Source organism: Massilia forsythiae (assembly GCF_012849555.1).
Taxonomy (GTDB): Bacteria; Pseudomonadota; Gammaproteobacteria; order Burkholderiales; family Burkholderiaceae_D; genus Telluria; species Telluria forsythiae.
This window is the reverse complement of record NZ_CP051685.1, coordinates 2,699,662-2,930,347: the sequence shown is the minus strand read 5'-3', so window position 1 is coordinate 2,930,347 and position 230,686 is coordinate 2,699,662. Positions and strand designations below refer to the sequence as shown.

The 230,686-nt window shown below is 66.1% G+C and carries 189 protein-coding genes, 4 tRNA genes and 2 pseudogenes (1 of these 195 cut by a window edge); 91 read left to right on the top strand and 104 right to left on the bottom strand.

Going from position 1 to position 230,686, the window contains the following annotated elements:
• Positions 1-22: 22 nt before the first annotated feature.
• The 3 genes from HH212_RS12605 to HH212_RS12595 all read right to left on the bottom strand — a co-directional run bounded on the left by HH212_RS12605 (position 23) and on the right by HH212_RS12595 (position 3,758).
• The gene (locus tag HH212_RS12605; protein WP_229217698.1) at positions 23-1,696 is read right to left on the bottom strand and encodes a hypothetical protein; all 1,674 of its coding nucleotides are present in this window, start codon (positions 1,694-1,696) and stop codon (positions 23-25) included.
• The gene (locus HH212_RS12600) at positions 1,636-3,135 is read right to left on the bottom strand and encodes a hypothetical protein (RefSeq protein WP_170202789.1); all 1,500 of its coding nucleotides are present in this window, start codon (positions 3,133-3,135) and stop codon (positions 1,636-1,638) included. Before HH212_RS12600 ends, HH212_RS12605 begins: the two co-directional genes overlap by 61 nt.
• Before the next feature lie 134 nt (positions 3,136-3,269).
• Positions 3,270-3,758: a DUF3828 domain-containing protein gene (locus HH212_RS12595; RefSeq protein WP_170202788.1), complete on the bottom strand. Its 489-nt coding sequence runs from the start codon at positions 3,756-3,758 to the stop codon at positions 3,270-3,272.
• A gap of 204 nt (positions 3,759-3,962) precedes the next feature.
• Between HH212_RS12595 and HH212_RS12590 the strand changes: the two genes are divergently transcribed.
• The 5 genes from HH212_RS12590 to HH212_RS12570 all read left to right on the top strand — a co-directional run bounded on the left by HH212_RS12590 (position 3,963) and on the right by HH212_RS12570 (position 9,301).
• Complete coding sequence (locus HH212_RS12590; protein ID WP_229217697.1) at positions 3,963-5,084, top strand: M29 family metallopeptidase; 1,122 nt, start codon at positions 3,963-3,965, stop codon at positions 5,082-5,084.
• Positions 5,085-5,111: 27 nt separating this feature from the next.
• Entirely contained in the window at positions 5,112-5,951 is an 840-nt protein-coding gene (locus HH212_RS12585) for a phytanoyl-CoA dioxygenase family protein (RefSeq protein ID WP_170202787.1), read from the top strand.
• A gap of 42 nt (positions 5,952-5,993) precedes the next feature.
• A complete protein-coding gene (locus tag HH212_RS12580) occupies positions 5,994-7,298 on the top strand; it encodes a type II toxin-antitoxin system HipA family toxin (RefSeq protein WP_229217696.1) in 1,305 nt (434 codons plus the stop codon).
• Between the two features lie 17 nt (positions 7,299-7,315).
• On the top strand, positions 7,316-7,804 hold the full coding sequence (locus tag HH212_RS12575) for a helix-turn-helix transcriptional regulator (protein ID WP_170202786.1): 489 nt from the start codon (positions 7,316-7,318) through the stop codon (positions 7,802-7,804).
• A gap of 225 nt (positions 7,805-8,029) precedes the next feature.
• The gene (locus HH212_RS12570) at positions 8,030-9,301 is read left to right on the top strand and encodes a glucan 1,4-alpha-maltotetraohydrolase domain-containing protein (RefSeq protein WP_170202785.1); all 1,272 of its coding nucleotides are present in this window, start codon (positions 8,030-8,032) and stop codon (positions 9,299-9,301) included.
• 4 nt (positions 9,302-9,305) lie between these two features.
• On the opposite strand, the gene HH212_RS12565 is transcribed toward HH212_RS12570, so the two are convergent.
• A complete protein-coding gene (locus HH212_RS12565) occupies positions 9,306-10,490 on the bottom strand; it encodes a GGDEF domain-containing protein (protein WP_170202784.1) in 1,185 nt (394 codons plus the stop codon).
• Between the two features lie 342 nt (positions 10,491-10,832).
• Between HH212_RS12565 and HH212_RS12560 the strand changes: the two genes are divergently transcribed.
• From HH212_RS12560 to HH212_RS12540, 5 genes are all read left to right on the top strand, one after another.
• Entirely contained in the window at positions 10,833-13,172 is a 2,340-nt protein-coding gene (locus tag HH212_RS12560) for a M1 family metallopeptidase (RefSeq protein WP_229217695.1), read from the top strand.
• Between the two features lie 181 nt (positions 13,173-13,353).
• Positions 13,354-15,840, top strand: a complete 2,487-nt coding sequence (locus HH212_RS12555; protein WP_170202782.1) for a M1 family metallopeptidase — start codon at positions 13,354-13,356, stop codon at positions 15,838-15,840.
• Positions 15,837-16,349 (top strand): DUF6702 family protein, encoded by a 513-nt coding sequence (locus tag HH212_RS12550; RefSeq protein WP_170202781.1) that lies wholly within the window; start codon positions 15,837-15,839, stop codon positions 16,347-16,349. Before HH212_RS12555 ends, HH212_RS12550 begins: the two co-directional genes overlap by 4 nt.
• Positions 16,346-18,403 carry a TonB-dependent receptor gene (locus HH212_RS12545; RefSeq protein ID WP_170202780.1) on the top strand — a complete coding sequence of 686 codons (2,058 nt, stop codon included), beginning with the start codon at positions 16,346-16,348 and terminating at the stop codon, positions 18,401-18,403. The genes HH212_RS12550 and HH212_RS12545 overlap by 4 nt, the downstream gene beginning before the upstream one ends.
• Positions 18,404-18,427: 24 nt before the next feature.
• Positions 18,428-19,216, top strand: coding sequence for a 2OG-Fe dioxygenase family protein (locus HH212_RS12540; RefSeq protein ID WP_170202779.1), 789 nt, complete (start codon positions 18,428-18,430; stop codon positions 19,214-19,216).
• Between the two features lie 159 nt (positions 19,217-19,375).
• On the opposite strand, the gene HH212_RS12535 is transcribed toward HH212_RS12540, so the two are convergent.
• Positions 19,376-20,668, bottom strand: coding sequence for a DUF1501 domain-containing protein (locus HH212_RS12535; protein ID WP_170202778.1), 1,293 nt, complete (start codon positions 20,666-20,668; stop codon positions 19,376-19,378).
• A gap of 43 nt (positions 20,669-20,711) precedes the next feature.
• Positions 20,712-22,394, bottom strand: coding sequence for a DUF1800 domain-containing protein (locus tag HH212_RS12530; protein ID WP_170202777.1), 1,683 nt, complete (start codon positions 22,392-22,394; stop codon positions 20,712-20,714).
• Positions 22,395-22,713: 319 nt separating this feature from the next.
• On the opposite strand from HH212_RS12530, the gene HH212_RS12525 reads away from it, so the two are divergent.
• Together HH212_RS12525 and HH212_RS12520 are read left to right on the top strand one after the other, a co-directional pair.
• Positions 22,714-23,859 carry an efflux RND transporter periplasmic adaptor subunit gene (locus HH212_RS12525; protein WP_170202776.1) on the top strand — a complete coding sequence of 382 codons (1,146 nt, stop codon included), beginning with the start codon at positions 22,714-22,716 and terminating at the stop codon, positions 23,857-23,859.
• A 10-nt stretch (positions 23,860-23,869) separates the two neighbouring features.
• A complete protein-coding gene (locus HH212_RS12520; RefSeq protein WP_170202775.1) occupies positions 23,870-26,986 on the top strand; it encodes an efflux RND transporter permease subunit in 3,117 nt (1,038 codons plus the stop codon).
• Between the two features lie 203 nt (positions 26,987-27,189).
• Here the strand turns inward: HH212_RS12520 and HH212_RS12515 are convergent, their stop codons facing one another.
• The 9 genes from HH212_RS12515 to pepN all read right to left on the bottom strand — a co-directional run bounded on the left by HH212_RS12515 (position 27,190) and on the right by pepN (position 39,114).
• Complete coding sequence (locus HH212_RS12515) at positions 27,190-28,812, bottom strand: methyl-accepting chemotaxis protein (protein WP_170202774.1); 1,623 nt, start codon at positions 28,810-28,812, stop codon at positions 27,190-27,192.
• 224 nt (positions 28,813-29,036) lie between these two features.
• Positions 29,037-30,209: a HupE/UreJ family protein gene (locus tag HH212_RS12510; RefSeq protein ID WP_170205413.1), complete on the bottom strand. Its 1,173-nt coding sequence runs from the start codon at positions 30,207-30,209 to the stop codon at positions 29,037-29,039.
• A gap of 88 nt (positions 30,210-30,297) precedes the next feature.
• Entirely contained in the window at positions 30,298-31,467 is a 1,170-nt protein-coding gene (locus tag HH212_RS12505; RefSeq protein WP_170202773.1) for a hypothetical protein, read from the bottom strand.
• A gap of 125 nt (positions 31,468-31,592) precedes the next feature.
• Positions 31,593-31,874: a hypothetical protein gene (locus HH212_RS12500; RefSeq protein ID WP_170202772.1), complete on the bottom strand. Its 282-nt coding sequence runs from the start codon at positions 31,872-31,874 to the stop codon at positions 31,593-31,595.
• 17 nt (positions 31,875-31,891) lie between these two features.
• Positions 31,892-33,388 (bottom strand): DUF4331 domain-containing protein, encoded by a 1,497-nt coding sequence (locus tag HH212_RS12495; protein WP_170202771.1) that lies wholly within the window; start codon positions 33,386-33,388, stop codon positions 31,892-31,894.
• A 320-nt stretch (positions 33,389-33,708) separates the two neighbouring features.
• Positions 33,709-34,641, bottom strand: a complete 933-nt coding sequence (locus HH212_RS12490) for a YtxH domain-containing protein (protein WP_170202770.1) — start codon at positions 34,639-34,641, stop codon at positions 33,709-33,711.
• Positions 34,642-35,084: 443 nt separating this feature from the next.
• Positions 35,085-35,160: transfer RNA gene (locus tag HH212_RS12485), tRNA-Thr, on the bottom strand.
• 224 nt (positions 35,161-35,384) lie between these two features.
• The gene (locus HH212_RS12480) at positions 35,385-36,386 is read right to left on the bottom strand and encodes a class 1 fructose-bisphosphatase (protein ID WP_170202769.1); all 1,002 of its coding nucleotides are present in this window, start codon (positions 36,384-36,386) and stop codon (positions 35,385-35,387) included.
• Between the two features lie 49 nt (positions 36,387-36,435).
• The gene (gene pepN / locus HH212_RS12475; protein WP_170202768.1) at positions 36,436-39,114 is read right to left on the bottom strand and encodes an aminopeptidase N; all 2,679 of its coding nucleotides are present in this window, start codon (positions 39,112-39,114) and stop codon (positions 36,436-36,438) included.
• 250 nt (positions 39,115-39,364) lie between these two features.
• On the opposite strand from pepN, the gene HH212_RS12470 reads away from it, so the two are divergent.
• On the top strand, positions 39,365-40,012 hold the full coding sequence (locus HH212_RS12470) for a DUF4136 domain-containing protein (protein ID WP_170202767.1): 648 nt from the start codon (positions 39,365-39,367) through the stop codon (positions 40,010-40,012).
• 260 nt (positions 40,013-40,272) lie between these two features.
• Here the strand turns inward: HH212_RS12470 and HH212_RS12465 are convergent, their stop codons facing one another.
• Genes HH212_RS12465 through HH212_RS12450 form a run of 4 tightly spaced genes read right to left on the bottom strand, consistent with a single transcriptional unit; the run spans position 40,273 to position 42,815 of the window.
• Entirely contained in the window at positions 40,273-40,416 is a 144-nt protein-coding gene (locus tag HH212_RS12465; RefSeq protein WP_170202766.1) for a hypothetical protein, read from the bottom strand.
• 13 nt (positions 40,417-40,429) lie between these two features.
• On the bottom strand, positions 40,430-41,449 hold the full coding sequence (locus HH212_RS12460; protein WP_170202765.1) for a quinone oxidoreductase family protein: 1,020 nt from the start codon (positions 41,447-41,449) through the stop codon (positions 40,430-40,432).
• A 37-nt stretch (positions 41,450-41,486) separates the two neighbouring features.
• Positions 41,487-41,867, bottom strand: coding sequence for a methylglyoxal synthase (locus tag HH212_RS12455; protein ID WP_170205412.1), 381 nt, complete (start codon positions 41,865-41,867; stop codon positions 41,487-41,489).
• A gap of 27 nt (positions 41,868-41,894) precedes the next feature.
• Complete coding sequence (locus HH212_RS12450; protein ID WP_170202764.1) at positions 41,895-42,815, bottom strand: DMT family transporter; 921 nt, start codon at positions 42,813-42,815, stop codon at positions 41,895-41,897.
• Between the two features lie 108 nt (positions 42,816-42,923).
• Here HH212_RS12450 and HH212_RS12445 point away from each other — a divergent pair, with 108 nt between their 5' ends.
• Both HH212_RS12445 and purD read left to right on the top strand, forming a co-directional pair.
• Positions 42,924-43,652, top strand: a complete 729-nt coding sequence (locus HH212_RS12445; protein ID WP_170202763.1) for a YebC/PmpR family DNA-binding transcriptional regulator — start codon at positions 42,924-42,926, stop codon at positions 43,650-43,652.
• An 85-nt stretch (positions 43,653-43,737) separates the two neighbouring features.
• A complete protein-coding gene (purD, locus tag HH212_RS12440) occupies positions 43,738-45,006 on the top strand; it encodes a phosphoribosylamine--glycine ligase (RefSeq protein WP_170202762.1) in 1,269 nt (422 codons plus the stop codon).
• A gap of 85 nt (positions 45,007-45,091) precedes the next feature.
• Here purD and HH212_RS12435 read toward each other — a convergent pair whose 3' ends face one another.
• Positions 45,092-46,453, bottom strand: coding sequence for a Fic family protein (locus tag HH212_RS12435; RefSeq protein WP_170202761.1), 1,362 nt, complete (start codon positions 46,451-46,453; stop codon positions 45,092-45,094).
• Between the two features lie 230 nt (positions 46,454-46,683).
• On the opposite strand from HH212_RS12435, the gene HH212_RS12430 reads away from it, so the two are divergent.
• From HH212_RS12430 to HH212_RS12390, 9 genes are all read left to right on the top strand, one after another.
• Positions 46,684-48,969, top strand: coding sequence for a TonB-dependent siderophore receptor (locus HH212_RS12430; protein ID WP_170202760.1), 2,286 nt, complete (start codon positions 46,684-46,686; stop codon positions 48,967-48,969).
• Positions 48,970-49,145: 176 nt separating this feature from the next.
• Positions 49,146-50,057 (top strand): oxygen-dependent coproporphyrinogen oxidase, encoded by a 912-nt coding sequence (gene hemF, locus HH212_RS12425; protein WP_170202759.1) that lies wholly within the window; start codon positions 49,146-49,148, stop codon positions 50,055-50,057.
• Positions 50,054-50,770, top strand: coding sequence for a nicotinate-nucleotide adenylyltransferase (locus tag HH212_RS12420; protein ID WP_170202758.1), 717 nt, complete (start codon positions 50,054-50,056; stop codon positions 50,768-50,770). Before hemF ends, HH212_RS12420 begins: the two co-directional genes overlap by 4 nt.
• Positions 50,770-51,462 (top strand): ribosome silencing factor, encoded by a 693-nt coding sequence (rsfS, locus tag HH212_RS12415; RefSeq protein WP_170202757.1) that lies wholly within the window; start codon positions 50,770-50,772, stop codon positions 51,460-51,462. Before HH212_RS12420 ends, rsfS begins: the two co-directional genes overlap by 1 nt.
• 231 nt (positions 51,463-51,693) lie before the next feature.
• Positions 51,694-52,164, top strand: coding sequence for a 23S rRNA (pseudouridine(1915)-N(3))-methyltransferase RlmH (gene rlmH, locus HH212_RS12410; RefSeq protein ID WP_170202756.1), 471 nt, complete (start codon positions 51,694-51,696; stop codon positions 52,162-52,164).
• Positions 52,165-52,174: 10 nt separating this feature from the next.
• Positions 52,175-52,795: a Maf family protein gene (locus HH212_RS12405; protein ID WP_170202755.1), complete on the top strand. Its 621-nt coding sequence runs from the start codon at positions 52,175-52,177 to the stop codon at positions 52,793-52,795.
• Between the two features lie 55 nt (positions 52,796-52,850).
• Positions 52,851-54,323 (top strand): ribonuclease G, encoded by a 1,473-nt coding sequence (rng, locus tag HH212_RS12400; protein ID WP_170202754.1) that lies wholly within the window; start codon positions 52,851-52,853, stop codon positions 54,321-54,323.
• A gap of 306 nt (positions 54,324-54,629) precedes the next feature.
• Positions 54,630-55,733 carry a glycosyltransferase family 9 protein gene (locus HH212_RS12395; RefSeq protein WP_170202753.1) on the top strand — a complete coding sequence of 368 codons (1,104 nt, stop codon included), beginning with the start codon at positions 54,630-54,632 and terminating at the stop codon, positions 55,731-55,733.
• Between the two features lie 216 nt (positions 55,734-55,949).
• Positions 55,950-57,605, top strand: a complete 1,656-nt coding sequence (locus HH212_RS12390; RefSeq protein WP_170202752.1) for a class I adenylate-forming enzyme family protein — start codon at positions 55,950-55,952, stop codon at positions 57,603-57,605.
• Between the two features lie 179 nt (positions 57,606-57,784).
• On the opposite strand, the gene HH212_RS12385 is transcribed toward HH212_RS12390, so the two are convergent.
• The gene (locus HH212_RS12385; RefSeq protein WP_170202751.1) at positions 57,785-58,021 is read right to left on the bottom strand and encodes a hypothetical protein; all 237 of its coding nucleotides are present in this window, start codon (positions 58,019-58,021) and stop codon (positions 57,785-57,787) included.
• 196 nt (positions 58,022-58,217) lie between these two features.
• On the opposite strand from HH212_RS12385, the gene HH212_RS12380 reads away from it, so the two are divergent.
• Positions 58,218-60,473 carry a sugar nucleotide-binding protein gene (locus HH212_RS12380; protein ID WP_229217693.1) on the top strand — a complete coding sequence of 752 codons (2,256 nt, stop codon included), beginning with the start codon at positions 58,218-58,220 and terminating at the stop codon, positions 60,471-60,473.
• 83 nt (positions 60,474-60,556) lie between these two features.
• Here HH212_RS12380 and waaF read toward each other — a convergent pair whose 3' ends face one another.
• From waaF to HH212_RS12365, 3 genes are read right to left on the bottom strand one after another with little or no spacing between them, the layout of a single operon-like run.
• Positions 60,557-61,615: a lipopolysaccharide heptosyltransferase II gene (gene waaF / locus HH212_RS12375; RefSeq protein ID WP_170202750.1), complete on the bottom strand. Its 1,059-nt coding sequence runs from the start codon at positions 61,613-61,615 to the stop codon at positions 60,557-60,559.
• Positions 61,612-63,342, bottom strand: a complete 1,731-nt coding sequence (msbA, locus tag HH212_RS12370) for a lipid A export permease/ATP-binding protein MsbA (RefSeq protein WP_255486996.1) — start codon at positions 63,340-63,342, stop codon at positions 61,612-61,614. The genes waaF and msbA overlap by 4 nt, the downstream gene beginning before the upstream one ends.
• Positions 63,335-64,576, bottom strand: coding sequence for an O-antigen ligase family protein (locus HH212_RS12365; protein ID WP_170202748.1), 1,242 nt, complete (start codon positions 64,574-64,576; stop codon positions 63,335-63,337). Before HH212_RS12365 ends, msbA begins: the two co-directional genes overlap by 8 nt.
• Before the next feature lie 96 nt (positions 64,577-64,672).
• Between HH212_RS12365 and HH212_RS12360 the strand changes: the two genes are divergently transcribed.
• Positions 64,673-65,491, top strand: a complete 819-nt coding sequence (locus HH212_RS12360) for a glycosyltransferase family 2 protein (protein ID WP_229217692.1) — start codon at positions 64,673-64,675, stop codon at positions 65,489-65,491.
• A 112-nt stretch (positions 65,492-65,603) separates the two neighbouring features.
• On the opposite strand, the gene dnaE is transcribed toward HH212_RS12360, so the two are convergent.
• Together dnaE and HH212_RS12350 are read right to left on the bottom strand one after the other, a co-directional pair.
• On the bottom strand, positions 65,604-69,101 hold the full coding sequence (dnaE, locus tag HH212_RS12355; RefSeq protein ID WP_170202746.1) for a DNA polymerase III subunit alpha: 3,498 nt from the start codon (positions 69,099-69,101) through the stop codon (positions 65,604-65,606).
• A gap of 130 nt (positions 69,102-69,231) precedes the next feature.
• Positions 69,232-70,386: an acyltransferase family protein gene (locus tag HH212_RS12350; RefSeq protein ID WP_170202745.1), complete on the bottom strand. Its 1,155-nt coding sequence runs from the start codon at positions 70,384-70,386 to the stop codon at positions 69,232-69,234.
• A gap of 148 nt (positions 70,387-70,534) precedes the next feature.
• Here HH212_RS12350 and HH212_RS12345 point away from each other — a divergent pair, with 148 nt between their 5' ends.
• Positions 70,535-71,401 (top strand): sulfurtransferase, encoded by an 867-nt coding sequence (locus HH212_RS12345; RefSeq protein WP_170202744.1) that lies wholly within the window; start codon positions 70,535-70,537, stop codon positions 71,399-71,401.
• Positions 71,402-71,479: 78 nt separating this feature from the next.
• On the opposite strand, the gene HH212_RS12340 is transcribed toward HH212_RS12345, so the two are convergent.
• From HH212_RS12340 to HH212_RS12320, 5 genes are all read right to left on the bottom strand, one after another.
• Positions 71,480-72,856, bottom strand: coding sequence for a TolC family outer membrane protein (locus tag HH212_RS12340; RefSeq protein ID WP_170202743.1), 1,377 nt, complete (start codon positions 72,854-72,856; stop codon positions 71,480-71,482).
• Positions 72,857-72,882: 26 nt separating this feature from the next.
• Positions 72,883-74,235 carry an HlyD family type I secretion periplasmic adaptor subunit gene (locus HH212_RS12335; RefSeq protein WP_170202742.1) on the bottom strand — a complete coding sequence of 451 codons (1,353 nt, stop codon included), beginning with the start codon at positions 74,233-74,235 and terminating at the stop codon, positions 72,883-72,885.
• Positions 74,235-76,055, bottom strand: a complete 1,821-nt coding sequence (locus HH212_RS12330; RefSeq protein WP_370663924.1) for a type I secretion system permease/ATPase — start codon at positions 76,053-76,055, stop codon at positions 74,235-74,237. Before HH212_RS12330 ends, HH212_RS12335 begins: the two co-directional genes overlap by 1 nt.
• A gap of 252 nt (positions 76,056-76,307) precedes the next feature.
• Complete coding sequence (locus HH212_RS12325) at positions 76,308-78,278, bottom strand: DUF4214 domain-containing protein (protein ID WP_170202741.1); 1,971 nt, start codon at positions 78,276-78,278, stop codon at positions 76,308-76,310.
• 488 nt (positions 78,279-78,766) lie between these two features.
• Entirely contained in the window at positions 78,767-80,161 is a 1,395-nt protein-coding gene (locus tag HH212_RS12320; RefSeq protein WP_170202740.1) for a FecR family protein, read from the bottom strand.
• 230 nt (positions 80,162-80,391) lie between these two features.
• Between HH212_RS12320 and HH212_RS12315 the strand changes: the two genes are divergently transcribed.
• The 8 genes from HH212_RS12315 to HH212_RS12280 all read left to right on the top strand — a co-directional run bounded on the left by HH212_RS12315 (position 80,392) and on the right by HH212_RS12280 (position 93,890).
• Positions 80,392-82,335, top strand: coding sequence for a CHASE2 domain-containing protein (locus tag HH212_RS12315; RefSeq protein WP_229217691.1), 1,944 nt, complete (start codon positions 80,392-80,394; stop codon positions 82,333-82,335).
• Positions 82,332-83,603 (top strand): tetratricopeptide repeat protein, encoded by a 1,272-nt coding sequence (locus HH212_RS12310; RefSeq protein WP_170202739.1) that lies wholly within the window; start codon positions 82,332-82,334, stop codon positions 83,601-83,603. The genes HH212_RS12315 and HH212_RS12310 overlap by 4 nt, the downstream gene beginning before the upstream one ends.
• A 41-nt stretch (positions 83,604-83,644) precedes the next feature.
• The gene (locus tag HH212_RS12305; RefSeq protein ID WP_229217690.1) at positions 83,645-84,400 is read left to right on the top strand and encodes a Crp/Fnr family transcriptional regulator; all 756 of its coding nucleotides are present in this window, start codon (positions 83,645-83,647) and stop codon (positions 84,398-84,400) included.
• A gap of 129 nt (positions 84,401-84,529) precedes the next feature.
• The gene (locus tag HH212_RS12300) at positions 84,530-85,336 is read left to right on the top strand and encodes an ABC transporter permease (RefSeq protein WP_170202738.1); all 807 of its coding nucleotides are present in this window, start codon (positions 84,530-84,532) and stop codon (positions 85,334-85,336) included.
• A complete protein-coding gene (locus tag HH212_RS12295) occupies positions 85,336-86,559 on the top strand; it encodes an ABC transporter ATP-binding protein (RefSeq protein WP_170202737.1) in 1,224 nt (407 codons plus the stop codon). Before HH212_RS12300 ends, HH212_RS12295 begins: the two co-directional genes overlap by 1 nt.
• Positions 86,556-87,866 carry an FkbM family methyltransferase gene (locus HH212_RS12290; protein WP_170202736.1) on the top strand — a complete coding sequence of 437 codons (1,311 nt, stop codon included), beginning with the start codon at positions 86,556-86,558 and terminating at the stop codon, positions 87,864-87,866. The genes HH212_RS12295 and HH212_RS12290 overlap by 4 nt, the downstream gene beginning before the upstream one ends.
• Positions 87,863-92,026 carry a glycosyltransferase gene (locus HH212_RS12285; protein ID WP_170202735.1) on the top strand — a complete coding sequence of 1,388 codons (4,164 nt, stop codon included), beginning with the start codon at positions 87,863-87,865 and terminating at the stop codon, positions 92,024-92,026. The genes HH212_RS12290 and HH212_RS12285 overlap by 4 nt, the downstream gene beginning before the upstream one ends.
• Positions 92,027-92,156: 130 nt before the next feature.
• Positions 92,157-93,890, top strand: coding sequence for a histidine kinase famiy protein (locus HH212_RS12280; protein WP_170202734.1), 1,734 nt, complete (start codon positions 92,157-92,159; stop codon positions 93,888-93,890).
• A gap of 371 nt (positions 93,891-94,261) precedes the next feature.
• On the opposite strand, the gene HH212_RS12275 is transcribed toward HH212_RS12280, so the two are convergent.
• On the bottom strand, positions 94,262-95,770 hold the full coding sequence (locus tag HH212_RS12275) for a DEAD/DEAH box helicase (protein ID WP_170202733.1): 1,509 nt from the start codon (positions 95,768-95,770) through the stop codon (positions 94,262-94,264).
• 383 nt (positions 95,771-96,153) lie between these two features.
• On the opposite strand from HH212_RS12275, the gene HH212_RS12270 reads away from it, so the two are divergent.
• Positions 96,154-97,017, top strand: a complete 864-nt coding sequence (locus tag HH212_RS12270; protein ID WP_170202732.1) for an EF-hand domain-containing protein — start codon at positions 96,154-96,156, stop codon at positions 97,015-97,017.
• 18 nt (positions 97,018-97,035) lie between these two features.
• On the opposite strand, the gene HH212_RS12265 is transcribed toward HH212_RS12270, so the two are convergent.
• Together HH212_RS12265 and HH212_RS12260 are read right to left on the bottom strand one after the other, a co-directional pair.
• Positions 97,036-97,653, bottom strand: coding sequence for an LON peptidase substrate-binding domain-containing protein (locus HH212_RS12265; RefSeq protein ID WP_170202731.1), 618 nt, complete (start codon positions 97,651-97,653; stop codon positions 97,036-97,038).
• A gap of 70 nt (positions 97,654-97,723) precedes the next feature.
• Positions 97,724-98,149: a hypothetical protein gene (locus HH212_RS12260; protein WP_170202730.1), complete on the bottom strand. Its 426-nt coding sequence runs from the start codon at positions 98,147-98,149 to the stop codon at positions 97,724-97,726.
• 211 nt (positions 98,150-98,360) lie between these two features.
• Between HH212_RS12260 and HH212_RS12255 the strand changes: the two genes are divergently transcribed.
• Both HH212_RS12255 and HH212_RS12250 read left to right on the top strand, forming a co-directional pair.
• On the top strand, positions 98,361-100,667 hold the full coding sequence (locus HH212_RS12255; protein WP_229217689.1) for a CHASE domain-containing protein: 2,307 nt from the start codon (positions 98,361-98,363) through the stop codon (positions 100,665-100,667).
• A gap of 93 nt (positions 100,668-100,760) precedes the next feature.
• On the top strand, positions 100,761-102,044 hold the full coding sequence (locus tag HH212_RS12250) for a cytochrome P450 (RefSeq protein ID WP_229217688.1): 1,284 nt from the start codon (positions 100,761-100,763) through the stop codon (positions 102,042-102,044).
• A gap of 15 nt (positions 102,045-102,059) precedes the next feature.
• Here the strand turns inward: HH212_RS12250 and HH212_RS27615 are convergent, their stop codons facing one another.
• Positions 102,060-102,512 (bottom strand): glycine zipper 2TM domain-containing protein, encoded by a 453-nt coding sequence (locus HH212_RS27615; RefSeq protein WP_170202728.1) that lies wholly within the window; start codon positions 102,510-102,512, stop codon positions 102,060-102,062.
• Positions 102,513-102,749: 237 nt separating this feature from the next.
• Here HH212_RS27615 and HH212_RS12240 point away from each other — a divergent pair, with 237 nt between their 5' ends.
• On the top strand, positions 102,750-103,415 hold the full coding sequence (locus HH212_RS12240) for an endonuclease III domain-containing protein (RefSeq protein WP_170202727.1): 666 nt from the start codon (positions 102,750-102,752) through the stop codon (positions 103,413-103,415).
• An 8-nt stretch (positions 103,416-103,423) separates the two neighbouring features.
• On the opposite strand, the gene HH212_RS12235 is transcribed toward HH212_RS12240, so the two are convergent.
• Positions 103,424-103,858, bottom strand: coding sequence for a hypothetical protein (locus tag HH212_RS12235; protein WP_170202726.1), 435 nt, complete (start codon positions 103,856-103,858; stop codon positions 103,424-103,426).
• Positions 103,859-104,123: 265 nt separating this feature from the next.
• Positions 104,124-104,672, bottom strand: coding sequence for a hypothetical protein (locus HH212_RS12230; RefSeq protein WP_170202725.1), 549 nt, complete (start codon positions 104,670-104,672; stop codon positions 104,124-104,126).
• 188 nt (positions 104,673-104,860) lie between these two features.
• Here HH212_RS12230 and HH212_RS12225 point away from each other — a divergent pair, with 188 nt between their 5' ends.
• On the top strand, positions 104,861-105,595 hold the full coding sequence (locus HH212_RS12225; protein ID WP_170202724.1) for a LexA family transcriptional regulator: 735 nt from the start codon (positions 104,861-104,863) through the stop codon (positions 105,593-105,595).
• A gap of 21 nt (positions 105,596-105,616) precedes the next feature.
• Here HH212_RS12225 and tssK read toward each other — a convergent pair whose 3' ends face one another.
• Positions 105,617-106,951 carry a type VI secretion system baseplate subunit TssK gene (gene tssK / locus HH212_RS12220; protein ID WP_170202723.1) on the bottom strand — a complete coding sequence of 445 codons (1,335 nt, stop codon included), beginning with the start codon at positions 106,949-106,951 and terminating at the stop codon, positions 105,617-105,619.
• 199 nt (positions 106,952-107,150) lie between these two features.
• On the opposite strand from tssK, the gene tssE reads away from it, so the two are divergent.
• The 5 genes from tssE (at position 107,151) to HH212_RS12195 (ending at position 115,966) form a co-directional block, all read left to right on the top strand.
• Positions 107,151-107,633, top strand: a complete 483-nt coding sequence (gene tssE, locus HH212_RS12215) for a type VI secretion system baseplate subunit TssE (RefSeq protein WP_170202722.1) — start codon at positions 107,151-107,153, stop codon at positions 107,631-107,633.
• A gap of 11 nt (positions 107,634-107,644) precedes the next feature.
• A complete protein-coding gene (gene tssF / locus HH212_RS12210; protein ID WP_170202721.1) occupies positions 107,645-109,489 on the top strand; it encodes a type VI secretion system baseplate subunit TssF in 1,845 nt (614 codons plus the stop codon).
• Between the two features lie 13 nt (positions 109,490-109,502).
• Entirely contained in the window at positions 109,503-110,531 is a 1,029-nt protein-coding gene (gene tssG, locus HH212_RS12205; protein WP_170202720.1) for a type VI secretion system baseplate subunit TssG, read from the top strand.
• 138 nt (positions 110,532-110,669) lie between these two features.
• Positions 110,670-115,226 (top strand): type VI secretion system tip protein TssI/VgrG, encoded by a 4,557-nt coding sequence (tssI, locus tag HH212_RS12200; protein WP_170202719.1) that lies wholly within the window; start codon positions 110,670-110,672, stop codon positions 115,224-115,226.
• Positions 115,223-115,966 carry a DUF7738 domain-containing protein gene (locus HH212_RS12195; RefSeq protein WP_170202718.1) on the top strand — a complete coding sequence of 248 codons (744 nt, stop codon included), beginning with the start codon at positions 115,223-115,225 and terminating at the stop codon, positions 115,964-115,966. The genes tssI and HH212_RS12195 overlap by 4 nt, the downstream gene beginning before the upstream one ends.
• 28 nt (positions 115,967-115,994) lie before the next feature.
• On the opposite strand, the pseudogene HH212_RS12190 reads toward HH212_RS12195, so the two are convergent.
• A pseudogene (locus tag HH212_RS12190) lies at positions 115,995-116,931 on the bottom strand (IS5 family transposase).
• Positions 116,932-117,176: 245 nt separating this feature from the next.
• Here HH212_RS12190 and HH212_RS12185 point away from each other — a divergent pair.
• Positions 117,177-117,431, top strand: a complete 255-nt coding sequence (locus tag HH212_RS12185; protein ID WP_170202717.1) for a PAAR domain-containing protein — start codon at positions 117,177-117,179, stop codon at positions 117,429-117,431.
• 479 nt (positions 117,432-117,910) lie between these two features.
• Here HH212_RS12185 and HH212_RS12180 read toward each other — a convergent pair.
• The 7 genes from HH212_RS12180 to ybiB form a co-directional block, all read right to left on the bottom strand.
• Positions 117,911-117,989 (bottom strand) — tRNA-Ile (locus HH212_RS12180).
• Between the two features lie 158 nt (positions 117,990-118,147).
• On the bottom strand, positions 118,148-120,373 hold the full coding sequence (rpoD, locus tag HH212_RS12175) for an RNA polymerase sigma factor RpoD (RefSeq protein WP_229217687.1): 2,226 nt from the start codon (positions 120,371-120,373) through the stop codon (positions 118,148-118,150).
• A gap of 215 nt (positions 120,374-120,588) precedes the next feature.
• Positions 120,589-122,391, bottom strand: coding sequence for a DNA primase (dnaG, locus tag HH212_RS12170; protein WP_170202716.1), 1,803 nt, complete (start codon positions 122,389-122,391; stop codon positions 120,589-120,591).
• A gap of 144 nt (positions 122,392-122,535) precedes the next feature.
• Positions 122,536-122,985 carry a GatB/YqeY domain-containing protein gene (locus HH212_RS12165; protein WP_170202715.1) on the bottom strand — a complete coding sequence of 150 codons (450 nt, stop codon included), beginning with the start codon at positions 122,983-122,985 and terminating at the stop codon, positions 122,536-122,538.
• Between the two features lie 131 nt (positions 122,986-123,116).
• Positions 123,117-123,329, bottom strand: coding sequence for a 30S ribosomal protein S21 (gene rpsU, locus HH212_RS12160; protein ID WP_005665410.1), 213 nt, complete (start codon positions 123,327-123,329; stop codon positions 123,117-123,119).
• Positions 123,330-123,467: 138 nt separating this feature from the next.
• Entirely contained in the window at positions 123,468-124,679 is a 1,212-nt protein-coding gene (locus HH212_RS12155) for a BaiN/RdsA family NAD(P)/FAD-dependent oxidoreductase (RefSeq protein ID WP_170202714.1), read from the bottom strand.
• 251 nt (positions 124,680-124,930) lie between these two features.
• Entirely contained in the window at positions 124,931-125,932 is a 1,002-nt protein-coding gene (gene ybiB / locus HH212_RS12150; RefSeq protein ID WP_170202713.1) for a DNA-binding protein YbiB, read from the bottom strand.
• A gap of 167 nt (positions 125,933-126,099) precedes the next feature.
• On the opposite strand from ybiB, the gene HH212_RS12145 reads away from it, so the two are divergent.
• The 3 genes from HH212_RS12145 (at position 126,100) to HH212_RS12135 (ending at position 129,999) form a co-directional block, all read left to right on the top strand.
• Positions 126,100-127,161, top strand: coding sequence for a 3-deoxy-7-phosphoheptulonate synthase (locus tag HH212_RS12145; protein WP_170202712.1), 1,062 nt, complete (start codon positions 126,100-126,102; stop codon positions 127,159-127,161).
• A gap of 166 nt (positions 127,162-127,327) precedes the next feature.
• Positions 127,328-128,365, top strand: coding sequence for a tRNA (adenosine(37)-N6)-threonylcarbamoyltransferase complex transferase subunit TsaD (gene tsaD / locus HH212_RS12140; protein ID WP_170202711.1), 1,038 nt, complete (start codon positions 127,328-127,330; stop codon positions 128,363-128,365).
• Between the two features lie 383 nt (positions 128,366-128,748).
• A complete protein-coding gene (locus tag HH212_RS12135; protein ID WP_170202710.1) occupies positions 128,749-129,999 on the top strand; it encodes a tyrosine-type recombinase/integrase in 1,251 nt (416 codons plus the stop codon).
• Between the two features lie 39 nt (positions 130,000-130,038).
• On the opposite strand, the gene tmk is transcribed toward HH212_RS12135, so the two are convergent.
• A complete protein-coding gene (gene tmk, locus HH212_RS12130) occupies positions 130,039-130,767 on the bottom strand; it encodes a dTMP kinase (protein WP_170202709.1) in 729 nt (242 codons plus the stop codon).
• A gap of 76 nt (positions 130,768-130,843) precedes the next feature.
• Here tmk and HH212_RS12125 point away from each other — a divergent pair, with 76 nt between their 5' ends.
• Positions 130,844-131,065, top strand: coding sequence for a hypothetical protein (locus HH212_RS12125; protein WP_170202708.1), 222 nt, complete (start codon positions 130,844-130,846; stop codon positions 131,063-131,065).
• A 742-nt stretch (positions 131,066-131,807) separates the two neighbouring features.
• Here the strand turns inward: HH212_RS12125 and HH212_RS12120 are convergent.
• From HH212_RS12120 to HH212_RS12070, 11 genes are all read right to left on the bottom strand, one after another.
• Positions 131,808-132,350 (bottom strand): hypothetical protein, encoded by a 543-nt coding sequence (locus HH212_RS12120; RefSeq protein ID WP_170202707.1) that lies wholly within the window; start codon positions 132,348-132,350, stop codon positions 131,808-131,810.
• An 831-nt stretch (positions 132,351-133,181) separates the two neighbouring features.
• The gene (locus tag HH212_RS12115; RefSeq protein WP_170202706.1) at positions 133,182-133,598 is read right to left on the bottom strand and encodes a hypothetical protein; all 417 of its coding nucleotides are present in this window, start codon (positions 133,596-133,598) and stop codon (positions 133,182-133,184) included.
• Positions 133,595-133,909 carry an autorepressor SdpR family transcription factor gene (locus HH212_RS12110; RefSeq protein ID WP_170202705.1) on the bottom strand — a complete coding sequence of 105 codons (315 nt, stop codon included), beginning with the start codon at positions 133,907-133,909 and terminating at the stop codon, positions 133,595-133,597. The genes HH212_RS12115 and HH212_RS12110 overlap by 4 nt, the downstream gene beginning before the upstream one ends.
• Before the next feature lie 446 nt (positions 133,910-134,355).
• Positions 134,356-135,471 (bottom strand): phage major capsid protein, encoded by a 1,116-nt coding sequence (locus HH212_RS12105; RefSeq protein WP_170202704.1) that lies wholly within the window; start codon positions 135,469-135,471, stop codon positions 134,356-134,358.
• Complete coding sequence (locus HH212_RS12100) at positions 135,471-136,010, bottom strand: hypothetical protein (protein ID WP_170202703.1); 540 nt, start codon at positions 136,008-136,010, stop codon at positions 135,471-135,473. Before HH212_RS12100 ends, HH212_RS12105 begins: the two co-directional genes overlap by 1 nt.
• Before the next feature lie 58 nt (positions 136,011-136,068).
• On the bottom strand, positions 136,069-136,587 hold the full coding sequence (locus tag HH212_RS12095) for a hypothetical protein (protein WP_170202702.1): 519 nt from the start codon (positions 136,585-136,587) through the stop codon (positions 136,069-136,071).
• The gene (locus HH212_RS12090) at positions 136,587-136,766 is read right to left on the bottom strand and encodes a hypothetical protein (protein WP_170202701.1); all 180 of its coding nucleotides are present in this window, start codon (positions 136,764-136,766) and stop codon (positions 136,587-136,589) included. The genes HH212_RS12095 and HH212_RS12090 overlap by 1 nt, the downstream gene beginning before the upstream one ends.
• 488 nt (positions 136,767-137,254) lie before the next feature.
• Complete coding sequence (locus HH212_RS12085; RefSeq protein ID WP_170202700.1) at positions 137,255-138,214, bottom strand: toprim domain-containing protein; 960 nt, start codon at positions 138,212-138,214, stop codon at positions 137,255-137,257.
• On the bottom strand, positions 138,211-139,710 hold the full coding sequence (locus HH212_RS12080) for a DEAD/DEAH box helicase family protein (protein ID WP_170202699.1): 1,500 nt from the start codon (positions 139,708-139,710) through the stop codon (positions 138,211-138,213). Before HH212_RS12080 ends, HH212_RS12085 begins: the two co-directional genes overlap by 4 nt.
• Positions 139,707-140,966: a DNA translocase FtsK gene (locus HH212_RS27825; RefSeq protein WP_370663923.1), complete on the bottom strand. Its 1,260-nt coding sequence runs from the start codon at positions 140,964-140,966 to the stop codon at positions 139,707-139,709. Before HH212_RS27825 ends, HH212_RS12080 begins: the two co-directional genes overlap by 4 nt.
• Before the next feature lie 326 nt (positions 140,967-141,292).
• A complete protein-coding gene (locus HH212_RS12070; protein ID WP_170202698.1) occupies positions 141,293-141,787 on the bottom strand; it encodes an Arc family DNA-binding protein in 495 nt (164 codons plus the stop codon).
• 109 nt (positions 141,788-141,896) lie between these two features.
• Between HH212_RS12070 and HH212_RS12065 the strand changes: the two genes are divergently transcribed.
• The 9 genes from HH212_RS12065 to HH212_RS12025 all read left to right on the top strand — a co-directional run bounded on the left by HH212_RS12065 (position 141,897) and on the right by HH212_RS12025 (position 145,617).
• Positions 141,897-142,088: an Arc family DNA-binding protein gene (locus HH212_RS12065; protein WP_170202697.1), complete on the top strand. Its 192-nt coding sequence runs from the start codon at positions 141,897-141,899 to the stop codon at positions 142,086-142,088.
• A 126-nt stretch (positions 142,089-142,214) separates the two neighbouring features.
• Positions 142,215-142,568 (top strand): hypothetical protein, encoded by a 354-nt coding sequence (locus tag HH212_RS12060; RefSeq protein WP_170202696.1) that lies wholly within the window; start codon positions 142,215-142,217, stop codon positions 142,566-142,568.
• Positions 142,565-142,879, top strand: a complete 315-nt coding sequence (locus HH212_RS12055) for a hypothetical protein (RefSeq protein ID WP_170202695.1) — start codon at positions 142,565-142,567, stop codon at positions 142,877-142,879. Before HH212_RS12060 ends, HH212_RS12055 begins: the two co-directional genes overlap by 4 nt.
• Positions 142,876-143,457, top strand: coding sequence for a hypothetical protein (locus HH212_RS12050; RefSeq protein ID WP_170202694.1), 582 nt, complete (start codon positions 142,876-142,878; stop codon positions 143,455-143,457). The genes HH212_RS12055 and HH212_RS12050 overlap by 4 nt, the downstream gene beginning before the upstream one ends.
• Positions 143,450-143,668 carry a hypothetical protein gene (locus HH212_RS12045; RefSeq protein ID WP_170202693.1) on the top strand — a complete coding sequence of 73 codons (219 nt, stop codon included), beginning with the start codon at positions 143,450-143,452 and terminating at the stop codon, positions 143,666-143,668. The genes HH212_RS12050 and HH212_RS12045 overlap by 8 nt, the downstream gene beginning before the upstream one ends.
• Complete coding sequence (locus HH212_RS12040; RefSeq protein ID WP_170202692.1) at positions 143,661-143,924, top strand: hypothetical protein; 264 nt, start codon at positions 143,661-143,663, stop codon at positions 143,922-143,924. The genes HH212_RS12045 and HH212_RS12040 overlap by 8 nt, the downstream gene beginning before the upstream one ends.
• The gene (locus tag HH212_RS12035) at positions 143,903-144,460 is read left to right on the top strand and encodes a hypothetical protein (protein WP_170202691.1); all 558 of its coding nucleotides are present in this window, start codon (positions 143,903-143,905) and stop codon (positions 144,458-144,460) included. Before HH212_RS12040 ends, HH212_RS12035 begins: the two co-directional genes overlap by 22 nt.
• Positions 144,461-144,640, top strand: a complete 180-nt coding sequence (locus tag HH212_RS12030) for a helix-turn-helix transcriptional regulator (RefSeq protein ID WP_170202690.1) — start codon at positions 144,461-144,463, stop codon at positions 144,638-144,640.
• A gap of 131 nt (positions 144,641-144,771) precedes the next feature.
• Positions 144,772-145,617 carry an endonuclease/exonuclease/phosphatase family protein gene (locus HH212_RS12025; protein ID WP_170202689.1) on the top strand — a complete coding sequence of 282 codons (846 nt, stop codon included), beginning with the start codon at positions 144,772-144,774 and terminating at the stop codon, positions 145,615-145,617.
• Positions 145,618-145,713: 96 nt separating this feature from the next.
• On the opposite strand, the gene HH212_RS12020 is transcribed toward HH212_RS12025, so the two are convergent.
• From HH212_RS12020 to HH212_RS12010, 3 genes are all read right to left on the bottom strand, one after another.
• Entirely contained in the window at positions 145,714-146,364 is a 651-nt protein-coding gene (locus HH212_RS12020) for a DsbA family oxidoreductase (RefSeq protein WP_370663922.1), read from the bottom strand.
• 417 nt (positions 146,365-146,781) lie between these two features.
• Entirely contained in the window at positions 146,782-147,411 is a 630-nt protein-coding gene (gene plsY, locus HH212_RS12015) for a glycerol-3-phosphate 1-O-acyltransferase PlsY (RefSeq protein WP_170202687.1), read from the bottom strand.
• A gap of 92 nt (positions 147,412-147,503) precedes the next feature.
• A complete protein-coding gene (locus HH212_RS12010; RefSeq protein WP_170202686.1) occupies positions 147,504-147,995 on the bottom strand; it encodes an aminoacyl-tRNA deacylase in 492 nt (163 codons plus the stop codon).
• A 38-nt stretch (positions 147,996-148,033) separates the two neighbouring features.
• Here HH212_RS12010 and HH212_RS12005 point away from each other — a divergent pair, with 38 nt between their 5' ends.
• Complete coding sequence (locus HH212_RS12005; RefSeq protein WP_170202685.1) at positions 148,034-149,008, top strand: endonuclease/exonuclease/phosphatase family protein; 975 nt, start codon at positions 148,034-148,036, stop codon at positions 149,006-149,008.
• A gap of 28 nt (positions 149,009-149,036) precedes the next feature.
• Here HH212_RS12005 and HH212_RS12000 read toward each other — a convergent pair whose 3' ends face one another.
• The 4 genes from HH212_RS12000 to HH212_RS11985 all read right to left on the bottom strand — a co-directional run bounded on the left by HH212_RS12000 (position 149,037) and on the right by HH212_RS11985 (position 152,170).
• Positions 149,037-149,219, bottom strand: coding sequence for a hypothetical protein (locus tag HH212_RS12000; RefSeq protein WP_170202684.1), 183 nt, complete (start codon positions 149,217-149,219; stop codon positions 149,037-149,039).
• 76 nt (positions 149,220-149,295) lie between these two features.
• Complete coding sequence (xerD, locus tag HH212_RS11995) at positions 149,296-150,201, bottom strand: site-specific tyrosine recombinase XerD (RefSeq protein WP_170202683.1); 906 nt, start codon at positions 150,199-150,201, stop codon at positions 149,296-149,298.
• Positions 150,174-150,710 (bottom strand): methylated-DNA--[protein]-cysteine S-methyltransferase, encoded by a 537-nt coding sequence (locus HH212_RS11990; protein WP_170202682.1) that lies wholly within the window; start codon positions 150,708-150,710, stop codon positions 150,174-150,176. The genes xerD and HH212_RS11990 overlap by 28 nt, the downstream gene beginning before the upstream one ends.
• 446 nt (positions 150,711-151,156) lie before the next feature.
• Positions 151,157-152,170, bottom strand: coding sequence for a TRAP transporter substrate-binding protein (locus HH212_RS11985; protein WP_170202681.1), 1,014 nt, complete (start codon positions 152,168-152,170; stop codon positions 151,157-151,159).
• Between the two features lie 152 nt (positions 152,171-152,322).
• Between HH212_RS11985 and HH212_RS11980 the strand changes: the two genes are divergently transcribed.
• From HH212_RS11980 to HH212_RS11970, 3 genes are all read left to right on the top strand, one after another.
• The gene (locus HH212_RS11980; protein ID WP_370663921.1) at positions 152,323-154,329 is read left to right on the top strand and encodes a sensor histidine kinase; all 2,007 of its coding nucleotides are present in this window, start codon (positions 152,323-152,325) and stop codon (positions 154,327-154,329) included.
• A 91-nt stretch (positions 154,330-154,420) separates the two neighbouring features.
• A complete protein-coding gene (locus HH212_RS11975) occupies positions 154,421-155,026 on the top strand; it encodes a response regulator transcription factor (RefSeq protein WP_170202680.1) in 606 nt (201 codons plus the stop codon).
• 342 nt (positions 155,027-155,368) lie between these two features.
• Positions 155,369-155,722, top strand: coding sequence for a DUF3052 family protein (locus HH212_RS11970; protein WP_229217686.1), 354 nt, complete (start codon positions 155,369-155,371; stop codon positions 155,720-155,722).
• Positions 155,723-155,724: 2 nt separating this feature from the next.
• Here the strand turns inward: HH212_RS11970 and queG are convergent, their stop codons facing one another.
• On the bottom strand, positions 155,725-156,840 hold the full coding sequence (gene queG, locus HH212_RS11965) for a tRNA epoxyqueuosine(34) reductase QueG (protein ID WP_170202678.1): 1,116 nt from the start codon (positions 156,838-156,840) through the stop codon (positions 155,725-155,727).
• A gap of 124 nt (positions 156,841-156,964) precedes the next feature.
• Between queG and tsaE the strand changes: the two genes are divergently transcribed.
• From tsaE to HH212_RS11950, 3 genes are all read left to right on the top strand, one after another.
• Entirely contained in the window at positions 156,965-157,462 is a 498-nt protein-coding gene (gene tsaE, locus HH212_RS11960) for a tRNA (adenosine(37)-N6)-threonylcarbamoyltransferase complex ATPase subunit type 1 TsaE (protein ID WP_170202677.1), read from the top strand.
• Positions 157,426-158,889 carry an N-acetylmuramoyl-L-alanine amidase gene (locus tag HH212_RS11955; protein ID WP_170202676.1) on the top strand — a complete coding sequence of 488 codons (1,464 nt, stop codon included), beginning with the start codon at positions 157,426-157,428 and terminating at the stop codon, positions 158,887-158,889. The genes tsaE and HH212_RS11955 overlap by 37 nt, the downstream gene beginning before the upstream one ends.
• 131 nt (positions 158,890-159,020) lie before the next feature.
• Positions 159,021-160,001 carry an aldose epimerase family protein gene (locus HH212_RS11950; RefSeq protein WP_229217685.1) on the top strand — a complete coding sequence of 327 codons (981 nt, stop codon included), beginning with the start codon at positions 159,021-159,023 and terminating at the stop codon, positions 159,999-160,001.
• 19 nt (positions 160,002-160,020) lie between these two features.
• Here HH212_RS11950 and HH212_RS11945 read toward each other — a convergent pair whose 3' ends face one another.
• Together HH212_RS11945 and HH212_RS11940 are read right to left on the bottom strand one after the other, a co-directional pair.
• On the bottom strand, positions 160,021-161,091 hold the full coding sequence (locus HH212_RS11945; protein ID WP_170202675.1) for a carbonic anhydrase: 1,071 nt from the start codon (positions 161,089-161,091) through the stop codon (positions 160,021-160,023).
• A gap of 164 nt (positions 161,092-161,255) precedes the next feature.
• A complete protein-coding gene (locus tag HH212_RS11940; RefSeq protein ID WP_170202674.1) occupies positions 161,256-161,900 on the bottom strand; it encodes a VTT domain-containing protein in 645 nt (214 codons plus the stop codon).
• A 175-nt stretch (positions 161,901-162,075) separates the two neighbouring features.
• On the opposite strand from HH212_RS11940, the gene HH212_RS11935 reads away from it, so the two are divergent.
• From HH212_RS11935 to HH212_RS11915, 5 genes are all read left to right on the top strand, one after another.
• Entirely contained in the window at positions 162,076-163,005 is a 930-nt protein-coding gene (locus tag HH212_RS11935; RefSeq protein ID WP_170202673.1) for a peptidylprolyl isomerase, read from the top strand.
• A gap of 359 nt (positions 163,006-163,364) precedes the next feature.
• Complete coding sequence (mutL, locus tag HH212_RS11930; RefSeq protein ID WP_170202672.1) at positions 163,365-165,389, top strand: DNA mismatch repair endonuclease MutL; 2,025 nt, start codon at positions 163,365-163,367, stop codon at positions 165,387-165,389.
• Between the two features lie 55 nt (positions 165,390-165,444).
• On the top strand, positions 165,445-166,419 hold the full coding sequence (gene miaA / locus HH212_RS11925) for a tRNA (adenosine(37)-N6)-dimethylallyltransferase MiaA (RefSeq protein WP_170202671.1): 975 nt from the start codon (positions 165,445-165,447) through the stop codon (positions 166,417-166,419).
• Positions 166,420-166,456: 37 nt separating this feature from the next.
• A tRNA-Met gene (locus HH212_RS11920) sits at positions 166,457-166,533 on the top strand.
• Between the two features lie 64 nt (positions 166,534-166,597).
• Positions 166,598-166,674, top strand: a tRNA-Met gene (locus tag HH212_RS11915).
• Between the two features lie 57 nt (positions 166,675-166,731).
• Here the strand turns inward: HH212_RS11915 and HH212_RS27315 are convergent.
• Positions 166,732-167,916: a M42 family metallopeptidase gene (locus tag HH212_RS27315; protein WP_308633264.1), complete on the bottom strand. Its 1,185-nt coding sequence runs from the start codon at positions 167,914-167,916 to the stop codon at positions 166,732-166,734.
• 64 nt (positions 167,917-167,980) lie between these two features.
• On the opposite strand from HH212_RS27315, the gene HH212_RS11905 reads away from it, so the two are divergent.
• Complete coding sequence (locus tag HH212_RS11905) at positions 167,981-168,622, top strand: glutathione S-transferase family protein (protein WP_170202669.1); 642 nt, start codon at positions 167,981-167,983, stop codon at positions 168,620-168,622.
• Positions 168,623-168,635: 13 nt separating this feature from the next.
• Here HH212_RS11905 and HH212_RS11900 read toward each other — a convergent pair whose 3' ends face one another.
• Positions 168,636-169,574, bottom strand: a complete 939-nt coding sequence (locus HH212_RS11900) for a LysR family transcriptional regulator (RefSeq protein WP_170202668.1) — start codon at positions 169,572-169,574, stop codon at positions 168,636-168,638.
• A gap of 114 nt (positions 169,575-169,688) precedes the next feature.
• Here HH212_RS11900 and HH212_RS11895 point away from each other — a divergent pair, with 114 nt between their 5' ends.
• Positions 169,689-170,855: a mandelate racemase/muconate lactonizing enzyme family protein gene (locus tag HH212_RS11895; protein ID WP_170202667.1), complete on the top strand. Its 1,167-nt coding sequence runs from the start codon at positions 169,689-169,691 to the stop codon at positions 170,853-170,855.
• Between the two features lie 22 nt (positions 170,856-170,877).
• Here the strand turns inward: HH212_RS11895 and HH212_RS11890 are convergent, their stop codons facing one another.
• Together HH212_RS11890 and HH212_RS11885 are read right to left on the bottom strand one after the other, a co-directional pair.
• A complete protein-coding gene (locus tag HH212_RS11890) occupies positions 170,878-171,204 on the bottom strand; it encodes a putative signal transducing protein (protein ID WP_170202666.1) in 327 nt (108 codons plus the stop codon).
• Between the two features lie 100 nt (positions 171,205-171,304).
• The gene (locus HH212_RS11885; protein ID WP_229217684.1) at positions 171,305-172,660 is read right to left on the bottom strand and encodes a DUF445 domain-containing protein; all 1,356 of its coding nucleotides are present in this window, start codon (positions 172,658-172,660) and stop codon (positions 171,305-171,307) included.
• A 249-nt stretch (positions 172,661-172,909) separates the two neighbouring features.
• On the opposite strand from HH212_RS11885, the gene HH212_RS11880 reads away from it, so the two are divergent.
• Positions 172,910-174,613, top strand: coding sequence for a cation:proton antiporter domain-containing protein (locus HH212_RS11880; protein WP_170202665.1), 1,704 nt, complete (start codon positions 172,910-172,912; stop codon positions 174,611-174,613).
• A gap of 113 nt (positions 174,614-174,726) precedes the next feature.
• Here HH212_RS11880 and HH212_RS11875 read toward each other — a convergent pair whose 3' ends face one another.
• Complete coding sequence (locus tag HH212_RS11875; protein WP_170202664.1) at positions 174,727-176,688, bottom strand: AAA family ATPase; 1,962 nt, start codon at positions 176,686-176,688, stop codon at positions 174,727-174,729.
• Positions 176,689-177,256: 568 nt separating this feature from the next.
• Here HH212_RS11875 and HH212_RS11870 point away from each other — a divergent pair.
• The gene (locus tag HH212_RS11870) at positions 177,257-177,517 is read left to right on the top strand and encodes a hypothetical protein (protein WP_170202663.1); all 261 of its coding nucleotides are present in this window, start codon (positions 177,257-177,259) and stop codon (positions 177,515-177,517) included.
• A 30-nt stretch (positions 177,518-177,547) separates the two neighbouring features.
• Here HH212_RS11870 and HH212_RS11865 read toward each other — a convergent pair whose 3' ends face one another.
• Positions 177,548-178,114: a DUF1697 domain-containing protein gene (locus tag HH212_RS11865; protein ID WP_170202662.1), complete on the bottom strand. Its 567-nt coding sequence runs from the start codon at positions 178,112-178,114 to the stop codon at positions 177,548-177,550.
• Positions 178,115-178,311: 197 nt separating this feature from the next.
• A complete protein-coding gene (gene gstA / locus HH212_RS11860; RefSeq protein ID WP_170202661.1) occupies positions 178,312-178,920 on the bottom strand; it encodes a glutathione transferase GstA in 609 nt (202 codons plus the stop codon).
• Between the two features lie 203 nt (positions 178,921-179,123).
• Between gstA and HH212_RS11855 the strand changes: the two genes are divergently transcribed.
• Together HH212_RS11855 and HH212_RS11850 are read left to right on the top strand one after the other, a co-directional pair.
• Complete coding sequence (locus HH212_RS11855) at positions 179,124-179,453, top strand: hypothetical protein (protein ID WP_170202660.1); 330 nt, start codon at positions 179,124-179,126, stop codon at positions 179,451-179,453.
• A complete protein-coding gene (locus HH212_RS11850; RefSeq protein ID WP_170202659.1) occupies positions 179,450-180,289 on the top strand; it encodes an HDOD domain-containing protein in 840 nt (279 codons plus the stop codon). Before HH212_RS11855 ends, HH212_RS11850 begins: the two co-directional genes overlap by 4 nt.
• Before the next feature lie 128 nt (positions 180,290-180,417).
• On the opposite strand, the gene HH212_RS11845 is transcribed toward HH212_RS11850, so the two are convergent.
• On the bottom strand, positions 180,418-180,810 hold the full coding sequence (locus HH212_RS11845; protein ID WP_170202658.1) for a hypothetical protein: 393 nt from the start codon (positions 180,808-180,810) through the stop codon (positions 180,418-180,420).
• 662 nt (positions 180,811-181,472) lie between these two features.
• On the opposite strand from HH212_RS11845, the gene miaB reads away from it, so the two are divergent.
• From miaB to HH212_RS11795, 10 genes are all read left to right on the top strand, one after another.
• Positions 181,473-182,849: a tRNA (N6-isopentenyl adenosine(37)-C2)-methylthiotransferase MiaB gene (gene miaB / locus HH212_RS11840; RefSeq protein WP_170202657.1), complete on the top strand. Its 1,377-nt coding sequence runs from the start codon at positions 181,473-181,475 to the stop codon at positions 182,847-182,849.
• Entirely contained in the window at positions 182,846-183,973 is a 1,128-nt protein-coding gene (locus HH212_RS11835) for a PhoH family protein (RefSeq protein ID WP_170202656.1), read from the top strand. The genes miaB and HH212_RS11835 overlap by 4 nt, the downstream gene beginning before the upstream one ends.
• On the top strand, positions 183,954-184,436 hold the full coding sequence (gene ybeY, locus HH212_RS11830) for an rRNA maturation RNase YbeY (RefSeq protein ID WP_170202655.1): 483 nt from the start codon (positions 183,954-183,956) through the stop codon (positions 184,434-184,436). Before HH212_RS11835 ends, ybeY begins: the two co-directional genes overlap by 20 nt.
• 102 nt (positions 184,437-184,538) lie before the next feature.
• A complete protein-coding gene (locus HH212_RS11825; protein WP_170202654.1) occupies positions 184,539-185,417 on the top strand; it encodes a CorC family transporter in 879 nt (292 codons plus the stop codon).
• A 198-nt stretch (positions 185,418-185,615) separates the two neighbouring features.
• Complete coding sequence (gene lnt / locus HH212_RS11820) at positions 185,616-187,196, top strand: apolipoprotein N-acyltransferase (RefSeq protein ID WP_229217683.1); 1,581 nt, start codon at positions 185,616-185,618, stop codon at positions 187,194-187,196.
• A gap of 157 nt (positions 187,197-187,353) precedes the next feature.
• Complete coding sequence (gene glyQ, locus HH212_RS11815; protein ID WP_170202653.1) at positions 187,354-188,286, top strand: glycine--tRNA ligase subunit alpha; 933 nt, start codon at positions 187,354-187,356, stop codon at positions 188,284-188,286.
• A gap of 24 nt (positions 188,287-188,310) precedes the next feature.
• Positions 188,311-190,407 (top strand): glycine--tRNA ligase subunit beta, encoded by a 2,097-nt coding sequence (gene glyS, locus HH212_RS11810; RefSeq protein WP_170202652.1) that lies wholly within the window; start codon positions 188,311-188,313, stop codon positions 190,405-190,407.
• Between the two features lie 9 nt (positions 190,408-190,416).
• Complete coding sequence (gmhB, locus tag HH212_RS11805) at positions 190,417-190,986, top strand: D-glycero-beta-D-manno-heptose 1,7-bisphosphate 7-phosphatase (protein WP_170202651.1); 570 nt, start codon at positions 190,417-190,419, stop codon at positions 190,984-190,986.
• A 42-nt stretch (positions 190,987-191,028) separates the two neighbouring features.
• The gene (locus HH212_RS11800) at positions 191,029-191,769 is read left to right on the top strand and encodes a lysophospholipid acyltransferase family protein (RefSeq protein WP_170202650.1); all 741 of its coding nucleotides are present in this window, start codon (positions 191,029-191,031) and stop codon (positions 191,767-191,769) included.
• A gap of 175 nt (positions 191,770-191,944) precedes the next feature.
• Complete coding sequence (locus tag HH212_RS11795; protein ID WP_308633263.1) at positions 191,945-192,757, top strand: M48 family metallopeptidase; 813 nt, start codon at positions 191,945-191,947, stop codon at positions 192,755-192,757.
• Positions 192,758-192,788: 31 nt separating this feature from the next.
• Here the strand turns inward: HH212_RS11795 and HH212_RS11790 are convergent, their stop codons facing one another.
• From HH212_RS11790 to HH212_RS11765, 6 genes and pseudogenes are all read right to left on the bottom strand, one after another.
• Positions 192,789-193,358: a YcxB family protein gene (locus HH212_RS11790; RefSeq protein ID WP_229217682.1), complete on the bottom strand. Its 570-nt coding sequence runs from the start codon at positions 193,356-193,358 to the stop codon at positions 192,789-192,791.
• Positions 193,359-193,407: 49 nt separating this feature from the next.
• Positions 193,408-194,759: pseudogene (gene waaA / locus HH212_RS11785) on the bottom strand (lipid IV(A) 3-deoxy-D-manno-octulosonic acid transferase).
• Positions 194,756-195,736, bottom strand: a complete 981-nt coding sequence (waaC, locus tag HH212_RS11780; RefSeq protein ID WP_170202648.1) for a lipopolysaccharide heptosyltransferase I — start codon at positions 195,734-195,736, stop codon at positions 194,756-194,758. The pseudogene waaA and the gene waaC overlap by 4 nt, the downstream one beginning before the upstream one ends.
• Positions 195,733-197,157, bottom strand: coding sequence for a phosphomannomutase/phosphoglucomutase (locus HH212_RS11775; protein WP_170202647.1), 1,425 nt, complete (start codon positions 197,155-197,157; stop codon positions 195,733-195,735). Before HH212_RS11775 ends, waaC begins: the two co-directional genes overlap by 4 nt.
• Before the next feature lie 442 nt (positions 197,158-197,599).
• A complete protein-coding gene (locus HH212_RS11770; protein ID WP_170202646.1) occupies positions 197,600-197,923 on the bottom strand; it encodes an H-NS histone family protein in 324 nt (107 codons plus the stop codon).
• 182 nt (positions 197,924-198,105) lie between these two features.
• A complete protein-coding gene (locus tag HH212_RS11765) occupies positions 198,106-199,203 on the bottom strand; it encodes a glycosyltransferase family 4 protein (protein WP_170202645.1) in 1,098 nt (365 codons plus the stop codon).
• 299 nt (positions 199,204-199,502) lie between these two features.
• Here HH212_RS11765 and HH212_RS11760 point away from each other — a divergent pair, with 299 nt between their 5' ends.
• Positions 199,503-200,354 carry a symmetrical bis(5'-nucleosyl)-tetraphosphatase gene (locus HH212_RS11760; protein ID WP_170202644.1) on the top strand — a complete coding sequence of 284 codons (852 nt, stop codon included), beginning with the start codon at positions 199,503-199,505 and terminating at the stop codon, positions 200,352-200,354.
• A gap of 15 nt (positions 200,355-200,369) precedes the next feature.
• On the opposite strand, the gene HH212_RS11755 is transcribed toward HH212_RS11760, so the two are convergent.
• From HH212_RS11755 to HH212_RS11730, 6 genes are read right to left on the bottom strand one after another with little or no spacing between them, the layout of a single operon-like run.
• The gene (locus HH212_RS11755) at positions 200,370-201,161 is read right to left on the bottom strand and encodes a lysophospholipid acyltransferase family protein (protein ID WP_170202643.1); all 792 of its coding nucleotides are present in this window, start codon (positions 201,159-201,161) and stop codon (positions 200,370-200,372) included.
• A gap of 16 nt (positions 201,162-201,177) precedes the next feature.
• Positions 201,178-202,452 (bottom strand): dihydroorotase, encoded by a 1,275-nt coding sequence (locus HH212_RS11750; RefSeq protein WP_170202642.1) that lies wholly within the window; start codon positions 202,450-202,452, stop codon positions 201,178-201,180.
• Positions 202,453-202,478: 26 nt separating this feature from the next.
• Positions 202,479-203,444, bottom strand: coding sequence for an aspartate carbamoyltransferase catalytic subunit (locus HH212_RS11745; protein WP_170202641.1), 966 nt, complete (start codon positions 203,442-203,444; stop codon positions 202,479-202,481).
• Positions 203,437-203,970: a bifunctional pyr operon transcriptional regulator/uracil phosphoribosyltransferase PyrR gene (gene pyrR, locus HH212_RS11740; protein WP_170202640.1), complete on the bottom strand. Its 534-nt coding sequence runs from the start codon at positions 203,968-203,970 to the stop codon at positions 203,437-203,439. The genes HH212_RS11745 and pyrR overlap by 8 nt, the downstream gene beginning before the upstream one ends.
• Positions 203,954-204,349, bottom strand: a complete 396-nt coding sequence (gene ruvX, locus HH212_RS11735) for a Holliday junction resolvase RuvX (RefSeq protein ID WP_170202639.1) — start codon at positions 204,347-204,349, stop codon at positions 203,954-203,956. Before ruvX ends, pyrR begins: the two co-directional genes overlap by 17 nt.
• Positions 204,350-204,367: 18 nt before the next feature.
• Positions 204,368-205,018 (bottom strand): YqgE/AlgH family protein, encoded by a 651-nt coding sequence (locus HH212_RS11730; protein ID WP_170202638.1) that lies wholly within the window; start codon positions 205,016-205,018, stop codon positions 204,368-204,370.
• Between the two features lie 260 nt (positions 205,019-205,278).
• On the opposite strand from HH212_RS11730, the gene HH212_RS11725 reads away from it, so the two are divergent.
• Positions 205,279-206,727, top strand: a complete 1,449-nt coding sequence (locus HH212_RS11725; protein WP_170202637.1) for a cryptochrome/photolyase family protein — start codon at positions 205,279-205,281, stop codon at positions 206,725-206,727.
• 179 nt (positions 206,728-206,906) lie between these two features.
• Here HH212_RS11725 and HH212_RS11720 read toward each other — a convergent pair whose 3' ends face one another.
• From HH212_RS11720 to HH212_RS11695, 6 genes are all read right to left on the bottom strand, one after another.
• On the bottom strand, positions 206,907-212,708 hold the full coding sequence (locus tag HH212_RS11720) for an Hpt domain-containing protein (protein WP_170202636.1): 5,802 nt from the start codon (positions 212,706-212,708) through the stop codon (positions 206,907-206,909).
• 17 nt (positions 212,709-212,725) lie between these two features.
• Positions 212,726-215,113: a methyl-accepting chemotaxis protein gene (locus tag HH212_RS11715; protein ID WP_170202635.1), complete on the bottom strand. Its 2,388-nt coding sequence runs from the start codon at positions 215,111-215,113 to the stop codon at positions 212,726-212,728.
• Positions 215,114-215,200: 87 nt separating this feature from the next.
• On the bottom strand, positions 215,201-215,797 hold the full coding sequence (locus HH212_RS11710; RefSeq protein ID WP_170202634.1) for a chemotaxis protein CheW: 597 nt from the start codon (positions 215,795-215,797) through the stop codon (positions 215,201-215,203).
• A 1-nt stretch (position 215,798) separates the two neighbouring features.
• Positions 215,799-216,167, bottom strand: coding sequence for a response regulator transcription factor (locus HH212_RS11705; RefSeq protein ID WP_170202633.1), 369 nt, complete (start codon positions 216,165-216,167; stop codon positions 215,799-215,801).
• A 39-nt stretch (positions 216,168-216,206) separates the two neighbouring features.
• On the bottom strand, positions 216,207-216,593 hold the full coding sequence (locus HH212_RS11700; RefSeq protein WP_170202632.1) for a response regulator: 387 nt from the start codon (positions 216,591-216,593) through the stop codon (positions 216,207-216,209).
• Between the two features lie 177 nt (positions 216,594-216,770).
• A complete protein-coding gene (locus tag HH212_RS11695; protein ID WP_170205400.1) occupies positions 216,771-216,923 on the bottom strand; it encodes a rubredoxin in 153 nt (50 codons plus the stop codon).
• Positions 216,924-217,105: 182 nt separating this feature from the next.
• Between HH212_RS11695 and thiD the strand changes: the two genes are divergently transcribed.
• Both thiD and hemL read left to right on the top strand, forming a co-directional pair.
• Positions 217,106-217,831 carry a bifunctional hydroxymethylpyrimidine kinase/phosphomethylpyrimidine kinase gene (gene thiD / locus HH212_RS11690; RefSeq protein WP_308633262.1) on the top strand — a complete coding sequence of 242 codons (726 nt, stop codon included), beginning with the start codon at positions 217,106-217,108 and terminating at the stop codon, positions 217,829-217,831.
• 59 nt (positions 217,832-217,890) lie between these two features.
• Entirely contained in the window at positions 217,891-219,186 is a 1,296-nt protein-coding gene (gene hemL / locus HH212_RS11685; RefSeq protein WP_170202630.1) for a glutamate-1-semialdehyde 2,1-aminomutase, read from the top strand.
• A 120-nt stretch (positions 219,187-219,306) separates the two neighbouring features.
• Here the strand turns inward: hemL and HH212_RS11680 are convergent, their stop codons facing one another.
• From HH212_RS11680 to mpl, 10 genes are all read right to left on the bottom strand, one after another.
• Positions 219,307-220,599: a PepSY-associated TM helix domain-containing protein gene (locus HH212_RS11680; protein ID WP_170202629.1), complete on the bottom strand. Its 1,293-nt coding sequence runs from the start codon at positions 220,597-220,599 to the stop codon at positions 219,307-219,309.
• 68 nt (positions 220,600-220,667) lie between these two features.
• On the bottom strand, positions 220,668-222,875 hold the full coding sequence (locus HH212_RS11675) for a TonB-dependent siderophore receptor (RefSeq protein WP_170202628.1): 2,208 nt from the start codon (positions 222,873-222,875) through the stop codon (positions 220,668-220,670).
• 251 nt (positions 222,876-223,126) lie between these two features.
• Positions 223,127-224,092, bottom strand: a complete 966-nt coding sequence (corA, locus tag HH212_RS11670) for a magnesium/cobalt transporter CorA (protein WP_170202627.1) — start codon at positions 224,090-224,092, stop codon at positions 223,127-223,129.
• 304 nt (positions 224,093-224,396) lie between these two features.
• Entirely contained in the window at positions 224,397-225,173 is a 777-nt protein-coding gene (gene mtgA, locus HH212_RS11665) for a monofunctional biosynthetic peptidoglycan transglycosylase (protein ID WP_170205399.1), read from the bottom strand.
• Between the two features lie 16 nt (positions 225,174-225,189).
• Positions 225,190-226,011 (bottom strand): shikimate dehydrogenase, encoded by an 822-nt coding sequence (gene aroE / locus HH212_RS11660; protein ID WP_170202626.1) that lies wholly within the window; start codon positions 226,009-226,011, stop codon positions 225,190-225,192.
• A 110-nt stretch (positions 226,012-226,121) separates the two neighbouring features.
• Positions 226,122-227,006: a TonB family protein gene (locus HH212_RS11655; protein WP_170202625.1), complete on the bottom strand. Its 885-nt coding sequence runs from the start codon at positions 227,004-227,006 to the stop codon at positions 226,122-226,124.
• A 124-nt stretch (positions 227,007-227,130) separates the two neighbouring features.
• Positions 227,131-229,236, bottom strand: coding sequence for an RNB domain-containing ribonuclease (locus HH212_RS11650; protein WP_170202624.1), 2,106 nt, complete (start codon positions 229,234-229,236; stop codon positions 227,131-227,133).
• A gap of 1 nt (position 229,237) precedes the next feature.
• Positions 229,238-229,888, bottom strand: coding sequence for a chorismate--pyruvate lyase family protein (locus HH212_RS11645; protein WP_229217680.1), 651 nt, complete (start codon positions 229,886-229,888; stop codon positions 229,238-229,240).
• A complete protein-coding gene (locus HH212_RS11640; protein ID WP_170202623.1) occupies positions 229,885-230,541 on the bottom strand; it encodes a YqiA/YcfP family alpha/beta fold hydrolase in 657 nt (218 codons plus the stop codon). The genes HH212_RS11645 and HH212_RS11640 overlap by 4 nt, the downstream gene beginning before the upstream one ends.
• A protein-coding gene (gene mpl / locus HH212_RS11635; protein ID WP_170202622.1) for a UDP-N-acetylmuramate:L-alanyl-gamma-D-glutamyl-meso-diaminopimelate ligase crosses the window boundary here: on the bottom strand, positions 230,538-230,686 show its 3' portion. It continues 1,234 nt past the right edge of the window; only the last 149 of its 1,383 coding nucleotides appear in the window; its start codon lies beyond the right edge, outside the window; it ends in the stop codon at positions 230,538-230,540. Before mpl ends, HH212_RS11640 begins: the two co-directional genes overlap by 4 nt.

Sequence of the window (230,686 nt, the reverse complement as noted above, 5' to 3'; positions counted from 1 at the left end):
GTCGGTTCGCGAGGCAACGGAATCACCGTCCCAGGCGCACCTGCGCGCCTTCGCGCAGGTCGAGCAAGCGGTGGCCGAACAGCGTGGTCTTCAGGCGCGCCACCTGCTGGCCGGCGCGGTCGTAGATCGGCTGGACGGCGCCGGCGCGCGTGTGCACGGTGCGCAGTTCGTCTTCCACGGTCAGGGTCACGCGGCGCGGACGGCCATAGGCCCACGCGGCGGCGCCGGCCGCGGCCAGCAGCGCCAGGCCGCCGCCCAGCAGCGCCACCAGCGGCGCCGCGCCGTAGTGCACGCGCACCTCGAGCGGCAGCACTGCGGTCGACGCCCCGATCTCGGCCGGCGGCGTGAAAATCTCGGGCAACGGATCGCCCGGGAACAGCGCCGCCATGCGCGCGACGAAAGCCGGCGACAAGGCCAGGCGCTGGTCGCGCAACTGCACCTCGATGCGGCCCGGCAGCACGTAGGCCGAGCCGGCCGACTGCAGCGCCTCCAGCGACCATTTGCCCGGCAACTGCGCCACCGGCAGCTGCACCGTCGAGGCCAGCGGTTCGGCGCGGCCCGGCGCCAGGTCGCGCACGCGCGCGCTGCCCAGTACGATCGGGCGCGCCTCGCCGGCCAGCGTCGAGCGCGCGGCGATGCCGGCGCTGCCGATGGTGTACGGATAGATCGTGTTCTCGACGTTCCACAGGATGCGCGCTGCCGGGCTGCGCGCGTCGGGCGCGACGTCGGCGCGCAGCAGGCCGCCGGCATCCATCGAGAATTCGACGCCGGGCGCGCCCTCGACCTTGCGCGGCACCAGGCGCACCGTGTCGCGGTCGAGCGGTTTCAGGCGCGCCGGCGGCTCGGTGATCACGCGCGCCACGCGGCCCGACGCCAGCAGGCGATCCAGTTCGCGCGCGCCCTCGCGGCCGGCGGCGAACACGTACACCATCAGGCCGTTGGCGCGGTAGTGTGCGCCGGTCACCGGCATGCGCAGCGGGAAGGCGAGCGCCTTGTCGATCGCCGCGCCATGGTGGATCAGGTTGTAGAACTCGCGGTTGCGCGCGCCGGTCGCCTGGTCGTTGTTCGGGCTGTTGCGGTTGTTCGTCACCACCCATACCAGACCCGGCTTGCCTTGCAGGACCTGCGTCAGCGCCGCGTTCACGGCTTCGCCCAGGTCGGTGTCGGCCAGTGCAGTGGTGCCCGGCGCGGCGCCGCCCGGCTTGCGCGCCACGTCCAGTCCGGCCAGCGCGGCGCGCACGTGCTGCGGCGTGGCGGGGCCGACGCTTTCCGAGAGCAGCGCGCGCGGCGACGGCGCGCCCGGGCGCGACTGGTTGAAGGCGGCCAGCACCAGCGCGTCGCCCGGCTGCGCCACGCTGGCGGCCAGCGCCGCCACCAGTGGCTTGAAGGGCGATTGCGGGTCGGTGTAGAACGGCTCCATCCAGCCCGAATTCTGCACCAGCAGCACCTGCGGGACGGCCGCGGCATCCCGGGCGGCGACCAGGGCCAGCAGGCCCGCCGCACCCAGCGCGGTGCGCAGCAGCGGACGCAGCGCGGCGTGTACGGGCACCGGTGCGGCGCGCGCGCCAGGCCGCGCCATGCGGCCGGCGGACAGGCGCGCCCTCGCCCGCGCCAGCCATGCGGACACGGCGCCCATCACGGCAGCGCGTCCAGGTTCCAGCCGCGCATCCGGTTCCAGTCCGGATGGTGCAGCCACAGGCGGCCGGCGTACACGAGCGGCACGCACTCCTGCGGACGCGCCAGGCGCGCGACCTCGTCCAGGATCACGTTGCGCCGGCCGATCCATTCGACCGTGGTGCGCGGGATGGCGCGGCCGGCCAGCGCGTCCTCGGCGCGGCCGGTGTACTTGTGCAGGCGCAGCACCAGCCCGCTCGGCTGGCTGCGGTTGTTGTTGAAGCCGCGCAGCAGCGGCAGCACCAGCGCATCGTCCTCGTGCTGGTCTTCCACGTGCTCGCCCGACCAGGGTTCGTCGACCACCGCGTGGCCGCGCCGGAACAGCAGGTTGGCGAAACCGAGGCGCGCGCCGTCGATGCGCTCGCGCTGCGGCTTGTCCGCGCCGAGTTCGAGGAAGCAGTAGGACTGGCCGTCGTGGCCGATCAGCCACATGCGGCCGTCGCGGCTCAGGGTCGGACCGCCCAGGTCGAGGCTGGGCAGCCAGGTGTCCGGCCAGGGCAGGAAGCGCGGCGCCTCGCCGGGTCGCCAGTCCAGCTGCCCTTCCGGATGCAGCCACAGCAGGCGGCCATCGTAGCCGACCGGCCGGCTCCAGCCGCCTGGCGGCAGTGCACCGCATTCGTACGACGGCCCCGGCGCCAGTTCGGCGTCCAGCACGTTCAGGCTCAGGCCGCCGGCGCCGCCCCGCGCCAGGCAAGCGGTCTGGCGCCGCATGACGCCGGGCGCGGCCACCAGCGGCGCGGCCAGGACGGTGTCGGTGCGGTAGGTTTCGCCGACCGGATTGATCCACAGGCGGCGCAAGCCATTTACGCTAGGCACCAGCGCCACTTCGCCGCGGCGCGGTTCCGTTACCGGCAGCCAGGCGTAATCGGATGCGGTAAAGCTGAGGTCGGCTGCGCCATCCTCGGCAGACAGGATCTGCCAGGTCTCGCCCAGCGGATCGAAGTATTGCAGCACGCCGCGTGCCGGGGCCAGCGCCAGCAGGCGCTGTTCGGGAAAGCCGTAGCTGCCGGCGGCGAACACGCAATGGGCGTTGGGCGGCGCCGGCAGGGTGGCGTCGGCGCGGCCCGGCGCCGGCGCCGGCGGACGCTCTTCCAGGCTGTCGCCCAGCGCCATCGAGGTCACCGGCAAGCCGTGCGGCACGTGGCGCGGCAGCAGCGCATCGGCATGCGGACCCCACCAGTCGGGCTGGCGCGCGCGGCGGCCGTCGAAGCGCTGCAGCGGACTGCCGCACTCGGGACAAAAGGCAAAGCCTTCGGGATAGACCAGCGCGTGCGCGCAGGCCGTCGGCAGCGAGGCGCCGAGCAGGCGCGCGACGTCGGCTGCGCGCCCGCGCGCCAGCGCCTGCGACTGGACCTGCGGCCAGTCGATCCGTCCCAGTCCCTCGCTGGCGGCCAGTTCGAACTGGCCGCTCCTGTCGTCTTCCAGCCAGACGCTGGCTGGCGTTTCCCATCGGTAGGCCATTCGCTCCGCCGTCAGATCATCGAAAAGTCAGCGGCCCGCTCATCCGTCGGGCCGTTGTGCTTTTGGAATGATAGCGTCACCGTCAAGGGTACGGCGCGCCGTTCACCGGGTAGCGGCTGGATGTACTGCTGGGATCAAATACCGGGCTGTTCGGTTGAACTTTCCTGGCTTTCCGTCGAGCGTGCTTCGGCCAGCGCCACCTGGCGCACCTTCCAGGCGCCGTCTTCCAGCACCATGGCCAGCGCCAGCACGCGCTTGGCGCCGCCATCCTCGCCCAGCGTGACGATGACGTCGGCGGCGCCGGCGCGCCGGCGCACGGTGGTGGCCGCCACGTGGCCGCGCCAGGCGCTGCGGTAGCCGGGCGACTGCAGGAAATAATCGCGTTCCGGCGCGCCGCCACCGTTCAGGCGCGCGACCAGCCGCGCGACCAGCGCCTGCGCTACATAATTGCTGAATACGGCGTGGCGGTCGCTCAGCGGATCCTGGTCGGCGCTCAGGGTGTCCAGGTACCAGCCATAGAACGCGGTGGCCACCGCTTCCGGCGCTGCCGGCCGCGCCGGTGCGGCGTGCAAGGACGACGCGCCCGGCCAGGCCAGCCCCAGGCAGCACAGTGCAACGGACAATATTACGTTTAGAAATTTTTCTTTTAGAATCAACATGATGGCGCTCCTTGCCTTCGACTGTGCGCCGAAGCCGGCCCGCCGGTGGTGAGCCTGCGCAAGCGTGCGCCGCCGTGGCGGCGGCACCGCCCCGGCGCCATCGCCGTGCCGGTTCGACGCTGGGTTTCGCCTATATAATGTCGCGTCGCTTTCCGCTTCCAGCCAGCAATGACCACCGCCCATCCTCCGCTCGACCTGCCGCCCGATTCCCCCGACCTGCCGGCCGCCGCCGTCGACGCCGCCACGGCCCACCTGCGCGACGTGCTGGCCTTCGCCCTCGAACACGGTCCCGCGCAGCGCGCGCTGGTGGTGTACGACACCCGCACCGGCCTGGCGCGCGCGCTGGCCGAGGCCTACCGCCGCAACCTGCCGGACGCCGACTTCGTCGACTTCGACGGCGCGGCCGCGGACGACGTGCTGGCCCGGTTCAAGCAACTGGCGCCGCACGACCTGGTGGTGCTGGTCCAGTCGAGCAACTTCCGCCTGGACGGCTTCCGCCTGCGCGTGGAACTGTTCAAGCTGGGCTTGAAAGTCATCGAGCACGTGCACCTGTCGCGCATGCCGGGCGCGCAGGGCGAGCACTACATCGAATCGCTGGCCTACGATCCGCAGTATTTCCGCGGCACCGGCCACGCGTTGAAGGAGCGCATCGACCGCGCCCGGCGCGCCGAAGTGCACGGCGGCGGCGCGGTGCTGGCGTTCGATTCGCCGTTCGAGCCGGCCAAGCTGAACGTGGGCGACTACCGCGCGATGAACAACGTCGGCGGCCAGTTCCCGATCGGCGAAGTGTTCACCGAGGCGTGCGACCTGGAAGCGGTCAACGGGCGCGCGCGCATCCACGTGTTCGGCGACACCGCGTACCTGGTCAACCGTCCCGACGAGCCGGTCACCGTGGTCATCGAGCGCGGCCGCGTGGTCGAGGCGATCGGCGCCACGCCGGCCTTCCAGCAGGTGCTCGACATCATCCGCCGCGACGAGGGCGAGGTGTGGGTGCGCGAACTGGGCTTCGGCCTGAACCGCGCCTTCACGCGCGAGCGCCGCGTCGACGACATCGGCACCTACGAGCGCATGTGCGGCATCCACCTGTCGCTGGGCGCCAAGCACGGCGTGTACAGCAAGCCGGGCTTCAAGCGCAAGGATGCGCGCTACCACATCGACGTGTTCGTCGAGACCGACGCGGTGTACCTGGACGGCGAACGGGTGTACGCGGACGGCGCCTGGACCGTGCCGGTCAGCGCCGTGCCGGTTGCCGCCGTGCCGGTTACCGTTACTTCGGCGCCAGGCCGCTGATTTTCATTTCACCGATTGGACACCCCCATGCTCACCCAGGAACAACGCGACGCCTACGGGCGCGACGGCTACATCGTCATCCCCGATTTCAAACCGCTGGACGAGATCGCACGTCTGCGCGCCCGTGCCGAAGCGATCGTCGACGCCTTCGACCCGGCCGAATCACGCGCCATCTTCACCACCCGCGACCAGGCGCGCGCCAGCGACGACTGGTTCCTCGGCTCCGACAACACGGTGCGCTGCTTCTTCGAGGAAGAAGCCTTCGGCACCGACGGCCAACTGAAGCAGGCCAAGGCGCTCTCGATCAACAAGATCGGCCACGCGATGCACGACCTGGATCCGGTATTCGCGGCCTTTACGCGCGATGCGAAACTGGCCGCGCTGGCGCGCGACCTCGGCCTGGAGCAGCCGCAGGTCTGGCAATCGATGTACATTTTTAAACAGCCCGGCATCGGCGGCGAAGTGCGCTGGCACCAGGACGCCACCTTCTTCGATTCCACCCCGATCAGCGTCACCACCTTCTGGTTCGCACTGGAAGACGCGACCGTCGACAACGGCTGCCTGTGGGTCGAGCCGGCCGGCCACCGCACGCCGCTGCGCGAACGCTTCCTGCGCGACGGCGATCGCATCGCCATGGAAAAGCTGGACGCCACGCCGTGGCCCGACGACAGCACCGCGATCCCGCTGGAAGCCAAGGCCGGCAGCCTGGTGTGCTTCCACGGCCTGCTGCCGCACTACAGCGCGCCCAACCGCTCGCCCGTGTCGCGCCATGCGTTCACGCTGCACGTGACCGATGGGCGCACCGAATATTCGCCGCGTAACTGGATCCAGCGCGGGGCGGCGTTGCCGGTGCGCGGGTTCGATTAAAAGATACTCGGGAGTGATGTACACTACTCCCGGGATCTTTTAATGCACTTTTCTCCACCGCCACATATGGATTGCCACATCGAGATTTTTCACGAAGGCCAGTGGCTGGAAGCTGCCCAAGTCAGTTTTTCCGATGTGGTCCGTAATGGTTTCCGCGCCGACGATTGCGTGTTCGAATACGATTTGAACTATGCATTCAGTGACGTGCCTCCAGTATCGCTCGCGTTCCCATTGAGCGCCGACCGTCAAGGCATGCAGGCGTGGCCGGCTTTCCTGTACGACCTCGTCCCGCAGGGCAATGGGCGCAGGTTCCTGCTCGGCCGCATGCAACTACCGGATGCGCAGGCTTCCGATCTGCCTTTGTTGTGTGCCGGCGCCTTCAATCCCATCGGACGCCTGCGCATCCGTGAAGCGGTGACGTATTTCGCCGCACACCGGGAGCGCCACGAGCTCGTGAATCGTGGTTTCGATTTCGACGAACTGCTCGCGCGGGCGCCCGAATTTCACGAAACCATGATGGTCCACGGCATGCTGGCTGCGGGCGGCACCGGCGTCCAGGGAGTCGCTCCCAAGTATCTGCTGACCCAGGCGCAAGATGGAAAATGGTTTCCCGATGCCGCCCTGCCCGACGACCGGGCACGGCGGCACTTCATCGTCAAGCGTCCGCGTGGCGCCAGCGAGGCCGACCGTAAAGTACTGCGTAACGAGGAAGGCTACATGCAAGTTGCCCGGCGCATGGGCCTTCGCACCGCCGAGTTGCCTTCGCTGCATGGCGACATGCTGTTCATTCCACGCTTCGACCGGCAAGCACGGGATGGACGCGTCTTGCGCCACCACCAGGAAAGCGCCGCTTCGATCGCAGGCTTGACAGGTTTCGGCGCGCAGGCCGACCAGTTCAAATTGCTCGCTGCAATCCGCGCCGTGGTCGACGATCCCATCGCGGACACCATCGAGTTCATCCAGCGCGATGTCCTCAACCTGGCGATGCGCAATCCCGACAATCACGCGCGCAATACGGCTGTGCAGATATTGGATGGCGCCATCAGCATCACGCCGCTCTTCGATTTTGCGCCGATGTACCTGGACCCCGAGGGCATCACGCGTGCGGCGCGCTGGTATCACAGCGAAAATGGCAAGGAATTGCAGCGCTGGGATGACGTGCTGGCGCACCTGGCCCTGCCCACGCTGCAGCACGAACGGCTGGTCGAGGCACTGTTGGAATTCGGCGCACAACTGGTCGCGCTGCCCGCCACCATGCGCGAAGCCGGCATCGATGAGGACATCGTCGACTTCGTCACGCCCAGCATCGACGCGCAACGTATACAACTCCTTACATTGAGGCCATGATGGGGAAACGAAAACCGATGGACAAGGTGCAGGCCAGGCAGTTGCGCAATCAATTGCTGGCGTCCGCAGCCGCCGCCAGGTTGCCGCTTACCGAAGGCGTGCGCGACATGCGCGCCATCTCCGGCATGACGCAGGAAGACTTCGCGCGCCATCGGGGCGTCAGCGCACGCGTCATCAAGGCGATCGAGCTCGGGCAGGGCAATCCGACCGTTGCGACCTTGAACCGCATCGGCGCGTTTTTCGGGCTGGAGGTGGCATTCGTGCCGGTCAGGCAGATAGGTGCCGATGACACGGCAATGCAAGCGGAAACGATGGCGGGCGAAACTGCGAACGGCACGCTTGGTCCGACACCGTCATCCATTCTCCAAGACATCAAGCGCGTGCAGGACGAGCTCAACACTCGGGCACACGAGATCGGCGTCCAGATGCGTTCCTTCGCCGAGACGGCGAAACTTGTCGAAGAAAGCATCAGGGCGGCGAGGCCACATAAAAGCGAAGAAAAATAATCCGCCTCTCTGCTTGAACTTTGCCTTCCATATTCTTCGTATTAAAACTACATACACGTCTTTGTTTTTATTGACATGTGAATCCGATCCTAACAGAATCGATTCAGGCAATGCAATTGAGACATGGCGCAAAATCACTATGCACGTAGTTTAAATACGTCTCTTGGTCCTGTCCCGGTTGCGGCGCCGCTTCACAACCACAACCCCGACCTATCGGAGGAGACAATGAAGAAAACCGCATCCCTCGCCCTGCTCGCCGCAGGCATCCTGGCGGCATCCGCCAGCGCCCACGCCGCCACCCCGGCAGCCCAGAGCGGCAACAGTTCCGCCGTCCTGCTTCAGGGCTTCCACTGGAATTCCGCCGCCTACGCCGGCCCCGACTGGTACAACACGCTGCAGGGCAAGGTCGGCGACCTGTCCGCGATGGGCTTTACGCACGTGTGGTTCCCGCCGCCTTCGGATTCGGCGGCGCGCGAAGGCTACCTGCCGCGCCAGCTGAACAAGCTCGATTCCAGCTACGGCAGCGCGGCCGAGCTGACCAACGTGGTCAACGCCTTTAAAAACCAGGGCGTGAAATCGATCGTCGACGTGGTGGTCAACCACCGTGTCGGCACCACCGGCTGGTCCGACTTCACCAACCCGAACTGGACCACCTACACCATCGTCAACAACGACGAGTGCAATTGCGGCCTGGGTGCGGGCGATACCGGCGACGGCTTCAGCGGCGGGCGCGACCTGGCGCACACCAATGTCGGCGAAGTCCAGAACGGCATCGTCAACTGGCTCAACTACACGCTCAAGCCGGTCGGCTTCACCGGCCTGCGCTTCGACTACGTGAAGGGCTTCGGCGCCAACTACGTGGGCCAGTACGCCAACGCCTTCCAGGCCGAGTTCTGCGTGGGCGAGCTGTGGCCGGACTTCGACATCAACAACATCGATGCCAACCGCCAGGCGACCATGAACTGGATCAACGCCACCGGCAGCAGCTGCGGCGCCTTCGACTTCGCCACCAAGGGCATCCTCAACGACGCCCTGGCCAACGGCAACTACTGGCGCCTGAAAGCCACCGACGGCAAGCCGCAGGGCGCGATCGGCTGGTGGCCGGCGATGTCGGTGACCTTCGTCGACAACCACGACACCGGCCCGGCCGAGAGCTGCGGCAGCGGCCAGAACCTGTGGCCGGCGCCGTGCGGCAAGGTGATGGAAGGCTATGCCTACATCCTCAGCCACCCGGGCATCCCGACCGTGTTCTACCCGCACATCTACGACTGGAACCTCAAGACGCAGATTGCCGCGCTGATCAAGGCGCGCAAGGCGGCCGGCGTGACCTCCACCTCGGCGGTGTCGATCCAGCAGGCGACCCAGGGCCTGTACGCGGCCATCGTCACCGGCTCGACGCGCCAGCTGGCCATGAAGATCGGTCCGAACAGCTGGAGCCCGGGTGCCGGCTGGACGCTGCAGACCTCGGGCACCAACTACGCGGTGTGGACCAAGTAACAGCCTAGGCGCCGGCGGCGCGCCGGCTGGCCGGCGGCGTTGCCTGCACGTCCACGCCATGCACGCTGACCCGGTTGCGGCCATGCTGCTTGGCGTAATACAGCGCCTCGTCGGCGCGGCGCAGGATGTCTTCCCAGCCGGCGTCGCCGGGAAGCAGCGCGGCCACGCCGACGCTCACCGTCATGCGCACCTCGTGGCGGCCGCCCACGTCCAGCGGCGTGGCCGCCACCAGCGCGCGCAGGCGTTCGGCGACCGCGCCGGCCTGGTGCGCGCGCGCGCCCGCCACCGGCACCGCGAATTCCTCGCCGCCGATGCGGAACAGGGCGCCGCAACCGCGCAGCACCCCGTCCGACAGCGCGGCCACGTGGCGGATGGCGCTGTCGCCGACCGCGTGGCCATGGCGGTCGTTGATCGACTTGAAGTGGTCGATGTCGAAGGTGATGAAGGCGAGCGGCGCGCCGTCGCGGCGGCAGCGCGCGAGGGTGCGCGCGGCGGCTTCGTGCAGCGCGCGCCGGTTCAGGCAGCCGGTCAGCATGTCGGTCAGCGATGCCAGCCGCAGCGCGCGCGCCTGCTGCTGGTGCACGATCATCACGCAGCTGAGCATCGCCACCGACAGGAACACCAGCACCGCCAGCGATCCCGAAATCTGCAGGAAGCGGCTGACCGCCGGCGTCATGCTGCCGCCTTCGCCGGCCAGCAGGTAGCCCGCGCGCACGGTCTGCTGGACCAGGAAGCACGTCTCCAGCAGGATCATCGGCATGCCGGCGCGGCGTGCTTCGCGGTCGGGCTGGCGCCACAGCAGCCGGGCGGCGCTGAAATTGATGCCGGCGATAATCGGCGTGAACAGCAGCACCCGGTGCGCCAGCGACGACTGCACCGGCGCCAGCACGTGGGCGCCGAGGATCGCCAGCGCCAGCACGCCCATCGCCTCCCAGCGCGGAGGCAGGCCGAGATGGCGGCGCAGGCCCGCCAGGATGCCGAAGTGGCCGGCGACGTAGAACACGTTGCCGGCGCCGGGCACCAGGAACTGCTCGGTCGGAAACGCGATCATGAGCGCCGACAGCACGTTGTTCGCCGCAAAGAACAGGCCGGCCAGCGCCCAGTCGAACAGGCAGCGCTGGCGCGCGCCGGCGTGGTACAGCAAGCCCATGCCGAGCGCCATGCTGGCGCCCACCAGGGCAGTGGCCACGACCAATGTAAAGGGATCCATCGTCCGGTTTCGCAGAAAACTGATCTGCAAGTTAATTGCAAGTTCAATAGTATAAATTTATTGCTATAACGTAAAGCTCACACATTGTTTCAGTTTAGTAAATACAGAGTGATTTGCACACCGCTGCCCTGCTTCGTATGGCAATCCATGAGTACCTGAAATGCAACATTTAACCCAATCCAGGTATTTGTAACAGTCTTGTTACAAATCAAAAAAGGAAAGATACAGGAGGTACGACTAGAATATTTTCTTTATTTCAACCAAGAACGCAGGGAAAACATGATACGTTTGCCGATCGGCCTGGCGGCGCTATGCCTCACCATGTCAGCAATTGCAGCGGAACCTTTCGACGACAAGTTCCGCCAGCTCGACGAATTGCTGCCGACCCCGACCACGATCCGCACCGCCTCCGGCGCACCGGGCCACGCCTACTGGCAGCAGCGCGCCGACTACCAGATCCGCGCCTCGCTGGACGAAGCCAACCGCGCGATCACCGGTGCCGAGACGATCACGTATCACAACAATTCCCCGGACACCCTATCCTACCTGTGGGTACAGCTCGACCAGAACATCTACAAACCGAACTCGGACGCCCGCACCACCGCCACCGTGCCGTCGCGCGACGGCTGGGCCAAGGCGCGCGGTCCGGAAGACGGCGTCAAGTTCGACGCCGTGCGCACGTTGCTGGAAGCACGCACCTTCCCGGGCGGCTTCAACATCAAGAGCGTCAAGGACGCCAACGGCCGTCCGCTGAACTTCGTGATCAACCGTACCATGATGCGCATCGACCTGCCGCAGCCGCTCAAGGCCGGCGCGCGCGTGGCGTTCTCGATCGAGTGGAACTACAACATCACCGAATCGAAGGTGCTGGGCGGGCGCTCGGGCTACGAGAAGTTCGACGACAAGAACGACCTGTTCGAGATCGCCCAGTGGTTCCCGCGCATGGCCGCCTACTACGATGTCTACGGCTGGCAGCACAAGCAGTTCCTGGGCGCCGGCGAGTTCACGCTGGAGTTCGGCGACTACGACATCCAGCTGACCGTGCCGGCCGACCACGTGGTGGCCTCCACCGGCGAACTGCAGAACCCGGACGCGGTCCTGAGCGCGGCCCAGCGCGAGCGCCTGCGCCAGGCGCGCAGCGCGACCAAGCCGGTGGTGATCGTCACCCAGGCCGAGGCGGAAGCCAAGGAAAAGACGCGCGCCGCCGGTACCCGCACCTGGCACTTCAAGGCGAAGAACGTGCGCGACTTCGCGTTCGCCTCCAGCCGCAAGTTCATCTGGGACGCGCAGGGCTACAAGAAGGGCAATACCGACGTGCTGGCCATGTCGTACTACCCGAAGGAAGGCAACCCGCTGTGGGAAAAGTACTCGACCCAGTCGATCATCCACACCATCGACCAGTACAACAAGTACTCGTTCGACTACCCGTACCCGGTGGCGATCTCGGTGAACGGCCCGGTGGGCGGCATGGAATACCCGATGATCTCGTTTAACGGCCCACGTCCCACCAAGGACAAGAAGACCGGCGAACTGACCTATTCCAAGCGCACCAAGTACGGCCTGATCAGCGTGATCATCCACGAGGTCGGCCACAACTACTTCCCGATGGTGGTCAATTCGGACGAGCGCCAGTGGACCTGGATGGACGAGGGCCTGAACAGCTTCGTGCAGTACCTGGCCGAGCAGGCCTGGGAAGAGCACTATCCGCAGTCGCGCGGCGAACCGCGCGTGATCGCCGAGTACATGAAGAGCCGCAACCAGGTGCCGATCATGACCAACTCGGAATCGGTGCTCCAGTTCGGCAACAACGCCTATGCCAAGCCGACCGCCGCACTGATCGTGCTGCGCGAGACGGTGCTCGGCCGCGAGCTGTTCGACTTCGCGTTCAAGGAATACGCGCAACGCTGGAAGTTCAAGCGTCCGACCCCGGCCGACTTCTTCCGCACCATGGAAGACGCTTCCGGCACCGACCTCGACTGGTTCTGGCGCGGCTGGTTCTACACCACCGACGCGGTCGACGTCAGCGTGGACGGCATCAGCGAATACTCGATCGGCACGAAGGACCCGGAAGTGGAAAAGGCGTGGAAGCGCGCCCAGCGCGACGCCGAGCCGGTGTCGATCACCGACCAGCGCAACAAGGGCACCCTGCCCCGCCGCATCGACGCGCACCCGGAGCTGAAGGACTTCTATAACGAGCACGACGACTTCACCGTCACCAACAAGGACCGCAACACCTACAACACGGCGGTGGAAGACCTGGAGGATTGGCAAAAGGCGCTGCTCAAGGAAGGCAAGCATTTGTACCTGGTCGACTTCTCGAACCTGGGCGGACTGGTGTCGCCGCTGGTGCTCGAGATCCAGCTGGCCAGCGGCAAGAAGTATATCGAGCGCGTGCCGGCCGAAGTGTGGCGCTATTCGCCGAAGAAGATCACCAAGCTGATCATCACGGACGAGCCGATGGTCGGCCTGACGCAAGACCCGTACTGGGAAACCGCCGACACCGACACCAGCAACAACAGCTGGCCGCGCAAGGCGACGCCGTCGCGCCTGGAGCTGTACAAGGCGCAGCAGCCGCAGAATGACCTGATGAAGGATTTCAACGAGAAGTTGAAGACCAAGGAAGACAAGGCGGCGGCGACGGACGCGCAGAAGGCCGAGTGACCATCGCATCCACACCGCGCCAATAGCCGGCGTGATGTGGACGGCGTAGGGTGGACGGCGCATGCGGCGCCATGATGCAAGCGCCGAGGTGCAGCCGTCCACCCTACGCCTCTGACAATTCCGACACCCGGCAGCCGCACCCACGAGGTCCGGCTGCCGTTTTACCTATCGAACCCGAGATATGAAACGCCTGCCCGCCTGCCTGACTGTTCCCGTCATCGCCCTCACCCTGAGCGCGTCCCTGGTCGCTTCCGCCTTCGCCGCCGACCCTTTCGACGACAAGTTCCGCCAGCTCGACGAACTGCTGCCGACGCCGACCGACACCCGCACCGCTTCCGGCGCCCCCGGCCACGCCTACTGGCAGCAGCGTGCCGACTATCGCATCCGCGTCACGCTGGACGAAAACAAGCGCGCGGTGAGCGGCGCGGAAACCGTCACCTACCACAACAATTCGCCGGACACCCTCGCCTACCTGTGGGTGCAGCTGGACCAGAACATGTTCCGCGCCGATTCGGACAACCGCAGCGTCGCCAGCTACCCGTCGCGCGACGCCTGGCGCAGCCCCGCCGGCGGCACCGGCGCGCCCGGCGGCCAGGCCGGCCTGGCGTACGACGCGGCGCGCTTCCTGATGGAGAGCCGCACATTCGACGGCGGCTACAAGATCGCCAGCGTGACCGACACGGCGGGGCGTCCGCTGAAGGTCGTCGTCAACAAGACCATGATGCGCATCGACCTGCCGCAGCCGTTGAAGCCGGGTGCGCGCTTCTCGTTCGACATGGCGTGGAGCTTCAACGTGCCGGAGACGAACGTGCTGGGCCGGAGGATGGGCTTCGAACGATTCGATAAAGAGGACAAGAACGACCTGTTCGAGATCGCCCAGTTCTTCCCGCGCATGGCGGCCTACTACGACGCCCACGGCTGGCAGAACAAGCAATACCTGGGCGACGGCGAATTCACGCTGGAGTTCGGCGACTACGAGGTCGACATCACCGTCCCGGCCGACCACGTCGTGGCCGCCACCGGCGAACTGCAGAACGCCGGCGCGGTGCTGACCGCCGCCCAGCGCGAGCGCCTGCAGCAGGCGCGCACGGCGACCAAACCGGTGGTCATCGTCACCCAGGCGGAAGCGGAAGCCGCCGAAAAAGGCCGCGCCACGGCCACCAGGACCTGGCGCTTCAAGGCGAAGAACGTGCGCGACTTCGCGTTCGCGTCGAGCCGCAAGTTCATCTGGGATGCGCAGGGTTTCAAGAAGAACGGCACCGACGTGCTGGCCATGTCGTACTACCCGAAGGAAGGCAACCCGCTGTGGGAAAAGTACTCGACCCAGGCGATCATCCACACCATCGACCAGTACAACAAGTACTCGTTCGACTACCCGTATCCGGTGGCGATCTCGGTGAACGGGCCGGTCGGCGGCATGGAATACCCGATGATCTCGTTCAACGGCGGGCGCCCGACCAAAGACAAGAAGACCGGCGCCCTCACCTATTCGAAGAACGTGAAGTACGGCCTGATCAGCGTGATCATCCACGAGGTCGGCCACAACTACTTCCCGATGGTGGTCAATTCGGACGAGCGCCAGTGGACCTGGATGGACGAGGGCTTGAACTCGTTCCTGCAATTCCTGGCCGAGCAGGCCTGGGAAGAACACTATCCGGCACGCCGCGGCGAAGCGCGCAACATCGTCGACTACATGAAGAGCCGCAACCAGCAGCCGATCATGACCAACGGCGAATCGATCGCCAACCGCGGCGCCAACGCCTACGCCAAGCCGGCCACCGCGCTGAACGTGCTGCGCGAGACGGTGCTCGGCCGCGACCTGTTCGACTTCGCGTTCAAGGAATATGCGCAGCGCTGGAAATTCAAGCGCCCGACCCCGGCCGACTTCTTCCGCACCATGGAAGACGCCTCCGGCACCGACCTCGACTGGTTCTGGCGCGGCTGGTTCTACGGCACCGACGCGGTCGACGTCAGCGTGGACGGCATCAGCGAGTACAGCATCGGCACGAAGGATCCGGAAGTGGAAAAGGCGTGGAAGCGCGCCCAGCGCGATGCCGAGCCGGTGTCGCTCACCGACCAGCGCAACAAGGGCACCTTGCCGCGCCGCGTCGACGCACACCCGGAACTGAAGGATTTCTATAACGAGCACGACGACTTCACCGTCACCAACCGCGATCGCAACCAGTACAATGAAGCGGTGGAAGGCCTGGAGGATTGGGAAAAGGCGCTGCTCAAGGAAGGCAAACACTTGTACCTGGTCGACTTCTCCAACCTTGGCGGCCTGGTGACGCCGCTGGTGCTGGAGATCCAGCTGGCCAGCGGAAAAAAAACCATCGAACGCGTGCCGGCCGAAGTGTGGCGCTATTCGCCGAAGAAGATCACCAAGCTGATCATCACCGACGAGCCGATGGTGGGCCTGACCCAGGACCCGTACCTGGAAACCGCCGACACCGACACCGGCAACAACAGCTGGCCGCGCAAGGCGACGCCGTCGCGCCTGGAACTGTACAAGACGCAGCAACCGCAAAACGACATGATGAAAGATTTCAGCGAAAAACTGAAGACCAAGGACGCCGGCAAGAACGGCACCAAGGATGCCAACGACGGCGCCAAGGACCGCGTAAAGGCCGCGCAACAGGCGGTCGAAGCGGGCAAGGCGGTCGAATGACGCTGCGCCGCACCCTGGCACGAGGTGCGCGCTGGGCCTGCGCCGCCGCGCTGGCCTGCGCCGCGCTGGCGGCGCAGGCGCACCGCTTCCACGCCGGCATCACCGACGTCAGCCACAACGCCCATACCGGCAGCCTCGAAGTCGTGCACACCTACATGGCGCACGACGTCGAGGCGCTGCTGGCGAACCTTTATCAACGCCAGTTCGACCTGTCCGACCCGGACGACCAGGCGGTGCTGCGCAAGTACGTCGAACAGCGTTTCTGGCTGGCGGACAAGGCCGGCCGCCGCCTGGCCCTGAACTGGGTCGGCCTGACGGTCGACACCGACAGCGTCACCGTCTTCCAGGAAGTGCCGCAGACGCCGGCCGAGAAGGTGGACACCATCCACGACGCCGTGCTGAGCGACTTCCTGCCCGACCAGTCCAACACCGTCAACCTCACCGCGGGCGGCAGCCTGCGCACCTTCGGCTTTTCCGCCGCCCGCACCGAACTTTCCGTCAACCGATGACCTTGCCTTCCCTGACCCCGCTTCCGCTTGCCGCCGCGCTGGCGGCGCTGTTCGTCCATGCCCACGCCCTCGCCGACGACCCCGTGATCCAGCGCGTGCTGGTCGAAGGCTCGCGCGCCAGCCAGCTCGGCATCGCCGATTCCGCCAACGCCGGCAGCGTCAGCCAGAAGGAACTGGAGATGCGCACCATCTACCGGCCCGGCGAACTGCTGGAGGCGACGCCGGGCTTGATCGCCAGCCAGCACAGCGGCGAAGGCAAGGCCAACCAGTTCTACCTGCGCGGCTTCAACCTCGACCACGGCACCGACCTGGCGACCTGGGTGGACGACATGCCGGTCAACCAGCGCAGCCACGCGCACGGCCAGGGCTGGACCGACCTGAACTTCCTGATCCCGGAACTGACCGCGCGCCTGGATTACCGCAAGGGGCCGTATTCGCCGCGCGACGGCGACTTCGCCTCGGCCGGCAGCGCCTACGTCACCTACGCCAACCGCCTGGCGCGCGACGTCGCCACCATCAGCGCCGGCCAGAACGGCTACCTGCGCACCGCGCTGGCCGCGTCCACCGATGCCGCCGACGGCGTGCTCACCTATGCCGTCGAGGCGCTGCACAACGACGGCCCGTTCACGCGCGGCGACGACTACAAGAAGCTCAACGGCGTGCTGCGCTACAGCCGCGGCTACGCCAACAACGGCTGGAGCGTGACGGCGATGGCCTACCACGGCAGCTGGAACGCGACCGACCAGGTGCCCGGGCGCGCGGTGGACAGCGGCCGGATCGGGCGCTTCGACGCCGTCGACAATACCGACGGCGGCGACGCGCGCCGCTACAGTCTGTCCGGCGTATGGCGCCAGACGAGCGCCGAATCGGCGACCAAGGTCAATGCCTACGTGATCCGCAACCAGCTCGACTTGTGGTCGAACTTCACCTATTTTCTCGACGATCCGGTCAACGGCGACCAGTTCGCCCAGCCGGACCGGCGCGTGACGACCGGCTTCAACGCCGTCCATACCTGGCACGCGCACCGCAGCGAGGACATGAGTTCCGACATCACTGTCGGCCTGCAGGGCCAGAACGACAACATCTTCAACGGCCTGTACCACACCGTGGCGCGCCGCACCCTCGACACCACGCGCCAGGACCACATCCGCGAGAGCAGCGGCGCCGCCTGGATCGAGAATGCCACCCGCTGGACGCCGTGGCTGCGCAGCACGCTCGGCGTGCGCGCCGACAAGTACCGCTTCCGCGTGCAGGGCGACCGCGCCGGGAATGCCGGCAGCGCCGCCGACTGGCTGGCCAGCCCGTCGCTGAACCTGGCGCTGGGTCCATGGCAGGACAGCGAGGTCTATGTCAATTACGGCACCGGCTTCCACAGCAACGATGCGCGCGGCACCGTGGCCACGGTCGACCCGAAGACCCTGGAAGCGGTCGGGCGCGCGCCCGGCCTGGTGCGCTCGCGCGGCCTGGAGCTCGGCCTGCGCACCGAGGCGATCCCGAAGATGCAGACCGCGCTGTCGCTGTACCGGCTGGATTTCGATTCCGAGCTGACCTACGTCGGCGACGAAGGCACCACCGAGGCCGGCCCGCCGAGCCGGCGCTACGGCATCGAGTTCTCGAACTACTACAAACCCTTGAAATGGCTGTCGATCGACTTCGACGCCGCCTTTGCGCGCGCGCGCTCGCGCGGCGTGGAAGCCGGCCAGGACCGCATTCCGGGCGCGGTCGAGGGCGTGGGCCAGCTGGCCTTGACCGTCACCCAGCTGGGGCCATGGGAAGGCGCGCTGCGCCTGCGCTACTTCGGGCCGCGTCCGCTATTGGAAGACAACAGCGTGCGCTCGCATTCCAGCACCACGCTCAACGGGCGCATCGGCTACCGTGTCAACAAGGACCTGCGGGTGGAACTGGAGGGCTTCAACCTGGCCAACCGCAAGGCGTCGGCGATCGATTATTACTATGCGTCGCAGTTGCACGGCGAAGCGACGGCGCGAGACGATATCCATTTCCACCCGATCGAATCGCGCTCCTTCCGAGTGACCCTGATTCAGAATTGGTGAAAGCAAATGGTGTACGCTAGCGGGATGACCAGTACACATACCCCTTATACCGATCCATCCCGCGTCGTCGACGCCCTGCGCGGCGACGGCTACGCGCTGCTGCGCCCGGCCGACGTGGCGGCCCTGGCCGGCTGTTCCCTCGACGACCTGCAGGCGCTGGCGCCGAGCTGGGACCGGCTCGAACTCGACCAGTACCTGAAGGACGGCGGCCGCTACCGCCGCCGCCGCCATTCCTGCTTCATCGACTCTGGCGACGCTGGCGACGCCGGCAACGCTGCCGGCGGCGGCGGTACGCTGGTGCAGAGCCCGCACCGCGCGCACTGGCAGCCGGTCGAATACAACGCGCTGCACGGCGGCATGCACCGCCTGTTCGTGCCGATCGAACCCGCCACCATCGAACAGCCGGCCTGGGGCAAACTGCTGGGCGCGCTCGGCGGCGTCTGCTCGCAGGTGCGCGGCGTACGCACCTGGTACGTGGAAGCCCACCAGTTCCGCATCGACACCCTGGACGGCATCGGCCGCCCGACCCCGGAAGGCGCGCACCGCGACGGCGTCGATTTCGTCGCCGTGATCCTGGTGGGGCGCGCGCACATCAAGGGCGGCGAGACGCGCGTGTTCGAGGCCGACGGTCCCAGGGGACAGCGCTTCACCATGCTGGAACCGTGGACGCTGCTGCTGCTGGACGACGCCGCCGTGATCCACGAGTCGACGCCGATCCAGCCGCTCGGTGGGCAGGGGCACCGCGATACGCTGGTGCTGACCTGGCGCGCCGAGGGGTTCCAGGGCGATGGGGTGGAGACGACCGGCGCTTGAACGCGCCTTGAGCAAAAAAAAGCCCGCCACCTTGCGGCGCGGGCTGAATCCAGGTTTTTCGGAGAAAAACTGGAGGAGACGGTTTCAATATAGACCACAGTTTTGTGCACCGCAATACAGTAAAACTACGGTATCCAATCGTGCGCGCCTAGAGCGAACTCAAGTATTGAACAGGCGGAACGAGGCCATTCTTTGCGGCATTGCGGGAAACACCTGGACCAGTTTCGGATCGGCCAGTCGCAGATGCCGTTCCGCCACCTGCGCCAGCACCGAGCGGAAATCGGTGGTCACCGGCAAGTCACGGCCTTCGTGCAGCGCGTCGTCGCCGATGCCGGCCCAGTCGCCGTACACCTTGCCGCCGTCGACCTTCCCGCCCAGCACCCACATCACGTTGCCGTGCCCGTGGTCGGTGCCGCCGTTGCCGTTCTCGCGCGCGGTGCGGCCGAATTCGGACACCACCAGCACCACCGTGTCGTCGAACAGCGGCCCCAGGCGCTCGGCCAGCACCGCCAGGCCCTGTCCGAGGGGCGCCAGGCGATTCGCCAGCTGGCCGCCGGCGGCGCCCTGCCCGGCGTGCGTGTCCCAGCCGCCCAGCGCCACGAAGGCGAGCTGGATGCGCGGGTCGTTGCGCATCAGCGTGGCCAGGCGCGCGGCGTCGTCCGGAAAGCCGTTGGGCAGCGGCGCGCCGCGGTCGGCCGCCTGCATCTCGCGGCTCTGGGCAGCGGCCATCACGTCCCGGTGCGCTTGTCTCCCTTCGCGGTAGGCGCGGCCGAAGCGCGGGTGGTCCGCATACAGCTGGTCGAAGGCGGCGCCCAGCGCCGGACGGTCGAGTGCATCCGCGCGCGTGGCGGCGGCGCCGTTGGGCAGGTTGACCGCGGCCACGCTGCCGGACAGGATGCGCGGCAGCACCGGGCCGATGCCCAGCAGCCGGGTCGGCGCCGGCGTGCCCGGCAATGCCGCCACCAGCCGGTTCATCCAGCCGTCCGCCGTGTTCTTGCGGCCGGGGGTGCCGGATTCCAGGTAATCCTGGGCGTCGAAGTGGGAGCGCGTGGCGTCCGGCGAGCCGCTGGCGTGCACGAAGGCCAGCTTCTTTTCTCGCCACAGCGGCTGCAGGCCGGCCAGCGCCGGGTGCAGGCCGAAGTAGCCGTCCAGGTCGAGCGCGCCGCCCTCCATGCCGGGCGCGGCCAGGCCGATGGTGGGGCGCAGGCGCAGGTAGTTGGCGTCGCCGACCGGCGCCACCACGTTCAGGCCGTCCACCGCGCCGCGCAGCATGACCACCACCAGTTTCTTGCGCGCCGCCGCGGGGCCGGCGGCGGCAAAGGCGTTGGCGCCGGCGTCGATGGAGGGCGCGGTGGCGGCCCAGGCGTTGGCGCCGAGCGGCAGCACCAGGCCGGCGCCAAGATTGGCGACGAACGAAGCGCTGAGCGTATTCAGGAAATCCCTGCGTCGCATGATCGTTTCCTTTGCTGTGATGGTGGTGTCGATGGGTGCCTGGTCAGCGCTGCATGAAATCCGGGCTGCCGAGCAGCATGGCGGCGCGCAGGTTGGCCGGAGATCGGCCGGCGATATCCAGCGTGTGCGGCGAGATCGCCTCCGCCAGCGTGGCCTGCAGTTGCGCCGGATCGAGGGCGATGGGCGCGGCCGGGGCCGCGGCCGGCTTCGGCGCGGGCGCCATGGAGGCCGCCATGTCCGCGGCATCGCCGCCGCCTGGGTTGGCCGCAGTAGGCGCCATGGCGCGCGCCGCGTTCGTCGCAGCCGGCGGCACAAGCGTTACAAGCGTCGCTGCGGCGGGCGCCTTGTCCAGCCCCAGTTTGCCGTTCGCCAGCGCCGCGGCGAAGCCGATGCGGCGCGCCAGCGCATCCGGATTCAGCCACGCTTCCTGCGTGTTCTTGTAGCCGTCCGGCGTCTGGCAGCCGTACAGCGGCATGCCCAGGCCGTTGAGGGCGCCCAGCAGCGGTTCCACGTTACGCACCGGCACCGCGCCGGCGCGCACCGCGGACACCACGAACTGGTACGGCGTCTTGAACTTGGCGCCGGCGTTGCCCGCCGCCATGAACTCGGCGCTGGAAAACAGCGTGCGCAGCACCGATCGGATGTCGCCGCCGGTCTCGCGCCAGGTGCGCGCCATGCGCTCGACCAGCGCCTGCGGCGGATCGTCGCTGACGAAGTACTGCGCCAGCTGGCGGCTGACGTGGCGCGCGGTGGTTGGGTGCATGGCCAGCACGTCGAGCGCGTGTTCGCCTTCGCGCTGACCGTCCGGGGCGATCTGCTGCCCCAGCCAGGTCTTGCTGCCGGCGTCGTGGCGCCTGGCGTCGAAGCGGAAGGTCTCGCCGCGCTCGACCAGGCGCTTGCGCTCGAAGGTCCAGCCGGTCAGCATGCGCGCCAGCTCGGTCACGTCCTGCTGCGAATAGCCCCCGTCCACGCCGAGCGTGTGCAGTTCCATCAGCTCGCGCGCATAGTTTTCGTTGACCCCGCGCGCCGACGATTGCGCGTTGTCGAGGTAGACCAGCATCGCCGGATGGGTGGCGGTGGCGCCCAGCAGGTTGCGGAAGGAACCCAGCGCGTACGGGCGGATGGCGTCGCGCTCGTAGCTGGCGACCAATGCGCGGTCGATGTCCTTGCCGGCGAAGACATTGAAATGGTTGTACCAGAAGTCGACCATGACTTCTTCCAGCTGGCGCGGGCTGTCGATGGCGCGCAGCAGCCGGGCCTCGGCTTCCTGGCGCGTCGCCTGCGCCTGGCGGCGGCGGCGCTGTTCCTTGGCCTCCGATCCTTCGTTGCGGGCTTCCTTGCGCAGTTCCAGGAATTCGCCCAGCGCCGCGCCGGCGCCGCGGTTGACGCTGTCGAGCGCCTCCAGGCGCGCCGTCAGCGCCGGCGGCAGCGGGATCGCTTCCGGATGCAGCTGCTCGTCGATCCAGCGCGCCACGCCCATGCGCTCGACGCGCTCGACGTCGCCGGGGCGCGGGCCGAACGCCAGACGGTTCAGCACGTGCACTGCCTGCTGCTCTTGCGTCAGCGGCGCGTTCGAGGGCGCGGGCGCCTTGCTGGCCGCAGCCTCGGACACCGGCGCAGCGGTGGACGACGCGGTGGACGACGCGGGCGCCGCCGCCAGTGCCGCCGGCAGCACCAGGGCGACACGCAGGCCGGCCTGCAGAAAGAACGGGATACGTCGATGCATGGTTGCGCTCCATTGTGGAGGATTCCCGACATTTAACGCCCAAGCGCCGCGTTTGCATACGGCCCTCGCGTGAAATCGGTAAGGAGTTGTAACAACGTGGCTTGGTTGCCACATAGCAACGGAATGCGGCTGTCCCGCTCAATGTTGCTTTGCGGTACGCTGCGGTTTGTTACACTATGGCGGTTAACCACCAGCGCACGTCAGCTATCATGAACCGGTTGGCCGTCCATGTCACCGCTCCTGCCGTGTCCGCCTCACACGCCGCCGGCGTCCCGGTCCGCGCTGCCGCACTCTTCCGGAATACCATTTCCCACTGCCCATGATTTCATCCCTTTACTGTCCCGTCCTGCGACTCGCCTTGCCGCTGCTGCTGGCAGCGTGCGCCGGCCTGGCCGGCGCCGCCGAGCAGAAGGCCGGGCCGGCCAGGCCGGCCCTGAGCGTCACCACGGCGCGTCCGGAAAGCGCGCGCCTGCCGCTGCGCCTGGCCGCCAACGGCAACGTCGCCGCTTGGCAGGAAGCCGTGATCGGCAGCGAATCGAACGGCCTGCGCCTGAAGTACGTGCTGGTCAACGTCGGCGACATCGTCAAGAAGGGGCAACTGCTGGCCGCGTTCGACGCCGCCACCGTGGAAGCCGACCTGGCGCAAGCCCAGGCCGCGCTGCAGGAAGCCGAGGCCAACGCCACCGCGGCGGCGGCCGACGCCGAACGCGCGCGCGCCCTGCAAAGCTCGGGCGCCCTGAGCCAGCAGCAGATCACCCAGTACATGACGGCCGAGCGCACCGCCCAGGCGCGCGTGGCTTCCGCGCGCGCCAGCGTCACCCAGCAGCGCCTGCGCCTGAAATACACGCAGGTGCTGGCGCCGGACAGCGGCATCGTCTCGGCGCGCACCGCCACCGTCGGCGCCGTGGCCGGGGTCGGCACGGAACTGTTCCGCATGATCCGCCAGGGCCGCCTGGAATGGCGCGCCGAAGTCACCGCCGCCGAGCTGGCGCGCATCAAACCGAAGGCCAAGGTCGCTGTCAAGACCGCCGGCGGCACCATCGTCGAGGGCAAGGTGCGCATGGTGGCGCCGACGGTCGACCAGCAGAGCCGCGTGGCGCTGGTCTACGTCGACCTGCTACCGTCCTTGAAAGCCGATGCACCGCTCAAGGCCGGCATGTTCGCCAGCGGCCAGTTCGAGCTGGGCGAGTCGGCGGCGCTGACCGTGCCGCAGCAGGCGGTGGCAGTGCGCGACGGCTTTCCCTACGTGTTCCGCCTGAACCGCGACAGCCGCGTCAGCCAGGTCAAGGTGACGACCGGACGCCGCGTGGGCGAACGGGTCGAGGTGCTGGGCGGGCTGGCGCCGGCCGACCTGGTCGTCATCAGCGGCGCCGGCTTCCTCAACGATGGCGACCTGGTACGCAACGTGGCCGCCGCGCCGGCGCCGGCGGCGCTGGCCGAAGCGCCGGCCGGACGCGTGCGCTGAGGAATTTGCGATGAATTTTTCCGCGCTCTCGATCCGCAACCCGATTCCCGCGATCATGCTGTTCGCCCTGCTGACCCTGGCCGGCCTACTGGCCTTCAAGGGCAACAAGGTGCAGGATTTCCCGGACATCGAACTGCCGATCGTCACCGTCACCGCCACCCTCGACGGCGCCGCCCCGGCCCAGCTGGAAACCGAGGTGGCGCGCAAGATCGAGGACTCGGTCGCCACGCTGCAGGGCGTCAAGAACATCTATACCAAGGTGCTGGACGGCGTGGCCAACGTCACCGTCGAATTCGTGCTGGAGCGCGATTTGTCCGACGCCGTCAACGACGTGCGCGACGCCGTCTCGCGCGTGCGCGCCGATTTGCCCGCCGAGATGCGCGACCCGGCCGTGACCAAGACCATCACCGCCGGGCGCGTGGTGCTCACCTACAGCGCGCAGGCCAAGGACATCGGCGGCAAGCCGGCGCTGGATGCGCCCGACCTGAGCTGGTACGTCGACAATGCCGTCGCCAAGCGCCTGCTCAGCGTGCCGGGCGTGGGCGCGGTCAAGCGCGTGGGCGGCGTCTACCGCGAGGTGCGCGTGGAGCTGAACGACGAACGCATGGCGGCGCTGCGCGTATCCGCGCTGGACGTGTCGCGCCAGCTGCGCAACGTGCAGCGCGAAGAACCGGGCGGACGCGGCGACGTCAGCGGCGCCGAGCAGTCGGTGCGCACGCTGGCGACCGTGCAGACGGCCGCCGCGCTGGCCGACATGGACATCCCGCTGGGCGACGGCCGCCATGTGAAACTGTATGAGATCGCCAGCGTGTCCGACACCGTGGCCGAACCGCGCTCGGTGGCCGAGCAGGACGGCAAGCCGGTGGTCGGCTTCGAGATCTTCCGCACCCGCGGCGCCGGCGAGATGGACGTGGCCAGGGGCGTGCGCGCCGCGGTCGCCGAGCTGCAGCAAAAGCACGCCAACGTGGCGCTGCGCGAGGTGATCGACAATGCCGAACCGGTGGCCGACAACTTCGACGCCTCGATGGAAATGCTGTACGAAGGCGCGGTGCTGGCCGTGCTGGTGGTGTGGTGGTTCCTGCGCGACTGGCGCGCCACGCTGGTGGCCGCCGCCGCCCTGCCCTTGTCGGTGATCCCGGCCTTCCTCGGCCAGTACCTGTTCGGCTACACGCTCAACATGGTGACGTTATTGTCGCTGGCGCTGGTGGTGGGCGTGCTGGTGGACGACGCCATCGTCGAAATCGAGAACATCTCGCGTCACCTCCAAATGGGCAAATCGCCGATGCAGGCGGCGCTGGAAGCGGCCGACGAGATCGGCATGGCGGTGATCGCCACCACCTTTTCGCTGGTGGCGGTGTTCCTGCCGACCGCCTTCATGAGCGGCATCCCGGGTAAATTCTTCAAGCAGTTCGGCTGGACCGCGGTGCTGGCGATCCTGGCTTCGCTGCTGGTGGCGCGCCTGTTGACGCCGATGATGGCGGCCTACTTTTTAAAACCGGCCACGCACCGCGAGCAGCCGGACGGCGCCGTGATGCGGCGCTACATGCGCACCATGCGCTGGTGCCTGCGCCATCGCGGCCTGACGATGCTGGCCGCCGCCGTCTTCTTCGTCGGCTCGATCTCGCTGGTGCCGCTACTGCCGACCGGCTTCGTGCCGGCCTCGGACCGCTCGCAGACCCAGATCAACGTCGAGCTGCCGCCAGGCTCGACGCTGGCACAAACGCGCGCCACCGCCGAGCGGGTGCGCCTGGCGGCGATGAGCGTGCCCAACGTGAAAAGCGTGTTCAGCTCGATCGGCGGCGGCTCCAGCGGCGACCTGTTCGCGCCGGGCGCTGCGGCCGAGGCGCGGCGCGCGGTGCTGACCTTGACCACCACCCGGCGCGGCGAGCGCAAGGAATCGCTGCCGGCGATCGAATCGGCGCTGCGCGCGAAGCTGGCGGACATCCCCGGCGCCCGTTTCGCGGTCGGCCCGCCCGATTCCGGCGTCAAGATGCAACTGGTGCTGCGCAGCGAGGATGCGCTGGCCTTGAACGCCGCCGCGCGCCAGGCCGAGCGCGAACTGCGCACGCTGCACGGCGTCGGCAACGTCAGTTCCAGCGCCTCGCTGGTGCGTCCGGAAATCATCGTGCGCCCGGATTTCGCACGCGCGGCCGACCTGGGCGTGACCGCGGCCAGCATCGGCGAAACGGTGCGCGTGGCCACCGCCGGCGACTACGACCAGGTGCTGGCCAAGATGAACGTGTCCGAGCGCCAGGTGCCGATCCGGGTCAAGTTGCCGGACGCGGTGCGCGCCGACCTGGACGCCATCGGCCGCCTGACGGTGCCGGGCAAGAACGGTCCGGTGCTGCTCGCCAACGTCGCCGACATCACGATGGAAAGCGGCCCGGCCCAGATCGACCGCCTGAACCGCAGCCGCAACGTGACCATGGATGTGGAACTCAACGGCCGCTCGCTGGGCGAAGTGAACGCCGAGGCGCGCGCCCTGCCCGCCTTCAAGAACCTGCCTGCTTCCGTGCAGATCGCGGAACTGGGCGACGCCCAGGAAATGCAGGCGCTATTCGCCAGCTTCGGCCTGGCCATGCTGATCGGCGTGCTGTGCATCTACGGCGTGCTGGTGCTGCTGTTCACCGACTTCCTGCAGCCGGTGACGATCTTGGCGGCGCTGCCGCTGTCGATCGGCGGCGCCTTCGTGGCGCTCCTGGTGACGCACAGCGCACTGTCGATGCCGACCATGATCGGCCTGATCATGCTGATGGGGATCGTGACCAAGAACTCGATCCTGCTGGTCGACTACGCGATCCTGGCGAGAAAGGCCGGCATGAACCGCTTCGACGCGCTGGTCGACGCCTGCCACAAGCGCTCGCGCCCGATCGTGATGACCACCATCGCCATGGGCGCCGGCATGCTGCCGCTGGCGCTGGGCCTGTCCGGCGACCCGAGTTTCCGCGCGCCGATGGCGATCGCGGTGATCGGCGGCCTGATCACGTCGACTCTGTTGAGCCTGTTGGTGGTGCCGGCAGTGTTCACCTATGTCGACGACGTCGAGCATTGGCTCGGCCGGATGGGCGGGAAGATGCGCAGGCAGCCGCGCAGGCAGGCCGTGCCGGAGGAAAGCGCGGTGAAGTGAGGCAGTGACGCGCCGGTGCCGAAGGTGGGCGCCGACGTTGCAGTATCGCCAGGCAGACAGCCCGTAAACGTCGTCCCCGCGCAGGCGGGGACCCATACGCGGCTTCCAAAGTCGTATTCCTGAAAACGCTACCGCTCGTTCGACCTAGCGAATTCTGGTAGTCAGTATGGGTCCCCGCCTGCGCGGGGACGACGCCTTGGATATCAGGCCAGTTGCATCCGCGGCTTTGGCGGCTGCTGTGCAGGCAAGGTCCGCGTCACCGTTTCGGCACCCGCCTGCGCACCTTCCACCTTGAACACCGCCACCATGCGCGCCAGCCGGTCGGCCTGCTCCTGCAGGCTGCCCGCCGCGCCGGCGGCTTCCTCCACCAGCGCGGCGTTCTGCTGCGTCACCGCATCCATGTCGGTGACGGCCCCGTTGATCTGGGTGATGCCGGCTTCCTGCTCATGGCTGGCGCTGCTGATCTCGGCCATGATGTCGCTCACCCGCTGCACGCTGTCCACCACCTGCGCCATGGTGCCGCCGGCCTGGCCGACCAGTTGCGAGCCCAGTCCCACCTTGCCGACCGAGTCATCGATCAGCGCCTTGACTTCCTTGGCGGCAGAGGCCGAGCGCTGCGCCAGGGCGCGCACCTCGGTCGCCACCACGGCGAAGCCGCGGCCCTGCTCGCCGGCGCGCGCCGCCTCGACCGCGGCGTTCAGCGCCAGGATATTGGTCTGGAAGGCGATGCCGTCGATGACGGCGATGATCTCGACGATCTTGCGCGAGGCGGCGTCGATGTCGCCCATGGTGCGCACCACCTGCGCCACCACGTCGCCGCCCTGGCGCGCCACGGCGGTGGCGCTGGCGGCCAGCTGGTTGGCCTGGCGCGCGTTCTCGGCATTCTGGCGCACGGTGGCGGTCATCTGTTCCATCGACGACGCGGTCTCCTCGAGCGCGCCGGCCTGCTGCTCGGTACGCGCCGACAGTTCCAGGTTGCCGGTGGCGATCTCGCGCGCCGCGGTCGCGATCTCGCCGCTGCCGGTGCGCACCTCGGCCACCACCTTGCACAGCGAGGCGTTCATCTCGTGCAGCGCGCGCATCATCTGGGCCGCCTCGTCGCTGCCCGCCACCTCGATGCGGCTGGTCAGGTCGCCGCCGGCGACGGTGCGCGCCACCTCGACCGCGCGTCCGAGCGGGCGCACCACCGAACGCGTGATCACCAGCGCCGCGGCGGCCGCCAGCAGCACCGCCAGCGTGGCGGCGCCGCCGATCACGCGCACGGCGGTGGCGTGCACGGCGTCCGCTTCCCCGGCCAGCTTGTCGAAGCGGTCCTGCTGGAAGTCGACTTGCTTGCGCATGCTCTGCGCAAAGGTCTGCAGCGACGCATACATCTTGCCGAACGCGAGCGCGTTGGCTTCTTCGACCTTGCCTTCCGCAACCAGGGCGCGCACCCGGGTCATCTCGTCCAGGTAGATGTCGCGCTGCTGCTTGGATTCCACCATCAACGCCTTGCCGGCCGGCGTCACCAACAAGGGCTCCAGGCTGATCAATGCCTTGTTGATGCCATCGACGTTGATCGCCAGGCGCTCGTTGGCTTCTGCGCGCGCCGCCGCATCGTTGGCCGCGACCAGCTGGCCCACCCGGCCCATGCTGCCACGGATATTGTCCAGCGCCAGGTTGGCCAGGCGCACGCGCGGCCACACGCCCTTGGCCAGGTCGGTGGTGCCGTCGTGCAGACGACCCAGCGAATTCAGCGCGACGCCGGCCAGCGCCGCGATCAGGACGACCAGCAAGCCAAAGCCGAGGCGCAGCCGGTTGGCGATGTTCAGATTCAGGAGATTCATATCGATGCGGGAAAAGGGACATGCGCATGCCCACTCACCTTGCGGCGCAAGGCAGTCGGCATGCGCAAAAATTGCCGGAAATGCGCGAAGGGGTCCGGGGCGGCGTGGTCGAGGCTGCAAAGCCCGTCCGCCCACAGACTAGCCGACTAATTTATGCAAGGCAATTTTTCGACGATCGAACGTGTATATGCCGCAACTTGGCAAATCCACCAGGCCAGCCGCGCTCACGCCAGCAACTTGACGTCCAGGCTGCGCTCGACCAGCCAGGCCAGCGCCAGCAGTACGATCAGGCACGAGCCCGCGCCCAGCACGCCGCGCCGGTACAGCACCGTGTTGCGCGCCAAAAAGGCCAGCGGCAGGAACAGCAGCACGATCGCCAGCTGGCCGAGTTCGACGCCGACGTTGAAGCCGACCAGCGACAGCAGCAGCGCCGAGCGCGGCAGGCCGAGGTCGAGCAGCACGCTGGCGAAGCCGAAGCCGTGGATCAGGCCGAAGGCAAAGGCGACCAGCGCGCGCCGGCCGTGGAACAGCGGCCACACGTTGTTGAGCGCGGCCAGCGCCACCGAGGCGGCGATGGCCGATTCCACCACGCGCGACGGCAGCGCCACCACGCCCAGCGCGGCCAGCGTCAGCGTGATCGAATGCGCCAGCGTGAAGGCGGTCACGATCTTCAGTACGTCGAGCGCGGCGGCGCGGAAGGTGCTGCGCCCTTCCCAGCGGCGGTCGCGGTACACCAGCACCGCCGGCAACAGCAGCGACAGCAGGAACAGGATGTGGTCGAAGCCGATCCAGATGTGCCAGACGCCATGGCGCACGTAGTCGCCGAACTGGCGCCAGGCGGAAGCGTCGGCCACGCGCAGCGACTGGTGCGCGCTGTCGGGCGCGAAGATCGCGGTCGAGGCCTGCGCGCCGTGGCGCAGCTGCAGCAGCCCCTTGTGCTGGGGATCGATGTCGAACAGCAGGCGGTAATCGACGTCCAGCGTGGTCACGGGGGCGCCGCAGTCGGCGCGCAGGCGCAGCACCGCATAGGCGCCGTCGCTGTGGTCGTCGAGCAGCTGTTCGGTGACGCGCAGCGGACAGGCGGCGCCGCCGTTGGCCAGTTTCAGGCGCGCCAGCGCATACGCGGCGATGGCCTCGTGGCGCGCCTTCACCTCGTTCCAGGTCAGCTCGCCGTTGCCGTCCTGGTCCAGGCCGATGGCCATGTCGAGGTCGCGCAAGGCGATGTCCCACTGGCCGTCGATGCGGCCCTGCTGCGCCTGGCCCTGGCGCACGTCCAGGGTCAGGTAGCTGTCGCTCGATTTATGGGCCTGGGCCGGCGCCGCCAGCAACAGTGCCGCGGCCAGCAGGCACAGGCCCTGCAGGCAGGTGTGCACGCTGCGTTGCGCCCTGCTGCGCATCGACCCCATCCGCTTCATCCATCCCCTCATCTTGTCTTCCGTATGTTGGTTCATTTTTTTAATGTGGGCGGCGCGCCGCTCGGACGGATCAGGCGGCCTTCAGGCGCGCCGCGGTGGCGGCCACGCGGCGGTCTTCGATGCGCGAGCTGCGCAGCCAGTCGCGCACCAGGCGCGCCGCTTCCGCATCGCCGCTGGCGAGCGCGCAATCGGCCAGGATGCGCAGGTCGGCCGGCTCCTTCTGCACCTGCCAGTTGGCCTTGGCCAGGCGCACGGCGGCGGCCGGGTCGCGCCGCAGCGCCAGCTCGAAGCGCGCCTGCTCGCGCTGGTGCACGGTATCGCGGCGCAGCATGGCGGCGTCGAAGCGCGCGCGCAAGGCATCCGTGGCTTCCTTCGCTTCGGGCGCGCCGGTGGCCTGCAGCGCCAGCGCATAGCGCAGCAGCAGCGCGTCGACGCGGGTCTTGTCCTTCAACAGGCGCACCACCTCGGGCGCGCGATCGTGGTCGAGCAGGAAATCGGCGTAGGCGCCCAGCAGGTAGCTGTCCGGCTCGTCCGCCTTCATGGCCTGGCGGAAGTGGGCCTCGGCCCGGGCATCGTCACCGCTGCGCGCCGCCATCTCGGCCAGCTGGGTATCGACCCAGACCGCGACGTCGGCCGTCGCCGGCGGATGGCTGGCGCGCGCCTCGACCAGCTGGCGGTAGCTGGCGGCAGCCTGGCCGCCGACGCTGCCCACGCCGGACAGGCAGGTCTGCACTACCAGCGCCGGCGCGCGCGAATACAGGCGCATGCAGCTGGCGCGCGCCGCGGCCAGGTTGCCGGTCACCAGTTGCACGGTGGCGCGCGTGATCCAGGCCTGCACGTTGTTGCTGTCGCGCTTGACGGCCAGGTCGAGGTCGGTGAGCGCGGCCGGAAATTGATGGGTGCTCTGGCGCAGGGTGGCGCGCAGCACCAGCACCGGGTCGGGCGGCGCCGGCTGGGTCCACCAGGGCGCCAGCGCCGCCTGGGCATAGCCGAGATAGCGCGGGTCGCCCTCGATGCGCGCCTGCTCGATGTAGCGCTGCGCCAGCGCGCCGGCCAGGCGCAGGTCGTTCGGACTGGCGGCCAGCTCGGTGCGCAGGCGGCGCAGTTCGCGCTGGACCGGGTCGGCGCGGCTGGGCAGGCGTTCGACGACCTGGTTGCCGTCGACGGGAATGTGGGGGGCGGCGAAGACGCTCCCCGGGATAAGCCCCAGCAGCAAGGCCAGGATGGAGGCACGTGGCATGCCGTCTCCGGAAATCGTGGTGTTGTTACGCGGAATTTTATTCTAAAAGGCAAATGCGCCGCAGCGCATCCCGGTGCCGTGGAGGCCACCGGAATGCGCCGCGGCGCATCGCTGCCGACCGGAGGTCAGCTGCCGGACACCGCCTGCGGCTCGGTGTTTTCCGGCGTGGTGGCGGTCACGCCATCGGTCGATGCCGGCTCGGCGGTGTCGCTGCTGGTCGAGATCAGCTGCGTCACGTAGGCGATGAAGGCGTCGACCGTCGACACCGGCGGCGTCGGCGTGGTCGGGGTCGGCGTGGTCGGGTTATCGTGATGATGGTGGCCGCCGCAGCCCGCCATCAGCGCGGCCGCCGCCACCAGGGCCGCGGCCGCCAGCGAGCGGCCGCGCAGCGCTTGAAGCTTGGTCATGATCGTCTCCTCGCTTCTTACTGGTTACCCGGAAGCGGCGTGTTCAGGTACGGGAACGCCGCCTTGAAGTCGGTCGCGCTCTTGCGCACGCCGTCCGTCAGCTTGAGTCCGCCGGCCGGCGCATCGGCCGGCTTGCAGCCCACGCCCAGTGCATCGCTGGTGCCGGTCAGCACGCACAATGCGCCCATCGCCACGCGCAGCGAGACGTCGACCACGTCGTCGCCCGGACGGCGGCCGTTCGGGAAGCCGGCATTGTCACCGCCCGCCACGCCCAGCGGATTCTGCGATGCCTGCGCGGTCGGCGCGATGCTGGTGTTCAGGCGCAGCATTTCGGAAGCGACCACGTTCTTCGGCTGGTTGACGCCGGGGATGCCCTTCAGGAAGGCGGTCACCAGGTCGGTACGCGGGAAGTTGGTCGGCGCCTTGGCGGACGGGAACAGGGTCTCGACCACGGCCGGCAGCACCGGGTTGGTGACGTAGTCCAGGAACTGGGCGTCATCCTTCGGCTTGGAGGCGTTGAAGCGGTCCTTGTCGTCCACGCCGATGATGACCTCGTTCACCAGCGGCATGCCCAGGCGCGACACCTGGCTCCAGGCGCCGCCTTCCTTGACGGCGTTGTTGATGCCGGAGGCCGGCGCCGGGTTGATCACGCGGCCCTGGCGCATGCTGGCGGTGGCGTAGCCGCCGATGACCGGCTCGCCGTTGGCGGTCAGGCAGGCGATCGGCACTTCCATGGCGATCGAGCTGATGTTCTTGCCTTCCAGGTCGTTCTTGTTGCCGGCCGATTCGGCGCCCAGCGGGTTCAGGTTGAACAGGTCGAAAATCTTGCCGACGGCGATGTAGAACGGTTCCTTGCGCTGGCCGACGAACACGCGACCGGTGCCGCAGCCGGGGATATTGATGTCGTAGATGTGCTGGTTGGCGTAGGTTTCGTAGCCGGTGGCGCTGCCGAAGGTCTTGTCGCCGACGTTGTCGATCGGCTTGTCGAATTCGGTGGCGCCGCTGGTGGCGGCCAGGCGGGTGCGGGTGCCGGTGCGGCGGTCGCCCTTGACCATGTCCACGGTATAGGTTTCGCGCACGTTCAGCGAAGCCGGATTCACGCCGCTGATGGTCGACGAGTACATCAGCGGGATCAGGACCTGCTTGCCGCCGATGTTCAGCGCGGTGCGCTTGGAGGTGCTCTTGAAGCGCAGCTGGAAAGTGATGTCTTCCTTGGCGTCGCCGTTGTTGTCGATGTGGATCTCGTACAGCGCGTTCGGGTCGAACTGGTAGAAGTTCGGGCCACCCTGCGGATCCTGGAACGGGATGAAGTCGGCGATCAGCGTCACGTAGTCCTGGCGGCCGGACGCGTAGCTGCGGAACATGTAGAAGTCGGTGCCGTCCACCTTCGGCGCATTGGTGAGGAACGGCGCCTCGCGGTGGCTGGAGGCGCTGGCCGGCGCCATGGCCGACATCATCGCGGCACCGGCGAGCAGTGCTGCCACTGGGGTGAGCTTGAGTTTACTACGAACCATTTTCCCTCTCCTTTTCATTGATATTATGGTTACCAAGTTCGGTAACAAAATTATCCAATAGCCAAGCGTGCGCACGATTGGAAAATGAAAATATTTGAAGATTCTGAGCAAAACACGACAAACGATAACCTTCCTCGCAAATCGCATCATCTACCTGGGAAATTTGCGCGATCGCTTCGGAGGCGCAATAAAAAAGCCGGCATGGAGCCGGCGTCGAGAGATGCGGATCGATTCGTACGACGCTTTGCATCGTCAGGATCGATCCCTATCCACATCGATCCACGCGCGGTGCGACCCGGCGCGGACGATATTTGCGCGAATTAATAGTCGCGGCTGCGGCCACCCGTCAGCTTGGCCAGGATGTAGCCTGCTGCGGCTGCGATCGCCACGGCGGTAGCCGGTTTCTGGCGCACGTATTCGCGCGTTGCTTCGGCCCACTGGCCGGCAGCGTCGGTCAGTTGCTGCTGGCGCTCGCCCAGGCCGGTGCCGGCACCGCTCAGCAGGCCCTGGATCTTATCCACGCCGGCGTGGGCGCGGTCGGCCAGGCGCTCGACGGCCGGCTGCACGCTGTTCAGCACGCGCTCGACGGCCGGCTTGGCGGCGTCGGCTGCCTTGTCGATCGACTGGTGCAGGTCATCGGCCTTGTCCGACACCTTGGCGTCGATGTTCTTGCCGAGGTTTTGTGCGGCATCCTTGGCCTGGTCGCCGATATCCTTGGCGGCATCCTTGGCTTGTGCGCCGATGTCCTTGGCAGCATCCTTGGCCTGGCCGGCGATGTCCTTGGCCTGGTCGCCGGCATCCTTAGCGGCATCCTTCACCTGGCCGCCGATGTCCTTGGCCGCATCCTTGGCCTGGTTGCCGATGTCCTTGGCTTGTGCGCCGGCATCCTTGGCAGCGTCCTTGGCCTGGCCACCGATGTCCTTGGCGGCATCCTTGGCCTGGTTGCCGATGTCCTTCAGGTCACCGCCGGTGCCCGAGCCGGTGGCTGCGGCGCTCTGGCTGTTGCCCGAGGCCGAGGCGCCGGCGTTGCCGACGCTGCTGGTGCCCAGCGCGCCGGTGCCCGAGGTGGTGGCGCCGCCGGTGCTGGAACCGATCGAGCTGATCGAACCGGTCGACTGGTCCTTGCCCTGGTTCGGCTGGTTGCTCTTGTTCAGGCTGCCTGCGGCGCCGATGTTCGAGCCCTGGTTGCCGATGTTCGAACCCTGGTTACCGATGTTGCTGCCTTTTGCTTCGTTCGACTTTTGATTATCCATGATGAATTCCTCGTAAAAATAAGATCAACGCGTAGTAGACCGAAACTCGACCGTCACCACATTCTTCCTGCATTTCCCTCGAAACAAAACGAAGGCACAAGAGTGAACTGCGCTACATCAACGGAACCAAATGAACAGACTCTCGAGTCAAGACATTCGATCATTGACCATGAACTCGTTCAAAAGTTCCTTGGGTAGTGGTTCCCCTGGCATTTCGCTGTTGTGCCGCAGCGCCCGTTTTGAGGCGCTTTTCATTTTGCGACGTCACGATAAGAAAAATATAACTTTTTGCCGAGGGCTACTGTGCGGTGCATAACAGAGCCATGGGTTCTGGCGATGGAGCGGGGAGAATGGAGGATCGGCACAGCCACCGGCACCGGAAGTCGACGAGGAGACGGAATGCAAAAAGGGCCATCCTGACGGATGACCCTTTTCACTTGTACTGGTGCCGCTGACCGGAATCGAACTGGTGACCTTCGCATTACGAATGCGCTGCTCTACCGACTGAGCTACAGCGGCGAAACCTGGCTTGCCAAACAGGTTAGCTTGGCAAGGTGGCGTATTCTAGCAAACAACCTTGCGAACTTGCTAGTGTGGCTCGGCATTTTTGTACATCGATGGCATGACAGGCAGGAGAATCGTGCGCCTACGCCGTTGTATGCCACGTCAGCTTGGGTCCCCGCCTGCGCGGGGAAGACGCGTTTCTGCCGTCGAAGTTCGTCCGGCAGCCGTTCTGCGCTCGTTCACTCTGCGTGATAGCCCGTCACGCGCTCCACCTCGCTCTTCGAACCCAGGAATACCGGTACGCGCTGATGCAGCTTGGCGGGCGGGATGTCGAGGATGCGGCCCTTGCCGTCGGTGGCGGCGCCGCCGGCCTGCTCGACGATCATCGCCATCGGATTCGCTTCGTACATCAGGCGCAGCTTGCCCGGCTGGCTGGGGTCGCGCGCGTCGGCCGGGTACATGAAGATGCCGCCGCGGTTCAGGATGCGGTGCACGTCGGCCACCATCGAGGCGATCCAGCGCATGTTGAAATCTTTTGCACGCGGACCGGTCTTGCCCTCCAACATTTCCGCGATATAGCGCTGCACCGGCGGGTACCAATGGCGCTGGTTCGACATGTTGATCGAGAATTCCTTGGTCTCTTCCGGAATGCGCATGCCCTTCTGGGTCAGCACCCAGGAACCCATCTCGCGGTCCAGCGTGAAGCAATTCACGCCGTTGCCGGTCGTCAGCACCAGCATGGTCTGCGGGCCGTACACGGCGTAGCCGGCGGCCACCTGCTGGCTGCCAGGCTGCATGAAGTCCTGCTCGGTCGGCTGGCTCATGCCTTCCGGCGCCTTCAGCACCGAGAAGATGGTGCCGATCGAGACGTTGACGTCGATGTTCGACGAGCCGTCCAGCGGATCGAACAGCAGCATGTATTCGCCCATCGGATAACGGTTCGGGATCGGGTGGATCGATTCCATCTCTTCCGACGCCATGGCCGCCAGGTGGCCGCCCCATTCGTTGGCTTCCAGCAGGATCTCGTTGGAGATCACGTCGAGCTTCTTCTGCACTTCGCCCTGGATGTTCTCGGTATCCGCGCTGCCCAGGATGTCGCCGAGGGCGCCCTTGCCTACCGAATGGCTGATGGTCTTGCAGGCGCGCGCCACGACCTCGATCAGGAGGCGCAGCGAGGCCGGGATGTTGTCGTGGAGGCGCTGCTCTTCGACCAGGTATTGCGTGAGGCTGATGCGTTTCATGGTTGCTTTCGGGTTTGTTTAAATTGTTGCGGCGGGCATAAGACGAATGTCAGGCCAGCGCCTTGCCGACGACTTCGCGCACGTCGTTCGACAGCGTGGCCCGGCCCGCCACCTGCTGCAGCGCCTTTTTCATGTGCTTCTGCAGGGCCGGGGCGTAACGGCGCCAGCGGTCCATGGCGCGCGCCAGGCGGCTGGCGACTTGCGGATTCAATGCGTCGAGCGCGATCACCGATTCCGCCCAGAACGCGTAGCCGCTGCCGTCCGGCGCGTGGAAGCCGACCGGGTTGGCGCCGCAAAAGGTAGACACCAGGCTGCGCGCGCGGTTCGGGTTGCGCAGCGTGAAGGCCGGATGCGTCATCAATGCGCGCACGGCAGCCACGTCGGTGGTCGGCGCCGACGCCTGCATGGCGAACCACTTGTCGACCACCAGCGCTTCGCCCTGGAATTCGTCGTAGAAGCGCCGCAGGGCGTCGTCGGCATGGGCGGCGGCGTCCGCCACCGCGCTGCTGGCGCGCGCATGCACCAGCGCGCCCAATGCCGCCACGCGGTCGGTCATGTTGCCGGCCTCGTCGAACTGGCGCCGCGCCAGGGCGATGGCTGCCTCGTCCGGTGCAGCGCACAGGTAGGCCAGGCACAGGTTCTTCAGGGCGCGGCGGCCGATCGATTCGGCGTCCGGGCTGTATTCGCCGGGCGTCTGGCTGGCGTCGTATTGCGCCCGCAGCTCGCTGCGCAGGCGCGCGCCGATATCGGCGCGCACGAACTGGCGCGCCATGTGGATCGCCATCGGGTCGACCACGTCCATCTGGTCGGCGATCATGGTTTCCGAAGGCAGCAGCAGCGCCTGCTCGCGGAAGGCCGGATCGAGCGACGCGTCGACCAGCATCTTGCGCATGGCGTCGACGAACACGTCGTCCAGGTCGAGGCTGCGGCCGGCAGCGGCATCTTCCGCCAGCTTGAGCAGGCGGCCCATGGCCAGGCGCTGGCCGGCTTCCCAGCGGTTGACGGGGTCGCTGTCGTGGCTGAACAGGAGCACCAGTTCGGCGTCGCTGTAGCCGTATTTCAGGATCACCGGCGCCGAGAAGTCGCGCAGGATCGACGGCGTCGGCTGTTCGCGGACGCCGCCGAAGACGAAACTTTGATCCGCCTCGACCAGTTCCAGCACCGCCGTCGTGCCGAGGTCGACACCGTCGAGGGTCAAGGGCAGGTCGCGTCCGTCCGCACCGAGCAGGCCGACCGCCACCGGGATGTGGAACGGCAGCTTGCCGGCCTGGCCGGGCGTGGCCGGGCAGGACTGGACCAGGCGCAGCGTGTAGGTCTGTCGTTCGGCATCGTAATGGGTCTCGGCCTGCACCACCGGCGTGCCGGCCTGGCTGTACCAGCGCTCGAACTGCGACAAATCGCGCCCGCCGGCATCGGCCATCGCCGCGCGAAAATCGTCGCAAGTGACGGCCTGCTCGTCGTGGCGGGCGAAATACAGGTCCATGCCCTTGCGGAAGCCGTCGCGGCCGAGCAGAGTCTGGTACATGCGCACGACTTCGGCACCCTTCTCGTACACGGTGACCGTATAAAAATTGTTGATCTCGACAAAGGAGTCGGGCCGCACCGGGTGCGCCATCGGACCGGCGTCTTCCGGGAACTGGGCCTGGCGCAGCGTGCGCACCTGGTCGATGCGGGTGACGGCGCGCCCGCTGGCGGTGCCGATCATGTCGGCCGAGAATTCCTGGTCGCGGAACACGGTCAAGCCTTCCTTCAGCGACAGCTGGAACCAGTCGCGGCAGGTGACGCGGTTGCCGGTCCAGTTGTGGAAGTATTCGTGGCCGACCACCGCTTCGATGCCCTGGAAGTCGACGTCGGTGGCGACGCGCGGATTGGCCAGCACGTACTTGGTGTTGAAGATGTTCAAGCCCTTGTTTTCCATCGCGCCCATGTTGAAGTCGCCCACGGCGACGATCATGAAGCGGTCCAGGTCGAGCTCCAGGTTCCAGCGCTCCTCATCCCAGCGGATGCTGCGCTTGAGCGACTGCATGGCGTAATCGGTCTTGTCGAGGTTGCCCTCTTCCACCCACACCTGCAGCAGCGCCCGGCGGCCATCCTGGAGCGGGAAGGTCTCTTCCTGGCACACCAGGCTGGCGGCCACCAGCGCGAACAGGTACGACGGCTTCTTGAATGGGTCTTCCCACAGCGCGTAATGGCGGCCGTCGGGCAAGTCGCCTTCCTCGATCAGGTTGCCGTTCGACAGCAGCACCGGGAATTGGCGCTTGTCGGCGCGCAGCATCACGGTGTAGGTCGCCATCACGTCCGGACGGTCGGGAAAATAGGTGATGCGGCGGAAGCCCTCGGCTTCGCATTGCGTATAAAAATTGCCGTTGGAAACGTACAAGCCGCTGAGCGTGGTATTCGTCTCCGGCACGCAGATGGTTTCGATTTCCAGCACCACGTCCTGCGCGTCGCAGGGAATGCGCAGCAGCGCGCCGTCGATAGCGTAGTCGCGCGCGCCCAGGGCCTTGCCGTTCAGCCTGATCGCCACCAACTGCAGTTCCTCGCCATACAGTTCGATCTCGCGCCGGGCGCCGCCGGTGCCGGCGGCGTCATTGCGGCGCAGCGTCAGGCGGTTGGCGACGACGGTGCGGGCCGGATCGAGGTCGAAGCCGAGTTCCACGGCATCGACCAGGTAGCTGGGCGCCGTGTAGTCCTTGCGGTAGATGGTCTGGGGCGTGTCGGTGCGCATGGTGGAGTCCGCGTGACGTTGGTGAAGCGTCTATTCTACCAACCTCGCGGCCAGGCATTTCGCTGAATTCGCCCGCCGGCGCGGATGTATCGCACTGTACAGCCCGTAACCGCTCGTAAATGGTTCGACGAATCGTCAGCAACAGGACTATGATGGTTTCCTGCATAACACCGATTTGAATAAAGCAAGCTTTGCGCCCTGCGGCCACGCGTCCGCCCGAGCGCGCGAAGACCATAGAGAGGAGTTCGTTATGAAACGCACAATGATCGCGGCAGCTGCATCGCTCAGCCTGCTGCTGGGCGGCTGCGCGACCACGATCCGCAGCGACGTCACCACGTTCCACCAATGGCCGGCCCAGCTGGCCGAAAAGAGCTACGCCTTCGACGCGCCGCCGCCGCAGGACAACACGCTCGAATTGCAGAGCTACCAGAACCTGGTGCGCGGCCAGATGAACCGCCTGGGCTTCCACGAGGCGCCGCAGTCGCCCGCGCTGAAGGTGGCGCTGCGCTTCGTCACGGTGGACGTGCCGACCCAGGTGGTGTACCCGAGCTACGCGCCGTTCTACCCGTATTCGCCGCGCTTCGGCTACGGGGGTTTCCGTCGCCGTTACTGGGGCGGCGGCTGGTACAACCCGTTCTACGATCCGTTCTGGGGTCCGGTGCCGGCCTACGACGTGCAGGAAGAGCACCGCTACCACCGCCAGTTGCAGATCGCGATCCGCAACGCCGGCGACGGCAAGCACCTGTTCGATGTCACCGTGCGCAACGTCAGCAAGCAGATGTCGACCCCGGCGGTGATGCCGGCGCTGGTGCAGAGCGCGTTCGAGGGTTTTCCCGGGCCGAACGGCGGTTCGCGCCTGATCGAGTTGAAGCAGCAGCCGAACAACCAGCGTGGTTGACGGCGGGGCGGCCGGCGGGGTGGCCGAGTGACCCGGCCGCTTGCCGTGACAAGAGCGTCGCCTTCGGGCGGCGTTTTTTTTGGCGCGATGGAACAAACCCGCGTCGTCCCCGGCCTCGGCGGCCCCCTTGGCGGGGATCCATACAGAGCAACAAAATTCGATATTTCAGAAACTTCCGGAACCTTCAAATAGGTCAACTTCGGATGCTCGGCATGGGTCCCCGCCTGCGCGGGGACGACGATGCGTGGAGGCGTGCTCTGTCAGGAAAAATACGCCTCCGACGCAAACGTGATCGCGATGATCAGCAGGATGGCCAGCGCCAGCACCGCCAGCAGCCGGCCGAAGCGCGGTTCGGCCACCGGTTCCGGTTCCATCGGGTCCTTGTCGTCGCTGAACTCCCTCATGGCGGTGGCTCCTTCAAGGCAGCAGGATCGTCTTGCCGGTGGTGCGGCGCGCTTCCAGTGCGCGGTGCGCTTCGGCGGCGTCGGCCAGCGCGAAACGCTGGTTGATCTCGATGTCGATGCGGCCGCTGCTCACCATGCCGAACAGGTCGGCCGCCATCGCTTCCAGGCTGGCGCGGTCGAACGCATAGCTGTCCAGCGTCGGACGCGTGATGTACAGCGAGCCGCGCCCGGTCAGTTCGGAAAGCGAAAACGGCGGCACCGCCCCGGACGAATTGCCGAAGCTGACCATCAGGCCGCGCGGACGCAGGCAATCGAGCGAGCGCGCAAACGTGTCCTTGCCGACCGAATCGTAGACGACCGGCACCCGGGCGCCGTCGGTGATCTCCAGTACGCGCTGCACCACGTCCTCGGTGTTGTAGTTGATGACATGGGCGGCGCCATGCTGCCGCGCCAGCGCCGCCTTGTCGTTTGACCCCACGGTACCGATCAGGTTCACGCCGAGCGCGCGCGCCCACTGGCAGGCGATCAGGCCGACGCCGCCGGCGGCCGCGTGGAACAGGACGGTGTCGCCTGCCTTGAGTTCGTAGGTCTGCCTGAACAGGTATTGCACGGTCAGGCCCTGCAGCAGCATGGCGGCGCCTTCCTCGAAGCCGATGTCGTCCGGCAGGCGCACCAGCACCTCGGCCGGCATGACGCGCAGCGTGCTGTAGGCACCGTTCGGGCGCGCCGCGTAGGCGACCCGGTCGCCCGGCTTGACGTGTTCCACGCCGGGGCCGACCGCCTCCACCACGCCCGCCCCTTCCTGCCCGAGTCCGCCGGGCAGCGGCTGCGGATACAGGCCGGTGCGGAAGTACACGTCGATGAAGTTCACGCCGATCGCGTGGTTGCGCACGCGCGCTTCGCCGGGGCCGGGTTCGCCGACCTCGACCTGCGCCAGCTCCAGCACCTCGGGACCGCCGTTGCGGCGCAGGCGGATCGCCTGCGCCGTGCCTGCGGCGCCGCTTGCCGCGCCGCTGTCCGATTCGTTCGCCATCTCGTTCTCCCGTTGGTGGATCGAATTCGCTCGAAGATCAACGCCGCTGCAGCATCAGCTGCGACAGCACCAGGTGCGCGCTGGCCAGGTTGGTGGCGCACGGGATGTTGTGGACGTCGCAGGCGCGCACCAGGGCGTTGATGTCCGGCTCGTGCGGCTGCGGCGTCATCGGATCGCGCAGGAAGACCACGCAATCGATCTCGCCGTCGACCAGGCGCGCGCCGATCTGCAGGTCGCCGCCCACCGGGCCGGAATGCATGCGCGTGACTTGCAGGCCGACTTCGTCGATCAGGCGTCCGCCGGTGGTGCCGGTGGCCAGCAGCGAGCAGGTGCCGAGGAAGGCGCGGTACTCGGTGGCCAGGGCGACCATGTCGTCCTTCTTGCGGTCGTGGGCGATCAGGGCGATGCGTGCTTTCATCATGTTCGTCTGTTTCCTTCGATGGTTCTATTTTTTGAGGGACAGCGTGTAGATCCCCGCCAGCACCAGGCCGGTGCCGGCCAGTTGCACCGCCGTGATCGGCTCGCCCAGCAGCGCCCAGCCCAGGAACAGCGTCGACACCGGGCCGATCATGCCGGCCTGGGACGCGCTCGGCGCGCCGATGCGCTGGACCGCCACCATGGTCATGAAGACAGGGAGGATGGTACAGAATATCCCGTTCACGAGCGAGAGCCCGTACACCGGCAGCGGCTGCAGCAGCAGGCCGGCCGGGCGCAGGATGAAGAACTGGCCGATGCAGGCCGCGCTCGAGACGCACATCGCATACGCGACCAGGCGCAGCGAACCGATGCGCCGGACCATTTCGCCCGAGCCGAGCAGGTAGACGGCGTAGGCGATGGCCGAGCCGAGCACGAACAGCGCGCCGGTGGCGGTGTCGCCGGCGCCGCCTTGCAAGTCGTGCGCCAGCACCAGCACGATGCCGCAGTAGGACAGCGCCAGCGCGATCCACTGGATGCGGCGGATGCGCTGCTTCAGGAACAGCGCGGTGATCAGGAGCACGAAGGTCGGCGTCAGGAACAGGATCAGGCGCTCCAGGCCGACCGAGATGTATTGCAATCCGAGGAAATCCAGGTAGCTCGACAGGTAGTAGCCCACCAGGCCCAGCCCCAGCAAATGCCGGCGGTCGCGCGCCGACAGCGGCGCCTCGGTGCGCATCTTCCAGATGGCGACGCCGGCGAACACCGGCAGCGAAAACAGCATCCTGAAAGCGATCAAGGTCACCGCATCGATGTGGTAGCGGTACAGCAGTTTGGCGACGATGGCCTTCGTGGAAAACAAGATGGCGCCGGCGATGGCGATCGCCAGGCCGGCGACCAGGGCCGGGCGTGTGACCGGCGCAACGGACGGGTCGATTGCAGTATTGTTCATTCGATGATTGTACGGCGGAACTGTTGTTTCCCTGACAGTTTTTGCGGCGTGCCCCTATGCTAGAATGTCGAGGATTAAGTACACCGTTCTAGGTAAGGAAATCTCGACATGGCTGGACACAGCAAATGGGCCAACATCAAGCACAAGAAGGCCGCGACTGACGCCAAGCGCGGCAAGATCTGGACGCGCCTGATCAAGGAAATCACGGTCGCCGCGCGCATGGGCGGCGGCGAGATCGCCACCAACCCGCGCCTGCGCCTGGCGGTGGAAAAGGCGGCCGATGCCAACATGCCGAAGGATAACGTCAACCGCGCGGTGCAGCGCGGCGCCGGCGGCCTGGAAGGCGTGAACTACGAAGAAGTCCGCTACGAAGGCTACGGCATCGGCGGCGCCGCGATCATCGTCGACTGCATGACCGACAACCGCGTGCGCACCGTGGCCGAAGTGCGCCATGCGTTCAGCAAATACGGCGGCAACATGGGCACCGAAGGCTCGGTGTCGTTCATGTTCAAGCACGTCGGCCAGTTCCTGTTCGCGCCCGGCGTGGAAGAGGACAAGTTGATGGAAGCCGCGCTGGAAGCCGGCGCCGACGACGTGATCGCCGACGACGAAGGCGGTTTCGAGGTGCTGTGCGACCCGAACGCCTTTGCCGGCGTCAAGGAAGCGCTGGAAGCGGCCGGCTTCAAGGCCGATTCGGCGGAAGTCATCATGAAGCCGGACACCGAGACGCCGTTCACCGGCGAGGACGCGCAAAAGATGCAGAAGCTGCTCGACGTGCTGGAAAACCTGGACGACGTGCAGGAAGTCTATACCAACGCCGTCATCGACGAACAATGAGCGGATGAGCGGCATACGAGCGGCACACAAGCAGCAGCCCGCGAGGGCACCTCGAACAACCGTAGCGAGCGCACGATAAGCACCCATGAAAATCCTGGTAGTCGGCTCTGGCGGCCGTGAACACGCCCTGGCCTGGAAACTGGCCCAATCCGATCGCGTCCAGCTGGTCTATGTGGCGCCGGGCAATGGCGGCACCGCGCGCGATGCTCGCCTGGTCAACGTCGACATCACCGATCCGGCCGCGCTGGCCGACTTCGTGGTGGCCGAGCACATCGCCCTGACCCTGGTGGGACCTGAAGCGCCGCTGGCGGCCGGCATCGTCAACCTGTTCCGCGCACGCGGCCTCAAGGTCTTCGGGCCGACCAGGGAAGCGGCCCAGCTGGAAAGCTCGAAGGATTATGCCAAGGCGTTCATGCAGCGCCACGGCATCCCGACCGCGAAGTACCAGACCTTTTCCGACGCCGCCCAGGCGCATGCCTATATCGATGCCAATGGTGCGCCGATCGTGATCAAGGCCGACGGCCTGGCGGCCGGCAAGGGCGTGGTGGTGGCGATGTCGCTGGAAGAGGCGCACCGGGCGGTCGACGACATGCTGTCCGACAACCGCTTCGGCGACGCCGGCGCGCGCATCGTGATCGAGGAATTCCTGGCCGGCGAGGAAGCCAGCTTCATCGTCATGTGCGACGGCAGGAACGTGCTGGCGCTGGCCACCTCGCAAGACCACAAGCGCCTGAAGGACCACGACCAGGGCCCGAACACCGGCGGCATGGGCGCCTATTCGCCGGCGCCGATCGTCACGCCGTCGATGCACGCTCGCGTGATGCGCGAGATCATCACCCCGACCATCCAGGGCATGGCCAGGGACGGCATCCCCTACACCGGCTTCCTGTACGCCGGCCTGATGATCGACGCCGCCGGCAACCCCAGGACGCTGGAATTCAACTGCCGCATGGGCGACCCGGAAACCCAGCCGATCATGGCGCGCCTGAAGAGCGATTTCGTGTCGGTGCTCGAGCACGCCTGCAACGGCACGCTGGACGCCGTCAGCCTGGAATGGGACCGGCGCACCGCGGTGGGCGTGGTGATGGCGGCCGGCGGCTACCCGGACAGCCCGCAGAAAGGCGACCTCATCGACGGCATTCCGCCGGAAACGCCGGAATGCGTCACCTTCCACGCCGGCACCGTCCTGGCGAACGGCGCCCTGCAGACGGCCGGCGGCCGGGTGCTGTGCGTGGTCGGCCTGGGCGACAGCGTCAAGATGGCGCAGAAGCAGGCCTACGACACGGTCGAGAAGATCCACTTCAACGGCGCGCAATACCGCCGCGACATCGGCTGGCGCGGCTTGAAGCAGTAGGCGCCGGTTTTATCGTCTTGCGAAGCGGGGCATCCGCCATCGGCGGAGGCCCCGTTTTCACATCCGGGCACCGATGGACACGGCGTCAACGTCCGTGCACCGCCTTCCAGGCGGTGTAGTACGGCGGTCGCAAGCCATAACGGGCCAGTACGCCATCGTGAAGCCGCCGCAATTCCTCGACCACCAGCGCCTGCACGGCGGGTCGTTCGTCCACGGGCACTTGCTCGCCGACGGCGCGCACGATACAGGCAAGCGGCTCACGCTCCGGGTGAAGGACGATGTCGCGAACGGTCTGCTTGATCAGGTCGCGCCAGGCCAGCCGTAGTGGATCCGGCTCCACGAGATTCTGCCTGATGGCGAGGTATTCCTGGGTCGAGCGTTCGTAAGCCCACACATACAGGTCGCGCAGCAGTTCGACCCGTGTCATCTCGTACACGCCAAGCGTGGCGCGGCTGTAGGCCGGCTCGGGCACGTCCAGGAAGGTCAGCGGACAAAGGTTGGCCCGAAACAGCGGCAGGTTGGCGGCCAGCCGGGACGTCCTTTTGTTGATGTCGGCGAAGGGCTGCAGGTAAGGCAGATGCACCATCATGAAGAACGACTGTTCGAACGGATCGTCGATCCGGTTGGCCTTGTCGAGCAACATGTCCAAAACTTCGTCGATCTGTTGCGGCGTGCTCAAGGGGCGATAGACGCTTTTTCCGATATCGACGGCATGTTGCCGGATCCGCCCTTCGGCGGCCGGGTTGGGAAGCAGGTTCTCTGCCAGTGCGCCGTGCAAATTCATCAGTGTGTAGCGGTTGAACCCGGCATTCTCGACGTTTTCCACCAGCAGCTCGATCGCCGTCTTGTGGTTCAGGATCATCTGCGTTTCAACGACGCCCTTGCCGCGCGCTGCCTTTCCATGCTCGATCAGCTCGCGGGTGTCGAGACGCGAATAGGTATTGCCTTCCAGGTGGCTGGAAGCCCATGAGAGGTCGATCAATAAACGGTTCAGTATCGTGCGGCTGTAGGTGCCGGCAGGCGCACCCGCTTCGGCTGTCCGGCCCATCTCGTGCAACTGGCGACGCAACGATCCGGACAGGTACGAGGTCGCGTTGGGACGATACGCATCCAGAAAATCGCTCTGGTAGCCCACTGGCTTGCGCGCTTCCAAAGGCTGGTCGATATAGGCAACGATATCCAGGCTGTCTGCCGACAAAGGAATAAAGCTGGGAAAACCCTCCTGTACCCCGACACGTGCTGCGGCATCGAGGCGTGGCCCAGTCTGCAAATAACGGCGCGTCCGGCCTGCACCCGCCGCAACGACTTTGCCGTCTTCGACCAGCTTCGCAATCGTGCGTTGCGCCGTGCGTCGCGCCAGGCCGGGATGCCTGGACAGGAGTTCGGCAAGGGTCAGTCCGTCGGCAGACTCCCGGATACTGCTCATCACATCGATCGTCGGTTTCATTGCGGGTTTGGCGCAGTTGACAAAGAAGTGGCGCGATTATGGCGCTGTTTATCGAACCGCGCCAATCTTCTCGTGGAATTGTGGCGCAGTTCAGGACTCGTCGTTCCATCCCCCCTATCCGACAAGAAGCACTGCGATAACCGATAGACAATACACTTCCCTCCAAATATAATTGAGAATCATTCTCATAAAGAGAATCATTATCATCAGAGACCACGAGAGGAGTTCTCATGCATCACCCCCGCGCCGCGGCCAGTGCCGTTTCTTCATCCGCATCGACCTTGCCGAAGCGCGCGACCAGCTTGCCGATCCTGTACGCGATTGCCCTGCTGTGCGTCGCGCCGGCACTGGCGAACGCGCAGGCGCTGCTGCCGGAAGTGCCGGCAGCGGTCGAAGGCGCCGGGGCGGAGGCGAGCGGGGCCGATGCAAGCACGCCGGTCAGCACCGTGACCGTGACCGGCGCCCTCGACCGCGAAGGCGAGAATTCGTTCGCGGCCAAAAAGGCGACGCTGTTCAAGGGCGTGCAGGACATCCGCGACATCCCGCAGCCGGTGACGGTGCTGACGCGCCAGTTCCTGGACGACCGCGTGCTGCCCGACCTGCAGGAAGTCATGAAGAATACGCCGGGCGTGACCGTCGACTACACCGACAGCGAACGGGTCGGCTACTATGCGCGCGGCTACGCGATCGACGCGCTGCAGATCGACGGCCTGACCATGAACCAGGGCGGCTCGATCTTCGTGCAGCCGGACACCGCGGTGCTGGAGCGTGTCGAAATCCTGCGCGGCGCCTCGGGCATGCTGCGCGGCTCGGGCAACCCGTCGGCCACCGTCAACCTGGTGCGCAAGCGCCCGACGGACAGCTTCCAGGCCTCGGCCGGCCTGACGCTGGGCTCGTGGGACCGGCGCCGCCTCGAGGCCGACGTCTCCAGTCCGCTGAACGCCAGCGGCAGCATCCGCGGCCGCGTGGTCGCCGTCAAGGACAAGAAGGCATTCTTCCAGAAGGCGCGCAAGGAAGACCGCGAAGTGCTGTACGCCGTGGTCGAGGCCGACCTGGCGCCGAACACGCTGCTGACCGCCAGCCTGCAGCACACCGACCTGGACGCCACCGGCGCCTGGGGCAACCTGCCCTCGGCGCTGGACGGCAGCCCGTTGAACCTGCCGCGCGACACCTACCTGGGCGCCGCCTCCAACTTCTGGAACCGCTACAACGACCAGGCCATGCTGGAACTCGAACACCGCTTCGGCAACGGCTGGAACGTCAAACTGGACGCGTCCTATACCGGCCTGCACATGAAGCCGGGCGGCTTCAAGCAGACCTCGTTCTCGCGCACCAGCACCACCAACCCCTACCTGGCCAACGTCAGCACCTCGGTGTATTCGGGCGACACCAGCAACCAGCGCGTACTGAGCGGCGTCGCCAACGGCCCGTTCCGGCTGTTCGGCCGCGAGCACCGGTTGACGGTGGGCGCGGAAAGCCTGGACGTCGACACCATCGGCACTTCCGGCTACTTCAACATCAACCCGCGCACCAACGTCGATATCCGCACCTGGAATCCGTATACCAGCTATCCGGAAGCCTTCTACGCGCCCGGCAACGGCAGCGCCTACGTGGCGCCCGGCACCGAGACCAGCCAGAAAGGCGTGTACGCCACCACCCGCCTGTCGCTCGCCGACCCGCTGGCGCTGCTGCTGGGCGCGCGCGCCAGCTGGTGGGACTACCAGGTACCGTCGGCACCCGCCGGCAACTATAGGATCGAGCGCGAGATCACCCCGTATGCCGGCATCACCTACGACATCACGAACAACGTGAATGCCTATGCCAGCTACACCGAAATCTTCAGCCCGCAGAACTACAAGGACCGCAGCGGCAGCATCCTGGCGCCGGTGCGCGGCGAGGACTATGAGGCCGGCCTGAAGGGCACCTTCCTGGGCGGCCGCCTGAACGCTTCGCTGGCCCTGTTCCGCATCAACAACAACGGCAAGGCGGCCCAGGACCTGGCGAGCGGCACGCCGTGCCTGCCGTGGTACCCGACCGGCTATTGCTACGTCTCCGGCGGCAAGCAGCGCAGCGAAGGATTCGAGGCCGAAGTCTCGGGCGAAGTGCTGCCCGGCTGGCAGGTGATGGGCGGCTACACCAACACCCGCACCAGGTACCTGTCGGACAGCACCGCCGCCAACGTCGGCCAGCCGCTGCGCAGCATGGATCCCAAGCACCTGCTGCGCTTGTTCACCAGCTACCGCGCCGGCGGCGCCCTGCGCGGCTGGACCGTGGGCGGCGGCGCCTCGGTCCAGAGCGACACCTACGTCAAGTCGGGCGTGCTGACCGCGCGCCAGGGCGGCTACGCGGTGTTCAACGCCATGGCCGCCTACCGCTTCGACAAGACCTGGTCGGCGCAGGTCAACGTCAACAACCTGTTCGACAAGCTGTACTACGCCAAGTACGTCACCACCGGCTTCAGCAACTACTACGGCGACCCGCGCAACGTGCTGGTCTCGCTGCGCGCCGCTTATTGATCCACCCGCTGATCCACCTACCGATCGACCGATCCTCCTGCCGCGCCCCACGGGGCCGGCCTTTCCCGGCCCGGGCTGCGTCCCGGGCTTTTTTTTGCGCCGGCGGTTTGCCTATCACAAACTGCGCCATCGGTGTACAATCCCCGTTCATTTTTTCGATCCCGCCTCCCGCCCCCATGTCCACCCCGAATCCCGCCGCCGTCAAGGCCTGGCTGCTCGACCTGCAATCGCGCATCGTGCAGGCGCTCGAAGCGGTCGACGGCAAGCCGTTCCTGGCCGACACCTGGGAACGGGCCGAGGGCGGTGGTGGCATCTCGCGCCTGATCGAGGAAGGCAAGGTGTTCGAGCGCGGCGGCGTGAATTTCTCGCACGTGCGCGGCGCCAGCCTGCCGCCGTCGGCGATGGCGGCGCGCCCCGAACTGGCCGGACGCGCCTGGGAAGCGATGGGCGTGTCGCTGGTGCTGCACCCGCGTAACCCGTACGCCCCGACCGTGCACATGAACGTGCGCTTCTTCGAAGCCGTGGCCGAGGGCAAGGAGCCGGTGTGGTGGTTCGGCGGCGGCATGGACCTGACGCCGTACTACGGCAACGCCGACGACGCGCGCCACTTCCACCAGGTCTGCCACGATGCGCTGGCGCCCTTCGGCGCCGACCTGCATCCGCGCTTCAAGCGCTGGTGCGACGAGTATTTCTACCTGAAGCACCGCAAGGAAGCGCGCGGCGTCGGCGGCATCTTCTTCGACGACTTCCACGAACTCGGTTTCGACCAGTCGTTCGCGATGCTGCAGCGGGTCGGCGCGGCGTTTCTCGACGCCTACCTGCCGATCGTCACGGCGCGCAAGGACCAGCCGTACGGCGAACGCGAGCGCGACTTCCAGGCCTATCGGCGCGGGCGCTACGTCGAATTCAACCTGGTGTGGGACCGCGGCACCCTGTTCGGCCTGCAGTCGGGCGGGCGCACCGAGGCGATCCTGATGTCGATGCCGCCGATCGTCAAGTGGCGCTACGACTGGCATCCCGCGCCGGGCAGCCCGGAAGCCGCCCTGTATGCCGACTTCCTGCCGCACCGGGATTGGCTGGCGCCGTGAGCGTCTGCGTCGCGGTGCTGGGCGGCAGCTTCGACCCGGTGCATCACGGCCACGTGGCGCTGGCCGGCCTGTTCGCGCGCCTGCTGCATCCGGACGCGCTGCGCATCCTGCCGGCCGGGCAGCCGTGGCAGAAAGCCGGCCTGCAGGCCGGCGACGCCGACCGCGTGGCGATGCTGGAACTGGCGTTCGCGCAAGCATCCGGCGCCGGGTTTCCGGCCGGCGTGCCGGTGACGATCGACACCCGCGAGATCGTGCGCGCGGCGCCGACCTATACCGTCGAGACCCTGCGCGAACAGCGCGCCGAGCTGGGAGCCAGCACCTCGATCGTGTTCCTGATGGGCGCCGACCAGTTGCAGAAGCTGGACAGCTGGCGCGACTGGCGCAGCCTGTTCGAACTGGCCAACTTCGGCGTCGCCGCGCGCCCCGGCTACCGGCTCGACGGGGCGGCGCTGCCGCCGGCGGTGGCGCATGAAATCGCGGGACGCCTGGCGAGCCCGGAACGGGTGCGCGCCAGCCCGGCCGGCCGGGTGTGCATGGCGCACACGCTGGCGGTCGACATCTCGGCCACGCAGGTGCGGCAAGCGCTGAAATCGGGACCGGATCCGCAGGCGCAGCGCGGCGCCGGCCAGGGCCGGGACCCCGGCCAGGTCGGCGCGCTGGTGGCGCCGCAAGTGCTAGACTACATTCAACAACGTAACTTATACAAGAGCTAATGGATATCAAGAAACTGCAAGCGATCGTCGTCGACGCCCTCGAAGACGTCAAGGGCCAGGACATCGCCCTGTTCGACACGACCAACCTGACCAGCCTGTTCGACCGCATCGTGGTCGTGTCGGGCACCTCGAACCGCCAGACCAAGGCGCTGGCCGCCTCGGTGCGCGACAAGGTCAAGGAAGCAGGCGGCAACGTGGTCGGCCTGGAAGGCGAAGACACCGGCGAATGGGTGCTGGTCGACCTGGGCGACATGATCGTGCACATCATGCAGCCGGCGATCCGCCAATACTACCGCCTGGAAGAGATCTGGGGCGAAAAGCCGGTCAAGCTGGGCGCCGCCCGCCGCAAGACCAGCGCCGAAGGCGTGGAAGCGGCCGTGCCGAAAGCCGTCTCGAAGCACCTGGCCGCCAACCAGGACCAGCCGGAAGCCAAGCCGGTGCGCGAGCGCAAGCCGGCCGCCAAAAAGTCTGCCGAAGGCGCCGCGGCCAAGCCGGCCGCGAAAAAGATCCCGACCGGCCGCACCGTGAAGGTCGCCGTGCCGAAGGCGGCCGCCGCCGACGCCGCCGCGGCCAAGGCCGCCAAGGCCGCCTCCGCCGCCAAGCGCGCCCCGAAGGCCGCCCCGGCCGCAGACGCCGACGGCGCACCGGCCAAGAAGGTGATCCGCCGCACGGTCAAGAAGGCTGCCGAGTAAGCTGCCTGCTTCCCGGGCCGACAGCCCCCAATGCGTCGTCCCCGCGCAGGCGGGGACCCATGCCGAGCGTCCAAAGCCGAGGTACGCAAGAGTATCGCGGTATATCCGGCAGAACGAATGTCGAGGCGCAGCATGGGTCCCCGCCTTCGCGGGGACGACGGATTTTCGGTTTGCCACGCACGCCTGCATGCCAATCCATCCCGTTTCCCCGATCTTTCAGCACCCCACCCCATGCAGTTGATCATCGCCGCAGTCGGCCACAAGATGCCGGCCTGGATCGAGACCGGCTTTGCCGAATACGCCAAGCGCATGCCGCCCGAGCTGCGCCTCGTCCTCAAGGAAATCAAGCCGGTCGAGCGTTCCGGCAGCAAGACCGCGGCCACCGCCATGGCGCTGGAACGCGAGCGCATCGAGGCGGCGCTGCCGAAGGGCGTGCGCATCGTCGCGCTGGACGAGCGCGGCAAGGATCTCACCAGCGTCGGCCTGTCGGCGCAGCTGGAAGCCTGGCAGCAGGACGGGCGCGACGTCGCCTTCTTGATCGGCGGCGCCGACGGGCTGGACCCGGAACTCAAGGCGCGCGCCGACGGCCTGATCCGCATCTCGAGCATGACCCTGCCCCATGGAATCGTGCGCGTGATGCTGGCCGAACAGCTTTATCGTGCCTGGTCGATCACCCAGAACCACCCCTACCACCGCGTCTGAATCCCTGCCGATGAAACCGAACGACAACCGGATCTACCTCGCCTCGAAAAGCCCGCGCCGGCGCGAACTGCTGCGCCAGGTCGGCATCGAGTTCGACCTTCTCAGCCTGCGCGCCGACCCGCGCCGCGGCGTCGACGTCGGCGAAGAGGTGCACGTGGGCGAAGCGGCGGCGGACTACGTGGCGCGGGTGGCGCGCGAAAAAGGCGCGTTCGCCTGGAACGTGCTGCACCTGCGCCGCATGCCGCTGCGGCCGGTGCTGTCGGCCGACACCACCGTCACCATCGACGGCCAGATCCTCGGCAAGCCGGCCGGCCGCGACGAGGCGATGGCGATGCTGGAACGTTTGTCCGGCCGCACGCACCAGGTGCTGACCTCGGTGGCGCTGCACTACACCGATGTTGCCGAGCAGGTGACGCAGGTGTCCGACGTGCGCTTCGCCCGGCTGGACGGCGACGCCATGCGCGCCTACTGCGCCACTGCCGAACCCTACGACAAGGCGGGCGGCTACGGCATCCAGGGACTGGCGGCGCTGTTCATCGAGCATATCGAGGGCAGCCATTCCGGCATCATGGGCTTGCCGGTATTCGAGACGGCGCACTTGTTGAAGAAGGCGGGCATTACGGTACTTTAGGCACGTGTCCAACGTGTATGATGTCACCCTGAACAATAACCGCACGACCCGGCCCATGACTGAAGACATCCTGATCAATATCACCCCACAGGAAACGCGGGTCGCGCTGGTGGTACAGGGTGCCGTGCAGGAACTGCACATCGAACGAACCCTCACGCGCGGCCTGGCCGGCAACGTCTATTCGGGCAAGGTGGTGCGGGTGCTGCCGGGCATGCAGTCGGCCTTCATCGACATCGGCCTGGAACGCGCCGCCTTTCTGCACGTGGCCGACATCTGGGAAGCGCGTCCGCACGACAACAACGGCAACCCGAGCGCGCCGCCGACGCCGATCGAGAAGATCCTGTTCGACGGCCAGGTGCTGACGGTGCAGGTGATCAAGGACCCGATCGGCACCAAGGGCGCGCGCCTGTCCACGCAGATCTCGATCGCCGGGCGCATGCTGGTGTACCTGCCGCAGGACAAGCACATCGGCATCTCGCAAAAGATCGAAAAGGAATTTGAGCGCGAAGCGCTGCGCACGCGCCTGCACGGCCTGCTGCCGCCCGAGGAAAAGGGCGGCTACATCGTGCGCACCCAGGCCGAGGACGCGTCCGACGCCGACCTGGCCGCCGACATCGATTACCTGCGCAAGACCTGGGGCGCGATCACGCAAGGCGCGCGCACCCGCCCCGCCACCACCCTGCTGTACCAGGACCTGAGCCTGGCCCAGCGCGTGCTGCGCGACTTCGTGCACGACGAGACCGCGGCGATCCTGGTCGATTCGCGCGAGAACTACGTCAAGCTGGTGGAATTCGCCCAGGTGTACACGCCGAGCGTGCTGGCGCGCCTGCAGCACTACACCGGCGAGCGCCCGCTGTTCGATTTGTACGGCGTCGAGGAAGAGATCCTGCGCGCACTGGGCCGGCGCGTCGACCTGAAGTCCGGCGGCTACCTGATCGTCGACCAGACCGAGGCGATGACCACCATCGACGTGAATACCGGCGGCTTCGTCGGCGGGCGCAACTTCGCCGATACCATTTTCAAGACCAACCTGGAAGCCGCGCACGCCATCGCGCGCCAGCTGCGCCTGCGCAACCTGGGCGGGATCATCATCCTCGACTTCATCGACATGGAGAACAACGAGCACCGCAACGCCGTGCTGGCGGAGCTCAAGAAGACCCTGTCGCGCGACCGCACCAAGGTGTCGGTGAGCGGTTTCTCGGCGCTGGGGCTGGTGGAAATGACCAGGAAGCGCACGCGCGAATCGCTGGCCCACATCCTGTGCGAGCCCTGCCCCGCCTGTTCCGGCAAGGGGCAAGTAAAAACCTCGCGCACCATCTGCTACGAAATCCTGCGCGAACTGCTGCGCGAAGCAAAGCAGTTCAACCCGCGCGAATTCCGCATCCTGGCCTCGCAGGAAGTGGTCGACCTGTTCCTGGAAGAAGAATCGCAGCACCTGGCGATGCTGGGCGACTTCATCGGCAAGAAGATTTCGCTGCAGGTGGAAAAGGGTTATCACCAGGAGCAGTACGACGTCATCCTGATGTAATCCCGTCGTGCCGGATCGGCACCGGGGACGCACGGACCTAGTCATATTGTTCAATTATGTTGCTCGCGCAGGACATCACACCTAAAAATGAGGTCGCCAGTAACGTCCGCGCCTGGTTTGGACTACAATTTGTGACAAATTTTTTGAAAAAAAAAAGAAAAGTCGTGATATGGCCGATCACTTGTCTACTCGACAGGAGCGGCGCCGTATCGAAGCTTTCAAGGCGCCGCGGCTGCGGCACCCACCTGAAGCGACCACTGGCGGCATCGGTATCCCGATACCGGCAGCGACCCTCTGTAAGAGACAATGAATTTACCGCTCATCCCTGCCGACCTGCTGAAGAAGTCGGACAAGATCCTGTTCATCGCCCACCTGGCGCTGGGCGATTACACGTACCTGCAGAACTGCTTCCAGGCATTCGCCCGGGCGTACCCGCACCTGCAACTGCACCTGTGGGTCGACGAGGTGCGGCGCACCAGCGATGCGTCGCAATGGCCGCACCTCAAGAAGAACGTGCTGTACGACTGGCTGGCCGCCTGCGGCTTCATCGCCAAGGTGTACGACCAGAATTACTCGCCGGCGCTGTTCCAGGCCTCGATCAAGGAAGCCCGGCGCGAGCGCTATCCGATCGTGGTCTCGCTGGGCACGCTGCGTCCGCATTTCTATGCCGACCTGGCGCGCGACATCAGTCCGGGCGGCTTCGTGGTCGGCCTGAAGAAGCCGCTCGGCCTGTCCGATTTGCACCACTATTTCACCTACCGCAAGCTCGACGCCAGCCTCGATCCGGACGTGGCCGACCGCAGCAGCGCCCCGCACATCAGCGACGTGCACGCCGACTGGTTCCGCCGCCTGGCCGGGGTCGACATCCCGCCGGCGCAGCGCATTCCCTTCGTCCACATTCCCGAACGCTTCGTCGAGGGCGCCAGGGCGCGCCTGGCCGAGTGGGGGTTCGATGCGCGCAAGGGCAAGCTGGTGTTCATCAACCCGTTCGCCAAGACCCGCAAGCGCTGCTGGCCGGTCGAGCGCGTGGCCGAGCTGATCACCACCATGCGCGCCCAGCCGGAATGGCGCGACGCCTGTTTCATCGTCAACGCGGTGCCGCAGGAAGTCAACAACGTCCGCACCATGCTGGCGCAGCGCAAGCTCGACCGCACCGAGCTGTTCAGCGCCAACGAGAACTTCTTCCAGCTGCCGGCGATGCTGGCCCAGTGCGACCTGATCGTCTCGGTCGAAACCGCCGTGATGCACCTGGCCAACGCCGTGGGCGTGCCGGTGGTGGCGCTGATGCGCCAGAAGACGCCGGAATGGGCGCCGGTCGACAAGGCCAACAGCACCGTCGTCACGGCGCACCAGCGCCGCGACTGGGTCAAGGCGATCCCGGTGCAAGCGGTGATGCACGCGCTGGCATAAGGGCACTTCGAAAACCTGCTGCGCGTTGCATTTTCAGCTTGCGATGCTCGCCGTACGCCTGTACGGCTGCGCTTCTCAGCCGAAACTGCTGCCGCTCGCGACGGTTTTCAAAGTGCCCATAAGCATGCCATCGTCGCAACATCGAGGCCGCCGCGGGCGGCCTTTCGTTTTGACGGCGTATCATGTCGCCTCGCCGCAACGAGGAGGACATCGCCCATGATTCACGCCACCCCGCATTTGCCGTCCGCCGACGGCGCCATCGACGCCGCCGCCCTGCTGGCGGCGCTGCCCGCGCGCATCGACGCCATTCCGCGCCGGGCGGCCGCGCGCGCGCCCGACGCGCCGGCGCTGCGCCAGGACGGCCGGACGCTCGGCTATGCCGGCCTGGTGACGGCCATCGACCGCTATGCCGACCTGCTGCGCGCGCGCGGCGTGCGCGCCGGCGACCGCGTGCTGCTGGTGAGCGAGAACTGCATCGAGCAGGTGGCGCTGCTGTTCGCCGCCGCCACGCTGGATGCCTGGATCGTCAACGTCAACGCGCGCCTGTCGGCGCCCGAACTCGACGCCATCCGCAGCCATTGCGGCGCGCGCCTGGCGCTGTACACGGCGGCGGTCTCGCCGGAAGCGGCGGCGCATGGCGCGCGCGACGGCGCCGTCGATGCCGGGATGGATGCGCCGGCGGGCGCGCCGGGCGGCCTGCTCGTCGGTCCGACCGACCATGCCTGCGCCCCGGAAGCCCTGGACCCCGACCCGGCACGGCGCATCGCGGCGCTGGTGTACACCACCGGCACCACCGGCCGGCCGAAGGGCGTGATGCTCAGCCACCGCAACCTGCTGTTCGTGGCGGCCGTGTCCAGCCGCCTGCGCGGCTTGACGCCGCAGGATCGCGCCTGGGGCGCATTGCCGGTGTCGCACGTGTACGGCCTGACCTCGATGATGCTGGGCACCTTGCACGCCGGCGCCTGCCTGCACCTGGCGCCACGCTTCACACCGCAGGCGATGCTGGCGGCGCTGCGCGACGACGGTCTCACCATCGTGCAGGGGGTGCCGGCCATGTATGCGCGCCTGCTGGAATTGCGGGAACCGGGCGGGAGCGCGGCCGGCAGGGACATCGCACCGGCTCTGCGCTTCGCCTATGCCGGCGGCGCGCCGCTCGATCCGGCGCTCAAGCGCGACGTGGAAGCGCTGCTGGGCGTGCCGCTGCACAACGGCTACGGCCTGAGCGAAGCCGCGCCCACGGTCAGCCAGACGCGCCTGGACGCGCCGCGCGCCGACACCTCGGTCGGCCTGCCGATCCCCGGCGTCGAGGTGCGCATTGCGGCGCACGACGGCACGCCCTTGCCCTCAGGAGAAACCGGGGAATTGTGGGTGCGCGGGCCGAACGTGATGCTGGGTTACTACCGCATGCCGGCGCCGGACGATGGCATGCACGCGACGGCGGGCGTGCAGCCGGACGGCTGGCTCAACACCGGCGACATGGCGCGCTGCGACGCGGACGGCGCCCTGTTCATCGTCGGACGGACCAGGGAAATGATCATCCGCTCCGGCTTCAAGGTGTTTCCGCTGGAAGTGGAAACCGTGCTGAATGCGCACCCGGCGGTGACGCAATCGGCGGTGGTCGGCCGCGCCATCGCCGGCGGCAACGAGGAAGTGATCGCCTTCGTGCAGCCGGATGCGCGCCACGCGCTGCCGGCGGCCGGCCTGGCCGCCGACCTGGCCGACGATCTGGCCAATGCGCTGCGGGCCTGGTGCGCGGCGCGCCTGGCGCCGTACAAGCGCCCGAGCCGCATCGTGGTCATGGATGCCCTGCCGGCCGCGCCCAGCGGCAAGGTGCTGAAGCACGCGCTCAAGGCGCTGGCGCAGGCGTCGTAGGTAGCGGCACGCCGTCGTCCCCGCGCACGGTGAAGAATGCCACCGGCAGTTTTCACCCCATGCCGGGTGGCCAAAATGCGTATTTGAAGCGCCTGGGTGGTGCTACCGCACTGGATTTGGTTGCTGAGTATGGGTCCCCGCCTTCGCGGGAACGACGAGGTATTGGCCGGGCGCTCGCCTCAGCGCCGCCGCTTCTTCCAGTTGTAATCCGGCCCCGTCACGTCCACCCCCGGATGTCCCACCGCGTCCGGATGCTCCGAGCACATGGTGACGAAGCGGATCCCCTCCCCTTCGCGCTGGCGCTTGCGCAAGCCTTCCATGAACCCCATCGCCGCCACCATCTCGCTGGTGTCGAAGCCCTGCGCGTGCGCCGCGCTGCCCTGTTCCCCGACCAGCGTCCAATACACCATGTACATCGATCCCTCCCGGTTCGTTCCCTGAACAATGGTAGCGCAGGCGTTCCACGGCGACCACAATGATAGACGCGCTTTATCGATTTCCGATATTGCGTAGGATTTGTCCTAAATGTCTTCACTATGTACGCTACTTCACATAAGAACCGGGATACGCCGTCTAGCCTAGAAAACTGGTCAACAACCCCAGGTTACGCACATGAATCTCAACAATTCTCTCCGTCCGGCAAGTCCTTCGTTTCAACTGTGGGGCGGTCTCGAATGCACCGTCAATCGCGTACGCGACAATTATTTTTCCCAGATGGAACGCAATGGCCATGCCGAACGGGTGCAGGACCTGGAGCGTTTCGCGTCACTCGGCATCCGCGCCATCCGCTATCCCGTGCTGTGGGAGCGCACCGCCCCCGACGGCATCGACGCGGCCGACTGGTCGTGGCCGGACGAGCGCCTGCCGGTGCTGCAGCAACTGGGCGTAACGCCGATCGTCGGCCTGGTGCACCACGGCAGCGGCCCGCGCCACACCAGCCTGGTCGATCCGGCCTTTCCCGCCATGCTGGCCGAATATGCCGGCGCGGTGGCGCGGCGCTACCCCTGGGTCGAGTACTGGACGCCGGTCAACGAACCTTGCACCACCGCGCGCTTTTCCGGCCTGAACGGCGTGTGGTACCCGCACGGCAACAGCGAGGAACTGTTCGTGCGCGCGCTGGTCATCCAGTGCAAGGCGGTGGTGCTGTCGATGCAGGCGATCCGCGCCGTGAATCCGGCCGCCAAGCTGGTGCAGACCGACGACCTGTCGCGCACCTACGGCACGCGCGAGATGGCCGGGATCATGGATTTCTTCAACGAGCGGCGCTGGCTCGGCTGGGACATGTTGTGCGGCAAGATCGACGAGGAGCACGCACTATGGGGCTACCTGCTGGAATCCGGCGCCTCGGCCGAGGAACTGCTGTGGTTCAAGGCCAACCCTTGCCCGCCCGACATCGTCGGCGTGAACTACTACATCACCAGCGAGCGCTGGCTGGATCACCGCGTCGAACGCTATCCGGAAAGCCACCGCACGCAGTACCGCGGCATTGCCCACGCCGACATGGAAACCCCGCGCGTGCTGGCCACGCCGACGCCCGGTATCGCACCGCTGCTGCAGGAGACCTGGGACCGCTATGGCTTGCCGATCGCGGTGACCGAGGCCCATATCGACGCCAACCGCGAAGACCAACTGCGCTGGCTGCTGGAAATCTGGAACGCGGCGAAAAAGGTGCAGCAGAACGGGGCCGACATCCGCGCCGTCACCGTGTGGGCGCTGCTCGGCTCGTACGACTGGAATTGCCTGGTCACCGAATGCCGCGGCTATTACGAACCCGGTCCGTTCGACGTGCGCGGCCCGCGCCCGCGCCCGACCGCGCTGGCGGCGATGATGCGCGAACTGGCCAGCGGCCGCCCGCTCTCGCACCCGGTGCTGCAGGGCCAGGGCTGGTGGCGCCGGCCGGGGCGCTTCCTCGCGAAACCGGTGGCGACCAGCACGGCGGTGGCGGACATCGGCGAGCGCGGCGCGTTCCGCTCCACCCTGCCGCAGCCGATCCTGGTCGCCGGCGCCACCGGCACGCTGGGGCACGCCTTCGCGCGCATCTGCAAGCGCCGCAACCTGGCCTGCCACGTGCTGACGCGCCAGGAAATGGACATCGCCGACCCGGCCTCGGTGGAGGCGGCGATCGTGCGCTACAAGCCGTGGGCGATCGTCAACGCCGGCGGCTACGTGCGCGTGGACGAGGCGGAAAGCGATGCCGGGCGCTGCATGCGCGAGAACACGCACGGCCCGACCGTGCTGGCGCTGGCGGCGATCCGCCACGGCCTGCGTTTCATGACCTTTTCCAGCGATCTGGTGTTCGATGGCAGCCTGGCCCGTCCTTACGTGGAATCCGACCGCGTGGCGCCGCTGGGCGCCTACGGCCGCAGCAAGGCCGAAGCCGAGCGGCGCGTGCTGGATGCCGATCCGCAGGCGCTGGTGATCCGCACCAGCGCCTTCTTCGGGCCTTGGGACGAACACAATTTCGTCACGCAAGCGCTGGATGCGCTGGCCGCCGGCCGCCCGTTCACCGCCTGCGCCGACCAGGTGGTGTCGCCGACCTACGTGCCGGACCTGGTCGACGCCTGCCTGGACCTGCTGATCGACCGCGAATCCGGCATCTGGCACCTCAGCAACGGCGCCGCCATGAGCTGGGCGGAACTGGCGCGCCGCGCCTGCGGCATTGCCGGCGTCGACCCGGCCGGCCTGGAAGAGCGCCGCGGCGCCGACCTGGAATTGGCGGCGGCGCGCCCTGCCCAGAGTGCGCTCGGCAGCGAACGCGGCCTGATCCTGCCGGCATTCGAGGATGCGCTGGTGCGCTACCTGCACGAGCGCGAAACCGGCATTCCGTCCATGCCGGAGAAGCAGGAGGCTGCGCACTACGCCAGCTGAAACGAGATGCCTTGCACGGCGCTGGCGGCGCCCGGATCGAAGCATGGTGAAGAAGGGGACGCTCCGGCGTCCCGTTTCCTTGATTACGGCAGCGCCAGCTTCACCAGCTGCAGCATCGGCGCCAGCTCGCTCCACACCAGGTCCACGCTCATCTTGTTCATGCAATCGTGGTGCCCGAGCGGGCACTCGCGCTGGCGGCAGGGAGAACAGGCCAGGCGCAGCGACACCGTGCGCGCCATTTCCGACAGCGGCGGCGCGTAGTCGGGGTCGGTCGAGCCGTACAGCGCCACCACCGGACGGTTCAGCGCCGAAGCGATGTGCAGCAGGCCGGAATCGTTGGACACCACCGCATCCATGCGCGCCAGCAGCGCGATCGCCTCGTCGAGCGAGGTCTGGCCGGCCAGGTTCAGCACCGCCGCACCTGCGGCGCCGCCGGCGCCGGCATGCATGCGCACCTGTTCGCAGGTCTCGCGGTCGTTCAGCGAGCCGAGCAGCGCGATCTGCACGTTCGGCACCATCTGCGCTACCTGTCCGGCAAGGGCGCCATAGTGCGCCGGCGGCCAGCGCTTGGCGATGCCGAATTCGGCGCCGGGCGCGAACGCCACCACGGGCCGGCCGGGCGCGATGCCCAGGCGCGCGCAGATGCGCTCGGTCTCCTCGCCGCCCACCACCAGCGCCGGGCGCGCGATGTCCTGCGGCGGCAGCAGCGCCGGCTCGCCCGCCAGCGCCGCATAGAACGGCACCATCGAGCGCGGCGGCGTGTCGTGGTGCATCACGTTGATCATCCCGTAGCGCGTTTCTCCCTTGTAGCCAATGCGTTGCGGGATGCGCGCCAGCCACGGAATCAGGCCGTACTTGAGCGTGTTCGGCAGCACGTAGGCATCGCGGTAGCCGCGGTGCCGCAGCAAGCGCGCGAAGCGCCAGCGCTCGCGCAACTGCAGCGCGCCATGACGGAACGGCGTTTCCATGATGGTGTCCGCTTCCTGGATACGACGCCACACCGGCACCACCTGCGGCGGCGCCAGCACGTCGATGGGGCGCTCCGGGCAGGCCTGCTTGAGCAGGCGCAGCAGCGGCTGGGCCATCACGGCGTCGCCGATCCAGTTCGGCGAAATGACCAGGGTGCGCGGTACGCCGCTCATTGGGTCTCCATCGCAGTGGCGAACTGCAGCCGGTACAGGTTGGCGTACATGCCGCCACGCGCCAGCAGTTCCTCGTGGGTGCCCTGCTCGACGATGCGGCCGTGCTCCATCACCACGATCAGGTCGGCGCCCTCGATGGTCGACAGGCGGTGCGCGATCACGAAGGTGGTGCGTCCGGCCATCAGGGTCTCGAGCGCGGCCTGCACCGCGCGCTCGGACTCGTTGTCGAGCGCCGAGGTGGCTTCGTCCAGGATCAGGATCGGCGCATCCTTGTAGATCGCGCGGGCGATCGCCACGCGCTGGCGCTGGCCGCCGGACAGGCGCATGCCGTTCTCGCCGATCATGGTGTCGACGCCCTGCGGCAGGCGCTCGACCACGTCGGCCAGGTGGGCGGCGCGGATCGCCGCCTGCAAACGCGCCTCGTCGACCTGCTCCACGCCGTAGGCGACGTTGGCGCGCAGCGTGTCGTCGAACAGCACCACGTTCTGGCTCACCAGCGCCAGCTGGGCGCGCAGCGAAGCCATCCTGATGTCCTGGAACGGCACGCCGTCCAGCAGGATGCGGCCGCCCTCCGGCTCGTAGAAGCGCGTGACCAGGTTGACGAAGGTCGATTTGCCGCCGCCCGACATGCCCACCAGCGCCACGGTCTGGCCCGGCCTGACGTCGAGCGCGATGCGCTCCAGCGCCGGCGCCTGGGCGTTGGGGTAACGGAAGGTGACGTTCTCGAAGCGCACGTGGCCCTGGGCGCGGCCGAGCGTGCGCGTGCCCGGGTCGTGCTCGACCGGCGCGTCGATCATCTCGAACACGGTCTCGGCGGCGGCGATGCCGCGCTGCATCGGGCCGTTGACCTCGGCCAGCGCCTTCAGCGGCGTGAGCAGCATCAGCATCAGGGTCACGAACTTGGTGAATTCCCCGACCGTCATGTTTTCCTGCAGTGCCAGCACCACCACCAGCGACAGCGCCAGCGAGGTGGCGATCTGGGTCACCGGGGTGGTGGCGGCGAAGGCCACCGTCATGCGCTGCGAAAAGCCGCGCAGCGCCTCGCTGCGCAGGTAGAAGCGGCGGCTTTCATAGCGCTCGCCGGAAAACACGCGGATCACCTGGTGGCCGCGCGCGGCTTCCTCGACCACCTGCGTCATCTCGGCGGTGACGCGCTGGTTCTCACGGTTCAGGTGGCGCAGGCGCTTGCTGGTGGTGCGCACGATCACGGCGGTCAGCGGCACAACCACGATCGCCACCAGCGTCAGCTTCCAGTTCAGCCACAGTAGCGAGCCGAGCAGGCCGATCACCACCAGCACGTCGCGCACGAACGACAGGAACACCGAGTTGATCATGTCGACCACCTGGCGCACGTCGCCGACCACGGTGTTGATCACCTTGCCGGTCGATTCTTCGTGGAAGCGCGCCACCGGCAGGCGCAGCACGCGCTCGAACACCTGCGCGCGCAGGTCGTTCAGCACGCGGCTGAGCACCCAGTTGTTGTAATAGGCGGTGGCGAAGGTGCCGATGCCGCGCAGGACGAAGATCGAGACCAGCACGCCCGGGATCCACCACAGCGAAAACGCGACCTTGTTGTTGAACCCCTTGTCCATCAGCTGCTGGAGCGCTTCGCCCAGCAGCGGCTGGGTGGCCGCGGTCAGCGCCATCGCCAGCAGCGCCATGAAGGCGCGCGAGCGGTAGGGTTTGACGATCGCCCACAGGCGCTTGATGATGATACCGTTATTCAATTTTCTCTTTCGCATTCAGGCAGAAGCCCATGAGCATGAACACCATGAGCGCATAGAACAGGCTGCCCTTCATAGACCAGAAGATCACCTCGGTCAGGCCGAAGCCGGCGTAGGCCAGCACCACCAGCATGCCGGCCAGCGCGGGCGCGAACTGCGGCGCCTGCGCACCGGCGCGCAATTGGCGCGCGAAAAACCATGCCGGCGCCGCCAGGATCGCGGCCCACAGCGCGAAACCCACGACGCCGCCGGTCGCCAGCGCCTGCAACCCGTCATTATGAAGGTGCGGCAGCACCAGCACCTGCGGGTCGAGCCGCCCTGCGCGCGCATAGTCGGCCAGGCGCGCGCGGCAGGCCGCGAAATCCATGCCCAGCAGCGGATGCTCGCGGATCAGCATCGCCGCGCCTTTCCACAATTCGAGGCGGGTGCCGACGTTGGTCCAGACGTTGCCGCCTTCGTACCAGGTGCGCGCATCGTCGATACCCTGCGCGAAGCGCGCCTGCATGCCCAGCGCCGGCGCGAACCAGGCCGAGGCCAGCAGCGCGGCGCCGGCCGCCGCCAGCATGCGCAGGCGGCGCCGGTCGAACGCGCCGGCGTAGCGCAGCACCAGCAGCAGCGCCGGCGCCAGCGCGATCCAGCCGCCGCGGGTGCCGGTCAGCAGCGAGGCCGTCATCCCGGCCAGCGCACCGGCGCCGCACAGCAGCGCCTGGCCGCTGCGCCGGCGCAGATCGATCGCGCCCGCCAGCGCCACCAGCGCCAGCAGCAGCGCCAGGTCGCCGAAGGTGATCGCATTGATCAGGCCGCCCGGCCGGTCGATGCCCAGTCCGAGGCGCTGCCAGGCCACGAACGGCAGCGCCGCCAGCGCGCCCGCGCTCACCCCCCACCACAGTGCCCGCCGCGGCGCCTGCGTCGCCAGCACCGCCAGCATCGCGCTGGCGGCCAGCAGCATGCGCGCCGGCTTTTCCAATGCGCTCATGGAGGTCCCGCGCAGCAGCGCGCACGCCAGCACGAACAGGAAATGCAGCAGGAAGGCTAGCATGACCCAGCGCACCTGCGGCCAATGGCGGCGCAGCGCGTCGCGGTTCGGTTTGAACAGGATCAAGGCACTACCCAGGAACAGGAAGCTGTCGAGACTGACGCCGAACAGGGTGACGAGGCTGAGAAAAGGTAACAGGAAAGCCAGGAAGCCGATCCAGACCCGCATCGGCTCCCTCGTGTTCGTCGGATTGCTGTTCATCGATGTTCTTGTGGGATACTCTTGCCCCTAATCCAGCAGTGTACAACGGACCTCATGCCCAGCGCACAGACAAACTCGGCACAGACGATCTCGGTCGTGATCACCACCTATAACCGGCCGGACGCCCTGGCGGCAGTGGTGCGGGCATGTTTCATGCAGAGCGATAAAAATTTCGAAATCATTATCGCTGATGATGGCTCGACTGCCAACACGCGCGCCTGCATCGAGCGCCTGGCGCAAGGCGCGCCGGTGTCAATACAACACGTTTGGCAAGCGGATAACGGTTTTCGCGCGGCGATGGCGCGCAACCGCGGCATCCTGGCGGCCCGGGGCAACTACATCGTCTTCCTGGACGGCGACTGCATCCCGCAGCGCGACTTCGTCGCGCGCCACCGCGCGCTGGCGCGGCCGGGCTGCCTGGTGTCGGGCAGCCGCATCCTGATGAGCGAGGCGCTCACCCGCCGCGTGCTGGAACAAGATATCGACGTGGCCGCGGCGCCGCTCGCCACCTGCCTGCGCTGGCGCCTGCATGGCGACCTCAACAAGGCGCTGCAACTGGCCGTGCGCTGGCCCGACCTGGGGCGCACCTCGAGGCGATTCAGCTGGCGCCGCATCAAGAGCTGCAACCTGGCCGTGTGGCGGCAAGACCTCGAGCGCGTGAACGGCTTCGACGAAAGCTTTACGGGATGGGGCTACGAGGATTCCGACCTGGTGGTGCGCCTGTTCCACGCCGGCGTGCTGCGCCGCGACGGCGCCTTTGCCACCGAGGTGTTCCATTTGTGGCACCGCGAAGCGGCGCGCGACCGCGAAGGCAGCAACCGCGACCTGGTGCTGGCGCGCGCCGGGGCCAAGGTCACCCGGGCGGTGCAGGGATTGCGCGAGCACGGCGCCGCCGGCATGGACGCGGGCCGGTAAATACCACGGCACGGCATCCGTCTGTGACGATGATGCGTAGGGTGGACGGCTCCACCGCCGTGGGCCGATTTGCCCCCGGCGTGTGCGCCGTCCACGCGGTGATACGCACCGCTCAATACTCGACCGCCACCGCCGACGCCCCCAGCTGCAGCTCCAGCGCCGCTTTGAGCTCGTCCGACGGCGCCACGCGCCAGCCGTCGCCCAGCTGCAGCGTGCACGGGATGCCCTGCGGCGCCACGCGCAGGCTGACCGGCAGGCCGTCGTGGTGGCGGTAGGGCTGCAGGATCTCGGCCAGGCGGCTCGGCGCCACCGAGCAGGCCAGGTCCATCTCCAGCTTGTGGCCATACTGGATGCGCGCGCCGGCGATGTCGTACACCTTTTCCGCCGTGATGCGCAGGCCGCCGTTGAAGCGGTCTTCCGACACCTTGCCGACCACCAGCAGGAACTCGTCCTCGCGGAAGATGTTCTTGTTCGCTTCCAGCAGCTCGTTGTAGATGGTGACCTCGACCGTGCCGGTCTTGTCGTCGAGCGCCACGATCAGGATCTTGCCGCGCTGGGTCAGCTGGGTGCGCACGCCGGTGATCACGCCGCACAGCATGCGCGGGTCGCGCGACGGTTCCAGGTCCTTCAATTTGGTCTTGGCGAAGCGGCGCACCTCGCCCGCGTAGGAATCGAACATGTGGCCCGACAGGTAGTAGCCGAGCGCGGTCTTTTCCTCGGACAGCTTCTGGCGGTCGGTCCAGGGCGTGGCCTTGACGTAGTCCGGCGGGGCCACCATGTCGCTGTCGTCGCCGCCGAACAGGCTGACCTGGTTGGCGGCGGCGGCGGCCTGGCCGGCCGCTTCCATCGCGAACGCCACCGATGCCAGCAGGATGGCGCGGTCGACGCCGAAGCAATCCATGGCGCCGGCGCGGATCAGCGATTCGATGGTGCGGCGGTTGATCTGCTTGCGGTCGACGCGCTTGCAGAAGTCGAACAGGTCCTTGAACTTGCCTCCGTCCGTGCGCGCGGCGATGATCGCCTCGATCGCGCCCTGCCCCGCGCCCTTCACGCCGCCCAGGCCGTAGCGGATGTTCGCCACCTGCTTGCCGGTGACGGAACGCGGCGGGCCTTCCGGCGTGAAGCGGAACTGCGATTCGTTGACGTCCGGCGGCAGCAGGGTCAGCTTGCAGACGTCGATCGCATCCTCGACCAGGATCTTGATCTTGTCCGTGTCTTCCATCGCCAGCGACATGTTGGCGGCCATGAAGGCGGCCGTATGGTGCACCTTCAGGTAGGCGGTGTGGTAGGACAGCAGCGCGTAGGCGGCGGCGTGCGACTTGTTGAAACCGTAGCCCGCGAACTTTTCCATCAGGTCGAAGATCTCGTCGGCCTTGTCGGTCGACAGGCCATCCTTGGCGGCGCCGGCGCGGAAGATCTCGCGGTGCTCGGCCATCTCCTCGGCCTTTTTCTTGCCCATCGCGCGGCGCAGCATGTCGGCGCCGCCCAGCGAATAGCCGCCGACGATCTGCGCCATCTGCATCACCTGTTCCTGGTAGACCATGATGCCGTAGGTCTCGGACAGGATCGACTCGGTGCGCGGGTCCGGATAGTCGAACTTCTCGCCGTGCTTGCGCTTGCAGAAATCCGGGATCAGGTCCATCGGACCGGGGCGGTACAGGGCCACCAGCGCGATGATGTCCTCGAAGCGGTCGGGACGCGCATCCTTGAGCATGCCCTGCATGCCGCGCGATTCCAGCTGGAAGATGGCGACCGTCTTGGCGTCGGACAGCAGTTTATAGGAAGCCCGGTCGGTCAGTTCCAGCGACTCCAGGTTGAAGCCGGCGTCGGCCGGGTCGAGCGCGCGGATGTAGTTGACGGCGCGGTCGAGGATGGTCAGGGTGGTCAGGCCCAGGAAGTCGAACTTGACCAGGCCGACCGCTTCGACGTCGTCCTTGTCGTACTGCGACACCACGCCGGCGTCCCCGCCCTGGGTGTACAGCGGGCAGAAGTCGGTGAGCTTGCCCGGCGCGATCAGCACGCCGCCGGCGTGCATGCCGATGCCGCGCGTGATGCCCTCGACCTGCTGCGCCAGGTCGAGCAGCTGCTTCACTTCTTCCTCGTTGTTGAGGCGCTCCTTGAGCATCGGCTCTTCCTCGATCGCCTCGGCGATCGAGACCGGCTTGCCCGGCTTGAACGGGATCAGTTTCGAGATGCCGTCGCAGAACGTATAGCCGAAATCGAGCACGCGGCCGACGTCGCGGATCGCGCCCTTGGCCGCCATGGTGCCGAAGGTGGCGATCTGCGACACTGCCTCGCGTCCGTACAAATCCTTCACGTGCTGGATCACCAGTTCGCGCTTTTCCTGGCAGAAGTCGATGTCGAAGTCGGGCATCGAGACGCGTTCCGGGTTCAGGAAGCGCTCGAACAGCAGGTTGTATTTGAGCGGATCGAGGTCGGTGATCTTCAGCGCGTAGGCCACCAGCGAACCGGCGCCCGAACCGCGCCCCGGTCCGATCGGCACGCCGTTGTTCTTGCCCCACTGGATGAACTCGGCCACGATCAGGAAGTAGCCGGGAAACTTCATCTTGATGATGGTCTGGTTCTCGAATTCCAGGCGCGCCTCGTAGCGCGGCCGCTCGCGCTCGCGCGCCAGCGGGTCCGGATACAGCTGCACCAGGCGCTCTTCCAGGCCCTTCCTGGTCTCGGCCACCAGGAAATCGTCGATGGTCATGCCCGGCGGCGTCGGGAAGTCCGGCAGCTGCGGCTTGCCCAGCGTGAGCGTGACGTTGCAGCGCTTGGCGATCTCGACCGAGTTGGCGAGCGCGCCCGGCAAGTCCTTGAACAGCTCGGCCATCTCGGCCTGCGATTTAAAACACATCTCCTGGTTGAAGCGGCGCACGCGCTTGGCGTTGGCCAGCATCTCGCCCTCGGCGATGCAGACGCGCGCCTCGTGGGCGATGAATTCGTCCTTGCGGATGAACTGCACCGGGTGCGTCGCCACCACCGGCAGCCCGAGGCGGCCGGCCAGCGCCACCGAATGGCGCACCTGCTGTTCCTGGTTGGGCTGGCCGGCGCGCTGGATCTCGATATAGAAATGGTTCGGGAACACGGCGGCCCAGCGCGCGGCGACGGCCTCGGCCTTGGCGATGTCGCCGTTGTCGATCGCCATGCCGACCTCGCCGAACTGGGCGCCGGACAGCACGATCAGCGCGTTGTCCTGCGGCGCGTCCGGTTCCAGCGTCGAGGTCGACGCGGCCAGCGCTTCCAGCCACTCGGGGCGTAGCTCGGCGCGGCCTTTGTATTGGTTGGTGAGCGAGGCGCGCGCCAGCAGGTCGCACAGCTGCAGGTAGCCGGTGCGGTTCTTGGCCAGCAGCAGCAAGCGGTAAGGTTTGTCGCGGTTGTCGTCGTTGCTGATCCAGGCGTCGACTCCCATGACCGGCTTGATGCCCTTGCCGCGCGCCGTCTTGTAGAAGCGCACCAGGGCGAAGGCGTTGGCCAGGTCGGTGACCGCCAGCGCCGGCTGGCCGTCCTTGGCGGCGGCGCCCACCAGGTCGTCGATACGGACGAGTCCGTCGACGATGGAATATTCCGAATGGACGCGCAGATGGGTAAAGATCGGGGAAGTCATGCCGGCATTCTACCAAGCCGGGGCCGCGCCCGTGAACGCCGGCCTGGCCCGGCGCCGCCGGGTGTGGCGGCTTTACCAACCGCCCATCGGCATGGTCCTGCTTGACAGTTCCCGGCGACGCTCGACTGTTTCAATGCCATTTCCGTATCCCCGCCTGCATCCTCGGGCGCACTTCGTCCAGCGTTGGCGGCGCCGCCGCCCTGGCGGGACCGTAACGCCGCCGCAGGCGCAGGAACGGCTCTTCGATCGTGTGGTAGCTCAGCGTCGCCAGCGCCCAGGAAGCGCCGTAGGCCAGCGCGACCATGACGGCAGCGTCGATCCAGCCGATACCGCTGGGACGCACCAGGCCGACATGCTCGGCCAGCAGATGCAGCATGCCCATGTGCAGCAGATAAAACGAAAAGCTCACCTTGCCGCCGTGGCACAGCATGCGCTCGAGCGGTCGCGGCAGGCGCGGCTCGAAGGCGGCCCAGGCCAGGATAAACCAGGCCCAGCCGAAGCTTTCGAACAGCGACCAGAAGATCCAGAGCGGCGCCGCCGGACTGCCGCCGAACGGCGCGAAGCGGTGCAGCGCGGCGCTGCCGGCAATCACCAGCGCCGCCGCCGGCGCCAGCAGCCAGGGTGCGTGGCGGTGCAGGCCGGCGCGATGGCGCCGGTACAGCATGGCCGCCAGCATGCCGGCCAGGAACTGGTCGAAGCGGCCGATGAAGGTGCAAAAATACATCAGGGTACTGTTGCGGTTGACGCCGTACGCGGCCAGCTTGAAGAACGCCATCAGCGCCAGCCATTGCAGCAGGTAGCGCGCGCCGCGTTCGAGCGTGAAACGCGCCAGGAAGGGAAACAGCAGGTAGAACAGGCATTCCAGGGAAATGGTCCAGGCCGCGCCGGTGACCACCGTGGCGGACGTCGGCGCGTGGCCGAGGTTGGTCGCCAGCAGGTACAGCAGGTCTTGCGGCTGGAAATCGTCGCGTCCGATCGACGTCGCCACCAGGAAGATGGTCAGGAACAGCGGCGCGATGCGCAGCAAGCGGTTGCGCAGGTAGTCGCCGTAGCGCAGCACGCCGTCGTTGTGCTGCGCGATCCGCATGAACAGGAAGCCGGACAAGGTGAAGAACAGGCCGACGCCGGTATGCCCTTCGGTAACGATGCCGGCCCAGGGAGTGGCCAGCGCCGCACCGCCCAGTCCACGGTATTCGAGCTGGAAGTGGTACAGGAAGACCAGGGTGGCGGCCAGCCAGCGCAACTGGTCGACACGCGGCTGGTAACGCAGGTTCATCGAACGCATGAGTGCCCCACTCGATGGCAACATACAACACATTCTGATGCAAAAGCAGCAACCCTGGCGACATTTTTCGCCCCGTCCGCCGGTACTGTCCCCGCCCCGAACCCTGCTTTATAATAGCCGGTTCATCCCGATCTCCCTGGTCATTACCATGTACGTCAACATCGCCGCCTACAAATTCGTCACCCTCGACAACCTGGAAACGCTGCGCCCGCAGTACCAGGCACTGTGCAACGAGCTCGATCTCAAGGGCACGGTGCTGCTGACGCCGGAAGGCATCAACATATTCGTGTCCGGCACCCGCGAACGGATCGACCGCTACCTGGACTGGGTGCGCAGCGATGCCCGCCTGGCCGACCTGGAATGGAAGGAAAGCCTGTCGAACGAGCAGTCGCATCGGCGCATGCTGGTGCGCATCAAGAAGGAAATCATCACGATGCGCATGCCCCTGATCCAGCCGGAACTCGGGCGCGCGCCATCGGTCGATCCGAAGACGCTCAAGCGCTGGCTCGACCAGGGCCACGACGACGAGGGCGTGCCGGTGGTGATGATGGAAACCCGCAACGCCTTCGAAGTCGACGTCGGCACCTTCGACAACACGCTCGACTACCGCATCGACAAGTTCAGCGAATTCCCGGACGTGGTGGCGCGGCACAAGGACACGTTGCAGGGCAAGACCGTGGTGACCTTCTGCACCGGCGGCATCCGTTGCGAAAAAGCCGCGATCCACATGCAGAACATCGGCTACGAGCGCGTCTACCAGCTCGACGGCGGCATCCTGAAGTACTTCGAGGACGTCGGCGGCGATCACTACACGGGCGACTGCTTCGTGTTCGACTACCGCACCGCCCTGAATCCGAAACTGGAGCCGACCGAGACCGTGCAATGCTTCGCCTGCCGCGCGGTGGTCACGCCGCGCCAGCAGCTGGCGCCCGAATACGTGGTGGGCCTGTCCTGCCCGCAATGCGCCGCTTCCAGGGCAGAGGCGCCGGCGATCGACGCCGCGGTGGCACCGTAACCTTCCGGGCGCGGCCGGCACAAGCGCGAAAAAAAGGCAGCCGAGGCTGCCTTTTTTCATGCCGCCGCCCCGGTCCTGTCAACGCAGGAAGGCGGCGACCTCGCGCACGCTGCCGTCGTCCAGCGTGCCGGCGGCGGCGCGCAGGCGCAGCAGGCCGATCAGATAGGAATAGCGCGCCTGGGCCAGGTCGCGCTGGCTGGTGTACAGTTGCTGCTGGGCGTTGAGCAGGTCGAGGTTGATGCGCACGCCGCCCTTGATGCTCTGTTCGGTGGCGGTCATCAAGAGCTTGCCGGAGCCGACCGCCTTTTCCAGCGCCGAGATCTTGCGCACGCTCGACTGCACCAGGCTGTGGGCCTTGCGCAGTTCGACCAGTACCTGGTTGGTGCGGGCGTCGAGATCGGACTGGGCGCGCCCGTAGGTGGCGGCAGCCTGGCGCGTGGTCGCGCTGATCGCGCCGCCCTGGTAGATCGGGATGTTGACCTGTACGCCGATCGTGCGGTTCACCGTGTTCTGCGTGTAGGTATTGATCGATTCCGCGTCGCCCTTGCTGTAGGCGGCGACGAAGTCCACCCGCGGATAATGGCCGGCGCGGTTGCGGTCGATGTCCAGGCGTGCGTTTTCCACCGCCAGGCGCCCCGCCGCCAGCGCTGGATTCTTCGCGAGCGCGATCTTTTCCCACTCCTCGAAGGTGCCGGGGGTAATGGTGAGCGGACGGAAGCCGTTGCCCAGCTTGTCGAGGTTGCCCGGATCCATGCCGATGATGCCGGCCAGGGTCTCGCGCGCGGCCACGGCATTGTCCTGCGCCTCGACCAGCTGCGCCTCGGCCAGGTCCAGGCGCGCCTGGGTTTCCAGCGTGTCGGTCTTGGTGCCCTCGCCCTTTTCGAACAGGCGGTCGTTCACCTTCATCATTTCGCGGTACATGTCGCGCGAAACCCGCGACAGCGCGATCTGGTCCTCGGCGAACAGCGCATCCATGTAAGCGCTGACCACGCGCACCGCGACCTCGTCGGTGCCGGCCTCGAACGCGGCCTCGCCCTGCCTGGCCTGCACCTTGCCCTGGCGGTAACGCGCCACGCCGTCCAGGTTCAGGATGGGCTGGCGCAGCTGCACGATCGATGAGCGGCTGATGTAGTGCGGATGGGTCAGGGTGCGGCCGTAGAGGCCACCGCCCAGGCTCTGCAGCGCATCGACGTCGGCCACGTTGCGGCTGGACGAATAGCTGCCCGACACGCTCGGCAGCAGGTAGGAACGGCCGATGATCGCGTTTTCCTTGGCCGCTTCCTTGTCGTAGAAGCTGACGCGATAGGTCGGGTCGTTCTTCAGTGCCGCCTGGTAGGCCTGCTGCAGCGTCACCGCGCCGGCCTGGCCGGCGGCCAGTGCGACGGCGCCCGCCGCCAGGGCCAGCGCGGCGCGGCGCAGCGCGCCACCGCGTACGCATCGATTTCGGTTTGCCACCTTGATATCCTCGTTGCGTGCCACGTTCACTCCTCGCTCAGCGACGAACGGGCGCGGTCGAGCACCGGCTTGAGCAGGTAATTCATCATGGTGCGCTCGCCGGTCTTGACGAACAGCTCCACCGGCATGCCGGAGCGGATGTCCATCTTGTGGGAGGCGACCATCTTCTGGCCTTCCGGCGTCACCTTCACGCGTACTTTATAGAAGGAGGCGCCGGTGCGCTCGTCGACCGTGCGGTCGGCCGCGACCTGCTCCACCACGCCCGGAATGTGCGGGGTGCGGTTGGCGTTGAACGCCGAGAAGATCAGCTCGGTCTTCAGGCCCGGATGCACGCGGTCGATCAGGTTCACCGGCAGCTGGCCCTCGACCACCAGCGGGTCGTCGCTCGGCACGATGTCCATCATCTTGAAGCCGGCTGGCACCACGCCGCCCGGGGTAAACACCGCCAGGCCGACCACGGTGCCGTCGGCCGGCGACTTCACCTCGACGTTGGACAGTTCGAAGTTCTGCGCCTGCAGGCGTGCCTGCTGGGCCTCGGCCTCGCGCTGCACGTCGGTCAGCTGGGTGCGCACTTCCTTCTGGTAGTCCTGCACGCGCTGCGACTTGCGCAGGGTCAGCTCGGTCACCTGGCGCTGGGCGCGGCCGATGTTGCCGATGTCTTCCGAAATCGAGCCGCTCAGCTGGGCGAAGGTACGCTCCAGGTCGAGCAGGCGGTTGCGCGCGATGTAGCCTTCCTTGGCCAGGTCGCGCATGCCGGACAACTGCTCCTTGAGGATGTTGACCTGTTCCTTCTTGCTGTCACGCGACTCCTGCAAGCCCTTGATCTGGACCTTCAGGCCGGCGATGCTTTCGTCCACGCCGCCCAGTTCGTTCTGCAGCGACGCCTGGCGCGACGCCAGCAGCCCCGTCTGCAGGCTCATCATCTCGGCCGCGCGCGGCTCGTTGCGGCGCTGTTCCAGCTCGGCCGGGAACTTGATGCTCCTGGCGCCGTCGCGTTCGGCCATCAGGCGCGCTTCGGTGGCGCGCGCGCTCAGGTACTGGCTGTCGGTCATCTCGACCGCGGACCTGGCGACGATCGGGTTCATGCGCACCAGCACCTGGCCGGCCTTGACCACGTCGCCGTCGCGCACCAGGATCTGCTGGATGGTGCCGCCGGACTGGTGCTGCACTGCCTGGCGGTTCGATTCCTTGGCCACGGTGCCGCCCATCGGCACGCCCTTGTCGAGCGGCGCCAGCAACGCCCACAGCAGGAAACCGCCGACGCCCAGCAGCACGATCAGCCATCCCATGCGCGCATAGCTGCGCGCATCGGTATTCACTTCGAGCGGCGCGACATCGTGCGAGACGACGTCCTGCGCCTTGGTGGTTATCAGTTTCATCAGTTCGTTTCTCCGGTAGTGGCGCCAGCGGCCGCGGCTGCCGCGCGCTGGGCGGCCGCCTGGGCTTGCGCCTGGGCCTGCTGGGCCGCAGCCTGCTGCGCGGCCTGCGCTTCCAGCGCTTTCTTGTTGGCTTCCTGCAGCGCCGCCAGCACCTGGTTGCTCGGGCCAAACATATGGACCGCGCCCTCGCGCATCAGCAGCAGGCGGGTGGTGACCTGCACCACGTTCGGGCGGTGCGTGATCATGACGATGGTCTTGCCGCGCTGGCGCAGTTCCATTACCGCATTCAACAAGGCCTGTTCGCCGATGTCGTCCAGGTTCGAGTTGGGTTCGTCCAGCACCAGCAACGCCGGGTCGCCGTACATGGCGCGCGCCAGGCCGATGCGCTGCTTCTGACCGCCCGACAGGCCGGCGCCGCCGTCGCCCAGCGCGGTGTCGTAGCCTTGCGGGAATTGCAGGATCATCTCGTGCACGCCGGCGCGCTTGGCCGCCTGCACCACCTTGTCGGCGTCGACCTCGCCGAAGCGGGCGATGTTCTCGCTGATGGTGCCGGCGAACAGTTCGATGTCCTGTGGCAGGTAACCCACGTGCGGGCCCAGCTCGGCCTTGCTCCACTGGTAGATGTCGGCGCCGTCCAGGCGCACCTTGCCGATCATCGCCGGCCACACGCCCACCAGCAGGCGCGCCAGGGTCGACTTGCCGGAACCGCTCGGGCCGAGCACGCCCAGCACTTCACCCGGCGCGATCGCGAACGACACGCCCTTGACCACCGGCGTCTTGACGCCCGGCGGCGCGGCGGTCACGCCGTCCAGCGCGATGCCGCCCTGCGGCGCCGGCAGCGCCATGCCGGCTTCGCGCACCGGATTCGCTTCCAGCAGCGCGGTGAGGCGGTCGTACGAGCTGCGCACGCCGCTGACGCTCTTCCACACCGAGATCACCTGCTGCACCGGTTGCAGGGTGCGGCCCAGCAGGATGGAGGCGGCGATCATCATGCCCGGGGTGATCTTGTTGTCCAGCACCAGCAGCGCGCCCAGGCCCAGCACCAGCGATTGCATCGACACCTGCACGAACTTGGTCACGGCGCCGATCAGGCCGGCCTTCTGGCTGGCGTCCGCCTGCAGACTGAGGAATTTGCCGTGCAACTTGAACCAGCGTGCCATCAGGCTGGGCAGCATGCCCATCGATTCGATGACTTCGGCGTTGCGCAGGTTGTTGGTGGCCAGGGTGTTGGCCTGGATCGACATCGAGTTCGCTTCCGCCAGCGGTTCCTTGGTGACGCGTTCGTTGACCACTGCCAGGATGATCAGGATGACCGTGCCGGCCAGCGCGAACAAGCCCAGCACCGGCTCGAACGCAAAGATCACGATCAGGTAGATCGGGAACCAGGGCGCGTCGAAAAACGCGAACAGCGCACTGCCGGTGAGGAACTGGCGGATGTTGGTGAGGTCGGCCAGCGCCTGGCCGGCATTGCCGCCTGCCTGCTTCAGGTTGTGCTCGAAGGCGGCGGTGTAGACGCGCTTGTTCATCTTCATGTCGAACTGGGCGCCGACGCGCACCAGCACGAACGAGCGGATCAGTTCGAGGCCGCCCATGAACAGGTAGGCGCCGACGATGAGCAGGGTCAGCATCAGCAGCGTGATCTCGTTGCGGCTGCCCAGCACACGGTCGTACACCTGCAGCATGTACAGCGACGGCGCCAGCATCAGCAGGTTGACGATCGCGCTGAAGGCGCCGACCGTGAAGAACGTGCTCTTGAACGACCTCAGCACCAGCTCGATTTCGCTCTTCTTTTCCAGCAGTTTTTTCATATGTGGGGACATGGAACCTGGCAGGCCCGTGCGTAATGATTCAAAGAAATTTATGAGACCAATTATCTATCAGATCGATCCAAAAATGTGATGTGGGTCACATTTTTTCAAACAACGAGTGGTGCCGTGGTCACATTGACGGGTTGACCAGAGCTATGGCGCTATTGGTCATTCAAACGTTTACCCAAAAGAAAAACCCCGCTGCCTTGCGGCAGCGGGGTTTGATGGAACGAGCCGGTTACCCGGCCCGTGATCCAACCTGGATTACGACACGGTAATGATGCCGTTGGTCAGGTGCACTTTGGTTGCGTCGACACCGGTCAGGGTGATGGTGACGACTTCCGGCGTAGCAGTGTTCGAACCGAACACCGACTTTTCCAGCTTGATGGTGGTGTCCGAACCCGACTGGGCAACGAAAGCTTCAAGGATGGCGTTGTTGCCGGTGGTCAGCTTGCCGGTGTTCAGGGTGTACTGCGAACCGACGTACAGCGAGTCGGTGCCCAGCAGGTTGAAGTTCAGGATGGTTGCGTCGACCTTGCCGGCAACGTAGATGTCCGAACCCGCAGTCGCAACGGTAGTGCCGGTAGCCAGGGTGACCGGCAGCAGCATGTCGTGCGAGGTGAATGCATCCTGCGCAGCCTTCACCTGGCCGTTCAGCGAAGCCAGTTGCGCGGCGGTCGCATTGGCGGAATCCAGGGTAGCGGTTGCCTTGGTCAGCGCGGCGATCGCATCGTTGTCGGCCTTGACGGTGGCGGTAGCCGAGGTCTGGGCAGCGACCAGCGGGTTGGCGTCGTCGTCGGCGATCATCTTGTTGACGAGCGTGTTGAACTTGTCGTATGCAGCAGCGGCAGCGGTAGCGGCAGCTTTTTGTGCATCGGTAGCGCCCGATTGAGCGGCGATGTCGGCGGTCGACTTGCGCACTGCGTCCAGCTGGGTCAGTTCGGTGGTGATCTGTGCCTGGGTCGGGGTTGCACCGGTGTCCAGCTTGACCACGGTCATCGCGGCAGCGATGTCCTTCAGGTCGGCCTGGGCGGCAGCGGTCAGGTCCAGACGGTCGACGGCGGTCTGCGCAGCGACTTGTGCCTTCTGTGCGTTGGCCAGGGTCGCGTCGGCGGCTTCCATCGAGGTGCTCGAGGTCAGCAGCGCGGTGATGCCCGGGTATTTGGCTTCGGTGACGCCCGATGCCAGTTGCAGGGCCTTGGTGTCGGCGTTGATGGTGATCAGGCCGGCGACGGTGCCGTCAGCTGCCACGGTTACGGCAACGCCGTTCTGGGTGTTGTAGGCGGCCAGCTTGGCAGCCAGGTCGACCATCGCTGCCTTGTCGGCGGTGGTGGCGTTGGTGACGGCAGTGTTCGACGCGTCCAGGGTAGCCATGGCAGCCGACAGGCCCGCCACTTTGGCGATGTTGGTGTTGGCGTCGGTCAGGGCTTTCTGGTCGGCGGTCAACTTGGTGCTGTTGGCGGCTTGCTGGTCTGCCAGCAGGGCAGCGCGCACGCCGACCGTCGAGCCGGTGTAGTCGCCGGCGACCAGGGCGTCGACGCCGGTGATGGCGGTGGTGACGGCAGCGGCGATCGAAATATCGGTAGCCGAGGTGGTGGCATCGGTGTCGCCATCGGCGGTGACCAGGAATGCGGTCTTGGCTGCGTTGGCGGTATCCAGAACGGTCAGGCCCGAGGTCAGCGAGAACGGCGAGCCGGCGGCCACGGCGCGGGCGACGGTTGCGTTCAGGTTGGCGGTGGTGACGGCGGTCGCCAGCGATGCATCGGTGGTGACGCTCGAGATGAAGATCTTCGAGACGGCGTTGGCGGCGTCGCCGCTGTAGCCGGTGATTTCAGCCGTGGTATCGATGGCGCTGGTGAAGGCGATGGCGGCCTTGACCTTGTTGTTGTAGGCGGTCAGGTCGGAGGTCTGCGCGCCGCCGGCGATGGCGGTCACGACCTGGTCGACGGTCAGCTTCTTGGTGTCCAGCAGGTTGGCCCAGTAGGCTTTGCCTTCGGCTTCGGCGGCACGGCCGAACAGGTTCTGGTAGACCTTGTTGACGATGTCTGCGTTCGACATGTTGGCGTAGGCAGCCTTGTATTCGGCCGAAGCGGCGAACGTGGCGGAAACAGCGGTGGTGCTGCCCTTCTGCGCCTCGACCACGGTTTCCCAGTAAGCCAGACCAGACGGATCTGCCGGGCGGTTGAAGTACGCCACGTACAGTTTCTGGATATTTTCGTAGTAGGTCGTTGCCATTTTTAACACTCCGATTAGATCGATCGATTAGTCTAGATTGTGCAGCCTCAAAATTTTGTGTAGCTGTCCAACGCCGCGAATCATGCCAGATCAAATGCCGTATTCAATGTGATGGCGGTCACAAAAATCGCAAAGTTATACGGATTTGAGAAATTTTTTTTTACACAGGGCATGTTCGTAATTCTCTTGAAACGGAACTGTTTTCCCAATGAAAACCGTCGATACATACGTCAGTGATAGCGCATGGGAGACAAACGCATGTAACAATTTGAAAGAATATGAACAATTTATTAAAAAGCGATTTTTGACGTTCGAATTATTTTGCCTTTTTAACCATTTTGTGATTTTTGAATAGAATTCCATGCCTCGCCTCCCGATGACACGATGCTGTCATCCTGGGCCAGTGCGGCTGCCGCGCAAAAACAAAAGCCCTCTCGACGAGGGCCTTGGAATGCACATCATTCAGGATGATGCCGGCTTCTGGCGCGTTAGCGCTTTTGCCAATATGTTGCGCCATTGACACGGCGCATGTCGTCGATGCGGCCGTTGAAGATGTAGGCCGCGCTACCGCCCTTGTCGTTGCTGAGCAGCCCCTGCAGGTTCAGGTAGCCTTTGGGGGAACTCTGTTCGCCGGCATTCAGGCGGCCATCCGTGTCGACCGTACCGCTGGCCTGGAACGGAAAGCTTTCGCCCTTGCTCAGGATATCGAAGCTGGTGGTGAAGCCGCGGCTGCCAAAATCGACATTCAGCCTGCCATTGGCAACCGTGGCGGGCGCCACCGTGAACGATCCGTAGCCGTAGTCGGTATACACCACTGCCTCGGCTTCGCGCAGCGTGAAGCCGACGGCGCCGTTGTTGGGCGCCACGAAGTCGCGTCCGGGCGTGCGCAACAAGGCGTAATCGCCGTCCAGTGCGATCAATTCGTTCTTCGACATCTCGGTGGGCAGGTGGAACTTCGGATAATAGGCATCGACCTGCTGCCAGCGCCCCCAGACGATGCCGCTGTCCGGCTGCACCGGCTGGTCGGGCTGCACCGGCGCGACCGCCACCGGCACCGGTACCGGCGCCGGCGTCGTGGGCGCCGGCAGCACCGGCTGCAGCGGCTGCGCCGCCGGCGCCTGCTCGGCGATGCTGTTCAGCGCCGCCACCTTTTTCGCTTCCAGGTTCGGCGTGACGGCATTCGTCGAACTGCCGCCGGCAGCGGCGTCGGTCTTGGCCACCGGCTCATCGGTGCGCGGCGGCGACACCAGGTCCGGCGCTAGTGCGCTGCCGCTGAGCAACTGGGGCGCGGCCTGGCCGCGCGTCACCTGCAGCAACTGGCCACGCTGGGCCGCCGACAATTCGCGGCTGGCAGCACCGTCGCACGGGCCGCTGCCGGCCGGACTGCAGGCGCCAGCGAAGCCGCTGACGACCACCCCGCCGGTCAGTACTGCGACGCGCGAGGTATGCTCGTCGGTGAACACGGTGAAATCGGTGCCGCGCACGCCGATCGCGGCAACCGGCGTATTGAACCGGAAATTCTGGCGCGCCTGCTTGACCGCATCGCCCGATTTGCTGCGCGCCACGCCGCCGAGCAGTTCGAACTTGACGCGCGTGTTGGCCGGATCGGCATTGTCCACGTGGTAGGCATCGATGCGTGCGCGGCTGCCCGGGCGCAGGATGAACAGGCCGTTGTCGACCGTCTTGATGTACAGGTAGCCGTCGTTGCCGGTGGCCAGCAGCTGGCCTTCCTGGACACGGGCGCCCTCCACCGCCGGCTGGTCGCCGATACTGGCTTTGCCGGAAGTAAAGATGATACGGCCGGCGTCGGCCGCGTACGCGCCCTGGGCGGCGCAGGCCCACGCACAGGCAATGACGATGGTGGCAATCTGGTGGCGCAACATGGTATCGGGTTTCCTCCCTGTCCCGAGATTACAGGGCGGCAGCGGCAGGTTACAGTGATGATCGTCACAATTATAAATGGAACGCTGGCGTCCGCCTGTTGGTTTTTCCCTTCCATTACAAAGGATAGTGCGCGCTAGCAACATGCGCGCGCTATAATGTCTTGTTGGTTTCAACGGTTTCGAAACTTTTTATCCGCGTGGCAGCACATCCCCCATCACTCGCCGCCGTCGTGCCCCATCCCCTGCAGACGCCCAGGAAGACCGCTGCGGCCATGCGCTGGCTGATCGCGGCGGCAGCGGTGGCGCTTGGCGCCTGGATGCAGTGGGGCCAGCCGACGCATCTGTCGTTCGTCGCCAACGAATGGCTGCGCGACGCCTTCCTGCGCGTGCGCGTGAGCGACGCCCCCGAGCCGCGCGTGCTGGTGGTCGACATCGACGAGGCCAGCCTGGCCAGGCGCGGCCCCTGGCCCTGGCCGCGCGAGCGCCTGGCCGACCTGGTCGAGATCCTGCTCAGCCGCTACGAGGCGCGCGGGGTCGCCCTCGACATCCTGCTGCCCGAGGCCAGCGCCACCATGGCCGGCGCCGCGCCACGCACCCAGGCCGCATCCACCGCCGGCGATCTTCGCCTGGCCCTGCTGGCGCGCCACGGTCCGGTGGTGCCGGCCCAGGCCTTCGATTTCGACCTGGCCCGGTTGCGTCCGGAGCCGATCCGCGACGGCCACCTGGGCGGCGCCGTGGATACCTATACCGGCGGCATCGAAGCCACCGGCTACATTGCCAATTACCCCGCGCTGGCGCAGGCGCCGCACGTCGGCGCCATCGGCTTCATTCCCGACCCGGACGGCACGCTGCGGCGCGTGCCGCTGATCACCCGCTACGGCGGTCATGCCTATCCGGCGCTGGCGCTGGCGCTGGTCAATTGCTGCGCCGGCCAGGGAACGCTCGCGCTGGCGGACACCGGCCTGGTGCGGGTCGGCTTCGAACGCGACTGGCGCGCCTACACGGTGGCCAGCGCTGCCGACATTCTCGACCAGTCGATCGACCCGGCCAGCGCGCGCGGCCGCCTGGTGCTGGTGGGCTCGTCCTCGCTCGGCATGGGCGACCGCGTGGCGACGCCGCTGGCGGCCAGCCGTCCCGGCCTGGGAGTGCAGGCGGCAATGTTGTCGACCCTGCTCGACCGCCAGGCCGGACGGGCGCCGGCGCCGTGGCCGGGCCGCGCACTGGCGCTCGGCTGGATCGCGCTGACGGCCTTGCTGGTGCCGCTGGCCTTCTCGCGCTTGTCGGCCATGGCCAGCGTCGGCCTGCTCGGCGCCAGTTCGCTGGCCTGGCTCGGCCTGACGTTCCTGGCCACCCCGCACGACCCGCACTTCCACACCGGCGCGCCGCTGGCCGCCAACCTGTTCCTGCTGGCGGTGGCGGTGCCCTACCAGTGGCAATTGAGCCAGCGGCGTTCGCGCCACCTGCTGCTGACGCTGCGCCAGTACGTGGCGCCGGCGGTGGTGGCGGAACTGCTGCGCAGCGACCTCGAGGATCCCCTGCAGCCGCGTCAGCTGGACGTGACGACCCTGATCGCCGACATGGAGGGCTATACCGCGCAGGTCGAGGCCTTGCCGGTCGAGGAAGCCGCGCAGCTCACCCGCGGCTTCCTCGACTGCCTCACCGGACCGGTGATCGAGCGCCAGGGCACGCTGGACAAGTACACCGGCGACGGCCTGGTGGCGTTCTGGGGCGCGCCGCTGCCGCTGGAACGGCACGCCGACCTGGCGCTGGACGCCGCGCTTGCGATCTTGCAGCGGGTACGGGAATTCAGCGCCGCGCGCGAGCGCCGCGGCCATGCGCCGCTGCGGGTACGCATCGGGATCGAAAGCGGCGCCGCCATGGCGGGCGATTTCGGCACCAGCTTCCGCAGTATCTATACTGCCGTCGGCGACAGCGTGAACACGGCGTCGCGCCTGGAGCAGGCGGCGCGCGACTACCCGCACGACGTCGTCATCGGGCCCGGTACGGTGGCGCGCGCGCGGCGCCATGGTTTTCTGGCGCTGGGCGAACGGCGCCTGCGCGGCAAGGAACGACCAACCCGGATTTTCACTTTTCAGGACAGCATGGAGCGATCGGACAGCAATATGCGTGGCGGCCTGCCTTCGAGCGCCGCCCTGACGGAGCCGGAGGCATGAGCTTGCGCGCGCATCGCCTGGCGGCGGCCGCGCTGCTGGCACTGGCCGGGGCCTGTGCGCATGCGCACGGCGCGGACGGCGCCGATGCCGGCGCCGAGGAAACCCGCGCGGCCGACTCGCCGCAGCAAACGCTGTACCGGGAAGCGCTGGAAGCGTTGGCCGAAGGCCGCCGTACCGATGCGTCGCAGGCGTTGCGGCGCCTGGTGGCGGAACAGCCGCTGCATGCCGGCGCATGGCTGGACCTCGCGCTGACCCAGTGCGCGCTGGGCAACGGCGACGAGGCCGAACGCCTGTTCGCCACCTTCGAGACGCGCTTCCAGCCTTCGCAGGACATCCTGGTGCTGATCGCGGAAACCCGCGAAGCCGGCTGCAAGCCATGGGAACCGGTCAGGTCGACGGTGGTGACGGCAGGCCGCGGCATCGACCGCAACGTCAACCAGGGTGCCAGCGTGACGTCGCTGGTGGTGGACCGCGGCCAGCAGCCGGTCGAATTGACGCTGCTGCCGGATTTCCTGCCCCAGCGCGACGATTACAGCGTGGTCGGCGTGGACTACCTGCGCGAACTCACGCCGAACGGCAGCGTCGGCTATGTCCAGTACCAGGCGCGCCGCAACGACCACATCCACCGCTACGACAGTGCAGCGCTGTTCGCCGGCGTGGAATCGCCGTGGCGCATCGGCCGCTGGACGGTGCGCGCCGGCGCCACCCTCGGCGCGGTCACCCTGGGCGGACAGTTGTACCAGCGCCAGGGGCAGTTGCAGGCGCGCGCGACCCCCGCCCTGCCGTTGCCCGCCGGCACCCAGCTGACCGTGAGCGGCAGCGCCACCTGGAACCGGTATGTGACCCTCACCAATTTCGATTCGTTGACGCTGGAAGGCCGCGCCCTGCTGTCGTGGCGCAGCGGTCCGCTGGTGGCCAACGCCGCTTTTGCCCTGTTGGACGACCGGGCGCGCACCCAGCGCCCGGGCGGCAACCGCCACGGCGGCATCGCCAGCCTGTTGCTGCGGCGCAGCCTGCCGGCCAGCCTGACCGGCGAACTGGGTTACACGCGCCAGACCTGGGGCAGCGCGGCGCCGTATGCGCCGGAACTGATCGACGCCGTGCGCGCCCAGCGCACCGAGGTGCTGCGCACGGCCCTGTCGTACCAGTTCGCCAAGCACCAAACGCTACAACTGGAAGCGCGGGCGGTGAGAAACAGGGAAAACATCGGCATCTTTCAGTACAATGACCGGATTTTGCAGTTGAGCTGGCAATGGCAGCTGCCGTGAGCGCGGCCGAACGGCGCCAGGCGCGTTGAAAGGATCCATCGATGATGTCCCTGAGCAAGACTTCGCCCCCGCCTTCCGCCAGACAGCCGGCCGACCACGCGCTGCCTGAAGAAAGCCACATCCAGATCAACCTGCGCAAGATCCCCTTGCTGTCCGGCCTCAGCGACGAGGAGATGCGGCGCGTCGGCAGCGACGTGCGCATCCGCCATTACAACAAGCGCGACGTGGTGCTGCACAAGGGCGGCAGCGGCGACGGCCTGCTGTTCCTGCTGTCCGGCCAGCTGCAGGTGGTGGACGTGACCGAGGATGGCCGCTCGATCGGCCTGCGCATCCTGGCGCCGGGCGATTTCTTCGGCGAGATCGCCGTCATCAACAATTCGACCCGCTCGGCCTCGGTGGTGGCGACCAGCGACGTGCTGGTGGCCTTCCTGCCGGCCGCCACCGCCCTGCACCTGTTCTCGCATTCGCCCAGCGTGGCCAACCAGATGCTGCGCCACCTGGCCCAGAAGATCCAGCGCGATTCCGAATTCCGCGCCATTCTCAGCATCAACAACACCACGCGCCGCATCTATACCTACCTGGCGCTGATGCAGCGCACCGGCGCCGGCGACGGCGGCGCCCAGGCGGTGGTGGAAAACCTGCCGACCCACCAGGACATCGCCAACATGATCAATACCAGCCGCGAGACGGTCACGCGGGCGCTGCTCAACCTGGTGCAGCAGGGGATCGCGCAGAAGGAGGCGAACCGGCTGGTGATCCTCGATCCGGACGGGTTGCAGAGGCTGATCCAGGGATAAGCGAACGCAGGGGACGCATGGCGCGCCGATACCGTAGAGTATAATCCCGCCCTCGCATTTCGCTTCCGCTACCGCCACGCCCCATATGAACCAGCACCCGATGCACCCGCCCTCCACCGGGGCCGCGCCATGATCCCGGCAGCGATGCTGCGCGGCCTGTGGACCTACCGCGGCTTCGTGCTGGGCAGCGTCAAGCGCGAATTCCAGGCGAAATACAGCAACGCCATGCTGGGCGCGGTCTGGTCGCTGCTGTCGCCGCTGGCGATGATCGTGGTGTACACCGTGATCTTCGCCGAGGTCATGCACAGCCGCCTGCCGGGCGCCGCGCCCGACGCCCGCTTCGCCTACAGCATCTACCTGTGCGCCGGCGTGCTCAACTGGGGACTGTTCGCCGAGATCGTCGCGCGCGCCCAGGGCATGTTCATCGAGCAGGCCAACCTGATCAAGAAGATCAGCTTCCCGCGCATCTGCCTGCCGCTGATCGTGGTGCTGAACGCGCTGCTCAACTTCGGCATCATCTTCGGCCTGTTCACCGTGTTCCTGGTGGCGTCCGGCAGCTTTCCCGGCGCGGTGTTCCTGGCCATCGTGCCGCTGCTGGCGCTGCAGGTGCTGCTGGCCACCGGCATCGGCATGATCGCCGGCGTGCTGAACGTGTTCTTCCGCGACGTCGGCCAGTTCGTCACCATCGCCATGCAGTTCTGGTTCTGGCTGACGCCGATCGTCTATCCGGCGTCGATCCTGCCGCCGGCAGTGCGGCCGGTGATCGCCTGGAACCCGATGGCGCGCATCGTCGGCGCCTGGCAGGACGTGCTGGTCAAGGGCGCGGCCCCCGACTGGGCGGCGCTGGCGCCGGTGCTGCTGCTGGCCGTGCTGCTGTGCGCCTTCGGCCTGCGCCTGTTCCGCCGCCGCGCCGGCGAGATGGTGGACGAACTCTGATGGGCGCGATCGTCGTTTCCAACCTGGGCAAGGCCTACCGCCAGTACCCGACGCGCTGGTCGCGCCTGGCCGAATGGGTGTTGCCGGGGAACCGGCCGCGCCACAAGCTGAAGTGGGTGCTGCGCGAGATCAGCTTCACGGTGGCGCCGGGCGAAGCCGTCGGCCTGATCGGCATCAACGGCGCCGGCAAGAGCACGCTGCTCAAGCTGATCACCGGCACCACCCAGCCGACCACCGGCAGCGTGTTCATGGAAGGCCGCGTGGCCGCGCTGCTGGAACTGGGCATGGGCTTCCATCCCGACTTCACGGGACGCCAGAACGCCGTCATGGCCGGCCAGCTGCTCGGCATGACGGTCGAGGAGATCCACGCGCTGATGCCGGACATCGAAGCCTTCGCCGAGATCGGCGACTACATGGACCAGCCGGTGCGCGTGTATTCGAGCGGCATGCAGATGCGGGTGGCGTTCGCGGTGGCCACCGCGCGCCGGCCCGACATCCTGATCGTCGACGAGGCGCTGTCGGTGGGCGACGCCTACTTCCAGCACAAGAGCTTCGAGCGTATCCGCGCCTTCCGCCGCCAGGGCACCACGTTGCTGCTGGTCTCGCACGACAAGCAGGCGATCCAGTCGGTATGCGACCGCGCCATGCTACTCGACGGCGGCCGGCTCGCCATGGAAGGCCCGCCCGAGCAGATCATGGATTACTACAATGCCCTGATCGCCGAGCGCGAGAACGCCACCGTGCGCCTGAACACGACCGGCGAAGGCAAGGTGCAGACCGTGTCCGGCACCGGCGAAGCCACCGTGGCCGACATCGCCCTGCTCGACGAGCACGGCGAGCGCGTGGAAGTGGTCGACGTCGGCGCCCCGGTCACGCTGCGGGTGACGGTGCGCGCCAGCGCGCCGATCCCGCGCATGGTGCTGGGCTACATGATCAAGAACCGCCTGGGCCAGCCGATGTACGGCACCAACACCCACCTGAAGGCGCTGCCGCTGGACGACGTGGCGGCCGGCGAGGAAGTGGTCTATCGCTTCGCCTTTCCGATGAACCTGGGCGCCGGCAGCTACTCGGTGGCCACCGCCATCGTCAGCACCGACACCCACCTCGTCAACAACTACGAGTGGCGCGACCTGGCGCTGGTATTCACCGTGGTGAACATGCGCCGGCCGCATTTCGAGGGCTCGGCCTGGCTCGATCCGACCGTCGACATCCAACGACCATGACCTTCCTTTCCTACTCCCAGAACAACGAGGACGTGCTGCTGTGGCGCGCCCTCGGCCACGTGAAACCCGAGGACGGCTTCTACATCGACGTCGGCGCCAGCGACCCGGTCGAGCATTCGGTCACCAAGGCGTTCTACGACGCCGGCTGGCGCGGCATCAACATCGAGCCGCTGCCGGCCCACATCGCCGCTTTCGACGAGCAGCGCCCGCGCGACGTCAACCTGGCCGTCGCCGCCGGCAGCAGCGAGGGCAGCCTGACCCTGTACGACGTGCCCGCGGTGCGCGGCTGGGCCTCGCCCGAAGCCGCGGTGGCCGAGCTGCACCGCGCCGAAGGCCATGCGGTCGCCGAACTGGCGGTGCCAGTGCGGACCCTGGCGGCGATCTGCGGGGAACACGTGCGCGGCGCCATCCACTTCCTGAAGATCGACGTCGAAGGCTTCGAAGGCGAGGTGCTGCGCGGCATGGACTTCGAACGCTGGCGCCCGTGGGTGCTGGTGATCGAAGCGACCGTGCCGAACAGCCGCGAGACCAACCACGAGGCATGGGAAGAGCTGGTCACCGGCCAGCGCTACCGCTACGCCTGGTTCGACGGCCTGAACCGCTACTACGTGGCGCAGGAGCGCCCCGAACTGCTGCAGCACTTCGGCATCCAGCCGAACGTGTTCGACGACTTCATCTCGTATCACCTGGACCGCGCCTGGAGTGCCAACCGCGACGCCACGCGCTCGCTGCGCGAGTACGAGCAGCAGGCCGCCGCCATGCGCGGCGAACTGCACGACCTGGCCCGCCACGCCGAGGCCAAGGAACTGGAGAAGCAGGACATGCTCGCCCGGTTCGACCTGGAAAAGCAGGACATGCTCGCCCGGCTCGACCAGCTGGGCCAGGATCTGGCGGCCGCGCATGCCAGCGGCAGGGAAACCGCCGAATGGGCCGGCGACCTCGAACGGCGCCTGGTGGCGGTCCTGAACAGCAGCTCCTGGCGCATCACCGCGCCGCTGCGCTTCGTCATGCGCCGCGGCCCGGACAGCATGGCCGGCATCGCGCGCCGCAAGGCCAAGGGCGCCGCCCGCCGCAGCCTGCGCTGGCTCACCTCGCGCGAAACGCTGCGGCGCACGGTGCTGCCGCTGGCGATGCGCTCGCCCCGGCTGCAGGCCTGGATGGCGCGCACGCTGGCCGCCGCCAAGCAGGCCACCGCCGACGGTCCGGCGCCCGCCGTGGCCGTGCCGTACGCCCTGCGCGAATTGCCGCAATCCGCGCGCGAAGCGCTGGACCAGCTGCGCCAAGCCTACGCATCGCAAAAAAAATGACCCTACGCCTGATCATCGATTTCCGCACGCCGCACACGGCGCCGCCGCACGACACCGCCGCCCTGCTCGGACTGGCCAGGACCCTGCTGGGCGAACCCGGCGGCCATGAAGTGCATGTGGCCGTCAGCGGATGCCATCCGCACGACGCCGACCCGCTGCGGCAGGCGCTGGACGGCCTGCTGCCGCCCGCGCGCTTCCACGTGTACGCCCAGCCGGCCCCCGCCGACGCCTGGCGCCGCCATGCCGCCGCCGCGCTGCGCGACGCCTTCCTGGCCGCGCTGGTACCCGGCGCCATCCTCGGCATAGGGCGTGCCGGCGCGGCCGCGCCAGGCGGGCCGGCGCTGCCGCGGGTAGCTTCGCTGGATGCCGCCGCCCTGCCGGCCGGCGCCGGCGCCGCCGCGCTGTGGCACGCGATCGAGACCCAGCGCGCCGCCGCGCCGTCTCCGTCCGCCGCGCCCCCGGTCCGGGCAACCGGCAAGCCGACGCTGGCCCTGGTGTCGCCGCTGCCGCCGGAGCGCTCCGGCATCGCCGACTACAGCGCCGAGCTGCTGCTCGAGCTGGAACGCCATTACGCGGTCGAGCTGGTGCTGACGCCCGGCGCCGCGCCGGACGCGTCGCTGCAGCGCTTCGTCCAGCGCGACGCCGGGCACTTCCTGCGCCACGGCGCTTCCTACGACCGGGTGCTGTACCACTTCGGCAATTCGAACGTGCACAAGCACATGTTCGCCCTGCTGCGCCGGCATCCCGGCACGGTGGTGCTGCACGATTTCTTCCTCAGCGGCGTGCTCGACAACATGGAACGCGACGGCGACGCGCCCGAGGCCTTTCTGCAGGCGCTGTACGCCTCGCACGGCTACACCGGCCTGCGCGACCACCGCGAGCACGGCCGCAATCCCACGATCTGGCAGTACCCCTGCAACAAGGAAGTGCTGGATCGGGCCGCCGGCGTCATCGTCCACAGCGACTTTTCGCGCCGCATGGCGGAGCAATGGTACGGGCCCGGCAGCGCCGACGGCTGGCGCACCATCGCGCTGCTGCGCGGCCAGGTGGCGCCCGGCGCCGACGCCGCCGCGGCGCGCCGCGGCGCGCGCGAACGCCTCGGCATCGGCGCCGACGACTATATCGTCAGCAGCTTCGGCATGCTCGGCGCGACCAAGCTGAACCAGCGGCTGCTGGACGCCTTTTTCGCTTCGCCGCTGGCGGCGGATCCGCGCTGCCGCCTGGTGTTCGTCGGCGCCAACGATCCCGGCCCGTACGGCATCGAGCTGCAGCGCCGCATCGCCGCCGCCGGCGCCGCCGCGCGCGTGCACATCACCGGCTTCGTCGACGCCGCCGCGTACCAGGACTGGCTGGCCGCCAGCGACTGCGCGGTGCAGCTGCGCGCCCAGACCCGCGGCGAAACCTCGGCTTCGGTGCTCGACTGCCTGATGCACGGCCTGCCGGCCATCGTCAACGCGCACGGCGCCGCCGCCGACCTGCCGCCGGATACGCTGTACATGCTGCCCGACCTGTTCGACGACGCGCTGCTGGCCGGCGCCCTGGCGGCGCTGCACGCCGACCCGGCGCGGCGCGCCGCGCTGGCGCAGGCGGGACGCGCGCACGTGGCGCGCCACCATGGGCCGGCCGCGGTCGGCGCCCGGTACGCCGAAGCGATCGAAGCGTTCGCCGCATCCAGCGCGCCGGCGCTGCGGCGGCAGTTGGTCGCGGTGCTCGCCGCGCCCGGCGCGCCGCGCCCGCCCGACGAAGCGGCGCTGGTCGAGGCCGCGCTCATGATGGCCGCCAACACCTTGCCGGGCGCGCCGCGCCAGCTGCTGGTCGACATCTCGGCACTGGTCCAGGCGGACCACAAGACCGGCATCCAGCGCGTGGTGCGCAGCATCGTGCTGGCCCTGATCAAGGAGCCGCCGCCCGGCTACCGGATCGAGCCGGTGTACAGCGAAGGCCTCAACCGCAGCTACCGCTATGCGCGCCGTTTCACCTGCGCCATGCTGGACGTGGCGCCGCTGGCGCTCGAGGATGCGCCGATCGAGGCGCGCGCCGGCGACCTGTTCCTGGGCCTGGACCTGGCCTCCAACCTGACCACCCAGAACCAGCCGCAACTGCTCGCCATGCGCAGCAGGGGCGTGCGGATCTGGTTCACGGTGTACGACCTGCTGCCGCTGCTGCGGCCCGAGTGCTTCCCGTTCGGCACCCAGAAGTACTACGGCGACTACATCGACGCCATCGCGCTGGTGGCCGACGGCATCGTGACCATTTCGCGCGCGGTGGCGGACGAACTGTCCGCATGGCTGGCGCAGCGCCCGAACCGCCGCCTGGCGCCGCTCAAGCTGGCCCACTTCCACCTGGGCGCCGACATCGACGCCAGCGCGCCGAGCGCAGGCATGCCCGCCGGCGCCGCGCAGGCGCTGGCGGCGCTGCAGGCGGCGCCGACGCTGCTGATGGTCGGCACGCTGGAGCCGCGCAAGGGCCAGGCGCAGGCGCTGGCCGCCTGCGAACTGTTGTGGGACAGGGGCGTGGCGCTCAACCTCGTCATCGTCGGCAAGAACGGCTGGATGGTCGACGTGCTGGCCGAGCGCCTGCAGTCGCACCCCCGGCGTGACAAGCAGCTGTTCTGGTTCGACGGCGTGTCCGACGAGATGCTGCTGCAGCTGTACGGCCACAGCTCGGCGCTGCTGGCGCCGTCGCAAGGCGAAGGTTTCGGCCTGCCGCTGATCGAGGCGGCCCAGAAGGGCCTGCCGATCATCGCGCGCGACCTGCCGGTATTTCGCGAAGTGGCCGGCGAACACGCCTTTTATTTCGAGGGCACCCGGCCGGAAGACCTGGCCGCGGCCATCGAACGCTGGCTGGCGCTGCACGCGGCCGGTCGGGCGCCGGCCTCCGGCGGCATGCCGTGGCTGACCTGGCGCCAGAGCGCCCTGCAGCTGATCGACGCCGTGGTGCGCGAGCGCCACCACGCCAGCGTGTCCGCCGGCCAGGTCGCGTGCCAGTTGCTGGTGGATGTCTCGGCGATGATGCGCGAAGACCTCAAGACCGGCATCCAGCGCGTGGTGCGGGCCCAGCTGCTGGAACTGCTGGCCCTGCAGAACAGGCAGCTGCAGGTGCTGCCGGTCTACCTCAGCGACGAGGGCGGGCGCTGGCACTACCGCTACGCGCGCCGCTACCTGCACGAGCTGGGCGGCACGGACAGCTACGGCGTGCACGACGACGAGGTCGAGGTCGCCAGGGGCGACGTGTTCTACTGCCCCGACCTGTTCCCGGGCGCGGTCAACGAGGCCGCGCAGGTCGGTGTGTACGCGCGCTGGCGCGAGGCGGGCGTGCGCATCTGCTTCATGGTGCACGACATCCTGCCGGTACTGCGCCCGGCCTTCTTCCCGCCGCGCGTCGAGAAGGTGTTCGGCGACTGGCTGCGCACCATCGGCCGCGAAGCCGACTGCCTGGTCTGCATCAGCGCCGCCGTGGCGGACGAAACCCGCGACTGGCTCGGCGCCGTCCAGGCCCGCGACGCGCTGCCGGCGTTTGCCGTGCTGCACCACGGCGCCGACATCGACGCTTCCCGCCCGAGCACCGGCCTGCCGCCGGACGCCGCCGCCACGCTGGCCGGCATCGCCGCCGCCCCGACCTTCGCCATGGTCGGCACCATCGAGCCGCGCAAGGGCCATATGCAGGCGCTGGATGCCTTCGAGCAGTTATGGGAGCAAGGCCTCGACGCCCGCCTGGCGATCGTCGGCGCCGAAGGCTGGAAGGGCTTGCCCGACAACCAGCGCCGCACCATTCCCGCGCTGATGGCGCGCCTGGGGCAGCACCCGGAGCTGAACCGGCGCCTGTACGTGGTGCACGGCGCCAGCGACGAATTCCTGGACCGCATCTACGCGGCCAGCGCCTGCCTGCTGGTGCCCAGCGAAGGCGAAGGGTTCGGCCTGCCGCTGATCGAGGCCGCGCGCCACGGCGTGCCGCTGCTGGTGCGCGATTTGCCGGTGTTCCGCGAAGTCGCCGGCGACCATGCCAGCTACTTCAGCGGCGACGCCGCCGCAGACCTGGCGGCGGCCGCCCGGGACTGGCTGGGCCTGCAGGCTGCCGGCCGGGCGCCGGCATCCACCGGCATCGCCTCGCGCACGTGGGCCGACAACGCCGCCGAGCTGATGTCGATCCTGTTCCCGTAGGCGCGCGCCCGCGCGAGAGTGTGTTCCCGAACGGTGCACCCTCTCGCCTGCCGCTACAATCGTTGCATTCGAGATCGACGGCCGGCTGTGCATCGCATTTCCGTCGTACACAGGACCAAGAGGACCAACGATGGCAACCGGCAACAGCAAGGAAGAGAACCTGGAGCAAGCGCTCGATGAACAGGGCGGCGGCCAGAGCGGGGGCATACCCGCCCAAGGCCTTATCGAAGGCAACGCTTACAATCCGATGGGCGGCGCGGGCATCAATCACTGGCAGGCCGGCTTCATCAGCCGCGACGGCCTGCTGGACCGCAACAACGTGTTCTTCGCCGCGGTCGAGATGACGCGCATGCCGATGGTGGTCACCGATCCGCGCCAGCCGGACAACCCGATCGTGTTCGCCAACGGCGCCTTCCTCGACCTGACCCTGTACAAGCAGGAAGACATCATGGGCCGCAACTGCCGCCTGCTGCAGGGACCGGGCACCGACCCCGCCGCCGTGCGCGAGGTGCGCGAGGCCCTGGAGCAGGAGCGCGCGGTGGCGGTCGATCTCTTGAACTACCGCGCCGACGGCAGCCAGTTCTGGAACGCGCTGTTCATCGGCCCGGTGTTCGACGGCGACGGCAAGCTGCTGTACTTCTTCGCCTCGCAGATGGATATCAGCGAGCGGCGCCAGACCCAGGACGCCTCGCTGCAGGCGCAGAAGATGGAAGCGATCGGCCAGCTCACCGCCGGCATGGCGCACGATTTCAACAACCTGCTGCAGGTCATCAACGGCAACCTCGAAGTCACCCTGCTCAGCCTCGAAAAACCCGATGTAGCGCGCGAGGCGCTGGTGCGCGCCCAGCGCGCCGCCATGCGCGCCGGCAAGCTCACCCAGCAATTGCTGACCTTCGCGCGCAAGCAGCGCCTGGAGCCCAAGCTATTGAACATCAACGGCCTGGTGGTCGAGTTCTCCGACCTGCTGGTGCGCACGCTGGGCGACCAGGTCGAGCTACGCCTCGACCTGCGGCCCGGCCTGCCGGCCTGCGTGCTGGACCCGATCCATCTGGAGATGGCGCTGCTGAACGTGCTGATCAACGCGCGCGACGCCATGCCCGAGGGCGGCGAAGTCACGGTCGCCACTTCGTTGATCCGCGACGACGACCAGCTCAGGCGCCACAAGCTGGCGCCGGGCACCTACGTGTCGCTGTGCGTGATCGACCACGGCAGCGGCATGCCGCCGGACGTGCTGCGGCGCGCCACCGAACCCTTCTTCACCACCAAGGGACCGGGCACCGGCCTGGGACTGGCGATGGTGCACGGCTTCGTCCAGCAATCGAACGGCCGCCTCGAGATCGACAGCGAGCCGGACCAGGGCACCACGGTGCGCATGATCTTCCCGGTCGCCGACAGCGCCGCCGCACCGGCGCACGCACCCGGCGCCGGTGCGGACGGCGCGCCTGCGGACGGCACCGCCGGCCCCGGCCAGGACAAGCCGTGCGTGCTGGTGGTCGAGGACAACGACGACGTGCGCGAACTGGCCGAGAGCGTACTGGGACTGGAAGGCTACGCGGTGCTGGCGGCTCCCAGCGGCGAACAGGCGCTGGCGCTGCTGGAACGGGGGGAACGGGTCGACCTGCTGTTCACCGACGTGATCATGCCGGGCGGGATGACCGGCCTGGAACTGGTGGAAAAGGCGCACGCGCTGCGCCCCGGGCTGGCGGTGCTGGTCACCACCGGCTACATGGACGACCTGCCGGAACGCGGCCGTGCATCCGGGCTGACGATCCTGGCCAAGCCCTACAAGCACGAGGACTTGCTGGCGCGGGTGCAAAAGGCGCTGAAGATCGAGCGCCGGTTGGCGGACTGGAATGCGCCGTAACTACGCTTGGAAGGCGGACAATCGCCCGGAACGTCGTCCCCGCGAAGGCGGGGACCCATGCTGAGTATCCAAAGTTGGTATTTTTGAAGCATCCTAGTTGCTTCTAGGAACCAAATTCTCTCGCTCAGCATGGAGGGGATAATGCCAGTGGCATTATCCCCGCTTTCGCGGGGAGTCGTTCTCGGCAGTGCTGGGAACGACGAGTTGTTGGCTAGGAATGATTTTTACATTACTGCTAGCAAAAAAACCTGCTTAAGGCAGAGATAACACTTATCTTGGACAGCAATGCGCCTTCGCGGGGAGTCGTTTCAGGCAATGCCTGGAACGACGGGCGGCAGCCGCCGGCATCACGCTGAACGGCGCCCTTCGCCTTACTGCTTCGGCACCCCGCCCAGCAGGAACGCCAGTTTCTGCTTCGGCTTCGACGAAGCGGATGGCGCCGGCGCCGGTTCCTGGCGCGCGCTGGCGGCCGGCTCGTAGGGCTTGAGGAACCACGGATCGACCTTGTCGCGGCGCGGACCGGCGTAGCCGCCGCGCTGCGGACGCTCGCCGCGGTCGCCACGCTCCGCACGATCGTTGCGCTCGCCGGAACGCGGCGCGCTGTCGCCGTCGCGGCGCGGACGGGCACCGTAGCGTTCGTTGTCACGCTCGCCGCCATGGCCGCGCTCGCCGCCGGGCCGGTGGCCGCGCGAGGGCGGCGCATAGCCGGTCAATTCGCCGCGCGTGATGGTCTGCTTGATCAGCTTCTCGATGTCGGCCAGCAGGCGCTCGTCCTTGTCCGAATATACGGACAAGGCATCGCCGGTTGCGCCGGCGCGGCCGGTGCGGCCGATGCGGTGCACGTAATCCTCGGCGTTGTACGGCAGGTCGTAGTTGATCACGCATGGCAGGTCGGTGATGTCCAGGCCGCGCGCGGCGACGTCGGTCGCGACCAGCACGTCGATGTCGCCGTTCTTGAAGGCGTCGAGCGCGGCGATGCGTTCCTGCTGGGTCTTGTCGCCGTGGATGGCGGAGGCCTTGATGCCGGCCTGCTCCAGGGTGCGTGACAGGCGCGAGGCGCCGATTTTGGTGTTCGAGAACACCAGCACCTGCTTCAGGTCGCGCGCGCGGATCAGGTGCAGCACCACATCGGCCTTTTGCGCTTCCTCGACCTTGTACAGGATCTGGGTGATCGCCGTGTTGGTGGCATTGCTGCGCGCCACCTCGATGGTGAGCGGATCGTTCAGGAAGCTGCCGGCCAGCTTCTTGATCTCGGGCGAGAAGGTGGCCGAGAACATCAGGTTCTGGCGCTTCTTCGGCAGCAGGTTGATGATGCGCTGCAGGTCGGGCAGGAAGCCCATGTCGAGCATGCGGTCGGCTTCGTCCATCACCAGCATCTGCACCTGGCCCAGATTGATGTTCTTCTGTTCGACGTGGTCGAGCAGGCGGCCCGGGGTGGCGATCACGATCTCGACGCCGCGGCGCAGGATCTCGGTCTGCGGCTTCATGTCCATGCCGCCGAACACGACGGTGGAGCGCAGCGGGGTGTGCTGGGCGTAGGCCTTGACGTTGTCGGCGACCTGGATCGCCAGTTCGCGCGTCGGGGTCAGCACCAGCGCGCGCACCGCGTGGCGCGCCGGCGACATGCTGGTGTTCGCATGCGGCAGCAGCAGCTGGATGATGGGCAGCGAGAAGCTGGCGGTCTTGCCGGTACCGGTCTGGGCGGCGCCCATGACGTCGCGGCCCTGCAGCACGATCGGGATGGCCTTCGCCTGGATCGGGGTCGGGTGCTCGTAGCCCTGGTCCGACAGCGCGCGCTGGATCTCGGGCGCCAGCCCGAAATCGGCGAAGCGCACGGTAGGGGCGTCGCCGGCATCAATGGTGGTCGGTGTTTCTGACATGTTTTCTTTCAGACATTAAAAGAAGCCCGGCAAGCGCGTACAGGATGCCGCGGCGCTGGCGCGAAGTCTCTTGCAGGGACGCCTTGTGAGTTCCCTTCGATTCGTTGCGCTCTACCGCCGGGCTGCGGCCGGGCATGGCCAACGCTGGAAAACCGGGATGACGGGACGCGCTGCGGCGGGTGAGGCGCGGCGGCTTGGCTGTCAGCGCCAACCGGCGCCGCACGGACGTAGAGATAGTAAACCACGCTCAAGGTTACCTCAAATCCCACCCTCTGTACATGGATTTTGCTTTACACGGCTTTACCTGCCTTTACATGAGGGTGCCCTACGGCAACCCCGAAAGCGGTCGATAATTGCTACAGATAATCAACTAGGGATGCATCATGGTAGCCAGCATCAGCAGCAATTCCATCTCCAACTGGGTCGACAACGTCTTTTCCAAGGTCGACACGAAGAACCAGGGATACATCGACAAGGCCAGCCTGGCCAGCGCCCTGTCGGCCGCCGGCGACACCGACTCGAGCGACAGCGACATCGACGACACCATCAAGGCGCTCGACGGCGACAGCGACGGCAAGGTCAGCAAGAGCGAACTGACCGAGGCGATGACCAAGCTGTCGGACCAGCTGAACGCCCAGTTCGACGCTTCGCGCGTAAACGGCGCCGGCGGCGGCATGCCGCCGGACGGCCCGCCGCCCGACGGCGAACCGCCCGAGGATGGCGACAGCGGCAGCGTGGACACGGCCAGCGGCAGCAGCAGCAGCGCCGCCGGCGGCATGGGCGCGATGGGCGGCATGGGCGGCATGGGCGGTCCCGGCGGCATGCAGGGCATGGGCGGGCCGCGCGGCGGCGGCGGCGCCAAGAGCGAAAGCAGTAGCGACAGCAGCAGCACCGACAGTACCAGCGCCACCAGCAGCACCAGCACCGACTACGTGGCGGCGGCCGACACCGATGGCGACGGCACCGTCAGCGACGCCGAGCAGGCCGCCTACGACAAGAAGGTGGCCAGCGGCGAGATCGACAAGAACGGCAACAGCACCGACAGCGCCAGCGCCACCAGCGGCAGCAACGGTGTCGACAAGCCCGAAAAAGGCGGCCACCGCAGGGACCCGATGCACGATGTGGCGCACGCGCTGCACCTGCTCAAGGCGTATGCCGATAACAGCGCGAGCGATACCGCGAGCGCGTCGGGTTCGAGCGCTTCCAGCACGAGCGCCGCCACCAGCAGCATCAGCGTCGAGGCTTGAGAACCGCGGCGGTCCCGCTCAGGACGTGATCAGCCCGTGCTCGTCGAGCACGTCGTGCAACAGCTCCAGGCGGATCATCGGATTGTCCAGCATGAGCATGTTGTGCTTCTGCCCGTTCGGCAGCGGCAGCAGCTCGCACCAGCGGTTGGCCACCCAGCCGCAATCGTCCAGGCGGAACGGCGGCTGCACCGGCCAGCGGCTCTGCGGCACGTCGTGCAGCGACGACAGCACGCGGTCGAGGGCATCGGCCGCCCCCTTCAGGTCGGACGGCACGCGCACGGCGCGGTCGTCTTCCAGCAGCTCGGCCTCGGCCATCCACAGGCCGTCGGGACGGCGCTCGGCATCCAGCACGCGAAAGCGCGCACCGCCGCGGCAGACCACCTGCAGCAGGCCGGGCGACGAAGCGCCGCTATCCTGCACCGACGCCAGCGTACCCGCGTGCAGGAAGCGTTCCTCGCCTTCCGGCGTGCGCACTTCCTGGCCGTGGGTCAGCAGCACCACGCCGAAGGGCTCGCCCTCGCCCAGGCAGCGCGCGATCATGTCGAGATAGCGCGGCTCGAAGATCTGCAGCGGCAGCACGCCGTCAGGGAACAGCACGGTACCGAGCGGGAACAGTGGTAGGGAGATGGTCGCCATGCGCGCATGATGACAGATTCGCCGCGCGGGACGGAGCACGATTGCGAAGCCGCCCCAGCCCTCGGCAGGCCTAGTCGTCCGGCCCTTGCAGCGGCATGCCGCGCACGGCATCCGCCAGCACGCGCAGGCGCCAGCGCAGCCGCTGCCAGCCCGGATCCGGCCGCGGCAGCACCCGCACCAGCACGCGCGCGCCGGGCGCGCCGTCGCAGGCGAACGGAAACTCGCCGGCCTGCTCGAACGGCAGGCGGAACTCGCGGCCGGGCAGCACGCGCACCTGGCCGAACACGTGTGCGCGCAGGTCGCGGTTACGCAGCAGCAGGACGTCGCGCACGCCGAGCGTGAGCAGCACGCTGGGCGGCACCGGCGCGGCAGCGCCGCGCGAAAACTCGATGGCGCGCTCGCGCGTCGGATAGTCCAGCGGCGCCAGCGCGCCCCAGGCCAGCAGGGCCAGCGACACGGCCGCGGCGCCCCAGTACAGGCGGCGCATCAGGTCCATGGCGAAAGGCGGAAAAAAGGGATGATGTTCATGGCGTAGGCCAGCCATTGTAGCCGTGGCGGACGCGGGCGGCCATGCCCGTTTTTCCGCGCATCCGGCGGGAACCTGAACGCGTATGCTAAGCTTCGACGGCGCGGTCGTTCGCGCCTCGCCTGCCTGCGCTTCCCCATCGGCACGGACCCATTACATCGCCCCCGGCGCGCCCGCATCCATGCCGCATCCACACCAGCCACCCGTTCCGTCCACCGACCGCCCTGCCCTGCGCGGCCGCGCCTTCGTTCCCTTCCTGCTGGCCGCGTTCGTGCTGCTGGTGTCCCTGGGCGTCACCTGGCTGGTCGCCGCGAATGCCCGGCACACCGCCCGCAGCGAACTGGAAAACACCTTTCACTACCGCGCGCGCGACCTGGAACGCCTGATGGCGGACCGCATGGCGGTGTACGAGCAGGTCTTGCAAGGCACGCGCGGCTTCCTGCGCGGCTCGGTCGACATCAGCCGTGCCGACTTCGCCCAGTACTACGGCGTGCTGCGCCTGAACGAACGCTTTCCCGGCTTCGAGGCGCTGGGCATCGCCACCATCGTCGATCCGGCGCGGCTGGCCGCGCACGAGGCGCAGGTGCGCGCCGAAGGCTATCCGGGCTACGCGGTCACCCCGGCGGGCCGGCGCGACCTGCTCACCGCGATCGCCCATATCCAGCCGCTCACCCGGCGCAACCTACGCGCCTTCGGCTACGACATGTACAGCGAGCCGACCCGGCGCGCCGCCATGGACGCGGCGCGCGATACCGGCCGCGCCGCGTCCACCGCCAAGCTGACGCTGGTGCAGGAAGGCGCCGCCGGCGACAGCGCGCCCCAATCCGGTTTCCTGATGTACGTGCCGGTGTACCGCGCCGGCCAGGCGCACGCCACGGTAGAACAGCGGCGCGCGGCCATCGTCGGCTGGGTGTACGCCCCGTTCCGCACCGCCGACCTGATGCACGGGCTGGGCGGCGAGCATGCCGCCGACCTGGAGGTGGCGCTGTACGACGGCCGCACGCAGGCCGTGGAGGCCCTGCTGTACCGCTCCGGCGGCGCCGCCGGCGCCGGCGTCAGCACGCGCCGGCCGCTGTTCGCGCGCAACGCGCTGCTGGACAATGCCGGGCGTCCGTGGACCCTGGCGATCCGTTCCTCGCCCGCCTTCGAAGCGGGCCTCGAACGCGGCCCGGGCCGCGCGATCGCCTTCGGCGGCGCCGGCCTCGGGCTGCTGCTCGCCTTCATCGTCTGGCTGCTGGCGACCGAGCGCCGGCGCGCGCTGCAGCTGGCCGGCGCCATGACGGTCGAACTGCGCGCCTCGCGCGACCGCATCGACGCCGAGCGCGCGCGCATCCGCCTGATCCTGCAGAACGCCTACGACGCTTTCGTCGCGGTGGACCCGAGCGGTTGCGTGACCGACTGGAACGCGCAGGCCTGCGCGCTGTTCGGCTGGAAGGAAGAAGAGGCGCTCGGGCGCGACGCCATCGCCCTGCTGGTCCCGGCCGGCCAGCGCGAGGAAGAGCGCGCCTGCCTGAAACGCTTCGCCGCGAGCGGCGCATGCGCGCGCCTGTCCGGCCCCTACGAAACCACGGCGCTCGACCGCCACGGCCAGGAAATCCCGGTGGAGGTCGCGATCACGGCGCTGCCCACTGCGCGCGGCCACGGCGTCACCGCCTTCGTGCGCGACATCCGGCCGCGCCGCGACGCCGAGGCGCGCGAACGGCACCGCCAGCAGCGCCTGGACGAGGCGCGCGGCGCCCTGCTGCGCTCGCAGAAGCTGGAAGCGGTGGGCAAGCTGACCGGCGGCGTGGCGCACGACTTCAACAACATCCTGCACATCATCAGCGTCAACGTCCAGCTGATGCTGAGACACGGGGAAGGCGAACGCAAGCGCCTGCTCGGCATCGGCGATGCGGTCGAGCGCGGCAAGAAGCTGTCGGCGCAGCTGCTCGCCTTCGCCCGGCGCCAGCCGCTGCACCCGAGCGTGGTCAGCCTGGCGCAGCTGATCGAGCGCATGGACACGCTGCTGCACCGCGCCGCCGGCGACGCCATCGCGATCCGCTTCGCCATCCCGCCCGGCCTGTGGCACGCGCTGGTCGATCCCAACCAGCTGGAAAACGTGCTGCTCAACCTGGTGATCAACGCGCGCGACGCGATGGACGGCCAGGGCAGCATCGTCATCGCGCTGGACAACCTGGCGGTGGCGCCCGGCGACGCGCTGGCCGACACCGGCATCGCCCCCGGCGAATTCGTGACGGTGGCGGTACGCGACACCGGCAGCGGCATGCCGCCGGACGTGATGGAGCGCGCCTTCGAGCCCTTCTTCACGACCAAGCCCGAGGGCAAGGGCACCGGCCTGGGCCTGTCGATGGCGCACGGCTTCGCCGAGCAGAGCGGCGGCCATATCCGGCTGGCCAGCACGCCCGGCGCCGGCACCACCGTCACCCTGTACCTGCCGCGCGCACTGCAGGAAACGGCGGATCCGCTGTCCGCGCCGGCGCCGCACTGAGGCCGCCGCGGCTGGCGTCCGGGGCGAACGTGCGCCGGTCGCGCGCGCCGCGCGGCTACACTGGGGCCGGCTTCACTGGAGAACGGATACTACGTGGCACCCATCAACAGCAAACCGGCACCGAACGACGTCGGGCGCGCCGTCCCGCATGCGCGCGGATTCGACAATGCCATTTCCCTGCTGCGCGAAGGCTACCGCTTCATGCCGCGCCGCTTCGAGGCGCTGGGAGCGGATGCGTTCACGACGCGCCTGATGCTGAGGAAGGTGCTGTGCGTGCGCGGCGAGGACGGCGCCCGCATGTTTTATCAACCGGGACGCTTCCGCCGCAAGACCGGCCTGCCGCCGACCGCGCTGGCGCTGCTGCAGGACTTCGGCAGCGTCACCACCCACGAAGGCGACATGCACCGCCAGCGCAAGGCCATGTTCATGTCGCTGTTCGGTCCGCACGAGCGCCAGCGCCTGGTCGACCTGGCCGCGGCGCAGTGGCGCGAGCGCTTCGACAAATGGCGCGGCATGCCGGGCGTGATCGTGCACCACGAAGCGGAGATCGTGCTGTGCCGCGCGGTGTGCCAGTGGGCCGGCATTCCGATCGGCCCGGAAGAAGCGACCCAGCGCGCGCGCGAGTTCTCGGCGATGGTGGACGGCGCCGCCTCGGTCGGCCCGCGCAACTGGAAGGCGCTGCTGATCCGTACCCGCACCGAGCACTGGGCGCGCGCATTGATCGACGCCGTGCGCGCCGGGACCATCCAGGTGCCGCTTGAGAGTCCGCTGAGCGTGATCGCGCGCCACCGCGACGCCGACGGAGAACTCCTGCGGCGAAAGCACGCAGCCGTGGAACTGATCAACCTGCTGCGCCCGACCGTGGCGGTGTCGCGCTTCATCGCCTTCGGCGTGCTGGCGCTGCACCAGCATCCGCAGAGCCGCGCGCGCCTGGCGGAGGACGACACCTATCTCACCTGGTTCGCGCAGGAAGTGCGGCGCTATTACCCGTTCATTCCGGCGATCGGCGGCGTCGCCAGCCACGACTTCGACTGGCACGGCATGCGCATCGCGAAAGGGACGTGGGTCTTGATCGACCTGTACGGCACCGACCATCATCCGGCATCATGGGGCGACCCGGAAACCTTCCGGCCGGAGCGCTTCGAGCGCTGGGAAAGCAGCGGGTTCGACCTGATCCCGCAGGGCGGCGGCGACCATTACGCCGGCCACCGCTGCCCCGGCGAATTCGCCACGCTCGACCTGGTGAAATCGGCGTTGCGCCTGTTCGCCACCGAGATCGACTACGCGGTGCCGCCGCAGGACCTGACGGTCAGCCTGCGGCGCATGCCGACCTTGCCGGCCAGCGGAATGGTGATCAGGGACGTGCGGCCGTTATAAATTCCGCCCGACCGATCAACCCTGGTGCACCAGGCGGCCCTGCTGCACGCGCACGCGGTCGCCATTGCGGAAACGCGGATTGCCCTGCTCGGTGAAGGTGCGATGGCCGCCGTTGGCCATTTTGACGCGCACGTCGGTATAGGTCACCGCCTTCATGTTGCGCTCCAGGCGATTGCCGCCGTAGGCGCCGCCCACCGCGCCCGCGATGGTGGCCAGCGTGCGGCCGTTGCCGCTGCCGACCTGGTTGCCCACCAGGCCGCCCAGCACCGCGCCGCCGGCGGCGCCCAGGCCGCTGCCGCGTTCGGCATCGCGCTGGTAGGTATTGGTCGACACCACGGTGCCGCAGTTCGAGCATTGGTTGTAGTGGTTCTGCGGTGCAGCCTGGCTGACGGCCGGTGCGGCGCCGGCGGTGACGAAGGCGGCAACCAGGGCCGCGCGAGCGATGGTACGGATAGCGATGTTCTTCATGATGTTCCCCTCAAAAGTGTTCTTGTGACAAGCATGGTAGAGAGCTTATAGAGGGAACGGCGCACGGGAAAGGGAGAAACGGTATCAGATGCAAGCGGATGTAACCGGCTGTGCCTGGCAGTAATCCGCCTCGCCGGATGGGTCGGCATCGCCGTCCTGTGCGTCACAGAACGGAAGCACGGCCGGGTGCCACCTATCCTTGAGCCGTCCGCCCCTGGCGATTGAAAGATCCGGCTCATGGAAAAACGTCCCTTCGACATCGGCATCGCCCTCGAACGCATCGAGCAAGCCGTGCAACCCTGGCCCAAGGCCGCCCTGTTCCAGCTGTTCGAGGAAGGCTATACGACCACCTTCGAGCAACTGCTGGCCTGCATCATCTCGATCCGCACCTACGACGAGGCGACGCTGCCGATCTCGCGCAGGCTGTTCGCGCGGGCGCGCACGCCGGCGCAGGTCGCCCGGCTGAGCTGGGAAGCGCTGGATGCCCTGATCAGCCCCAGCACCTTCCACGAGCGCAAGGCCAACCAGATCCTGGCCATCGCGCGCGCCGTGGAAGCAGCCTACGGCGACGTCCTGCCCGGCGAACGCGAGGTGCTGCTGTCGTTCGCCGGCGTCGGCCCCAAATGCGCCAACCTGGTGCTGGGCGTCGCCTGCGGCACGCCCGTGATCAGTGTCGACATCCACGTGCACCGGGTGACCGGGCGCTGGGGCTACGTGAAAGCGTCGACGCCGGAAAAGACCCTGGCCGCGTTGGAAGCCAAATTGCCGCGCGCGCACTGGATCGACATCAACCGCCTGCTGGTGCCCTTCGGTAAGCACATCTGCACCGGCAACCGGCCGCGCTGCTCGACCTGCCCGGTTTTGGACATGTGCGACCAGGTGGGCGTGACCGAGCAGCGCTGACACGTTTTTCAGCCATGGCCGCGGTGCTTCCTGCGCACCGCGCGCCGCGCCCGCCCGATCGCCCGCGCGATGTTGATCGCCACGAGCACATAGCCGACCCAGCGCGCGCCATGCGGCGGCAGGCTGGACGCCAGGTCGGGCAGGTGCGCTTCCAGCACGCGCGCGATTTCGCTGGCGAAGGGGAGCATGGCCAGCAGCGCGGCGTTCAGCCAGCCGCCGAGCGAACGCAGGATGGTGCGCAGCCGCTGCCCGATCGCCGGTGCTGCGTGCCGTCCCGCTTCATCGCGTCGATCGGCGCGCGCCAGACGGGTCCATTGGTAGACGATCCAGAGGATCGAAACCAGGGCCGCCAGCGGCGGCAAGGCATCGGCGATGGCGCCGACGATCGACGTTGCCACGTCCGCCAGGGGCAGGACGTCGAGGGTGGATGCAAGCTCGTACATTGAAAACCTCTACCTTGAATGAACCCGTGCCGGACGGGCGCTGCCTGTTCCGATCCACGATGCCGGACCGGAAACGAAAAAGCCCGAACGTGCGACGGTTCGGGCTGTCGAGACAGGCAATCGGTACCGGCTGCCTGTGCTGCTTCGGGTTCCGGCTATCGGTGGCGGCGGGCCGCGCAGTACGAGTGCCGAAAGGATGTCGATGGGTGTGGACCCGAGCCGGTGCGGCCGCTGCCGCGCTGTTGATCCGCTTTTTATCCGCTGTTTATCCGGCTTTCCATCCGGGTGGGCGGCCATGCAGGCGCGCACTGGCACGGCGGGCATGACGGGCAGCGATGTTGTGCAATTCGCTCACCATGTCCCGGACGCGCTCGTGCACGAAGCCGCCGGCGTGGCGGATCGGTTGCTCGCCCCTGCCGCCGCAATCGGCGCAATCGAGGGCGTCGTGCTGGCCGGTGCCGCCGCAAGCCTTGCAGCCGCCATCGAGCCAATGGGCCAGCGACAGTTCGGCGACGGTCCGGTACAGCGCGTGCGCCGCCTGCGCATTCCACGCCGTGTTTTCCGGCGCCCACCTGCGTGCACGCCCGCGCCTTGCCACTTCGGCCATCCACAGTCGCAGCAGTTGCGCCAGGCTGGCCGGGTCGCGCCGCGCGTCGTCGATGGTTCGCACGCGCTGCAGCAAGGCGCCCAGGTCGCCGTCGCTCCCCGCCGCAGCCAAGGCACTGGCAAGCAACGGGTCGGTCGTGCCATGCCGCGCCGCTTCCTGCCGGCCTGAAGTGCCCAAGGCACGGGAATAGCGTTCGTTGAATCCCATTTGCTCCTCCATCGATAGCAGCCATGCGGCAGCCAGGCGCAGCGTGTCCGTGTTGCTTTTCCTGCCGCTTCAACCATTTATTGCGCCGCCGCCTGGATATTATTAAACACCATGTTTATAATCCAAGTCAACATTTTGTGTAACACATCTTGTTTAGCCCAATGGACAATCGCGACATGCACATACAAATGAAACGCCTCTACGAGGCTGCCGAGGTGCTGGCCGGGCTGAAGACACAGGCGGACATCGCCCGTGCCCTGAACCAGTCACAACAGACGGTCAACAATTGGGAAGCCCGCGGCATCTCGAAGGCGGGCTTGTTGAAGGCGCAAGGCGCGATCGGCTGCTCGGCCACCTGGCTGGAAACCGGCGCGTCGCCGATGGCGCTGGCGGCGCGCCCGGGCGACGACGGTGCCGAAGTGGCGCTAGCGGACGCCGTCGACAATCCCTTCATCGAGGAAGCCAAGGGTGTGCGCATCGGCGACGAGCCGGACACCATCCCGATCCGCAAGGTCACCCTGAAACTGCGCGCCGGCGTGACCGGGTTCGAGACCGAGCCGGACCTGGCGGACCTGGACGATGGCGGCGTGCTGCACCTGCCGCGCGCGGTCATCGAGGCCAACAAGCTGGTGCCGCATCAGCTGCTGGCGATCCGCGTGCGCGGCCAGAGCATGGAGCCGATGATGTTCGAGGACGACGTGGTGGTGGTGAACACGGCGGACAGGAAGCCGATCAGCCGCGAGATCTATGCGCTGAATTTCAACGGCGAGGCGCTGGTCAAGCAGCTGGTCAAGCGCAACAGCGAGTGGTTCCTGTGTTCGGTGAACGTGGATTTCGGGCCGATCAACGTGCGCAGCGGGCAGTGCAGCGTGGTGGGACGGGTGGTGTACCAGCCCGGGCGGGTGTTGACCGGGCGCCTGTGAGCGCCCGGCCGCCGCGCCCGCTCACTGGGTAAAGGCGATCAGTTCGATCTTCAGGTCGCGCATGCCGTCCGGCGCATAGACCGCGATCGCCTGCGCCTTGAGCGCATTCTCGTACAGCCCGCTCCTGGTGGTCAGCAGGAAGTAATAGGTATCCGGACGCACCGGCACCGCCGCCGGCACCTGCGGCATGTGCTTGAGCGTGATGCCGGGCAGCGCCGACATCACGATGCGTTCGATGTCGTCGGGCGAGCCGATCTTGAAGCGCACCGGCACCGCCGCCACCAGCTCGAGCGCCGGCATGTCGGCGCTGACGGCCAGGCACAGCTGCATGTCCTCGCCCAGTTTGGACGTATCGAGCGCGCCCCGATAATGGGTGCGGCGATGGTCTTGTGCGACCAGCTCGATCGTGAAGTACCTGGCCGAGATGACGGTATCGACCAGGTCGCGGATCACCGTATCGAGTTGGGCGAATGCAATGCCCGGCTCGTCGTGCACATAGGCGGGCAGGTCCGACGTCGCGTAGCGGTCCGAGAACGTCAGCAAGCCGCCCGCCAGCGCCAGCAGTTTTTCGTAAAGCGCCTCCGGATGCCCCACGCGCGAGCGCGCGTAGTGCTGCAGCGAGGCGTTCGCCGTGCCGATGATGTTCAGCATCCACCACGAGGTGATGTCGCCGGCATGCACTTCGAAGGTGGCGGCGTTGGTCTTGCGGTGCGCACGGTGCAGCGACACGGCCTTGGCGGTCAACGCGCTCATCAAGCCGTCCAGCAGTTGCCGCAGCGGCGGGGCGGCTTCGAGCGCCACGCACGGCGGCACGAAGGCCGGATCGGCCTCGAAGCCGCCGCGCGGATCGCGGTGGATGCGCAGCACCGGAAAGCCGACGTGGCCGTCGCGCGGCTCGGCGTGGGTGAGCAGGCGGATGCGCTTTTTCAGGAACGGCACGTCGATCGGCACCGCATCGCTGAACAGGTCGGACGTTTCCGCTTCTGCCAGCGCATAGCGGCCGCCCTCTTCCGCATTGGCGCCGTGCGGCCGGATGGTCGGGAGCGCGGCGTAGATCGTGAAGGTGTTGATCTCCTGCGGCAACTGGGCCAGGTCGAGCGCAACCGGCAGCAGGTCCGCCGCGGGGGCATCGTAGACCGCGCCATCCTGGAAGATCAGCGACATTGCCTGCGCTTCGAGCAGGTTGTGCCCGAGCCCTTGCAGGTTCCACTGCAGCGAGCGCACGCCCCAGAAGTTGGGGTGAAGGGCGGACACCATGCCGAGCAGCCGCGTCTCGTGGTACATGTCTTGCCGCTGGAAATGCTGCGGTCCCAGCGTCAGCCCTTCGGACCACAGGATTTTCGCTCCCAGGCTCATCGCTTTCTCCTTCGTGCAGGTTCATCCAGTCCAGATTCGACAAAGCATGGCCGGCATCGCGCAGCGAATTATTGATCTGGCGCATTTACGCTACCGCTTTTTCTTGTAGATGCCTTTATTGATGAAGCGCAAATTTACTACCGGAAAGAACGAAATAATGACGCTTCTTGCGCCCTGAGGCGGTCTTCGAGGAAACAGCATGCAGCGTTTCGTGCCCGGCTTGTTCGACCGTCTGGATGCCGACGACGATAGCGACGCCCACGGCCGCTTGCGCCCGTCACCCGGGCGCGCCGACGCGTGGCAGGAAAGCATCACGCGCGACCTGGAAGCGCTGCTCAACACCCGCTCGGCCCTGCTGCCCCAGGCGCTGGCCGGCTACGACGAGGTCGGCAAGTCCGTGGTCAACTACGGCCTGATCGACTTCGCCGGCATGTGCATGACCAGCGACGCCGACCAGAAGCGCATCTGCACCGCGGTGCGGCTGGCAATCGAGCGCCACGAACCGCGCCTGCACAAGGTCAGCGCCACGTTGCAGCCCAGGAAAGGCGCCATCAACCGGGTCGACTTCGTGATCACCGCCGAACTGAAGAACGATCAATCGGCCGAAGCGATGCAATTCAACGCCGTGTTCCAGCCATCGCTGCAGCGCTATTCGCTGCAGCGCATCCGCAGCGCTCCTTAGCCACGATCGCCATGGACCAACTGTTTGCGCAGTACGAACGCGAGCTCGTCACGATGCGGCAGCTGTGCCGCGAATATGCCGAGCGCTATCCGAAGGTCGCGGCCAAGCTGCAACTGGGCGGCGACGCCTGCGACGATCCGCACGTCGAGCGCCTGATCCAGGCGGTCGCGCTGCTGTGCGCGCGCGTGTCGAAGCGCCTGGACGACAGCTATCCGCAATTCACGGAAGCGCTGCTGGAACTGCTGTTTCCGCACTACCTGCGGCCATTTCCCTCGTGCGCGATCGCACGCGTCATGCCGTCCGCGCAAGACACCGGCAGCAGCTGCGGCAGCGGCGGCAAGACGGTTGCGCGCGGCACCTCGCTGGCATCGAAGCCGGTGCACGGCGTGGCGTGCACGTTTCGCACCGTCTACGCTGTCGCGCCGTCCCCGGCCGCCATCGCTTCGGTCAAATTCGATGCGCTCATCCGCGCGCCGGCATCGACCAGGCTGGCGCCGGGCGTGACGGCATCGATCGCCATCGAGTTCGCCTGCGCGGCGGCCATGCACGCGCAACACGCGGCGCCGTTGCGGCTGTATCTCGACGGCGACGCCTCGTTCTGCGCGGCGCTGCGCGATGCGCTGTTCCTGCGCGCGTCGGCAGCCTATGTCCAGGCCGGAACGGAAAGCGAATGGCGGCCGCTGGCCGCGCTGCCGGTCGCGCCGGTCGGCTTCGCCGACGACGAGGCGCTGATCCCGTTCGACGCCCGTTCGCAGCGCGCCTACCGCATCCTGGCGGAGTTCTTCGCCTTCCCGGAAAAATTCAACTTCGTCGACATCGACCTGGCCGCCGTGCGCGCGCGCCTACCGGCGAACTGCACGCGCTTCACGCTGCACCTGGCATTGGCCGGCGTGGCGCCGGGTTCGGACCAGGCCAGGATGCTGGCCGGCCTGTCGGCCCACAGCCTGCTGCCCGGCTGCACCCCGGTGGTCAACCTGTTCCAGCAGCCGGCGGTCCCGATCGGCTACGACCAGCACAGCGCCGACTACACCGTGGTGGCCCATCCCACGCACGCGGCCGCCTATGAAATCTATTCGGTGGACCGGGTCCACATGGTACAGCGCGAGGGAAAAGCCTTCCCGGCGCTCGAATTCCGTCCCTTCTATTCGCTACGGCATGGCGAGAACGACAGCCATAAAGGCCGCTATTGGCTGCTGCGCCACGACGACACGCTGGCCGCCATCAGTCCCGGCCACGAAAAGGCCATCGCCCTCGTCGATGCCGACGGCGAGGCCCTGGCGATCGAGCGGAGCACGCTGTCGATCGACCTCACCTGCACCAACCGCGAACTGCCATGCCTGTTGAGAACCGGGGCGGCCGGCGGCGACCTGTCGGTTCCCGGCGCCACAGAAGGCGCGACGATCCGCTTCCTGCGCCGGCCCACGCGGCCGCATCGCCTGACGAACGGCCAGGGCGCCCACTGGCGCCTGATCTCGCACCTGACGCTGAACCACCGTTCGCTCGTCAAGGAAGGCGCGCATGGCCTGCGCGAGATGCTGACCCTGTACGACATCACCGGTTCGGTGGTCTCGCAACGCCAGATCGCCGGCATCGTCGGGCTGGAACATGCCGAAACCACCGCCTGGATCCGGCACAAGCGCGGCGCCTCGCTGGCGCACGGCACCGAAGTGCGCCTGACGATCGACGAGGAAGCTTTCGTGGGCGCCGGCCTGCATCTCTTCATCCAGGTGATCGACCAGTTCTTTGCGCTGTACGTCCAGATGAACAGCTTCATCGAGCTGGTGGTCCTGTCGCAGCGAACCGGGGAGGTACTGTGCCGATGCAAACCGAGAAGCGGCAGCATGGCGCTGTCATGAGCGGGCGCCGGCAATGATGGAACGTCTGACCACGGCGCCGCACAGGTACCGCTTCGCCCAATTGCTGAACATCCTGGTGCGCGTGCTGCGCCGCCAGGGCATTCCGTATGCCCAGGCGTTCGGCCAGGTGCTGCGCTTCCGTAACAGCCTGTCGCTGGGCTTCCCGGCCAGCGAGATCGAAAGCCTGCGGGTCGAGCCGGCGGACGGCACTGCCCTGCACCGCATCCACATCACGCCGGCGTTCATCGGCCTGCTGGGCGCCAGCGGCACCCTGCCCCTGCACGATACCGAACGGGCGGCCGCCAAGACGGGGCCGGGCGGCGACGAAAGCTGGAAACCGTTCATCGACCTGTTCTCGAACCGCGCCATCGGCCTGTTCTACGAGGCCTGGGGAAAATACCGCGTCGAACACGGCTTCAACACCCGCGGCCAGGACGACTTGCTGCCGCTGCTGAGCGCACTAGGCGGCCTGCGGCCGGCCGGCTTCGGACCGGGCAAGCCGCACGCATCGCTGCCGGCGCAGGTCGGCGCCTACTATGCCGGGCTGCTCGGGACGCGTCCGATCGCTGCCTCGACCGTGGAGCGCGTACTGGGCGACTACTTCGGGGTTCCGGTGCGTCTCGAGGAATTCGTCGGCGCCTGGGATCCGCTCCCGGCGCAACGGCGCAGCACACTGGGCGTGACCGACCCGGTCCTCGGCTTCGGCGCCGCCTTGGGCTCGCGCATATGGCGCAACGATGTGCGCGTGCGCCTTCACATCGGTCCGCTGGATGAAGAAGCGGCGCAGGCGTTCCTGCCGCGTGGCCGCTCGCATGCGGCGTTGACGGAGATGGTCGAGCTGTTCTCGGTGCCTTGTGTGCAGTACGAAGTCAGGCTGTTGCTGGACAAGCCGGCGTTGAAGCCGCTGACGCTGGCGACCAGGGGGCCGGAGCGCAGGCGCCTCGGCTTGAATTCCTTCCTGACGGTCAGCGCCGGCAAGGCGAGCCGGCCGGATATCCGTTCCATTCTCCGTCTGACGCCAGTTGCAAAGACTGGACGATAACGATCGGGAGGCGTTGTGCTGCTGCCACTTGTCTTCCAGCGCCGAGTCCGCTTTTGAGCCAAGTCAAGCTTCGTCATTCTCGGTTGCGTACCTTGACTGTTGGAAATCTGATATTCGACAAACCCTTGGAGATAGCCGATGGAGGAAATTCAAGCGATCGCGGTGGATGCTGCGCTATCGGCGTTCGGCCTCGATGCCCAGCACGACCGCCTGCTGCGCATCGACTTCCCGCACGGCGACGGCCCGGACCGCATCCTCCTGGTCAACCGGTTGCGCGCGCACGAGGAAGTCTCGCGCTGCTTCCGCTTCGACGTCGAACTGCTGTCCGACAACGCGCACATCCTCCTGAAACCGCTGATGGGACGCATGGTCACGATTTCCCTGGTGCGCGAAGACGGTTCGCTGCGCTACTTCAACGGCTACGTCACGGAATTCCGCTTCGTGCGCACCGACGGCGGCTTTGCGTTCTACCGCATGGTGCTGGAACCGTGGCTGGCCTTTGCCAGGCTGCGCAAGGACAACGTGTCTTTCCACGGCAAGACCGTCGTCCAGATGACCGAACTGACCTTCGCCCATTACCGCCAGGCCGACTGGCACGCGGCTATCCTGGGCGAGGACCTGCCGATCACCTGCGCCAACCAGTACGACGAGACCGACTACAATCACCTGCACCGCCGCTGGGAAGCGCTCGGCCTGGCCTACTGGTACGAGCACCGCGAGGATGGCCACACGCTCTGGCTGATGGACAAGAGTACCTACGCGGAAGCCATCGATCCGCACGGCATCGACGATTCTGGCGAGATCCCGTTTCGCGACAAGACCGGATCGCTCGAGGACGACGGCATCCACGAGTGGAGCGCCATCCGCCGCATCGGCTCCGGCCAGACGACGCTGGCCAGCTTCGACTACAAGAACCCCGTGGCGCAACGCTCCAGCGCCGACTCCCTCAACGACCAGGGCGACGTGTTTCCCCATGAAGTCTACGAAGACATGGGCTCGTACGGTTTCCGTACCCATTTCGAGGGCGAACAGCGCGCGCGCCGGCGCATGGACGAGCAGGACGCCAACACCCAGTATTTCGAAGCGCGCGGCAACGACCGCAACGCCCAGTCGGGCCGGTACTTCACGCTGGCCGACCACTTCAGCGCCGAGCCGCAAGTGCCGAAGTGGGGCGAAGCGCCGCGCCGTAGCATCGCCGACCGGCACTACCTGATCTTGAGCGTCGACCACGAGGCTAGCAACAATTACCAAGCTGGACGCGGCGCGCCGTCGCATTACGCAAACACCTTTCGCTGCGTGCGCAAGGACCTGATGTGGCGCCCAGGGCGGTATTACAACAGCCGGCCTTGTAGCGATCCCGGCATCCAGACGGCGCTCGTGGTGGGGCCGTCCGGGGCGGAGATCCATACCGATGAGTATGGGCGGATCAAGGTGCAGTTTCACTGGGACCGGCTGGGTGCGTATGACGAGAACAGTTCGCCCTGGCTGCGCGTGATGTCTTCCGGGGCTGGCAGCGAGTTCGGCAATATCCGCTTGCCGCGGGTGGGCGAAGAAGTATCCGTCGTGTTCCTTAACGGGAATATCGATCATCCGATGGTGCTGGGGGTACTGCACAACTACAACCATATGCCACCGTGGCAGTTGCCGCAGCAGAAGGCCTTGAGCGGGTTGCGCAGCCGCGAGCTGGAAGCGGGGGAAGGCGGCCACCGTGGGAATCATCTGGTGCTGGACGATACGCCGGGCAAGATCCAGGTGCAGTTGAAGAGCGATCATCAGTGTAGTCAGTTATCACTTGGGCACATCGCGCGTATCGAGGACACGTCCGGCCGCCAGGACGAGCGCGGCGAGGGATGGGAGTTGCGCACCGATGGGCATGGCGTGGCGCGGGCGGGCCAAGGCATGCTCATTACCACGGAGGCGCGGCCGAATGGCGACTCTCATATCAAGGACATGGGCGAAACGATCAAGCAGTTGTCGACGGCAACGGAGCTGCAGGAACAAATGGGCAAGTTAGCGCAGCACTACGGCGCTCAGGAGAACCAGGAACTTCAGCAAAATGACACGGTGAATGACCTTCAATCCCAGAACCAGGCTTTCCAGGGAGGAGGTACAAAAGAGTTTCCGGAGTTGGCCGAGCCGCATCTGGTCGTCACGAGTCCAGCAGGTATCGAGCTGAGCTCCGCACAATCTACGCACATTGCCAGCAACCGTCATACAGCCATTACCAGTGGCAAAAGTCTATCGATCGCAAGTGCTGAAGGGCTATTCGCGAGCATCGGCAAGACGTTCCGTTTATTCGTACACAAAGCTGGGATGAGGCTGATCGCCGCTGGTGGCAAGGTTTCGGTGCAGGCGCAGAACGATGACGTCGAGGTTATCGCCAACAAGGTGCTTGCGCTATTGAGCGAGTCGGACTGGGTCGACATCCGGGGCAAGAAAGGCGTGAGGCTACATGGCGCTAATCACGTATTTGAAATCAGTGACAAAACACAATTCTTTACTTCGTCGCCCGTTCTTTTCCACGGCAACCTTGAGACCTTGCCCCCGAAAAATATTTCGGCTGCACCTGAACAAAAAAGACAAGCTTTCACCGTCGCGCCCAGTGCCAGTTCCGCTGTAGAAACCGACCACCACCTTGAAAGCACCTTTGCATTTAACCAGATCGAGCAGGTCGCAAAAAATTTTACATATGCCGAATTTGTCATGTTTTTGGCACCCATATTTGGCTATGACATACCTGCAGAAACCTATATCAAACTGCACGAGGAATTAAGAAATGGCTCGATCAAACAGCCGGCCATAAAGGTGATGAGGAGTTGTCATTACCCTGCTTCATTTGACAACGAAACACGCGAAATATTGGTACACCAGACGGCTGCCGATCGCGCTGCAGCGGGCAACGACCACTCCTGGGAACTGCTGACCGCATTAATCCACGAATTTGGTCACTACATCGATTTAGTACTACGCAAGGATTTGGCCGAGAAAAATCCAGATGGCACTTCTACACTCAAATCCGATGCAGAAGGCGATGAGGGGGCGAAATTTGCCTACAACATTGCCTTTTTCGATTTTTGCAATACCGGTTCAACAACATATGCTATCTATCGCTCGCCCGCCTTTGACGGCGAACTTAAAGTCGATTACCACGAGGTACAGCAAGCCATAAAAAAATCGCAGGATGAAGATGCGCAACACAACGAAGGAAAAGAGGGCAATGTTGAATTTTTTGGTGCAGGACTAGGCGAACATCATAAAGAGCGACCGACTTCATCGTTTGGTCATCAATCGATCGAACATGCTTTACTTAACGCCTCGATAAATTTTAAAGACGAAGATACACTCAAAAAGATATATTTCGGAAACTGGCTGCGCGATTACTCGCAATTGCTCGATCCTTCCATCGTACGAAAGCCTGAAGCGCCTAGAAACTTTCCCACAGCGTTTTCTCGTCAAGAGTTAACAGAGCTGGTAGACATTTTTGCAGAATTAGAATTTGTGCAAGATCCAAAGAAAAAGCAAATATTTAAAGTTACTCCATCCATACTGGGAGTATACCGACCTGTAGAGCACATTGACAATCCAACCAATAACTCCACCAATACGCCGGATCCACATACTATCGACAAAGATTTCCAGCCAAAAGCTTCTGCTGAGTACACTTCTATCGATCCAACAACGTCGATGAAGAGGTATATCGATTCTTCAGCAACATACATGTCTGGCGAGATAAACAAGGCACTAGTTGCTGGTCCAGGGCCGGAGGGATACAGACATTTCGGCGCAGCACTTCACGTACTTGAAGATTATTTCGCGCACAGCAATTTCGTGGAACTCAGCTTAAGGAAGGTGGGACACGTTCATGTTCTTCCATGGACATCACCCACACCTGGAAAACACAATCTTCCGGTCGTCACTGGAATGTTCGACTCTGACGATGTGATTGCCAGTACAGCTGGAACTATCGCCGATATAGTGTTCAAGGTGGAATGGAAATTCACACCAATCGAATCCGGCGAGCGCACGAAAGCAGATCGAGTTTTGCTTATATTACTACGCGCGCACAGTGACCCACGCGTATTGCAGGCATACGAAGATTATCTGAAAATAAGGGATAATCTTGCAAAAATACCGGGATATAAATACATGGGAATAATCCCTCATTACACGGTTGGATTGATTGCCAATATTAATAATTTCGTTTATAGCACCTTGCTTCACCTTGTTGGAAATAGCGTTGACGATCAGCAAATCGTCCGTGTAGGTGATCCTAATACGAACGGATCGACAAATCCAACACATTCTCAGTTGGCAAAAGATCATGATAACCATCCATTCCATACTCTAGCTGCGGAATTAGCGAAAATCGCTGTGACAAAAGTTGGATCAGCAGTTGCGGACCGCTGGTGGAACGGAGATACAGCAATCGATCCTGCACTAATTGCTCGAGGCTTTCTGACTCATCCATTCGACACGAATTGGCAAGACAAGCTGGTAACGGATTGGGCAGTAAAACACCCGAAAGAGGTGAAGCGAGGGGAATCTGCAACAGAATGGGAAGCGATCGAGAAAGCACATAAAAAAGAAGTACTTGATTCCATAAACAGAGCTAAAAAAATGAGCCAAGAATCTTGGGACTACATCAACAAAAATTTCACTACACTTTTTAAAGAAAAGAATCAGATAAAAAAATGATGAAAATATTTCTCCGTGGAACAATACTTGTCTTTTCATTGTTTGCTCCCACTTCCAAAGGCGCAGAACCTTCCGATCAATCAATTTCCGAGAAGAAAAGAGAACCTACGATGTTAGACCGGTGGAACGAAATCAAACATCAAGCTGCGCTAGCAACAGGTGCTATAACTGCCCTCCCTCAACCACGGCATGTAAAAAGACAGGCCAAGCCTGAAATCATTATAAAAGGATCAAATATTTTTTTTGACGGCAAACCCTTAGAATTCGGGTGGACATTGGCATCATGGAAAAGTATCTTAAAAAGAAATCCCCATTGCGACAAGACAGAAATCGTATGGTGCGTATGGGAAGATTTGGGATTAGAAGTTTCCACAAGGGCAAAAAGTAACTTTGGCGTTAGCACGATTGTTATTAAATTAAGCATACCTGAGCATTTGCTTCACGAAACCAGAACGCCCTATCCTGATGGAACGCCTGATAACACGCCAAAGGCAGACTGGTTAGCGCGTCACCCTTTTACCGGCTATCTAGAAATAGACGGGTTCGGAATCGATAAAGAAACGAAGTTCTGGGAACTTCAATCCAGCATCGACGTTCATCGAAATCTGAGCTGCGGGCTAACAAGCTGTGAGTTTCCCAGCGGCATATTCGGCCCCAAAAGCACAATCGACTTACATTTGAATGGTGGAAGCGAATCAGCAACAATCGAAGAAATTAAAATTTATACCACATCTCGTTGAGCTTCTAATACTCAAATCCCAAACGGAATTACAGCATGGTTACTGCCACAGTCATGGGCGTACCCAATCGCGTAAAGCGATTAAGGACGGCAGCACGAACCTGTAACTCGGCCACCTGACGGTCGAAGTCACATGCCATAACGCGTTCACCAAGCAGATTGAAGCAACGCATTTTGGTCTCGACAAGGCTATGCCGATGATAGCCGCTCTACTTCTTCCAGATTTTCCGGCCAAACCGGCGCATAATCGTCAAGATGATATTGAGGGCTTTGGCACCGGACCGCTGTCCCTTCCGTGGCTTGCCGTTCTTGCGCGTGGGAATGATCGCCTGCGCCCTCCGTTGCGCAATCGCTTCGTGACAGCCTTTCGTATCATAGGCACCGTCGCCGCTGAAGCTCGCAATAATTTCCTTCGTAGGAATCTGGTCGAGAAAACACGGCAGTATCGGTGCATCGCCAGTGGCGTTGTCGGTCACCTCGATGGCCCGGATTTCCAGCGTGGCCGCGTCGATGCCAAGGTGAACCTTGCGCCATTGGTGATGGTACGCGGCCCCATGCTTTTTGGTCTTCCACTCACCTTCACCCAGCATCTTGATGCCCGTGCTGTCGCCAAGCAGGTGGAATCCCGTCGTTGTTGGCTGCGCCCCGATCGTCACCGAAAGATGCTTCTGACGGCGGCTGACGATGCTGAAGTCGGGAACCTGCCAATCCAGTCCGGCAAACTCGAGCAGGCTCTTCGTCATGCCCATCGCCTGACGCAAACGCAGATCGAACAGGCCTTTGATAGCCAGGCAGAAGGGAACCGCCGCCTCGCTGTACTTCGTACTACGGCTCCGCTTGCAGTTAGCACTGCCGTGCCAGCACATATCCTTGTCCAGCAGGTCAGAAGCGAACCACGCGCTTTGAGCGCCATATTGTAGTCTTCCTAGTTGGTCGTTCGATCTTCTGTTTTGCTGGAGCAGTCATGCCGCTAGTTTACTCGTGCGCACCTTTGGCCACTGCAGGGGAAATTGTGCAACAAAGCCATTAGCAAAAATTAAAGAATAAAAAGTCACACCACCTATTATTAAGTCTCTCACTTCAATTTGAGGCCAAGGCATTGGCGTGATCAATATCTTTTAATTTAGATAATTAAACATAGCTGGCATTGCGGTCGCAAACCAATCATATATGATTTGCGCTCCCCAACAATAAACTGATAGGACCGACAAATGAATCACCAAGGACGTGGCGTCATTCGTCTCAACGACAAAACTGATCACGGCGGCCAAGTCGTCAGCGCATCGTCGGGCACAACTGTGATGGGTGTAGCTGCGGCACTTCAAGATGACATGACGTGGTGTCCAAGGTGCAAAGGTAATTTTGCAATTAAACCCAATGGCACAGGCGCGCAACATGAAGGCAGGTCATATGCCTACGATGGGGACATAACTGAATGCGGTGCAAAATTGATAACCTCATTGTAAGTAGATTGCCAAAGACTATCGACGACGCGACCAATGCAACTAATTTTTCAGCGATCAAGAAATCGCCAATGCAAACTCAGCATTATCCGTAGAGGTATTGCGGTAGCAGTGGAGAATTGTGTCATCAATATACGATACAAGTTACCGGGGCCACCGATATTGCATGCGTTGAACGGACCATTGCCAACACCGATAGCTGAGGCAGGGTTATAAAACGCCCGCGAACCGACATCTTCCATTGACATGACTTGCTCAGCACATGGCCTAGCACAGTCCCCTCTGCATGAGTTGCAGGCGATAAGTGAGTGATCGAGACCTAGAAATAGTGTGGAGATAGGGCATTGCATTTCTAAACAGCGGGAAGCGGCTGTAATTGATGTCTTGCTACACATCGCACACACATTACAGTGCTGTTTATAGGAATAACAAAAAAGGGGCTACGGTACATCGTAACCCCTTCATCATTCTATACAAAATATTGGTAGGCCTCCCCGGAGTCGAACCGGGCACCAACGGATTATGAGTCCGCTGCTCTAACCAGGCATGAGCTAGAGGCCCGAAACTGGTCCATCCGGAAGCGTCACCTACCCGCCACCGCAACGATGCCCATTGCAGGCATCGCCAAACATGAAGTGGCGAGAGGATATTGCTTTTAACACCAATCCGTCAAGCATCAACAACGACGGACGGCGTCAACAACGCAAACAACACGACGATCAGCCCCCACTCGCCTCCAGGAAGCTCTTCAGCTTGTCCGAGCGCGACGGATGCCGCAGCTTGCGCAGCGCCTTCGCCTCGATCTGGCGGATGCGCTCGCGCGTCACGTCGAACTGCTTGCCGACCTCTTCCAGCGTGTGATCGGTCGACATCTCGATGCCGAAGCGCATGCGCAGCACCTTGGCTTCGCGCGGGGTCAGCGAGTCGAGCACGTCCTTCACCACGCCGCGCATCGAGGCGTGCAGCGCGGCGTCCGACGGCGCCAGCGTGTTGTTGTCCTCGATGAAGTCGCCGAGATGCGAATCGTCGTCGTCGCCGATCGGCGTTTCCATCGAAATCGGCTCTTTGGCGATCTTCATGATCTTCCGGATTTTGTCTTCCGGCATTTCCATCTTGACCGCGAGGGTTGCCGGATCCGGCTCGGCACCGGTCTCCTGCAGGATCTGGCGCGAGATCCGGTTCATCTTGTTGATCGTCTCGATCATGTGCACCGGAATACGGATCGTGCGCGCCTGGTCGGCGATCGAGCGGGTGATGGCCTGGCGGATCCACCACGTCGCATAGGTCGAGAATTTGTAGCCGCGGCGGTATTCGAACTTGTCCACCGCCTTCATCAGGCCGATATTGCCTTCCTGGATCAGGTCGAGGAATTGCAGGCCGCGGTTGGTGTACTTCTTGGCGATCGAGATCACCAGGCGCAGGTTGGCCTCGGTCATTTCGCGCTTGGCCTTGCGCGCCTTCATTTCACCGGCCGCCATCTGGCGGTTGATGTTGCGCAGGTCCGGCAGCGGCAGCACGACGCGCGCCTGCAGGTCGATCAAGCGCTGCTGCAGTTCCTTGATGGTCGGGATGTTGCGGCCCAGGATGGCGCTGTAGGCATGGCCGGCGTTGACTTCGCCATCCACCCATTCCAGGTTCGTCTCGTTGCCCGGGAAGACCTTGATGAAGTGGGCACGCGGCATGCCGCAGCGGTTCACGGCCACGTCCAGGATCTGCTTTTCGATGTGGCGCACTTCGTCGACCTGGCCGCGCAGGGTGTCGCACAGCTTTTCCACGACCTTCGCGGTGAAGCGGATGTCGAGCAGTTCGTTCGAGATCGATTCCTGCGCCTTGACGTAATCCTTCGAGTTGTAGCCCTGCTTCTCGTAGGCCTTGCGCATCTTGTCGAACTGTTGCGCGATCTGCGAGAACTTGTCGAGGGCGACGTTTTTCAGCTGTTCCAGCTGCTCGGCGGAATAGCCGGCCGCGCCGGAACTGGCGCCGCCCTCTTCCTCTTCGTCGCCTTCGTCCTCGTCGCCTTCCTCTTCGTCGTCGTCATCGTCGGACGACGGGGCTTGCTGCGCGCTGACGCTTTCCGCCGGCTCTTCGGCGTCGACCAGGCCGTCGACGATCTCGTCGATCTTGATCTCGTCGTTCTCGATGCGCTTGGCGGCATCGATGATCTCGGCGATCGTCACCGGGCAGGCGGAGATCGCCTGGATCATGTCGCGCAAGCCGTCCTCGATGCGCTTGGCGATCTCGATCTCGCCTTCGCGCGTCAGCAGTTCGACCGAGCCCATTTCGCGCATGTACATGCGCACCGGGTCGGTGGTGCGGCCGAAGTCGGAGTCGACGGTCGACAGCGCGGCTTCGGCGGCAGCCTCGGCCTCGTCGTCGCTGGTGACGGTGGCGACATTGTCCGACAGCAGCAGCGTCTCGGCATCCGGGGCATGCTCGTAGACGGCGATGCCCATGTCGTTGAAGGTGCCGATGATGCCTTCGATCGCTTCCGGGTCAACAATGTTGTCCGGCAAGTGGTCGTTGATCTCGGAATACGTCAGGAAGCCGCGCTCCTTGCCCGACTTAATCAGGGCCTTGAGCTTCTGGCGGCGGATTTCGATTTCTTCTTCGCTGGCCTCGGTATCCGACGAGAACGCGTCCTTGAGCAGCGCCTTTTCCTTGGCCTTGCGGTCCTTGGCCTTGGCCTTGTCGACCGCTTTCAGTTCGGCGCGCTCGACCGCGTTCAACGCGGCGACTTCGTCGTTCTCGGGCGTGAATTCCTTGGGCTTGCGACCGCGCCGTCCCGGTACTTTGACCGACGGCAGCACGTAACCGGACGTATCGATCGCGGCAAGGGTTTCCGCATCGGTGGTCTGGCTGACAGGTGCGACTCCCGCGACGCGGGCTTCGGCCTTGTCCTGCGAGTTGTCCGCGCTGGCGGACGTTCTGGTAGTGTTGGCAGCCACTTTGGTTTCGGGTTTCTTGGTTGGCACAGGCGCTTTCGAAGTCACGACGACCACTTTACGATGGTTGAAGATAAAGTTTTGATGCCGCGCTAACTGAAACTCCACGCATGTTCGAGACGATTAATCGTTTCAAAGCTTGCAATAGTTAGCGTTTGATTATAGCACGTACCCCTATAGTTTCCAGTCGAGAACGCCGACATGGCGATGGCCGTCCGTCAGGCGAATTTCGCCGGGGTCTCGTTTGCCGCCTCCCTGCTCAAGAGGTCCTGCTGCGCTGTGATTTCGCGATAGCGCGCACTCACCTGATCTGGGGTCAGGCCGGAAGAAAACAACTGGTTCAACTCCTGTTTTAAGACGTCCATCTTGATCTGGCGCACAGCACTTGTCAGCCAAACCCGGTCCTGGTCGATGTCCGATTCCGGTTCCGACGCGATCTCGGAAATCAGGCGGTCAAATTCGCTGCTGCCTTCCTTCAAACCTTGCGACAAGGCAGCGAAGGTGGCGTTCTCGCCCAAGGCCTGTGCCTGCGCCACCAGCTGGCACAGGCGCTCGGCCTGCTCGCCGCCGAAGCTCTCGAAGGCTTTCGTGGCGGTTGCATCCAGGGTCAACGACAAGGTCGGATGCGAGATCAGCATGCGCGTGATCTGCAGTTCCAGGCCGACCGGTTCCGGCCGTCCCTGGCGCGGCGGCGCCTTGCGTGCGACCGAGACCGGCTTCGAGAGTTCGAACAGGCCTTCGATTTCCGCCGGCGTCGACGCGGTCAGGTTGGCCAGGCCGCGCACGATCTGCAGGCGCAGGGCCGACGGCGCCATCGCCTGCAATAGCGGCTTGGCGTCGAACTGCACGTGGGCGCGCCCTTCCGGCGTGTCGAGGTCGTGCTCGGTCGTGACTTCGCGCAGCAGGAACTGCGACAGCGGGATCGCCTCGTCGATTTCGCGCGCAAAGGCGTCGGCGCCGAATTCGCGCACGTAGCTGTCAGGATCGTGTTCCTGCGGCAGGAACAGGAACTTGATGGTCTTGCTGTCCGACACTTGCGGCAAGCACGCTTCCAGCGCGCGGCGGGCGGCGCGGCGGCCGGCCTTGTCGCCGTCGAAGCTGAAGATCACGTTGTCGGTCTGGCGCAGCAGTTTTTGCACATGGGTGCTGGTACAGGCGGTACCGAGCGTGGCCACCGCTTGCGGAAAGCCGAGCTGGGCCAGCGCAACCACGTCCATGTAGCCTTCGGTCACCAGCACGTAGCCGGCGTCGCGGATCGCCTGGCGCGCCTCGAACAGGCCGTACAGCTCGAGTCCCTTCTGGAACAACGGGGTTTCCGGCGAGTTCAGGTATTTCGGCTCGCCGCCATCCATCACACGACCGCCGAAGCCGATCACCTGCCCCTTGCTGTTACGGATCGGGAACATGATGCGTTCGCGGAAACGGTCGTAGCGCTTCTTGTTACCGCCGTCCTCATCTACCTTGTCGATCACCAGGCCGGATTCGACCAGCGCCAGCGCGTCGTAGTCGTTGAACACCGAACGCAGGCTGTCCCAGCCGGAGGGTGCATACCCCATGCCGAAACGCGCCGCCACTTCGCCGGTCAGGCCTCGGCCTTTCAAATAGGCGACCGCGGCGGGCGCCGTGCGTAGCTGGGCGCGGTAGAAATCGCAGGCCTGGTTCAATGCGTCGGTCATGGCCAGCGATTGCGCCTGCTGGGCGGCGCGCTGGGCGGGCGGAATGCGGTCGTCGGCTTCGGGCACGATCATGCCCACGCTTTGCGACAAGTCCTTGACGGCATCGACGAAGCCCATGCCCGAGTATTCGATCAGGAAGCCGATCGCGGTGCCGTGCGCACCGCAGCCGAAGCAGTGGTAGAACTGCTTGGTCGGGCTGACCGTGAAGCTGGGCGACTTTTCATTGTGAAAAGGGCACAGGCCCATGTAGTTGGCGCCGCCCTTTTTCAGCTGGACGTAGCGGCCGACCACATCGACGATGTCGACACGGTTGAGCAGATCGGTAATGAATGATTGCGGGATCACTTGTCGTTCACAGTGTTTGTCTAATCTCAGACTATACCGCAGGGCTCGCTCTCAATTGATTTTCAACAAGCCCACATAGCCTCTACGCCGCCAGTCGCAAAAACGCATCGCCGCTTCCATCCGGGAGACGGCGTACGTCTTCCATCAGGCGCCGGCGAGCGCCTTCTTGACCTGCGCCGAGACCGCGGTCATGTCGGCGCGGCCGGCCAGCTTCGGCTTCAGGATGCCCATCACCTTGCCCATGTCCTGCGGACCGGCGGCGCCCGACGCGGCCACGGCGGCCTGCACTTCCGCGGCGATTTCCTCGTCCGACAGGCCGGCCGGCATGTAGGAGGACAAGACGGCCAGTTCGGCCTTTTCGATGTCGGCCAGGTCCTGGCGGCCGCCGGCTTCGAACTGGGTGATCGAATCCTTGCGTTGCTTGATCATCTTTTCGACCACGGCGACGGTCTGGACATCGTCCAGCTCGATGCGTTCATCCACTTCACGGCGCTTGATCTCGGCGATGATCAGGCGGATGGTGGCCAGCTTGCCGCTTTCCTTGGCGCGCATCGCGGCTTTCATGTCGTCGGTGATTTGGGTCTTCAAGCTCATGGATTCTCCGTATTTTTGGATGGGCAAAAGGCAAAACCCGCTGCGGCAACGAACCGGAGCGGGCTTATGAGTTCGGGCCTGGAAAACCGGGACTGGCAGTGGCCGTCACCGGATCCGACCTCGGAACCGAATCAGTACAGTTTCTTCGGCAGTTGCTGGCTGCGGATGCGCTTGTAGTGGCGCTTCACGGCAGCTGCCAGCTTGCGCTTGCGCTCTGCGGTCGGCTTTTCGTAGAACTCGCGAGCGCGCAGTTCGGTCAGCAGGCCGGTTTTTTCGATAGTGCGCTTGAAGCGACGCATAGCGACTTCGAACGGCTCGTTTTCTTTAAGGCGGATAGTGGTCATGTAAAAATGAAACCGTTGGATTTAGGGAAGAACGAAATTCTAACAGCTTTTCAAGCGCCGTGGGATTTTTTCCAACCGTGTATTCCGATTGCCACAATCACCACGATAAGCCCGTCTGCGTGTTCACAATGCGCGGATTTATTCGATGCTACCGCCTGCCGCCACGCCGGATGCCCAGGCCCACTGGAAGTTATAACCGCCCAGCCAGCCGGTCACATCGACCGTCTCGCCGATGAAATACAGGCCCGGAACCTTGTTGGCCATCATGGTCTGCTGCGACAGTTCGCGCGTGTCGACGCCGCCGATCGTCACCTCGGCCTTGCGATAACCTTCCGAGCCGGTCGGCACGATGGCCCAGCGGTTGATCGCGTCGCCCAGCTTGCGCAATTTCGCGTCAGCCATGTCGGGCAGGCGCGCATCAGGTGCAAAACCGTTCGCCAGCAACAAACCCTCGGCCAGGCGCGCCGGCAGCCATTGCGACAGGATATTGCCGAGCTGTTTTTTGACGCTGGTTTTGGAGGCAATCAATTCCTCGGCCACATCCATTTCTGGTAACAGGTTCAGCACGATCGGCGTGCCCGGCTGCCAGTAGCTAGAAATCTGCAAGATCGCCGGACCGGACAGGCCGCGATGGGTGAACAGCAAATCCTCGCGGAAGTGACCGTGGCGGGCGCCCTTCCCTTTGCGCGAGCCGGTCTCGACTTCGACTTCGAGCGCGATCCCGGCCAGCGGCACGAACGGTTGCCAGCTGGGGCCGTCGAAGGTCAGCGGCACCAGGCCGGGACGGGTCTCGACGATCTTCACATCGAACTGGCGCGCGATGCGGTAGCCCAGGTCGGTGGCGCCGATCTTCGGAATCGACAGGCCGCCGGTGGCCACCACCACGTTGCGCGCCAGGACCGGTTCGCCGTCGGTGTCGATGCGGAACAGTTCGCCGGAGCGCTCGACGCCATTCACCTTGCACGGCATGCGCCAGGCCACGCCGGCGGCATCGCATTCGTCCTTCAGCATACGGATGATCTGCTCGGCGGAATCGTCGCAGAACAATTGGCCGCGGTGCTTCTCGTGATAAGCGATGCGGTGCTTCCGGACCAGCGCCAAGAAATCCTGCGCGGTATAACGCGACAGCGCGCTGCGGCAGAAATGCGGATTGTCGGAGACGAAATTCTGCGGACCCGCGTTGACGTTGGTGAAATTGCAGCGGCCGCCGCCGGAAATGCGAATCTTTTCGGCCAGCTTGCTGGCGTGGTCGAGCAGCAGCACGCGCTTGCCGCGCGCGGCGGCTGCGGCGGCGCACATCATGCCGGCGGCGCCGGCGCCGATCACGGCGACATCGTAGTGGTTGGACATGCTGGGGCGTTTCTGCTGGGCACAAAAGGGAAGATTGTAAACGCCGCGCCAAGACCACGCCAGTAGGGTGGACGGCGACGCCCGGGCCTCGGCATATTGTCGATGGGTGCGCCGTCCACGCGTTCACACCTCATCGCATGGCCATGTTGGCGGATCGGAAGGCGGTTGAACGCGTGGACGGCGGTGAGGCAGCGGCAAAGTCGCGTTGACGGGTGTAGCCGTCCACCCTACGCCAGCGCAAATTGACCAAGTCAGGCGTTGGTGCGCAACGCGCGCGCGACTTGCAGGCAGTGGGCGGCCTGGGCCGCGATCGGCGCGGGAACCGGCTGCTCGCCGCGCAGGGCGCGCGCGATCCAGTCGGCGGTGGCGGCGGCGTCGCGTCCCTCCGGCGCCGGCGCCAGTTCGTCGGTGGGCGCGTCGCGCTCGACCAGCAACTGGCGCTGGCCGGCATGGAACCAGTCGATCTGCTGGGCGCGGTTGGCGTTGGCGACCGTTTCTCCTTCGGTGCCGCGCATCAAGAAGGCGTCGCCGCGCGCGTGCGGGGCGGCGACGCCAAAGTATTCGCTCAGCATCGTCAGGTATTCCGGGTGCGTGTACGACACCAGGCGCAGCGCCGGGCCGGCGAACGGCTGCAGGATCTTGACGATGGTGTGGGTGGAGTTGCGCACGCCCAGGATGCGCCGCAGCGACAACTGGTGCGCCAGTTTCGGCGCCAGCCGCTCGATCGGCATGAAGCAGGGTTTGTGCCGGGCGAACGCGTCCAGCATGTCGGCGGTGGAGCCGGTCGGGCCGATGCCCATCTCGGCGAAGATCTCGGCGGTGGCGACGCGGCCCGGGTCGTTCGTGACGCCATGCACCAGCACCGGCACGCCTTCGCGCGCCAGCAGCAGCGCCAGCAGCGGCGTCAGGTTGGCCAGCTTGCGCGCGCCGTTGTAGCTGGGGATCAATACCGGCGCGAAGTCGCCGGGCGGCTGCGGCAGCGGGGCGAAGGCGCCCTCGGCTGCATCCATGAAGCCGGCGATCTCGTCCACCGATTCACCTTTGATGCGCATCGCCAGCAGGATGCCGCCGAGTTCGAGATCGGACACGCGCCCGTCCAGCATGGCGCCGTACAACAAGGCGGCATCGTCGCGCGTCATGCTGCGCGCGCCTTTCACGCCGCGCCCGATCTCCTTGATGAAGCGGGCGGCGGGGAACGGTGTGGCGTCGGTGTGCGGACGCGGGGCGGACTGGGGATCGAGGTTCGTGTGCATGATGCCAAGCATACCACCGGCCGCGGCCTGCGCGCCGCCGCGTCCGCATCCGGACCTGCCGCCCACGGCATGCGAACGGCATGCATCCTGCGACATTTTTGCACCGGCGGCTGCAATACACGCGATTTCCGGCTAGACTGGTCAATCCCTCAAGAAAAAAGCACGCCATGCAGATCACGCCCGATATCGAAAACACCAACGTCAGCTCGTTCGCGACCATGCCCTCGCCGGTCGAGCTGCACAAGACGCTGCCCCTGTCCGAGTCCGCCTTCACCACCGTGATGCAGGGGCGCGAAACCTTGCGCAACATCCTCGACCGCAAGGACAAGCGCCTGTTCGTGGTGGTGGGTCCGTGCTCGATCCACGATCCGGACGCCGGCCTGGACTATGCGCGCCGCCTGAAGGCGCTGCAGGACGAGGTCGCCGAGACCATGGTGCTGGTGATGCGCGTGTATTTCGAGAAGCCGCGCACCACCACCGGCTGGAAGGGCTACATCAACGATCCGTTCATGGACGATTCGTTCCGCGTCGACGTCGGCATGCAGCGCGCGCGCCGCTTCCTGCTCGACGTGTGCGAACTCGGCTTGCCGACCGCCACCGAGGCGCTCGATCCGATCTCGCCGCAGTACCTGGGCGATTTGATCGCCTGGACCGCGATCGGCGCGCGCACCACCGAATCGCAGACGCACCGCGAGATGTCGTCCGGCCTGTCGACGCCGGTCGGCTTCAAGAACGGCACCGACGGCGACATCGGCATCGCGGTGAATGCCGTGCTGTCGTCGTCCAGCCCGCACTCCTTCCTGGGCATCAACGACCAGGGCACGGTGTCGATCGTGCGCACCAGCGGCAACGCCTATGGCCACGTGGTGCTGCGCGGCGGCGGCGGGCGTCCGAACTACGATTCGGTGTCGGTCGCGATCGCCGAGCAGTCGCTGAAAAAGGCGGGCTTGCCGGCCAACCTGGTGGTCGACTGCTCGCACGCCAACAGCTATAAAAAGCCGGAGCTGCAGCCGCTGGTGATGTCGGACGTGATCCAGCAGATCAAGCACGGCACCGGCTCGCTGGTGGGCGTGATGATCGAATCGAACATCGCCGGCGGCAGCCAGCCGATTCCGTCCGACCTGTCGCAGCTGAAGTATGGCTGCTCGGTGACCGACGGCTGCATCGGCTGGGAAGATACCGAAGCGATGCTGCGCAGCGCGCACCGGGAGTTGCTGCAGCGCGCGTGATGCGTGTGGCTCATGCCGGCGTTGGGGGCGATGGGGTGGACGGCATGACGTCCGCGTCATTGCCACCTCCCGGGTAGAGCCGTCCACCCTAACGCCCACCTTGCCCCAGCCTGCTTTAGAATAGCGGGTTGCTCTCCCCCCTTCCCTTCTTTTTTGCGGTTTTCCCATGATTGTCCTCGGCGTCGAATCCTCCTGCGATGAAACCGGCCTGGCTCTGTACGACACCGAGCGCGGCCTGCTGTCCCATGCTCTGCATTCGCAGGTGGCGATGCACGAGGAGTACGGCGGCGTGGTGCCGGAACTGGCCTCGCGCGACCATATCCGGCGCGCGCTACCGCTGCTGGAACAGGCGTTGACCACAGCAGGCGTGACGAAGGAAAGCATCGACGCCATCGCCTACACGCAGGGTCCCGGCCTGGCCGGCGCGCTGCTGGTGGGTTCGTCGGTGGCGTGCAGCCTGGGGCTGGCGCTCGATAAACCGGTGCTCGGCGTGCACCACCTGGAAGGGCACCTGCTGTCGCCGCTGCTGGCCAGCGAGCGTCCCGAATTCCCGTTCATCGCGCTGCTGGTCTCGGGCGGCCACACGCAACTGATGCGGGTCGACGGCGTCGGCCGCTACACGCTGCTGGGCGAGACGCTGGACGACGCCGCCGGCGAAGCCTTCGACAAGTCGGCCAAGCTGCTCGGCCTGGGCTATCCGGGCGGGCCGGCCATTTCTCGCCTGGCCGAGTTCGGCGATCCGGCGGCGTACACGCTGCCGCGGCCGATGCTGCACTCGAAGGATTTCAACTTCAGCTTCTCGGGCCTGAAGACCGCGGTGCTGACGGTGGTGAAGAAGCACGAGACCGATATTGCCAACATCTGCGAGCAGGATAAGGCGAATATCGCGCGCGGCTTCGTCGACGCCATCGTCGACGTGCTGGTGGCCAAATGCGTGTCCGCGCTCAAGCACACCGGCTTGACGCGCCTGGTGATCGCAGGCGGCGTCGGCGCCAACCGCCAGCTGCGCGCCGCGCTCGATGCCGCCGCCGTCAGGAAGCGTTTCAAGGTGTATTACCCGGAACTGGAATTCTGCACCGACAACGGCGCCATGATTGCCTTTGCCGGCGCCCTGCGCCTGGAGCGCAACCCGCAGGCGGCGCAGCGCGACTATGCGTTCAACGTGCGTCCGCGCTGGCCGCTGGACGAACTCGAAGCTGCCTGAGCGCGCGGTTCTCGGCGGCCGCGCGCGCCGTCGTTTGCATGCGCCCGGCACTGGCGGGCGTGCGGTTTTGCGGCCTGCCGCCGGGCGTCCCGCATTGAACTTGCAACGTTGACATCGATCCTACCGTGTGACCGCCGCAGGCCAAAGGGTGGCAATATCGGACCGTTGAGTTAGACGGAGGTTCTACATGCGCGTGGTAAGCTGGAATCTCCATCGACGTTTCTCTCAATAGCTTCCTGGCACTTTTCGCGGCGCCCTCCCCTATAGAGAATCGGTTTAGTGTATCTTCTGTATCACTTCTGACTCTCTCTGGCGCATGTAGTTTTTGTAGCTAGATGCGTAGCCAGCGACAGACCACAAATCTAACTACAAACGGGGAAGGCATGGCCAAGCGGGGCAGCAATTTACTCAGCGATTTGCAGATCCGTCGCTGGATAGCGGGGGGCGAATCGGTAGCGAAATCGGATGGCGACGGCCTGACCTTTACCCTCTCGGCGGCCGGCACGGCAACATGGGTGCTCAGGTACAGGTTCGCCAACCGATCGCGCGAGCTGACGATCGGGAACTACCCTGACATCGGCCTTGGCGCCGCACGCAAGCTTGCGAGTGAGCAGCGGGTAGCCATCGACAAGGGCCAGGATCCGGCTGCACAAAAGCGGGCCGAGCGCCAGCAACTGAAAGCCGCATGGACGGTTCGGCGCGTCATTACCGACTTCAAGGAAAAAGTGGTGGACGCCGGCCAGTTGTCGGCACGCACACGAAAGGCGAAGCATTGGGATCTGGACAATATCATTTTGCCCAAGCTTGGGCCGTTCAACGTGCAGGATGTCACCCCGCCCGACGTCGTCGACATGCTCGATCGGAGCGGTCGCACCTGGGCGATGCAAAATCGATTTCTAACCACTGCCGGCCAGGTCTTCGACCACGCAATCGGACGTCAGCTGATTCGAATAAATCCGGCGGCCGGGATCAAGATGAAGGCCCTGATGGGGCCGCGCCCGCCAGTGCGCAAGCGCGTCATGCTGAAAGAAGGAGAGCTCCGAACACTGCTTTCCTCCGTCGATGAAATCGGGACAGAGAACGCGCTCGCCTTGAAGATCTTGCTGGCCACATGCGTGCGCACTTGGGAATTAATCACGGCACGCTGGGAGCATGTCGATTTCGAGCGCGGTACTTGGCTGATCCCCGCCGAGAAGGTGAAGACCCGCGTAGCGTTCCTGGTCCCCATCACCCCGACGGTGGCTGCCTGGCTCAAGGAGCTGCGGCACCTTGCAGGCGATTCGGAGTGGGTACTGCCTGGCCGAAGTAGCAAGCGCGCAGGCAGTCATGTCGGGCGATCGACGCTGGGCGCCGCAATCTCTCGGGCCTTCGAGCGCGGCCAGCTGGACATCCGCCGCTTTACTCCGCACGACACGCGCAGCACGGCAAAGGGCCACATGCGCAATTTGGGTGTCTCACGTGAGATTTCCGAGATCGCCTTGAATCACACGCTCAAGGGTATGGAAGGGATTTACGATGTGCGCGAGGAAATCCCAGAGCGACGCCAGGCCCTGGAGTTATGGGCCATGTTCCTAGCGACGTGCGAGCGTGGGGAGATCTGGAATGTAGTCCCGATCGGGCGCGCTGTAGCATGAGCAAGTACGCTAACGACCGGAATTACGATAAGGATGCTATTACGGTATTTCGAGAATTGATGCCAATTTTTGCTTGGCCTGCCACCAGTCGCACGAATTCGTGAGTCGTGGGATGCAGTAGACTGGGTCATCGCAACCATACGATTTTCTACACCGCTTCGCTTTGAATGCACCGTCCACTAAGTCATCGACAATGAACCGATGCAGGGCCGCAACTGACAAAGTTGCATCAACCTTGCGAAGCACTGAGTCGGACTCAGCTATTGAGCGAAATATTTTTCCCGCCTTGTCAAGGTCTTCCTGGCGTTCAAAAAGATTAGGTCGTCCGTCTCTCGATATAACTCGACTGACTGCCAAATCGGCAGGCAGGTCCATCCAATAGGCCACATCAGGGGTAACAACATTTGCTCGGACTTGCTGCTCGATCGTCGCGTGGTCTGCCACAAGAATGCCTTGGTAGGCGATCGTCGAGTAGAAATAACGATCCAGGATGACAACATTTCCTGCTTCCAGAGCCGGGATGACCTTTCGAGTCAAATGATCTTGTCGATCACGTATAAATGTCTCAAGTTCTTCGTCAAACGGCATGCGGCCCGTCAGCGCGGAGTCTCTGAGCTTTTGGCCCCACTCGCCGTCGGTGGGCTCCTTGGAAACAACAACGGTCTCGCCAAGGCCTTCAAGGACGCTTTGGAGCAAAAGTACCTGCGTGGTTTTGCCAGCGCCGTCGATGCCGTCAAATGCGATTAAAATGCCAGGGTAGGTGTTCATCCGGAGAGTATAACAAAACTTCCAACCCCCAAGAGTCAGGAAGCTGTGGGCCTTGGCCTAAAATTGAGGAGCACTCATGGTAGCTATCGCATCGACGGGCAACACAGTACGTGTCTATAAGTTTCAAATTTACAACATCGTAACCGATGAGATGGTTACCTCCACGCGTCTCGCTCAAGAGCACACAATCGAGAGAATCGGCGCTGTTCGTATGGGAGTACCGTTCGAAGTGCCGTTATCCGACGTGGATGCAGAGGGGTTCACCAGCAAAAATTATTCTCCAGTGCAAGGCGTCTAATTTTACGTCCCAGATGTGCTCACGTGTACGACACGGCACGCGTAGATGCCGCCCTTTCCTTTAACGCATTATGGCCGTATGCGCGCTCGGCGCCGTTCCGGCCAGCATCGAAGACGTAGCATGATCGCCGCTGCGGGCCCGGCGTGCAGCAGCTAGTCGGCCAGCAGCATGGCGGCGCCGTATTCTGCGTGTATGACCAGCATGGTTCAGCTTGAAACCAGCGACACGGGTCGGGGCGACCTGCAGCTGCTCGCCCTGGTCGCCGTTAAGGGCATCGGCGGCATGCACAACCATCACGCCGAACCCGGACAGCGTGCGGCAGCTGGTCCGCCAGCACCGAGCGAGCGACGCGATCACGGTTGGCCACAGCGCGTATCACCAGCGTGCCCTGGCGCCGGCTCAGGCACCTGCATGTAGCTGGTCAACATTGGACGCGCAGCGCCGACGGGATCCGGACAGCCGCCACCAACGCAACGTTCCAGACGAGTGCAGTGTGGGCTGTTGTGCGGCCCTGCAGCTGGCCAACACCTGGTCAGCGGGATTCATCACAGGCACTAGTGTCCGGCAGCTGGTTGACCAGCATCGAGGCCGCAACGCGATCGCCGCGCGCCTACGCCGGCCGCCAGCATGCACCTGATCAGCCAACAACACGACGGCGCCGGTTTCCGTATGCACCTGGTGAACCTGGCCGTGCTCGTCATCGAACGCATAGTGCTAGTCAGGTAGCTTCGGGGCGCGAGCTTTACGCTGGCATCGTCGGGTGTATGGTTTCGGCAAGCGTGAGCACCACCCCTTCCAGCAAGGCGCGGTGCTCACGCTCGATCACGGCTTCGCACTCGTCAGCCGTCGCCAGGGGCGCCACCGCAAGCGCCACCCGTCTGGCGCAATCCTGCAGGCTGGCGCGCATCGCCCGCACCACTTCGCGCACGCACGACTGGACGTCGCCCCGATCAAGGAACGTGTCAGCCAGTTCGGCGGCCTGTATTTCGGACCTGATGGCTTCCGCTGCTTCGCGCCGCGCGCGGCTCACGTCGTACGGTGGAATGTTGTCGGGCTCGTCGGCTACGTCGCCGGCAGCGCTGGCCAGCGACGGCGCTCCGGTCGAGCGCCGCGTATCGTCGCTGGCACGCGGGCGCGTGTTCTTCTGGTACAGCGCCGTGGCCATGTCCGCATCGACCTTGTTGTTCACCCTGACGATGCCGCAGCGCTTGATCGCTCGATCGGCTGCCTGGCGGGAAATCCCGAGTGTCCTTGCCCATTCGGCAACGCTCATCATGTTTTGCATATCGCTCCAATTTTGTCAGGCAAGTTGTCAACTAAGTTTACAGCAACAAGCGTTCGACGATCGAAGGGAAGTCAGCAATATTCTTATTCAATACAATCACTTACGCGAATTTCAATTACCGATTGCGCACGCGCCGTTGTCAACTTATTGTCAGGAAATTGTTTTGGCACCCGCTAGCGCGATGACGGGGCCTGAATTACCCTTGCGCAACACTCCTCCGGGAGAACCTAATGAGGGGGGGATAGGGGCCGGCCGGGCGGCGGACGTGGCGGCGGTGGCCAAGCGGCGCGCGGCGGCGGCAGGTCAGGCGGCGGCAGGTCAGGCGGCGGCAGGTCAGGCGGCGGTGGCAACCGGTCAGCGGGCGACCGCGGTGACATGGTGGCGGGCGGTGATGGCGCGGTCGCCCTGCACCGGCGTCTGGACGATGCATGCCGGCGGCGCCGAGGCAGCACGGTTCGACCTGGTGCTGCTGGTGTGCGGCGCAGGTTGCCACTACGCTGCAGGCGCCGCTGCAGGCGCCGCTGCAGGCGCCGCTGCAATAGGATCGGCGTGGGCTGCTGGTGCTGGCCACTGCCAGTTGCGTGCGCGCCGGCGCCGCCGCGTGGGGCTGTATCCGATGACTCTTAATCATCGGTAAAGCCTTTACCTAAAGGCGGTATGCGAAGTTGTTCGCCACTTTCTCGCCACATGTGCATCATTTTTGACGGAATAAACAAGCATTATTTGCACTTCCAACAACATGAGCTTTACACTGTGCATCCGACAGGCCGCTTTCGGCCAAAACCGGACCTACGCGCACCTTGAAAAAGAGCAAGCCGGCGAACTATGGTGTTAAGTGCGGCTGCGTTCGACGCTACGGCTCATCCAGAGGCAGTGTGCTAATTTTCCTGCCACAACGATCACGGCTGGTGCCATCAGGCAGATGGCCAGCGTGCTGGCGATCGCGATCGGCGCGAACGCGTATGCAAGCGCGAAACCCAGGCCACCCAATACCAGTGTCCATGCGGCGAAACGGCGAAGGGTTTGTTCACGTCCCGGATTGCAGGACACACGCGCCAAGGGAACCAACTTCTTTGGAAGCACGTTCGCGGAAAGGAGCACCGTCGAGCCTATCAGGATGCCCATCACGCGCATGGCCGTCTCGGCGCTGACAATGCCGCGCTGCCGGAGTGTATTGAGCAACACAGCTGTCAACAGGTAGGCCGCAGCGACCAACAATGCGCGGCGAATCGGATGGTGCAGGGTCATGATTTCTCCTTTGTTTGCCCAGGGGCCGTTGTGGTCGGGGTCTCGGACGAAAGCTGCAGCCCGAACGCTGCTGCGAAACCCATCAGTGCTTCTTCGAGCACCGACATCTTCAGTCGGTAGATGATCGTACGCCCGCTCTTCTCCGCTTCGATTAGGTCTGCGGCGATCAAAACGGAGAAGTGCGCCGACATCGTCGGCTTTGACACAGCGAAGGAATCGGCCAAAGCGCCGGCGCCCATTGGTCCGGCCCGCAGCATTTGTAGTACCTGCCGGCGCGTCGGATCGGAAAGTGCTTTGAAAACTGAAGTCATGATTGATTATTAGCTAAATATCTAACAATGTAAAGCGATTTTCGCGTGCAAGAGCAAAGTGCTGTCCAGGGATCGAAGTTCTCCTAGTCTCTACACTGAATAGATGCGCTCGATATTGCGTTATCCCTAGGTGCCTCGACCGTCCGCAATGGGTCGAAAGCAGTCCTATGCAGAGCGATAGCGAGCGGGCTGTACGGCGTGAAACTTTTATCTCAGCATTACCAAGGAAGGCAGGAGTACAGGCAGGGATGGGGGTGGACGGTTGCGCATAACCCACGCCTCCTCCGGTAGTAAGCCGGGTAGATGTAGCATCATGCCTGGTGCGCCCCCCACGCGCTGCGCCCGCAGCATCGTGGCCAGTCGAGACCCATATCACACGAGGTCGAAGCTTCGCCTTCGGCGCCTATGAGTCTCGTCTCTCGGCGCCAATTTCAATCACACCAGCATTACTTGCCGTCCGCCCGGTACAGCCCGCGGTAGTCGATCGCCTTGGCGGCGAAGTCGAGGCGGCATTTCATGTTCATGGCGTCGATGTTGAAGGGGTTCCAGGTCTCCAGCACCGGGCCATCCGTGCCGGCCAGGTAGCAGTACTCGACCGTGTCCACCTGGCCGTTGTTCGCCGCGGCATACCATTGCGTCGCGCTCACGTTGTCCAGCAGCGGCTCGACAACCGGCGTCAGGCTGGAGCGGCCGCCCTCGCGGAACTCGTTCACATCGGCGAAGCGGGACGGCGTGTAGTTCGCGCTGGTCAGCTTGTAGGCGTCCTGCTCCAGGGCGGCCGGCACGATCAAGAAGCTCGGGGCGATGTTCAGCGTTTCCGACTGCAGGCCGCGCTGCTGGCGCATGCTGGCACGCATTGCCGAGAGAGCATCCAGGCCCAGCGCCGAGCCGGCGCCGGTCGCGGCGTTCTTGTGCTGGGCGTCGAACAGCGCGTTACCGTCCGCCATCGGCGCATTGCCGGTCAGCTGCGCATACACCAGGCGGTTTTCCAGGCGGGCCGCAGCGCTGCCGAAGCCGGCCAGGGCCGTATCGAAGGCACGCAGGTCGTCGTTCACCATGGCCTGGCGGGTCAGCGCCACGATGCGGCCGTAGGTGATCAGCGAGTAGCTTTCGGCGCCATCCTGCATCTTCCCGTACTGGAATTCGCCATCCTCGTTTACGCGCAACAGATCCGGCGCGCTGCTGATCTGGACGGCCGTGACGCTCTTGAAGTCCGGCAGATCGGCGGCGCGGCGCGCCCACAGCTGGTAGGTGGCCGGGTTCTGCTGGTAGGCCAGGCGCATGCGCTTGTTGCCGACGTTGGCCAGGATGGAGGGGAAATCGGACGTGCCCATGTTCCGGCTCTGCAGCGCCAGCGCGGCGACCTCCATGCGGTCCTTGCCGCGCACGTTGAGGCCTTCGACTTCCAGCGACTCGCGCGCCAGCTCGAGCAAGGTCATGTGGCGGAAGCGCTGGCCGTTCTCGGTCAGCTTGGTGGTGGGCGCCATGCGGTGCAGCAGGGCGTCGGCCATGCCTTGGGCGTTGGTTTCCTGCTCGTCGCGGATGGTGGTAATTTTGGTCATTATCGGTTCCAGTGAATGCCGGCTTCCTCGGCTTCGTTGATCAGGGCGGCGGTGTCGCGGTCGAGTCGATCGATTTGTTCGGTCAGCTGGGCCATGGTGACGGTGCGCTCGGCGGCGGTGATGGCGTTGGGCGACCAATCCATGCTGTCGATTTCCTTCATCACGGTGTCTTTCAGCAGCGAGGCGAACAGCCCGCACAGCGCCTGGTCGATGTCCTTGGGGCCGATGCGCGCGGTGTCGCCGGCGAACGGCTGCAGGGCGCCGGACAGGCTCATGGTCTGATCGAGGTCGTGTTGCGTCATGTAGCGCGGGCTGCGCACGAACTTGGCCAGCGTCTCGCGCAGCGACTGCTGGTAGCGCTCGCCATTGGCCGCCAGCCAGTTGGCCAGCAGGGCTTTCAGATCATCCTTGTGTACCGGCGCGTGCTGTACGCGCTCGCGCTGGCGGCGCAGTTCTTCGACCTCGGTGCGCATCGCCTGCAGGCGCTTTTCTAGGCTGTCGACGCCCTTGCGCAGCGACTTAAAATCGATTCCAAACATGTTCACTCCTGAAGGCGCGGCGCGATCGCGCCGCTTCAAGAGCCATTGTCGGATTCGGTCAGCGACATTTCCCGTTGAAAATATGTCCTGTGATCCGCTCGATCTGTTTGGCGGTCAGGCTGTCCGACCTGTTGCACATCGTGGCGTAGAACAGGGCTTCGCTCAACGGCGTTGCCTCGGGCGGCGGGTGGTCGTCGGCGCGCCAGGCGTGCCACGGGCCGCGGCTGATGAACCGGTTCCACTCGGCTTCCAGCTTCTGCGATCCGGTCCAGCTGCTGCCGGCGTCGATGAGCATGGCCGCCTTGCGCAACCAGCTGTCGCGCTTCAACCGGCGGCGGGCGCCGTGCGTCGCCGCGATGCCCAGGCAGCGCTCCAGCGGGATCTCGCCGGCGGCGTTGAGGTACGCATCGAAGCCCTTGCGCAGCAGCGCCACGTCGCGGGCGGTGAGCGCGCCATCGGTGAAATGCGCAATCGCCTGCAGCGGATCGTCCTCGCCGGCCAGCTGGTCGACGTCGTCTGCTGCGGCGTGTGGCGCCCGATATTGCGCCGCTGCTCCACGTCTCGGCCAATCCACCATCACGCATCCCCCAGGCCATCGAGGCGGGTCGCTACGCCGGTGCGGCTGGAAGCGCCGGCGCCGGCGGCGCGGTCGGTTGGGCTGGTGTGGTGCGCCGGATGCGCGGCGGTCTGCCGGCACGCCAGGCGGCGCGCGGCGCGGTGCTGCGCGATCGGCGCCAGCTGCAGTTTTTCAGTCACGTTTCGTTCGGCCATAGTTGTCATTTAGAGGGGTTGGTTGGACCCCTCCGAAGTCGATAGGTGTAAGGCTGTGGTATCCCCGGCCCCGAGCATGGTTCAGCAAGAACTTCATCGAAAGTGACGCATTCACGGGGTGGTCAGTCCCGCTACGGCTCGCCCAGGCCGCCCCCTCGCCCCTTCGACTGGCGCACTCGCTCGAATGCGCCTGCCGAATGGGCCAAGCCTTCCAACTCTGTACCTCTGTTCGCGTCGGCCTGTGCTCTCAGGCTTCGGCAAGGCCCCCTCTGCGCCTTGTTCGTGCTGTGCCCTGGTGTTCGGCGGTGCGGCCGGTCTTTTCGCGGTGTGGGCCGATCTCATGCCCCTGCTCGTTTTCTCCGGTGTCGTCCGCTCCACCGTGGGGCCGCTCCTGGGCGCCCCTGCAATCTTGGAAAGGGCGCGTGTCCATCGCCCTTTCCAAGACGCGCTCGAAACCGAGCGCTCCTGCCGCCCTACTTCGCGCGCATCAGCTGCGCCGCACGCATCACCTTCAATTTCACGTCGGCGAACACGCTGGTCTGGATCTGGATGGCGGTGCGCTTGCGGCTGAAACTGAACCGCTGGCCGGCGTGCGCCAGTTCCATCTGCTCCATGACGTAGTCGTTCCAGTCGGTGCCCTGCTCGCACGTCGGGAAGGCGACGCCCACGCCCAGCACCTCGGCGGCGGCGCGCGCGGCGTCCAGGCCGGGGTTGAATCCGCGGCGCATTTCGGTCTCGTGGTCGTTGTCGGCGCAAACCACACCCATGCCGCGGCGCTCCATGCGCTCGGCGACCAGCGCCAGGTTGCCGGCGTTGAAGCCGACGATGACGCGGCTGTTCGGGATGGCCTGGAACACGGTCAGGCCGGTGGCGAAGCCCTCCACCAGCACCGTCACCACGGCGCCCGGGCGCTCGATCGCGTAGTAGGCGTATTTGGTCGTGGCGCCGGGGTGGAATTTCTTCTCGCCGTCCGGCGAAATGCGCTGCAGGCTCAGCACCTTGCCGTTGTAGAGCATCGGGATCACCAGCCAGCCGGCCGCGTCGACGCGCAGGCCCACGCACCCGGCCACGCCGAGGCTCTTGTTGACCAGGTAGGGATGGCTGTCTCGCAGCGGCGCGCAGGCGGCATACGCGGCGCGCGCGGCATGCGTGGCGTTGACCAGGTCGGCGCGGCGCGCGGCCTGGCGCCGGGCAATTTCGGCCCGATCGATCGGCGCGGCCAGCGCGGCGCCGTCGCCGGCGCGCCACGTCAGCGGCTCCATGTGCACGGCGTAGTCCTGGCACCAGCCGACCAAGCCATCGTCGGCCAGCTTGATGCTGGCGTTCTTCTTGCGGGGATGGCTTTCGGTCTTGCAGCGGATCCAGCGCCCGGGTGTGAACGTGTCGGGCACGATGATGCCGTTGGCCTGGACGAATTGGAGGAAGGCGCTCATGACTGCTTCGCCCGCTTCGCAAACGCGATCTCGCGCGACTTCACCCACTTGAGCACCGCGGTCGACGGCTTCATCGGCTCCACGTCGCGCTCGCGCGGCCAGGTGCCGAACTTTTCCTTGTACTTGTTGGCGATCCAGCCCGGCTTGCGGCCCTTCTCGGCGGCGATGTGCGCCAGCTGGGCGTGGAACTCGCGCTTGTCCTGCTCGGTCGGGCCGGCATCCTTGCCGCCGGCGACCTCGCGCAGCGCGCCGGGCACATGCTCGACGGTCTGCTTGCGTTTGTAGATGTGGCCGCACGACGGGCACGCCGGCAACGGCACATGGACGCACGAACAGTTCGGGCATTTGATTGGCTTCGTCTCGGGCTCGGGCGCCGCGGCGCGCTTCTTCTTCGTGCCGTCGTCCAGCTCGGCCACGCCCTTTTCCAGGAAGGCATGCATGGCGCCCCAGAAGCGGACGCAGTTGCCGCTGTGGTCGAGCACGATGCACTCGGTCTTGCCCGGATGGATGCGCAGGCCGCGGCCCAGGATCTGGATGTGTTCGGCCAGGCTGGACTTGAGCGGGCGCGCCATGATGATCACCTCGACGTCGGGCACGTCGAAACCCTTGCTCAAGGCGCTCACGCTGATCAAGCCGCGCACGGCGCTGTCGGGCTTACGGAACTCCTCGACCAGCGCGCCGCGGGCGTCCTCGTCGGTCCGGTAGGTGTACAACTCACAGTTCACGCCGGCGGCCTGGAACTGGCGCTGCATTTCCTCGCAGTGCTCGACGTTGCAGCCGAAGGCGATGAACTTCTTGCCGGCGGCGTGGCGCAAGTACTCCTCGACGCAATCGCCGATGATCGGCATCGAGCGCTCGGCGGCGTCCTTGTCGGTCCACTCGCCGGCCACCGCCCTGGCGCCGGTCATGTCGGGTTGGCTGGCGGCGTACACGCGGAACGGCACGAGGTACGGCTTGTCGCGCGTGCCGTCCTCGAGGAGCGGGCCGGCGATCAGCTGGTTCGTGGTGATGGTGGTAACGATGCCGTCGTACAGCTTCCCCAGGCCGGCCGTCATCGGCGTGGCCGTCAGGCCGATTACGATGGTGTCGCGGCCGGCGATGCGGGCGGCGACGGTGGCGTGCACGGTATGGCACTCGTCGACGATGATTAGGTTCGCTTCCGGCCAGCCGCGCTTGGCCAGCGTCTGCGCGCTGGCGACCTGGACGCGCTCGTATCCGGCGCGGCGTGGGTTGTCGCCCTGGATGATGCCGTGCGGGATGCCGTAGCGGTCGAGCGTCGCGCTGGTCTGGTCGATGAGCGCGATGCGATCGGCCACGAACACGGCGCGCTTGCCGGGCTTGCCGTGGCATTCGGCGATCAGGTGCGATGCGATCACGGTCTTGCCGCCGCCGGTGGGTACCGACAGGACGATGTTGCGCTTGCCCTGGCGGATCAGCGCGCGCAGGCCTTCGACGCTGTCGACCTGGTACGGGCGCAGGTTCAGCTGCTCTTTCATGCCGCCGCCCTCCGCGCCATGATCGCCGGCAGGATGTCGGCGTTACCCTCGGCGCCCAGCGCCTTGCGGATCTTGGCCAGCAAGTCAGCCTGGTACTGCGCCGTGATCTGCGCGGTGCGCTTCGTACCCTGCAGGTCGTGATTGCGGCTGGACAGCTGATCAAACTTCAACTCCGCGGCTTCGGCGCGCTTCACCAGGCCATCGACCTGCGCAGCCAAATCGCCGTGCGTCAGCAGCGCAACGTGTGCTTCCAGCGCCGCCACCTTGGTCACCAGGCCGTCGCGCTCGGCCGCCACCTTGTTGTAATCGTCCAGCAAGGCGTTGAACGGATCAGCCTCCACCGCCATGGATTCGCCCGAGGGGTCCGCGTCTGGCGCGTTTTCTTCGGCGCCGGCATCAGGCGCGGCGTTGGCCTGCTGCTGCACCTGCTGCATCAGGGTCGGCCGCGCGGTACCGGCCAGCGCCATCGATGCGGGCACGACGGCCGCCACCACGATGCGTTCGCCGGACGCTGCCGGCGGCGTCACGATGCCGACGCGCTCCATCTGCTCGATCAGGCGCGCGGCGCGGTTGTAGCCGATGCGCAGGTGGCGCTGTACCAGCGAAATCGAAGCGCGGCGGTGCTGCAGGACGATGGCCGCGGCTTGGTCGTAGAGGTCGTCCGGCCCTTCCTCCAATGCATCAGCACCAGCCGCCGGCGCGGCTGGCGCTCGTTGCGCTGCTGCGGCTGGTTTCGGCGCCAGCTGCTCGAGCGCGCGCGGCAACGTGATTTCGCCGTGGGCGACCTGCTTGGCCAGCTCGGGGGATTGCCGCGCGACCTTGTCGGCCATGCGCTGGGTGCGCTCGCTGGCGCCAGACCGGGCCGCGCGATCGGCAACGGTATTTAATGCGGCAACGTTGCCGCATTTCCCTGGCCGCCCTACGGCTTGGGCGCTGGCCCAGTCCTGCGCGCGGGAAACGATGATGGCGTGCTGCCCTGGCATGAGGTGGCGGCGGTGAAGGTTCGCCGAGAGCACGAACGAGACCGGGTCAGCGCCGGTGAATGGCTTGGTCTTGGGCTCGATACCGGCCTCGATGCAGGCGCGGTAGCGGTTGCCGCCGTCCAGCACCAGCCCCTCATACACGGTGATCGGCTCGTGCTGGCCGTTGGCGACGATGTCGGCTTTCAGCGCATCGAACTCGGCGCCGGCCAGCCGCGGGAACAATGTGCAGAGCGGGTGCAGGTCCAGCGCCAGGGTGTTGTCGGTGGCGCCCATGGTCATGCACTCCACAGGTTGAATCGAGCGAAGGTGTGCCGGAAGGTAGAACCGCTCACCCATTCGCTGAAATGCACATAAGCGACAGGGCGCGTGATGCAGGGCCTCAGGCAGTACTCACAAAATTTAGGCAAAAGAATCCCCTACGGCAATTAATTTCTTAATTGACATCGATTGGTGATGGGAGAAGCGGCCAAAACCGCAAGTGCGGCGAACTAAATCACCGTGCTACACAGACGGAATATAGCACCGTGATCGCAGTCTTGCAAGCACGGTGCTATATTATTTGGGACGAAAAAAAACCGGCGAATGCCGGTATTTAAGGATTATTTTTCTTCTAGCCTTCTAATTGTTTCTTGAAGGAGCTTGTCCGATTTAAATTTAAGGCTAGATAATTCGTCAGACATTTTCTTCGCCATCTCTATTATTGGAAGCGAACCCTCATTAAAGCGAAGATGGTTTTCGGCCATTTTAAGAACTCGTTGGAGATCCGACTTTGAAGCAATCTCGCTCGCACGCTCATCCGAGCTCATATTTTTTAACTCTGGAAGTTCTTCAGACAGCAGCTTTACTTGGTCGTACAGCTGAAAGGCGATTGCATAATGCCTGAGCAAGTCCATCTCTGCCTCTGCTGCTCTTACTTCCAATCTCGACAACAAAAACAGCGTATTCGCTGTATCACGATCACTTGAAAATGAAGCACGAAGTCGCTCCACTGTCTCTGCAGTTACAGAACGATTGTTCGCTTCTGCTGCATCCTCAAGCATGTTTTTAAGATCTGCAGGAAGGCGCAGGTTCAGTTGGGGGTCTTTTCGGCTCATAGTGACAATAATAAGGCATCACCGTGCTTGACGCAACAAAAGCACGGTGCTATATTGATTTCAAATGAAGCACTGTGCTTCATAGTGTTGTGCTTTTAGGAAGGTCAATATGAGTGATCAAAAAACCGGCCGCCAGTCCGACCAATTTACGTTGCGTTTTCCACATGGTATGCGTGACAAGATAAAGAAGATTGCGGAAACCAATCGTCGAACGACAAATGCAGAATTGATCTATTTGATTGAACGAGGCATTAATGCAGACAGACAGAGTAAGGAAGAATCTTATCCTGTTAATGCATAAAGAGTTATACCAGATCGAGCTTCAATAACTATCTAAAGCGGCTCGGGACCCTGTTAAGAACTGAACCATCCGACGTCTTGCACACGCCGGATGGTTCCTAACGCCCTAACACTTTTGGAGGTTGGAATGGCGAATCGTAATAATATCAGCAATACAACACCTTCTGCAATACTGGGGATATCCCCAGTGCCGGCAGAAGCTGAGGCTGCGGCCCTGGCGCAATTTAATGCTGCGGCCGCAGTGAACATGACCAATGGGACTTTCCTCGTTGAAGACGGGGCAGCCTATGACCAAGCGCACATGCGCTCAGCGCAGCTGTCCAGCCTCTTGACGCTGATGAGAATGGAAGGCGCCCAAAACTTCCGCAACCTCGCCGATGGTGCTCAATCGAATCTGATGTATCTGGCTTCGCATTTGGCGGAAGAAGTCGAAGCGATGTTGCCGCTAGCCGCCAAGGAACAGCACGGGAGGCAGGCATGAGCACGAAGAACCCAGCGCCGCTGTTCAAACCGTTCTCGTGGGTCAGCGAACAAAACCAGGCCGGCCGCTATGACATGCTGTCCAACATCCGCGACCTTGCTTCCGGCGTGGCCACTGCCCTGCAGCTGGTCGAGCGTTCGGAACTTCTTGAGATAGCTGGGGATGCCAGGATTATCGACGGAGCCACGGCGCGGCGTTTCTACCGAATGTCGATTGCTGCGATGAGCGTGATCGAGAGCTACATCGACGAGCACTTCGACGAAATGGACGATCTCGGCGCACAAACGAACAGCCAGAAAGGAGGCGCATGATGAGCGCCCTGTTCGCCGCATGCCCGGACGATAATCCGACGCACGCCGCCATGTTCTGCCTGCCCCTGGCCAGCATCGCTGAACAGGCCGGCGTTGAGGTCCTGGCGCTGCCCGAACAGCAGCGCCAGCAGGAAGCGCCTGCGCGCATCTTCGAGCTGACGCCGGCAGAGCAATTCTGTGCAGCGACGCTGAACGACCTGGATCCGGTGCTGAACGGCTGGGGCCTGGACAAGGCGAAGGTCGACCAGTGCTTCGACGCCGCGCTGGCCCAGCGCCCCGGTACGCTGCGGCAGTGCGTGCTTGAGCTGCAATACTGGAACCAGCTGTACTGGCTGCGCGACGCGGCCGGCGGCACGGCGGCCGGCGACTACTCGGCGGCGGCCAGCGCGCGACAGAACTACGTGTTCCGCTGCTTGTCGCGGATCCGGCCGCGCGACATCGAGGAGGCGGCCGTGGTGCTGCGCTACCTGGTCAACGATAACGGTCTGGACCGCCCGCAAAGCGGCGCAATCCTGTTGAACTTGATCGGCGCGCCCGAGCCTTACCGCCCGCACGAAGTCGGAGGCGGCCATGCGTGATCACGTCCAGCACCAGCAGGCCGGCGCCCTGCCCGCGCGCATCGACAGCGTCGACGTGGCGCAGCTGCTGCGCGACATCGGCGAGGCCAGCGCCAGCACCAACCCGGTGGATCTGTTTCGCCTGTGCTTGGGCGCGCAGCGCGTGCTGGGCCGCGTACTTGGCGAACCGCCGGCGGTGGCCAGCCTGCACCCGGGAGGCCGCGATGCGTGACGAGTGCCAGCACCGGCAGATCGCCAGTTTCGCCGGTCGCGTTCTGCTGGGCCTGCTCGCCGTCGCGGTGGTACTGGCGGCGTGTGCCAGCTGCGCGCCGCGCACGGCCGACGACGGCGCCGGCTTCGACCCGGCGATGTACCAGGACAGGGCTACGGGCTGCATGTATCTCGCCACCGGCAACTATCACGCGCTGACGCCGCGCATCGCCGCCGACGGCTATTCGCACATGGGATGCAAGGGGGCGTCGAAGTGAACCAGGTTCACGACAAGAGCGTGCCGTCGGCGGCGATGCGCTTCGCCTACACGATCACCCCGCGCCCGGCGCGCGTGGGCGGGGGCTGGCGCCTGCAGCTGATCGAGGATGGCCAGGAGGTTGGCGGCGGCGTGTACCCGATGACCGAGGAAACGACGAGCGAGGATGCCTACCAGGATGCGATGGACTGCGGCGAGGAATGGTTGATGTCGCGGGAGCCGCATGCCCACGTCGACCACTGTGCGGCGCTTCCCGCCCCGCTCGTTGGCCAGGCCGCCGGCGCCGTGTGCCAACTTGGTCGACTGCCGGCGGTCGTAGCCGGCGACGCCGCGGTACCCGGCATGCACGAGGCCATGGAGCGCCTCGCGGCGCTCGACACGCTCAGCGCCATGCTGTGGCTGTACCGCCGCTTGGCGCGCGCGTACGGCCACCAGGCACACGCCGACCCCATCATCGAGCGCCTGGCCCGCGAGGCCGGCGTCGACGTGGCCCAGCGCAGGTCAGCACCAGCAACCGAACACAAACAGGAGAAGTGAATGGAGCCGACCCTCTACAAGGTCTCGACCGCAATGAAGATGCTCGACGTGTGCCGGGCCACCATCTACCGCATGTTCGCGCGCGGGGAACTGGAGCGCGTGAATATCGGTCAACGAGCTACGCGCGTCACGGCGGCCAGCATCGAGCGCGCGATTGCCGCAGGCAAGAAAAAGGACTGATTGGGTATGATGCGTCTCAGTATGTTGCTTTCTGGCGCATCTTCAATTTGTAGCCAGGATTGTAGCTAGGGGCTTTTTCTGGTCAGGTGATCGCCCCGAAACCCGCATAAACACTGGCCTTGGAGCTTTTGATGAGGATAGTAAGCTGGAATATTCACTGGGGCTGTGGGAAGGACGGGCGCATCCGCATCCACGCAATCATCGATGTGCTGCGCAAGCTGAATCCCGACGTGATCTGCCTGCAGGAAGTGGCGGCGAATCATCCCGAACTCGAAGGCAGCGCCAGCGCGAGCCAGTTCAAACAGCTCGGCGGCGCCTTCGGCGGGTACCACATGATCGACCACGCCCCCAGCGAAATCTACCGCAACAACCTGCCGCGCCAGTTCGGCAACATCCTGCTCTCCAAGTACCGCATCACCCAGGCCCAGCGCCACATGCTGCCGTGGCCGGCCGATCCCGAGCATGGCGCCGGCATGCCGCGCGGGCTGATCGAAACCGTGCTGGAAACGCCGGGCGGCAAGCTGCGCGTGCTGACCACGCACCTGGAATACTATTCGCCGCTGCAGCGCCGCGCCCAGGTGCGCCGCATCCGCGAGCTGCACCGCGAAGCCTGTGCGCGCGCGCGCATCTACCAGCCGGAACCGGACCTGGAACCGCCGTTCCAGCTGGGCTTCCGTCCCGGCACTGCGATCTTTTGCGGCGATTTCAACTTCGCGCCGGCGTCGGACGACTACCGCGAGCTGGTGGCGCCGCACGAACCGGGCGCGTTGCAACTGGTGGATGCCTGGCATGCCCGTCATGGCGACATGGCGCGTGCGCCGACTACCGGGCTGCACGGCTTTCCGTGGCCGGACAAGCCGGAATGCTACGATTATTTCTTCGTCACCGACGACCTGGCGCCGCGCATCGCCGAAGTGAATGTGCAGTCGGAGACGGCGGTGTCGGATCATCAGCCGATCGTGCTCGACCTGAACTGACGTGCGCCGCTGCGCGTGCAGCGCCGCTGCCGCAAACGGGCGTCCGGCCTGCCGTGAACGTCCCTGGCGCCATCGCGGCAGCGCCGGCTGGGCCGTTCAAGCCGTCGCGTCCTCGCGCGCGATCTTGCGCAGCGCCTGCTCGAACACTTCCGGCGGCTGGCCGCCCGAGATCAAATGGCGTTCGTTGATGACGATCGCCGGTACCGAGCGGATGCCGGCGCGCTGCCAGAAATACTCGCGCTGGCGCACCTCGTCGGCGTACGTGTCCGACGCCAGCACCTGGCGCGCCTGTTCGGCGTCCAGCCCGGCATCGAGGGCGGCGCGCAGCAGTACGTCGTGCGAGCTCGGGTCTTCGCGCTTGGTGAAATACGCCTCGAACAGCTTTTCCTTGAGCGCCTGCTGATGACCCTGGCCCTGGCTTTCAGCCCAGTGCAGCAGGCGGTGCGCGTCGAAGGTGTTGTAGATGCGGCCGCGCTTGCCCATGTCGAAGGTGAAGCCGAGCGCCGCGCCGCGCTGGCGGATCATCTCGCGCGACTGGTCCTGCTGGGCCGGCGTCGACCCATACTTTTCCGTGATGTGCTCGAAGATGTCCTGCCCTTCCGGCGCCATGTCCGGATTCAGCTCGAACGGCTGGAAGTGGATGTCGACCTGCAGTTCGTCGCGCATGCCGTCCAGCGCCTTTTCCAATGACTTCAGGCCGATCACGCACCAGGGGCACGACACGTCCGACACAAAATCAATCCTCATCCGTTGACTCACGGCTCACCGCCTTTCTGATCTTGTAAGAAACAGGCCTATGGTGACACATCGCCGCAAAGCCGGCAGCGCACCACCGAAAATGCCCGGCCGCGCCGCGATTCGGATTCGGGGTCAGAGCACAATCGTCGAGGAATTCGGGGTCAGAGCACAATTTGCAGAAATGGCGCCAAGACACTGGACCATTCAAAGAGCATGCTGAGGAGCAGCGATAGCGCAGAGCTGGCAGGCGAAGACGTAAATCGAGATGGCAGGGCTATTGCAGGCGAAAGTGCTCTGACCCCGAATTCGACTCGAATTGTGCTCTGACCCCGAATTGCCGACCCGAATGGCAAAACACAGCAATTGATGACTACGGGATATTGCCAAAAACCGGGCTCTGACCCCGGTTTGATGGGGCGCAGGGGCTTACTTCTTGGGGCTTGCCTTGGCGCCGGCGGCTTTGCTGCCGATGCGTGATTCCTTGCCGGCCAGGAGCTTGGTGATGTTGCTTGCGTGGCGGTACAGCAGCAGTACGCTCATGAAGATGACGGCGAACAGTTTTTCGTCGACGCCCAGGCCGATGCCGTAGTACAGCGGCGCCATCACCGCCGCCACCAGCGCCGCCAGTGAGGAATAGCGGAAGGCGTAGGCGACCACCAGCCAGGTGGCCAGGACCGCCAGGCCGAGCCAGACGTTCAGGCCGAGCAGCACGCCGAGCGCGGTGGCCACGCCCTTGCCGCCGACAAAGCGGAAGAACACCGGCCACAGGTGGCCCAGGAACACCGCGATCGCCACCAGCGCCACGCCGCCGTCGTCGAGGCCGAAGCGGCCGCCGAAATGCACCGCCAGCCACACCGCCAGCCAGCCCTTGACGCAATCGCCGGCCAGGGTCGCGATCGCGGCCTTCTTGCTGCCGCTGCGCAGCACGTTGGTGGCGCCCGGATTCTTTGAGCCGTAGGTACGCGGGTCGGACAGGCCGAAGGCGCGGCTCGTCACGACGGCGAAGGAAATCGAGCCGATCAGGTAGGCGGCGATGGTGAAGAGGATCGTGTACATGGGGTTTCCCTAACTATGGCGCGTGAATATACACCATGGCGTGCGCCCGGCGATAGCCGGGCCGGCTGCATTCGTCACCGCTGCCCGGCGGTCTATTCCGCCAGCGCGCACTGCACGGCCCTGGCGCCCAGTACGTCGACCAGCACCTTCGGATCGATGCCGACCAGGAAGCCGCGGCGGCCGCCGTTGATGTAGATCTTCGGCAGCGCCAGGATGCCTTCCTCGACGTACACCGGCATCGCCTTGCGGATGCCGAACGGCGAGGTGCCGCCGACCAGATAACCGGAGTGTCGCTGCGCCACCTCGGGCTTGCACGGCTCCACCGACTTGCACGGAATCGCGCGCGCCAGGTTCTTGGTCGAGACCTTGCAGTCGCCGTGCATCAGCACGATCAATGGGCGCGCCGCCTCATCCTGCATCACCAGCGTCTTGACGACGGCGTGTTCGGACACGCCGAGTTCGCGCGACGAGACCGCCGTGCCGCCGTGTTCTTCGTAGTCGTAGGGATGCTCCGAGAAGGCCACGCCATGCTTGCGCAGGAACTGGGTCGCGGGTGTCTCGGAGATATGCTCTTTCTTGGCCATGCGTGTTACGCTAAAAGCAAACGGAGGAGTTGCTTATTATGCAGCAAGAAATTCGCTTTGCCACCTTCAACGTGTACAACCTGGCCCCGCCGGGCGCCCGGCTGTACGACAATCTGGAGCCCAGCACGCCGGACGAGGTCGAAGCGAAGATGGACTGGACCGCGCGCCAGATCGACATGCTCGATGCCGACGTGATCGGCTTCCAGGAAGTGTTTTCGCAGGCGGCGCTGGCCGAGACCCTGGCGCGCACCCGGCGCTACCGCGATGCGCTGCACATCGGCTTCGATCCGGATCCGGGCGCCGGCAAGCTGACGCCGAGCGTGGCCATGGTATCGCGCCTGCCGCTGGCGGCGCCGCCGCAGGCGTTGCCGACTTTTCCGCCCGGGATCGCCATGCCGCCCGGTAACCGCGACGCCGACCGTTTTACGCGCGCGCCGCTGCATGTGGAAATCGAGATCGCGCCCGGCCTGGTGGTCGACGTGCTGGTGGTGCATCTGAAATCGCGCCGTCCCGACTACCGCACCGGCGATACCGGCGACGACCCGCAATTGTTCGCGCTGGCCTCGCTGCGCTCGCTGATCCGGCGCGGCACCGAGGCCGCCGCGCTGCGCGTGCTGCTGTCCCAACTCGGGCGCGAGCGGCGCCGCCCGCGCGTGGTGCTGGGCGACTTCAACGACGTCGCCGACGCCGTCACCACCGGCATCGTGCTGGGGATCGGCGGCCCCGCCGGCGACCGCCTGTACGACGCCTGCCAGCTGCAGCGGCGCCAGGACCGGCTGCGCCACGTCGGCTTTTCCAACCTCCACGAGGGGCAGTACACGACCATCGACCACATCCTGGTATCGGCCGATTTCAATCCGGACGTGCCGGGCGCGCTGGGCGAGATCGTCGACGTGGTGTACCTGAACGACCACCTCGACCTGGGCCTGCCGGAAGCGTCCGACCATGGCCAGGTGCTGGCGAAACTGCGCTTGTACGAACGGGCGAACGGCAATCCGCCCGGCGACGGCTGAATCCGGCCAGGCAGATACCAGGCCGGCATCAGGCCGGATCGCGCTCCTGCTGCGCCAGTTGCTGCAGCGGCTGCCCATCCGGCGCCGGCGCATCTTCCGCGTCCGGTTTGTTCTGTTTGGCCTCCAGCTTGCGGCGCGCTTTTTCTTCCGCCTTGCGTTTCTTTTCGAGTTCGCGCTGCCGCTTTTCGTACTGGAAATTTGTCTTGGCCATGTTTACCTCGTGCGCATGTCGATGGGAAAGTCGTGCCAGACCATTATGAGCGCGTCACCCGCACCGTCCTTGAGAATTAGCCACGCGGGTGGTGCTGCGCATGCAGGTGCTTCAAGCGCTCGCGCGCCACATGGGTGTAGATCTGCGTCGTCGAAATGTCGGAGTGGCCGAGCAGCAATTGCACCACACGCAGGTCGGCGCCGTGGTTCAACAGATGGGTGGCGAAGGCATGGCGCAGCGTGTGCGGCGACAGCGGCGCCGTGATGCCGGCGCGGGCCGCGTGCTTCTTGATCAGGATCCAGAACATCTGGCGCGTCATCGCCCCGCCGCGACCGGTCACGAACAGGGCGTCGTCGATCTTGCCGTCCAGGATGATGCCGCGCGCATCTTTCATATACCGCTCCAGCCACAGGCGCGCCTGCGCGCCGAACGGCACCAGGCGCGTCTTGCTGCCCTTGCCGGTGATGCGCAGCACCCCATCGTTCAGGCTCAGCTCGACCAGTTTCAGGCTCACCAGTTCCGATACCCGCAGCCCACTGGCGTACATCAGTTCCAGCATCGTGCGCTCGCGCAGGCCGAGCGGCATGGCGGTGTCCGGCGCATTCAGGAGCGCCTCGACCTGGGCTTCGCTCAAGGTGTGCACGAAGCGGGTCGGCTGCCTGGCCGAGGCCATCTTGAGGCAGGGGTCGAGCGCGATGCGCCGTTCGCGCAGCGCCAGCTGGTAGAAACGCTTGAGCACCGACAGGCGCCGGTTGGCCGAACTCGGCTTCGATTCTGGGTGGCGGTCGGCGAAATAGGCGGCGATGTCCTGGGCCTCGACCGCGTGCAGATCGACTCGCTCGGGCCGCTTGACCTCGAGCCAGCGCGCGAACAGGCGCAGGTCGCGCCGGTAGGCGTCCAGCGAGTTCTTCGACAGCCCGTGTTCCAGCCAGAGCGTGTCGCAGAACGCGTCGATCAGTGGAAGATTGGCTGCTGTTGCCATGGAGATGTAAAACCGGTCGCGCCTTCGTGGCGCAACAGCCAGCGCTTGACCGACAAATGAAAGCCGTTTTCATCGTCGCTGCTGGCAAAGCCGCCGAGGCCGCCGGCAGCGGTGACACGGTGGCAGGGAATCACCAGCGGAAACCAGTTGGCGCCGCAGGCCTGCCCCACCGCGCGCGGATGCGAGCCCAGCAGCTTGGCGATGTGGCCATAGGTGCGCACACTGCCGCGCGGAATGGCGGCGATCGCATCCCACACGCGGCGCTGGAAGGCGCTGCCGGCGTCCAGCAGCGGCAGCGTGAAACGAAAGTCCGGGTCGGCGAGATAGCGCGCCACCTGCCCGGCCGCCTGTTCGGCGGCGGCGTCGCGCGGCGCCTGTTCCTGGTAATGCGGCGGCAAATAGACCAGTTCACGCACCCGCTCTTGTCCGGTGCGGATACCGATGGCGCCAAAGGGCGCGCCGACGATGGCGTCGAAGATTACGCTGCCCTGTGCACTGCCCTTTTGCATATCCATCGCCGCAGTGTAAAACCAGCGGCACATGCGGGCAAGATAAAAAAAAGCGCACCCGTGGGTGCGCTTCAATTTGGTTCACGTTCCCGGCCGCTCGGTCTTGCCGGCAGCATCATATAAAACGTGTGTCTCCTCCAGCCTGTTTTCCGGTAACGATGCGCGCTGTACTTGTGGTACGAAGCCTGCTTACCGCCTTTTTCTACCTCTCCCCAAAACTGTATCCGTTCCACTTCAAACGCACCATTGTAGTGCTGAAGGTGCCCCATCATAACGCAATCGCATAAGAAAAACGTAGTTTTTTATATACATTCATGGAATATATTTCAGCTATAACCAAGAAAGACATGGCATAAAGCCGGCTCGGCAGGGACTGGATTTCCAACAGGAAAATACCCCGTAAAACCGATTAAATATATTCAGGAAATAAATTATGCCATGCAACATTATTCGGACGTCGTTCGATTGATCGCATCGATCAAGTCCTTGCCGATGCGGCCTTCGACCTGCTTCTGTACCGGCAGCAATGCACGCCGCCATTCGGCTTGCTGCTGCGGCGTCATGGTGGTGACCTGGGTCTTGCCGCTGCGCCGGATCGCCTCCAGCGCGCGGTCGTTGTCGCGCTGGGCGATGGCTTTTTCGAAGGTGGTCGCCTCGCGCAGGGCCGCTTCCAGCTGCGTGCGGATGTCGCGCGGCAAGCCGTCCCAGAACTTCTTGTTGACGATGACTACATAGCCGAGATAGCCGTGGTTCGACACCGTCACGTATTTCTGCACCTCGTGCATGCGCTGGGTATACATGTTCGAAGGCGGGTTCTCGGTGCCGTCCACGACACCGCTCTGCAGCGCCGCATACACTTCGGAAAACGCCAGCACCTGCGGTACCGCGCCCAGCGCGCGCATCTGCGCATCGAGCACCTTGGAACCCTGGATGCGCATCTTGAGGCCGTGGAAATCCGCCGGCGTGCGCAGTGGGCGGTCGGCCGACATGACCTTGAACCCGTTGTCCCAGTAGGCCAGCCCGGTGATGCCTTTCGGCTCCAGCTTGCGCAGCAGCGACTTGCCGATCGGGCCTTCGGTCACCGCGTACAGCGCCGCCTTGGTCGGGAAGATGTAGGGCAAATCGAAGGCTTCGAATTCCTTCACGCCCAGCGGACCGAACTTGGCCAGCGAGGGCGCCAGCATCTGTACCGCCCCCAGTTGCAGCGCTTCCAGTTCTTCCTTGTCCTTGTAGAGCTGGCTGTTGGGGTAGACTTCCACCTTGACGCGTCCCTTGGTCATCTGTTCCGCCAGCACCCGGAAGCGCTCCGCCGCCAGCCCCTTGGGCGCGTCCGGGGCGACCACGTGGCTGAACTTGATGACGATGGGCGCCGGCGCGCCGCCCTGGGCTTGCGCCGCGGTCCAGCTCGACAGGACGGCGACCGCGAGCGCCAGCGCGACGGGCGCGTTCTTGATCCACATGCTGTTTCCTCTTCCGGACACGATATCGGTAGCAGTATACGTGGGGACGCCGCCCGGATGCGCCGGTCCTCGCTCAGTACAATCCCGTAGGGCCCGCGGCGCCGGCGGGCCCGCTCCCACCACCCGTACAACTGTCCCATGAAGATTCGTCCATGAAGAACACGTTGACCAAGAACGCGTTTTCGATGCCGCGCCCGGTGCCGGAAGGCCCGTGGCGCTGGCTGGTGCCGGTGCTGCTGGTGCTGCTGTTCCTGCTGGTGCTGCTGTGGCTGCCGTGGCAGGCGCGCCAGATGGAAAGCAACGAGCGGCAAGAGCAATTGATTGCGGATACGCTCTGGGTCGAACAGACGCTGCGCTTCGAACTGGCGCGCAGCGAAGAGGTGCTGGCCACGCTGGGCGCCGACCTGGCGGTCGAGACGCCGCCGTCCGCCATGCTGCAGGCGCGCCTGGCGCAGATGTTCAAGAACGGCCACGAACTGCAGCGCGTGGTGTGGTTCGACGCCGCCGGCGCCGTGCGCGCCGTGCATGGATTGGAAATGCCGGCCGCCGGTCTCACCGAATCGTCGCGGGAAGCGGCGGCGATGTCGCGCACCACGCGCGCCGGCCGCTACAGCGACCCCTACGGCGCCACCGCGCTGATGCACGGCCTGATCGATTTTCATTTGCCGCTGTACCACAACAAGCAATACATCGGCAGCCTGGTCGCCACCTACAATTTGCAGACCCTGCTCGACGAAAACGTGCCCTGGTGGTTTGCCCAGGACAATGCGCTGGCCCTGCTCGACCGCGACGACCGCATGGTGGCCCAGCGCGCCGCCGGCGGTCCGGGGCGCGGCGTCTACACCCACAAGCGCGCGCTCGACCTGCCGGGGTCGTCGATCGTGCTGTCCACCGACAGCGTCAAGGGTGCGCCGAAACTCTTGCCGAACCTGCTGGTCGGCTCGGTGATCGTGCTGGCGCTGGGCCTGGTGCTGTCGCTGGCGGCGCTGTGGCGCCACATCGCGCGCACCATCGCCGCGGAAAATGCCCTGCGCCAGCAGATGGCGTTCCGCACCGCGATGGAGGATTCGCTGCTGACCGGCCTGCGCGCGCGCGACCTGCAGGGGCGCGTCACCTACGTCAACCCGGCCTTTTGCCGCCTGGTCGGACTGCCGGCCGAAGATTTATTGGGCAAGACGCCGCCGATGCCCTACTGGGCGCCGGAAGCCATCGACGAATACGAACAGCGCTTCCGCAAGGTGCTGGCCGGCCAGGCCACGCCGCAGTTCGAGACCGTGTTCCAGCGCTCGGACGGCGTGCGGGTGCCGGTGCTGGTGTTCGAGGCGCCGCTGCTGGACACCCACGGCCGCCACACCGGCTGGATGAGCTCGATCCTCGACATCACCGACCGCAAGCGCGCCGAGGAAATCTATCGCCAGCAGCAGGAAAAACTGGAAACCAGCGCGCGCCTGGCCACCATGGGCGAGATTTCGTCGATGCTGGCGCACGAGCTGAACCAGCCGCTGGCGGCCATCTCCAGCTACACCGCCGGCGCCCTCAACGTGCTGGCGCGCGCCGGCGACGCTACCGGGGTTGCTGCGGGTGCGCAAGCGCCGCTCGATGCCGGCATGCTGAAACGCGCGCTGGAACAGGCGAATACGCAGGCGCGCCGCGCCGGAGAAATCATCCGCAGCGTGCACGAGTTCGTGAAAAAGCGCGAGCCGCGCCGCGAACGGGTCGCGATCCAGCAGGTGGTGGACGGCATCCGCTCGCTGGTCGAGCTGCAGGCGCGCCAAAGCTACGTCACGCTGCAGGTCGACATTCCGCCCGGCCTGCCGCCGGTGCTGGCCGACCGCGTGCTGCTGGAACAGGTGCTGCTGAACCTGACGCGCAACGCGATCGAGGCGATGCAGGGCAGTGCCCCGGAGCGGCGCGTGCTGGCGATTGCGGCGCGCGTCGGTGCCGGCCAGGTGGCCGTTTCCGTGATCGACAACGGCCACGGCATCCCGCCCGAGGTGGCCGAGCGCCTGTTTTCGCCGTTCTTCTCGACCAAGGCGGAAGGCATGGGGATGGGTTTGTCGATCTGCCGCACTGCCATCGAATTCCACGGCGGCACGCTGACGCATGCCGACAACCCCGGCGGCGGCACGGTGTTCACGTTTACCTTGCAGGCAGCATAAACACCTTGCCGCAGCGCCAGCGGGGCGCAGGCGGCTGGGCTAAAATACCCGGCCAAATCGCTTGCAATCATAAATAGAATCGGGAGACAGCATGCTGCACATCGTCGACGACGAAGACGTCATCCGCGACGCCCTGGAATGGCTGGCGCACTCGCGCGGGCTGGCGGCGCGCGGCCATGCGGGCGGCCAGGCCTTCCTCGACGCCCTCGCCGCCCAGGGCGACGACGCCGGCGCGGACGGCGCCGATGGCGGCGACTGCGTGCTGCTGGACGTGCGCATGCCCGGCATGAACGGCATCGCCGTGTTCGACCAGCTGGTAGCGCGCGGCCTGCTGGCGCGCCTGCCGGTGATCTTCCTGACCGGCCACGGCGACGTGCCGATGGCGGTCGATTCGCTCAAGCGCGGCGCCTTCGACTTCTTCGAAAAGCCCTTCAACGACAACCAGCTGATGGACCGCGTCGAGGAAGCGCTGGCGACCTCGCGCAAGGCCGCCGCCGGCACCCAAGTGCGCGCGCGCCTGGCCACGCTGTCGGCGCGCGAGCGCGAAGTGCTCGACCTGATCCTGGCCGGCAACATGAACAAGGTCGTGGCCGACAAGCTCGGCATCAGCATGCGGACCGTGGAAGTGCACCGCGCCCACATCTTTGACAAGATGCAGGTCAAGACGGCAGTCGAACTGGCCGGCCTGTTGAAGTAAGACGTCATCCAAAGCCGGGTCCGGCAGGCTGACCGGGCGGCCGAAAAATCTCGCCGGCGCGCCTTGCGATTCGCCAACCCGCCTTTATCTGTTGCACACGCCGCTCCGGTGGCCATCATCGATCCTTCCGCATGACGCGGACGCGATCACCGTATCCGATTCGATTCTTCAGGCAGCCGACGTTGCGCCAGCCCGGTCCCGGCAGGCGCGCCGCATGGCCATTGACGTTTGCGCCGCGCGCACGATGCGCTTGTAGAATCGGCCGAAGCACCGCGCAGCTCCAGGCCGCGCCAGAAAATTCTTTAGGGAATGCAGATGAGCGAAAAGACGATTGCAGACAAGATGTTCCTGAGGACCGCCAAATCGATGCTGATCCTGAACGGCAGCGTCCACCCCGGCATGGTGGCGCAGATGCCGCCGGCGCTGCTCAAGCACGAGCAGGACAAGGTGGATGTCGTGTTGCTGTTTGCAATGAACCGCAAGGAACTGGAACAGTATCTGCCGGCCGCCAAGGAGCGCCTGGGCGACAAGGGCACGCTGTGGGTGGCCTACCTGAAGCAGACCGCCTCCAAGGCCACCGACATCCAGCGCGATTCGATCAACGACTACGCCAAGGACCAGGGACTGACCAGCGTGGCCATCATCTCGGTCGACGGCGACTGGTCGGCGCTGCGCATGAAGCGCATCGATCCCTGACCTCAGTGCTGCGGCGGCTCGCGGCGCGCCAGCGCCCAGGCCACGTGCTCGCGCACCATCGGTGAAGGGTGCGCGGCGCGCGCGCGCAGGGCGGCCACGATGCGCGCATCGCCGCGCGCCCGGTCCGCCGCATTGCCCAGGCCGACCGCCAGGTTGCGCAGCCAGCGCTCGTGGCCGATGCGCCGGATCGGACTGCCCTCCATGCGGCGGTTGAACTCTTCCTCTTCCCAGCCGAACAATTCCACCAGCCCCGCCTCGCCCAGGCCGTTGCGTTCGTCAAAATCGGGCAGCTGCGCGCGCTGGGCGAACTTGTTCCACGGGCAGGCCAGCTGGCAGTCGTCGCAACCGTAGATGCGGTTGCCGATCAGCGCCCGGAATTCTTCCGGGATGCTGCCCTTCAGCTCGATCGTCAGGTAGGAAATGCAGCGGCGCGCATCCAGCCGCCCCGGCGCCAGGATGGCACCGGTCGGGCAGGCGCCGATGCAGGCCTGGCACTGTCCGCAGTGGGCACCGGTGGACTGGTCGACCGGCAGCGGCACGTCCACCAGGATCTCGCCGATGAAGAAGGTCGAACCGGCCTCGCGCGACAGCAGCAGCGTGTGCTTGCCGCGCCAGCCCAGCCCCGCCTTTTGCGCCAGCGGCAATTCCATCACCGGGGCCGAATCGGTGAACACGCGGTAGCCGTAGTCGCCGATGGCGGTGCGGATGCGCTCGGCCAGCTGCTGCAGGCGGTTCCTGAGCACCTTGTGGTAGTCGCGCCCGCGCGCATACACCGAGACCACGGCCGCCTGCGGGTCTTGCTGGCGCAGGCGTTCGCGCGCGCGCCAGTCGGCTTGCGTGTCCTGCGGCAGGTAATCCATGCGCGCGCTGATCACGCGCACCGTGCCCGGCACCAGTTCGGCGGGCCGGGCACGCTTCATGCCGTGGCTTGCCATATAATCCATCTCGCCGTGGTGGCCGGCGTCCAGCCAGGCCTGCAGGCCGGCCTCGGCATGCGCCAGGTCGATGTCCGCGATGCGCACGTCGGCAAAGCCGAGTTCGGCGCCCCATGCCTTGATGGCGCGCGCCAGCGCGGGCAGGTCGGCGGTGTCGGACGGGGTCGGCTGGGCTGGGGACATGGCGGGCAGAGGGCGAAGCACGCTATTCTATGCGATGCGGCGCCCGCACTGTCGGCGGCGCTGCGCCGGCACCGGCCACGACGGCGCATACGACAACATTCACGCAACGACGGAAACACGAACGATGCAAGCAGCACGGCGCCAATTCAAGGCTTATCTTCCCGACGAATCCGCCACCCGGGACTTGGGCGGCGCCCTGGCGCGCGCGCTGCGGCCCGGCCTGGTGATCTACCTGCACGGCGACCTCGGCGCCGGCAAGACCGCCCTCACGCGCGCCCTGCTGCAAGCGGCCGGCCATGTCGGCGCGGTCAAGAGCCCGACCTACACGCTGTCCGAACCCTACCGCATCGTGCTGGGCGGACGGCAGGTCGAGGTGATCCACTACGACCTGTACCGCATGTCCAGCCCCGAGGAATTCCTGGATGCGGGCTTCCGCGAGGATTTCAACGGCGACAACATCTGCATCGTCGAGTGGCCGGAAAAGGGCGAACCGGTGTTGCCGCCGCCCGACGTGAATGTGGTGCTGGACGTCAGCGGTCCCGGCCGTGAGGTAGAATTGCAGGCGTTGTCCGACTTGGGCCTGCTATGCCTCGAAAGCCTGCACTACCCTCCGATTCCCTGATTCCCGGTTCGCCGCGGCGCCGCACGGCGCTCAAAACCGGCGGCACGCTGCTGCTGTCCGTCGTCGCGCCCGCCCTCGTCCCCCTCCCCGCCGGCGCCGCCCAGATCATGGCGGTGCGCGTCTGGCCGGCCGACGAGTACACCCGCGTCACGCTGGAAAACGACAGCGTCTTGAAGGCCACGCACTTCATGGTGGCCGATCCGCCGCGCATGGTGGTGGACATCGAGGGCCTGGCACTCAACGAGACCCTGAAAAGCCTGGTGGCGAAGGTGGAATCGAACGATCCCTACATCAAGCACGTGCGCGTCGGCCAGAACCGGCCCAACGTGGTGCGCCTGGTGTTCGACCTGAAGGAAACCGTGCGTCCGCAGGTGTTTACGGCGCCGCCGGTGGCCGGCTACCGCAACCGCCTGATCTTCGACCTGTATCCGCTGCATCCGGTCGATCCGCTGACCACCATGATCGCCCAGGAAAAATGGAGCCAGGCCGAGGTGGCCGCCGCCACGCCGCTGCCGCCGGCCCAGCCGGGCACGCCGACCGTGGGGCAAGTGGCGCCAGCGCCGGTCGCCAAACTGGAAGCCGACGCCGCGCGCGCCGGCACCACGCCCGCCCAGCCGCTGCCGACCACGCCGACGCTGCCCTCGCCCACGCTGCAGGCCCAGGTGCAGGCACAAGCCCAGGCGCAGGCGAAGGCGCTGCCGGGCGGATCGAAGGTGACGCGCATGATCACCATCGCGCTCGACCCCGGCCACGGCGGCGAGGACCCGGGCGCCACCGGCGCCACCGGCGCGCACGAGAAGGACATCGTCCTGGAAATCGCCAAGCGCCTGAAGGGCAAGCTCGAATCGCTGCCCAACATGCGCGTGATGCTGACCCGCGACGCCGACTTCTTCGTGCCGCTCGGCCAGCGCGTGGAAAAAGCGAGGAAGGTGCAGGCCGACCTGTTCGTCTCGATCCACGCCGATGCCTTCATCCAGCCGAGCGCGCGCGGCTCGTCGGTGTTCGTGTTGTCCGAAAAAGGCGCCAGCTCGAGCGCGGCGCGCTGGCTGGCCACCGACCAGAACAAGGCCGACCTGATCGGCGGCGTCAACTTCGGCAGCCACGACAAGGAACTGGCCAGCGTGCTGTTCGACCTGTCCACCACCGCCCAGATCAGCGACAGCCTGAAGCTGGGCAAGGCGGTGCTGTCCGAGATCGGCGGCATCAACCGGCTGCACAAGGGTTCGGTCGAGCAGGCCGGCTTCGCGGTGCTGAAGGCGCCCGACATCCCGTCGATCCTGGTCGAGACCGCGTTCATCTCGAACCCCGAGGAAGAAGCGCGCTTGCGCGACGACGCCTACCAGAACCAGCTGGCCGACGCCATCACCAAGGGCATCAAGCGCTACTTCGCCTACAACCCGCCGCTGGCCAAGAGCCGCACGGCGTGAGCCGGGCCGCCGGCGCGTGCCGGCGTGCGGCGCGCCATGGCGCTCGCACGGTCCGGCGCACGCCTGGAGCCCGATCTGGTAGGCGATCGAAGGTCATGGCAAAATCGTCATCTTCTGCTGAGGAGGATTTCGTGAGCGCGACCAATATCGAATTCGGGCAATTGCCCGCTCTAAAACTTCAGGCACCGGACGGCGCCGAAGCGATCATCACCCTGTATGGCGCCCACCTGGTGTCGTGGAAGGATGCGCCGGGCGGTGCCACGCCCGGCGTAGCGACGCCCGGCGTAGCGGCGGATGGCCCCGGCGCCGGGTCGGCTGCGCCTGCCGGCCAGGTTGGCGCCGTCGCGGCCGCGCCCGCACCGGGCGACCCGATGATGGTCGGCAGCGGCGATAACGTCACACCCGTCGCCAACGCCGGCGGCACCGCCGGCCAGGAGCGCCTGTTCGTCAGCAGCCTGTCGGCGCGCGACGGCGCGCGCGCGATCCGCGGCGGCGTGCCGGTGATCTTTCCCCAGTTTGCCGAACGCGGCGACGGCATGCGCCACGGCTTCGCGCGCGTCAGCACCTGGCGCGTGGCCGACAGCAGCGAACAGGATGGCGCCGCCTGCGCCACCTTGGTGCTGAGCCGCGAAGACCTGGCGCCGCAGCTGGCGAGCGCCTGGCCGCATCCGTTCGAACTCAAGCTGCACGTGACGATACGCGCGCGCGCGCTGACGCTGGCGCTCGAAGTGCGCAACACCGGCACCGCAGCCTTCCCGTTCGCGGCGGCGCTGCACACCTATTACCTGGTCGAGGACGTGGAAGCGGTGCGCATCGACGGCGTGCAGGCCGAGACCGTGGCGATCACCGACAAGCTGGACCAGATCTTCGAGCGCGTCGGCGACACCATCGGCTTCGACACCGGCGCCGACAAGCTGACGCTGCGCCAGAGCGGCTTCACCGACGCGGTGGTATGGAATCCGGGCGCGGTCGACAGCGCCGCCCTGGCCGACATGGAAGACGAGGAATACCGCCGCTTCGTCTGCATCGAACCGGCGCTGCTGGCGCCGCAGACGCTGGAGCCGGGCGGCAGCTGGCGCGGCGAGCACCACGTGCAGGTGTCGGCCGCCTGACAATCAATTCGAAAGGCGCTTAGTTCGATTCCTTGATCATGCGTCCCGCGCTCGGCTGCACCGGCCGCGCATTCAGCGGATACAGGCGCGAGAACAGCGCCATCTGGGCCGGCGACGCCTGCATCGGCTGCTTGAACACCAGGTACAGCACGCCTTCGGTGCAGGGCGGTTCGCTCAGCGAGCCCATGTAGGTGAAGTATTCGCGCTTGGCCGGCAGCGCATCCTTGGGGTCGATCACGATCGATGGGGATACCGTCTCGAATTTTTCCAGCGGCAGGTTGTCCCAGATGGTCTGCATCAGCGGATGCGGCTGGCCGCGCTCGAGCAGCACGGCGACGATCGCGATCTTGCCCTCGGCGCTGCGGTGCACCAGGTGCATGACCATTTCCGTGCCTTTGCCGTTGATCTTTTCTTCGGACGGACGGTGGAAGTGGAACTGTTCCAATTCATAGGTCTGGTTGCCGACCGTAATGAAATTGCCGCTGCCCACGGCCACCTGGATCGTGTGGCCGTTGTTGACCTCGTTGAACGAGGACGGGTGGTAGTCGAAGCTGATCTGTTCCAGGTTCACCTTGATGCCGTCGCGCAGGTCAATCGGCGACTGGCGGTTGCCGCTGCCGCACTTGGCCCAGCCATCGTTGATCTTCGACCAGTTGGCCGGACCCAGTTCGCCCTCGTAGGACCAGGCGGTGCCGCGCCTGGGTGCGCTGGCCAGGGTGGCGGCGGCGATGGCGGCGGCGGCGCTGGCCTGCTCTTCCTGCCTGCGCTTGACCTCGGCTACCTTCTTGGCGCGCACGGCGGCGGCGGCGCGGCTCTGCTGGCGTTCGCGCAGTTCGGCCAGGCGCTCGGCGATCTTGGCCGACAGGGCGACTTCGGCATCGTCTTCCTTGTCGCTCGAGGCAGCCGGTGCGGCGGCTGCGGCGGGTTCGGGTTTCTTCGTCTGCGCGGCGGTCTTGGCGGCGCCGGACGGGATCGACGCGGAAGCGGGTTTCGACAGGGAGGCCGCGAGCTTGGCCGCGGCGGCGGGATCGTTCGCGCTTGCGCTCAGGACGACGCAGCAGCAAGCGAACAGGGCGATCAGGTTACGCATGGGATTCCAGTATTCAAGCACTCCCCTGCTTTAACGGCGTTACCGCAAGTAAACTTGAGGGTGTGCAAGTTCCGATTTTGCCGGATCGTATCGCCCTCGCATCGGCCGCGTAAATGCACAGCGCGCCGTCGTGCGGCGCGCTGGCAAACGGGCAAGATACCGGCTCAGCGGCTGAGCATGCGGCGTCCGACCTTGTAGATGCCGCCCAATGCCAGCGGCACCACGGCAGCGCCGACGCCGACCAGGACGATCGCGGTGAGATGGTCGCGCACCACCGGGATGTTGCCGAAGAAGTAACCGGCAGTCACCAGGCCCGCCACCCACAGCACGGCGCCGGTGATGTTGTACATCTGGAAGCGGGCATGGGTCATGTCCGAAATACCCGCCACGAACGGCGCGAAGGTACGCACCACCGGCACGAAGCGCGCCAGGATGATGGTCTTGCCGCCATGCTTTTCGAAGAAATCGTGCGTGCGGCGCAGCGCATCCTTGTTCAGCCAGCGGTAATCGTGGGTGAACACGCGATGGCCGATGGCCCCGCCGATATAGTAATTCAGGGTATTCCCGGTGACGGCGGCGGCGATGAGCAATGCCATCAGCAACGGATAACTCATTTCGCCGGTGGCGCAGAAGGCGCCGGCGATGAACAGCAGGGTGTCGCCCGGGAAGAAGAACAGCACGACCAGACCGGTCTCGCAGAACACGATGGCAAACAGCACCGCATACACATAGATTCCGTACTGGGCCAGCAGCATGCCCAGGGTTTTATCGACATGAAGTATCATGCCGAAAAATTGCATCAGATCCATAATCGTCCTAAATGGTAGCGCCGCATGATACCACCAGTCCGACCCGATAAAATCCTTCCGAGCGCAACTTAAGGAAGAGAATCGTCACTCCCTTGGAAGTTTCCTTCGGTCCTGCGGCAGATTACAATCGAATGTATCCATCATTCAATATTGTCAACGCCAAGGGAGAGCCCCCATGAAGGAAATCCGGATCATTTGCAAGGCAGTACTGCTGGGCGCATGCGCCGCCCTGGCGGCGGGCGCCGTCGCCGCCACCAAGTCCGGTGAATTGCCGCCCAAGCCCAGCGTTGCGGACATCGTCAAGGCATCCAGGCCGGGCGACTGGCGTGCGCTCGATCCGGACAACACGCTGTACATGGACACCGCGGCCGGACGCGTGGTGATCGAACTGGCGCCGACCTTCGCTCCGAGGCACGTGCAGAATATCAAGGCGCTGGTGCGCGAGCATTATTTCGACGGCCTGGCGATCGTGCGCGTGCAGGACAACTGGGTGGTGCAGTGGGGCGATCCGAACGAGGACAAGCCCGATGCGCGCCCGGTCGGGAAGGCGCAGAAGACGCTCAAGGCCGAATTCACGGTCCCGCTCAAAAACGACACCCATTTCACCCGCCTGCCGGACAGCGACGGCTACGCGCCCCAGGCCGGCCACTCGAACGGCTTCCCGGTGGGACGCGATCCGAAGACCGGCGAGACCTGGCTGGCGCACTGCTACGGCATGGTCGGCGTGGGCCGCGACAACGACGCCGACAGCGGCGGCGGCACCTCGCTGTACGCCGTGATCGGCCCCGCGCGCCATCTCGACCGCAACATCACCGTGGTCGGCCGCGTGATCGCCGGCATGCCGCAGCTGGCCGCCCTGCCGCGCGGACCGGCGCCGATGGGCTTCTACGACAAGCCGGAAATGAACGTCGCCATCGGCACGGTCAAGGTCGCCGCCGACCTGCCGCCGGAACAGCGCAGCAAGTTCGACGTGATGCGCACCGACAGCGCCGCCTACCGCGCCGTGCTCGACGCCCAGCGCAACCGCGGCGGCCCCTGGACCAAGGTCGCCGCCGGCCACATCGACCTGTGCGCCGCCCCGATCCCCATCCGCGAACAACCCTGACATCCTTCAAACCGGGGTCAGAGCCCGATTCTTGGCAACTTCTCCCAAGCAAAAGCCCAATTCGGGGTCAGAGCACTTCAAAGCTGACATTCGGGGTCAGAGCACTTTTAAAGGTAAGTGTATGCGTGCAAGCGAGTCGCCGCTTTCCCAGGGCGTCGAGGTAGGCTGGCCCAGTACCGCGGCAACCATACGCGTGTCAGCGGCTTTTGCTCTGCCCCCGAATCGTCAGCAAATTGTGCTCTGACCCCGAATTGAAGCAGGGTCCCAAAGGAAATTGCCAAAAATCGGGCTCTGACCCCGGTTTGGGGAAAATCAAACAAGCGCAGTGGGTGCGGAAAGGCCGGGCTATAATGTGCCGGATGAACGCTCCGGTACTTACCCATCGTCCGATCCAGCAGCTGCCCGATCAGCTGATCTCGCAAATCGCCGCCGGCGAGGTGGTCGAGCGGCCGTCGGCGGTGGTGAAGGAGTTGCTGGAGAATGCGCTGGATGCCGGCGCCACCCAGGTCACGATCCGCCTGGAAGAAGGCGGCGTCAAGCGCATCGCCATCACCGACAACGGCCGCGGCATCCCGCCCGAAGAGATGCCGCTGGCCCTGGCGCGCCATGCGACCTCGAAAATCGCTTCGCTGACCGACCTCGAGAACGTCAATACGCTCGGCTTCCGCGGCGAGGCGCTGGCCTCGATCGCCTCGGTGGCGGCGGTGTCGATTACCTCGCGCACCGCCGGCGGCGCCCATGCCTGGGAGATCGTCGGCTCGCACCAGGGCACGGTGTCGCCCTCCTCCGGCGTGCAGGGCACCACGATCGACGTGCAGGACCTGTATTTCAACACGCCGGCGCGGCGCAAGTTCCTGAAATCCGAGCAGACCGAATACGGCCACTGCGCCGAAGTCGTGCGCCGCATCGCGCTGGCGCGGCCGGACGTGTCGTTCAGCCTGACCCACAACGGCCGCACCATCGACCACTGGAACGTCAGCGAGGCCGCCAAGCGCAGCGCCCAGATCCTGGGCGGCGATTTCGCCGAGGCGCGCCTGCACCTGGACGAGGCCGCCGGCCCGCTGCGCCTGCACGGCTACGCCGGCTTGCCGACCGCGTCCAAGGCGCGCGCCGACAGCCAGTACTTCTATGTGAACGGCCGCTTCGTGCGCGACAAGCTGCTGGTGCACGCGGTCAAGGCGGCCTACGAGGACGTGCTGCACGGCGACCGCTTTCCCTCCTACGTGCTGGCGCTGGAACTCGATCCGGCGATGGTCGACGTCAACGTGCACCCGTCGAAGATCGAAGTGCGCTTCCGCGACAGCCGCGCGGTGCACCAGTTCGTATTCCACGCGGTGCAGCGCGCGCTGGCGCAGACCTCGGCCACCGCCCACGGCAGCGCGCCGGCGCCGGTCAGCGCGGCCGAGATCGCACCGTCCGGCGGCGCGCTCGGACGCGGCTTCGGCGGTGGCGGTATTAGCGGCGGCTCCGGTGGCGGCGGTAGCGCTTCAGGCGGTGGCAGCAGCGGCAGCGCCTGGCGCCGCCCGCACGAGCAGACCTCGTTCGGCGCCCAGCTCGGCGCCCCGGCATCGTCGACTTTTTCGCCGTCGCCGTTCCCGCCCGGCAGCCGCTGGGACGCGCAAAGCGGCGGTGTTCCCCAGCGCACCGAGCACTATGGCGCCCTGTTCGCCTCCGGCGCCGCCGCGGCCGATGGCGCCGGCGCGTCCGGCAGCGCCGCCACGGCGGCGCGTCCGCCGGAAGTGCGCGAAGCCAGCCTGCCCGCGCCCACCCAGCCGGCCTCCGACGACGATTTCCCGCTCGGCTTCGCGCTGGCCCAGCTGCACGGCATCTACATCCTGGCGCAAAACCGCAAGGGCCTGGTCTTGGTCGACATGCACGCCGCCCACGAACGCATCCTGTACGAACAATTGAAGAACGCGCTGGACGCCCAGGCCGAAGGCGAACGCATGCCGGTGCAGCAGATGCTGATCCCGGTGACCTTCTTCGCCGATGCGATCGAGGTCGGCACCGTGCAGGAACACGGCGAGACGCTGGCGGCGCTCGGCTTCGACATCGCCGCGCTGTCGCCGACCACGCTGGCGGTGCGCGCAGTGCCGGTGCTGCTGAAGAACGCCGACGCCCAGACCCTGGCGCGCGACGTGCTGCGCGACGTGCGCGAATACGGCGGCTCGCGCGTGCTGATCGAGCGCCGCAACGAATTGCTCGGCACCCTCGCCTGCCACACCGCGGTGCGCGCCAACCGCATCCTGGCCGCGCCCGAGATGAACGCCCTGCTGCGCCAGATGGAAGCGACCGAGCGCGCCGACCAGTGCAACCACGGCCGCCCGACCTGGGTACAGCTGGAAATCGGCGCGCTCGACAAGCTGTTCCTGCGCGGCCAATGACGCCGTCCGCCGATCGGCGGAGCCGCGCCCCCTCCGACATCACGTTCTCCATCACATGACACAGCAACACACCCCGCTGGCCGTGGCCATCATGGGTCCGACCGCGTCCGGCAAGACCGCGTCCGCCCTGGCCATCGCGCGCGCCATCCCGTCCGAGATCGTCTCGGTCGATTCGGCCCTGGTCTACCGCGGCATGGACATCGGCACCGCCAAGCCGACGCCCGACGAACTGGCCAGCGTGCCGCACCACCTGATCGACATCATCGACCCGCTCGACGCCTATTCGGTCATGCAGTTCCGCGCAGACGCGATCCGCCTGGTGGGCGAGATCGCCGCGCGCGGCAGGCTGCCGCTGCTGGTCGGCGGCACGATGATGTACTTCAAGGGCTTGAGCGACGGCCTCGACGACCTGCCCAGCGCCGACGCCGCCGTGCGCGCACGTATCGAGCTGGACGCCGCGCGCCTCGGCTGGCCGGCCCTGCACGCGCGCCTGGCCGGACTGGACCCGGCCACCGCGGCGCGCCTGGCGCCGAACGACGCCCAGCGCATCAACCGCGCGCTGGAAATCATCGAACTGTCCGGCCAGCCGATGTCGGCGTTGCTGGCCAGGCGCGAAAAGACGGCATTGCCGTTCCGCTTGACGTCGTTCGCGCTGGAGCCCTCGGACCGCGCGGTGCTGCACCGGCGCATCGCCCAGCGCTTCGAGCAGATGCTGGGCCGCGGCGACGACGACGAACAAGGCATCGTCGCCGAGGTGGCGCGCCTGCGCGCCCGCGGCGATTTGTCACCCAGCCTGCCGTCGATGCGCTGCGTCGGCTACCGCCAGTCCTGGGATTACCTGGACGGCCGCATCGACCGCGCCGCCCTGCGCGAGACCGGCATCGTCGCCACGCGCCAGCTCGCCAAGCGCCAGCTGACCTGGCTGCGCTCGATGCCGGAGCGCATCGTCATCGATTGCCTGGGCCCCGATCCAGCCGGGATCATGCTCGATCACCTGGCCGCACAACACGTGCAGGAGGGCCAGCCTTGACACTCGCCGTCCCGGACGGCATAATACTTTCCGTTCTGGTGATATAGCTCAGTTGGTTAGAGCATAGCATTCATAATGCTAGGGTCGGTGGTTCAAGTCCACCTATCACCACCAGGTTTCAAGCGGAATGGCTTGGCTCTGCAAAGGCTGGGCCATTTTGCTTTAGTGGCAGGACGTCGGTGATATAGCTCAGTTGGTTAGAGCATAGCATTCATAATGCTAGGGTCGGTGGTTCAAGTCCACCTATCACCACCAGGATACGAAAGCCGCCGGTTCGCGAGAGCCGGCGGCTTTTTCATTGTCGGATCATTGTCAACGGCTATCCGGCGTGAAGTCGCGGATCCGCTTCACCTCCCCCGCGTCCAGCTTCTTCAGCATCGACACGAGCAAGTCCACCATCTGGTCGAAATCCCGCCGGTTGAGGATGCCGTTGTGCGCATGCGTGTAGCGGATCGGCACCACCAGGTTCACGGTCGGCACGCCGCCGTTGCTCTTCTGGATCTCGGCCGAATCGTCACCGTAGCCCTGCACCAGGTCCAGTTGCAGCGGCAGCTTGCGCTCGCTCGCGGTCTGCTTGACGAAGGCGCTCAATTTGCGGTTCGGCAGCGCCGACGAGTCGTACAGGAAGATGCCCGGCCCGGCGCCCAGCTTCGCCTGCGTCTCTTCCGGGCGGCCCGGATACACGTCGCCGGTGATGCCGCCTTCGATCGCGATGCCGAGGTCGGGCTTGACCACGTCGGCCGCCGTATGGGCGCCGCGCAGGCCGATCTCTTCCTGGGTCGTGATCACCCAGGAAATCCGGTTCGGATGCGGCTCGTTCGCCAGGCGGCGCATGGCTTCCACCACCACCGCGCAGCCGACGCGGTCGTCCCAGGCCTTGCCGAGGTAGTTGTCGGTGCCGTTCAGGATTTCGAAGGGCGCGTCCGGCACGATCGGATCGCCCGGAGAAATGCCCAGCGCGCGCACCTCGGCTTCGCTGCGGGCGCCGACGTCGAGGAACAGGCCATCGCGCGCAAACACCCTGGTGCGCTCGTCGGCCGGCACCACGTGGATGTCGCGGATGCCGGTAATGGCCTTCACCGGCCCCTTGCTGCCGATGATCACCCAGCGCTTGTCGGGCAGCGCCTGGTCCAGCCAGCCGCCCAGCATCTGCATGGTCAACAGGCCGTTCGGGGTGATGCGACGGACCATCCCGCCTAGTTCGTCCATGTGGGCGTCGACCATGACGTGCGGCCCGTTCGATCCCTGGGTGGCGATGATGGATCCCATGCCGTCGTAGGTGAGCGAGGCGGCCAGCGGCTTCATCATCTCGACCAGCACCTTGCGCACCGGCTCCTCGAAGCCGGGCGGGCCGGCGGCGTCGGCGATTTTCTGCAGGGTCTCGACGGTGCGGTCGGGCGCGGCGGCCGCTGGGGCGGCGGCCGCGGTGGGCAGGGCGGCAGCGCAGGAAGCCGCCAGCAGGGCGATGGCGGCGGTGAGGCGACGGGCGTGGGTCACTGGGGATCTCGTTCTCATGGTGTTGGCGGCGTCATGGCGGCCGCGGCTTTGCTAGTATGCCATCATGATCACCATCCACCACCTCGGCCATTCCCAATCGGAACGCATCGTCTGGCTCTGCGAAGAGCTGGACCTGCCCTACCGGCTGGTGCACTACACGCGCGATCCGGCCACGCGCCTGGCCCCGCCCGAATTGAAGGCGCTGCATCCGCTCGGCGCCGCGCCGCTGATCGAGGACGGCGACCTGCTGCTGGGCGAATCGGCGGCGATCGTCGACTACCTGATCGCCAGGCATGGCGGCGGGCGCCTGAAGCCGGGCCCCGCGCAGCCGGATTACGCCGATTTCCTGTACTGGTTCCATTTCGCCAACGGCAACCTTCAGCCGGCGTTCATGCGCTACCTGACCGCCCGGCGCGCACAGCCGGCCGCCGACCACCCGGTCACGGCGGCGGCGCGCGAGCGCCTGGAACGGGTGCTGGCGCACGTCGACGCGCGCCTGGCCGGCGCGCCCTGGCTGGCCGGCGACGAATTCAGCGCGGCCGACGTGATGAGCGTGTTTTCGCTGACCACGATGCGCCTGTTCCAGCCGTTCGACCTGGCGCCCTATCCGCACATCCGCGGCTGGCTGCGGCGCGTCGGCGCGCGCCCCGCCTACCGCCGCGCGATGGCCGAAGGCGATCCGGACTTGGCACCGCTGCTGGATTGAGCCTGGGCGCCGTTCACGCTGCGGGAGGCAGCGCCGAGGACGGCGCCGCCGCGGCGAAATGCTCGACCAGGAAATCGATGAAGGCGCGCGTGCGCGCCGCCTGGTTCCTGCGGTTCAGGTAGACCACGAACAGGTCGGCCGACGGCAGCGCATACTGCGGCAGCACGATCTTCAGGCGCCCGCTCTCGACGTAGCGCGCCAGGTCCCACTCCGAACGGATCAGGATGCCGTGCCCGTCCAGCGCCCAGCCGAGCACGATGTCGCCATCGTTGCTGGACAGCGCGCCGTGCACCTTGACGGTCCGGTCGTACCCGCCCTCCCCGCCCTGGCGGAAACGCCAGATGCCGTAGGCGTCGTCGTTCTGGCGGTGGACGATGCAGCGGTGGCGCGCCAGGTCGTCCAGCAGCGCCGGCGCGCCGTGCTGCTGCAGGTACCGCGGCGACGCGCACAGGAAGCGCCGGTTCGACAGTACGCGACGCGCGTTGAGGCGCTTGTCCGGCGGCGCGCCGAAGCGGATCGCCAGGTCGACGCCGTGCTCGGCCAGGTCGACCGGGCGGTCGGTGACGTCCATCTGCACCTCTACGCCGGGATGGCGCCTGGCGAATTCCGACAGCAGCGGCGCGATCGCGGTGCGGCCGAAGCCCAGCGTCGCATTCACCCGCAGCAGGCCGCGCAATTCATCGCCGCCCTTGCCTGCCACTTCGTCTTCCATGGTACGGATCGCCGCCAGGATACGGGTCGCGTGCGCCAGGTAGGTCTCGCCCTCGGCGGTGAGGCTGATGCGGCGCGTGGTGCGGTTTACCAGGCGCACGCCGAGGCGCGCTTCCAGCTGCGCCAGGCGCTTGGTGGCGGCCGGCGGCGTCAGGTCGAGCGCGCGCGCGGCCGCGGCCAGGCTGCCGTGGCGCGCCACCAGCACGAAGAAGGTCATTTCGGATGCGGCGTCGGTGTACATGAGGCGGATTGCTGATTCACTCCAGGTAAATAATCAATTCACTATTCGGGAATTATAGGCAGGAATACAGCGATTAAGCTAAGCGCTTTCCATCACCACCTTACCGAGACCGCCATGAAAATCGTCGACATCCGCGAACAGACCCTGCCGATCAGTTCCCCCATCCGCAACGCCTACATCGACTTCAGCAAGATGACGCTGAGCCTGGTCGCCGTGATCACCGACGTGGTCAAGGACGGCAAGCCGGTGGTCGGCTACGGCTTCAATTCGAACGGCCGCTACGGCCAGGGCAAGCTGATGCGCGAGCGCTTCATCCCACGCATCCTGGAGGCCGCGCCGGATTCGCTGCTCGACGACAGCGGCGCGAACCTCGACCCGCACAAGGTGTGGGATGCCATGTTCACCAACGAAAAGCCGGGCGGCCACGGCGAGCGCTCGGTGGCCATCGGCACCATCGACATGGCGGTGTGGGACGCGGTCGCCAAGATCGCCGGCAAGCCGCTGTTCCAGCTGCTGGCAGAACGCTACGGCAACGGCCGGCCGCAGCGCGAGGTATTCGTGTACGCGGCCGGCGGCTACTACTATCCGGGCCAGGACCACGGCAAGCTGAAGGACGAGATGCGCAGCTACCTCGACCGCGGCTACACCGTGGTCAAGAAGAAGATCGGCGGTGCCTCGCTGGACGAGGACCTGCGCCGCATCGATTCGATCCTGTCGGTGCTGCAGGATGGCCAGAAGCTGGCGGTGGACGCCAACGGCCGCTTCGACCTGGACACGGCGATTGCGTATGCCAAGGCGCTGTCGCAGTACGACCTGTTCTGGTACGAGGAGGCCGGCGATCCGCTCGACTTCGAGCTGCAGGCGACGCTGCGCAACTACTACGACAAGCCGATGGCGACCGGCGAGAACCTGTTCTCGATGCAGGATGCGCGCAACCTGGTGCGCTACGGCGGCATGCGCGCCGACCGCGACTGGCTGCAGTTCGATTGCGCCCTGTCGTACGGGCTGGTGGAATACCTGCGCACGCTCGACATGCTGCACCAGCACGGCTGGTCGCGCAGCCGCTGCATCCCGCACGGCGGGCACCAGATGTCGCTCAACATCGCGGCCGGCCTGGGGCTGGGTGGCAACGAATCCTATCCGGACCTGTTCCAGCCCTTCGGCGGCTTCCCGGACGGGGTCAAGGTCGAGAATGGCTTCATCACGATGCCGGACCTGCCTGGCATCGGCTTCGAGGGCAAGGCCGACCTGTACCGCGAGATGCAGAAGCTGTCGGCATAGTTGCGTCGTTCCCGCGCGGCCGTCAGGCGCCGCTCACGTCGGCGTCCTCGTCCAGCGCGAACTCGCCGCGCTGGAACGCGTCCAGCGCGGCCTGCGCCTGCGCCAGGCAGTCGTCCGGCACCAGGATGCGCACCCCGCCCAGGGCCGGCGCGAGCAGCAGGTCGGTCTGCACCAGGTTGGCGTCGGCCAGCACCGCCGGGATGCCGGCGGCGACCAGGCAGCCGCAGACCAGGTTCGCCTCCATCGGCACCAGGTAGCGCGCCACTTCGACCATGTCGCGCTCGGGCGCCCGGGTCGCGTCGGCTGCGCCGGACAGGCCGGCGTCGAATGCATTGCTCGCATGTTGCATGGGGCCTCCAGGATGGTTCAAAGATCGCCGGCGACGCCCGGCCGCCGTGCCGCGATCTTACCTCGGCAGTGGCGCCGGCGCGCGCCGGCTTGCATGCACGTCACATGCCGGGCGCGGCGTGCCAGCCCAGCAGCGCCGGCAGCGTCGACAGCAGGTACAGCACCACCCCGATCAGGCCGCCCACGATGGTGCCGTTGATGCGGATGTACTGCAGGTCCTTGCCGATGTTGAGTTCGACCTGTTGCGACATCTCGCCGCTGTCCCAGTGCTTGACGGTGTCGGCGATGTGGCGCGTCAGGAAACCGGCGAATTCGGGCGCGGCGCCGCGCGCCGCCAGTTCCAGGTTTTCGTTCAGCGAGGCGCGCAACTGCGGATCGTCGGCCAGGGTGCGCCCGACCCAGGCGCCGGTGGCGACGATGCGCCGGCGCAGCATGGAATCCTCGCTGTCGAGGTCGCGCTTGACCCACGCCTTCAGGTCGGTCCACAGCGAGCCGAGATAGCCGTTCAGAGTGGCGTCGCCGACCAGGTGGCGCTTGATCTCCTCTCCCTTTTCCAGGAAGGCGGGATCGCTCTTGAGCCGCTCGACGAAGTCGACCGTGAAGGCGTCGAAGCGCTGGCGCAGCGGGTGCTCCGGGTCTTCGCTGACGCGGTTGAGGATGCTGGACGCCAGCCGCACCGTGAGGTCGGCGCCCTTGCGGCCGATCATCTCGGACGGCAGCATGCGCTCCATCACCGCGTATTCCTCGCGCAGCCAGTCTACGATGCCCTGGGCGATCACGTCCTGCGTTTCTTCGTTGGCCAGCAGCCCCGCCAGCTGGCGCAAGCCTTCGTCGAGCAGGGCCTGGTGGCGGCCGTCGCGCGTCAGGCTTTCCAGGATGGTGCCGCCGGCTTTCGACAGGTCGACCTGCCCGACCATCGTGTGCACGGCGCGGCGGATGAAGTTCTGCACCGCGGCGTCCTCGATGAAGTCGAGCGCCCAGCCGGCCATGCGCACCAGGTAGCCGCCCAGGCGCTCGGTGTTTTCCGGCTTCACCAGCCAGTCGGCCACGTGGCGCGCCGGGTCGTGGCGCTGGATCAGCTTGATGATCGAATCGGTGTCGAGGAACTTGTCGTGTACGAAGGCGGCCAGGTTGTCGGCGATGCGCTCCTTGTTGGCCGGGATGATCTCGGTATGGCGCGACACGATCGGGATCGGAATGCGCTTGAACAGCGCCGCCACCGCGAACCAGTCGGCCAGCGCGCCGACCATGGCGGCTTCGGCGAAGGCCTTCAGCAGGCCGATCGACCAGTGCCCCGGCCAGGCCACCGACAGCGCGAGTGCCAGCACGAACAGGACTGCGGCGCCGATGAAGAAGGACAGGGCCAGGCGTTTCGAGCGGCGCAGGTCGGCCATCTTGTCCTGCGTCTTGCGCTGTTTGTCGGTGCTGTCCATTGCACTGCTGGTGTGTCCACTCATGTTTGCGTCGTTCTCCTGTCCTGGGCGGCGCAGGTGCTGTGCCCTACGCATGCGCCATCGTATAGGAGCGCAGCCGAGATCGGCGCGCCGCAGCCCGGCGCAGGATGCCGATCGCATTGGAATCTTCCTGCATTTGCTTCGTTCGCAGTAGAAAAGACAGCGATCCGCCGCCATTTTTGATAAAAATGGTAAATACGCCACTCCCTTGCCTTATACTTGTCCGGTTAATCACAAGGAGGCCCCCCACGCATGCACCACAACATCAGTCTGATCACCACCATCGCCGCCGCCCTCGGCCTCGGCCTCGTCTTCGGCATGCTGGCCGTAAAGATGCGGCTGCCGGCCCTGGTCGGCTACCTCGCCGCCGGCGTCATCATCGGTCCTGCCACGCCCGGCTTCGTGGCCGACGTGGCGCTGGCCTCGCAACTGGCCGAGATCGGCGTCATGCTGCTGATGTTCGGCGTCGGCCTGCATTTCTCGATGAACGACCTGCTCGAGGTGAAGGGCATTGCGCTGCCCGGCGCGATCCTGCAGATCGCGGTGGCGACCCTGCTCGGCATCGGCCTGACCCAGTTGTGGGGCTGGAGCCTGGGCGCGGGACTGGTGTTCGGCCTGGCGCTGTCGGTGGCCAGCACGGTGGTGCTGCTGCGCGCGCTGGAAGACCGCGGCCAGCTCGATTCCTTCAACGGCCGCATCGCGGTCGGCTGGCTGGTGGTCGAGGACCTGGTGACGGTGCTGGTGCTGGTGCTGCTGCCGGCGCTGGCCGGCCCGCTGGGCGGCAAGACCGAGGTCGAAGGCTCGATCTGGATGGCGCTCGGCACCACGCTCCTGCAGGTGGGCGCCTTCATCGCCTTCATGCTGGTGGTCGGACGCAAGCTGTTCCCGTGGTTCCTGTGGCGCGTGGCCAAGACCGGCTCGCGCGAACTGTTCACGCTGGCCGTGATCGCGGCCGCGGTCGGCATCGCCTTCGGTTCCTCGCACCTGTTCGGCGTGTCGTTCGCGCTGGGCGCCTTTTTCGCCGGCATGGTGCTGCGCGAATCGGAACTGAGCCACCGCGCCGCCGAGGAAACGCTGCCGCTGCGCGACGCGTTCTCGGTCCTGTTCTTCGTCTCGGTCGGCATGCTGTTCGACCCGCGCGTGCTGGTCGACCACCCACTGCAGGTGCTGGGCGTGGTCGCCATCATCCTGGTCGGCAAATCGCTGGCCGCCTTCGCGCTGGTGCTGGCACTGCGCTACCCGCTGAATACGGCGATCACCGTGTCGGCCAGCCTGGCGCAGATCGGCGAATTCTCGTTCATCCTGGCCGCGCTGGGCATGTCGCTGGGCCTGCTGCCGGAACTGGGACAGAACCTGATCCTGGCCGGCGCCATCGTCTCGATCGCGGTCAATCCGCTGATGTTCAAGCTGGCCGAGCCGCTGCAGGAATGGCTGCGCGCGAAGTCCGAACGCGCACGCAGCATGGAGCGCTCGCCCGACCCGCTGGCCGAACTGCCGGCCACGGTCACGCACGAGCGCCTGACCGGCCAGGTGGTGCTGGTCGGCTACGGCCGCGTCGGCCGCCGCATCGCCGAAGAACTCACGCGCCAGGGCATCCACTTCGTGGTGGCCGAGCAGAACCGCGACATGGTCGAGGAACTGCGCCGGCGCGACCAGCCGGCGGTGGCCGGCAACGCGGCCGAACCGGCGGTGCTGATCCAGGCCCACATCGCGCGCGCCTCGATGCTGGTGATCGCCACGCCGGACACCTTCCACGTGCGCGCCATGATCGAGACCGCCAAGGCGCTCAATCCGGCCATCCAGTGCGTGGTGCGCACCCACAACGAGGAAGAGGCGCGCCTGCTGCGCGAAGAGACCGGCGGCACGGTGCTGGTCGGCGAGTACGAACTGGCGCGCAGCATGACGCGGCATGTGCTGGACGGGCTGGCGGCGGCGCCGGCGGTGGCGGCGCATTGATCCGGTAAGCGCATCCATCAAAAAAAACGGCGGACATCGCTGTCCGCCGTGTCAATCCTGAATCCGTGCTTGGCAGCGGATTTCAGGAACCATCACTAACCCATGAAGACTATTTACGCCACCGCCTCTTCCGCGCACAACTTGAGGCTGGCGTGGCGCTGGCCGGCCAGGCCGGCCTGCAGCGCGTCGCGGTGCTCTTCCAGCAGCGCGAACACGGCATCCTTGGACAGCACGTACTGGTCCAGCAGCGTGTCCTTGATGGCGACGATCACGTCGCGGTAATCGCGGATCGCGCCCAAGGTATAGCTGTACAGCTCGTCCGATTTCTCTTCGACCTGGCGCAGCGTGTGCTCGCCGCTGGCGTCGTTCTGCAGCTGGCTGTAATCGAGCTTGGCGCGCGAATACATCGACAGGCGGCTGACCATCAGGTTCAGCATCTTGGTGATCTTTTCGATGTCGTTCTGGCTGCCCACCGAGATGCCGCGCGCGCCGTAGAACAGTTCTTCCGCCGCCACGCCGCCATACAGGCCGATCACGTCGCGCTCCAGCTCTTCCAGCGTGCGCAGCGACATGTCGTCGCCGGACTGCAGCACGTAGCCCAGCGCGCCGATCTTCGACACCGCCTCGGTGCTGATCTTCAGCAGGTGCGACTTGTCCTTGACCTCGGCCAGGCTCATGCCGGCGCGCAGGTAGGGGTCGATCTGCATGAAGAAGTGGCCCAGTTCGTGCACCGCGATGCGCTCGCGCTGCTTGTGCTTTTCCGCGGTGGTGGCGCGGTCGGTCAGGCCGATGGTGGCGCGCTCGAAGGCGCGGAACAGCAGGTCGGTATTGATGATCGCCTTTTCCTGGATCGAGAGCATCGATGCGCGCTCGACCACGGTTTCCAGCAGCGCCGGGCTGAGGTTCTGGGTGATCTCCGCGACCTGGTTCAGGTCCATGTCGTTCCAGTCGACCAAGCCTTCCTTCTTGCGCGACAGGAAGCTCTTCAGCAATTCACGACGCTCGGCCTTGTTCGGCAGGCGGAAATTGATCTTCACCGAGAAGCGGCGCAGCATCGCTTCGTCCATCTCGGTGGAGGCGTCGTCGAAATTCGAGGCCACCACCCAGATCACCCCCTGCCCCTTGTCGCTCTTGACGCCGTCCAGCAAGCCGAGCAAGGTGTTCGCGGTATCGTCTTCCCATTTCTTGTCGCTGCGGCCGCGCGGCATGAACAGGCTCTGCGCTTCATCGAGGAAGATGATGCACTTGCCCTTGGCGCAAGCCTTGCGGTGCAGCGCGCTGAGCGCCTTGGAACCGCCGCCGACGTAGCCGGATTCCAGCGCCGAGCCGGATGCCTGGATCAGCGGGATGTTCAGGCGCTTGGCCAGGTAGCCGACCAGCTTGGTCTTGCCGGTGCCGGCCGGGCCGGTCAGCATGACGTTGAACGGCTTGTCGATATTGTGTTCCTGGTACAAGTCGCGGTTGCGGATCATGTCTTCCAGGTGCAGCACTTCCTGCTTGATGTCTTCCATGCCGATCAGGTCGTCCATGCTGCCTTTCAACTTGTCCGGGGCGATCAGCTGGGCGCCGCCGTTCATACCGGGGATGCCGAATTTCATGACGTACAGGATCAGCGCCAGCACGGTGAGGTCGAGCGCGTGGCGCTTGAAGAAACTCAGCACCTCGGTGCCGAAGCCTTCTTTCTCGTCCTGCATCACGGCCTTGTGGGTGCTCAGGTAATCGTCCTTGGCGATCGAATATGGAATAGCGTTTTTCAGCAGGACTTCGCGTTCCAGCGACAGATGCGAGGTACTCGGCACTTTCACCACGTGCAATTGCGGCGCATCCTTGAATTTATAGATGTAGCGTGGCGAATCCGACAAGGGCTTGGCCACCATCAGGTAATCCAAGCGCTCCTTTTGACCCGCCAATTGGGTAATTTCCGAAATGTTCTGGGAATGCACGACTGGCGCAGTATCCTGTGGAACGTCTGCCGCATAAATCGCCCAGCCCGTCACGATGCCAAGCAGCATGGCGGTCAAGACGCGGACATAAACATTCTTGAAAGCAATTTGAAGTCGGGCAAAGTCGGGCATATCGATACTCTACTGAGACAAAGTGTGCGGATACGGCGCTGGTCTTGCGTTGCCCTTCACCGTCGCGCGGGACGTGGAAAGAGGCAATGTGGAACTTACGGCGATGCGCCAGGGTCATACTCGGCGCGGGAATCGGCATCCCTGGAACCATGCTCGAACGTGAACGTTCGACACTATTTTGATGCCCTAAGGCAATAGGGATATGGAGACTATACTCGCAAAAAAAAGGAAGGTGTATACCGTACGAGGAAAAAATTTCTGAACACAACATTGATGATTACTCTGCCATCATATTCCTTTGTTGATTGAATAATTCGATGAAACAAATGGCAACGATATTCGAATGTTTTGGTCTTTCCTCAATAGACCTTCGATTAACTTATTGCATTTGTTTTATTTAAAAACAGTGAATCGTCCGGCGCTGGAGAAGCCGTTTTTTGCGCTTCGGCGGCGCAATGCGCGCCGCATTTTTGCTATCCTTGACCACGACGATGACGTACCTGCATGGTTGCGCCCCATGAGCGAACGCGCTTGCCGTATAGTCACTACGTATTCGGAAGGAAGGACCGTGAATCGATATGCACTTGCGGCAATACTGGGCTTCCTGCTGAGCGGCGCCGTGCAGGCGGCGGTCATCGACCTGGGCAATGCGCAGATGCCGCATGCTCGCGTGGCGGACCTGCCGACGGCGCAGCGCCACGACGTCATCGGGCCGCCGCCGGCCTCGATGTCCGCGCTGCCCGAGCCGGAGGTCCTGGCCATGATGCTGGTGGGCCTGATCCTGATCGGCTACCGGGCACGGCGCGACAGCAGCGACAAGTTCGAATGAGGGTATGCCGGACGCCTGCGCCCGGCAAGGTCAGGCCGATGTGGCTGCAGCCGCAGCGGCCGCGCACAAGGCGTGGAGCTTGAGCAGGGTCGCCCAGTTGCGCGCCGTGGTGGCGTCGCCCAGCGCCTTGCCGAGTGCCGCCGCCGCCGCACTGTCGAGAATGCCGTCAGGACACCATACATAGATGGCGCGCTCTCCGAGCGCCACCGCGCCCGGCAGCCAGTCGCGGCCGCACAGCGTTTCGACGGCCTCGCGCGACTCGAGGCTGGAAAGCAGGAAAATCAGCAGGCGTGAATGGTCGGCGGCACGGTCGAGCAAGGGATTGGCGGCGACGATGGCGGCCAGTTCCTCGCTGTCGAGCACCGTGACAGGCGCGCCCACGCCCAGCTTGAATACCAGCGCTTCCTCGATGGCGGCAGCCAGCTGTGCGTGTGGCGTGGCGGGTCCGCTGAACACCACGTTGCCGCTGTTGAGCACACTGTTCACATCGGTGTAGCCGAGATCGGCGATCAGTTTGCGCAGGTCCGCCATGGCAATGCGTTTCGCTCGCCCGACGTTCACACCCCTGAGCAGGGCAATGTAGCGTTTGCTGGTCATGGCGGCATCCTACCTTGCCGCCCCGGCATGCGGCGCACTGTGCACATCTTTTATTTATATCAATCTACAGTAGCCTCGTTGGCTACTGTGGCGCAATGCCGACGCAACCGCCATGCAAGCTGCCTGCGCCGGCAACGGACCGCGGTACTGTCTGCGAGAAAACATCCCGCGTGTCCATTGCATCGCCTTCAAAAACGTCAGTTGATCAGGCCTTCGGCGCGCAGCGCCTGTTGCACTGCCGGGCGGGCTGCCACACGCTGCGAATAGGCGGCCAGAACCGGCCACGGCGACAGGTCGAACTGGACGAAGCCGGCCCAGCCCAGGATGGTGAACAAATAGGCGTCAGCCACGGTGAATTGCGAACCCATCAGGTAATCGCGGCCTTGCAACTGGGCGGCGGTCCACGCCAGGCGCTTGTTCAGGTTGCTGCGCGCGGCATCTTTTGCATCCTCGCTGGCATTCGGGCGGAACAGCGGCGTGAAGCTCTTGTGCAGTTCGGTGGACAGGAAATTCAGCCATTCGACCAGGCGGTAGCGTTCCAGCGTGCCGTTGGCTGGCGCCAGTTGACGGTCGGAAGCCAGATCGGCTGCAAACTGCAGGATGGCCGGGCCTTCGGTCAGCACGGCGCCGTCCTTCATCTCCAGGGCCGGGATATAGCCTTTCGGATTAATCGCGAGAAAATCACCGCCGCTGGCGGTCTGGTGGCTGCGGATATCGACCCGCTCCAACGCGAATTCCTGGCCTGCCTCGAGCAGGGCGATATGCGATGCCAGCGAGCATGCGCCCGGGCTGAAATACAGTTTCATAAGCTTCCTCAATCAGACTTGCTGCTTTGTTCATTCGGATGCCTTGCCGTGCCGACGCAAGGGCTGGTGAGAATACAACAGATCGAACAGCGTTGTTGTAGAGCGACCAAAATGCCGGCGATCCAGCAAACAACACTTCACGCGTTCGATCACACGGCGAGCAAAAGCCAATGATAAACTTCACTAATTGACAGGAGGAAATAATGAGTGCGGATTATCAATTGACAAGTTTGGCCGATGCGCGTCCAGGCATGGTCTTGTCGGATACCGTACGCGATGTGCAGGGTAATGTGCTGCTGGCGCAAGGCGTGCGCTTGAGCGACGTCACTCTGGCTGCGCTGGCACGCCATGGCGTCGACAGCGTGCCGGTAGCGCGCAGCGTCGCCGCTGCGGCGCCCGACGGCAATGCCGTCCAGACGCGCCTCGACCACCTGTTTCGCAGCAATGTGCGTGATGACCATGAAGATTGGGCGACCGGCTTGCTGCGGCGCTATGTCGAAGACTACCGCCTGCAGCGCGAGGTAGCCCCATGAAGCTCACACAAGAACAACTGGCGCAAGGCATCAATGATTTGCCTTCGCTGCCGGTCGTGGTGATGGATCTGCTCAGCAATATCGAACAGGAAAACGTCGACATCACGGTGCTGGCAAAGAAGGTATCGTACGATCAGGCGCTGACCGCGAAGACGCTGCGCCTGGCCAATTCGCCGTCGTTCGGGCTGCAGGTCAAGGTTACGACCATCCAGCAAGCGATTACCTTCCTCGGCTTCCAGACCACGCGCAACCTGATCACGGCCGCCGCCGTCACCGGCTGCTTTCCCAGCGGCCTGTGCCCCGGCTTCAGCGATCGGGCTTTCTGGCGCCATGCCTGCGCCACCGCCGCCTGCGCGCGCGCGCTGGCGCGGCGCCTGCGCTTCAACCAGGATGTCGCCTTCACCGCCGGCCTGCTGCATGACATCGGACGCCTGGTACTGGTGAGCGGCCACCCGCAAGCCTATGGCGCGGCGCTGGCGTACCGGGCGCAGCACGATGGCGCCATGCTGGATGCGGAACGCGCGGTATTGGGCGTGGATCACGTGGACGCCGGCGTGGCGCTGGCGCGCCACTGGCATTTTTCGGACACGATGTGCCAGGCGATCGCCTGCCACCATGCCCCGGAGTCGCCAGGCGCAGGCTTCCTGGCCGCGATCGTGCACGTGGCGAACGGCATCGTGCATGCACTCGACCTGGCGGGCGAGCCCGACGAGCGTGTGCCGACGCTATCCGGCATTGCCTGGGATGCGATGGGATTGAACGAGGAAGCTTACCTGCATCTGTTCCGCGAAATGGAATTGCAGTATCAGGAAATGTCGGCCATTTTGGCGGCTTGAGGGGCGCAAAAAAAGCGGCTCAAGCCGCAGGCAGGCCGGATGACACTCGCGGATCCGCTCCGGATGGAGACGAACCCGCTGCCGGGTCTCGCCGAAGGCGTGACAGGACCGCTGTCACGCCCGCGGCATCAGTGCGCATAGTTGCCGGACTTCGACGTTTCGCTGCCTTGCTGGTCCTGGCCTTGCGGTTGGGCTTGCTGAGCTTGCTGAGCGGCTTGCTGAGCAGCTTTTTCTTCAGGCTTCGGGCGGCCTTGGGCATCCGACAGGCGATACTTGGTGCGGCGGTCGCCCATCAGGTCGCGCAGGTCGCGGATGCTCATGCCGGTCACTTCGTGCATGCGGATCAGCAGCGATGCGCCGACCGGCAGGCGATGGTGACGGATTTTGCTGATCACCGGAGGAGCCACTTCCAGCATACGCGACAGGGCCGCGTCGTTCTTCAATTGCATCTTGCCGAGCAAAATGTCCAGCAAGTGGTTCGGGTTGTAGCTTTCCTGCGATGACAAAGCATGATGTGCCATGATTACCTCGTGAGTGGTTAGAATAGTTCCTTTACGAACTATCGTTAAGGACTACATTTCATCTACATAAGTTCCCAAGGATCTCGTCGAGTTTGCGGCAGATTGTGCTGCCCTTGCCATCGACACCTTCCCGGGACCGTGTGCGCTCCTTTGTAAGACTTCGAAAACCTGCTGCGCATGCCTTGACGTTCGCATCGGTGTTTCTGAATCTCTAAACTCACTTCCCACGCGCACTTGTATTTCGAACAAATTATCAAACTCATACAGGGTCTTCACCCTCGACCTGAGCACAGATCTTATTGGTCGAAATCAAGCTAACGTGCGGAAAGCTTGTCACATAGTCATTTCAGCACATGGTGACAGATTGTGGCGCACGCAAGAGTTTTTTTGGACAAATTTTGCAATTGCCGACATGCAGGAACTATTTGATTTACAAGAGGAAACTCCCTTCGAGTCGTGCCGGCAAGTTTTAAGATAACAGTTGGAAACGAAAATTCAAGAATTAACAATGTAACCGACTGTATCAAGTGTTTTTTTAAAGAAACCAATTATTCCGCCGGGTATGAAAACCTGACGCACGCCTGTCTTCAGTGTGCGCCGATTTACGGTAAACTCACCTCCACCTTGTCAAAGCATCAGTACAAGAAGCAATAAATTATTCCATGCAGAAAAAAGTATTCATCAAGACTTTCGGTTGCCAGATGAACGAGTACGACTCGGACAAGATGGCGGACGTGCTCGGCGCCTCGGACGGCCTGGTGCGCACCGACACGCCGGACGATGCGGATGTCATCCTTTTCAATACCTGTTCGGTACGTGAAAAGGCGCAGGAAAAAGTGTTTTCGGATTTGGGCCGCCTGAAGGAACTCAAGCGCAGCAAGCCGGGCCTGATCATCGGCGTCGGCGGCTGCGTCGCTTCGCAGGAGGGCGAGGCGATCGTCAAGCGTGCGCCGCACGTCGACATGGTGTTCGGCCCGCAGACCTTGCACCGCCTGCCGCAGATGATCGCCGCGCGGCGTGTCAGCGGCAGCGCCCAGGTCGACATCAGCTTTCCGGAGATCGAAAAGTTCGACCACCTGCCGCCGGCCAAGATCGAGGGGCCCGTGGCCTATGTCTCGATCATGGAAGGCTGCAGCAAGTACTGCAGCTACTGCGTGGTGCCGTATACCCGCGGCGAGGAAGTCTCGCGCCGATTCGAGGACGTGCTGACCGAAGTCGCCGGCCTGGCCGCCCAGGGTGTCAAGGAAATCATGCTGCTGGGCCAGAACGTGAATGCCTACCGGGGCGCCATGGAAAGCGGCGAAATTGCCGATTTCGCCCTGCTGCTCGAGTACGTGGCGGCGATCCCCGGCATCGAGCGCCTGCGTTTCGTGACCAGCCACCCGAAGGAATTCACCCAGCGCCTGATCGACGCCTACGCGCGCATCCCGCAATTGGTGAACCACCTGTACCTGCCGGTACAGCACGGTTCCGACCGCATCCTGCAGGCGATGAAGCGCGGCTATACCGGCCTCGAATACAAGTCGATCATCCGCCGCATCAAGGCGGTGCGCCCCGACATCGCGATCTCGTCCGACTTCATCGTTGGCTTCCCGGGCGAGACCGACGCCGATTTCGAGGCGATGATGAAGCTGATCGAGGACGTCGGCTTCGACAACAGCTTCAGCTTCATCTTCAGCAAGCGCCCCGGCACGCCGGCCGCCAACCTGGAAGACACTACCCCGCACGACGTGAAACTGGCGCGCCTGCAGCGCCTGCAGGCGCAGATCGATGCGAACACCCGCAAGACCAGCGCCGCCATGGTCGGCACCGTGCAGCGCATCCTCGTCGAAGGTCCTTCCAAGAAGGGCATGACCGAGGATGGCCGGCCCGAGCTGCAGGGCCGCACCGAGAACAACCGCGTCGTGAATTTCGCGCCCGGCGAACTCGGCAACACGCTCACCGGCCAGCTGGTCGACGTGCGCATCACCGAAAGCCTCGATTACACCCTGCGTGGCGACCTGGTCGCCAGCCTAGACACGATTGCCAAAGCCAGTTGAAAACCCAGACACCCACCCAGCCTTCGTATTTCGTTCCCGAGCCGCTCGACAACACCCGGCTCGCCCATCTGTGCGGTCCGCTCGACGAAAACCTGCGCCAGATCTCGTCCGCGCTCGACGTGACCATCTTCCGCCGCGGCGAGAAATTCATCGTCAGCGGGGCCAATGCCGAACGCGCGACCGAGCTGCTCGAGCGCTTCTATGCGGTGGCCGACAAGGTCGTGCCGATCGAGGAAGTGCAGCTGGCGCTGGTCGAACAGCGCGCCGGCCTGAAACCGGCGATCGGCGAGCCGGCCGGCGCCAGGAAGCCGGCCGCGCCCGAGGCGGGCGCCAAGACCGCTGCCGACGGAGATGCCGGCGCCGATGACGACGCGGCTGGCGGCACCGAGGACGACGAGGAACTGGTCAGCCCGATGCTCAAGACCCGCCGCAGCGACCTGCGCGGGCGCACCCCGCACCAGATCCAGTACCTGAAGGCCGTGCTCGAGCACGACATCAGCTTCGGCGTCGGCCCGGCCGGCACCGGCAAGACCTATCTCGCCGTGGCCTGCGCGGTCGATGCGCTCGAGCGCGACGCCGTCAAGCGCATCATCCTGACGCGTCCGGCGGTGGAAGCCGGCGAACGCCTCGGCTTCCTGCCCGGCGACTTCGCGCAAAAGGTCGACCCCTACCTGCGCCCGCTGTACGATGCGCTGTACGACCTGCTCGGCTTCGACCGCACGCAAAAGCTGTTCGAGAAGCAGGTGATCGAGATCGCTCCGCTGGCCTTCATGCGCGGGCGCACCTTGAACCACGCCTTCGTGATCCTGGACGAAGCCCAGAACACGACCGCCGAGCAGATGAAGATGCTGCTCACGCGTATCGGCTTCGGCAGCAAGGCCGTGATCACCGGCGACGTCACCCAGGTCGACCTGCACAAGACCCAGCGCAGCGGCCTGGTCGACGCCCTGCACGTTTTAAAAGATGTGCGCGGCATCTCCTTCACCCACTTTTCCAGCGCCGACGTGGTGCGCCACCCGATGGTGGCGCGCATCGTCGACGCCTACGAAAAGGCCGCCGCGATCCAGGAAATCGGCGCCCTGCCCACCACTTCGGTGAACCGCAATGCAAGAAAAAAACCATAAGCTCGAACTCGACGTCCAGTACCCGGACGCGCGCCTGGAAGCCGAACTGACGCCGGCGATGGTGGAGCGCTGGGTGCGCGCCGCCCTGCTCGGCCCGGCCGAGCTGGCGGTGCGCTTCGTCGACGCCGCCGAAGGACAAAGCCTGAACCGCGACTACCGCGGCAAGGATTACGCCACCAACGTGCTCACCTTCGCCTACAACGAGGGCGAGGAACTGGCCGACGACGAACCGGTCCAGGCCGACATCGTGCTGTGCACCGACGTGCTGCAGCGCGAGGCGGACGAGCAAAAGAAGACGGTCGAGGAGCACGCGGCGCACCTGGTGGTGCACGGCGTGCTGCACGCCCAGGGCTTCGACCACGAGCACGACGAGGAAGCCGACGAGATGGAGCAGCTGGAACGCGACATCATGGAAGTGCTGACTTACCCGGACCCGTACGCCGACAACGATACTCCCGTCTGACCTGCACCAAACGCAGCCGGCCCGCACGGCGGCTGCGTAAAAAACTGGCATCTGCCTTTTGGTGTATCCTATACCCTCCGCAACAACGGCTTTACGCCAACTATGCCCGAGCACCCTGCTGACGTCCGCACGGACGGCAAAACCCACCGGTCGCTGTTCGAACGGCTGACCGCACTGATCTCCCCCGAGCCCGAAAATCGCGCCGAGCTGCTCGAAGTGCTGCACGACGCCCACGAGCGCAACCTCATCGACGCCGATGCCCTGTCCATGATCGAGGGCGTGTTCCAGGTCTCCGACCTGTCGGTACGCGACATCATGGTGCCGCGCTCGCAGATGGACGTCATCGACATCACCAAGCCGATCGAGGAATGGCTGCCGGTCGTGCTGGAAACCGCGCACTCGCGCTTTCCCGCCATCGACGGCCAGCGCGACAAGGTGGTCGGCATCCTGCTGGCCAAGGATCTGCTGCGCTACTACGCGGAAGAATCGTTCGACGTGCGCGCCATGCTGCGCCCGGCGATCTTCATTCCGGAATCGAAGCGCCTGAATGTGCTGCTGCGCGATTTCCGCGCCAACCACAACCACATGGCGATCGTGGTCGACGAATACAGCGGCGTGGCCGGCCTGATCACGATCGAGGACGTGCTGGAACAGATCGTCGGCGACATCGAGGACGAATACGATTTCGACGAGGAAGAAGACAATGTCCTGTCGATCAAGGAAGGCCAGCTCGGCCCGCGCTGGCGCGTCAAGGCGCTGACCGAGATCGAGCAGTTCAACGAAGAGGTCGGCGCCAGCCTGTCCGAGGACGACGCCGACACCATCGGCGGCCTGGTGGCCAGCCACCTGGGACGCATGCCGCACAAGGGCGAGGTGTTCGACCTCGACAACCTGCGCTTCGAAGTGCTGCGCGCCGATGCGCGCCAGATCCACGTGCTGCTGGTCGAGAAAATCCCGGTCAGCGAAGACGAGCACGATTGACGGCAACACCATCAAGCGATGGCATCGGCCGGCATCGTACCGCTGGCATGAAAAATAGTACCAGCTTGTAAACCGTCGTCCCCGCGCAGGCGGGGACCCATACCGAGTCGACTAGAGTGGCTCAGCTTGGGTCCCCGCCTGCGCGGGGACGACGTGTTAATGAAGAAAATAAACGCCTTGAATGAATAGGAACCCCGCTTGATCCTGCGCCGCCGCACCCAAGCCGCCAACGCGCCCGATCCGTCCCTGCGCGGCACCCGTCCCGGTCTTGCTTCGCTGACCCTGGCCGTGCTGGCCGGCGCCAGCAGCCTGTTCTCGTTCGAGCCCTTCGGCTGGTGGCCGCTGCAGTTCGTGGCGCTGGCCTGGCTGTTCTACCAGGTCGGCATGGGCAGCTCGACGCGCCGCGCCACCCTGCTCGGCTGGGCGTTCGGATTCGGCTGGTCGGTGGCCGGCATGCACTGGCTGTACATCGCCATCACCCGCTTCGGCGGCTTGCCGGCAGCGCTGGGCGCGATCGCGATCGCCCTGCTCGGCCTGTACATGGGCCTGTTCGGCGCGTTCGCCGCCGGGGTCGGCGCCTGGCTGCGCAGGCGCTGGGCGCTGCCGGTGCCGGCGTTCCTGCTGCTGGTGCTGCCGGTGCTGTGGGGCGTGTCGGAATGGATGCGCGGCTGGGTATTCACCGGCTTTCCCTGGGCCGCTTCCGGCTATGCGCACAATACCGCGCCGCTGGGCGGCTTCGCGCCGATCCTGGGCGTGTACGGCATCGGCGTGCTGGTGGCCGTGTGCGCTTCCTGCCTGGTGATGCTGACCCAGCGCCAGCGCGGGCCGGCGCTGGCCTTGTTCGGCATGCTGCTGGCCGTGGGTTTCGGACTCAGGCAGATCGCATGGACCCATCCGGCCGGCCAGCCGATCACGGTGCGCCTGCTGCAGGGCGACATCGCGCAGGATGAAAAATTCAATGCCGCGCACCTGAGCGATATCCTGGTGCGCTACCGCGGCCTGCTCACCAGCGCGCCGGCCGACCTGATCGCGGCGCCGGAAACCGCGGTGCCGGTGTTTCCGCAACAGCTGCCGCCCGATTACCTGGCCACCTTCAGGGATTATGCCGCGCGCACCGGCAGTTACTATTTGTTCGGCATTCCGCTGGCCGATAGCGACACCGTGTATGCCAACAGCGTGGCCGGCATCGGCCCACAGGGCCAGGCCTACCGCTACGACAAGCAGCACCTGGTGCCGTTCGGCGAATTCATCCCGATCGGGTTCCGCTGGTTCACCAACCTGATGCAGATCCCGCTCGGCGATTTCACGCGCGGCGCGGCGGTGCAGGCGCCGTTCCCGGTCAAGGACCAGTTCGTGCTGCCCAACGTCTGCTACGAAGACGTGTTCGGCGACGAGATCGCACGCAACCTGCGCGCGGCGCAGCATCCGGCCACGCTGCTGCTGAACGTGTCCAACCTGGCCTGGTACGGCGAATCGGTGGCGATCCCGCAGCACCTGCAAATATCGCGCATGCGCTCGCTGGAAACCGGGCGCCCGATGCTGCGCGCCACCAACAACGGCGCCACCGCCATCATCGACGGGCGCGGCAACGTGCAGGACAGCATTCCGTTCTACCGCCAGGGCGTGCTGGCCGCCAAGGTGCAGGGCATGGCCGGCAACACGCCGTACATCGTGTGCGGCAACCTGCTGTTCCTGGGCCTGAGCGCGCTGGCGCTGCTGGGCGCCTGGTTCAGCGGCAGGGCGCGGCGCGCCGCCGCGCGCGCCACGCCCGCGGCCTGATCCGCAGCGATGCGGCGCCAGCGCTTGGTTGCCGAAGAAAAATATTTTATATACCAGTGAAACCCCGATTCATTTCGGCATACCCATAAAACCCGCTAGAATTGGTGTTTTAGCAAACCGACCGTGTTCGCGCCCGTGCGCGCGCGAAGCCTACCAGATGCTCACATTCCAACAAATCATCCTGACGCTGCAAACCTACTGGGACAAGCAGGGTTGCGCCCTGCTCCAGCCGTACGACATGGAAGTCGGCGCGGGTACCTTCCACACCGGCACCTTCCTGCGCGCGATCGGCCCGGAGCCGTGGCGCGCCGCCTACGTGCAGCCGTCGCGCCGTCCCAAGGATGGCCGCTATGGCGAGAATCCGAACCGCCTGCAGCATTACTACCAGTACCAAGTCGTGCTGAAGCCCGCGCCGGAAAACATCCTCGACCTGTACCTCGGCTCGCTGGCCGCACTCGGCCTGGACCTCCAGAAGAACGACGTGCGCTTCGTCGAGGACGACTGGGAAAGCCCGACGCTGGGCGCCTGGGGCCTGGGCTGGGAAGTCTGGCTGAACGGCATGGAAGTGACGCAGTTCACCTACTTCCAGCAGGTCGGCGGCCTCGATTGCAAGCCGGTGCTGGGCGAGATCACCTACGGCATCGAGCGCCTGGCGATGTACCTGCAGGGCGTGGAAAACGTGTACGACCTGGTGTGGACCGAGTGGGAAGAGAATGGCGTCACCAAGCGCCTGTCCTACGGCGACGTGTTCCACCAGAACGAGGTCGAGCAATCGACCTACAACTTCGAACACTCGAACACCGAGCTGCTGTTCCAGGCCTTCGCCAACCACGAGAGCGAAGCCAAGCGCCTGATCGAGCTGGAACTGACGCTGCCGGCGTACGAGCAGATCATGAAGGCATCGCACAGCTTCAACCTGCTGGACGCGCGCGGCGCGATTTCGGTCACCGAGCGCGCCGCCTACATCGGCCGCGTGCGCACGCTGTCGCGCCTGGTGGCGCAGGCCTATCACGACTCGCGCGAAAAGCTCGGCTTCCCGATGCTGCCCAAGACCGCCGCGATTGCCGCCGCCGACACCAAGGCCGGTTGAGTCCAGCACAGAAAAAACAACACCATGAACCAGACCCTCCTCCTCGAACTGCAGACCGAAGAACTGCCGCCGAAGGCGCTCGTGAAACTGGGCGCCGCCTTTGCCAACGGCATCGCCAACGGCCTCAAGGCGCGCGACTTCCTCGACGCCGACAGCGTCGTCACCGCCTACGCCACCCCGCGCCGCCTGGCCGTCGCCATCACCCACGTGCGCGCCACCTCGCCGGATAAAACCATCCGCGACAAGGTGCTGCCGGTGGCCGTGGCCCTGGACAAGGACGGCAACCCGACCGCGCCGCTGGCCAAGAAGCTGGCCGCGCTCGGCTTCCCGGGCCTGGCGGTGGCCGACCTCGAACGCGCCCAGGACGGCAAGGCCGAGAGCTTCTTCTACACCCACACCGCCCCCGGCAGCACCCTGGCGGACGGCCTCCAGCCGGTGCTGGAAGAAGCGGTCGCCAAGCTGCCGATCCCGAAGGTGATGAGCTACCAGCGGCCAAGCGGTGAGACCGTGCAGTTCGTGCGCCCGGTGCATACCCTGCTGGCGCTGCACGGCGCCGAGGTGGTGCCGCTGTCGCTGCTGGGCTTGAGCGCCGGCCGTTCCACCCTGGGCCACCGTTTCCTGTCGGACGGCCAGCCGTTCGACATCGAGCATGCCGACAGCTACGCCGAGCAGCTGGAAAGCCGCGGCAAGGTGGTCGCCACGGCCGAGGCGCGCAAGGAATCGATCCGCGCCCAGCTGCTGGACAAGGCCGGGGACGACCAGGTGCTGATGCCGGAAGCGCTGCTGGACGAAGTCGCGGCGCTGGTCGAATGGCCGGTGGTCTACGAATGCCGCTTCGAGGATGCCTTCCTGGCGGTGCCGCAGGAATGCCTGATCCTGACCATGCAGACCAACCAGAAATACTTCGCGCTGACCGACGCCGCCGGCAAGCTGCGTTCGCGCTTCCTGATCGTCTCCAACCTGGCGACCGACGACCCGAGCGCCATCGTCGGCGGCAACGAGCGCGTGGTGCGTCCGCGCCTATCGGACGCCAAGTTCTTCTTCGAGCAGGACAAGAAGAAGACCCTGGCATCGCGCCTGCCGCAACTGGCCAACGTGGTCTACCACAACAAGCTGGGCACCCAGCTCGAACGCACCGAGCGCGTGACGCGCCTGGCGACGGCGCTGGCCACCCGCCTCGGCTACGATACCCAGCTGGCGGAGCGCGGCGCACGCCTGGCCAAGGCCGACCTGCTGACCGACATGGTCGGCGAGTTCCCGGAACTGCAAGGCATCATGGGCACCTATTACGCCCGCAACGACGGCGAGCCGGAACAGGTGGCGCTGGCCGCCTCCGAGCACTACCAGCCGCGCTTCTCGGGCGACGCCCTGCCCTCCACCGACACCGGCCTGGTGACGGCGCTGGCCGACAAGCTGGAGACCCTGGTCGGCATCTGGTCGATCGGCCTGCAGCCGACCGGCGAGAAGGACCCGTTCGCGCTGCGCCGCCACGCGCTGGGCGTGGTGCGCATGCTGGTCGAGAAGCGCCTGCCGCTGGGCATCTCGCAGTTGCTGGCGGATGCCGCCGCCGTGTTCGCGGGCCAGGCCGGCTTCAAGGACCCGACCCAGGAAGTCACCGTCTTCATGCTTGACCGCCTGCGCGGCCTGTTGCGCGAGCGCGGCTTTTCGCCGAACGAGGTGGAAGCGGTGCTGGCGCAAAACCCGGACCGCGTCGACGACGTGGTGCAGCGCCTGGAAGCGGTGCAGGCCTTCGCCGCGCTGCCGGAAAGCGCCTCACTGGCCGCCGCCAACAAGCGCATCTCCAACATCCTGAAAAAGAACGAGGAAGCGCTCGCGCAAGCAGGCGCGGTGGACGCCGCCCTGCTGCAGGACGCGGCCGAGAAGACGCTGTACGCCAGCGTGCAGCGTGTGCAGCCCGACGTCGATGCCGCCTTCGCGCGCGGCGACTTCGCCGGCACCCTCAAGACGCTGGCGCAGCTGCGCGACGACGTCGATGCCTTCTTCAACGACGTGATGGTGATGGCCGAGGATGCCGCCCTGCGCAACAACCGCCTGGCCCTGCTGTCGATCCTGCACCGCATGATGAACCGCGTGGCCGACATCTCGAAGCTGGCTGCCTGAGGTGGCCGCATGAAGCTGATCATCCTCGACCGGGACGGGGTCATCAACCATGACTCGCCCGCCTTCGTGAAGTCGCCTGCCGAATGGATCCCGATCCCGGGATCGCTGGAAGCGATCGCGCGCCTGAACCAGGCCGGCTACCGCGTCGTGATCGCGTCGAACCAGTCCGGCCTGGCGCGCGAGCTGTTCGACATGGCGACCCTGAACGCGATCCACCAGAAGATGCACGCGATGGCGCAACTGGTGGGCGCCGACATCGACGCCATCTTCTTCTGCCCGCACGCGGCGGCCGACAACTGCGATTGCCGCAAGCCGAAGACGGGCATGTTCGAGGAAATCGGCAAGCGCTTCAAGCTCAACCTGAAGGGCGTGCCGGTGGTCGGCGACTCGCTGCGCGACCTGCAGGCCGGCTTCGTCAGCGGTTGCACGCCCTACCTGGTCCTGACCGGCAAGGGCGAGAAAACGCAGGAAACCGGCGGCCTGCCGCCGGGCACCCAGGTCTTCGCCGACCTGGCCGCCATGGTGAGCGCCTTCCTCAAGGCGCAAGCGCCCGGCCAGCCGCCGCTGCGGGCCGACTGAGCCGGCCAACCAATCCATCCAACCTCCTGCGGAGACCCTTCTTTGCGTACTGCCACCCTGTTCCTGCGCTCGCTGCTGTTCACGATCGTGATGACGATCGCCACCGTCGTGTGGTCGTTCGTGTGCTTCCTCGCCGCCCCCCTGCCCTACCCCAAGCGCTTCCTGGTGACCTCGCGCTGGAACGTCTTCGTCATCTGGTGCGCACGCGTCATCTGCGGCATCCGCTACCAGTTCAAGGGCTACGAGAACCTGCCGGACCATCCGGTGATCCTGCTGTCGAAGCACCAGTCGGCTTGGGAAACCATCTTCATGCTGCCCAACATGAAGCGCGCGCTGGTCTACGTCTTCAAGAAGGAAATCCTGTACATCCCGTTCTTCGGCTGGGGCATGGCGCTGATGCGTATGATCCCGATCGACCGCAGCAAGGGCCGCAACGCCTTCACCCAGGTGGTCAAGCACGGCAAGCGCCGCCTGGCGGACGGCCAGTCGATCATCATGTTCCCGGAAGGGACGCGCATCCCGGTCGGCGAAAAGGGAAAGTACAAGAGCGGCGGTGCGCGGCTGGCCGTCGAAACAGGTGCAATGGTCGTGCCGATCGCGCATAATTCGGGTGAGTGCTGGCCCAAGAATTCGTTCATCAAACGACCGGGCCTGATCACCGTCTCGATCGGCAAACCGGTATCGCCCCAACATCACACTCCCGACAGCCTGATGCAAGAGGTCGAAAATTGGATAGAATCGGAAATGCGCGTCATTTCGCCCCACGCCTACAGAGGTACCTGAACGAACTGGGCGCGTCGGCCAAGGCACCGCCTGCGCCGGCATCCGGTTCGCAGCCCGCCATGACTTCCCCCAAGACCGATACCAGGCAACTGGACCTGTTCACCCAGGACTTCCTGGCCGCGCTCCTGCCTTCGGCGCCCGGGCCGAAGGTACCCGCTTCTCCCCCGCCGCACCCGTGCCGCCGGCGCCGCTGTTCAAGGCGCCGCCGGTACCGACCCGCACCCTGCCGGTGCCGCCATGCGGCCCGAACGACGCGCCGCTGCGCGCCATCCAGCTCGGCTCGCACACCGTCCACTACCTCCTGCGCCACTCGGCGCGCCGTTCCTACGGCTTCATGATCGACGACGACGGCCTGCGCGTGACGGCGCCCAGGCGCTCCAGCCAGGCCGGCATCGACAACGCCCTTCGTGCCAAGCAGGGCTGGATCCTGGCCAAGCTGTTCGAACGCGGCGAACGCCATGCCAGGCGCCGCGAACGGGCGCCGCTGGCATGGGTGGATGGCGCAGTGCTGCCCTACCTCGGCGGAGAAATCACGCTGCGCCTGCAGCCGGCGGCGCGCAGCCACTGTGCGTTCGATCCGGAGGCGCGCACCCTCGACCTGGGCGTGACACCCGGCATGAGCGAAGGGCAGATCCGCGAGCGCGTGAAAGGGTGGTTCCAGGAACGGGCGCATAGCCTGTTCGGCGAACGCCTCGACCTGTACGCGCCGCGCGTCGGCGTGCGCTACAACGCCTACGCGATCTCGTCGGCCGGCACGCGCTGGGGCTCGTGCACGGTGGCCGGCAACATCCGCCTGAACTGGAAGCTGGTCCATTACCCGCTGGCGCTGCTGGATTACGTGGTGGTGCACGAACTGGCGCACCTGCGCGAGATGAACCACAGCCCGCGCTTCTGGGCGGTGGTGGAATCGGTGTTCCCGGACTACGACGGCGCCAAGGCGGCGCTCAAGAAGCGCTCGGCGGAAATGCCGGTGCTGTTCCAGGATTGACGCATCGTCCGACGTGCGTAGGGTGAGATGGCTACACCGTCCCGCGCAGCTGGAGTTCTCCTGCCGTGCGCGCCGCGGCGATGCCTTGCATGGCCTCGGTCTCGTCGCGACTGAGGCAACGGAACGGAATCGGCAGCGTGCCGCGCTTCAGGACCATCATGAAGCCCTTCGAGTAGGTGCGGATACGGCTCACGTCGTCCCACGAGATCAGGCTGACGCCGGTCTCGCTGGTGCGCACGATGCCGTGCTGGTCGATCGTGAATTCGTAGGTGCGCCGCCCGCGCCCCAGCAGGATGAAGTGCAGTGCCGCAGCCAGCGTGCTTTTCAGGCGCATGTAAAAGCCCAGCGGCTGGCGGATGCGGCGCCGGCGGATCAGGTAGCCGCCGTGTTCCCACATGAAGCCGATGTACTCGAACAGGGAATAGCGCACCCAGAAATGCAGCTGGCGCGCCGCGGCGGGTGGGTGGACAACCGGGATCGAGGCGGCCGGCATGGCGTCGGCCCCGAGATCGGCAGCGAAGCCGTGTACTTCCGGCTGTTCCATGAGCGCGGCGCCCGCTTCCGCATCGGCGCCCGCGCGTGCGCGAGTAGACCACAACATGCGCATCCCCTTTCGTTATTTCTTTAACCAAAGGGCATGGTAACAAAAGCTAGGCGATTACCCGTTGCAAGAGTTCAACAGTGCGCGCCGTGGCGCCGCGGTGGCGGTCGGCGAAGGCCTGCGCGCGCGCGCCCATCGCTGCGCGCCGCGCCGGATCGCGCAGCAGGGTGGCGGCTTCCTGCACCAGGGCACCGGCATCCGCTACCCGCACGGCGCCGCCGGCGTCCACCGCCTCCGCGGTCGCCTGCAGGAAGTTGAAGGTGTGCTGGCCGACCAGCACCGGCTTGCCCAGGGCGCAGGCTTCGATCAGGTTCTGGCCGCCGAGCGGCAGCAGGCTGCCGCCGATGAAGGCGCAATCGCAGGCGGCATAGTAGGCGAACATCTCGCCCATCGAATCGCCCAGCAGAATGTCGGCCTCGATCGCGGTAGCGGCCTCGCCCCCCCAGCGGCCTCGAATACCGTATCGGCCTCGCGCGGTGCAGCCGCATCGCCGCGCTGCGCGAGTTGCGAGCGGCGCGCCAGGCTGAAGCCGCGCTCCTGCGCCAGGCGCGCCACATCGTCGAAACGCTGCGGATGGCGCGGCACCAGCAGCAGCAGCGCGTCGCCGCGCTGGCTGTCCGGCAGCGCACGCCAGGCATCCAGGAGCAGCGCTTCCTCGCCCTCGCGGGTCGAGGCGCACAGGAACACCGGGCGCACGCCGCAACGCGCGCGCAGCATGGCGCCGGTCCGCAGCGCGGCCTGGGGCGGCACCACGTCGAACTTGATGCTGCCGGTGACCGCCACCTGCGGCGCGCCGAGCGAGGCGATGCGCGCGGCGTCGGCATCGGTCTGCGCCGCCACCAGGGTGATGGCGCGCGCCGCCTCCGTCATCAAGCCGCCGACGCGCCGGCCGCGCCGCAGCGAGCGTTCCGACAGGCGCGCATTCACCAGCGCCACCGGCACCGCTCCCGGCACCCGCGCGCGCGCGCAGCCGGCGATCAGGTTCGGCCACACCTCGGTCTCCATCAGGATGCAGACCTGGGGCGCGAAATGGCGCAGGAAACGGCCGACCATGAAGCCGGTGTCGTACGGCAGCCAGGCTTGGATCACGCGCTCGCCGTGCCGGGCGAACAGTGCACGCCCGGTGGCGCGCCCGGTCGGCGTCATGTGGGTCAGCAGGATGCGGCAATCGGGCCGCGCCGCCAGCAGGGCCTCGACCAGCGGTTCGGCGGCGCGCGTTTCGCCGACCGACACCGCATGCACCATGATGGTCGGGCGCGGCACGGGTCGATCGCCGTAGAAGCCGAGGCGCTCGCCCACGTGGGCGCGGTAGCCCGGCTCCTTGCGCCCGCGCCACCACAGGCGGCCCAGCACCAGCGGCAGCGCCAGCCACCACATGAAGGAATATAACAGCCGCATCAGGTGCGCTCCAGCAGGCCGCGCGCCGCGGCGATGGCCTGCGCGGCGTCCGGTGCGGCGCCGGTGTCGCCCAGGTTGACGATGCGCGGCGACCAGTTGCCCTCGGTCTTCCAGCGCGGCGAATCCACGTAGAGTTCCAGCGTCGGCGTCAAAAAGGCCGCGGCGATGTGGGTCAGGCCGGTGTCGACGCCGACCGCCAGCGCCGCATGGCGCGCCAGCGCGACCGCTTCCATCATCGGCAACCTGGGCAGCACGCGCGCGTTCGGCAGCGCCGCGGCCAGCGCTTCGGCATCGCTCTTTTCGCGCGGTGACCCCCAGGGCAGCAATACCGTCAGCGGCGCCAGCGCCTGTCCGAGCGCGATCCAGTCGCGCTGCGGCCACTTCTTGGCGTCGCGCGCGGTGCCGTGGAAGAACACGGCATACGGTCCTTCCGGCATCCAGGTAGGGCGTCCGTCCGCCGCCGGCGCCGGGAGCCCGAAATCGGGCGGCGTATCGAGCGCGTAGCCGAGCGCGGCGGCAGCCACCTGGCGTCCGCGCGCCACCGCATGGGTGCGCGGCGCCACCGGAATGCTGCGCGTGTGGAAAATGCGCGAGACGCCTTCGTACCCGGAATCCTCGGTGCCGTTGGCCAGCCCGATTTTCTGGCCGCCCGGACGCACGCGCGCCGCCGCCATGATCAGGCCGGTCTTGATCAAGCCCTGGGTATCGAACACGTAATCGTATGCTTCGGCGCGCAGTTCGCGCCAGAAGCCGCGCAGCTCGGCGCGCACCGCCGCGTCGCCCAAGCCCTTGCGCCAGCGCCGCAGCGCGAACGGGATCACCTTGCGCACCATCGGGTTCAGGCGCACCAGCCCGACGTAGCCCTCTTCCACCACCCAGTCGACCTGGGCGGCGGGATCATGGCGCAGGATATCCGCCACCATCGGCAGGTTGTGCAGGACGTCTCCCAGGGACGACACCCTCACCAGCAGTATCTTCAAGGGCAGCTCGCTCCGAATGGCAGCGTGGCGTCGGGCGCGACGGCCAGGATCACGCGCGCGAAGTCCTGCTGGATGCGCGCCAGCGCTTGCGGCGTATCGGCTTCGAAGCGCAGCACCACCACCGGCGTGGTGTTGGAGGCGCGCGCCAGGCCGAAGCCATCCGCGTATTCCACGCGCAGGCCATCGATGTCGACGATGCGCTCGGCGCCCGGGAAGGTGGCGCTCGCGCGCAGTTTGCCGATCAGCGCGAAGTGTTCGCCTTCGGCCAGGTGCAGGTGCAGTTCCGGCGTGCTGTACGCTGTCGGCAGGGCATTGAGCAGGGCCGACGGGTCGGCCACGCGGGTCACGATCTCGAGCAGGCGCGCGCCGGTGTACAGGCCGTCGTCGAAGCCGAACCAGCGGTCCTTCCAGAAGATATGGCCGCTCAGCTCCCCGCCCAGCGGCGCGCCGGTTTCCTTCAGCTTGGCCTTGAGCAGCGAGTGGCCGGTCTTCCACATCAGCGGTTCGCCGCCATGGCTGGCGATCCATGGCCCCAGGTGGCGCGTGCACTTGACGTCGTAGAGGATGCGGGCGCCCGGATGACGGCTCAGCACGTCGCTCGCAAACAGCATCATCTGGCGGTCCGGATAGATGATCCGGCCATCCTTGGTGACCACGCCGAGGCGGTCGCCGTCGCCGTCGAAGGCCAGGCCGATTTCGGCATCGCCGGTGCGCAACTGGTCGATCAGGTCCGCCAGGTTTTCCGGTTGCGCCGGGTCCGGGTGGTGATTCGGGAAACGGCCGTCGACGTCGCAGAACAGTTCGATCACCTCGCAGCCCATGGCGCGGAACAGGTCGCCGGCAAAGGCGCCGGCCACGCCGTTGCCGGCATCGATTGCGATCCTGATCGGGCGCGCGATCCTGACATCGCCGGCGATGCGCCGGATATAGGCGTCGCGGATGTCGTGCGTCGTATAGCCGCCCTCGGACGGCGCCGCATCCGCAGTACTCCGGTCGGCGTCGCCGCCTTGTCCGTCGCGCGCGATCGCCTCGTACAAGTCCTGGATGGCGTCGCCGTGGAGCGTTTCGCCGGCCAGCACCATCTTGAAGCCGTTGTAATCGGGCGGATTGTGGCTGCCGGTGACCATGATGCCCGAGTGCGCATCCAGCACGTTGGTGGCGAAATACAGCATCGGGGTGGCGACCATGCCCAGGTCGATCACGTCGACCCCGGCCGCTTGCAGGCCCCGCGCCAGCGCCGCCGCCAGTTCGGCAGCGGACAGGCGGCCATCGCGGCCGATCACGACCTTGCGTTCGCCCTTGGCCAGTGCGGCAGCGCCGAACGCCTCGCCGATTCTGCGGGCAATACCCGCATCCAGCGTGCTGCCGACCACGCCGCGGATATCGTATGCCTTGAAAATCGTCCTGGAAAGAGAAACCATGGATGCGTTACCTTGATGAACTGTCTTCAGAGACTTGCATGCTTACACCCTATTGCAGACGGCCAATATTGAAAGCAAGGCAAAAAAGAATATATTGTAACGGCAAGCATGACCGGTTGGGATTTTGTCTGTATACATGAGTGCCGATATCCATGGCACACCAGGAAGACAAAAGGCGCACCCATGACAACGTCGCTGCAGGTCTGCGAGCCGGTTTGCCGACCTGTAAATCAGCAATACTGAAATGGATTAAGGTTGGAGAACCAATGATGAAGTTTGTATTGACGGGGGAATTTCAGGATTTACTGGAACCAAAAAACAATGGCCAAACGGTCAGCCTGATGAGGCTGGCCGCTCGGCCAAAAGACCGAATTGCCATTCGGTCGCAATGCACCCGACTAGCTCAATTCAACGAAATAGTCCGGTAGAAACAAGCTAGCGATCAGACGCGCAGTTTGTCGAGCGAGTTACCGCCTTCGACCCACTCCTTGACCCATTTCGGCTGGCGGCCGCGGCCGGTCCATTGCTGTGAATTGTCGTCCGGATGACGATAACGCACGGCCACCGAACCCTGGGTTGCCGCCTTGGCACCGCCACGGCCGGTGGCGCTCATCAGGTCTTTCAGCGGCACACCGACGCTTTGCGCGATTGCCAGAATCTGTTCGCGTGCTTTCTGCACTTCCTGGTGTTCACGCTTTTTCATTTCCTGCTTGATCTGCTCCTGCAGGTTGCGCAAATCGCCCAAGGACAAATTAGACAGATCCATCGTAGTTCCTTATAAGTAGTGGGTTAACAGCGCCTGACAAAACCTGCATGGCCTTGCATTCGTCTTCACCTGTCATAGCACATTGTCTTGACGCTGCGCTTGCCACGGGAGTTTTGTCAGGCGTTCTTAAGGCAATCCAAAAAATTCTCACCAATTGTCGCAATATACTACATCTTCACTAATCAGTTAGTTTTTTTATGCCAAATGAGCCAGCGCGGGGACTTGAATCGAACAATACGCGCGTATAACCAAACGTAACTGATAACGAACAACAAACAGAAGAAAATCAATACGCCTGTATTTTTCCAGAACACAGTCGCAGGGATAACCGCGGTAAGCGAAAACAACCACAGATAGGGCGAAGTGCGGGCATTCCGCCTCATCAATGCGCGGGCTTCCTTGCGCCCCACCGCCCATTGCGCGATACGCCGGAAAATCAGGCTATGCAGGTGTATTCCGTCCGGCATCGTCGGTGACTTCCCGCGTAAAAACATTCTTCGATAAGCAGAAAAAACCGTTTCGAACGCCGGATAAATCAGCAGCAAGGCCGCATACCAGGTCGACACCTGCGGATTGCGCATCACCAGCATCAGGGCCAGTTCGCCCAGCATGAAGCCGATGAAATAGGCGCCGCCATCGCCCAGGAAAATCAGGCCGGCGGGATAATTCCAGATCAGGAAACCGGCGGTCGCGCCCGCGACCGTCAATGCCGACACCAGCACGACCATGTCGCCCACCTGCCAGCCGACATAGGCCAGCGATACCAGCATGAAAATCGTGACCACGCTGGCCAGGCCGTTGAAACCATCGATGATATTGACCGCATTGGCAATGCCGGCCACCGCCAATACTGCCAGCGGCACCGCCAGCCACAGGGAATCGATGCTCCAGCTGACCAGGGGCATGTCCAGGCGCGCGATTTTCGCATCCATCACGAGATAGCCGAGCAGCGCCGCGATCATGGTCAATACCAGGCGGCGCGAAGCCCTCACCTTGCCGGTATAGTCTTCGACGATTCCGCCGATAAAGGCAATCGACGAACATAGCAACAGCGCCATCAGCCAGTCGCCCAGCTCCGGTACGCGCCAGACCGAAATGGCAGTGCTGAGCGCCACCGCCAGAAAGATCGGCAATCCGCCGATCCGCGCAACGTCGTGCGAATGGACTTTCTGCACGCCGCTGAAATTGTCGTCGAGCGCGGGACCATGCAATTTCGAATGCTTGATGACCAGCAGCGTCAGCAATGCAGAAGCGACGAAGCTTACGAGGAAAGAAAACATTTATTTTTTTCAAATGCAATAGCCGGACAATCCGGCCTGCGCACCGGCCGGCAATCCGCGAACGGCATCGCAGTGTCACGGCAATCGACACGCCGGCGGCACCGCATTGTACCGGATGAGAACAGGCGTTCCGGCGGCGCACGGTTTAAGCCAGACCAACAAGCGGCAGCATCCCGAAGCGCCCATGGCGCTTGCCCGGCAAGGGAATCGGCATTATCCCGGCCTTATCGCAGCGGGCCACAGCATGTTACATTTGGAAATGGACGTTGGCACGTCATTATCCGGTTATGGAAAGCATCATGAGAACTTATGTCATTGGCGACCTGCAGGGTTGCGCCCACGAAGCCGGCCTGCTGCTCGACCGCATTGCACGCGACGCGCGCTCGGCCGGCGAAGCGCGCATCCTGTTCGTCGGCGACCTGATCAACCGCGGCCCGGAATCGCTGGCCGCGCTGCGCCGCATGAAGGCGCTGTCGGAGCACAGCGGCGGCCGCGTCGACGCCCTGCTCGGCAACCACGACCTGCACCTGCTGGCGGTGGCCGCCGGCGTGCGCCGCCCCAGCCGCTCGGATACCCTGGACGAGATCCTGGCCGCGCCCGATCGCGACGAACTGGTCGCCTGGCTGCGCCACCGTCCGCTGGCGATGTTCGTCGAAGCCCACCTGCTGGTGCACGCCGGCGTGGCGCCGCAATGGAACGCCGCGCAGACCATGGCGCTGGCCGCCGAGGTCGAGGCGGCGCTGCGCGGCGACGACTGGGCGGCCTTCCTGGCCGGGATGTACGGCAACCAGCCGGACCGCTGGGACGATGCCCTGGAAGGCATGGCGCGCCTGCGCTGCATCGTCAACTTCCTGACGCGCACGCGCCTGTGCTGGCCGGACGGGCGCATGGATTTTGAACACAAGGAAAGCGACAAGGGACCGGAAGGCTCGGCGCTGCAGCCCTGGTTCGACCTGCCGCAGCGCCGTACCGCCGGGGTCACCGTGGTGTTCGGCCACTGGTCGGCGCTGGGCCTGGTGCTGCGCCCGAATCTCGTCGGGCTGGACAGCGGCTGCGTGTGGGGCGGCAAGCTGACCGCCGTATGCCTGGACGACCGCTCGCTGCTGCAGGTCGACTGTCCGGAATACCGGCCGCACGGCGGCAAGCAGTGAGCCGGCGCCGGGCGATCAGCGCACGTCGGCGATGCTGGCGTTGCCGGCAATAGCGCCGGCGCCGGCCGGGGTGGCGGCAAGATCGAGCGCGCCGGCGATCGCCAGCTGCGCCGCCTGCGCCAGGTCGCGCCGGTGCCGGCCGTGCGGTGCGAGCGGCACCAGGCAGGCCAGGCGCGCGCGCACCGGCGGCCCGTCCAGGATGCGCAGGATGCTGTCCACGAACGTCGTCTCGCCGACATAGTCGACGCCATGGTGCCAGCCGCCCTCGCGGTCGAGGTAGGCCAGCGCGTACGGCTGCACCGCGGCGCCGGCGTCGATCGCCGCTTCGAACAGGTTGGCGTGGAAAGGCAGCAGCCGGCCCTGCAGCGACGTGGTGCCTTCGGGGAAGAAGGCCACGCGCTGGCCCTGGCCGAGCGCATCGACCAGGCCCTTGAAGATATGGCGCAGGTCGCGCCGGTTGCCGCGCGCGATGAACACGGTGCCGGCCTGTTGCACCAGCCAGCCGAGCACCGGCCAGGCGCGGATCTCGGCCTTGGCCACGAAACGGCATGGCAGCAGCGCGTTGATGACGAAGATGTCGAGCCAGGATACGTGGTTGCAGACGATCAGCGCATGCGCCAGCGGCGCGGCGCCGGCCGCCTGCTCGACCCGCACCCGGCAGATCTTCAGCAGGCGCGCCGACCAGCCGCGTACCAGGCGCTCGCGCAGCCCGGCGCCGGCCCAGGGGAAGACGATGGCGCAGGTGGCCAGGCCGCGCGCCAGGTGGACGGCCAGGCGCGCCAGGCGCCACGCGAGCTGGATCTTCAACGTGCGCGGCGACGGTTCAGCGTCGGTAGGCGAGCTTGCCGCCGACGATGGTGGCGCGCACCTGTCCGGCCAGCTCGTAGCCCAGGAAGGGCGTGTGCTTGCCCTGGCTGGCCAGCGCTTCCGGGGCCACCTTCCAGCGCGCGTGCGGATCGAACAGCACCACGTCGGCGTGCGCGCCCGGCGCCAGGCTGCCGGCATCCAGCCCGGCCGTGCGCGCCGCGTCGCAGGTGACCCTGGCGATCGCGTCGGAGAGTGCGCCGCCCTGCTCGTCCGCCCACTTGAGCATCAGCGCCAGCAGCAGTTCCAGGCCGGTGGCGCCGGGCGAGGCTTCGGCGAACGGCAGCAGCTTCTCGTCGTCGTCGACCGGGGTATGGTCCGAGCAAACCGCGTCGACCGTGCCGTCCGCCACGGCGGCGCGGATCGCTTCGCGGTCGCGCTGGCTGCGCAGCGGCGGCGTCAGGCGCGCGTTGGGATCGAAGAAGCCGATGTCGGCGTCGGTCATGTGCAGGTGGTGCACGCCGACGTCGCAGGTGACCGGCAAGCCTTCCGCCTTGGCGGTGCGGATCAGTTCCAGCGCCGCCGCGGACGAGATGCGGCACAGGTGCACGCGCGCGCCGGTGGAACGCACCAGCTCGAAGATCGTGTGCAGGGCGATGGTCTCGGACATCACCGGCACGCCGGACAGGCCCAGGCGCGACGCCAGCGGGCCGCTATGGGCTACGCCGCCGAAGCCGATGTACGGGTCCTGCGGGCGCAGCCAGACGGTGTAGCCGAAGGTGTTCGCGTATTGCAGCGCGCGCAGCAGCACCGTGGTATCGGTGATCGGCGCCTCGGCCTGCGCGAAGCCGATGCAGCCGGCCTCGGTCAGCTCGGCCATCTCGGTCAGCGCCTTGCCCTTCAGGCCGACGGTCAGCGCGCCCAGCGGGTGCACGTTGGCCTGGTGCAGGTTGCGCGCGCGGTGCTTGAGCATCTCGACCAGGCCCGGCTCGTCCAGTACCGGGTCGGTGTCGGGCGGGCACACCAGCGTGGTCACGCCGCCCTGCATCGCCGCCTGCATTTCCGATTCCAGCGTGGTCCGGTATTCGAAGCCCGGCTCGCGCAGGCGCGCCGACAGGTCGACCAAGCCGGGCGCCACCACCAGGCCGGCGGCGTCGATCACGGTGGCGTTCGCAAAGCCGTCCGGGGCGCTGCCCACGGCGGCGATCCTGCCGTCCGCGATGAACAGGTCCTGGACCGCGTCGATGCCGTTGGCCGGATCGATCACGCGGCCGTTCTTGATGTGCAGGTTCATACTCGTATCGTTCGTGCTTGCCGTGGTCATGCGTGACCTCCGGCCAGGATGCTCATCACCGCCATGCGCGTGGCGATGCCGAAGGTGACCTGCGGCAGGATCACCGCCTGGGCGCCGTCCGCCACCTGCGAATCGATCTCGACGCCGCGGTTCATCGGCCCCGGGTGCATCACGATCGCATCCGGCCTGGCCAGCGCCAGGCGCTCCGGCGTCAGGCCGTAGCTCTTGAAATACTCCTGCGCCGACGGCAGCAGCGCGCCCGACATGCGCTCGTTCTGCAGGCGTAGCATGATGATCACGTCGACGTCCTTCAAGCCCTCTTCCATGCTGGTGAACACACGCACGCCCATCTGCTCCAGGCCGCCCGGCAGCAGCGTGTGCGGGCCGATGGCGCGCACTTCCGGCACGCCCAGCGTGGTCATCGCGTGGATGTCCGAACGCGCCACGCGGCTGTGCAGGATGTCGCCGACGATGGCCACGCGCAGGTTGGTGAAGTCCTTTTTATAGTGGCGGATGGTGTACATGTCGAGCAGCCCCTGGGTCGGGTGCGCATGGCGGCCATCGCCGGCGTTCACCACGTGCACGTGGTTCTGCTTCGTGTCGTTCAGGTGCTTGGCGATCAGGTAAGGAGCGCCCGACTGCGCGTGGCGCACCACGAACATGTCGGCGTGCATCGCCGCCAGGTTGTCGATGGTGTCCAGCAGCGATTCGCCCTTCGAGGTCGAGGAAGCCTGGATGTTCAAGTTGATGACGTCGGCCGACAGGCGCTTGGAGGCGATCTCGAAGGTGGTGCGGGTGCGCGTCGAGTTCTCGAAGAACAGGTTGAACACGCTTTTGCCGCGCATCAGCGGCACCTTCTTGACTTCGCGGTCGGAGATGCCGACGAAGCTCGACGCGGTGTCGAGGATGTGATTGATGATCGCCTTGGGCAGCCCTTCGATGGTGAGCAGGTGCTGCAGCTCGCCGTGCTTGTTCAGTTGCGGGTTATGCATTGTCGTGTTCGATCGTGAGCGAGAGTTGGCCGGCGCCGTCGCGTGCCAGCGCCAGCGACTGGCCGGCCGCCAGCGCGACGCTGGCCCCGGCGAAATCGGCCGCCACCGGCAGTTCGCGCCCGCCGCGGTCAGCCAGTGCGGCCAGCATGATGCGCTGCGGACGGCCATAGTCGAACAGCACGTTGATCGCCGCGCGCACCGTGCGCCCGGTGTACAGCACGTCGTCGACCAGCAGCACGGTGGCGCCGTCGACGTTGAAGTCGATGCGGGTCGGCTTGACGTCCGGATGCAGGCCCTTCCTGGCATAGTCGTCTCGATAGAACGAGACGTCGATGAAGCCGAGGCGCGCCTGCAGGCCGAGATCAAGCGCAAGGCGTTCGGCCAGCCAGGCGCCGCCCGAATGGATGCCGACGATGGCGGCGTCGGGAAGGCCGGACAGGCCGGCGCGCACCTGCCCGAGCAGATCGCGGTACAGCGCCTCGGCGTCGAGCGCGTCGACGTTGGAGGCATCAATGGATGTTGGCATGGTCGTCAAAGTATTGTTGCAAAATGATGGCGGCGGCCTTGGCGTCGATGATCTCTCCGCGCTTGGCGGGGATGACGGCGGACGAATAGCGCTCGTCGACCAGCTCGACCGGCAGGTTGAAACGGCCGTGCAGCTGGTTGGCGAAGCGGCGCGCGCGCAGCGTCATGTCGTGCTCGGCGCCGTCCGGATGGCGCGGCTCGCCCACGACCAGGCGCGCCGGCTTCCAGTGCTCGATGAGTTCGCCGATGAGCTTGAAGCGGGTGGCGTTGTCGATTGCCTTGACCACGGACAGGGGCTGTGCCTGTCCGGTCAGGGTATTGCCCATGGCGATGCCGATGCGCTTGATGCCGAAGTCGAAGCCCAGAACGATGTCAACCATTAAACTGTTCGGCATCCTTCAAGCGTGACCGGCTTCACTGGCCAGCATCAACGGGTCGATGCCGAGCAGCTTGATCGCGGCGCTGTAGCGCTCCTCGATCGGCAGGTCGAACAGCACGTGCGCATCGGCGCCGACGGTGAGCCAGCCGTTGCGCGAGATTTCCTCTTCCAGCTGGCCCGGACTCCAGCCGGCGTAGCCGATCGAGACCAGCATGCGCTGCGGGCCGGTGCCGTTGGCGACGGCTTCCAGCACGTCGATCGAGGTGGTGAAGGCGACGTCGTCGGTCACGCTCAGCGACGACGAATATTTGCCGTTCGGCGAATGCAGCACGAAGCCGCGGTCGTCCTGCACCGGGCCGCCGAACATGATCGGCTCGTTGACCACGCTGGCGCGCAAGCCTTCGGCGACCTGCAGCTCGATGCGGTCGAACAGCACGTCCATCGTCATGTCGGTGGGTTTGTTGATCACCACGCCGAGCACACCCTTGTCGTTGTGCTCGCAGATATACACCACGGTGCCGCCGAAGACCGCGTCGTTCATCGACGGCATGGCGATCAAGAAATGGTTTGCCAAATTCAGCTGCGGTTGCGTCGCCTGCGCCAGGCTGACGCCGCCTTCCTGGGCCATGCCAGGCATGCTCAAAGGTTTGCCGACCTTGGTTTTTTTCATGCTCATACTCTCTGTTGGCGCACCCTCTGTCCAGGGCTTCCCGAAACCCGCCGTGCAGCACGCTGTATGCATCCGCCACGCCGATGCTGACAGCAGGATTTCCCAAAGTTCCTTTTACCACGGTGGTCGCACGACACGCTTGGGCTTTTCGCTAGTTTACACTGATTTGCCCGAGCAGCCATGGATGCTGCTTCTTCCAGGCAATTTCAGGGCAATCGTCGAGATTACAATGCCCGTCTCCTTGACTCCGCACACAGAAGATGACGTTGAGAAATTCACTGATCTGGTTCCGGCGCGATTTGCGCATCGAGGACCATGCCGCATTGCATCACGCCCTGCTGTCGTCGCGCCGCGTGACCGCCGTTTTCGTATTCGATACCGACATCCTGGACGGCTTGCCGCCCGACGACCGGCGCGTGCAATTTATCCACGAAAGCCTGCGTGAACTCGACGCGCGCCTGCGTGAACTGGGAGGTTACCTCATCATGCGCCGCGGGCGCGCCGCGCAGGAGATCGCGGCGCTGGCGGCCGAACTCGATGCGGAATCGGTGTTCGCCAACCACGACTACGAGCCGCAGGCGATCGCGCGCGACCGCGCCGTGGCCGAGGCGCTGCGCCGCGACGGCCGCAGCCTGCAGACCTTCAAGGACCAGGCCATCTTCGAAAAGGACGAGGTGCTGACCCTGGCCGGCGGCCCGTTCTCGGTGTTCACGCCGTACAAGAATGCCTGGCTCAAACGGCTGGCGGCCGAGCCGCAGGCCATGCTGCCGTTCGAAACGGTGCCGCACGCGGCGGCGCTGGCGCCCACCCCCGCCGGCCATGCCATGCCCGGCCTGGCCGAGCTCGGCTTCACGCCGCACCCGCAGCCGGTGCCGGATGCCGGCATGAGCGGCGCCCGGCGTACCCTGGACGCCTTCATGGAGCGCCTGCCCCGCTACGACCGCGAACGGAATTTTCCGGCGCTCGACAGCAGCTCGCGCCTGTCGGTGCACCTGCGCTTCGGCACCCTGCCGGTACGGGCGCTGGTGCGCCTGCTGCGCGAAAAGATCGACGACGGCAGCGGCGGCGCCGGCGCCGCCGTCTGGCTGTCGGAACTGATCTGGCGCGACTTCTTCATGATGATCCTGTACCGCCACCCGCGCGTGGCCACGCAGTCGTTCAAGCAATCCTTCGACGCCCTGCAGTGGGAAGACGGCGACGCCGCCGACGCCCTGTTCGCGGCCTGGTGCGCAGGCCGCACCGGCTATCCGCTGGTGGACGCGGCGATGCTGCAGCTGAACCGCACCGGCTTCATGCACAACCGCCTGCGCATGGTGGTGGCCAGCTTCCTGACCAAGGACCTGGGGATCGACTGGCGCCGCGGCGAACGCTATTTCGCGCTGCGCCTGAACGATTACGAACTGTCCTCGAACAACGGCAACTGGCAGTGGGCGGCCTCGACCGGCTGCGACGCCCAGCCCTGGTTCCGCATCTTCAACCCGGTCACGCAATCGCGCCGCTTCGATCCGGACGGCGCCTTCATCCGCAACTACCTGCCGCAGCTGGCCGGGCTGGAAGGGACGGCCATCCATGCGCCGTGGCTGGCCAGGCCGGCCGCGCTGGAACGCGCGGGGGTGGTGCTGGGGCGCGATTATCCGTTGCCGGTGGTCGACCACGAGCAGGCGCGGGCGAAGTCGCTGGCGCGGTTCAGGGCGTTGCGGGGAGAGTGAGTCGAGAGAAGCAGAGGATGACAACTGCTAACGTGTCAACGTCGTCCCCGCGCAGGCGGGGACCCATAGCGAGTAACCAGAGTCGATAGGCTTGCGTTTCGACGTCGTTACGTCAGCTTGGGTCCCCGCCTTCGCGGGGACGACGCATCACAGAGCCACCTGCATCCGTAAAGCATGCACTACGCCCTCGGCGCCTCGCGCCCCAGCAACCCCGCGATCGCCGCCAGCAACGCCTGTTCCTGGAACGGCTTGCCGAAATACGCATCCACGCCCAGGTCGAGCGCATAGTTGCGGTGCTTGTCGGCGCTGCGCGAAGTGATCATGACGATCGGGATGGCGCGCGTGGACTCGTTGCCGCGCACGTGGCGGGTCAGGTCGAAGCCGTCCATGCGCGGCATTTCGATGTCGACCAGCATCAGGTCCGGGCGCGTTTCCTGCATCCGTTCGAGCGCGTCGACGCCGTCCTTGGCCAGCAGCACGCGATACCCCTCGCGCTCGAGCAGGCGCTGGGTCACGCGGCGCACGGTCAGCGAATCGTCGATCACCATCAGGGTCGCGCCCAGGCCGGCCGGCAGCGCCGCAGATGCCTGCACCGCCGCGCCGGCGCCGGTGCGTGCGGCGCCCTGCCCGGCCAGGATCACCGGATCCAGGATCAGCACGATCTCGCCCGAGCCGAGCACGGTGGCGCCGGCGATGCCCGGCATGCGCGCCAGCTGCGGACCGATGTTCTTGACCACCACTTCGCGGTTGCCCAGCACCTGGTCCACCTGCAGCGCCAGGCGCGCGGCGCCGCTCCTGAGGATCATCACCGGCGCCGAGCGCTGGACCGCGGCGGCGCCCGGCTCGCGCAGCAGCGCCGGCAGGTAATGCAGCGGCAACGATTCGCCGTGCAGCGCCAGCATGCCGGATTCGTGCGCCGCCGCCAGTTCGGCGGCGCGCACCTGCACCAGCTGTTCGACCAGCACCGCCGGCAGCGCATAGGTGCGCGCGCCGCTGGCCACCAGCACCGCCTGGGTGGCGGCCAGCGTCAGCGGCAGGTGGATCGCGAACGCGGCGCCCTTGCCGGCCTCGCTGGCGATCTCGACGCGCCCGCCCAGCGCGCGCGCCTCGGAACGCACCACGTCCATGCCGACCCCGCGACCCGCCAGCTCGGTCAGCGCGTCGGCGGTCGAAAAGCCCGGCTCGAACACCAGTTCGGCGGCGTCCTGGTCGGAAATCACTTCGTCCTGCGCCACCAGGCCGGCCGCCTGCGCCTTGGCGCGGATGCGCGCCAGGTCGAGGCCGGCGCCGTCGTCGGCGAAGCGGATCTCGACCTCGTTGCCGTGCTGGCGCACCTGCACCAGCACTTCACCGGTTTCCGCCTTGCCGGCGGCCAGGCGCCGTTCGCGCGGCTCGATGCCGTGCACGATGGCGTTGCGCAGCAAGTGTTCGAAAGGCGCCGCCATCTGTTCCAGTACGCTGCGGTCGATCTCGACCGCGCCGCCGCGGATGTCCAGGTTGACGCGTTTATCGGTCTCCTTGGCGGTCTGGCGCGCTACCCGGAACAGGCGTTCCGACAGGCTGGCGAACGGCACCATGCGCGCCCGCATCAGGTCGCGCTGCAGTTCGCGCGTCTGGCGCGACTGCGCCGCCAGCTCGCCGCCGGCGGCGTCCACGCTGCGCGTCAGGCTGTCGTGGAAGGTGGCCACGTCGTTGACGCTTTCGGCCATCATGCGCGTCAGTTCCTGCAGGCGCGTGAAGCGGTCGAATTCGAGCGGATCGAACTCGCGCTCGCCGGCGATCGACAGGCGCGAGGCGATCTGCGATTCGGCCTGCACCTCGACCTCGCGCAACTGGCGGCGCAGGCGCGCCAGGTTGTCCGAGAAGTCGGCCAGCGCACCCTTCATGGCGCCCACCTGCGTCTCCAGCTTGGAGCGCGTGATCGACACCTCGCCGGCCTGGTTGACCAGGCGGTCGAGGATGTCGGCGCGCACCCGCACCAGCGGCGTGCGCGCGGCCGGTTCGGGCTGGGCCTCCGCCGTGGACGCCGTCGCATCCTGGTCCGGCGCCGATGCGGCAGGCGCATCCGGCGCCGCGGCCGGCTGCTGCAGCTGCTCGAACAGCAATTGCGCCTGGTCGTAGTTGGCCAGTAGTTCGTCGAAGGCGACCGGATTGGTGGTGCCGGCGTGCAGCATGTTCTCGATCTGCGTTTCCAGCGCATGCGTGTGCTGGCCGAGGCGCATCGCGCCGGCCATGCGCGCGCTGCCCTTGACCGTGTGCAGCGCGCGCAGCAGGCCCTGGGCAGCGGCGCCGTCGTGCGGATCGCGCTGCCAGCGGCGCAGGCCGTCGCCGATCTGCGGCAGCAGATCCGCCGCTTCTTCCATGAAGACCGGCAGCAGGTCTGGGTCGAGTTCGTCGCTGAAGACCGGTTCGCCGGCGATGGCGGCGTCAGCGTCGGCGTCGGCTTCGATGCCGCTTTCCGCGTCCGCTTCGGCGTCATCGGCAGGCGCGTGCGCCTGCACGGGCATGCCGCCGTCCCGCGCTTCGATCGATGCGATGGCATCGTCGCCGGTCGATGGTGCGTCCGCGGCGCGGAGTGCTTCGCCGTCCGCGAGGGACGCCGTCTCCGGCGCGGCCTGCTCCAGCGAGGGCGCGGCGAACGGGTCGTCGAAATAGGTATCGAACAGGTCATCGACGGCGGCCACGGCCGGATCCGCCACTTCCGGCGCGCGCACCGGCGTGGCCGGCGCCGCCTCCGCGCGATCCGCGGCGTCGGGCAACACCTGGTCCGCCGGCGGCGGCTCGCTCAGGATACTGGTGTAGGCCGCGGCGAACAGCTCGTCCAGGCGCCGCGCCAGTTCCGGATCGGGACTGCCGAACAGGGCGTCGGCCTTCTTGCGGCCCAGTTCGTCTCTCAGGGCGTCCAGGCGCGCCACCAGTTCCGGCTGCGCCGGCACCGCTTCGCCCAGCGCGAACACCTGCAGCATGGTGCGCGCGCGCTCGACCGTCTCGTCCAGCAGCGCGTGCTGCGCATCGTCCAGCGGCGGCGTGGCCATCTGCAGCACCGCTTCCAGCGCGAACGCGATGTCGCGCAGCGCGTCGAAGCCGACCGTGGCCGAGGTGCCGCCCAGCGTGTGCGCCGCCTTCAATGCCTGCGGCGCCACCGCGCGCAGCGGGGTTGCGCGCCAGTCGGCGCCGTCGCGCGCCAGCGTGTCGATCAGGCCCTCGGCTTCGCCCAGGTAGATGTGGTACAGCGGCAGCGGGATCGCCAGCTCGCCGATGTGCTTGACCTCGTCGGCCGGCGGCGCGACGGACGGTTCGTGCGGCGCGACGGCCTGTTCCGGCACGGCTGCAGGCGCCGGCGCAGATGCCGGGACGGATCCGGCTGCCGCGATGTCGGGCGCGAATTGCAGTTCGGTTTCGTCCACCCGCGGCGGCACCGCTGCGCTTTCCGGCGGCGCTTCGGCAACCGCTTCGACTACCGGCGCCGGTTCCGGTTCGGCCGCCGATCCGGCATCGGCCGCGCCGACCTGTCCTTGCGCGGGCGCCGCGGCAGGCGCCGGTTGGTCGTCGATCCACGGCGCGAAATCGGCCTGCGGTTCGAGCGCGACGGCCGGTTCCGGCTCGCGCACTTGCACGGCGGCCTGCGCCGGTTCGGCTGTAGCTCCCGTTTCGGCCGGCTCGGCTGCCGGCGCATCGTCCATGACGAACGCGCCGCCGTCCTGCACGCGCGCCGCGGCTGCGGCCAGCGCCGCGCCGCTGCGGGCCGAGGCGCCGCGCGCGGCCAGTTCCACCACCCAGGCCGACAGATCGCCATGGGCGCGTTCCAGCAGCGCCTGCAAGTCCGGCGTGGCGGCGCGCGCCTCGGCCAGCCACAGGTTCATGGTCTTTTCGATGGCGGCCGCGGCCAGCGCGAACTGTTCCAGGCCGACCATACGGCCGCTGCCCTTGAGCGTGTGGAAAGCGCGCCGCAGGCGCGTCAGGGTTTCCTGGCTGGCCGGATTGGCGCGCGCCGCCGGCAGCGCCTGCGCCACCACGCCCAGCACCTCGCCGGCCTCGGCGATGAAGATGTCCAGCAGTTCGGCTTCGATGGCGTCGCCTTCCGGCTGTGGCGCGGCTGCGCTGGCATCAAATGCCGCGGCGACCGCCTGCACCGGCACATCGGACTGCGCCGGCGATGCGGCCATGGCGGGCGCCGCGCCATCCGCTTGCGGCGCGACCTCGGCCGGCTCGCCGTGCTGCGCCGCGTGCAGCGCCTCGAACGGCAATTCCTGGAACAGGCCCGCCGCGTCGTCGAAGCGGAAACGCCGCTTGGCCGCCTCCACGTTCTGCGCCAGCGCGTCGGTGAAGAAACCGAGCGCGCCGATGTTCTGCGCCACGTTGTCGAGCGCCGCCGCGCGCGCATCTCGAGCCACATCGCCGGCCGCCAGCGCGCGCAATGCGCCGCGCACGTGCGTCAACGCGCGCGCGGCTGCGTCCTGGTCGAGGATGGCGAGGGCGCCGTGCAGCTGATGCAGCAGCAGATCGGCCTGCTGCAGCGATGCGCGCCGCGTCGGGTCGTCATGGTATTCGTCGACCAGCTTCTCGACCTGGCGCAGGCCGGTGCGCATCTCGCCGGCCAGTACGGCGACGGTCTGGCCGTCGTGCAGTTCGCGCGCCATGTCGGCCTGCCAGTGCGACGGCTCGGGCGGGGTTTCGCCGTGCGCCAGCGCCAGCAGGCGCTGGCCGACCGCTTCCGCATGCTGGCCGAAATCCTCGGGCAGCTGGCGCACCTGGTCCAGGCCGTGCTCGACGAACAGCATGGCCTCGGCCATCTCCAGGCTGAACTGGTCGCTGCGGCCGCCCGCGATCGATTCGCTGGCGGCCTGCCCCAGTTCGCGCAGCAGCTGCGCCAGCGCCGGCGCGCCCAGCTTCTCGCTGGCGCCGGCCAGCTTGGCCAGGGCGTCGTCGAAGTTGCCGTCCTGCGCGGCGCCTGCCTGCGCGGCGCCGTCCTCGCCGGCGATGCGGTCCCAACCCTGCTTGGTCTCGGCCAGCGCCTGGCGGGCGTCCTTCAGCGCGGCCGGGTCGATGCGACCGTAGCGGCGTTCCAGGTAATCCTGTGGCACCTGGCCATCCAGGTGCCAGGCGTCGCGCAGCAGGCGCGCGTCCGGCGTGGGCTGGTCGGCAAGGGCGATGAAGAACAGGGCGTCGCGCAGCAGCGCGTCCGGCAAACCGGTATGGCCCTGCCCCATGCGGCGCAGCTGCAGGTTGATCTGGCCGAACAGCTGCTTGACGTAGAGGTCGAGCGGCACCTGGCCCTGCGCCACCAGGTCGGCGGCGCTCTGCAGCGCCAGCCAGAAGGCGGCGCCGTTTGGCTCGGCCTGGGCGCGCGCCAGCGGCGCCAGGGCATCGCGCATGGCGCCGGCCTGGGCCCGCTGGGCGGCGGGATCGGCGCTTTTCAGGAACGGCAGCAGCGCCTTTTCGAACAGCGCGCGGCTGGCGGCATAGTCGGGGGCGGCGCCGTCCGGCTTGGGTGCGGGCAGACGCGGCGCCGGGTCCAGCACCAGCATGTCGCCCGGATGCACGCGTTCCGCGCCCAGCAATTCCTGCAGCGCGCGGTAATACGGAAACAGGCGTACCGGCTGCGGATGCGCCGGCTGCGCGCCCTCCAGCAGCTCTTCCAGGTATTCCACCAGCGCCCGGTATGCCTCGCCGACGGTCGCGGCGGCGCCATCGTCCAGCGCCAGCGATCCGTCCTTGAAGCGGTCGATCGCGCTTTCCGCCGCTTCGGTCAGGCGGTCGACGCCGCCGACGTCGACCATCTGCAGCGCACCGTGTGCCTGGTGCAGGTGCGACCTGGCGTGCAGCAGCAGGGTCGGCCGCGCTTCGCGCGTACGGCCGGCGGCATCCTGCAGTGCCTTGGAAGAACGGTCGAGGGCGTCGCGGATTTCGCCGATCACCCAGGACAGGGGACCGGTGTCGAACTGCGGCGCGTGGGCGTGCGCGTACGTTGTTTCTGTCATGGGTGCGGAAATGGCTATCAGGGGGCGACGCGGAAGCGCGACACCGAATTCTTCAGTTCCTGGGCCAGCTCGGCGAGTTGACGGATCGACTGCGCGGTCTGCTGGGTACCGCCCTGGGTATGCTCGTTGACGGCCAGGATGTGCCGCATATTATGCGCCACTCCATTGGCCGACGTCGCCTGCTGGCCGGTGGCGATCGCGATCCCCTGGATCAGCTCGGCCAGGCGGTTGGACACGCGCGAGATGTCGGCCAGCGCCGCGCCGGCGGCGTCGGACAGGCGCGCGCCCTCGACCACGCCCTGGGTCGAGCGTTCCATCGCCGCCACCGCGTCGTGGGTGTCGGTCTGGATGGTGCGCACCAGCGCGCCGATCTGCTTGGCGGCGTCGCCCGAGCGTTCCGCCAGGCGCTGCACCTCTTCCGCCACCACCGAGAAGCCGCGCCCGGCCTCGCCGGCCGATGCCGCCTGGATCGCCGCGTTCAGCGCCAGCACGTTGGTCTGTTCGGTGATGTCCGAGATCAGTTCGGTGATCTCGCCGATCTCCTGCGACGATTCGCCCAGGCGCTTGATGCGCTTGGAGGTGTCCTGGATCTGCTCGCGGATATCGACCATGCCGCGGATCGCATCCTGCACCGCGTTGGCGCCCTGCTCGGCCGCCGCCACCGACTGGCGCGCCACCTCGGCCGACTGCTTGGCCGAACTGGACACCTCGGTGATCTGGCCGGCCATGCGCAGCACGGTCGACGAAGCGTCCTGGATCTCGCGCGACTGCTGGCCGGCGGCGACCAGCAGCTCGCCGGCGACCTTGTGGGCGCCGTTCGAGGCCGCCGTCACCTGTTCGGCGGTGCCGATCACGCGCACCACCAGGCCGCGCAATTCCTCGACCGTGTAATTGACCGAGTCGGCGATGGCGCCTGTGATGTCCTCGGACACGGTGGCATGCACGGTCAGGTCGCCGTCCGCCACTTCCTGCAGTTCGTTCATCAGGCGCAGGATGGCGGCCTGGTTCTGGTCGTTGGTGGCCTTGGCTTCCTCTTCCTTGGCTTGCGCCAGCAGGCGCATCGCCTCGGCTTCCTGGCGGCGCGCGTCGGCGCCGCGGGTGCGGTTGCGCGAATCCTGCAGCATCACGCGCGAGATGCTGCCGGCCATCGCCAGCGTGAAGATCGAGGCCGCCACCAGCAGCCAGAACCAGGCGCCGTTCTCGGCGCCGCGGTAGTCGCCCTGCAGGTTCAAGAGACGCGTGCGCAGGTCCTCGTTGTCGCGGAAGATGGTCTGCTCGGCGCCCTTGGCGGCGTTGAACTTGGCCAGGTTGTCGAGGAAGGTAGCGACCACGCGCTGGCACACCTCGAATTTGCTGCGCACCTCGGCCAGCCTGGCGCGCAGGTCGGCATCGGGCAGCGCCTTCAGGCCGAGCGCATCGCTGCCGTTCAGCAGGGCGTCCACGGTGACGCGGAAGGTGGTGGTGTCGCGCCCCATCTGGAACGCGGTCTCGGGACGGATGCCGCCCGAGGACAGGTACTCGCCGGCGCTGCGCGACAGGCGCTGGCTCAGCATCATCAGGCGGCCGAGCGCGGCCAGTTCGCGCGGACTGCCGCCGCGCGCGCTGCGCTGGGTCAGCACCTCCTCGGTCAGCGCCAGCATCTCGGGCGACAGCTGGTCGAGCTGCTTGAGGTTCTTGTCGAACGCGGTCAGCTCGGCGCGGGTGGCGAGGATGGTGGCGGCGGCGGCGTCCGACGCCGCCCACTTGGCGCGCGCCTTGCCCAGGCTGGCGGCGGCCTCGCCGGCGGCGGCCGGGATGCTGCCGTTGCCGAACTCGCCGCCCTGCGCCAGCAGCGCCAGGTCGCGGTTCAATTGGCGGCGGCTGTCCTGCAGCTGGTCGAAGGCATCCGGGATGCCCTGCATCGCATTCGGCGCGGCCTTGCCGACGCGCTGCGAGTGCATCAGCGCCTCGCTGGCGATCTGCGCCTGGCCGGCCGCGACCGCGCCGCTGCCGGCGTTGCGCCACAGGGACAGGATGGTGAGCAGGATGCCGATCGCCAATGCGCTCAAGAGGATGCGCAGCTGGCGCGGCAGCGACAGGTGGCCGATCAGCGGCAGGCGCAGGTCGTCCGCGGCGCCGAGGGCGGCCGCTGCTGCTGCAGCGGCGCGCTGCTTGCGGCGCGGCAGGTTGCCCAGGCGCAGGGCGGCATCGTCGGCGGATCCGGCCGGCGCAGCGGCGGCCGGCGCTCCCGCGGCGTGCTGGGCGGCGGCCGCGCTGCCACCGGCGGCGGCGGCCGGTATGCCGCCATGCCCCGCGCCCGCCATCAGGCCCACGCCGAACTGGGTGTCTGGCGACGCCAGCACGGTATTGCCGTCGTCCTTGTCCTTGGGGAGGAAATGTATCGAGAGTTTTGAGGCGAGTCCCATGCGAGCAGCTCCAGTCGAACCTGTTGTATCAGTCGGTGTACGGCGGGCGTACGGTTTTTGTGCGCCCGGGGCGCGGCGTCGACGCGGCTACAGCGCGACCTGCAGGAAGCGCTCGTCGCGCGCCAGCGCCGCCAGCGCCAGCGGCGTCCAGACCTTGCCGCCGGCATCGACCAGGCGCCCGCCCGCGCCGTCATCGTCTGCAGCGTCGAGCGGGCGCATGTCGGCCGCCTGGCGCAGTCCGGCCACGCGCGTGGCCAGCAGCCCGCAGGGCAGGCCCAATCCGGGGGCCAGGGTGACGATGCGCGCCGAGGCCGGGATCGGCGCGGCAGCGGCAGCGGCAGGAGCGGCCGGCGCGCCGTCCGCATCCCGTTCGGCGAAGAAGCCGGCCAGGTCGACCACGCCCACCAGGTTGCCGCGGATGCTGGCCAGGCCCAGGTACCACGGCCGCGTCAGCGGCACCGGGCTCAAGACCGGCACCGGCACGATTTCTCCGGCTTCGGCCAGGTCGAGCAGGTAGGCCGCGCCGCCGATCTCCACGCCCAGCTGATGGGTACGGGCGCCGCTGCCGGTGCGCGCCGCCTGCACCCGCTCGAGCAACTGCTCCTGGTAGCGGCGCAGGCGCGTGCGGCGCGCGGCGGCGGCGTCGCGGCGCGCGTCGTCGGGGGCCTGGGCGCTGTCGAACATGCTAGGTCCCGAGCGTGGCGATCCTGGCCAGCAACTGGGCCGGATCGACCGGCTTGACGAAATAATCCTTGGCGCCCTGGCGCATGCCCCAGATGCGGTCGGTTTCCTGGTTCTTGCTGCTGCAGATGATCACCGGCACCGCGGACAGCTCCGGGTCGCGCGCGATCGAGCGCGTCACCTGGAAGCCGTTGGCGCCGGGCATGACCACATCCATCAGGATCAGTTGCGGGCGTTCGGCACGGATCTTTTCCAGCGCGTCGGCGCCGTTGTCGGCGGTGGACACGGAAAAGCCGTTGCGCACCAGGATGTCGGTCAGGTAATAGCGTTCGGTCGGGGAATCGTCGACGATCAGGATCTTTTGTATGGCCACGATGGGTTCCGGCAAATCGTTGGGAGGCAGCCGTTGCGCTCAGGCGGCGGCCGTATGGTCGCGCACGGCGGCGAGCAGGCTGTCCTTGGAAAACGGCTTGGTGAGATAGTCCGACGAGCCGACCATGGCGCCGCGCGCGCGGTCGAACAGGCCGTCCTTGGACGACAGCATCACCACCGGGGTCGCGTGGAATTTCGCGCTCTTCTTGATCAGCGCGCAGGTCTGGTAGCCATCCAGGCGCGGCATCAGGATGTCGCAGAACACCAGCGCCGGATGATGGTCGTTGATCTTGGCCAGCGCGTCGAAGCCGTCTTCGGCCAGCACCACCTGGTAGCCGGCCTGGGTCAGGAAGATCTCGGCGGAGCGGCGGATCGTGCTGCTGTCGTCGATCACCATGATCTTCGGCCCTGTCGGTTGCGTCGTCATATTAGTTTCACTTCAGCATGAAACTGCACGATAGCATAGGGCGCCGGGCTTGTGCGCAAAGTGTTGCAATGCGTCAACTCGACACCAGCCAAGTTTTCCGCAAAAAATTTTGGCCGCGCGGCTTGCCGTTATTCAAGCGGCAAGCCCGGCGCGGCCGGAGGATCGGTTGCGGCCCGGTCAGATCGCCGTCATCTCGAAGTCGTCCTTGCGGGCGCCGCACTCCGGGCAGGTCCAGTTCATCGGCACGTCCGCCCAGCGGGTGCCGGGCGCGATGCCGTCTTCCGGGCTGCCCGTGGCTTCGTCGTAGACCCAGCCGCAGATCAGGCACATCCAGGTCTGGTAAGTCTGTGTTTCGTTGCTCACGTTTCGGTTCCCTGTATCTAGTAAAATGCGAAGTCAGGTATCTTAATCTACCCGCTGTGCAAAACCAACCGTCTCCTCTCATCCTCACGTTCGGGCCGGCAGACCCGGTCGGCGCTTTGGGCATCCAATCGGATGTGGCCGCATTCGCCATGCACGGCTGCCACGGCCTGTCGGTGGTCACCGGACTGCTGGTGGCCGATTCGGCGCGCGTCGACGACATCCAGCCGGTCGACGCGGCCGCGGTCTCGGCGCAGGCGCGCATGCTGCTCGAAGACATGCCGGTGTCCGCCATCAAGGTCGGCGCCATGGTCGGGCTGGAACAGATCGCCGCGATCGCCGAAATCGTCTCCGACTACGCCAACCTGCCGCTGATCCTCGACCCGTTCACCTCGGCCATGCCGGACTGCCTGCGCGACGACGACATGCTGACCCTGCTGCACCAGCTGCTGGCGCCGCAGGCCAGCGTGCTGATGCTGTCGCAGGCCGAGCTGGCACGCTTCGCCGACTGCTGGCGCGAACCGGGCACCGAAGCGCCCCTGCAGGAAGACGTGGACGAACTGATCGCCTTCGGCTGCGGCCACGTGCTGGTGACCGGCACCGGCGGCGGCGACGGCGCGCGCACCAACAACCTGTACGGCGGCCACGGCCTGCTGGCCAGCCTGCCCTGGGGCCGCCACCTGCCCGGTCCCTTCATCGGCGCCGGCGGCACCCTGTCAGCGGCACTGGCGGCGCACATGGCGCGCGGCGCGACGGCCGCCGACGCGCTGGCGGCGGCCCAGGACTACACCAGCGGCGCCCTGCTCAACGCCTGCCGCTTCGGCATGGGCAAGCTGGTCCCCAACAAACTTTTCCGCATGCCTGGCGGCGGCTGCTGACGCCGCGCGCGTCGCCCTTCCCCGCCGGCGTGCGTCCCACCGCATCCAACCACGACACCATGACTCCAGATCACCATTCCCAGAACGACATCCTGTTTGCCCGCGCCCAGCACAGCACCCCCGGCGGCGTGAATTCCCCGGTGCGCGCCTTCCGCTCGGTGGGCGGCACGCCGCGCTTCATCACGCGCGCCGAAGGCCCGTATTTCTGGGACGCCGACGGCAAGCGCTACATCGACTACATCGGTTCCTGGGGCCCGGCCATCGTCGGCCATGCGCACCCGCAGGTGGTGAAGGCGGTGCAGGACGCGGCCGCGCGCGGCCTGTCGTTCGGCGCGCCGACCGAGGGAGAGATCGAGATCGCCGAGGAACTGTGCCGCCTGGTGCCGTCGCTCGAGCAGGTGCGCCTGGTCTCGTCCGGCACCGAGGCGACCATGAGCGCGCTGCGCCTGGCGCGCGGCGCCACCGGCCGCGACAAGATCGTCAAGTTCGAAGGCTGCTACCACGGCCACGCCGATTCGCTGCTGGTCAAGGCCGGTTCCGGCCTGCTCACCTTCGGCAACCCGACCTCGGCCGGCGTGCCGGAAGATTTCGTCAAGCACACGCTGGTGCTCGACTATAACAACGTGCCGCAACTGGAAGACGCGTTCGCGTCGATGGGCGACAGCATCGCCTGCGTGATCGTGGAAGCGGTGGCCGGCAACATGAACCTGATCCGCGCCACCCCGGAATTCCTGCAGCGCATGCGCGAACTGTGCACGGAATACGGCGCCGTGCTGATCTTCGACGAAGTGATGTCGGGCTTCCGCGTCGGCCTGGGCGGCGCCCAGGAATTGTACGGCATCGTCCCCGACCTGACCGCGCTGGGCAAGGTGATCGGCGGCGGCCTGCCGGTGGCGGCCTTCGGCGGGCGCGCCGACCTGATGGAAAAGATGGCCCCGGTCGGCCCGGTGTACCAGGCCGGCACCCTGTCCGGCAACCCGGTGGCGGTGGCGGCCGGCATGACCACGCTGAAGCTGGTGCAGGAACCCGGCTTCTACGACAGGCTGGCGGCGCAGACGAATAAACTGGCGGACGGCTTGACGGCGGCGGCGCAGGAGGCCGGCATTCCGTTCTGCGCCGATGCCGTCGGCGGCATGTTCGGCATGTACTTCTCGTCGCACGTGCCGGCCAGCTACGGCCAGATGATGGCTGGCGACAAGGCCAGGTTCAACAGCTTCTTCCACGGCATGCTGGAAGAAGGCGTGTACTTCGCGCCGGCGATGTTCGAGGCCGGCTTCGTCTCGGCGGCGCACGACGACGCCGTCATCGCCGAAACCGTCGAAGCGGCCCGCCGCGTGTTCGCGCGCCTGGTGTAATTGATGAATTCGGGGTCAGAGCACTTTTGAATTCGGGGTCAGAGCAGAATGCCGCTTCGGCATTCTGCTCTGACCCCGAATTTCCGAATTGTGCTCTGACCCCGAATTTCACCCCGAATTTCAGGCGCCGCGCATCACCGCTGCCTGGCGCTGGATCGCCGCTACCTGGCGCGAGGCGCGCTTGCGCCACCAGATGATCACGCCGGTCACGCTCAGCATGGCCACCACCAGGCCCATCGCCGAGATCAGGATGCGCCCCGGCAAGCCGAGGATGCGCCCCGAGTGCAGCGGGAACTGGGCCTGCACGAAGATGTCGGCGGCGGTGCCCTTCCACGGCTGGCGCTGGCCCAGCAGGCGGCCGTCGACGCCGTCGTAGTACAGCAGCGCCGGACCGACGCCGCCGGCGCCGTGGTCGTCGCCCGGCTTGTACAGGCTGACCATGTAGATGCCGAATTCCTGCGAATAGTAGACGCTGCCGACCGGCTCGCTCCAGTTGCGCCGGCCTGCTTCCGCGCCGGCGCGCGCCGCGATGTCGCCGAAGGGCACGCGCGGCTCGACCAGGTGCAGCTTGTCGGCCATCGGGCGGGTGTCGAACGGCGTCGGCGTCACCTGCGACATCTTGCTGATCACCGGATAGAAGATTTCGTTGTACAGGTTCAGCGAGAACGCGGTGAAGGCCAGGATGAACAGCAGGATCCAGGTCCACAGGCTGAACGCCCGATGCAGGTCGAAATTCAGTTTGCTGCTGCCGCCGCGCCAGCGCACCTTCCAGGCCGGCTGCCAGCGCTGCCACCACGATTTGCCGGCGGGCCCCCTGGCGACGCCCGCCCCGGCCGCGGCCGCAACAGCCGCTGCCCCCTTGCGGCGCACCGGCAGCGTCAGGTAGAAGCCGACGAAGCTGTCGACCATCCAGATCATGGCGATGCCGCCCATCAGCCACAGGCCCCAGCGGTCGATGCCCCACAGTTCCGGGATGTGCAGCGTGTAGTGCAGGCGGTACAGGAAGGAGACGAAGGTTTCCTGGGTGATCGGCCAGACCGCGCCCCACTCGCGCTTGCCGAGTTCGGCGCCGCTGACCGGATCGACGAAGACCTGGTTGAAGCCCGGCTTGGTGAGTTCCCCGGTGGCCTTGTCGAAACGCGGCGAGACGCCCAGCGCCAGCGATTCGCCCGCCTCCACATGCAGCGGGATGAAGGAGACGCGCACGTCCGGATAGCGCGCCTCGACCTGCCTGGCCAGCGCCAGCGACGATTGCGGCTGGCCCGGCGTGTGCGCCTCCATCAGGTGCGGGTTGAGCACGTCGTCCAGCTCGTGGTCCCACGAGATGACGGCGCCGGTCACGCCGCTTATGAACAGGAAGCCTGCGGTGAGCAGGCCGAGGTAACGGTGAACCAGGGTCCAGAAGGCGCGCATTGTAACCTCGCATCGAATTGAACAAACCCGCACCGGCACGTCTGGCGCCGGCGCGGGCGGGAGCGGCATCAGAACCGGTACTTGAAGGTCAGCGACGCGCTGCGCGGCGCGCCGTAGGTGATCTGGTTATAGGCCGCGAACATGGTGAAGTGCTTCTTGTCGAGCAGGTTGTTGACGTTGAGTTGCGCCGACAGGTTCTTGCTGAACTCGTAGCGCGCCATCAGGTTCACCAGGCTGAACTTCTCCTGCTCGATCAGGCCGTTGCTGTTGGCCGGCGCAGTCGGATCGACCGTATAGGTGCGGCCTTCCCAGTTGACGCCGCCGCCGACGGTCAGCGCGCTCCACGCTTCCGGCAGGCGGTAGGTGGTGAACACGCGCAGCAGGCGGCGCGGGTAGATGCTGTTGAAGTCGACGCCGCTGGCATCCTTGGCGCGGAACTGCGAGTAGCCGGCGGTGGCGTTCCAGCCCGGCGCCAGTTCGCCGGTCAGCTCCATCTCGAAGCCTTCGCTCTTGGCGCCGCGGCTGGCGACGTAGTACGGCTCCAGTGCCAGCGGGCCGGCACCGTCGCGGTCGACCATGCCGCCGGCCTGGCCCAGCTTGTCCTGCTCGATCTTGAAGACGGCCAGCGAACCGTTTACACGGCCGTCCAGGAACTCGCCCTTGACGCCGGCTTCGTAGCTCTTGCCCTTGATCGGGTCCAGGTTGTTGCCGGCCAGGTCTTTCAGGTTCTGCGGCTGGAAGATGTCGGTGTAGCTGGCGTAGACCGAGTAGTTGTTGTTGATGTCGTACACCAGGCCGGCGTACGGGGTGACTTCGTGGTCGCTCTTCAGGCGGTAGGCCGTGGTGTACAGGCCGCGCCCGGTCTTTCCGTAGTCGGTGACGCGCGCGCCGACGATCAGCTTGAGCGGATCGGCCAGCGAAAAGCGCAGCATGCCGTACAGCGCTTCCTGCTTGGTCTCGCTGCTTTCGTAGAAGCTCAGGCCGCCGAAGGTCGGGGTCGGGTAGGCCGACGGGTTCCAGGTATTGAAGTTGCCGACCGCGGTGCTGGCAGTACCGTAATCGTAGGCGCGGCTGTCGGAGCGGAACTCCTGCTTCAAATGCGTATAACCGAAGGCGGCGTCGTGCTTGCGGCCGGCCAGTTCGAAGGCGCCGCTGGCCTGCAGGCCGAAATTGTCCTGCTTGGTCTTGGTGTGGTAGGTGCCGGTGTAGGCGTCCAGGGTGGTGCCGGTCTGGCGGTTCGGCACGCCGGCCAGGTACAGCAGGTAGGAATCGCCGGTGCGGTCGCCGTGGTCGTAGGTGGCGCGCAGCTTCCAGCCATTGTCGAAGCCGTGGTCCAGGCTGACGAAGGCGTTGTCGTAGCTGGTCGGCCAGCGGGTCCAGTCGGCGGACGAGGTCTTCGACACGTCCCAGTCGGTGCGGCTGCCGTCGCTGTAGAAGTACGGCAGGCCGCCCCACATCGGGTTCTGCGCGCGGTTTTCCTGGTGGCTGTAGCCGGCCGAGAGCAGTGTCTTCGGTCCCAGGTCGGCTTCGACCGTGGCGTACAGGGTCTGGCTCTTGTTCTTCAGGCGGTCGACCCAGCTGTCGGCGGACGTGTATTCGCCCACCACGCGGCCGCGGATCGAGCCGTCCGTGTTCAGCGGCGTGGACACGTCGCCCAGCACGCGGCGGCCGTTCCAGCTGCTGACGGCGGCTTCGACGTTGCCCGTCACGCTCTTGCTGTCGGCATGCTTGCGCACCAGGTTGATCGCCGCCGACGGATTGCCGGCGCCGGTCACCAGGCCGGTGGCGCCGCGCACCACGTCGACGCGGTCGTAGATCGCCAGGCTGCCCAGCACCTCGCCCGCGCTCCAGGATTGCTCGAAGGTGGTCGGCACGCCGTCGATCTGCAGGTTGTCGATGTCGAAGCCGCGCGCGGTGAAGCCGGCGCGGCTGGTTTCGTACTGGTTGACCGAAATGCCGACCACGTTGTTGACGACGTCGCTCACCGTCACCAGGTTCTGGTCCTCGATGCGCTGCTGGGTCACGATGGTGACCGCCTGCGGGGTCTCGCGCACGCTCATCGACAGCGGCGTGGCGGTGCGGTCGCGCCCGGTCGTGTACAGGCCGCTGCCTTCCGTGGTCTCGCCGACCTTCTGGGCGCGGATCTTGACTTGCTGGATGTCCTGGCCGGCGTCGTCGGCCGACTGCGCCTGGGCGATCAGCGGGAGCGCGGCCGCCACCAGCAGGGCGATACGGTTCAGGTGCGGGTTACGGCGCTGGCGGGCGTGCGCGTGCATGTTCATGGATTCCTCAGTAATGGATAAGCGAAATGGTTATGTGATCGGCTGGGGTGGCGCAGGCGCCGCGAACAGGCGCGCAGGTGGCGGACAGCGTGAATCAAAACGCAAATGATAACAATTCTCATTACAAAGTCAACATGCATGAGGTGAATACATGAACATGTAGGTGAACTTGAGATGAATCAGGACGTTTTTGCTACGTCCTGATAAGTAAATCGGGGATTTTTGGAATGACGCTCGGCGGGCGCTTATTTCAACCAGCCGCGATGGCGGAAATACAGGAAGGGCGCGATCGCGCTGATGATCATCAGGCTGAGCGACCAGCCATAGCCGAACTGCCATTCCAGCTCGGGCAGGAACTTGAAGTTCATGCCGTAGATGCTGGCGATCAGGGTCGGCGGCAAAAAGGCGACCGAGGCCACCGAGAAGATCTTGATGATCTTGTTCTGGTTGATGTTGATGAAGCCGACGGTGGCGTCCATCAGGAAGTTGATCTTGTCGAACAGGAAGGAAGTGTGGCCGTCCAGCGATTCGATGTCGCGCAGGATCTGGCGCGCTTCCTCGAACTGGTCGGTATTCAGCAAGCGCCCGCGCATCAGGAAGCTGACGGCACGGCGGGTGTCCATCATGTTGCGGCGGATACGGCCGTTCAAGTCTTCCTCGTGGGCGATCGCGTTCAGCGCGGCGGCCGCGTCCTGGTCGCTAAAGTCCTTCTGCAGCACGCGCTCGCTGACTTCTTCCAGCGTTTTATAGATGCCTTCCAGCGTGTCGGCCGAGTACTCGGCGTCGGTCGCATACAGGTCGAGCAGCACGTCCATGTAATCCTCGATCGAGCCAGGACGCGAACGCGCGCGCAGGCGCACCAGGCGGAACACCGGCAGCTCGTCGTTGTGGACCGAAAACAGGATTTTGCGCGCCAGGATGAAGGCGACGGTGACGATGCGCGACGGGCCGTCCTCTTCCTCGCGCAGGAAATCGGTGCGCAGGTGCAGGTCGCCGTTCTCGCCCTCGTAGTAGCGCGCCGACGCTTCGATGTCCGAGACCTCGTCCTCGCCGGGCAGCACCACGTCGTAGGTCGCCTTGACCCAGGCGCGCTCCTCGTCGGTCGGATCGGTGAGATCGACCCAGACAGGCGCCACGTTCTCCAGATCGGCGCGCGAGGCGATCGGCACCTGGTTCAGTCGGCCATTCTGGAGGACAAATACGTTGATCATGCGCTGCTTTCTCGGCCGGATTCGGAAACAGCGCAAGTGTACCCGTAAGCCCTGAGGCCGGCCACCCCACGGCCGATAATTCTGCCCACGAGCAAGGTCTTAGATTCGGGGTCAAAGCAGATTCGAACGTGAATTCGGGGTCAGAGCACAATTGCAGGAAATTGCTTGTTTTAACTATCGGCTTGTCGACGCAACGGTTTTGCAGACTTGGCGCTACTTGGCCGTACGAACGCATCGGCGAAACCCGCATGCGATTTCTGCTCTGACCCCGAATTTGCCGCCGAAAGTGCTCTGACCCCGAATGTCATGGCAGGTCGGCGGCACTCATGCGGCGCTGGATGATGCCGGTGCGGCGCGCCAGGTAGCTGGTGCTGCGGTGGCGGTCGTAGTAGCGCGGGTTGGGCAGCATCACCGCCAGGCGCGCGGCCTGGGTGGCGTTCAGGCTGGCGGCGGCGGTGCGGTAGTAGTAGCGCGCCGCGGCTTCGGCGCCGAATACGCCACGCCCGAACTCGACCACGTTCAGGTAGATCTCGAGGATGCGTTCCTTGCTCATCACCGCTTCCAGCATGTAGGCGATCACCAGTTCCTGGCCCTTGCGCAGGTAGTTGCGCGAGCCGGACAGGAACAGGTTCTTGGCCAGCTGCTGGGTGATGGTGGAGCCGCCGCCGACCACCTTGTGGCGCTTGTTGTTGCGCTCGTAGGCCTTTTCCAGCGCGTCCCAGTCGACGCCGTCGTGCTCGGCGAAGTTGGCGTCCTCGGAGGCGATCACGGCGCGCTTGAGGTTGTCCGAGATGCGCGCGTACGGCACCCAGGTCTGCTTCAGCGTGGCGTTCGGGTTCTGCACGCGCAGCTCGGACAGCTGCGTGCGCATCATGCTGGTCGACGACGGATCGAACCGGGTCCACCAGCACACCATCAGGAAGAAATACAGCTGGAGCAGCAGCACCAGCAACAGTGGCCCGAGTACCAGCCACTTGAGCCAGCGACGCGGACTGTTCGCTGCGCGCGCCGGCTTGCCGCCAGTCGGCTTGCCTGCCCTGCCCCCTTTCGCCGGAGCCGCCCTGGCTGCGCCCACCTTCATCATGCGCTCGCCCTCATCATGCGCGCAGCCGCTGCAGCAGCGCTGCCGTCTGCGGACGCACGCCGCGCCACAAGGCAAACGCTTCGGCGGCCTGCTCGACCAGCATGCCGAGGCCGTCGCGCACGACCGCGCCGTGGCCGGCGGCGAATGCCATGAACGGGCTCGGTTCCTTCCCGTACATCATGTCCAGCGCCAGCGCGCCCGGCTTCAACGCCGTGGCCGGCACCGGCGGCAGCGCCGCGCCCAGGCTGGCCGAGGTGGCGTTGACGACCACGTCGAAGCCGCCGTCGATGGCGTCGTAGCCGCAGGCGCTCAGCTGGCCGGCATGCGCCAGGTGCGCGCCGAAGTGAGCGACGAGTTCGTCGGCGGTGGCGCGCGTGCGGTTGGCGATCACGATCGCCGCCGGGCCTTCCTGCAGGATCGGCAGGATCACGCCGCGCGCGGCGCCGCCGGCGCCCAGCAGCAGCACGCGCTTGCCTGCCAGCGCCACGCCGGCATTGCGCACGATGTCGGCCACCAGGCCGGGACCGTCGGTGTTGTCGCCGACGATCCCGCCGCCGGCCTCGAACAGCAGCGTGTTCACGGCGCCGGCCAGGCGCGCGCGCTCGGCCAGGCGGGTGGCGACGCCGGCCGCTTCCAGCTTGAACGGCACGGTGACATTGGCGCCGCGCCAGCCCTGCGCCGCCAGCTCGCGCACGGTGGCGGCGAAGCCGTCGAGCGGAGACAGGCGACGTTCGTAGATGAGGTCCTGCCCGGTTTCGGCTGCGAAGGCGGCGTGGATCTCGGGGGATTTGCTGTGGGCGATCGGGTTGCCGATTACGCAGTATTTGTCTGTCATGTTCTTGTCTGATGAAACCGTCGTGGGGTGGACGTGGCCGGCGAGGCGGCTATGCCGTCCACGCGTCCAAGCAAACCATGCGCCGCGTAAAACGCCTACGTACGTCGACGTCACGCACCACTCGCACCCAGCTCCGCCTGCAGCTTTTCCTCGCGCGTGAATTTGAAACGGGTCACCACGATCCACAAGTCATCCTTGTCGGACGAGCGCATGTTGGCCGGGAATTTGCCGAACGGCGCCGCGCGGCGCACGATCGCCAGCGCGGCCTGGTCCAGCGCCGCGTTGCCGGAGCCGCGCTCGATGCGCGGCCCGCCTTCCTTTTCGTAGATGCTGCCGTCCTGGAACACCGGGATGTACACCACCAGCTCGCCGTACAGCTTGCGCCCGCCCTGCTGCGGGAAATTCAGCGTGCCGACTTCCTCGACGCGCTTCTGCATCGACTTGTAGTACAGGGCGTAGCCGGCTTCCTGGGTGCTCGGGCTGATGAAGGTCTTGCGCGGCCGTTTATTTTCGTCGGCGATGCGCTGGGTGATCTCGGCCGTCATGCGCGCGATCGCGCGCGTGGTGTCGGCATTGTCGGCGCCATTGCGGCTGGGGTCCGGCTTGGCCTGCTCGGTGGGCGCGGCGGTATTCAAGGGCGAGGCGCGCGTGCGCGTCAGGATGTTGTTCTGCTGCCGCTCCAGCTCGGCGATGCGGCGCTGCATGGCCTTGATGCTGTCGCCGTCCTCGATGCGCTTGAGGTCGGGCAGCGGCGATTGCGCGCGGCCGCTATCGGCATTGCCGCCGCCATCCAGGTTGGCCTGCGCCAGCGCCTCGGCCTTGACCGGGGCGCGCTGGTGCTTGGCGTTGACCAGGATGACTTCCAGGCCCGGATCGGCCGGCACCAGGCGGAATGCGTCCGGCGCGGCGAAACGGATCGCCAGCAGGGCGGCGTGCGCCAGCACCGAGACGGTGACGGCGATCAGCAGGGGGCGGTGTTGTCGAGCGTACTTCACGTGCTGCGCGGAAGGGTATTGGAACAGGGAAGATCCATTCTACCGTGCGCGAGCGCGAGTTTGCGAGGCTTCGGGGAAACTATCGGTCCCCGAAGCAACAGGATTTTGCAGGGATGACAAACCGTCAAGCCGCTTGCGGTGCCTGCGGCGGCGCCGGTTCGGCCGTGACATCGGTCTGGGTTTCCGGATCGACCACCGTCACCGCGCCTTCGGCCTCGGCCGCCTCTTGCGCGGCAGCCTCGCCGCTGTCGGCATCCTGCCCACCCTCGGCGCCCTCGGCCGGCGCGGATTCTTCCTCTTCTTCCTCGAACGCGCCGGTGTCGGCCGGCGCCGCCGCCACTTCCAACAGGCGCGCTTCCAGCGTCAGGTCGACCTCGTCCCAGCGCACGATGTCCAGGCGCACCTGGGCGCCGCGGGGCACCGAGGGCATGCCCGGCATGCGGATCACCAGCGGAATCTCGACCAGGCGCAGCACCTCGTCCTTGAGCACCACGGCGTCGACCTGCCTGGCCTGCTCCTGGCCCAGCCAGCGCAGGCACCAGTAACGCTCCATGTTCTGCTGGAAGTCGTTATATGCCGCATACGCCGCGTCGAAGGCGGAGACGATCGAGAACAGCGTGGCGTCACGGTGCTTGAACGGCGCCACCAGCGGTGCGGTCACGCCGTTGGACGCGCAGGCCAGGATCTGCCACTGGTTGACCAGGTCGGTGTAGCGGCGCAGCGGCGAGGTGCTCCAGGCGTACTGGTCGACGCCCAGGCCCTGGTGCGGCGCCGCGTGGGTCACCATGCGCACCTGGATCTTGGCGTTCCAGCCGCCCGCGCCCGGCCCCTGCGAGCGGTAGATGCCCGGCACGCCGCAGTCGTGCAGCAGCTTGCCCCAGGTGCTGTTGGCGAAGATCATCAGCTCGGCCACGATCTTGTCGAGCGGCGCGCCGCGCTTCCTGCGCACGATGCTGACCACGTCGTCCTCGACATAGAAATTGAAGTCGACGCGATTCGCCTGTTCCGGCTTCAGGCCGAAGGCTTCGCGCTTCTTCATGCGGCCCGCTTCCAGCTGCAGCGCCCACTGCCACAGCAGGCCGAGTTCGTCCTTGTGCGGGTACTCGCCTTCTCCGCTTTCCAGGGTCTCTTCGTTGACCAGCTGGTCGAGGTCGTTATGCCGCAGGTTGCTCTTGATCGGCACGCGTTCGGCGCGCGTGGTGGTGGACAGCACGGTCCAGCCGGCCGGGTCGAGCGTCGCGTACAGCGACAGCGCCGGGCAATCCGTGCCCTCGGCCAGGGTGAAGGCGTTCACGACTTCGTCCGGCAGCATGGTGATCTTATCGCCCGGCATGTACACGGTCGACATGCGCGCGCGCGCGATCTTGTCGATGGCGTCGTCCGGACGGATGCCCAGGCCCGGCGCGGCGATGTGGATGCCGACCCGTACCGTGCCGTCGTCCAGCTTCTCTACCGAAAAGGCGTCGTCGATCTCGGTGGTGGTCACGTCGTCGATCGAGAACGCGGCCACCTTCGCCAGCGGCAGCTCGCCGACCGGTGCCGGCGCCGTCACCGGCGCAAAGCCGGCGCCGCGCGGGAAGTTCTCGAACAGGAAGCGCGCCATGTGCAAGTCCTTGGCCGAGGCGATGCCGCCGGTGCTCAGCATCAGGCGCTGCGGCGTGGTCTGCAGTTCGCTGGCGGCGGTGTCCAGCGCCTTGAATTCGATGCCGTTCTTGTCCGGCTTGAACAGCAGTTGCTGCACCAGCGGCTGCAGCGCGGCCGGCAGGCGTCCGGCTTTCAGTTCGTCGACGTAGGATGCCTGCACCAGCGCCTGCTGCTTCTTCTTTTCGATCCCGGCCAGCGCCGCGCGCAGCGACTGCTCCGGGGCCGCCTTGTAGCGGCCGCGGCCCTTTTTATAGAAATAGATCGGCGCGTTGTGCAGCGCCAGCACCAGGCCGGCCGCCTCGAACGGCAGCGGCGCGTGGCCGAAGTACTCGGCGCCCAGCTCGGCGAAGCCGAACTCGTCTTCGCCCGCCACTTCCCACAGGAACTCGAGATCGATGTCGGCGGCGATCGCCTTGGCCTGCTCCAGCAGCTCGGCCGGGGCCGGCTTCTCGAACTGCAGCATCACGTCCTTGGTCTTGACCTTGGTGCGCTTCCCGCTCGGCATTTCGACCTGGTAGGCCTCGCCGGCCTGCGACAATACGCTGCCGACCTTGAAATCGCCCGACTCTTCAAAAAATACGTTCATGTCATTTCGTGTTCGTTACGGGAGCCGCGCCGCCGCTGTCGCCGTTGCCGGTACGGATGGCGGCTGGCCGTGCTTCCCTTGTGGTTGCGGCCGGCGCCAGGTCGAGCACCGCCGGCAAGAATACCTCGGTGACCATCAGCAGGCCTTGACGGCGGCGATAGACGCAGCGCCGGGCATAGTATGTGGCATCCGCGTCGAACGCGGTGCCGAGCGCCGCGCGCATGCGCGCCAGCAGCGGGTGTCCGGGACGGATGCGCGCGAACTGCAAGGCGCCGCGCCGCACCAGCGGATCGTGGAAGAGCGTGGTGCCGAGCGAGCGTTCGCCCAATGCCGAGAACAGCGGCCAGTCGCCGGCGTCGGCATCCAGCGGCATCACCGTGTGGCCGTAGACTGCCGCCACGCCGTCGCAGCGCAGCAGCACTTCGCGCTCGATGACCTGCTGTGCGCGCGCCAGGCCGAGCGCCGCCGCCTCGTCGGCCAGGCACGGCGCGCGCCCCTGGCGCAGCTTCTGTACCCGGAACGCGCGGCTGTGGGCGACCAGGCGCGCGGTCAGCGAGCCGGGCGTGGTCAGCCAGTCGTGCAAGGCGGCCGGGGCGCGCACGCCGCCGGGATGCGCCAGCCAGCGGGCCCGGCGCAGCGACGCGTGGTTCACTGCCGCGGGTCCGATCCGGCCGCGCCCTCTGTTCCGTCCGCCGCCGCGAAGCCGCAGAACGCCAGCACGGCGTCGACGTAGCGCTCGAAGTCCGACACCGCGTGGTCGCCGCCCTGGATCAGGTGGCCGGGTGCGCCGGCGTAGTGGGCCAGCATGTCGCGGTAGTCCAGCACCTCGTCGCCGGTCGCGGCCAGCAGGTAATAGCGCTGCGGCCGGGTGATGCCGGCGATCTTCAGCGCGGCCAGCTCGTCGATGTAGTCGCGCTTGAATTCGAACGGTGCGTCCGAATGCCAGGCGGTGGTCACGCCGACGTGCTGCTCCAGGTTCTTCAACGGGTCGACCGCCGGATTCACCAGCGCCGCGCGGCAGCCGAAGCGCTCGGCCAGCCAGGTGGCGTAGAAGCCGCCCAGCGACGAGCCGACGATGGCCACGCGGTTCGCATCGGCGCGCGCGTGGCGCTCGACCAGGGTCAGCACCAGCTCCATCGCCGCCCTGGGCGAGGCCGGCAGTTGCGGGCAGATCAGCTTGCCGGCCAGCCCGGCGCGCGTCAGGCGTTCCTGCACCACGCGCGCTTTATAGGAACGCGGCGACGAGCGGAAGCCGTGCAGGTACAACAAATATTCAGGGCACTGGGCCGGCGCCGGGGCGTTCATGCTGCCAGCGCGTCCAGCAGTTTCTGGTGCACGCCGCCGAAGCCGCCGTTGCTCATCACCAGGATATGGTCGCCCGGCTGGGCCGCCTGCACGATCGCCTGCACCATGTAGTCGATCTGGTCGAAGCTGTGGGCGATGGCGCCGA

Bases quoted from the DNA above. Each gene is read 5' to 3' on its own strand.
- HH212_RS12600 (WP_170202789.1), bottom strand. From the start codon at position 3,135: ATGGCCTACCGATGGGAAACGCCAGCCAGCGTCTGGCTGGAAGACGAC.
- HH212_RS12590 (WP_229217697.1), top strand. From the start codon at position 3,963: ATGACCACCGCCCATCCTCCGCTCGACCTGCCGCCCGATTCCCCCGAC.
- HH212_RS12585 (WP_170202787.1), top strand. From the start codon at position 5,112: ATGCTCACCCAGGAACAACGCGACGCCTACGGGCGCGACGGCTACATC.
- HH212_RS12580 (WP_229217696.1), top strand. From the start codon at position 5,994: ATGCACTTTTCTCCACCGCCACATATGGATTGCCACATCGAGATTTTT.
- HH212_RS12575 (WP_170202786.1), top strand. From the start codon at position 7,316: ATGGACAAGGTGCAGGCCAGGCAGTTGCGCAATCAATTGCTGGCGTCC.
- HH212_RS12570 (WP_170202785.1), top strand. From the start codon at position 8,030: ATGAAGAAAACCGCATCCCTCGCCCTGCTCGCCGCAGGCATCCTGGCG.
- HH212_RS12560 (WP_229217695.1), top strand. From the start codon at position 10,833: ATGTCAGCAATTGCAGCGGAACCTTTCGACGACAAGTTCCGCCAGCTC.
- HH212_RS12555 (WP_170202782.1), top strand. From the start codon at position 13,354: ATGAAACGCCTGCCCGCCTGCCTGACTGTTCCCGTCATCGCCCTCACC.
- HH212_RS12550 (WP_170202781.1), top strand. From the start codon at position 15,837: ATGACGCTGCGCCGCACCCTGGCACGAGGTGCGCGCTGGGCCTGCGCC.
- HH212_RS12545 (WP_170202780.1), top strand. From the start codon at position 16,346: ATGACCTTGCCTTCCCTGACCCCGCTTCCGCTTGCCGCCGCGCTGGCG.
- HH212_RS12540 (WP_170202779.1), top strand. From the start codon at position 18,428: ATGACCAGTACACATACCCCTTATACCGATCCATCCCGCGTCGTCGAC.
- HH212_RS12535 (WP_170202778.1), bottom strand. From the start codon at position 20,668: ATGCGACGCAGGGATTTCCTGAATACGCTCAGCGCTTCGTTCGTCGCC.
- HH212_RS12530 (WP_170202777.1), bottom strand. From the start codon at position 22,394: ATGCATCGACGTATCCCGTTCTTTCTGCAGGCCGGCCTGCGTGTCGCC.
- HH212_RS12525 (WP_170202776.1), top strand. From the start codon at position 22,714: ATGATTTCATCCCTTTACTGTCCCGTCCTGCGACTCGCCTTGCCGCTG.
- HH212_RS12520 (WP_170202775.1), top strand. From the start codon at position 23,870: ATGAATTTTTCCGCGCTCTCGATCCGCAACCCGATTCCCGCGATCATG.
- HH212_RS12515 (WP_170202774.1), bottom strand. From the start codon at position 28,812: ATGAATCTCCTGAATCTGAACATCGCCAACCGGCTGCGCCTCGGCTTT.
- HH212_RS12510 (WP_170205413.1), bottom strand. From the start codon at position 30,209: ATGCGCAGCAGGGCGCAACGCAGCGTGCACACCTGCCTGCAGGGCCTG.
- HH212_RS12505 (WP_170202773.1), bottom strand. From the start codon at position 31,467: ATGCCACGTGCCTCCATCCTGGCCTTGCTGCTGGGGCTTATCCCGGGG.
- HH212_RS12500 (WP_170202772.1), bottom strand. From the start codon at position 31,874: ATGACCAAGCTTCAAGCGCTGCGCGGCCGCTCGCTGGCGGCCGCGGCC.
- HH212_RS12495 (WP_170202771.1), bottom strand. From the start codon at position 33,388: ATGGTTCGTAGTAAACTCAAGCTCACCCCAGTGGCAGCACTGCTCGCC.
- HH212_RS12490 (WP_170202770.1), bottom strand. From the start codon at position 34,641: ATGGATAATCAAAAGTCGAACGAAGCAAAAGGCAGCAACATCGGTAAC.
- HH212_RS12480 (WP_170202769.1), bottom strand. From the start codon at position 36,386: ATGAAACGCATCAGCCTCACGCAATACCTGGTCGAAGAGCAGCGCCTC.
- pepN (WP_170202768.1), bottom strand. From the start codon at position 39,114: ATGCGCACCGACACGCCCCAGACCATCTACCGCAAGGACTACACGGCG.
- HH212_RS12470 (WP_170202767.1), top strand. From the start codon at position 39,365: ATGAAACGCACAATGATCGCGGCAGCTGCATCGCTCAGCCTGCTGCTG.
- HH212_RS12465 (WP_170202766.1), bottom strand. From the start codon at position 40,416: ATGAGGGAGTTCAGCGACGACAAGGACCCGATGGAACCGGAACCGGTG.
- HH212_RS12460 (WP_170202765.1), bottom strand. From the start codon at position 41,449: ATGGCGAACGAATCGGACAGCGGCGCGGCAAGCGGCGCCGCAGGCACG.
- HH212_RS12455 (WP_170205412.1), bottom strand. From the start codon at position 41,867: ATGAAAGCACGCATCGCCCTGATCGCCCACGACCGCAAGAAGGACGAC.
- HH212_RS12450 (WP_170202764.1), bottom strand. From the start codon at position 42,815: ATGAACAATACTGCAATCGACCCGTCCGTTGCGCCGGTCACACGCCCG.
- HH212_RS12445 (WP_170202763.1), top strand. From the start codon at position 42,924: ATGGCTGGACACAGCAAATGGGCCAACATCAAGCACAAGAAGGCCGCG.
- purD (WP_170202762.1), top strand. From the start codon at position 43,738: ATGAAAATCCTGGTAGTCGGCTCTGGCGGCCGTGAACACGCCCTGGCC.
- HH212_RS12435 (WP_170202761.1), bottom strand. From the start codon at position 46,453: ATGAAACCGACGATCGATGTGATGAGCAGTATCCGGGAGTCTGCCGAC.
- HH212_RS12430 (WP_170202760.1), top strand. From the start codon at position 46,684: ATGCATCACCCCCGCGCCGCGGCCAGTGCCGTTTCTTCATCCGCATCG.
- hemF (WP_170202759.1), top strand. From the start codon at position 49,146: ATGTCCACCCCGAATCCCGCCGCCGTCAAGGCCTGGCTGCTCGACCTG.
- rsfS (WP_170202757.1), top strand. From the start codon at position 50,770: ATGGATATCAAGAAACTGCAAGCGATCGTCGTCGACGCCCTCGAAGAC.
- rlmH (WP_170202756.1), top strand. From the start codon at position 51,694: ATGCAGTTGATCATCGCCGCAGTCGGCCACAAGATGCCGGCCTGGATC.
- HH212_RS12405 (WP_170202755.1), top strand. From the start codon at position 52,175: ATGAAACCGAACGACAACCGGATCTACCTCGCCTCGAAAAGCCCGCGC.
- rng (WP_170202754.1), top strand. From the start codon at position 52,851: ATGACTGAAGACATCCTGATCAATATCACCCCACAGGAAACGCGGGTC.
- HH212_RS12395 (WP_170202753.1), top strand. From the start codon at position 54,630: ATGAATTTACCGCTCATCCCTGCCGACCTGCTGAAGAAGTCGGACAAG.
- HH212_RS12390 (WP_170202752.1), top strand. From the start codon at position 55,950: ATGATTCACGCCACCCCGCATTTGCCGTCCGCCGACGGCGCCATCGAC.
- HH212_RS12385 (WP_170202751.1), bottom strand. From the start codon at position 58,021: ATGTACATGGTGTATTGGACGCTGGTCGGGGAACAGGGCAGCGCGGCG.
- HH212_RS12380 (WP_229217693.1), top strand. From the start codon at position 58,218: ATGAATCTCAACAATTCTCTCCGTCCGGCAAGTCCTTCGTTTCAACTG.
- waaF (WP_170202750.1), bottom strand. From the start codon at position 61,615: ATGAGCGGCGTACCGCGCACCCTGGTCATTTCGCCGAACTGGATCGGC.
- HH212_RS12365 (WP_170202748.1), bottom strand. From the start codon at position 64,576: ATGAACAGCAATCCGACGAACACGAGGGAGCCGATGCGGGTCTGGATC.
- dnaE (WP_170202746.1), bottom strand. From the start codon at position 69,101: ATGACTTCCCCGATCTTTACCCATCTGCGCGTCCATTCGGAATATTCC.
- HH212_RS12350 (WP_170202745.1), bottom strand. From the start codon at position 70,386: ATGCGTTCGATGAACCTGCGTTACCAGCCGCGTGTCGACCAGTTGCGC.
- HH212_RS12345 (WP_170202744.1), top strand. From the start codon at position 70,535: ATGTACGTCAACATCGCCGCCTACAAATTCGTCACCCTCGACAACCTG.
- HH212_RS12335 (WP_170202742.1), bottom strand. From the start codon at position 74,235: ATGAAACTGATAACCACCAAGGCGCAGGACGTCGTCTCGCACGATGTC.
- HH212_RS12330 (WP_370663924.1), bottom strand. From the start codon at position 76,055: ATGTCCCCACATATGAAAAAACTGCTGGAAAAGAAGAGCGAAATCGAG.
- HH212_RS12325 (WP_170202741.1), bottom strand. From the start codon at position 78,278: ATGGCAACGACCTACTACGAAAATATCCAGAAACTGTACGTGGCGTAC.
- HH212_RS12320 (WP_170202740.1), bottom strand. From the start codon at position 80,161: ATGTTGCGCCACCAGATTGCCACCATCGTCATTGCCTGTGCGTGGGCC.
- HH212_RS12310 (WP_170202739.1), top strand. From the start codon at position 82,332: ATGAGCTTGCGCGCGCATCGCCTGGCGGCGGCCGCGCTGCTGGCACTG.
- HH212_RS12305 (WP_229217690.1), top strand. From the start codon at position 83,645: ATGATGTCCCTGAGCAAGACTTCGCCCCCGCCTTCCGCCAGACAGCCG.
- HH212_RS12300 (WP_170202738.1), top strand. From the start codon at position 84,530: ATGATCCCGGCAGCGATGCTGCGCGGCCTGTGGACCTACCGCGGCTTC.
- HH212_RS12295 (WP_170202737.1), top strand. From the start codon at position 85,336: ATGGGCGCGATCGTCGTTTCCAACCTGGGCAAGGCCTACCGCCAGTAC.
- HH212_RS12290 (WP_170202736.1), top strand. From the start codon at position 86,556: ATGACCTTCCTTTCCTACTCCCAGAACAACGAGGACGTGCTGCTGTGG.
- HH212_RS12285 (WP_170202735.1), top strand. From the start codon at position 87,863: ATGACCCTACGCCTGATCATCGATTTCCGCACGCCGCACACGGCGCCG.
- HH212_RS12280 (WP_170202734.1), top strand. From the start codon at position 92,157: ATGGCAACCGGCAACAGCAAGGAAGAGAACCTGGAGCAAGCGCTCGAT.
- HH212_RS12275 (WP_170202733.1), bottom strand. From the start codon at position 95,770: ATGTCAGAAACACCGACCACCATTGATGCCGGCGACGCCCCTACCGTG.
- HH212_RS12270 (WP_170202732.1), top strand. From the start codon at position 96,154: ATGGTAGCCAGCATCAGCAGCAATTCCATCTCCAACTGGGTCGACAAC.
- HH212_RS12265 (WP_170202731.1), bottom strand. From the start codon at position 97,653: ATGGCGACCATCTCCCTACCACTGTTCCCGCTCGGTACCGTGCTGTTC.
- HH212_RS12260 (WP_170202730.1), bottom strand. From the start codon at position 98,149: ATGGACCTGATGCGCCGCCTGTACTGGGGCGCCGCGGCCGTGTCGCTG.
- HH212_RS12255 (WP_229217689.1), top strand. From the start codon at position 98,361: ATGCCGCATCCACACCAGCCACCCGTTCCGTCCACCGACCGCCCTGCC.
- HH212_RS27615 (WP_170202728.1), bottom strand. From the start codon at position 102,512: ATGAAGAACATCGCTATCCGTACCATCGCTCGCGCGGCCCTGGTTGCC.
- HH212_RS12240 (WP_170202727.1), top strand. From the start codon at position 102,750: ATGGAAAAACGTCCCTTCGACATCGGCATCGCCCTCGAACGCATCGAG.
- HH212_RS12235 (WP_170202726.1), bottom strand. From the start codon at position 103,858: ATGTACGAGCTTGCATCCACCCTCGACGTCCTGCCCCTGGCGGACGTG.
- HH212_RS12230 (WP_170202725.1), bottom strand. From the start codon at position 104,672: ATGGGATTCAACGAACGCTATTCCCGTGCCTTGGGCACTTCAGGCCGG.
- HH212_RS12225 (WP_170202724.1), top strand. From the start codon at position 104,861: ATGAAACGCCTCTACGAGGCTGCCGAGGTGCTGGCCGGGCTGAAGACA.
- tssK (WP_170202723.1), bottom strand. From the start codon at position 106,951: ATGAGCCTGGGAGCGAAAATCCTGTGGTCCGAAGGGCTGACGCTGGGA.
- tssE (WP_170202722.1), top strand. From the start codon at position 107,151: ATGCAGCGTTTCGTGCCCGGCTTGTTCGACCGTCTGGATGCCGACGAC.
- tssF (WP_170202721.1), top strand. From the start codon at position 107,645: ATGGACCAACTGTTTGCGCAGTACGAACGCGAGCTCGTCACGATGCGG.
- tssG (WP_170202720.1), top strand. From the start codon at position 109,503: ATGATGGAACGTCTGACCACGGCGCCGCACAGGTACCGCTTCGCCCAA.
- tssI (WP_170202719.1), top strand. From the start codon at position 110,670: ATGGAGGAAATTCAAGCGATCGCGGTGGATGCTGCGCTATCGGCGTTC.
- HH212_RS12195 (WP_170202718.1), top strand. From the start codon at position 115,223: ATGATGAAAATATTTCTCCGTGGAACAATACTTGTCTTTTCATTGTTT.
- HH212_RS12185 (WP_170202717.1), top strand. From the start codon at position 117,177: ATGAATCACCAAGGACGTGGCGTCATTCGTCTCAACGACAAAACTGAT.
- HH212_RS12165 (WP_170202715.1), bottom strand. From the start codon at position 122,985: ATGAGCTTGAAGACCCAAATCACCGACGACATGAAAGCCGCGATGCGC.
- rpsU (WP_005665410.1), bottom strand. From the start codon at position 123,329: ATGACCACTATCCGCCTTAAAGAAAACGAGCCGTTCGAAGTCGCTATG.
- HH212_RS12155 (WP_170202714.1), bottom strand. From the start codon at position 124,679: ATGTCCAACCACTACGATGTCGCCGTGATCGGCGCCGGCGCCGCCGGC.
- ybiB (WP_170202713.1), bottom strand. From the start codon at position 125,932: ATGCACACGAACCTCGATCCCCAGTCCGCCCCGCGTCCGCACACCGAC.
- HH212_RS12145 (WP_170202712.1), top strand. From the start codon at position 126,100: ATGCAGATCACGCCCGATATCGAAAACACCAACGTCAGCTCGTTCGCG.
- tsaD (WP_170202711.1), top strand. From the start codon at position 127,328: ATGATTGTCCTCGGCGTCGAATCCTCCTGCGATGAAACCGGCCTGGCT.
- HH212_RS12135 (WP_170202710.1), top strand. From the start codon at position 128,749: ATGGCCAAGCGGGGCAGCAATTTACTCAGCGATTTGCAGATCCGTCGC.
- tmk (WP_170202709.1), bottom strand. From the start codon at position 130,767: ATGAACACCTACCCTGGCATTTTAATCGCATTTGACGGCATCGACGGC.
- HH212_RS12125 (WP_170202708.1), top strand. From the start codon at position 130,844: ATGGTAGCTATCGCATCGACGGGCAACACAGTACGTGTCTATAAGTTT.
- HH212_RS12120 (WP_170202707.1), bottom strand. From the start codon at position 132,350: ATGCAAAACATGATGAGCGTTGCCGAATGGGCAAGGACACTCGGGATT.
- HH212_RS12115 (WP_170202706.1), bottom strand. From the start codon at position 133,598: ATGACCCTGCACCATCCGATTCGCCGCGCATTGTTGGTCGCTGCGGCC.
- HH212_RS12110 (WP_170202705.1), bottom strand. From the start codon at position 133,909: ATGACTTCAGTTTTCAAAGCACTTTCCGATCCGACGCGCCGGCAGGTA.
- HH212_RS12105 (WP_170202704.1), bottom strand. From the start codon at position 135,471: ATGACCAAAATTACCACCATCCGCGACGAGCAGGAAACCAACGCCCAA.
- HH212_RS12100 (WP_170202703.1), bottom strand. From the start codon at position 136,010: ATGTTTGGAATCGATTTTAAGTCGCTGCGCAAGGGCGTCGACAGCCTA.
- HH212_RS12095 (WP_170202702.1), bottom strand. From the start codon at position 136,587: ATGGTGGATTGGCCGAGACGTGGAGCAGCGGCGCAATATCGGGCGCCA.
- HH212_RS12085 (WP_170202700.1), bottom strand. From the start codon at position 138,214: ATGAGCGCCTTCCTCCAATTCGTCCAGGCCAACGGCATCATCGTGCCC.
- HH212_RS12080 (WP_170202699.1), bottom strand. From the start codon at position 139,710: ATGAAAGAGCAGCTGAACCTGCGCCCGTACCAGGTCGACAGCGTCGAA.
- HH212_RS27825 (WP_370663923.1), bottom strand. From the start codon at position 140,966: ATGGGCGCCACCGACAACACCCTGGCGCTGGACCTGCACCCGCTCTGC.
- HH212_RS12070 (WP_170202698.1), bottom strand. From the start codon at position 141,787: ATGAGCCGAAAAGACCCCCAACTGAACCTGCGCCTTCCTGCAGATCTT.
- HH212_RS12065 (WP_170202697.1), top strand. From the start codon at position 141,897: ATGAGTGATCAAAAAACCGGCCGCCAGTCCGACCAATTTACGTTGCGT.
- HH212_RS12060 (WP_170202696.1), top strand. From the start codon at position 142,215: ATGGCGAATCGTAATAATATCAGCAATACAACACCTTCTGCAATACTG.
- HH212_RS12055 (WP_170202695.1), top strand. From the start codon at position 142,565: ATGAGCACGAAGAACCCAGCGCCGCTGTTCAAACCGTTCTCGTGGGTC.
- HH212_RS12050 (WP_170202694.1), top strand. From the start codon at position 142,876: ATGATGAGCGCCCTGTTCGCCGCATGCCCGGACGATAATCCGACGCAC.
- HH212_RS12045 (WP_170202693.1), top strand. From the start codon at position 143,450: ATGCGTGATCACGTCCAGCACCAGCAGGCCGGCGCCCTGCCCGCGCGC.
- HH212_RS12040 (WP_170202692.1), top strand. From the start codon at position 143,661: ATGCGTGACGAGTGCCAGCACCGGCAGATCGCCAGTTTCGCCGGTCGC.
- HH212_RS12035 (WP_170202691.1), top strand. From the start codon at position 143,903: ATGCAAGGGGGCGTCGAAGTGAACCAGGTTCACGACAAGAGCGTGCCG.
- HH212_RS12030 (WP_170202690.1), top strand. From the start codon at position 144,461: ATGGAGCCGACCCTCTACAAGGTCTCGACCGCAATGAAGATGCTCGAC.
- HH212_RS12025 (WP_170202689.1), top strand. From the start codon at position 144,772: ATGAGGATAGTAAGCTGGAATATTCACTGGGGCTGTGGGAAGGACGGG.
- HH212_RS12020 (WP_370663922.1), bottom strand. From the start codon at position 146,364: ATGAGGATTGATTTTGTGTCGGACGTGTCGTGCCCCTGGTGCGTGATC.
- plsY (WP_170202687.1), bottom strand. From the start codon at position 147,411: ATGTACACGATCCTCTTCACCATCGCCGCCTACCTGATCGGCTCGATT.
- HH212_RS12010 (WP_170202686.1), bottom strand. From the start codon at position 147,995: ATGGCCAAGAAAGAGCATATCTCCGAGACACCCGCGACCCAGTTCCTG.
- HH212_RS12005 (WP_170202685.1), top strand. From the start codon at position 148,034: ATGCAGCAAGAAATTCGCTTTGCCACCTTCAACGTGTACAACCTGGCC.
- HH212_RS12000 (WP_170202684.1), bottom strand. From the start codon at position 149,219: ATGGCCAAGACAAATTTCCAGTACGAAAAGCGGCAGCGCGAACTCGAA.
- xerD (WP_170202683.1), bottom strand. From the start codon at position 150,201: ATGGCAACAGCAGCCAATCTTCCACTGATCGACGCGTTCTGCGACACG.
- HH212_RS11990 (WP_170202682.1), bottom strand. From the start codon at position 150,710: ATGCAAAAGGGCAGTGCACAGGGCAGCGTAATCTTCGACGCCATCGTC.
- HH212_RS11985 (WP_170202681.1), bottom strand. From the start codon at position 152,170: ATGTGGATCAAGAACGCGCCCGTCGCGCTGGCGCTCGCGGTCGCCGTC.
- HH212_RS11980 (WP_370663921.1), top strand. From the start codon at position 152,323: ATGAAGAACACGTTGACCAAGAACGCGTTTTCGATGCCGCGCCCGGTG.
- HH212_RS11975 (WP_170202680.1), top strand. From the start codon at position 154,421: ATGCTGCACATCGTCGACGACGAAGACGTCATCCGCGACGCCCTGGAA.
- HH212_RS11970 (WP_229217686.1), top strand. From the start codon at position 155,369: ATGTTCCTGAGGACCGCCAAATCGATGCTGATCCTGAACGGCAGCGTC.
- queG (WP_170202678.1), bottom strand. From the start codon at position 156,840: ATGTCCCCAGCCCAGCCGACCCCGTCCGACACCGCCGACCTGCCCGCG.
- tsaE (WP_170202677.1), top strand. From the start codon at position 156,965: ATGCAAGCAGCACGGCGCCAATTCAAGGCTTATCTTCCCGACGAATCC.
- HH212_RS11955 (WP_170202676.1), top strand. From the start codon at position 157,426: ATGCCTCGAAAGCCTGCACTACCCTCCGATTCCCTGATTCCCGGTTCG.
- HH212_RS11945 (WP_170202675.1), bottom strand. From the start codon at position 161,091: ATGCGTAACCTGATCGCCCTGTTCGCTTGCTGCTGCGTCGTCCTGAGC.
- HH212_RS11940 (WP_170202674.1), bottom strand. From the start codon at position 161,900: ATGGATCTGATGCAATTTTTCGGCATGATACTTCATGTCGATAAAACC.
- HH212_RS11935 (WP_170202673.1), top strand. From the start codon at position 162,076: ATGAAGGAAATCCGGATCATTTGCAAGGCAGTACTGCTGGGCGCATGC.
- mutL (WP_170202672.1), top strand. From the start codon at position 163,365: ATGAACGCTCCGGTACTTACCCATCGTCCGATCCAGCAGCTGCCCGAT.
- miaA (WP_170202671.1), top strand. From the start codon at position 165,445: ATGACACAGCAACACACCCCGCTGGCCGTGGCCATCATGGGTCCGACC.
- HH212_RS11905 (WP_170202669.1), top strand. From the start codon at position 167,981: ATGATCACCATCCACCACCTCGGCCATTCCCAATCGGAACGCATCGTC.
- HH212_RS11900 (WP_170202668.1), bottom strand. From the start codon at position 169,574: ATGTACACCGACGCCGCATCCGAAATGACCTTCTTCGTGCTGGTGGCG.
- HH212_RS11895 (WP_170202667.1), top strand. From the start codon at position 169,689: ATGAAAATCGTCGACATCCGCGAACAGACCCTGCCGATCAGTTCCCCC.
- HH212_RS11890 (WP_170202666.1), bottom strand. From the start codon at position 171,204: ATGCAACATGCGAGCAATGCATTCGACGCCGGCCTGTCCGGCGCAGCC.
- HH212_RS11885 (WP_229217684.1), bottom strand. From the start codon at position 172,660: ATGAGTGGACACACCAGCAGTGCAATGGACAGCACCGACAAACAGCGC.
- HH212_RS11880 (WP_170202665.1), top strand. From the start codon at position 172,910: ATGCACCACAACATCAGTCTGATCACCACCATCGCCGCCGCCCTCGGC.
- HH212_RS11875 (WP_170202664.1), bottom strand. From the start codon at position 176,688: ATGCCCGACTTTGCCCGACTTCAAATTGCTTTCAAGAATGTTTATGTC.
- HH212_RS11865 (WP_170202662.1), bottom strand. From the start codon at position 178,114: ATGACCAGCAAACGCTACATTGCCCTGCTCAGGGGTGTGAACGTCGGG.
- gstA (WP_170202661.1), bottom strand. From the start codon at position 178,920: ATGAAACTGTATTTCAGCCCGGGCGCATGCTCGCTGGCATCGCATATC.
- HH212_RS11855 (WP_170202660.1), top strand. From the start codon at position 179,124: ATGAGTGCGGATTATCAATTGACAAGTTTGGCCGATGCGCGTCCAGGC.
- HH212_RS11850 (WP_170202659.1), top strand. From the start codon at position 179,450: ATGAAGCTCACACAAGAACAACTGGCGCAAGGCATCAATGATTTGCCT.
- HH212_RS11845 (WP_170202658.1), bottom strand. From the start codon at position 180,810: ATGGCACATCATGCTTTGTCATCGCAGGAAAGCTACAACCCGAACCAC.
- miaB (WP_170202657.1), top strand. From the start codon at position 181,473: ATGCAGAAAAAAGTATTCATCAAGACTTTCGGTTGCCAGATGAACGAG.
- ybeY (WP_170202655.1), top strand. From the start codon at position 183,954: ATGCAAGAAAAAAACCATAAGCTCGAACTCGACGTCCAGTACCCGGAC.
- HH212_RS11825 (WP_170202654.1), top strand. From the start codon at position 184,539: ATGCCCGAGCACCCTGCTGACGTCCGCACGGACGGCAAAACCCACCGG.
- glyQ (WP_170202653.1), top strand. From the start codon at position 187,354: ATGCTCACATTCCAACAAATCATCCTGACGCTGCAAACCTACTGGGAC.
- glyS (WP_170202652.1), top strand. From the start codon at position 188,311: ATGAACCAGACCCTCCTCCTCGAACTGCAGACCGAAGAACTGCCGCCG.
- gmhB (WP_170202651.1), top strand. From the start codon at position 190,417: ATGAAGCTGATCATCCTCGACCGGGACGGGGTCATCAACCATGACTCG.
- HH212_RS11790 (WP_229217682.1), bottom strand. From the start codon at position 193,358: ATGTTGTGGTCTACTCGCGCACGCGCGGGCGCCGATGCGGAAGCGGGC.
- HH212_RS11775 (WP_170202647.1), bottom strand. From the start codon at position 197,157: ATGGTTTCTCTTTCCAGGACGATTTTCAAGGCATACGATATCCGCGGC.
- HH212_RS11770 (WP_170202646.1), bottom strand. From the start codon at position 197,923: ATGGATCTGTCTAATTTGTCCTTGGGCGATTTGCGCAACCTGCAGGAG.
- HH212_RS11765 (WP_170202645.1), bottom strand. From the start codon at position 199,203: ATGTTTTCTTTCCTCGTAAGCTTCGTCGCTTCTGCATTGCTGACGCTG.
- HH212_RS11760 (WP_170202644.1), top strand. From the start codon at position 199,503: ATGAGAACTTATGTCATTGGCGACCTGCAGGGTTGCGCCCACGAAGCC.
- HH212_RS11750 (WP_170202642.1), bottom strand. From the start codon at position 202,452: ATGAACCTGCACATCAAGAACGGCCGCGTGATCGATCCGGCCAACGGC.
- HH212_RS11745 (WP_170202641.1), bottom strand. From the start codon at position 203,444: ATGCATAACCCGCAACTGAACAAGCACGGCGAGCTGCAGCACCTGCTC.
- pyrR (WP_170202640.1), bottom strand. From the start codon at position 203,970: ATGCCAACATCCATTGATGCCTCCAACGTCGACGCGCTCGACGCCGAG.
- ruvX (WP_170202639.1), bottom strand. From the start codon at position 204,349: ATGGTTGACATCGTTCTGGGCTTCGACTTCGGCATCAAGCGCATCGGC.
- HH212_RS11730 (WP_170202638.1), bottom strand. From the start codon at position 205,018: ATGAAAAAAACCAAGGTCGGCAAACCTTTGAGCATGCCTGGCATGGCC.
- HH212_RS11725 (WP_170202637.1), top strand. From the start codon at position 205,279: ATGACGTTGAGAAATTCACTGATCTGGTTCCGGCGCGATTTGCGCATC.
- HH212_RS11720 (WP_170202636.1), bottom strand. From the start codon at position 212,708: ATGACAGAAACAACGTACGCGCACGCCCACGCGCCGCAGTTCGACACC.
- HH212_RS11715 (WP_170202635.1), bottom strand. From the start codon at position 215,113: ATGGGACTCGCCTCAAAACTCTCGATACATTTCCTCCCCAAGGACAAG.
- HH212_RS11710 (WP_170202634.1), bottom strand. From the start codon at position 215,797: ATGTTCGACAGCGCCCAGGCCCCCGACGACGCGCGCCGCGACGCCGCC.
- HH212_RS11700 (WP_170202632.1), bottom strand. From the start codon at position 216,593: ATGACGACGCAACCGACAGGGCCGAAGATCATGGTGATCGACGACAGC.
- HH212_RS11695 (WP_170205400.1), bottom strand. From the start codon at position 216,923: ATGTGCCTGATCTGCGGCTGGGTCTACGACGAAGCCACGGGCAGCCCG.
- thiD (WP_308633262.1), top strand. From the start codon at position 217,106: ATGCACGGCTGCCACGGCCTGTCGGTGGTCACCGGACTGCTGGTGGCC.
- hemL (WP_170202630.1), top strand. From the start codon at position 217,891: ATGACTCCAGATCACCATTCCCAGAACGACATCCTGTTTGCCCGCGCC.
- HH212_RS11680 (WP_170202629.1), bottom strand. From the start codon at position 220,599: ATGCGCGCCTTCTGGACCCTGGTTCACCGTTACCTCGGCCTGCTCACC.
- HH212_RS11675 (WP_170202628.1), bottom strand. From the start codon at position 222,875: ATGCACGCGCACGCCCGCCAGCGCCGTAACCCGCACCTGAACCGTATC.
- corA (WP_170202627.1), bottom strand. From the start codon at position 224,092: ATGATCAACGTATTTGTCCTCCAGAATGGCCGACTGAACCAGGTGCCG.
- mtgA (WP_170205399.1), bottom strand. From the start codon at position 225,173: ATGAAGGTGGGCGCAGCCAGGGCGGCTCCGGCGAAAGGGGGCAGGGCA.
- aroE (WP_170202626.1), bottom strand. From the start codon at position 226,011: ATGACAGACAAATACTGCGTAATCGGCAACCCGATCGCCCACAGCAAA.
- HH212_RS11650 (WP_170202624.1), bottom strand. From the start codon at position 229,236: ATGAACGTATTTTTTGAAGAGTCGGGCGATTTCAAGGTCGGCAGCGTA.
- HH212_RS11640 (WP_170202623.1), bottom strand. From the start codon at position 230,541: ATGAACGCCCCGGCGCCGGCCCAGTGCCCTGAATATTTGTTGTACCTG.